The following is a 213916-nucleotide window of genomic DNA, read 5'->3' as shown; positions in this document are numbered from 1 at the left end:
GAAGGCCACCGCCCAGGTGACATTGGCGGCGATCGCCTTCAACATGCGCCGATGGGCCGCCATCACGGGATAGGTGCGCCCGCAGCGCGGCCGCCCGGGCCGAAACCGCCGCCGAAAGCCCAAACAAGGGGGCGGAGCTCACAAAGACGAGCGAAATCCCTGCGATCCCGCCCCATCCAAACATCCCCGGTTACTGCGCAACAGGCCCACAAGGGGAGAAGGAAGGACGGTGCCGCTACCGCCCTTCGCGGTACCACATAGAGCCCATCGCCAAAAGCAGCAGGCCGAGTCCGAGGAAGCCACCGAACAGCGGCACGCGCGAGACGGCCTTGAGCACGCTGTCGTCGGTGGTGCGCAGGCCGATCCAGTCATTGCCGGAAGCCGCTCCCGAGGAGCGGACTGGAACGATCGAGGGCAGCGTGACCATGCTGGTGAGATTGCCAAGTGCCGAGGCCGGCGCCAGCCGGCGAACGCTGCCGCCGGTTGCCTCAGCCGGTGGTTTCAGCCGGTTCTCGGTGGAGACCACATCGGTGAATTCCGGGGCGTTGACCGGCCCGACATGGGCCAATGCCGTCAGGTCGCCATTGCCGACCTGGTAGAGACCGATTTCGCTGGTCTCGACGCTGCCGAGGAAGACACCTGGTTCGGATTTCTCGAGCCTGACGATCAGTGCCTTGCCGGATGGCGTGATGACTTGCGCCGGGCCGGGGTCGTCGCTCATTGTCTGGCGGCGGATTTCCAGCACCATGCCGCGGCCGTCGGCGGTCAGCCGCTCTTCCTCGAGTTCGGGCTCCTTCATCAGCCAGTGGGCGATGCGCCGGTAGAGCTGGACGTGGGGGCCACCGCCCTCGAAGCCGCGCGCCCACAGCCAGCCCTGGTCGGACAGAAGCATGCCGACGCGGCCTTCGCCCTTGCGATCGAGCAGCAGCAGCGGCCGGTTGTCGGCGCCCTTCATCACCACCTCGCCCTCGGGGTTCTCGACCCCGACGGTGCGGAACCAGCGGCTCCAGTGCGGCGGCTCGGTCGCGGAGCCGTCGAGCCCGCGCGTTACCGGATGACGCTGGCCGGTATCGGTGAGGCGCGGATAGAAGGCCTTGTCGATGACCTCGCCGGTCGGCATTGCCGGCAGCGCCGATATCAGCGGCGTGCGGGCGATCGAGCTTTCGCCGGCATATTCGGGGCCTGCCGCGATCAGCAGCGCGCCGCCCTTTTCGACATATTCGGAGATATAGTCGTAATAGAGGATCGGCAGTACGTCGCGGTGCTGATAGCGGTCGAAGATGATCAGGTCGAAATCCTTGATCTTCTCAACAAACAGCTCGCGCGTCGGGAAGGCGATCAGCGACAATTCGTTGATCGGCGTGCCGTCCTGCTTTTCCGGCGGGCGCAGGATGGTGAAGTGCACGAGGTCCACCGAAGCGTCGGATTTCAGCAAATTGCGCCAGGTGCGCTCGCCCGCATGCGGTTCACCGGAAACGAGCAGTACCCGCAGATTTTCGCGAATACCGTCGATCAGCGCGATGGCGCGGTTGTTGGTGTCGGTGAGTTCGCCCGGCTCGTGGTTGATGGCGAGTTCGACAATGTTGCGCCCGGCGCTGGGAATGGTCACCTGCAGCGGCATCGCCTGGCCGATGTTGGCGTGCTCGACCGATACCTGCTCGCCATTGACCGATACGCGGACATCGACCGGGCCGGTGTCGTTGTTGGTGGCGATGACGCGATAGGTCATGTCGAGCGGCTTGCCGACGAGGCCGAAGCGCGGCGCATTCTCGAAGCGAATGCGACGGTCCTTTTCATGCTCGTTGCCGGTAATCAGCGCATGCAGCGGGGCATTGAAGTCGGGTGTGCCGGACGGCGCGTCATGCACCTCGCCATCGGTGATCATGATGGCGCCGCCGATGCGCGATGGCGGCACGTCGCGGAAAGCATTTTCGAGCGAGGAAAACAACCGCGTCTCGGTGCGCTCGTCGGCGGCTTCGGACTTGCCGGCTTCGACGACACGGACGTCGAACTGCTTGAAGCGGCCGAGACGCTGCTGAAGCCCGGCTAACGCCGCGTCGGTCTGCTTGGTGCGGTCGCCGATATCCTGGCTCTGGCTGCGGTCGACGACGACGGCGACGATGCTTTTCAGCGGCTCGCGCTCTTCGTCGAGGAACACCGGATTGAGCAGCGCCGCAGCCAGGGCAATCAGGGCTGCCAGGCGGAAAATCGCACCGCGCTGGCGAAACCAAAGGCCGGCCAGCGCCAGCAGCAGCAGCGGCACCAGGACCACTGCGAGCAGCGGCCAGGTGATGAGCGGTTCGAAGGAGAGCGACCAGTTCATAGTCTACTGCCCCAGCCGTTCGAGCAGCACCGGGACGTGCACCTGATCGGACTTGTAGTTGCCGGTCAGCATGTACATCATGATGTTGACGCCGGCGCGCAGCGCATAGATGCGCTGCATCGGATCCGAAGGCACCGTCGGCAATAGCGGGTCGCCATTCTCGTCGACCGCCCAGGCGCCGGCGAAATCATTCGCGGTGATCATGATTGGCGAAACGCCGTCGCCGGTGCGCACCGGGCGGTTCTCGGTGTTGCTGGCTTCGAGCGATGCCTCGACCCAAAGCGGGCTGCCGGCAAAACGGCCAGGAAACTCCGGAAGAATGTAGAAGGATTTGGTCAGCACGTGGTCCGACGGCACCGGTTCCAGCGGTGGCACGTTGAGGTTGCCGAGGATGTCGCGCAGCCGCTCCGTAGCCGGGCTGGTCGAATCCGCACCAATGCCATTGGCGAACTGGTCACGGGTGTCGAACAAGACCGTTCCGCCCTGCTGCATATAGGCGTCGATGCGGGCGATGGCGGCCTCGCTCGGCATCGGGGCCGAGGGATCGATCGGCCAGTAGATCAGCGGGTAGAAGGACAGTTCGTCCTTCGAGATGTCGACGCCGGCGGGTGCTCCGGGTTCGAGCGCGGTTTTTTCGATAAGAAAGCGGGTCAGCCCTTCGAGCCCGGCGCGGCTGATCGAATCGACACCCGGTTCGCCGGTCAGCACGTAGGCGATCCGGGTCTTTGAAATGTCCCCGATCGCCTCTGTATCTCCCGGTTTGGCGTCGTCGGCACGCGCGACGTCCGCGTGGCCAATCAAGGCGCAGAGCGCAATCAGCAGGACGGCTGCCGTCGCCGCAGCGCCGGCACGGCGCGGCCGGCGCGACAACAGGCCGCCCATCCAGAATACGGCAAGCGTGTCGAGCACCATCAGCACCAGGGCGGCCGTGACAAGCGGACCTTTGAGGTTGCGCTGCTCGTCGAAGGCATACTGGATAGTGGTGACCGGCACCGTGATTTCAGGCCGGGCCAGCGGCGTGAATGCGCTGTCGCCACCGAGCAGATTGTGAGCGAACACTCCCGTCTCCGAGCCGTAGAGGCCGGGCGGGTTTTCCAGCGTCACCGGCAGCGGGCCGGCGCCGGGCACCAGAGGCCTGGCATCCGGCGTCGGCGGCACCAGCGTGCCGTCGGCGGCGATCATGCGATAGGGTGCCAGCGACGTGGCGGCTGCCTCGGCATTGGCGACCGCCGAGCCCTGGTTGCGCGACAATTGCACGATGCGCCGCAGCATCTCGACGAAGCTGCCGGAGATCGGCAGATTGGACCACGTCGCCTCGGGGGTGACGTGGAACAGTACGAGGGTGCCCTTGTCCTTCTTCATCCCGGTCACCAGCGGCGTGCCGTCGGCAAGCGTGGCCCAGGTGCGCTCGACAATGTCGGGCGTCGGCTCGGCCAGCACCTGCCTAGTAACGGTGACCTCGGTTGGCGGCGCGAGGTCGGCGAAGGGACCGGTTTTCGGGAATTCGGTGACCGGCTGCGGCGCCGTCCATGACAGCGCGCCGCCAAGCGATCGCTCGCCGGTGCGCAGCCGGACCGGCAGCAGATCGTCGTCATTGCCGGCAGCGGCCAGCCGCGAACCGGCAAAACGCACCAGTGTGCCGCCCTTGTCGACCCAGTCGACCAGCCTCTGCCGCGCCTGTTCCGGAATGGTGCCGACATCCGCCATGACGATCATCGCCGGTTTCTGGTCGAGCAGTTGCGGAATGGCGTCGGCGAGATCGACGCTCGACGGCTCGACGAGATCGGCGAAGGGCTGCAGGGCGCGGCGGATGTAGTAGAGCGGCGACAGCAGCGGTTGCGCCTGATCGGCCTCGGACTGCGACAGCAACCCGACGCGGCGGCGTTTTGAGCTCTCATCGAGCACGCGGACGGCACCGGCCTGGCGCTCGCCATCGAGCGCGATGTAGGCGAAGTCGTTGCGCAGTTCGAACGGCACCGCCATCGTGCCGGTTGCGGTGGTTCCGCCCGGGGCAAAGGTAAGCGTCGCGTCGGCAATGCGGCGGCCCTTGTCGTCGAACGCGCCGGCCGTCACCTGTGCAGGTGCTGGGTCGCCCGGTGCGCGAATGGCGGTCAGTGCGAAGCCGTCGACCTGGTTGTCGGCGCCGGTCAGGCCGGTCAGCGACAGCCGGTCGGAAACGGCCCAGACAACACGTGCCGCGTTCTTTGACAACAACGTGTCAAAGGCGGCTTCGTCGCCTTGCGCCGCCAAGCCATCGGCGAGCACTGCGACGCTGGCGCCCGGCAGCGAGTTCAGGGCTGATGCGACGCGGGCGTAGACGGCGGGGCGGTCGGTCGGGATCGGCCGCGGCTTTGCCGCGCGCAGCCGGTCGAGCGCGGCAGCGGCATCGAAGGGACCGATCTCGGCATTCGGCTTCTCGGCGGTGAAAGCGATGAGCACCGGCACGCCGTTCGAATTGGCATCGGCGATCAGCCGCTCGGCGGTGGCGACCCGCTTGCCCCAGTCGGCGGCACTTGCCCAGTCATTGGCGATCACCAGCGCCAGGGCGGCGCCCTCGGCCGGCAGCTTTTCGCGCGGGTTGAAGACGGGTTCGGCAAGTGCTGCCACGACAAGCGCGGCCATTAGCAGCCTGAGCAGCGTCAGCCACCAAGGGCTCTGCTGCGGCGTTTCTTCGCGCCTCAACACGCGGGCGAGAATCCTGAGCGGCGGAAACACCTCGGTTTGCGGCCTGGGCGGGGTCAGCCGCAGAAGCCACCAGATCACCGGCAGCGCCAGCAGGCCCCACAGCACCATCGGCGCCCCGAAGGAGAGCGGCAGCCAACTCATGCGCGGGCCCTCCCGGCAAAGCTGCCCTCGGCGGTCATCGCCATATGGATGCGCACCAGCGCCTCGGAGGCAAGGCGATCGGTATGATTGACGGTAAAGCTCCAGCCAAGCCGTTTGCACCAGGCGGCCAGTTCCTGGCGGCGGGCGGCATAAAGCAGGCGATAGCCCTCGCCCAGCATTTCGGCACGGCCGGCGGTCAGCTTGTCGCCGGTCTCAGGATCGGTGAATTCGGTGCGCCCGGCATAGGGGAAGCTTTCCTCGGCCGGATCGGCGACCTCGATCAGGTGTGCGCGCACGCCGTGGCGGGCGAGCACGTCCAGCCAGGCCATGGTGTCCTCGACCGGGTCGAGGAAATCGCTGACGAGGACGATGTCGCAGAAGCGACGAATGCCGGACAGGTCGGGCTTTGCCGGCAGGTCGCCGGCGTGCATCAGTTGCGCCGCGATGCGCTCGGCGCCATTGCGGGCGGTGAACGGGTCGGTCAGGCCGGGCCAGGCAATGCGCTCGCCGCTGCGCGACAAAAGCTCGGCCATGGCCAGCGTCAGCACAAGGGCGCGCGATTCCTTGGAAACGCTGGCTCCGGTCGATTTGTAGAGCATGGAAGGCGAGGGGTCGGCCCACAGCCACACCGTGTGGGCGGCCTCCCATTCACGGTCGCGGACATAGGTGTGGTCGTCGCGGGCGGAACGGCGCCAGTCAATGCGCGAGGAATCGCCTTCGACATAGGGCCGGAACTGCCAGAAGTTCTCGCCGATGCCGCGCTTGCGGCGGCCATGCCAGCCGGCAATTACCGTGTTGACGATGCGGCGCGCCTCGACCAGCAGGTCCGGCACCAGAGAAGCCCGCAACCGGCCTCTGGCGAGCGCATCGCGCGTCGCTGCCGGTACCTGCGCTTCACCGATGCGCGCCATCAAATCCCTTTCGCGAGCTTCGCCACGACGTCGCGAACCGTGGTGCCCTCGGCGCGGGCGGCGAAGGTCAGCGCCATGCGGTGCTGCAGCACCGGCTCGGCCAGTGCGCGGACGTCGTCGACCGACGGCGCCAGCCGGCCGTCATAGAGGGCGCGGGCGCGGGTGCACAGCGTCAGCGCCTGACTGGCGCGCGGGCCTGGGCCCCAGGCGACGTGCTTGTCGGTATCGGCGTTGCCCTGGCCGGGACGCGCAGAGCGCACCAGCTTGAGGATCGCCTCGACGACGCTTTCCGGCACCGGCATGCGGCGGATGAGCGTCTGGATGTCCTTCAGCCGCGCCGGCTGCAGCACGTTTTCAGCCTTGGCATCCTCGATACCGGTGGTTTCCAGCAGGATGCGGCGCTCCGCCTCGATCTCGGGGTAGAGGATGTCGACCTGCATCAGGAAGCGGTCGAGCTGTGCCTCGGGCAGCGGATAGGTGCCTTCCTGCTCCAGCGGGTTCTGTGTCGCCAGAACATGGAACGGTGACGGCAAGTCGTGGCGCACGCCGGCAATGGTGACGTGGTATTCCTGCATCGACTGCAGCAGCGCCGACTGGGTACGCGGTGAGGCGCGGTTGATCTCGTCGGCCATCAGCAGTTGCGCGAAGATCGGCCCGGAAATGAAGCGGAACGAACGCTTGCCGAATTCATCCTGCTCCATCACCTCTGAGCCGAGAATGTCGGACGGCATCAGGTCGGGCGTGAACTGGATACGGCGTGAATCGAGGCCGAGCACGATGCCCAGCGTTTCGACCAGCTTGGTCTTGGCTAGGCCGGGCACGCCGACCAGCAGTGCATGGCCGCCGGCCAGCAATGCGACGAGCGTGCGCTCGACGACGCTTTCCTGGCCGAAGATGACCCGGCCGACGCCGTTGCGAACCCTCGAAATGTCGGCCAGCGCTTTCTCGGCCTGCGCCACCATGTCCTTTTCGCTGATCGGGCTTTCCTTGATCATCACGCTCATGCAGCATCGATCCTTCTGGTTGGAAATACCGCTTGGCACAGTGGGTGCCGCAGAATGCCGCGATTCGGCCTCGCAGGGCGCCTGTCTTTGAATTTAAATCACAGACTTAGGCTGACAAGCGGAACAACAGTGACTATTTCGTGACCATGACGGAAGCCGCAGACAATCGTGAAGAGAGCCTGACGGCCGCGACCGAGGCGCGCGGGCTGCAAGCGCTGGTCTCGCGCGCGACGCGCGCCGGCAAGGGGCCGGCGCCGGTGGAACGCTGGAATCCGGCGTTTTGCGGCGATCTCGACATGGAAATCAAGCAGGACGGCACCTGGTTCTATCTGGGAACGCCGATCGGCCGGATGCCGCTGGTGCAGCTTTTTTCCTCGGTGCTGCGTAAGGACGAGGACGGCAGGACCTACCTGGTGACGCCGGTGGAAAAGGTTGGCATCCGCGTCGCCGATGCGCCCTTCATTGCCGTCGAGATGGACGTGTCTGGCGCGGGCGACGGACAAATCATCACCTTTCGCACCAATGTCGGCGACGTGGTCGAGGCTGGGGTGGGACACCCGCTGCGCTTCGTCGATGAGGACGAGACAGGTGGCCTGAAGCCCTATGTGCTGGTGCGCGGGCGGCTGGAGGCGCTGGTGGCACGGCCGGTGATGTACGAGCTGGTCGAGCACGGCGAAGAGATCGACATCAGTGGCAAGACGATGTTTGCCGTCCGTTCCAAAGGCGAGGTCTATCCAATCATGCCGGCTGAGAAACTGAAACGGCTGAGCGCATGATGGACCGCCTATGATGGATCAGGTGACGCAGTTGGCGTTTTCCGCTGCCGAGTTTCGCCAGCGCGTCGCGGCGCAGCCGCTGGCGCATGCCGGCGACGATTTTGGCGACCACCGCTTCAATCCGGGCCATCCCAGGCTGAAGCTGGCCAAGGCGCTGCGCGATGCCGCCGTTCTGATCCCGGTGGTCGACCATGGCCATGAAGCCACGGTCCTTTTGACCAGGCGGGCGGAGAAGCTGCGCAACCATTCGGGGCAGGTTGCTTTCCCCGGTGGCACCGTCGATCCAACCGATGCGAGCCCGGAAGCGGCGGCGTTGCGCGAGACATTCGAGGAGATAGGTCTCGATAGGGATTACATCGAGATCATCGGCCGTCTGCCGGACTACGTTTCCGGCAGCGGCTATCGCATCGCCCCGGTGCTCGGGATTGTGCGGCCCGGTTTCAGCCTGACGCTGAATTCCGACGAAGTCGATGCTGTCTTCGAGGTGCCGCTGGGTTTTCTGATGGACCCCGCCAACCACACCAGAGACAGTCGCATGTGGAACGACCTCGAATGGTTCTTTTACGAGATGCCCTATGGCGGCCAGCGCATCTGGGGCGTCACTGCGGGCATCATCCGAACGCTCTATGAAAGGCTCTATTCGTGAGCAATCCGGTGTCGATTGCCGGCAAGGCCGGCTGGCTCGGCGAAAGCCACTTGCAGCGCCTGCTCGCCGCGCTCACCGACGGCGGCGAGGAGGCGCGTGTCGCCGGCGGTGCGGTGCGCAACGCGCTCATCGGCCAGCCGGTCGCCGACATCGACATCGCCACCACGACAGTGCCCGAGGAAACCATCCGGCGTGCCGAGGCGGCGGGCTTCAAGACGGTGCCGACCGGCATCAAGCATGGCACGGTCACCGCGGTCGCCCAGGGCAAGGCCTACGAGGTCACCACGCTGCGTGCCGATGTCGAAACCGACGGCCGGCGCGCCAAAGTGTCGTTCGGCCGCGACTGGAAAGCCGACGCTGAGCGGCGCGATTTCACCATCAATGCACTCTATGCCGAAGCCGATGGAACGGTCGTCGATCTGGTCGGCGGTATCGCCGATATCGAGGCGCGGCGGCTGCGCTTCATCGGCGATCCGGAAGCGCGTATCCGCGAGGATTATCTGCGCATCCTGCGTTTCTTCCGTTTCTTCGCCTGGTATGGCGACGGCAGGCCGGATGCCGAAGGGTTAAAGGCTTGCGCACGGCTGAAGCAGGGCCTCGACCAGCTCTCGGTCGAGCGCGTCTGGTGGGAATTGAAGAAATTGCTGTCGGCGCCGGATCCGTCGCGGGCGCTGCTGTGGATGCGCCAAGCCGGCGTTCTGACCGCCGTTTTGCCGGAAAGCGAGAAATGGGGCATCGATGCCATTCACGGGCTGACCAAGACGGAGAAGGACCTGGCCTGGGCGCCGGACCCGCTGCTCAGGCTGGAAGCCGTCGTGCCGCCGGATGCCGCGCGCATGAAGACGCTTGCCGAGAGATTGAGGCTTTCCGTGAGCGAGGCAAGCCGTCTGCGGAATTGGGCGATCACGGCTGCCGTCGATCCGAAAACGACCGAAGGAGAGTTGGCGAAAGGGCTTTATTTTGGCGACCGCCAAGGCTTTGTCGATCGGTTGCGGCTGTTGCTTGCTTCCGCTCGAGCCCGCGCAGTCGAAGACAGTGACGCACTGCTCGAAGCCGGCGGCTTCTCGCGCCTGCTTGCCTTCGCCGCGAAATGGCAGAACCCTGTTTTTCCGCTCAAGGGCGCCGATCTGACGACACTTGGCGCGTCACCGGGGCCAAAGCTTGGTGCAACGTTGAAGAACCTCGAAAAGGAATGGGTCGAGTCCGGTTTTGCGCTCGATCGCGGCGCGCTGCTCAAGCGCGCCGCAGAGGCACTCGAATCCTGACCGTCACGCCGCGTCGCGGACCTTTTCGATGCGCGAGCGGATCGCCTCGATCATCGTCTCGCGGATCACGGTCTCGCCATGCGTCTCGCGCAGATGCTCGACGGCACGGCGCATGACCTCAGCCTCCTCCTCGGCGCGTGTGTGCCACTCGCAGCCGGGTACGAGCGACCCGCAATGGAATTCCTTCATCGGCTTCTCCTCATCTCCTCCTTGGAGCACCGCGCACTGACACGGAAGCTCCCACCTTTGATTGCGCGATCCGGAAACCGCGTCCGGTATCCGGGCTACACGCTGGCCAGGTTAGCATAACACGATCGAATGGTTTTGGTTGCCTTAGAGTGCCGTGCGTCCAAGCCGACACGCGGTGATGGGGTTGCGAAAAGGCGGAGCATCGCTGCTCCGCCCTCTTACGCTACCTAGGAGTAAGACCTCGTCTTGCTCCAGCGGGCAGGACATCACTTCACGATCTTGACTGCCTCGGCAATTTTATCCTTGCCGCTCATATCCCACGTGACGCGGACCTTTTCGCCGACCTTCAGGCCAGGATCCTTGAAGGTCTGGGGCAACGTAAAGGTGGCTCCGTTATCCAGAACTAGGCTCATCGCCGTTCCATCAAAGCTTTTGATCGTGCCGGTGGTGTGCTTGGCCGCAGCGAATGCGGCAGTACCAGAGGCGAGAACGGTAGCAGCGGCTGCGGTCATAATAAGCTTGCGCATGGCATGCTCTCCTGGAAAATGTGGGCACCGCTTGGGAAAGGTGCCCCATTCAATGATGGGCCGTCCGGTCACGTCGGGTCGCGGCTCTCGGGAGTAAAGAACCGCCGGCGTTTCCCGGCCCCACGCGACAAATAGCCCAATCTTTACAATGGTATATTAGACGAAAAAGATATTTTTTGGCACGCCTTGCGCCACATTCGCCGTCAAATTCCGGGGATTTGGACCCGATTGCGGCTCACCTCGTGCTCGCCGAGATTTTACGGCCATTTCGCTTCTGGCGGCAGGCTGGACAGGATCGAGGCGACATTGCCGCCGGTCTTCAGCCCGAAGATGGTGCCGCGATCGTGAAGCAAGTTGAATTCGACATAACGGCCGCGGCGGATGAGCTGCTCGTCACGGTCGCCATCGGTCCAGTTGTCATTGAAGTTGGCGCGCACCAGATGCCCGTAGACGACGAGAAAAGATCGCCCGACGTCCTGGACGAAGTTGAAATCGGCGTCCCAGCCGCCTTTGTCCTCATCCGAATGCAGCCAATCGAAGAAGATACCGCCGGTACCGCGTGGCTCGTCGCGGTGCGGCAGGTAGAAGTACTCGTCGCACCAGGCTTTGAATTTCACGTAGTCGGCGGTCGCCGCGTTCTTCTCGCAGGCAAATTGCATCGCTCTGTGGAAGGCGATCGTGTCGGGGTCGTCCTGGCTGCGGCGGCGCTCAAGCACCGGTGTCAGGTCGGCGCCGCCGCCGAACCACTGGCGCGAGGTGACGACCATGCGCGTGTTCATATGCACGGCCGGCACGTTGGGGTTCCACGGATGGGCGATCAGCGAAATGCCGCTTGCCCAGAAGGACGGGTCCTCTTCGGCGCCCGGCATCTGCTTCCTGAATTCGGGCGAGAACTCGCCATGGACGGTCGAGGTGTGGACGCCAACCTTCTCGAAGACGCGGCCGTGCATCATCGACATGATGCCGCCGCCGCCCTTGCCGGCATCGCGTTGCCACGGCGTCTTTTCGAAGCGACCGGGCGACCAGCTGGCCTGCGGCCCCCGCAGGTCCTGCTCGATCTGCTCGAAGCTGGCGCAGATGCGCTCACGCAACGTCTCGAACCACAGCCGTGCCTTCGTCTTCTTCTGTTCGATGTCGGCTGGCAGCCCCGCCGGTATTTCGGGTCGTTGCAAATCCTGTCTCCGGTTGCGGGCGTACCCCGACAAATGACTCGTCTTTTCCGGCCGCGATCCCTAATCTCTTAGGTGCAAGGGTCAAGTGTGAATGGAGTTCTTTCGTGCGCACCCCGGCAAGACCGCCGCTGGATGGCCTGAAGAAGAGGCTCGACCGTTCACGCGCCGAGAACGCGCGCATGCCGCGCGACGGTTTCCTGCGCGAGACCTTCGTGCTGCCGCGTTCCGACGCTCGTCTCAAGGCGAAGGAATGGTTCGAGCGCTTTCCCAAGCAGGCCTATTGGACCGAGATCGAGAGCTGGTTCGAGCGGCCGGGCGACGTCATCGAATTCACGATCAGGCGGCTGCCGGCGGCGGATTAACGCTCGATCAGCAAGCGCCTCGCGCCGGGCCCTCGGATGCTCAGCCGGTCGCCCTTATTCCGCAGCGGGCATTTGTCGATCGACATGCAGCCGCAGCCGATACAGTCGGTCAACCCGTCGCGCAGCTTCTTGAGCTGACTAATCTTCTGGTCGAGCTCGTCGCGCCAAGCCGTCGAAAGCAGGTTCCAATCCTCGCGCGTCGGCGTCCGGCCCTCAGGCAATGATCGAAGGGCTATGCCGATCTCGGCCAGCGAAATGCCGACCTCCTGCGCTACCTTGATGATCGCCACCCGTCGTAGCACGTCGCGGCCGTAACGCCGCTGGTTGCCTGATGTGCGGTGGCTGCGGATCAGCCCGCGTGCTTCGTAGAAATGCAGCGCCGACACCGCCACGCCGCTGCGCATCGCCACCTGGCCGACTGTTAATTCCGTTGCCGCTGCCATCTCCGATTTTCCGCTTGACCTCAAGTTAAGTTGAGCTTGTAGCGAAGAAGCCCCGAAGATGCAAACGGCAGGAGAAGGCGATGGGCGTCCGGATGAGAATGACCGGAGAGGACGCAGTGTTGCGTGAGGACGACGCCTTGGTCGCTGCGGCCGGCGATCGCGTACACATCCTAGCGGAGCTGCCGGATCGCCTCGGCCGCCACCATCGCAACGGAAAGCGCGACGTTGATGCTGCGCGCGCCGGGCTGCATCGGGATGATCAGTCGCGCATCCGCCGCCTCGTGAACGGCGTCCGGCACGCCTGCGGATTCACGGCCGAACAAGAGAATGTCGTCGCCGGCAAAGGCGAAATCCGTGTAGGCGGTCGTGGCTTTGGTCGAAAGCAGCACCAGCCGTCGGTTGCCGAGTCTGCGCCAGTCCTCAAAGGCGTGCCAGTCGACATGCCGGGTGAGCGCCGCCATTTCGAGGTAGTCCATGCCGGCCCGTTTCAGCGCCCGGTCACCGAGCGGGAAGCCCGCCGGTTCGATGATGTCGACGCCGAGACCGAGGCAAGCGGCGAAGCGCAGGATTGTCCCGGTGTTGCCGGCAATATCAGGCTGGTAGAGCGCGATGCGGAGACGGTCGTTCATTTCCGCGTCTTTCTAATAAGTGGCAGATCAGCCACAGAGCTCTCGCGGTTTTGGAAATTCCTGGACTGGCGGGTGGTCATTTTCTGCGAAGTCGGTTATACGGTCAGCATTGTCAACCCGAACCGATGGAGGGGTAATTCATGATGGCCATGCACATCCACCACCCCTCTCGTGGGCTTACCAGCCCGACGGCGGTTTCGGTACGACGATTCTCCTGACCTTCTAGACTTCAATCGCACCGATTCCCGCCGAAACCTTTTTCGGCCTTTGAAGGAATCCTGCGATGTTTTTCAAGCTGTGGAAGGGGCTGAACGCCCCACCTGAACACGCTTCGACCGATGCCACCTTTGCCGCGCCGCGCGTGCCCGCAGCCTGGGTTGGTTCACCCTTCTACCTGCATCTTCAACTGGAGGACGGACCGATGTTCGATCCCTGTAGAATACCCGGCTCAAGAAGCCTGCACGAGCGCAAGACTGCGACCTGGGCGCTTTTGATCGGCGAGACCTACTCGTCGGCGGTTCACGCCGAGACCCGCCGGCGTCCGCATCGCGGCATGCTGCCGGACGTCGATTTCTCGCGCGCCGTTCCGGACTATAGCCGGCCGTCGCTGGTGCGCCGGATCATCAGGCTGATCCGGCCCGGTGCAAAAACCGGCGCGAAAATCCGGATCGTCAAAACGTCGTCAGCATCCTCAAACGAGACTGTCGGCGAAAGGCCCGCGACAACCTATATAGCGCGAAGCAGGGCCGGCGAGGCGGACGATACCGTATCGCCGGTCCTTGACGCCGTGCGGTCTGGGCACCTCGTCCGTTCGCGTGCCGCGTGAGCGGGAAATTGTGAGCATCACTATGTTTAGCTGGTTTGAAAAAAGGCTCGATCCGTTCCCTGCCAAGGAGCCGGTCGAGCCGCCGCGGACACTGATCGCCTTCTGCGTGCATTACACGCGCGGCGCATGGCCCTACATCGCTCTCGATGCGGTACTGGTGACGGCCATCGCCCTTGCCGAGGTGTGGATGTTCGGCTTCATGGGCCGGATCGTCGACTGGCTGTCCGGACAGAATCGCGAGACGTTCCTGCAGACCGAAGGCTTGAAGCTGGCCGGCATGGCCTTCATCGTGGTTTTCGCGCTGCCGGCAACGGTCTGGTTCCATTCGCTGCTCAACCAGCAGACGCTGATGGGTAATTATCCGATGCGTATCCGCTGGCAGGTGCATCGGTACCTGCTCAAGCAGTCGATGAGCTTCTATCAGGACGAGTTTGCCGGGCGCATCGCGACCAAGCTGATGCAGACGGCGCTCGCCGTGCGCGAGTGCGTCATCAAGCTCATCGATGTGCTCAATTATATCGTCGTCTATTTTCTCGGCATGCTGCTCATTGTCGGCTCGGCAGACTGGCGGCTGGCTGCGCCGCTTGCCGTCTGGCTTGCCGGCTATGTCCTGCTGTTGCGCTATTTCATCCCGCGACTGGGCAAGGTCGGCGAGGAGCAGGCCAATGCGCGCTCGACCATGACTGGCCGTGTCGTCGACAGCTACTCCAATATCCAGACGGTCAAGCTGTTCTCGCATGCGCGGCGCGAGGCATCCTTCGCCAAGGACGGTATGGCCGGCTTTCTCGACACCGTTTACCGATCGATGCGGTTGGTGACGCAACTCTACGGCCTGCTCTATGTCCTGAATTCGCTGCTGTTGTTTTCGGTCGCCTCAATCTCGCTATGGCTGTGGCTCGGCCAAGCCGTGACGATCGGCGCTGTCGCCCTGGTCATCGGCCTCGTGCTGCGGCTCTGGGGCATGTCGCAATGGATCATGTGGGAGATGTCCACGCTGTTCGAGAATATCGGCACGGTGCAGGACGGCATCGCCTCGATCTCGCTGCCGCGCCTCGTCGAAGACCGGCCTGGCGCCAAGGATATTGCCGTGACCAAGGGCGAGATCCGTTTTGAGGACATCCGCTTCCACTACGGCAAGCAGAAGAGTGTGATCGAAAGCCTGTCGCTGACGGTGAAGCCGGGCGAGAAGGTCGGCATTGTCGGCCGATCGGGTGCCGGCAAGTCGACGCTGGTCAATCTTCTGTTGCGCTTCTACGACCTCGAAAGCGGCAAGGTCCTGATCGACGGCCAGGACATTGCGGCAGTGACGCAGGACTCGCTGCGGGCCCAGATCGGCATGGTCACGCAGGACACCTCGCTGCTGCATCGCTCGGTACGCGAGAACATCCTCTATGGCAGGCCGGACGCCAGCAACGAGATGCTGATCGAGGCGGCGCGGCGCGCCGAGGCGCTGGATTTCATTGCCGGCTTGTCGGACTCGAACGGCCGTAAGGGTTTCGACGCGCATGTCGGCGATCGCGGCGTCAAATTGTCCGGCGGCCAGCGGCAACGCATCGCCATAGCCCGTGTCATGCTGAAGGACGCGCCGATCCTCATTCTCGACGAGGCGACCTCTGCCCTCGATTCCGAGGCCGAGGCGGCCATCCAGGAGAATCTCTACAGACTGATGCAAGGCAAGACCGTCATCGCCATTGCGCACCGGCTGTCGACGATCGCGGCCATGGACCGGCTCGTGGTCATGGACAAGGGCCGAGTCATCGAGGAAGGTTCGCATGAGGAACTCGTTGCCAAAGGCGGGCTCTACGCCCAGCTCTGGCAACGTCAGTCGGGCGGATTCCTGCTCGACGACGGCCCTTCTTCCAACGATGCAGCCGCCAACGATGCAATCGCCAAGGGTGAAGCCGCCGAATGATGACTGCCATCTACCGCTGGTTCGAGAGCTGGGTCTATCCATTCCGGGAGCCAGCGGACCTTCGGCCACCTGCTGGCGTCAGGGGTTTCCTCTGGCATTATGTCGGGCAGGCGAAGATCGCCTTCTTCGCCATGCTGGTGATCGGCGGCATCGCGCCGCTGGTCGAAGCCGGACTGTTCTATTTCGTCGGGCGGCTGGTCGACATCCTCGACCAGCTTCCCGGCGAACGCAGCTGGCACGCGCTGTGGACTGCCGCCGGCCCGGAGCTTGTCTTCATGATCGCGGTGGTGCTGGTCATCCGCACCATTGTCGTCGGTCTGTCGGCGCTGGTCGACGAGCAGACGATCACGCCGGGTTTCTATAATCTGGTGCGCTGGCAGGCGCATCGCCAGGTATCGCGCCAATCCTACGCTTTCTTTCAGAACGACTTTGCCGGGCGTATCGCGACCAAGGTCTGGCAGGCGGGACAGGCGACCGGCGATCTGATGGAAAGCTTCATCGAGGTCGTCTGGTTCATGGTCGTCTATACGGTGACGACGCTGGCGCTGGTCGCCGGGCTCGATCTCCGGCTGGCGGTGCTGGTGGTGATCTGGATTACCGCCTTCGGCTTGCTGGCCAGGCGCTATTTGCCGGCAATCCGCAAACATGCCGAAGCGACCGCCGAAGCCGGCTCGATGATCACCGGCCGCCTTGTCGATTCCTATTCGAACGTGCAGACGCTGAAACTGTTCTCGGCCGATGGCGACGACCACTACATCAGGAACGGCTTCGACATCTATCTCGACGCGCTGCGCCCGTTCACCCGCCGGCTGACAGGCGTGCGCATGGCGCTGACGATGCTGTCGGGCATCATGATAACGGCGATCGCCTGCTTTGCCGTTTACCTCTGGGTCGAGGGTTCGATCACAGTCGGCGCCGTGGCTTTCACGCTGTCTTTGGTGCTGCGGCTGAACATGCTGCTCGGCCGGCTGATGATGCAGCTCAACGGCATCTTGCGGAATCTCGGCGTGCTGGAAAATTCCAAGGCGCTGATCTCGCAGCCGCTCGGCCTGACCGATGCGCCGGACGCGAAAGAGCTTGTCGTCGGCGGCGGGCGCATCGACGTCAGCAATGTCGAGTTCCACTACGGCAAGGGGTCCGGCGTGCTCAACGGCATCGACGTCGTCGTGCGGCCGGGCGAAAAGGTCGGCCTGGTCGGCCCGTCCGGCGCCGGCAAGACGACCTTGGTCAATCTGATCCTGCGCCTCTACGACCTCGAGAGCGGCAAGATCACCATTGACGGGCAGGACGTCTCCAGGGTCACGCAGAATTCGCTGCGCGCCAATATCGGCGTCGTCAGCCAGGATACGGCACTTTTCCACCGCTCGCTGCGCGACAACATCAAGCTCGGCATGCCGGAAGCGACCGACGCCGAGGTGGTCGCGGCAGCGAAGAAGGCCGAGGCGCACGAGTTCATCCTCGGTCTGCGCGACAATCGCGATCGTATCGGCTACGAGGCCTATGTCGGCGAGCGCGGCGTCAAGCTCTCCGGCGGCCAGCGCCAGCGCGTGGCGATCGCCCGCGTCTTCCTCAAGGATGCACCGATCCTGGTGCTCGATGAAGCGACCTCGGCGCTCGATTCCGACATCGAGGCGGCGATCCAGGAAAATCTGGCAAGGCTGATGGAAGGCAAGACGGTCATCGCCATCGCGCATCGGCTGTCGACCATTGCGGCACTCGACCGGCTTGTGGTGCTCGACGAGGGCCGCATCGTCGAGCAAGGCACGCATGACGAGCTGGTCGGGCTCGACGGGCTCTATGCCAGGCTGTGGAAGCGGCAGTCCGGCGGCTTCCTGTTCAACGAGGAGAGCGCGCTGGCCGAGACCCGGCCGGCGGAGTAGTTTCTAAAAACCGGAGTAGACCATGGCGGTGAGAATGCCATCGAATTTCGGACGGTCCGGCGCGCAGGAGAGCGCGTTGGACCTGCTTGGCCATGAAATCCTCGGCGAGAAGGCGGCCGCGCTCGGCCGCGCCGGCCGGCGCGTCGAGGAAACATTGACGAGGCTGCGCGAGAATTGCGACAGTGTCGACCGTGCCCGGCTGCTCAGGGATGCAGCCGAAGCGGTGCACGGGTATTTCATCCAGCGCGAACTTTGCGGCCTGCGCAAGCACGACACGGTGATCCGGGAATACAACATTCCCAAGGCCGTTCTGGCCAGGCTCGGCGCCAGCGGATGATCCGAACCGGAACTGGTTCGGGAAGCGTTATTCCAGCCACTCGGTGATGAAGCCGCCGTTCTCGTGTATGTCGGTGGTTTCCAGCGGGCCTGGCCCGAGATTGGTGAATTTGTGCGGCGTGTTCGGCGGTACGATCAGGATCTGGCCGGCTGTGGCCTCGATCTGCCGGTCGCCGACGGTGAACAGACCGGTCCCGGTTCGGATGATGAAAATCTCGCAATAGGGATGGCTGTGCAGCCTCGGGCCGCCGCCGGTCTCCGGCAGGTAGTTAAAGATCAGGCAACTGCTGGAACCGTAAGGCCCGCATTGCAACTCGCCTTGCCAGTGGTCGGGCAACTGGTCGGGCGCTTTGGCCCATTTGTCGCGGTCGATGACATGCGCCATGGGGCGAGGATAAACCGGGCGAGCGTCCGCTGTCGAGGTGAACGCAGCCGTTTGGTTTTGCTGCTGTTTTCCAATCGTTCCGCTGGGCAAATTACGCCCCCGCGACAATCTGCCCTTGTGCCTTCGCCCGTCTGGACAAAAACAGGCTTCACGCATAAACCCAAGTCCCAAATGCCGGAGGAATTCGCTAGCCTGTTCGCCATGCGCTGTCGGGCCGGCGCGATTGAGCGGGGAACAAGCTCGGCCGCCGGCACGGAAGAGGCGAAAGGATCAGGCACCCGTGAGCGCAACCGACACCCAGGATCCCAACCGTCGTGATTTTCTCTACGTCGCCACCGGCATGGCCGCAGTGGTCGGCGCGGGCGCCGTTGCTTGGCCGTTCATCGACCAGATGCGTCCGGATGCCTCGACGCTGGCGCTTGCCTCGGTCGAGGTCGACGTTTCGTCGCTGACGCCAGGAATGTCGCTCGTCGTGAAGTGGCGCGGCAAGCCGGTGGTCGTGCGCAACCGCACCGAAAAAGAGATGAAGGACGCCGAGGCGGTCAATCTCGCCGAGCTCAAGGATCCAATCGCCCGCAATGCCAACCTGCCGGCCGACGCGCCGGCGACCGACGCCAATCGAACCACGCCGGGCAAGGAAGCCTGGATGGTGATGGTCCAGGTCTGCACCCATCTCGGCTGCATCCCGCTCGGCCAGGAAGGCGATTTCGGCGGTTGGTTCTGCCCATGCCACGGTTCCGTATACGATACCGCCGGCCGCATCCGGAAGGGGCCGGCGCCGGAGAACATGGCGGTACCGGTGTTCCAATTCGTTTCCGACACCAAGATCCGTATCGGCTGAGGCAGGGGATATTTCCATGAGCGAGGGACACTCGACCTATACGCCCAAGTCCGGCATCGGACGCTGGTTCGATTCGCGCATGCCGCTGCCGCGGCTGGTCTATGACAGCTTCATCGCCTATCCGGTGCCGCGCAACCTGAACTATGCCTGGACCTTCGGCGGCATCCTTGCGCTTATGCTGGCGGCGCAGATCCTTACCGGTATCGTGCTGGCCATGCACTATGCAGCCGACAGCACTCTCGCCTTCGATTCGGTCGAGAAGATCATGCGCGACGTGAATTCGGGCTGGCTGCTGCGCTATCTCCATTCCAACGGCGCGTCATTCTTCTTCGTCGCCGTCTACATCCATATTTTCCGTGGCCTCTACTACGGCTCCTACAAGGCGCCGCGTGAGCTGCTGTGGATCCTCGGCTGCATCATCTACCTGCTGATGATGGCGACCGGGTTCATGGGCTATGTGCTGCCCTGGGGCCAGATGAGCTTCTGGGGCGCCACCGTCATCACCGGCTTCTTCACCGCCATTCCGCTGGTCGGCGACTGGATCCAGCAGCTTCTTCTCGGTGGCTTCGCGGTCGACAATCCGACGCTGAACCGCTTCTTTGCGCTGCACTACCTTTTGCCGTTCATGATTGCCGGCGTCGTCGTGCTGCACATCTGGGCGCTTCACGTCGTCGGCCAGAACAATCCGACCGGCATCGAGGTCAAATCGAAGACCGACACGCTCGCCTTCACGCCTTACGCGACCATAAAGGACGGGTTCGGCATGATCGTGTTCCTGTTCGTCTTCGCCTATTTCGTGTTCTACCTGCCGAATTATCTCGGCCATCCCGACAATTACACCGTGGCCAACCCGCTGAAGACGCCGGCCCACATCGTGCCGGAATGGTACTTCCTGCCGTTCTACGCGATCCTGCGCGCCATCACCTTCAATATCGGGCCCATCAACTCCAAGCTCGGGGGCGTGCTCTGCATGTTCGGCGCGATTGTCATGCTGTTCCTGGTGCCGTGGCTCGACACCTCGAAGGTGCGCTCGGCAGTCTACCGGCCCTGGTACAAGCTGTTCTTCTGGCTGTTCGTGGCCGACGCCATCCTGCTCGGCTGGCTGGGCTCGCAGCCGGCCGAGGGCAGCTATGTATTCATGGCGCAGATGGCGACGCTGTTCTATTTCGCCTTCTTCCTGGTAGCGCTGCCGGTGCTCGGGCTGATCGAAAAGCCGCGACGGCTGCCGAATTCGATCACCGAGGCGGTGCTCGAGAAGAACAAGGGCGGCGGCGGACATCCTGCTGGCGCCATGACCGCCCCGGAAACCAAGGGCTGAGCATGATCCCGAAAAGTGGAAACCGGTACTCGGACAAGGTCATGCTCGAGACGATGACAGCGCGTCAGAGAATCTCAAGGGGAATTGGCATGAAAAAGATTCTCTCCTCGCTGGCGCTGCTTGGCCTTGTGGCCGCGGGCATGGGTGCCGCAAGCACTGGAGCCAGCGCCCAGGAAGAGGCGCACAATGAGGCGGCGCCGACGCATTTCCCGATACACGAACCGAAGGAAATGGACTGGAGCTTCGCCGGGCCATTCGGCACCTACGACAAGGCCCAGCTGCAGCGCGGGCTGAAGGTCTACAAGGAAGTCTGCTCGGCCTGCCATTCGATGAATTTGGTGGCGTTCCGTACGCTGGAAGGCCTTGGCTATTCGGATGCGCAGATCAAGACGCTGGCGGCCGAATATACGATCCACGACGGACCGAACGATGCCGGCGACATGTTCGATCGCCCCGGCAAGCCGTCCGACCATTTCCCGGCGCCGTTCCCCAATGTGGAAGCAGCGGCGGCGGCAAATGGCGGCGCAGCACCGCCCGACATGTCGCTGCTGGCCAAGGCGCGCGGCGTCGAGCGCGGCTTCCCGCGCTTCGTGTTCGACATCTTTACGCAATATGCGCAGGGCGGCCCCGACTACATCCACTCGCTGCTGACCGGCTACGACCAGCAGCCGCCGGCTGGCATGGTCATACCGGAAGGCACGCACTACAATCCGTACTTCCTGTCCGGCGTGTCGCTGAAGATGCCGAAGCCGCTCTCCGACGGCCAGGTTACCTATGATGACGGCGCGCCGCAGACGGTCGACCAGTACTCGCGCGACGTGTCGGCCTTTCTGATGTGGGCGGCCGAGCCGCACCTCGAGGACCGCAAGAAGACCGGCTTTCGCGTGCTGGTCTTCCTGCTGCTGTTCGGTGCGCTGGTCTACCTGACCAAGCGCAAGGTGTGGGCCGGCGTGGCGCACTGAGCCTTGCGATATACGAGAATGCGAGGGCGTCGAAAGGCGCCCTTTTCATTGCAGGCATGTCGATTGATCGTAGCCGACGCTGAGCAAGGCCCTTTGCCGGACAATTTTCCGTCAGGCATCACATGGCGGTAGCCGGACTTGGCGGCGCCGGGTTACGATTGGCCCATTCCTTTCACGCCTTCAGCCGAATCTGAATAGCCCGGAGAGCCGCTCGATGAAATCCTCGCTCGAAGAGACGCTGCTTGCCGCGATCCGCACCATTCCGGATTATCCCAAGCCGGGCATCCTGTTTCGCGACATCACCACGCTGCTCGGCAATGCGCGGGCCTTCCGCCGCGCCATCGACGAACTGGTGCATCCCTATGCCGGCCTGAAGATCGACAAGATCGCCGGCATCGAGGCGCGCGGCTTCATCCTCGGCGGCGCCATCGCCCACCAGCTCTCGGCCGGCTTCGTGCCGATCCGTAAAAAAGGCAAGCTGCCTTACGAGACGGTGCGGGTCGCCTACAGCCTGGAATACGGGCTGGACGAGATGGAGATGCACAAGGACGGTGTTTCTCCAGGCGAGAAGGTAATCCTCGTCGATGATTTGATCGCCACCGGCGGCACGGCCGAGGCGGCCGTCAAGCTATTGCGGCAGATCGGCGCCGATATCCTCGCCGCCTGCTTCGTCATCGACCTGCCGGACCTTGGCGGCCGAGAGAGGTTAGAGGCGCTCGACGTACCGGTGAGGACGCTGATCGGGTTTGAGGGGCATTGAGCGGTTCTTCCTTCTTCCCTGGGGGAGAGGGGAAGAACTCCGCTCACTCCACCTTCACCAGCACGGCACTTTCGAATTCGATGACCTTGTCGCCGGTCGAATCGAAGGCCTCTGAGCGGAGCGTCAGCAGCCGCCAGCCCGGTCGCGAGGCGATGGGGCGATGGGCCAGCGCGGTGCGGGTGAAAGTCACGGTTTCCCCGGCATAGACAGGTTTGGGCCATTTGAGGTTCTTGAAGCCGGGCGAGGGACCGAATTCCGGCACCGGCCCGGGGCCGGGCCAGCGGGCGACCTCTGCCTCCATGCCAGCCTGGAGGTTCAATTTCATCCAGGTGGCGGCGGTGTGCCAGCCCGAGGCGCAGAGCCCGCCGAATATGCTGTTCCTCGCCGCCTCTTCGTCGACATGGAATATCTGCGGGTCGTATTTGCGGGCGAACGCCTTGATCGCCTCCGGTTCGAATCGATGTGAACCGAGCGTGACGGTGATACCGATGCAGAAGAATTCGTCGAGGCTCACGCACTGCCCTCGCGGGTGAGGAACATGACGGTGTTTTCGAGCTCGAAAACACCTTCGCCGCGCTGGTTGAACAACTCGCTGCGCATGGTCACCAGGCCAAGGCGGGGCTTCGATCTGGACAGTCGCTTGGCAAGGACGGTGGTGCTGCCGCTCAACAGGTCACCGGCCAGGACCGGCCGTTTCCATTTGACCTGGTCGACGCCTGGCGCGCCCTGGGAGGTCGAGTCGAGCAGGAAGGCATCGCACAGCATGCGCATGAACATGGCGCAGGTGTGCCAGCCCGAAGCCGCCAGCCCGCCGAGGATGCTGGCCTTGCCCGCGGCCTCGTCGAGATGCATCGGCTGGGCATCGAACTCGTCGGCGAATTCTATGATTTCAGCGGCGCTTACCAGCTTGGTGCCGAGGTCGAGCGAAGCGCCCTCGACAAAATCCTCATAAGCCCAGGTCTTTGTGGTCATGGTCTGGAAATCCTGTTCAGGATTGTACAATCGCTACGCGTCGGGTCCCGGATGCAGGCAGGGCGGCATTTGGTCAAGCAATTTCTGGTGCGCCAGCCTGCTGTGCCCAAGCCGTAGCGCGCATTGACAACCCTATAGCCAGCCGCGACGGCGGAAATACCAGAAGGGCAGGATTGCCGAAAGCACCATCATGCCGATGGCGAAGGGATAGCCAAAGTGCCATTTGAGCTCAGGGATGATGTCGAAATTCATGCCGTAGATTGAAGCGACAAGCGTCGGCGGCAGGAAGATGACAGCGGCGACGGAGAAGATCTTGATGATGGCGTTCTGCTCGATCGAGATCATGCCCAGCGTCGCGTCGAGCAGGAAGCTGATCTTCTGCGACAGGAAGGTGGCGTGGTCGGCAAGCGACAGCACGTCGCGCGACAACGTTTTGATGCGGGCGCGGGTATCCTTGCTCATCTTGGTCTGAGTGGAGGCATGGGCGAGGAAGCCGGCAAGGCGCTGCAGCGAGATCAGGCTGTCGCGGACCGAGGAGGCGAGGTCCTCCTTGCGGCCAATGCCTTTCAACAGTTCCTGGAAGTCACGGTTGCGCTTGGAAACCTTGGTCGAGCGTGCCTCGAATATATCGCGCGAGATCGCCTCGACGTCGCGGCCGGCGCGCTCCAGAATGTCGGCGAGGCGGTCGACGATCGCCTCCAGCAAGCCAATCAGGATGGTGTCGCCGCTGGTGCAGCCGGTCGCCACCTTCTCGGCGCGCAGCGGAAAGGTCTTGAACGCCTTCGGCTCGTGGTAACGCACGGTGATCAGCCTGCTGCCGGCGAGCACGAAGGTGACCGGAGACATCAAGGGATCATCCAGTTCGGTCTGAGCCGGCAGAATGGCGGTCATGAAGTAGGCGCCGTCCTCGACGTAGAGACGGCTCGAGATCTCGATCTCCTCCATCTCTTCCCGGGTCGGAACGGCAATGCCGAGCCAGGTCTCGATCGTGGTCTCTTCTTCCTTTGTCGGGCTGAGAAGGTCGACCCAGACGACAGCATCGCTGTTTTGCAGGAGATCGTCGACAGGGCGCAGGCGATCATTGTCGACGATGAAGGCCTTGATCATCGCCGGTCTCCCTTGCTGTTGCTAAAGAGGGTTTCGTTCGGAAGGGGCGCGTCAGTCAGATCGCACTGATATGGCCATGTGAGGCTCGAGACCAGCGCAGAGGCCCCTTAGACCGGGCGTGACGTGCCGTCAAGCAGCGGCAGACGCCGCCGCGATGCCTGTTATGAAGTTGTGATCGAGCAACAGCCATTGTGGAGGCCGGGCGCGTCTCGCCGGGTCAGGTGTTGAACTTGAACAGCATGATGTCGCCGTCCTGGACGACATACTCCTTGCCTTCGTCGCGCGCCTTGCCGGCCTCCTTGGCCGCCACTTCGCCGCCCAGCCTGACGAAGTCGTCATAGGCGATGGTCTGGGCGCGGATGAAGCCGCGCTCGAAATCGGTGTGGATGACGCCTGCCGCTTGCGGCGCCTTGGCACCCTTGTGCACGGTCCAGGCGCGCGTCTCCTTGGGGCCGACGGTGAAATAGGTGATGAGCTGCAAAAGCTCGTAGCCGGCGCGGATCACCTTGTTCAGGCCGGGTTCGTCCAGGCCGAGCGTTGCCAGGAATTCCATTTCCTCTTCGTCCGAGAGCTGGGCGACTTCGGCCTCGATCGCCGCTGAAATCACGACAGTGCGGGCACCTTGCGCGGCGGCCATCTTCTCTACCGCCCTGGTATGCGCGTTGCCGGTGGCGGCGTCGGCTTCCGCGACGTTGCAGACGTAAAGCACCGGGTGTGAGGTCAAGAGATTCAGCCCCTGCAGGATGCGCAGATCCTCACCCGAGATGCCGTTGAGCAGGATGCGGGCGGGCTTGCCGGCCTGCAGCAGTTCGAGCGCCGCTTCCATCTTCGGAAGTACGGTCGCTGCTTCCTTGTCTTTGCCGGCGGCACGCTTGCGGATCTGCACGATGCGGCGCTCGAGGCTGTCGAGATCGGCAAGCATCAATTCGGTCTCGACGGTCTCGGCATCGGCGACAGGATCGATGCGGCCCTCGACATGGGTAATGTCGTCATCCTCGAAGCAGCGCAACACATGGACGATGGCGTCGACCTCACGGATGTTGGCGAGGAATTGGTTGCCAAGCCCTTCGCCTTTCGAGGCGCCACGCACCAGGCCGGCAATGTCGACGAACGAGATGCGGGTCGGGATGATCTCCTTCGACTTGCCGATCGCGGCGATCTTCTGCAGGCGCGGGTCGGGCACCGCCACCTCGCCGGTGTTCGGTTCGATGGTGCAGAACGGATAATTGGCGGCCTGTGCCGCCGCCGTTCTGGTCAACGCATTGAAGAGCGTCGACTTGCCGACATTGGGCAAGCCAACGATGCCGCATTTGAAACCCATTTTTGTCTGGTCCTATCGGGAAATCGAATTTGATCAGGGCTATGGGCGAAAGCGCCGATGATCGTCAAGCCCTGAGCACTCATGCCCGCGGCGCTGACGGCGCCATGGCTCAGTCCTTGCCGCCAAAAAGCTTCTTCAGCATGGCCGCCATCGGGCCGGTTTCGGGCAGCTTGGCCGCCGGCTGCTGCGGCCGCGCCTGGCGGACGTGGCTTTGTGCCTTTGGCGCCTTGGGCGGCGGGCGGTCGTCGTCGCCCGTCGGCGTGAGCTTGTCGCGCAGGGCCAGCGTCACGCGGTTCATGAAGGAATTGTCGTCGCCCTCGGCAAGCAATCCGGCACCGTCGGCGATTGCGTCGAGCAGCACGTCCAGCCATTCGCGGTCGGCCTTGGCGAAATCGCCGAGCACATGGCCATGCACCATTTCCTTGACGCCGGGGTGGCCGACGCCGATGCGCACACGGCGAAAATCCTTGCCGACGTGCTGGTCGAGCGAGCGGATACCGTTGTGGCCGCCGGAACCGCCACCGACCTTGACACGCACCTTGCCGGCAGCAAGGTCGATCTCGTCATAAAAGACAGTCAGCGCCGAAGGGCCGAGCTTATAGAAGCGCAAGGCTTCGCCGACCGACTGGCCGGACAGGTTCATGAAGGTCTGCGGCTTGATCAGGATCACCTTTTCGGCGGCAAGCGTGCCTTCGGCGATCAGACCCTGGAATTTCTTCGACCAGGGTGAAAAGGAATGGCGGCGGGCGATCGCGTCCGCCGCCATGAAGCCGACATTGTGCCGGTTGCTGGCGTATTTCGCGCCCGGATTGCCGAGGCCTGCAAAGACAAGCATCGTCGCCTCCGGGCGGGAAGGAGTTACTTCTCTTCGGCGGCAGGAGCCGCTTCGGGCGCAGCCGCTTCAGTCGTCTCTTCTACCGCCTCCGGCTTCATCGCCGAGGAACCGGCAATGGTCGCGATGGTGAAGTCGCGGTCGAAGATCACCGGCTTGACGCCGGCCGGCAAGGTGACGGCCGAAATGTGGATGGAATCGCCGATATCGGTGCCGGTGAGATCGATGGTGATGAAATCCGGGATCGCATTGGCCGGGCAATGGAACTCGACCTCGTGGCGCACGATGTTGAGCACGCCGCCGCGCTTGATGCCGGGCGACTTGTCTTCATTGATGAAGTGCACGGGCACGTCGACATTGACTTCGGTGTCCTTGCCGATGCGCAGGAAATCGACGTGGACCGGAAAATCCTTGACCGGGTCGAGCTGAAAATCCTTGGGCAAAACCTGGATCTTGTTGCCGTCGACATCGATCGTGGCGACCGTGGTCAGAAACCCGCCGCCATGGATCTTGTAATAGATGTCCTTATAGGTCAGCGCAATCGCCAGGGGAGGCTGCTTGTCGCCGTAAATCACTGCAGGCACTTTACCGTTGCGGCGAACTGCACGGGCGGACCCCTTACCGACCTGTTCGCGCGCTTCGGCCTTGAGCTCGTAAGTATCGTGGCTCATGGCATTTCCTTTCGCGTTGTTCTGGAGCGTTCGCGGCCAGCGTGGCTGGGCCGTAAACGTCGAAAGCCGCCGGGCCTGCATATCCGAAAGCGGCAGCCGCATAAGCAAGCGGACCTTTGTTCGGGATCACAAGGGAAGGCAGCCTTCCGCCGCGTTGCCTCCAAGGGTGTCTACGCGGGTGGCGGCTCTATAGCCGAAGGCGGGAAAGGGTGCAAGTCATGGCAGGCAAGGTCATGGCAGGCAGGTCTACAAGGGTTTCCCATGGCATGGCGATCACCCATGCCGGTGTCATCAGCGCCGACCTGCTGGCCTTCTTCAGGCCTTTAAGAACGTGACAAAAAACTGCCTTCTGGCGAGTGTCTTTTTTTGTCACGTCGTGCCGATGTCAGGCGATGCTCAAGCCGCCATCGATCAGCATTTCCGCTCCGACCATGAACGGGCATTCGTCCGAAGCAAGAAAAACCACTGCATTGGCAATTTCCTCGGCGGTTCCGAAACGACGGGCAGGCACCAGGCCGACCACAGCTTTCGCGCGCGCCTTCGCCGCTTCGGGGGCCAGCCCAAGTTTGTCGTTTAGCGGCGTGTCGATCGGACCCGGGCTGATCACATTGGCGCGAATACCCCGTTCTATCAGTTCGCCCGAGAGCGTCCGGGCGAGCGAAATCATGCCGGCCTTGGCCAGCGCATAGACGTGCGTTCCAGCCATTCCCATATGTGCGTTGACCGAGCCGCTGAGGATGATCGACGACGGGTTCGAAAACAGCGGAACGAGCGCCTTGACCAGGAAGTAGGGCCCCTTGAGGTCGACATCGATGCTCCTGTCAAACGCGGCCTCGGTCCAGTCGCCAAGCGGGCGCAGGTCGGCGATACCGGCATTGAGGAAGAGAATGTCGAGCTTGCCGAAGGTTTCCTCGATCCGCCGCGCTATGTCGTTCTGGGCAGCGGCATCTCCGGCGTCAGCGTCAATGACAAGTACGTCACTGCCGAGGGTGGTGCGCGCCTCCTCGAGACGGCTCGCATTGGTTCCGGTGATAGCGACGCGCGCACCTTCCTCGATGAAACGTTGTGCCGTCACTAGGCCGATGCCGCTGGTGCCGCCGGTAATCAATGCGGCCTTGCCTTTTAGTCTGGACATAAGCGAATTGCCTTTCCTGGCGCGGAGCGCTGCGCAGCATCAGGGGTAAGCCCGGTATGTTCAACTTGGAAGCGTTGCTGACCACAATTTTGCCTTCAGGGGTGACCCTCTCTGACAGGCTTTTCACCCGGCGTATGGTGAAAGAATCATCAAGGGCGCGGCAACTGCCACGCCCTCCTATCAATTCCGAAAGATGCACTGATGTTTAGCTGGCCGCCGCCTCCAGCTTCCTCGCTGCCTTCATGTTAGGCAGGAGGACCGTCAGTAGCCCGAGCAGCGGCAAATACGAGCAGACCTGGAAGACGAAATCGATGCCTTTCAGGTCGGCGACGACGCCAAGCACGGCGGCGGCGATGCCGCCCATGCCGAAGGCGAAGCCGAAGAAGATGCCGGCGATCATGCCGACGCGGCCGGGCACCAGTTCCTGGGCGAAGACGACGATGTTCGAGAAGGCCGAGGACAGGATCAGGCCGATCAGCACGGTGAGAACCATCGTCCACTCGAAATTGGCGTAGGGCAGGGCCAGCGTGAAGGGCAGCACGCCGACGATCGAGAACCAGATCATCGCCTTCTGCCCGTAGCGGTCGCCGAACGGGCCGCCGAGCAGGATGCCCAGGGCAGAGGCGCCGAGGAACAGGAACAGCATGACTTGCGACATCTGCACCGAAACACCGAACTTATGAATGGAATAGAAGGTGTAGTAGCTGGCAAGGCTGGAAATATAGGCGTTCTTGGTCAGTACCAGCAGCGTCAGCACCAGCAGCGCTCCCATCACCTTGCGGCGCGGGAAGGGCGAGACGAAGCTTGCCGCCTTGCGGGCGCCCTGCGCGGCACGCAGCCGGCTGTACCAGCCGCCGACCTGCCACAGCACGATGATGCCGATCAGCGAGCCGCCGGCGAACCAGGCGATGCTGGTCTGGCCGAAGGGCACGACGATGAAGGCTGCCAGCAGCGGCCCCATAGCCTGGCCGAAATTGCCGCCGACCTGGAACAGCGACTGCGCAAGACCGAACCGGCCGCCGGAGGCGAAGCGGGCGATGCGCGAGGATTCCGGATGGAAGATCGCCGAGCCGATACCGATCAGCGAGGCGCCGATGAGGAGCAGGAAATAGTGTCCGGCGTAGGCCAGCACGACCAGTCCGATCAACGAGGAGGCCATGCCGTAGGGCAGCGAATAAGGCATCGGCCGCTTGTCGGTGATCATGCCGATCACCGGCTGCAGCAAGGATGCCGTCACCTGGAAAGTGAAAGTCAAGAGGCCGATCTGCCAGAAATCGAGACCGTAATTGGCCTTCAGCAGCGGATAGATCGCCGACAGCAGCGACTGCATGATGTCGTTGATGCAATGACAGAAGCTCACCGCCAGGATGACGGTGAAGGCCGTCGCCTGAGCTGAGATGTGGCCGGCCGCTGCCGGCTCGCCCTCGGCGATTGCTGTGGTATCTGTCAACGCATGCTCCGTGGTCTTTTTGGCGGGCACTTCCGCACGCGGTCTTATGGGGCCGCCTGCCTTATACGTCGCTTGTCACGCGACTTCTTTCGTGGTTTGGTCCAATAGTTTCGCAAGTGGGCCATAGCTGATGCCGCATGGCAAGGAAATGTTCAAGGCGGGCGACGCTGATCTCGGGCTGCTGCATGAGCGTCGCTGGCAATGGCTGGAGCAGGCCGTAGGGCCGGCAGTGGCGCTGCCGACCGAATATCCGGACGGCTACCATGTGCCACGGCACCATCACAGCCGCAGCCAGTTGCTGCACGCGCTGGTCGGGGTCGTGCTGGTAACGACGCGGCATGGGCGCTGGATGGTGCCTCCGGACCACGCGATGTGGATCCCCGCCGGCACCGAACATTCCGTCGAGATGCTGGGCGACGTCAGCATGCGGTCCGTCTATGTGATGCCGGAGGCCATTCCCGGCCTACCGGACGGGTTGCGTGTCGTGGGCATCACCGACCTGATGCACAGCCTGATCGTGGAATCGGAAAAGCTGCCGCAGGGCGCCGAGCTGGAGGGCCGGGGCGGACTGATCATGAAGCTCCTGCTGCACGAAATCCCGAACCTGCCGGAACGGCCGCTCGGCCTGCCGTTCCCGTCCGATGCAAGGCTGGCGACGCTGTGCCGGCGCTTCGTCTCGGCACCGTCACCGCATGCGACGATCGACCAATGGGCCGCTATCGTTGGCATGAGTCGCCGCTCTTTCACCCGCGCGTTCCACCGCCAGACGGGATTGTCGCTGTCGACCTGGCGTCAGCAGGCCTGCCTGTTCGCGGCGCTGCCACGGCTGGCCGACGGCGAGCCGATCACAAGGGTGGCGCTCGATCTCGGCTATGACAGCGTGCCGGCGTTCATCACCATGTTCAAGCGCATGCTGGGAGCCTCGCCACGCGGTTACATGCGCGGCGCCCGTGATGCTGGCGAAGGTGCGGCGAACAAGCGGTCCGGCTCGGCCTGAGTCGCAGCCCTGAAGGCGTCGCGTTCGACCCGCCTCATGCGATGCGCTTTAGGTTCTTGTTTTTATGCATGTCGTTATCGGAAAACCGCTGCACAGTTTTGCGCGACACGCATTAATCGAACAGGCTCGACACCGATTCCTCGGTCGCCGTGCGTGAGATCGCCTCGCCCATCAGTTCGGCGATGGAGATGACGCGGATATTGGCGGCGTCGAGCACTGCCTGGGTCGGCTGGATGGAATCGGTGATGACCAGTTCCTGCAGTTTCGAGGCGCCGATGCGGGCGATGGCGCCGCCGGACAAAACGCCATGAGTAGTATAAGCGGTGACGCTGGTGGCGCCGTCGGCAAGCAGCGCATCGGCTGCATTGCACAGTGTTCCGCCCGAATCGATGATGTCGTCGATCAACAGGCAATCCTTGCCGCGCACGTCACCGATGACGTTCATGACTTCCGATTCGCCGGGGCGCTCGCGGCGCTTGTCGACGATGGCGAGCTGGGCATCGATGCGCTTGGCGAGGGCGCGGGCGCGGACCACGCCGCCGACATCCGGCGAAACCACCATGACATTGGCAAGCTGCTTGTATTTCGCCTTTACGTCGCGGGCCATGACCGGCACGGAAAACAGATTGTCGGTCGGGATGTCGAAGAAGCCTTGAATCTGGCCGGCATGGAGATCCAGGGTCAGCACCCTGTCGACGCCCGCCCTCGTGATCATGTTGGCGACCAGTTTGGCCGAGATGGGTGTGCGGCCCGAGGCGCGGCGATCCTGCCTGGCATAGCCGAAATAAGGAATAACCGCAGTGATGCGCTTGGCCGAAGAGCGCATGAAGGCGTCGATCATGATGAGCAGTTCCATCAGATGATCGTTGGTCGGGAACGAGGTGGACTGCAGGATGAAGACGTCCTCGCCGCGCACATTCTCCTGGATCTCGACGAAGATTTCCTGGTCGGCGAAGCGCCTGACGCTGGCCTTGCCCAGCGGAATGTTGAGGTAGCGGGCGACTGATTCGGCCAGCACCCTGTTGGAATTGCCCGCGAAGAGCTTCATGCACCGTTCCTGGCGAAGGATTGAGAGACTCCGATAGCACTCCAGCCTCTTAGTCGGGCTTTTAGCGGCCCGCGCCGGTATTGCAAGCGTCGTGAATGGGAATCCGCCGGCTAATCTCAATAAACGCTTACGGCTTGACGATGCGGCGATAGGTCCACTGCGATGCCGACGGAATCGGGGATAGCTCTATCTTTCAGTCTGAGCATGGTCTTTTCCGAAAACCGGATTCCACTTTTCGGAAATCATGCTCCAGGTCAGCCGGCGCCGCCGCCAAGCCAGGTGGCGAACTGGTCGATTGTCTGGTCGGCAATTGCCTGCATGGTCGCCGGCGCCACCGCCGCCCAGCCTTCACCGCCGCCGACGGAGGGTGCCTTCTGCTGGCCATTGATGCGATGCAGCCGGTTGCCGGCCGGGTCATAGATGTCCCAGACGTAGATGACGGTGGTGTCCTTGCCTTCCGTCATGGTCGAGAAATAGCCCTTGAGCACATGCGTTGGGGTCTGGTCGGTGCTGCCGGCCAAGGTGATGCCGCGCTGCCTGGCGCGTGTCTGAAGCTCGGCGGTCAGCGGTGTCGCGGCTTCTACCGAGGCGCCGACGATCGGCGCCACCTGCAGCCGGGTCCGCGCAATGGCAGCCGCGCTTTTGGCGGGCGGCACGGCTACTGCAGCCGAAGGCTGCGCTGTATCTGCAGTTTGCGCGGTGCCGGCAGGCCGAGCCGGAGTTGCGGGGGGCGTTGCGGCACTTCCGGCTCCGGAGAGCGATTGCGTCGATTGCGGGGCAATGGCCGACGGTTCGAGAACGTCCTTCGCATTGGTGCAGGCCGCCAGCGCCAGCGCCACGAGCAATGACACGGTCGTCACATGCGATCGTCTCATTAGCCTGAAAACTCCTTGGCGATGAACGCCCCTCACACTCTTTGCATTATGGATTCACTGCACGATCAAGTCGAGATCATGGCGGGACAGCGGCTTCGGCTGGGATTCGGTCGTCAGATAGGTGCGGCCAAGCGTCATCGCGGTTTCGGTTTCGGAGTCCATGATGATCATATGGGCGAACAGCGTCATGTTCGGCGCAATCGGTTCGGGATTACCCTGATAGAACATCGGCATATCCATCCAGGACGGGGTGAAGCGGGCGCCGAGCGAATAGCCGCAGGCATTAAGCCGGTGCTTGGTCAAATTGTGGACTTCGAGGGTGCGGGCATGGGCGTCGAACACGTCGCCGAACGTATTACCGGGCGTCATCGCCTTCTCGACTGCAAGTAGCGCGGCGCGGGCGGCATCGAACAATTCCTGGTGGCGTTTCGATACCTTGCCGGTCAACACCGTGCGCATCATTGCCGCATGGTAGTGGTGGAAGACACCGGCCCATTCGAGCGTCAGCTGGTCGTTCTTGGTGAGCTTGCGGCGGCCGGCTTTGTAGCGGCAAAGCAGGGCGTCGACGCCGGAGCCGATGATGAACTCGTTGGCCGGATAATCGCCGCCGCCGGCAAAGATGGCACCTTGCATGGCGGCGAGGATCAGCGCCTCATCGCCGCCCTGCTTGATCAGCGGCAGTGCTGCGTCCAGCGCGTCGTCGGCCAGATTTGCGGCTTTTTCCGCCTTGGCGATTTCTGCCGGGCTCTTGAACAGCCGTAGCCGGCTGACAATGCCGGAGGCATCCGCGATCTGCCCGAAGGTCTGCAACTGCTCGTCGAGGCGCCGGCCATTATAGGCGGTCAGGCCGTGGGTGTCGTATTCGACGCCGATGCGGGCACCGAGCAGGTCGAGTTCGTTGAGCAGGTTGCGCAGGTCTACCGCCGGATTGGCGCCGTTGCGGTCCGTCCACAAAACGATGTTGTCGATGATCGAGGTGTGGCGCGCCTGGCGCAAGTCGGCCGAACGCGTCAGCAGCACCATCGAGCCGTCGGCCTTGACCACCAGGCACTGGAAAAAGCAGAAGCCGAAGGTATCGTAGCCGGTTAGCCAATACATGCTTTCCTGGGCAAACAGCAGGACGGCGTCGAGCTTCTTTTCGGCGATCTCGATCATCAGTCGATCGCGCCGCGCGTCGAATTCCGAGCGTTCGAAATGCAGCGCCATCAGTCAGCCTCCAAAACGATTGCCGAAACCTGCCGCCCGTAGTCGGGCTCGTTGCGATGCGTGCTGCGCCGATAGGAGTAGAAAAGCTCTTCCTCGGCATAGGTGCAGCGGCCAAGTCCTTCGGCGTTGACGCCAGCCTTGGTCAGCCGGTCAACCGTGTAGCGGTTGAGATCGAACATCGCGTGTCCGGCATTTGCGGAGGGCGCGAAATAGCGAGCATTGCAGGCATCGGCGTCGACGAAACGGGCGACGAATTCCGGTCCGACTTCGTAATTCCGTGTGCCGATCGAAGGACCGAGCACTGCGACGATGCAGTCGCGCCGGGCGCCGAGGCTTTCCATTGCCGCGATGGTGTTTTCCAGCACTCCGGTGAAAGCGCCTTTCCAGCCGGCATGGGCGGCGCCGATAATGCGCGCCTCGGCGTCGGCGAAGAGGACCGGTCCGCAGTCGGCGGTCGAGGCACCGACGGCAATGCCCGGCCGGTCGGTGACAATGGCGTCGGCCTTGGGCCGCTCGCCGGCAAAAGGCTCCCTGGCAATGACGACGTCCGGCGAATGAACCTGGTGAGCGGTCAGCAGATGGTTTGCGGGCACGCCCATCCATTCGGCGACCCGGCGGCGATTTTCGCGCACCAGCGTCTGGTCATCGTTCGAACCGGCCCCGATGTTGAGGCCCCGGTAGATGCCGCTGGAAATGCCGCCGACTCGCGTGAAGTAGCCGTGGCGGATGCCTTGCGCCGTTTCCAGCAAGGGCGACCGAACGGGATCCGGTTTGGTCTGATTCAGCATGGCGGCTTTGTTGTCCGTATGGGCGATTTCGTCAAGCGAGTTGAAGGGGCGCAGTTGAAGGCTGGGCGGTTGAAGGCTGGCGAAGTTGATGTCGGGCGCTAGTCGGAGACGGGAGAGTGAAAGAGGCGGCAGCGAAAAGTCAATCCGTGCTTGGAAACGGCGGAACGGCAATGCCGGCAGGGAGGACGGCAAGCACCTTGAAGAGTTCGCCCATGGCCTGCGGGCCGGCGAGGCGCTCGACGTCGGCCGCGATCTTTTCGCGAGCTGCCTCATCGGCGTTGGCGCCGAGCCGGCCAGCCCGTTCGAGAAGCCCCATCTTGAGCAGGAATTCACCTTGCGTTGAGAGGTGGGCATCGAGGCCGTGTGCCCGAACGGTTGCCGCGAGGGGAGCGAAATCGACATGGGCTGTGAGATCGGCCTGCCCCGGATTGGCCAGCACGTCCTCATGACCGTGCTTGCGCAAGGCCTGCAAGGTGTCGCCGATCCCGGGCTGGAGATGACCGTAGTCGAGAAACAGGCCGGCTCCGCCAAATCCGGCAAGTCGCCCGGCGATGGCCGCCATCAGGGCGGCGCGGGCTGGCGCCACCTCGACGATGGCACCTTGCGTCGCATTCTCGGCACCCTCCGGCAGCAGCATCGGGTCAAGCGAGCCGGCGCCGACGAAAAAGCGCAGCCGGTTCGCGTCGTCGAGACCGATCATCCGTTCGCTCCAGCCGGCTCCAGCGCGGACGAACTGGCGGATGGGCACGGCGTCAAACAGCTCGTTACCAACAATCAGAAGCGGCCCCTGCGGCAGCGTGTCGACGGCCTCATGCCAGGCGATGGTGGCCGACGTCCCGGCAAGCGTCCGTTTCTGGACCTCGGTCAACCGCGGACTGGCCTCGATCAAGGCGAACGATGCGCTGGCGGTAAGCGTCGGATCGAGCCGCGAAAGCGTGCGCAGCATATCTCTCATCAGCGTGCCGCGGCCGGGGCCGATTTCGGCGATGGCGACCGGCGTCGGCCGGTCGATCGCCAGCCACGCCTGGTAGAGCCAGATGGCGACCAGCTCGCCAAACATCTGGCTGATCTCCGGCGCGGTGACGAAGTCGCCGGCGGCGCCAAACGGCTCGCGTGTCGTATAATAGCCGTCCTGCGGATCGAACAGGCAGAGCGCCATGTATTCGCTGATGGGGATCGGTCCTACCGCACCGATCAGCTCGGCGATGCGGGTCTTCAGCCGCGTCATGCCGGCTGCGGTTTTGTCACCGGCTTGGCTGTAGCCATCGCCCAGATGCCGGCCAGCACCATCGGCAGTGACAGCACCATTCCCATGGTCAGCCAGCTCGTGCCAAGGAGGTAGCCAAGCTGCTGGTCGGGCTCGCGGAAGAATTCGACGAAGATGCGCGAGGCGCCATAGCCGGCGATGAAGGCGCCGCCGACGAAGCGCGGCGTCTTCAGCTTGAGCCTGGAATGGGTGAGGAAGCGCAGGACCAGGAACAGCACCAAGCCTTCGAGCAGCGCCTCATAGATCTGGCTCGGATGGCGTGCAAATGGGCCGCCATTGGGGAATTCGAATGCCCATGGCACGTCGGTCGGCCGGCCCCATAGTTCGGAATTGATGAAGTTTGCCAGGCGAACGAGGCCAAGCCCTACCGGCACGCCGGCGGCAACCACGTCGAACAGCGACCATGTGCGGATGCCGCGAGACCAGGAAAACAGCGTCATGGCGAGAATGACGCCGAGTAGGCCGCCATGAAACGACATGCCGCCCTGCCAGACGGCGACGATATCGAGCGGATTGGCAATGTAGCGCGGCAGGTCGTAGAACAGCACGTAGCCGGTGCGTCCGCCGAGCACCACACCGATGGCTGCCCAGACGATGAAGTCGTCGAGGTCGATGGGCTTCATCGGCAGGATGCCGTCGGGCCAAAGTTTGGGGTTGGTGACGAGGCGTTTGGCATACCACCAGGCGAACAGAATGCCGACGATATAGCCGACGCCGTACCAATGCACCGCCAGTGGTCCGATCCGGACGATGACCGGGTCGATGTTGGGAAAGGGCAGGGCGGCCAGCGGCAGCAAATATTCGCTCAACAGGGTCTCCGGGTTCCAATCAGGTTCGGGCGCGGACCATGCGGCAGGCTTTTGGCGCGGTCAAGGCAAGCATATGCTTGCATTCCGAATGGTGCGCCACTACGTCAATTCAACCAAGCGAGGATTTGCCATGGCGACTGGACCGAACCGCATTCTCGATGAATTCGCCAAGCTGATGACCGATGCAGCCGGTGCCGCGCAGGGCGTGCGGCGCGAGGTGGAGACCGCCTTCAGGGGCCAGGCCGAGCGCATACTCAACTCCATGGACGTGGTGCAGCGCGAGGAATTCGACGCTGCTCGCGACATGGCGGCGAAGGCCAGGGAAGAAAACATCCGGCTCGCCGCTCGCATCGAGGCGCTCGAGGCCAGGCTTGCCGAATTGACCGGTCAAGCAGCGCCTGTGGCTGCGGCAAAGCCGCGTGCAAAAAAATAATCAGAAATAAATCGTTAAACTTTTCCACAAAGCCGGATCGTAAAAAGCGCTTTGTCGTGAATCGCTTACCGGTACTGCGTGAATCTTTGTGACATCGCCTTTCCACATGCGAATGACGCAGTGCGAAAAATTTGGCTGGTCACGCGACTCCCGATCAATAGACTGAATTTGTTGCATGATTCGGAGCAGGGTCATGCGCCGGGCGGTGGGGTCCGGTCCGGGGTCTTTGCGTTGACGAAGTCCTGGCCGTCCGAGTTCTAGGCAGAATTGTTCGAGTGTGCCTCTCCCGCGGAGCGTGTGGTGGCGCTCCCAGAACGACAGGAAGCATTTCATGGAACTTCTCGAACTCGAATTCTCCCGCGAAATCCATCCGGTGGATGTTATCGAGCAGGTGGCGCACAACAACGACTGGTCCTTCGAACGGGCCGGCGACGACGAGATCTCGATTTCGGTTGCCGGGAGCTGGACCGACTACCACGTTTCATTCTCCTGGATGGAGGACTACGAGGCGCTGCACCTGGCCTGCGCCTTCGACATCAAAGTCCCGGAGGCGCGCGCGCTCGAGGTGATGCGGCTGCTTTCGCTGATCAACGAGCAGATGCTGTTTGGCCATTTCGATCTCTGGGAGCAGGAAGGCGCCATCATGTTCCGCCAGTCGCTGCTGCTGGCCGGTGGGGTCGAGCCGTCAAGCCAGCAGGTCGAGGTGCTGCTGTCGTCGGCGCTGGAAGCCTGCGAATGCTATTTCCAGGCGTTCCAGTTCGTCGTCTGGTCGGGGACTTCGGCCAAGGATGCGTTGGCCGGCGTGCTGTTCGAAACCTACGGAAACGCCTGACCGTCGATGAGTTCGAGCAACAGGCGAAAACCCGAGATCAGCTTTGCCGATTTCGACCGTATCGACATCCGCGCCGGCACGATCGTAGAGGCCGAGCCTTTTCCCGAGGCGCGCAAGCCGGCGATCAAGTTGAAAATCGATTTTGGTCCCGTGATCGGGGTGAAGAAATCCTCGGCCCAGATCACAAAATACTATACGCCCGAAACCCTGATCGGCCGGCAGGTGTTCGCTGTAGTCAATTTCCCGCCGCGCCAGATCGGGCCATTCATGTCGGAAGTGCTGACGCTAGGCTTTCCCGATGAAGAGGGCGCCGTCGTGCTTGGCGCGATCGAGCGCAAGGTGCCGGACGGAGGCAGGTTGTTCTAGCTGCGCTGTTGCTCACGCAGCCAGTTTACGCGTGGTGCCCAGCGCCTCTTCAACCGTTTTCATGAACATTTCCGCGCAGGCCTTCCAGCTGTAGCGCATCGCGCGTTGCCGCGCCTCGGCGCGGTCGACGTGAAGGGCGGCGAGCGCTGCTTGCCGCAGGTCGTCCGATACCGCGCCGCCGATGCCGTCTCCGATGATGTCGATCGGTCCGGTGACGGGATAGGCTGCGACCGGCGTGCCACTGGCCAGCGCCTCGATGATGACGTTGCCGAATGTGTCGGTGCGGCTGGGGAAGACGAAGGCATCGGCCGAGGCGTAGATCTCGGCCAGCTCGTCATTCGGACGATGGCCGAGGAAATGGGTATCGGGATATCTGGCCTTCAGCTTCGCCAATTCCGGCCCTTCGCCTACGACCACCTTGCTGCCCGGCAGGTCGAGGTCGAGAAAGGCCGGCAGGTTCTTTTCGATCGCGACGCGGCCGACGCAGAGGAAGATCGGTCCGGGAAATCCCAGGTCCTTTCTTTTATCCGGCCGAAAATGATCGGTGTCGACGCCGCGCGTCCACGGCCGGAGCTTGGTGAAGCCGCGCGCCGCAAGATCGTCGGCAAGCGACTGGGTGGCGACCAGCGTGCCCTGTCCTGAATTATGGAAATCGCGCAGCCAGCGATAGGCCCATGCTTCAGGCACCGGCAGGCGTGCGCTCAGATATTCCGGAAAACGTGTGTGATAGCTGGTCGTGAACGGGCGGCCGGCGTTGCGGCAGTAGCGCCGGGCCATAATGCCGAGCGGTCCTTCGGTGACGATATGAACGTGGTCCACCTTGCGCGCCTCGATCAGCCGCGCCACGCGGTGCGGCGTCGTCAGCGCCAGCCTGATATCGGGATAGGTCGGCAGAGGCAGGGTGCGAAAGATGTTGGGTGTCAGGAAATCCGTCTCGACATCGAAGGATTTCAGGGTCTCCGAGAGGCGCTCCAGCGTGTGGACGACACCGTTGACTTGCGGGCGCCAGGCGTCGGTGACCATCAGGATGCGCATGGCGGTCCCTTGGCGGAGAGCTTGATTGCCTTGCCGCGATGCCTGAGCGGCGACCACGCCGCAGCTCTGGCGTCGCACCGGCGCACCCGGGCAGGCGCGGGGTCGAAATGAGGCCGCAGGGCCGAATCAATCAGGATCGCGCGCTTCATTGGCGCTCTTCACCATGGTTTCATGACGGGCGAATGAAGGCCGGGTCTCGCTGCCGTCAAGCCGGAACCTTGATCACCGCCCGCAAGCCGCCGAGCGGGCTGCGTTCGAGGACGATGTCGCCGCCATGGCTGCGGGCAATGTCGCGTGCGATGGAGAGGCCAAGGCCGGTGCCGCTGGCGTCGAGGTTGCGGGCCTCGTCGAGCCGCACGAACGGCTTGAATACATCCTCCCGCTTTTCGGGCGGAATGCCCGGACCGTCATCGTCGATGGTGACGAGCAGCGAACCGCGTCCATGATTGGCGTTGATCTCCACCGTCTTGGCATAGCGGAATGCATTGCCGACGACATTGGAGAGCAGCCGGGCAAAGGCATTGGGGCGCACGTGGACGTGCGGATCGCCGGCAAGCACGGTCGACAGCTTGCGCTTGCGCAGCACGGCTTCCTCGCGAAGCTTTTCGAAGAAGGCTTCGAGGTCGAACCGGCCGGCGTCTTCCGATGCTTCGCCGCGTGCAAAGGCAAGGTAACCTTCCAGCATCGACTGCATGTCGTCGATGTCCTGGTCGAGTGCCTGGGTGTCGGCCGCCTTGGTCCCGGCCAGCGCCAATTGCAGCTTGAAGCGGGTGAGGATGGTCCTCAGATCGTGGCTGACGCCGCTCAGCATGGCGGTGCGCTGCTCGAGCTGGCGTTCGATGCGTTCGCGCATCTGGATGAAGGCAAAGCCGGCGCGGCGGACTTCCTCGGCGCCGCGCGGGCGAAAATCGCGCGGCATCGGCCGGCCTTTGCCAAAGCTCTCGGCCGCCTCGGCCAGCGTCAGAATCGGCCGGATCTGGTTGCGCAGGAAGGGAATGGCGATCATCAGCAGCACCAGTGAGGTGCCGACCATCCAGATCAGGAAAATATGGGTGTTCGATGCATAGGCCTGGCTGCGGCGCACGAAGACGCGCAGCACCTTGTTCTCAAGCTGGACGCGGACCTCGACGATATTGGAATTGCCGACCGTATCGATCCAGAACGGACGGTTGATCTGGCGGGTGATCTCGGACGAAAGGATCTCGTCGAGGATCGAGAAGAACGGCTTTGGTCCGGGTGGCGGCAGCGGGTCGGGGGGGAGGAGGTCGACCTTCAGCTGCATGCGATCCTGGGCGATGCGGATGATGTTCGCGTAGTCGGCGTCATGCGGATAGGTCTCTATCAGGTCGATGATGGCGGCGATGTCGCGCACCGTGGCCTGTGACAGGCGTTGCGTCACGGTCTGCCAATGGCGCTCCATGAAGACAAAGGCGACGACCGACTGCAGCATGATCATTGGCGCTATGACGATGATCAGCGAGCGGGCATAGAGCCGCTTCGGCATGTAAAGCGACACCAGGCGCCAGAAACGGTTCCAGGCGCGCGGCACGGCCTTCAGCGCCCGCGTCGCGCGGGCGCTGAAGCCGCCATCTCCCGGCCGTTCGAGGTGCGTGGTCGCCATTCGTCTTTTCGCTCACCGGGACACGGCAAGGTCCGCTGTCGGCGGCATTCTATTCCACGCTGAGCCGATACCCAATACCGCGCACGGTCTGCAGCCAGACCGGATTGGACGGATCGCGTTCGATCTTGCGGCGCAGCCGGTTGATCTGGACGTCGATCGTGCGCTCGCCGACCTCGGATTCGTCGCCGACAAGCTCATGCCGCGGTATCGTCTCGCCGGCACGGGCAGCGAAGATCGCCAGGATTTCCTGCTCGCGGTCGGTCAGCTTGAGCGCCTCTCCGCCGCGCTTCAGCTCACGCCTGGCGATCTGGAACGTATAGGGACCGAAGACCAGCTGTTCGACCTTGGGCGTCGTCGCGGGGCCGCCGCGGCGCAGGATATTGTTGATACGCAGGATCAGCTCACGCGGGTCGAACGGTTTAGGCAGATAGTCGTCGGCGCCGGCCTCGAGCCCGGTGATCCGGCTGTCGGTTTCGGACAGTGCGGTGAGCATCAGGATCGGTACGTTTTTCTCCGCCCGCAGCGCCTTGGTGAGATCGACGCCGCTTTCACCCGGCATCATGACGTCGAGCACGATCAGATCGAAGTCGAGGCCGGCGAGCTTGCGCCGCGCCTCGCCGGAATTTCCGGCGACGGTGACGCGAAAACCGTTTTCGGTCAGATACTGTTTCAGAAGATTGCGGATTCGGGTGTCGTCGTCGACCACCAGCAGATGCGGCGCGTCGTCTTCCGGTGCTGTCGGATGATCAACCCTCTCAATGGTCTCCATGGCTTTTCCCTGACATCTTTGCGGGCACAATGTCGATCTGCGCCCTTAGTTCCGGATTGACCATCGCTTCAAGGAACCGTTCGATAACGGCGCGTTCGGTGGCTCCGGAATCTTCCAATGCAGCATGGATGCGGCGCGACTGTGGCCGCGCCAGCGCCAGCGCCAGCGCACGGCCCTTGGCCGTCGGATAAAGCTCGCGCTGGCGGCGGTCGCGGGGGCCCTGCAATTGCACGATATGGTCGGTGTCAATCAGTTGCTTGAGCACGCGCGCCAGGCTCTGCTTGGTGATCTTGAGCACGTCGAGGAGCTCGGCGACCGTCAGGCCGGGCCGGCGATTGACGAAATGCAACACCCGATGATGGGCGCGGCCAAAACCGTAATCGGCCAGGATCTGGTCCGGATCGGAGGTAAAGTCGCGATAGGCGAAGAAGAACAACTCGATGATGGCGAAATCGATGCCGTCCTCGTCGGTGATCGCCGTCCTGATCGGCTCTGCGGCTGCGTGGCTCGTCATCTTTTCTCCGTGTGAAGCAGGAAATTATGTCAGCACTATTGACGTATTTTCCGCGCGATGGTAATTTTTGGCAAGCTTTTCGGCGGATTGCGAACGAAAAGGCAAGCGAAGCCGTTATTTCCGGAACTTCCTGAGTTTGCCAGCCCTTAAATATCCGCCTACGCTTTGAGACAATGGCCGCCCGCAGCGGCCGAGGCGAAACACGCAACGACACTGTGCGGGCTGCCGCCCGCGGGAGGTTACCATGGCATCCGTTCCCTTCGACCAACTGGACGGCTTTATCTGGATGAACGGCGAATTCGTCAAATGGGCCGACGCCAAGATCCACGTCTTGACCCACGGGCTGCACTACGCCAGCGCGGTATTCGAGGGCGAGCGCGCTTATGGGGGCGAAATTTTCAAGCTGACCGACCACACCGAACGCCTGCATGAATCGGCGCGCCTGCTTGGCTTCAAGATACCCTACTCGGTCGCCGAGATCGACGACGCCTGCCGCACGCTGTTGAAGAAGCAAGGTTTCCAGGACGCCTATGTCCGGCCGATCGCGTGGCGCGGCAGCGAACAGATGGGCGTTTCCGCACAGAACAGTCGGATCAACTGCGCCATCGCCATCTGGCAGTGGCCGAGCTATTTCGACCCGGCGCAGAAGCTCAAGGGCATCCGCCTCGACATGGCCGAATGGCGCCGCCCCGACCCGCGCACCGCACCGTCGAAATCGAAGGCGGCCGGCCTCTATATGATCTGCACCATGTCCAAGCATGCCGCCGAGGCCAAGGGCTATGCCGACGCTATGATGCTCGACTGGCGGGGCCAGGTTGCGGAAGCGACAGGCGCCAACATCTTCTTCGTCAAGGACGGCAAGATCCATACGCCCAAGCCCGATTGCTTCCTCGACGGCATCACCCGCCGCACGGTCATCGGCCTTGCCAAGGACCGCGGTTTGGAGGTGATCGAGCGCGCCATCATGCCGGAAGAGCTTGAAGGCTTCCAGCAGTGCTTCCTCACCGGGACGGCAGCCGAGGTGACGCCGGTTTCGGAGATCGGTCCATACCGATTCGAGGTCGGCGAAATCGCCAAGACGCTGATGAATGACTATTCTGCGGCCGTTCAGCCCAAGCACGCAATCGCTGCAGAATAACGAAAGTCACAGCTTTTTTAACTAGTAAGGGCGGTTTTCGGGCCGCCCTTTTTATTTAAGCGCTTCTGCATTTGACTTTCACACAATTCGGCGTCTCATGATGGGGTCGGCCCGGGAGGCTGGCAGCTATGGAGGGACTGGAAATATGGATATGAACACGCTTCTTCCGATCATTATTCAGGTGATTACGGGTATCATCGGTGGTCAGGCGGTTGGCGCGGCTATCAAGACGGCGGCGATGGGGCAGCTTACCAAAATCCTGGGCGGCGCTGTTGGCGGCGTCGGCGGTGCGGCCATCCTCAACAGTCTGCTGGGTGGCGCGGTCGACCCGACAGCCGCGGCCACGGCGGCAGGGGCAGGCAGCGCGTTGAACATTTCAAATATCGTTGGCGGTGCCGGCGGCGGCGCCATCCTGACCGGCATCATCGGTGCGGTCATGAACGCGATGAAGAAATAAGCTTTGACGTTTCAGGGTTTTAAATGGGCGGCTTCGGCCGCCCATTTCGTTTTCCGTTTTCCGTTTTCCGTTTTCCGTTTGTGGAGCGGTGGACGCCGTTCGCGTGTGTCTCTACATCAGGGTAAAGGTTAGGGCTTTCCTGACGCGTTCGAGAGGGCGCGCAGCGCTCCGACAGCGTGAAAGGACGAATATGGGTCAGCTCAACGCCGGCATCGTGCCGGTCACGCCGTTCCAGCAGAACTGCACCATTCTCTTCGACATGGACGACAGGCAAGGCGTTGTCGTCGATCCGGGCGGCGACATCGACAAGGTGCTGGCGGCGCTCGAGGACAATGCGATCACTGCCGGCGCGATCTGGATCACGCATGGCCATATCGACCATGCCGGCGGGGCCATGGAGCTGAAGGAGGCGCTCGGTATCGAGATCATCGGCCCGCATGCCGCCGACCGGCCGCTGCTCGCCAATCTCGAGAACCAGGCGAAGCGCTACGGCATCACCGATCCCGTGCGCAACTGTGTCCCCGACCGGTTCCTTGCCGAAGGCGAGACCGTTTCGTTCGGCTCACACGTGTTCGAGGTGCTCCATTGTCCGGGCCACGCACCCGGCCACGTCGTCTACTATGACCGGGCGGCGAAGTTCGCGCATGTCGGCGACGTGCTGTTCCGCGGTTCGGTCGGCCGCACCGACCTGCCGGGCGGCGACCACGCCGCGCTGATCGCCTCGATCAAGGAGAAGCTTTTGCCGTTGGGCGACGACATCGGCTTCATCTGCGGCCACGGTCCCGGCGGCCGTTTTGGTGAGGAGCGGCGGAGCAATCCGTTCCTGATCTGAACCGCTTGCCGGAAACAAAAAAGCGCGGCCTGTGCGACCGCGCTTTTTTCCGGCAGGAAACTGCCTCCGTTAATTGGCGGTGCAGAAATGCTGTTCGCCGTCATAGCCTGTGAACGTGCCGGTACGCGCGTTGAAGCTCCGGTAGCGGTCCGAGCAGTATTCGTACCAGCCGCGGGTCCAGGGCTCCGCATAGCTTTCGGCATAGGCCACTCGCGGCTGCACGTAATAACGGCGCACCGGGGCAGGCCGGTAGTATTCATCATCATAGGCCGGGTCGTAATAGCGGGGCTGCGGGCTGGCGAGCGCACCGCCGATCAGGGCACCGGCCGCAAGGCCGAGCACGCCTGCCGCAACGGCGTCGCCGTTGCCGTGGTGCCGGCGGTGATGGCGCCATTCATCGGCATTGGCCGCGGGCAAGGTCGCAAGCGTGGTCGCAACGACCGCGGCGGACAGGATGGCAGTCTTGAAAATTCGGTTCATGTCGGTCTCCTTCGTGCCGGCCCGGGTCGTTTTCGGGGGATGCGGTCCGGCTTTAACGAAGATTAATATGGGACCGTGGCTGAACGGGGGCTGAACGAAATTTGGCCAGGCGGGTTCATCCAACCGGGCGATTCAAGCGTGCGGCAAACACCGCAGGCCAGACCGGCCCGCGTCCATTCTGTCCAGGGCCGGTTCAGCCGATCGACAGGTTGACGGCTTTCGGACCCTTGCCGCGCTTGTCCGGCTCGGTGTCGAATGTCACTTTCTGCCCATCCTCAAGACCGGGAAGACCCGACGCCTGCACGGCCGAAATATGGACGAAGACATCCTTTGCCCCGTCGTCCGGCGTGATGAAGCCGAAGCCCTTGGCGTGATTGAAGAATTTGACGGTGCCGGTCTGCGGCATGGGAAGCTCCTTTGATCCCACAAGTCCAGTCTCGGGCCGGCAAATGCCCGGACGGAAATTTGTCCTTTATTTTAGTGCCATCGGCAAGAGAAAGTTTTGCGGGTGCCGGCAAGCATCCCAGAACACAAAAGGCGCGACGAAAACCGCCGCGCCTTTATAAAATTCACGTCACACCAAAGCCTTGCAGGATCCTCACACCCGAAAGGACGCGCGGCACGCCGCGGTTCAGGCGGCGCGGAGATTGACCGCTTTCGGACCCTTGCCCATACGGTCGGGCTCGACATCGAAGGTGACCTTCTGACCGTCGACGAGCGTGCGCAGCCCGGAAGCCTCGATCGCCGAGATGTGGACGAACACATCCTTGGCGCCGCCATCGGGCGTGATAAAGCCGAAGCCTTTGGTAGCGTTGAAGAATTTAACGGTGCCGGTCTGGGCCATTGGGGAAACTCCTTCACCCGTGTCAGTCTTGGTGGTTCCGCCCGCCGCCTGGCGCCGTGGGCAAGTCCCGGTGGTTGCTTCGGCAGTCATGCACTGGCGCATGGTAAAACCCCCCGCCGAAAACGGGGCTGTCAGAGATTCACAGTATCGGGGAAAGGTCGTCCAAAACGTTCCGCTCTCCGGGTCGCAAATGCCCGAACACAAAATTTATCGCACGGAAACGTGATGCTTGCAAGATAGAGCCGCGGGCGGCCCAACAGGCGCATCCCGACGCATCGCACCGATAGTCCCGGTTCTCCGCGCGGTCATCGGCCAGACGCAGCCCAGGCATGGTCCAGCAAGCGGGGCCGGTGCTGTTTTGCCTTTGCGCCGGCATACCGCCTTGGTTGGCCATGCCGCCCGTTGCAAACAGGGGTTGCATTTGGCGGCGGAATGACGAGGATCGGCCGGACGCAGGCACCATTTGTGCAGGCACGAGCTTCGAGGGAGGGAACATTCATGCGGTTTCTTGCGGCAATCTTCTCGCGGCAGGGTTTTTCCATCCTGTTCCTGTCGGCAATTCTCGCGGCCTGCACCGTCGTGGTCGATGAGGGGCCGGGGCCGCGCCCGCCACGGCCGGGACCGCAATTCTGCACCAGGCAATATGACCCGGTCTGCGCCAGGCGCGGCGGCGACCGCCAGACCTTCGCCAACGCCTGCCTTGCCGAACGCGCCGGATACCGCATCATCCGTGAAGGCGAGTGCCGTCGCGGTGGTGGCGGCGGGGGGCAGACATTCTGTACCCGCGAATACCGCCCGGTCTGTGCCCGTCGCCATGGCGAACTGCGCACGTTCCCCAATGAATGCGAGGCCCGCGCGGCTGATTATAGGGTCGTCGATGATGGGCCGTGCTAGCGCACCGGCCTCACTGTTCGTCCGGATAGGCACCATCGGCGGGGCCGACGTAGAGCTCGGCGCCGTCCTCGTTGGAGATGCGCAGGCGATCGGGGATCTGCGGCATCATCAACGTGTGAAGCAGCGTGGCGGCGCCTTGCAGGGCGGCGCGCAGGTTCGGCGCCTCCAACGACACCCGGTCGAGTGTCGCTTCGTCGGCATCGCGCGAGCGGTAGAACTCGATGACGAAATTCAAGCACGCCTCCAGCAGATTGTCTGCGATCGACCCTAGCCTTTGGACTTGGGTTTCGTACCGGTCTCCGCCTGCTTGACCGCCGAGCCGAACGGCGAGGCCGGCTTTGCAGCCACCTTGTCCTTCTTGGGCTTGCGTGTCTCGCGGTTGCTTCGCTGTTGACCCTTGGCCATTTCTGATCCCTCGTGCGTGGGTGGTAATGTCGAGAGTGCTATCGCTCAGCCGGCCGGGTTGTCGACCGGTTCGAGATTGTCTTCCGTGGTGACCCGCTCGTGGGTCTCCTGCTCGCTGCGGATGCGGTATTGCGGAGAGCCGTCCTTGACCGGCAGCCGGCTCTTGATCTGGAACAGCTCCGCGGTCTTTTGGACAAGGCCGATGCGGCTCTTCATGCGGACGGTCTGGCCGACGGTGAAGATATGCGACGGCGTATCCGTGCGCCGCGCACTCTGCTGGAAGCGGATCATGTAACATTCTCCTGATCGTGCCGAAGCGCTGCTTCGAGTTCGGCGTGGTCGACGGCGACAAGCTGGCTGGTCGGGCTTTTCACCGTCCTTGACGGCAGGTGGATGAAAGTGGCGACGCGGCGCCAGGCAAGCCACGACATGCCGTCGATCAGTTCCTCGTCGTGGTCGATGTCATACTCGCCGGCCGGCTGCACGCCATCTAGCCCGCCAAGCACGAAAGGTGCCGCGAAATGCGCGATGGAATGAGTGGTGCGGGCAGACATTCCTGTGCCTTGAAGTTTCTTTCCGGCCTGGCCCTGAAAACGGGGCCTGCATTGCGGTACCGGGTATCGGCGATTTGTATGAGTTTTGACGGGCCGAGAACCCCTGACGCCGCGAGGGGACCAAGCACGGCCCAAAAACGGTTCCATACCAATATTCTGAAAATGCGGCTTATTCAAGAAGATTCCGGCTTTTTGCCGCTACCAACGTAAAATTACTTTTCTATGGTTATTTGCGAAACGATGATACGGTGCCCAGAACCTCAAAAATGTTTGAAGAAGTTCCGGAAGAGTTCCTCCGGCATTTGTGTTTATTTAGGTATGAAGGGAATAGAGTCATGAGTTCCGCAAGAACACCGGATGTCCCGATAGTTGCAGTCGATCCTGTCGTCAAGCCGACAAAGGTCATGTCGCCGCGCCTCACGATAAGAAGCGACGAGGCGGCAAGGCGAAGGATTGCCGACACCGACGGCACGGTGCGGCGGGCGCGCCAGCTTGCCGAAAGCAACCGCCTTATTTGACGCGCAAGCCATGACACTCAATTTTCCCAATCCCAGCCGCTCCTACGACGCTGCGGCCAAGCGCGTTCGTTTCGTCGGGCATGACGGCATGTTCGAAGTCCCGTTCTTTATCGAGGTTACGGCACTTTCGACGGTAAACCCGGCTGCAAGCGGAGCCGAAGCCGAATTCCTCAGTGCCTTCGACGCCAAGCGTTCGTCGATCCACGATATTGCGCGCGAAGCCTACTCGCACGGCCGCAAGAACATGTATGTGCTGACGCCGGCCGACTTTCGGTAAGTTCCCCGGGTTCGGAGGTTTGCTTCGTAGCGACCGCCGTCTGCTCTTGCACGTGCCGCAGCGATGGCCTAGATCGCGGCAGGCGGACAACACGGCAGGTTTCCAATCAACAGAGATCCGAGACAACCGGCAGGCGCACGTTACGGCTCAGGCGGACAGCCGCCGCTGGGGCTTGACCAGTACGTGCAGCGGGCGCTGCAGCTGCACCAGGCGGGGCGCCGGCAGGAAGCCGAGGCGCTTTACCGTCAGGTGCTGGCGCAAAAGGCCAACCACCCCGCTGCTGCGCATTTCCTCGGGCTTCTGCTGCACCAGACCGGGCGCAGCGCCGAGGGGCTGGCGCTGATCGAACAATCGGTGCGTCTGCAGCCGAACAATCCGGATTTCCTCAACAATCTCGGCACCGTGCTGCGCGACCTCGGCCGGGTGGCGGCCGCGGCCGATCTCTTCCGCAAGGTGGTGGCGATTCGGCCGGACCAGTTGGCGGCGCGCGACAATCTCGGCTCGTCGCTGAAGCAGCTCGGCCAATTCGAAGGCGCCGAAGATATTTATCGCGGCACGATCGGCCGCAACCCGTTCCATGTCCGCGCCCGCGTCGGGCTTGCCGAAACGCTGCAGGAAGCGGGCCGGCTGGATGAAGCACTGGCTGTTTTTCGCGAGGCGCTGACGATCCGGCCGAAGGATGCCGATCTTTTGCACGGCCTGGGCGTCGGGCTGATGGAAAAGGGCAATCTCGACGAGGCTGCGGATCTTTTCAGGCAGGCGCTGGCGGTGGACCCCGGCATGGCCAGGGCCTGGCTGATGCTCACCCAGGTCAAGCGCCAGAAGGAGCGCGACGCCGAGCTTGCCCGCATGGAGGCGGAGCACGCCAAGGCGCCCCAAGGCAGCCTTGCGCGCATGCAGCTTTCCTTCGGCCTCGGCAAGGCCAACGACGACCTTAGTGATTATGGCCGCGCTTTCGACTATTTCACCGAAGGCAACGCGATCCGCCGCCAGGGCATCGACTACGACGCCGGCAAGACGCGCGGCGAGTTCGAGGCGATGAAGGCGGTATTCGACAAGGCCTTTTTTGAAAAACACAGGCCGAGCGGGATCGCCGACGACACGCCGATCTTCGTTGTCGGCATGCCGCGATCCGGCACCACGCTGGTCGAGCAGATCATCGCCAGCCATCCGCAGGTCTATGGCGCCGGCGAGCTCAGCATATTGAAGACGGCGGTCGGTAAGCAGTTTCCGCTCAGCATGAAGGGCGGCTTTCCCTGGGGCATCGCCGACATGCCCGACAAGGCCTATGCTGAGGCCGGCCAGGCGTATCTCGACATGCTGCGCGCCCGCTATCCAGGTTTTCGGCACGTCACAGACAAGATGCCCGGCAACTTCCTCTTGGTCGGCTTCATCCATATGATGCTGCCGAAGGCCAAGATCATCCATTGCGCGCGCGATGCGGCGGCGACCTGCCTGTCGATCTACAAAGTGCATTTCCGCGGCGACAGCCACCGCTACGGCTACGACCTCGGCGAGCTCGCCGATTTCCACAATCTCTACACCGATATCATGGCGCACTGGCACGCCGTGCTGCCTGATGTCGTGCACGACGTTCGCTACGAGGATTTCGTCGCCGACCAGGAAGGCCAGTCGCGGGCGCTGATCGCCCATCTCGGCCTGCCCTGGGACGACGCCGTGCTGTCGTTTCACCAGACCGACCGGCCGGTGCGCACGGCGTCGGCCGCGCAAGTGCGCCAGCCGATGTATCAGGGCTCGGTCGATCTGTGGAAGCGCTATGGCGACCGGCTGAAGCCGCTGCTCGACCGACTAGCGTAATGCGTTGCGGGCCTACAGCTCCAAAAACGGCTGGAAGCCGCCAAAGATCATGCGCTTGCCGTCGAACGGCATGGTCTCCCAGTCCGGCTTGAGACGAGGATCGGCCATCACCTTGGCCATCACCGCGTCGCGGCTCTGGCGCGATTCGTAGACCACCCATGAGAAGATGACGACCTCGTCTTCCTTGGCCTGCACGGCGCGCGGGAACGAGGTGAGCTCGCCATAGGGTACGTCGTCGCCAATGCATTCGACATAGGCCAACGCGCCATGCTCCTTCCAGACGGCGCCGGCCGTCTGCGCCATTTTCTTGTAGGCATCGAGATTTGCCTTGGGCACGGCCAGCACGAAACCGTCGACATAGGACATCTGACTTCCTCCATGTGATCGTTTTCCTCTCCCTTTATAGCGGGGAGAGGTGATTTCAGACACAGCCTGTGTTGGATGTTAAGCTGCTTTCACCGGTGCGTTCATTGCCCATTCGACGCCGAACGGATCACGCATATTGCCCCAGCGGTCGCCCCAGAACATCACCTGCAACGGCACGACTGCCTCGCAACCCGCCTCGATGGCCCGCTTCCACCAGGCGTCGATGTCGTCGCTGCCGAGATGGAGCTGCATGGTGTAGCCCTGCGGCTTCACAGCGGCCATTCCATGCTCGGGATAGAAGTCGGAAAGCATCAGGGTCGAACCGTTGATGTGGAGATGGATATGCATGGTGCGGCCCTGTTCATCCGGCGGATAGGCAAAGACCTGCTCGGCACCGAAGGCCTTTTGGTAAAATTCTGCGGCTTTGAAAGCGCCGTCCAGCTGAAGGTAGGGCGTCAATCCGCCAAGCACTTTGGCGGCGGACTGGGTCTGCGGCTGATCATTCATGTCATGCTCCTCTTTGCGTCTGGTTGGCCTTTGCGAACCACAGGACGAACTCAACGGCGAAGATCCTACACGGCCGATGGTTTGGATTCGAAATGGCGCCTGCCGCGACGGCCAACTGCCACCTTTCAACCTTCGATGCGAATCCGCGGGCTGTTTTGCGCGTCGACGACGATTTCCGGCCAGCCGATATCTTTGCGCAACTCGATCGGCAATGAAAGGATGGCGCGTTCGCTGCGATAACGGGCGCGAGCCGCCGAGTAACGCGTCACGGCGTGACCTATGGATGACAGAATAGACATGATGCTTTCTCCTCGATTGGCGCCGGCATCACCGTGTCGGCGTCCCAAGGACGTGGCATGCGATCATCATCCGACAGAGCGCCGGATTTTTTTCCGCAATTTTTTAACCGCCCGCTTCGGCTACCTCCTGGAAGAAAGCTTCCGGGCTATCGATCTCGGTCAGCCGCCGTTTCTCGATCAGCCAGAAGCGGTTGCCAACCGCGCGGATGAAGGAGCGGTCGTGCGAGGCGAGCAGACAGCTCGCCTGACGTTCCAGCAATTCCGCTTCCAGCGCCTCCTGGCCATCAATGTCGAGGTGGTTAGTCGGCTCGTCGAGTAAATAGAAATTGGGATTGGCGAGCCTCAGCGCCAGCATCATCAGCCGCGCCTTTTGCCCGCCGGACAGCACGCCGATCCTGCGCTCCTGCATGTCGATGCTGACGCCGGCGCCCGCCAGCAGCGAGCGGGCGCGCTGCTCACCGACATCGAATCTGCGCGAGAGCATCGCCAGCGGCGTGTCGTCGCCGCCGATGCCCGACAGCGCCTGGTCGCTATAGCCGAGCACCGTCGACGGCGTCACCTTCACGCCTTGCGCCGCCGTTTGCGGCTCGACGATGGCATTCCGGATCAGGCCGATCAGCCGTGATTTGCCGACGCCGTTACGGCCGAGCAGGACAATGCGGTCGCCTTGGCAGATATGGCGCTTGCCGGTGCCGAACAGAACCGTGCCGTCAGGCGTTCCGACCACCAGATCGTCGAGCGTGATCAACACCTTGGCATGGCTGCCGCGATTGGCGAGCTTGATCGTGCCCGCCGATCTTTCGCGGTGCGCCGGCGCTGCCGCGTCTTCCAGGCGCTCTGCCCGCTGGTTGAGCTGCTTGGTCTTGACCGTCAAAAGGTCGCAGCCGGAATTGATGCCGATATTGTTGAGCTTGGCCGCTTGCCGGCGCAGCTGCTGCGCCACTTTCATGTCGCGCTGGAACTTGCGTTCGGTCGAGGCGTCGACCTCGTCCAGCGCAAGCCTCGCCCGCGAATAGGGCAGCGAAAACACCGGCGATTGTTCGGGACGCAGGAACAGCGTGCGGTTGGTCGTGGCGTCGAGGAACGCCCTATCATGGCTGGCGATCACCACCGGCACCTCGCGCGGCAGCGCGTTCAACCAGGTTTCGAGCTGGCTGATCTTGCCGAGGTCGAGATGGTTGGTCGGCTCGTCGAGAAGCAGGACGTCGGGGTCGGTGACCCAGACGCGGGCGATCAGCGCCAGCCTTTGCCAACCACCGCTCAAGGCTCGCATCGGCCGCTCGCGCATCGGCTGCGGCACATCGAGTGAATCGAGGACCACATCGACGCGCCATTGTTCGCTTTCGGCCTGCTCGGCCGGCAAGACGTCGGCCACGACTTCATGAAAGCTGCGCCCGGCGAGCGCTGCGGGGATGATTTGCTCGACATAGCCGACGCGCAGGCCACGCGTGCGGGTGATGTCGCCTGTGGTGGCTTCGAACTCGCCTGTCAGGCACCTCAACAAAGTGGATTTGCCGCGACCATTGGCGGCGACGATGCCGAGCCGGTCGCCGGTGCCGATGCTGAGGTCGAGGTTGGAGAAGAGCGGCGCACTCATGGTGACGCCGAGGGACTTGAGGCTGATCAGGGCCATATCGATTTCTCTGGTCTGGCCGGAGTGAGCTCCGGTTCAATGCACTTTGACGGTGCGCAGGCTGGCAATCAGGCTCAGCGTTGCAGCACCACGAAGGGCAGACCAAGAAAATCGAAGCGGGAAGAAGAACCCGGACCGTCTCTGATCAGCCCTGCAAGCAAGCTCGCAGGGCAGAGACAGGGCCGCGCTGACGGTGGTGAGAAAATAACACGCAGCCCTCCTTTCAAGACGTTCAAGTTGTAGAAACTGGCTACACCAAGGGTAGGGCCCATGGCAAGTGGCTAGGCTCCCCCTTCTCCCCTTGCTTGGTGGGAGAAGGTGGCCGAGCGAAGCTCGGTCGGATGAGGGGTGTTCCAGCTTGGCATCGACGGCGCTCCGTCCAACACCCTCAACCGTCTCGGCGCTGCGCGCCGATCCACCTTCTCCCAAGGGGAGAAGGGAAGCTCTCTACCGTCCCGGCCGACCAGTTTTGCCGGGGCGGCGCTTTTCGCGGCGAGAGTCGGCGGGATCTTCGTAGGAGCCGATGCCGGCGCGCTGACGGACAATGGGTTTGGCGGAAACGTCGTGTTCCTTCGCGCCCCCCTCTGCCCTGCCCTCTTTGCCACCACTTGGCATCTCCCCCACGAGGGGAGAGATTGGCTGTGGTTTCGCCGGCGCTTTTCCCTCGACCGGCTTCTCGGTCCGCCGCACCGTCATCTCGTCCAGTGAGTTCTTCCTGAACAGCGGCTTGGTCGGTTCACCCGGTATACCGAAATCCGAACCGTGCGCTTCCTGCGCCGACTGTTTCTTGAACAGCGAACGGGAGACCGCGCCTGACGGCGTCGGCATGTCGGTCCCAGGTCCCATATCGTCCAGCGAAGGTTTCGCGAACAGCGGCTTCTTGACCGGCACGGCGCCGTCGGCGCCCATTTCGTCGAGCTCCGGCTTGCGGAAGAGGTTGGGCCGGGCAGCCTTGGCCGCCTCTTCGGCGGCATGTGCCTCGTCGAGCTTCCGGAAACGCTCCTGTTCCTCTGCTGTACGATGTTTGGCCACGCCCTTGTTGTGCTTGCCCTTTTCGCGGCCCGAAACCGGGCTTTCCATGTCGGCATATTTGGCCAGCGGGTCGTCCGAGATGGACAGTTCCATCTCGCGCAGCCGCTTGATCTCGTCGCGGATGCGGGCCGCCTTTTCGAAATCGAGGTTGGCGGCGGCGTCGCGCATCTGCTTTTCCAGGGCGTCGAGATGCGCCTTCAGATTGTTGCCCATCATCGCGCCGGCGCTGTCGGTGAACTGCGAAATGTCGGCGCGGACATGATCCTTCTCGTAGACCGAATCCAGAATGTCCGAAATGCGCGACTTGACCGATTCCGGGGTGATGCCGTTGGCCGCGTTCCACTCCATTTGCTTTTCGCGACGGCGGTTGGTCTCGGCCATCGCGCGCTCCGTCGAGCCGGTGACCTGGTCGGCATAGAGGATGACCTTGCCGTCGACGTTTCTGGCGGCACGGCCGATGGTCTGGATCAGCGATGTCTCGGAGCGCAGGAACCCTTCCTTGTCGGCGTCGAGAATGGCGACGAAGCCGCATTCGGGAATGTCGAGGCCTTCGCGCAGCAGGTTGATGCCGACCAGCACGTCGAAAGCGCCGAGGCGCAGATCGCGCAGGATTTCGATGCGCTCCAGCGTGTCGATGTCTGAGTGCATGTAGCGGACGCGAATGCCTTGCTCATGCAGATATTCGGTCAAATCCTCGGCCATGCGCTTGGTCAGCACGGTGACCAGCGTGCGGTAGCCGGCCCTCGTGGTCTCGCGGATTTCGCCGACTACGTCGTCGACCTGTGTCTTGGCCGGGCGCACTTCGACCGGCGGGTCGATCAGGCCGGTCGGGCGGATGACCTGCTCGGCGAAGACGCCGCCGGACTGCTCCATCTCCCAGGCGCCGGGCGTCGCCGAAACCGCGACGGAGAGCGGGCGCATGGCGTCCCATTCCTCGAAGCGCAACGGCCGGTTGTCCATGCAGGACGGCAGGCGGAAACCATACTCGGCCAGCGTCGCCTTGCGGCGAAAGTCGCCGCGATACATGCCGCCGATCTGCGGTATGGTGACGTGGCTTTCGTCGACAAAGACCAGCGCATTGTCGGGAATGTATTCGAACAGTGTCGGCGGCGGATCGCCCGGCTTGCGGCCGGTCAGATAGCGCGAATAATTCTCGATGCCGGCGCAGGAGCCGGTCGCCTCCAGCATCTCCAGGTCGAAGCGGGTGCGCTGCTCAAGCCGCTGCGCCTCAAGCAGGCGGCCAGCCTTTTCAAGCTCTTGCAGCCGATATTTGAGTTCTTCCTTGATAGACTTGATGGCTTGATTCAAGGTCGGGCGCGGCGTGACGTAGTGCGAATTGGCGTAGATCTTGACGCTCTTCAGCTCGCCGGTTTTCTGGCCGGTCAGCGGATCGAATTCGGTGATCGCCTCGATCTCGTCGCCGAACAGCGAGATGCGCCAGGCGCGGTCTTCCAAGTGGGCCGGGAAGATCTCGATCGTGTCGCCGCGCACCCGGAACGAGCCGCGGACGAAGTTGATTTCCTGGCGCTTGTATTGCTGGGCGACGAGGTCGGCGAGCAGCGCGCGCTGGTCGAGCCGGTCGCCGATCTGCATCTGGAAGGTCATCGCCGTATAGGTCTCGACCGAGCCGATACCGTAGATGCAGGACACCGAGGCGACGATGATGACGTCGTCGCGCTCGAGCAGCGAGCGCGTCGCCGAATGGCGCATGCGGTCGATCTGCTCGTTGATCGAGGATTCCTTCTCGATGTAGGTGTCGGTCCGGGGCACATAGGCCTCGGGCTGGTAGTAGTCGTAGTAGGAGACGAAATACTCGACGGCGTTTTCCGGGAAGAATTTCTTGAACTCGGAATAGAGCTGCGCGGCCAACGTCTTGTTGGGCGCCAGGATCAGAGCAGGGCGTTGCGTCTCCTCGATCACCTTGGCCATGGTGAAGGTCTTGCCCGAGCCGGTGACGCCGAGCAGCACCTGGGTGCGGTCGTTGCTGTTGACGCCCTCGACGAGATCCTTGATCGCGGTCGGCTGGTCGCCGGCCGGCTCGAAATCCGAGACCATCCTGATGGCGATGCCGCCTTCGGACTTCTCCGGCCGGGCAGGGCGGTGCGGCGTCCACAGCACGCCGTCCTTGTGCAGCGGATTGCCAGATTCGATCAGCGCCGACAGCGCCGCGACGGTGGCGGTGACGCCGCCCGAGGCCATGGTCTCGGCGTCCTCCAGCGAAATGTCGAGGCCGGCGACAGGATTGAGACCGGCCGCAGTGCGCTCCCGCGCCGAAGCCGCGCCGCCCATCGAGGTGCCGCGTGCAGTACGGCCGGGGGAAGAGGAGCGCTCCGGGATCTTCTTGGCAGACTTGGCGCCTTCCCTCCCCCTCGAGGGGAGGGTGGCGGCGGAGCCGCCGGGTGGAGTCGGTGCGGCAGTGCTCTGCGACCCTTCATGCCGAGCGCTTCCTTTGCCGACCTCCTCTGTCGCCTTCGGCGACATCTCCCCCTCGATGGGGGAGATTTGACGCCCTTCCTTCTCGGCTTCCCGCTCGATCTGCTCGGCCCAGTCGGCAATCGAGCCGGTCAGCGGCGCGCCGGTGAACTCGGCCTGCGGCGCCTCGGCAAAGCCGCCCTTGTACAGGGGCTCCGAGGCATCGAGGAAATCGGTCAGCGGACTGCGCCGCTTGGGCGGCGAAGCGCGCTCGTCATTCGCCGGCGGCGGCGTTTTCTTGTCGGAGAGTCTGGCCATGGCCCGAATATGGGAGGTATCGGCCAAAATGGAAAGAGCGGAGTGGCGGGTAGCGCGAGGCGCAATTTGGCTGCTGACAGCAGGCTGTCAGGAGCACCCTCCAGGTTTCGTCCTCAGTTAAACCAAAGCGCGAACGTCAGAAACCCGGCGCCGCCGAACTGGCGCTGGATCTGGTTGAACTCCTCGCTTGTGAGAATCTTGCCGCGTTCGAGATAGGGCGCGATGGCCGGCCCGGTGATCGACAGCACCAGGTCGAAGGTTTTTGGCTCATCAAAGAAGCGCTTCATGTTGATGCCTTTGTCGGCGATGCGGAAATGCGGCAGCAAGGTGCGGCCTTCCAGAAGATCCTCGGCCATATCAAGGGCGGCGAGCCAGGCCTGCACCTGCTCCTCGCCGACTTCAAGGCCCGTCAGCGGGCTGGCGCCTTTCTGCTGCGGCCCGGGCAGCCATTCGCGGTCATTGTCGGTTTCGGCGCGGATGGCTTTCCAGTCTTCGCGCGACAGTCGGATCATCTCCATCAGATGGCGGCGCGCCGCTTGCCGGCGCTCAGGCTCGACCACTTGCCAGTTGATGAGATGCACCAGGGAGATGAAGTCGGCGAGGCGCCATTCGGACGTCAGGATGCCGCCATTCATGCCAGCGTCCAGCGGCACGAGCGTATCCTGCAGCGGCAGTTTTGCGCGCGGGAACAGCATGTGGAAGGAGCCGTCGAATGTGTTTTTGAAATCATGCGCCAGCCAGAAGTCTGCCTGCGCCATCAGGAACTCGGCATAGCCCTGCAGCCAATAACCGTCGGCGCGGTCGAAGCGGAAGGTGAGGGCGGGTGCGGCCGCGTCTGGCACACCGCCGCCGCGTGACAGAAACGCCATGATCGCGGCGGCACTTTCGTCCGGCGCGATCTGGCCATCCTCGTTGAGATCGATGCCGAGGCGGGTGAGGTCGATGACCGTGCCGATGTCCGCATCGGCGGGCACCGAACCCAGCGTGGCTGCGGATTTCTCCAACCGATCGCGGAAGGCGACGAGAATGGCGCGGAATTGTTCGTAGGTCAGTGGCTCGGGATTGGCATTGTCCGGCACCGGCAGCCGCATCAGCGGCAGCATGAAGGATTGCGGGCTTTCGAAACCGTGGCGATGCAGGCCGCCGGCCAGGATCTCCAGCGCGGTGAAGAATTCGCCGGCGCCGGCGGCGTAGGCGGCTGCCGGATCGCCTGGCGCGGCGGTTTCAAGAGCGGCAAGAGCGCCGTTACGCTCGGCCACGGTTTTTGCCTCGAACAGGGCCGCGGTATCCGGCACAGCGCCGCCGGCCGAAGACAGCGGCAGGAAAAGAACGATGGCGCATGCCATCAGCCTGGAAAAACGCGTCATCGTGATCACCCCTTTTGTCGCTCCGCAGTGGATCATACACGCATTTGGTTCGCGCGCCTGTAGCCCTGTGGTTCAACGATAACAGTCAGCGCTTCAATCAATCCGGCTGGCGGGCTACACAAGGCAAACCATTGGGCCGTCGCGTGTCGAATTATCCGCTTTCCTACAAACTGTCCTGGCTGCCACGCTTCCTCCGGCCTTCGCTCAATGGCGACGCGCGCGGCTTTGCTCCGGCGGACGCAGCCCTGCTCGACCCGCCGCCGGCGCGGACGGTGCGGCTGGCTTTCGTCGGCGATATCTCGGCGGTGGCCAATCGCAGCGCGCCGGACTGCGATCCGGCGATTGCGGCACTGCTTGCCTCGGCCGATCTCGTGGTCGGCAATTGCGAAAGCCCGGTGGTGGAACGGCCGAGCGCTGTTTTGGGTACGAGGTTTGGCACGCACCACGCGATGAACGAGCGGTTCCTTGCCGAGGCGCTGGCCGCTGCCGGCATTTCGCGCGAAAAACTGGTGCTGTCGCTGGCCAACAACCATGTGCTCGACCAGGGCATCGCCGGCTTCGACGAGACGGTCGCCGTGCTGGAGCAATTAGGCATCCGCACGATCGGCACTGCGGCTCCGGTCGAGCGGTTTGCGGTTGGTTCGCTGACCATAGGCCTTGCCGCCTTTACCTTGTGGCGCAATGCCGACGCGGCTCAGTTCGCGGGCCGTGTCTCGATGCAAGGCGATCCGGCGCAATGGCCGCGCGATGCCGCTTCGGGTGTCGACCTCCTCTGCGCGGTGCCGCATTGGGATTGGGAATTCCGGCATTTTCCACGTGCGAGGACGCGGGCACTGGCGCGGCTTCTGGCCGAACATGGCGTCTGCCTGATCGCCGGGCATCATGCCCATGTCGTGCAGCCGATCGAGCGGATCGGCAAGACGCTCGTCGCCTATGGACTCGGCGATTTCTTCGGCACCGCCTTCGCGCGCCAGCCTTGGCCTGGCCGCATCGGTGCCATTTTCGTCGTCGACATCAGCGCCGATCCCGGCACGCGCGGCGCCATTGCCGCCTACCGGCTGCATGCCTTCATGCGGCTGCGCGCCGGCGATCACGAGCGGCTGGTGCCGGTTGAAATGTTGAAGGGAAAATCAAGGCAAAGGGTTCTGGCCCGCCTCGATGCGATCTTCAGTGCCGGGCGCTGACGGCTGCGCTGACGCGGTCCACCAAACCGGCTATCATGCCCAGCGCGGGCAGGCTTGTGGCGGCGGTGGGTGATGGAAACTGCGGATTTCATGCCGAGCGAAGCGGTGATCGCCGGCCTCAGGAAGAACATCGAGGCCTATGAGGCCGAAAGAGCTTCGGCCCATCGCCGGACGCGCTGGCGGGTCCCACTGTTCATCGGGCTGGTGCTGGCGTTCGTGGTGTTTGTGGCCTGGCTCTTCAACGGGGTTGCCGACCCGAACGAGCAGTGGGTCTCGACCCCGCATGTGTTCCTCTATGTCGGCGGACTCCTGGCAGCGATCTTGCTCTATTTCCGGGCGATCAAGCCAGCGAGCAAATTGCAGCAGTCGTTTCGCAGCACGCTGTTGCCGATCATCTTCGGTTTCATCGAGGACATGCGGTATCGCCACAACGTCAAGCCGAATTCGTTCGACCGACTGCCGCGTGAGACGGTTGGTTCGTTCAACCGACAGTCTTTCGACGATGTTTTCTCCGGCCGCTATGAAGGGTTTCCATTCGAGCTGTACGAAGCAGATCTACGGGAAGGGACGGGCAAGAGCACGACGGCAGTGTTCAAGGGCGTGATCGTCGCCTTCGAGACGATCGTGCCGTTCCCCGGCACATTGGTGGCCGCGCGCCGGACCAACAAGGTCGTCGGCTTCCTCCGCGGCATCTTCGGCAGCAAGATGCAGGAATTGTCCAGCGGCGTGCCGGAGCTCGATGCCGCCTATGAGTTCCGCACCGACAATATCGAGGCGGCGCGGCCGCTGGTGACGGGCCGGCTGGCGCAGGCGCTGCAATGGCTCGGCGAGACCCGGCCGAACGATCCGGCACGCGTCGCGCTCAACGGCAGCGACGGCTTCCTCCTGCTGCCGCAGGAAAGGAATTTCTTCGAGCTCCCGGATATCTCCACGCGCCTGGACTACACCAAGCATGCCGCGCCGATGATCGCAGACATGGGGGCGATGCTGGCGACGGCGGCACTGGTGCGCAAAATCGGGGCGCGGGACGAGGAGGCGGGGTAGTCCGGCTGGGCGGTCAGCAATCGAAGCCGCGTTGGCTACGCATGTAGTCGACTTCTTCCTTCGGCATCGACTTGAACATCACACAGACGGTGAAACTGCCAACCTGGTGACCGTTTTTGGTATATCCCCAGTCGGAAATATCGTCTCGGTTGAATTCTACATACTGGCCAGCCACGACGTTGTGGACACTATGTGGCTCATTCGCCAATATCCCCACGAATCCGGTTTCGTTCCGCTGGAACGGGATGACCCAGAAGTGTTCGGTCACATGTCCGTCCTTGATCATCACCTTCAGTTTGAATGTGTCCGTTCCAGGTGGCGGTGTCTGGGATAATGCCAGGAATGCGTCCAGGGTGGCACGTGCCTGTGCAGTCGCCGCCGCCATATCCGGATCGTCAGGCGCGACTGCGACGACGCTGTCGTCGCCCTGACTGGAGTCGTGAGCCTCGGCGCATATCGGAGCAAGCTCTAGCATCAGGGACAGTATCGCGCGGGACACGAGCTTCATGGAATGGGCGCCCATACAATGGTCAGCATCATCATGGATCCGTTCGGATCTTCAATCATAGCGCGAAACATACCTTAATTGCAACCATAAGAAAATGCTCCTGATGCTGATGCCGCAACTGCCGCAACTGCCGCTAGTTCTGCTACGCACTCCGGCTCTGGTTTTTGCCGGAAACCCGCGCTATCCCTGAGGCAGCGAGGGGTGTCATGGTCGAGGAACGCAAGGGGTTTCGCCTGTCGCGGCGGCTGCTGCTGGGTGCGGCGGTGGTCGGCGGCGCGATGCTCTGGGGCGGGACGACCGTGGCGCGCCTGGCGCGCGGTCCGTCGGGGCAGAAGCATTCCGGGCGCATCGCCGACATTGACGGGATCGACCTGGCGCAGAAGCCGCTGGGGGGCCCGCCAGCCTACGATCCGGCGCTGCCATGGCTGACCAAGGGCGGCGACATCAACGATGCCAGCGGCTTGTCGATGACACCGGTCTACGGCGTTATCGAAGTCAGCGAGGAAGACCACATCGCGAGCGCGCTGGCCTTTGCCCGCGCCAATAGCCTGAAGGTCTCGGTCGCGGCGGTGCGCCATTCGATGGGCGGCCACGCCTTCGACGATAACGCGCTGGTCCTCGACATGCGCAAATTCAACAAGGTCAGTGTCGACCCGACGGCGAAGACGATCACCTTGCAGCCGGGCGCGCGCTGGCACGACATTCAGAACCTTTTGCACCCGCGCTTCGCGGTAAAGGCGATGCAGTCGACCGACATCTTTTCGGTCGGCGGCTCGCTGTCGGTCAACGCGCATGGCATGGACCACCAGGCCGGCTCGGTCGCCGACTCGATCCGATCGATGCGGGTGATGCTGGCCGACGGTTCGGTGACGACCTGCTCACCGGCCGAAAATACCGAGCTGTTCCGCCACGTCGTCGGCGGCTACGGCCTGTTCGGCGTGGTGCTGGAGGCGACACTCGACATCGTCGACAACGCCGTCTACCGGACCTCGCGCGAGATCATCAGATCGGACGATTTCCCGACGTTCTTCGCCGAGGTTCTGGAGCCAAACAGGGCGATCGGTCTGTTTTATGGGCATCTGTCGACTGCGCCGGGCAATTTCCTCGAGGATATGATCGTCTACCGCTATGACAAGGTGGCCGACCAGCCGCCGGCCGACCAGCCGGCAATCGGTGAACCGGGTTCGGTCGGGCTCAAGCGGGTGATCATCAACCTGGCGAAATGGGGCAGCCTGTTCCAGGAGCTGAAATGGTTCACCGAAAAGACGCTGGAGCCGCAATTCGAGAGCTGCACGGTGGCGCGGACGACGGCAATGGCCGAGGGCGAGGCCTGCCTCGTCACGCGCAACAATCCGATGCACGATTCAGTGCCCTATCTGTTCAACGATCTGCTCGATGAGACCGACATCCTGCACGAGTATTTCATCCCGCGGGCGGCCTATAACCCGTTCATCGCGGAAGCGCGCGAGATCCTGCGCAACCAGACCCTGCCGGTGCTCAACGCGTCGGTACGCATCGTCCACAAGGAGGATGTGGCGCTGAATTATGCGCCGGAGCCGGCCTATTCGCTGGTGCTCTACATCAATCAGCCGACAGACGCCGACGGCAATGCCAGGATGCGGGCGCTGACAAGGGCGCTGATCGACGTGACGATCAAGCATGGCGGGCGTTTTTTCCTGCCCTACCAGCTCCACTACACAGGCAAGGAACTGCTTGCCTCCTATCCGGAACTGCCGTCCTTCCTGGCGAAGAAGCTGCAATACGATCCGGGCGAGTTGTTTTCGTCGATTTTTTATCGCGCCGTCAAGGCATTGATCGGCACGGCCTGAAGCGGCGGCTACAGACCGTCAGGCAGCTTCGCCGCCAGCCAGTTCGCCGAACGCCTGGCGATGCCGATCGTTGCCGATGCGGCGCGGCCGAGATCGGTCTTGACCACGGCGTAGCCGGCCTTCGTGCGGTAGAGCACGGCGCGGCCGCCATCGACCGCCGCTTCATAGGCGACCGGCCGGACGGCTTCCGTTTCCGTCGCCGTTGCCTGCGTTCCGACCGCAGCACTGGGCCGATGGCTCAGTTCCGGTGGCAGCGGGTCTGTCGCGGCCGTACTGGCCGTCGTCAATTCAGGCTCGGAAGCGGTCGCAGCGAGTTGCGATGACGAAGACGAGTTCTGTGTCCGGCAGATGCCGGAGACCAGCGGATAGTCGAAATTGCGCTCGTGCAGCATCTGGCTTTTCATCGCCGCTTCGCATTCGGCGATGGTCGACCATTTGGCGGGCGTCTCGCCGATATATTCGCAAAGCCTGGCGTCGCAGTCGCAGCCGACGATGGTCATGGCGACAAGGGCGGTCTTGATCACGGTCTTGTGCCTCCGAGTTGCCTGCACATGTGCGCAAGACAACGTGTCTACGGCATCATCAATCGTTGCGGAACAAGGCGGGATTTGGCCGCGATTGTGGAATGAGCGTGGCGGAGCATCACGCAACGTTTTGCCGAGGCCGGCTGTGACCGAAAGGCCTCAGTAATCGTAGACATGCTCGAGCCTGGCGCCTGCCGTCATCAGCGCTGGCAGCACGATGTGCAGCTTGCGCACGGCGACGGTCAGGCCGGTGCGTCGCGTCGAAGGTTCCGCCGGAAGCGGGTAGCTGAACAAGGTGCGTGCATCTTCGGGAACCTTGATTTCGTCGTTGGAAAGCATGGTGACCATGATCTCGTCATTGCCGCCGATCTCGACGAAGGAGATGCCCTTGCCGATCAGGCGCGGAATCATGTCGGTGAACACCTGATAGCGCCTGGTGACGAAGACCGTGCCGTCGGCGCCGAGATCGCGCTCCAGCAAAGTGTCGGGCTCGTTGCGCGTCACCTCGCTGACCGGACCCTTGGCCCAGACGTGAATGTCGAGCAAGGCCGGATCGGTGGTGGCGGCGAGCGCCGACTTGATCAGATCGGCGTAGCCTTGCTTGATGGTGTCGGCGAAGCCGAAGGCGAGCTTGCGTTCGCTGGTACGGACAGCGCTGTCGTCCGCTGCCGGCTGGACGGCGAACAGGCCGGCACGCTTTTCGGCATAGGGAAACTGGTACCACGGCACCTGGTCGAGAAAACCGGCATACTCCGCCGCCACCTTGGCCTGGTAGATGTCGACGGCGGTGCGCTTGCCGGCTGTCGCTTCGGTGACGCGGCCGACCGTATTTTCATAGGCCCACTGGATGGCGTGCTCGATCGTGTGGCTGGTGCCGATGATCACCAGCATCTGGTGATTGTCGAGGTTGAACCTGTAGGCGGAGCTGGCGCGGATGACCATCGCATAGTCCTGCCAGAAGCGGCCGATATAGGAGAGATAGGGAAAACCGCTCGGCTGGTTCTTGTCGACGAAGCCGGCATATTCGCGGGCGGCGTAGACGATGGCCCATTCCGGATAAGCAAGAAAGGTCGATTCCTCCGGCCGCTGGTAGCCGGGGATTTCGGCACGGATCTTGTCGGCCAGCGCCTTCGGCGGGGCACCCTCAGCGACGCCCGGCAAAGGCGTTGTGTCCAGCGACGGCGTCGTGAGAAAGCCGTAGGCCAGCCCGGCGATCGGGATCAACACGACAATGACGACGAGCCAGAGGATCGCCTTGATGATGCGCTTCAGCCAGCGGAACAGGAACATGGCCGGTCAGGCCGTGGCGAAATGGTCGTACACACGTTTCGACAGCCAGAACCCGACATAGACGGCGAAGCCGCCGATGACGATGTGCGGCAGGTTGGCGAAGAAGCGGGCCGGGAATTCGATGTCGTTCAGGGAGCGGAAGCCGTTGATGAAAATGCCGCCATCGAGGCAGCCGGAACCAGTGACCAGGCCGAGCACGCCGTCGAACAGATAGACCGAGCCGAACAGCTTGAAATAGAACACCGCCTGGCGGTGCGAGATGAAGGCGGCCGCCAGCGCCCAGACGCCGGAGAAGGCGTGCAGCAAATCATCATACCATTGCAGCGAGAACAGGCCGAACAGATTGCCGCCGGCATCGTTGAAGGCCGGCACATAGCCGATGGCAACAACGCCGAAGAACAGGAAAGCATAGGCAACAGCAAGCTTCTGGATGAGCGTCATGAAATGTCCCCCTGCCGTCAGCCCTTTTAACCGGCCTCCCACGGCAAGTGGATAGTAGCTGATTTTGGCGCAGGGTGAAGCGTCGCCGGCAAAGTCGTCCGGCGGGGCCACAAGGACAGTCGGCGCCGGGATTTCTCCCAGCGCCTCCCTGTCAGATCAGGACACGGTCGCGGCAGCAACTCCCGAAAGGTGTCGCGCCATGCCGGCCTTGATTTTGACGGTCCTGCCAGTCGCCACCCGAGGGTAGCGTCCGTTCCGGACCACGCCGGTCTCCACTCTTGCGAGCTTTGCCCGGCGCGCCATCGAAGGTTTTTGCCGTCCTTCATGGCAGCATCGGTCCGCCGTCGGCGTTCGCACGCTTTCCGCGGCCCCGTAGGTCTCGGCTTCCATCCCTCCAACAGGCAAGCCTGTTCTCGTTCAGGGCCGTACGGGCCTCAGGAAATCCGCCGTTCCGCTGTGCCTTTCGGCGTGGCGATCGGTAGCCGCCTGAGATGGGTTTAATGTATGTCGGATAAGTGTTTGGCGGAACTGCCGCGTGCCTGTGGATAGCGGGATTATCGGGGACTGACCCTGCCAAAACAGGGACTTTCCGATCTCTGCCGCCGCCGGCCGGGATTTGCCGCCTCGAGGCCAAAACCGCATTGTCGGACATTCGATCTTGCCCCGCGGGCCGGCGGGGGCTTCAATGCCGGCAAATGATTGGAAGGCGTGTTCGATGGCCTTGGGGAGGCGGGCTTGAAGGTCGCGGTGGTTCTCAATCCGATCGCCGGCGGCGGCAGGCTCAAGCGGCATTGGCCCGAGGTTGCGGCGTCGCTGAAAAGACATTTCGGCGATTTCGAGCTGCGTGAAACGCAGGCCGAGGGCGATGCCGAACGGCTGGCGCTCGACCTTGCCGCCATCGGCTTCGAGTTGGTGATCGCGGCCGGCGGCGACGGCACCGCCAGCGAGGTCGCCGACGGGCTGCTGAAAGCTTTCCGAGAAAGCGGCCGGACGGCCGAGCTTGGGCTGCTGCCGTGCGGCGCCGGCATCGACTTCGCGCGCGGGCTCGGCCTGTCGAACAATGTCGACCTGACACTGAAGCGGATTGCCGAGGCCAAAGGGCGCAAGGTCGATGCCGGGTGCATCAGCTATGTCGACGACCACGGCGCGCTGGCCAGCCGCCATTTCATCAACATCGCCAGCCTCGGGCTCTCCGGCGTCACCGACCGTGCCGTCAACGCCGACAAGCGCAAGGGCAAGGTTTCGGCCAAGGCGTTGTTCTATTGGCGCACGGTCTGGGAGTTCCTCCGCTACCGCTTCCAGGACGTTGCGATCACCATCGACGACGGTGCCCCGGTCGAGGCGCGCATGGCACTGGTGGCGGTGGCCAACGGCAAATTCTTCGGCGGCGGCATGATGATCGCGCCCGATGCCGAGCTTAACGACGGCGAGTTTGACATCGTCATTCTGCGCGCCGCCGGCAAGCTGAAGCTGATCTGGGACATCCGCCTGCTCTATGGCGGGCGGCACCGCAACCATCCGGCGATCACCATCCTGCGCGGCAAGAAAGTGGTTGTCGAGCCGCTCGGCGATGTGCAAAAGAACGCCGCGCTGATCGACATAGACGGCGAATCGCCGGGTCGCATACCGGCGACCTTCGAGATCCTACCCGGCGCCTTGACGCTGAGATATTGAATCAAGGCATTGAGGGGTTGATTCAAGTTCTTTCGGCGGTGATTCCAGCGATCCGGCCAATGTGCTGAAATCGCGTGACAATTGCCTGATGTCAGGCCTCGAGCTTGGCCGGGAAACCAGGCGCGCGAAGATCGGTTCCGATCGCATCTTCCAGAAGCCTGACGATCATGGTCGACCAATTCCTTGAAACAGTGATTTTGGCAGGTGGCGGCCCATCGGCAGCGAACGTCGGTCGTTCCTGTCGGTGGTAAATCGCAAACCCTGGAGATTGGCCGAATCCCCCCCAACTTCGTCATCCCAGGGCGAAGCAGGAGCGAAGCTCCGTCGCGGAGACCCTGGGATCCATGCCGTAACCTTGATCAAAGAGTGCAGCGGAGCAGAATTTTGCACCGCAGCAGCGCTCTGAAGTCGCGGCATGGATCCCGGGGTCTGCGCCGCGTCGCTTCGCTCCTTGCTCCGCCCCAGGATGACGAAGCGATGGGCGTTTGCGCTAATCACCAAGGCATGCGGTTCCGTCAACGCAAGCGACCCGTCAAATCCTCTGTGCCGAGGAACCAGGCGCCGGGCCGCGGTCGTAGACGGTGACGGCAAAGCCGTTGCGGATCAGGCTGGCGCTCACGGCATCAGCGGTGTCTGCATCATCTGCAAATGCAGGTCCTTGCCGGTCCAGGGATGCGCTTCGCAAACGGCTTCATCGAGTTCGACGCCGAGGCCGGGCTCCTTCGACGGGATGACATTGCCGTCCTGCCATTCGATCTTCTTCTTGAGCAGCTTCTCGTGAAATCCGCCCCACTGCTTCAGCGATTCCAGAATGAGGAAGTTGGGCAGCGTCACCGCGAGCTGGATGTTGGCGGCGCCGACGATCGGCCCGCAATAGCAGTGCGGCGCGATCTGGATGTGATAGGCTTCGGCCATGGCGGCGATCTTCTTGGTTTCGAGAATGCCGCCGGAGCGGCCAAGGTCCGGCTGCAGAATGGTCGCCGCGCGGTTCTCGATCACACGCGCGAATTCGAACTTGGTCGTCAGCCGCTCGCCGGTGGCTATCGGGATCGAGGTCGCACGGGCGACCTGCGCCATCACCTCGGGCATGTCGGGCGGCACCGGCTCCTCGAACCACAGCGGGTCATAAGGCTCGATGGCGCGGGCCATGCGCAGCGCCCCCGAAGCTGTGAACTGGCCGTGCGTGCCGAACAGGATATCGGCGCGGGTGCCGACCGCCTCGCGGATCGCCTTGACCATCCGGGCGGAGAGGTCGATGTCGACGAGGCGCGGCTGGTGGCCGTCGAAGGCGGTGTAGGGGCCGGCCGGGTCGAGCTTGACCGCGTTAAAACCCTGCTCGACATATTCGAGCGCGCAGGCGGCGGCCAGATCGGGGTCGTTGTAGACGTTCTTGCCGCGGGCGTCCTCGGAGTGGACGCTGCCGCTGTGCGGGTAGAGGTAGGTATAGGAACGCAGCGTTTCGTGCACCTGGCCACCAAGCAGCTTGTAGACCGGCTTGCCGGCCTCCTTGCCGATGATGTCCCAGCAGGCGATTTCGAGCGCCGAGAAACAGCCCATGCCCGACACGTCGGGGCGCTGGGTGAAGCCTGACGAATAGGCGCGGCGGAAGAAGTTTTCGACGTCGTGCGGATCGCGGCCGACGAGATAGCGCTCTGCCATGTCCTCGACCATTTTTGCGGTGACATGGGCCGAGAAGGTAGCGTTGTAAGCTTCGCCATAGCCGACGATGCCGCCATCGGTGGTGAGCTTGACGAAGATGAAATACTTGCCGCCGATGCCGGGCGGCGGATTGCCGACCACCCAGGTCTTGACGTCGGTGATTTTCATTTCTGATCCTCCAGAACCAGTTCGGCGCCCTTCCATCCGGTCATGATCGCGGCGGCGTTGGTGTTGCCGGTTATGTTGTCGGGAAAGATCGAGGCATCGATGACGCGCAACGCCTGGATGCCGTGTACCTTGAGGCGCGGATCGACGACGGCGTGCGCCGCGTCCGGCCCCATGCGGCAGGTCGAGACCGGGTGATAGACGGTGCCCGAGCGCTTCCTGAAATCCTGAATGAGATCCGCGTCGGAGGTGATCGAGGGACCGGGCAAAACCTCTTCCTCGATGATCTCGGCCATCGCCGGCATCGAGGCGATCTTCCTGACGAATTTCACCGCCGCCAGCATTTCAGCGACGTCCGCCTCGGTCGAAAAGGCATTGGCGACGATTTTGGGATAATCGCGCGGATTGGCGGAGCGGATCATGATTTCGCCCCGGCTCGATGGACGGCAATTGGACAGCCCGATGGAAAAGCCCGGCCATGGATCGGGCGTAAGGATCGGGCGTTCGCCGCTCTTCGGAATGACGGTCGAAAACGCCTGGAAATAGAGCTGCATGTTGGGCCGTGCCGCGGCCGGATCGGTGCGAAAGAAGCCGCCGGCATTGTTCATCGACAGCGACAGCGGGCCCGACCGCAAAAACACGTATTGCATGCCGACCAGCAGCTTGCCCCACCACGGGCGCAGGATCTGGTTGAGCGTCGGCAGCCTGCCCTTGAACGTGTAGTTGATGCCGACATGGTCCTGCAGGTTTGCCCCGACATTCTCGTTGGCGTGAACGACGGGAATGCCGAGCGCGCCAAGAAGCGCCGACGGGCCGATGCCTGAAAGCTGTAGCAATTGGGGCGAATTGACCGAGCCGCCCGACAGGATGATCTCGCGGCCGGCGCGGGCGGTTTTCGTCGCGCCATTCTGGAGATACTCGACACCGACGGCACGCTTGCTTTCGAACAGGATCTTTGTCGCCAGCGCGTTGATCTCGACGCGGACATTTTTGCGCTTCATCGCCGGGCGCAGGAAGGCGCGCGCCGCCGACATGCGGCGGCCGTTCCTGGTGGTGATCTGGTAGACGCCGACGCCTTCCTGCGAGGCGCCGTTGAAATCCGGGTTGAGCGGCAGGCCGGCCTGGTTGGCGGCGGCGAGATAGCGCTTGGTGAGCGGATGGACGGAGGTCGAGCAGTCGGTGACATGCAGCGGCCCGCCGACGCCGCGCCATTGGTCGGCGCCCGCCTGGTTATCCTCCAGTGCCTTGAACGCAGGCAGCAGGTCATCGAAGCCCCAGCCGGGATTGCCGGCATCCCGCCAGGCATCGAAATCCTCGCGCGCGCCCCTGATCCAGACCATGGCGTTGATCGAACTCGAGCCGCCGAGCAGCTTGCCGCGCGGCCAGTGGTCGACATTGCCGGCGAGGCCGGGGTCCGGCTCGGCCTTGTAGTTCCAGTTGACCGCCGGGTCGAAGAAGGTCTTGCCGTATCCGAGCGGCATCTGCACGTAGAAGCGGCGGTCGCTGCCGCCGGCTTCCAGCACCAGCACCGAGAAGCGGCCGGAAGCCGACAGTCTCTCGGCCAGGACCGAGCCGGCCGAACCGGAGCCGACGATGATGAAATCATAGGTCTGCATGGTGGATTGGGCGGCTCCGGAATTCGGCCTCTAACCTAGACTCGCGCGCGGCGCGGCGTCGCCGGGTCTTCCGGCATCTGATGTGAAAAAAGCGACTGGCGCGATGCTCGGAGTTTTCATCCAGCGGTGATTAGCCGTCCAGTCTTCGTTTGGTCAATTCGACTTGATAGACGCTTCGCGGATGTCGATTGCGTCGCCATATGTTGAGAGATGTAACCAGCGCCAAATACCCGAATATTGCAAGCAGGCCCCACAAAATTCCAAGCACATTGATCGAGACAAAAATAACCACAAATCCAACTGCAGCCACGGTGTAATATAAGACCGAGGCCCAGACATACTTATCCATTTGAGAGCTACTCATCTATCAGTCCTGGTTAGACGATTCGGTTCATCCGTTGTCGAGAATCTGCGGCCGATCGGCGATCTGACACTCAGGACGCTGGCCATGCCTTCGCTGTGCTTTGTCGACAAGCCGTCCAACCATTACAGGCGATGATCGGCAATCTACCTGAAATCATAGCGCACGATCGGGCGGGCCGGCGTCCTGCGAGCGACGACCCTGAACCCGGCGCGCGCGAAGGTGGAGGCATATCCGCTGCCGGAAGCACTCGGCGATACGTTCGCGTCGAAAGGATAGGCTTCGAGCGCAGGAGCATTTGCGCGCCTCGCGAGTTCCAGTGCCTCTGCTATCAGCTGGAATGTTACGCCCCGCCTGCGGTATCGTTTTCGCACGTACAGGCAGGACAAGGACCAGACCGGCGCATCATCCACACGCTTGAGCTGCCACAGCCGATCGAGCCAGGGCAGGGCATCTCGCGGCGTCACCCGGCACCAGCCGACAGCCGTATCGCCGTCGAAGGCGAGGATGCCTGGAGGCGGACCATGCTGGACGGCTTGCCGGAACGCTGCCTTGTTTTCCTCGCCGGGTCTCTTTCGGTAAGAACGACCGATCCGCCCATACATACACCAACAGCGACTGCAGACGGCGCTGTCACCGAACAGGTCCTCGAGCGCCGGCCACAGATCGGGCGTTAATGGGCGAAAGCCAAGTTCCATGTCAGCCGTCATCCGCTATTGATATTGCCCAGTCTAGCCTGCACTGCGCGCTAGCGCATCATAGGTTGCGGTCCATGCGGGGATGTTCAAACCGGGGTTTCACTCAGCGTCCCTGTCGTGCTCCATCTCAGCGCAGAAAACCAAGCACGGCCTCCATGAACTCGGTGGGGTACTCGACATTCGACAAGTGGACCGCGGGCAGGACAACCAGTTTCGCGCCGGGCACCGTCGCCGCGATCAACTCGCTATGGCTGGCGGCTGTCACAGTGTCGTGCCGGCCGGCGATCACCAACGTTGGCCTGGAAATCAGCGCTGCGGTTCGGCGAAGGTCCGCATCGCGAACCGCCGCGAACAGACCAGCCAAGCCTTGCCGGTCGATAGCCAGCAGCATGGCGCGAAATTCCTCGATGACGGGCTCGTTGGCCGCCAGCATACGCGCAGGGAACCAGTTGCCCAGGAACATCTCGGCGGTTTCCGCCATGTCCGGCGCCTGCAGCACGGCGGCAATCCGCTCGTCAAACTGCTTTGCCGGTCCGAGGTAGGACGAGGTGTTGCTCAGGATCAAGCGTTCGATCCGCTCGGGCGCGTGGATGCCGAGCCGCTGCCCGACGAAGCCGCCCAACGACAGACCGAGGAAGTGTACGCGTTCAATGGCCAAGGCATCGAGCAGCTCGATCACGTCGCGGCCAAGCCGGTCGAGCGAATAAGCACCGGCCGGAACGCTTGACCCTCCGTGGCCGCGAAAATCATAACGCAGAACACGGAAATGCTTCGACAGCTCGTTGACCTGCATGTCCCACATCCGCAGTGTGGTGGCGATGGAATTCGACAGCATCAGCACGGGGTTCCCGGCGTCGCCGTCGATGCGGTAGGCGATGCGTGTGCCATCGCCGACGGTCACGAAATCCAGCTCATTCATGGTGAATACACCTTCCTTCTTGGAGCGTTGAATGTGGCAAAGCCTAGTTGCGGCGCGCTTTTGATGATATTACAAAGATAGGACTATCTCTGTAATAGAAGCTGACATGGCCGAATTCACCCTGCACGACCTGCAATGCTTCGATGCCGTGGTCCGCTGCGGCGGCTTTCAGCCTGCGGCGGCCATGCTGCATCGCTCGCACCCGGCGGTGTTCGCAGCCGTTGCAAAGCTGGAGCGGCAACTCGACCTCGTTCTCTTGGATCGCAGCGGCTATCGCGTGCGCCCCACCGAGGCAGGGCTGTCGTTCCATCGCAGGGCACAATCGCTGCTGCGCGAGCTCGAGGGCTTGCGGCTTCATGCTGCTCAGCTGTCAATGGGCGAAGAAAGCGAGATCCATGTGGTGATCGGCGACCTGTGCCCGCGCCCGCAGGCACTGGGCATGCTCGGACGGTTCTTCGCCCAGTGTCCGGGCACACGCCTGCACCTGCATTTCGAGGCGGTGGGCGGCCCGTGGGAGCGCCTCTTCGATGACGAAGCCGATTTGATCCTGCACTGGATCGACAAGAGCGATCCGCGGGTGGAATGGATCGATCTGTGCAAGGTGCCATTCGTTCCCGTAGTGGCGTCGGGCTTTCTACCGGAGCGCATCAAGCACCCCATCACGCCGGATCAGATGCACGCGTTCACCCAATGTGTCATGCGCGACACGGCCCGCCATTCACCGCAACAAGACTACTTCATGATCGAGGGTGCGCCTCAATGCATGGTGGCCGACCAGGGGATGAAGAAGGAAATCATCCTGCAGGGCCTCGCGTGGGGCCACATGCCCCGCTTCCTGATCGAGGATGAGCTGCGCGACGGACGCCTGCAATCCGTTGCCGGCCGTCATCTGCCAGGCCGCACCGAGGAGTTGGTGGTGGCGCGCCGCCGCGACCGGCCGCACGGGCCGATCTCGAACCGGCTGTGGGATCATATCGAGCAAGAGGCGCCGACGTTGCGCCGAGCGCTCGAACCCCGGCAACCTGTCCAGTAGGCGGCCAAGCCGGGGCTCAGCGAGGCCGTTCGGAGGGCCAAACCAGCGGCCTTACCCACTTAAGTTCACTGCTGCATAATCTGCAGCAGTGAACTGCATCCCATCGCTATTCCCGCAGTTTGTGAGGCGCATTATTGATGTCGCAAGGAGTTGGCCATGAACCGCGCCGACCCCGCCCGAAGGTTTTCCACTTTCCGTGGGTAGTCCAACGGTCGGCATCCGCCCTGCCAGCGACGACGTAGCCTGGGACTAGCTTCATCTGCAATTCGAAGGACAAGACCATGAATATCGACCGTCGAACCTTCGGCCTCGGCACCTTTAGTGCCGGCGCCCTGCTGCTTTCCCCGATCAGCCTCTTTGCGGGCAACGCTGCGCCTATCGCCGCGTCTCCGGCTTCGCTTGCGACCGCCCACAGGTTCATGCTCGGCGACCTCGGTCAATGCTTACCTTGTCACCAAAGGCGACAGACGGGTGCTGATCGATACCGGCACGGCATCGGCGATGGGGCCCATACTGGGACATATACCTGAGGCGCTCGCCGCCGCCGGCATCAGGCCGGAAGAAATCGACACGGTAATCATCACCCACCTCCATCCCGACCATGCCAACGGCCTTGTCGGTATTGGAGGCAAGGCCGCCTTCCCGGCAGCGGAGGTCGTGGTTGCCGCGCCGGAATTCGCTTTCTGGCACGATGACGGGATCCGGTCCAAGGCGCCCGACCAGATGAAACCGTACTTCGAAATAGCGCGCAAATCGCTGGTGCCTTACCATGGCAAGGTCCGGAAGATCGAAGGCGAAGTCGAGATCGCGCCCGGGATCAGGGCGTTGCCTGCGCCTGGACACACGCCGGGGCATCTCGCGCTTCGAATTGGCTCTGGTGACGCCAACCTGCTGCTCTTCACTGACGTAATCCACGCCTCCGCGCTGCAATTTGCGCATCCGGAATGGGCAATCGCCTTCGACGTGGACCAGGAGGCCGCAATCGCCACACGCAAGAAGGTGCTCGACATGGTGTCGGCGGATGGCCTGCTCGTCGCAGGCATGCACCTGCCCTTTCCAGGCATCGGTCATGTTATTCGCGAGGGCAACGCCTACGCCTACGTCCCAACGCCCTGGCCCGCTTTGTGAAGCACGCCTATTGGTAAGCTTTCTTACCTCGGCCATGGAATGCAATCCTGCTGGTGCGCTCGTCTAGCTCCGCACAGCATCTTTTCAACACCGTCGACCGATAGCCGAACCTCAGGCCGCGACCTGTTCAGTGGCGCGTTGACCAGTCCGTGCCATGACGATACGGGATCGGGACAATCGGCTTCGAGAGGATTGGCCAAATGGTGCATTACGCGGACGGGCGGCCGATCAGCGATCTGACGCTCAGGACGCTGGCCATGCCTTCCGACGCCAATGCGGCAGGCGACATTTTTGGCGGCTGGGTGATGGCACAGATGGATCTCGCCTGCGGCATCCGCGCCGCCGAGCGCGCCAAGGGCCGCGTGGTGACGGCGGCGGTGAAGGAAATGTCCTTCGCCAAGCCGATGAAGATCGGCGACACGCTGTGCATCTATACGCATGTCGAACGCGTCGGCCGCACCTCGATGACGCTCAAGGTCGAGGCCTGGGCGCAGCGCTATCTCTCCGACCTGATGGAGAAGGTCACCCATGCCGACTTCGTCATGGTGGCGCTGGACGGCGAAGGCAAGCCGAAGGCGGTTCCGGCCGAAGGCTGACCCGGCCTGATTCCAGAAGACGGATTTAAATAGCCGTCTCTCCCGCGCGGGGGATGCGGACAGCAATCCCGCGTGGTCTTTGGCTAACGGGTTCCCGCATGCGCGCCTGCAGCGCGACCGATGGGATCTTGGGAGGAAAGACAATGCGTCAACACATGCTGAACGCTGCCCTGGCGGGTGCCTTTGCAGCCTTGCTCTGCCTGTCGTCCGCAAGCGCTTTTGCCGAGGTCAAAAAAGGCGATCCAGGCGCCACCTGCACGTCGGAAAACCGCACCATCAACGGGCAGGCGGCCAAGTGCGAGATCTGCTCGGCGACGAAATGCGACACCAGCGGCACGACGGTGAGCAATTGCCGCAAGGAGACGACCACGACCTGCACGATTGGCGGCAAGGTGGTCAGTCCCAACCCGAAATGGAACCGGATCGAGAAGCTGCCGAAGAGCAAGATGCAATTACAGCAGTAGGGCTCGTCCGGAGCATCCGCGACAGGTTCAAACCCTTACAGCGCAAGGGTTCAGCTGTGCATGGCGTCGAATTTTTCTCGCGCGGCCTTGACGCGCTCGGTGTTCTTGCGTGCCCATTCGCCGAGCGCATCGACCGGCACCAGCAGCTCGTAGCCAAGGTCAGTCAATTCGTAGTCGACCCGCGGCGGGATGGTCGGGAACACGGTGCGGGTGACGAAGCCGTCGCGCTCGAGCCCGCGCAAGGTGGTGGTCAGCATCTTTTGCGAAATGCCGCCGACCGCGCTGCGCAGCTCGTTGAAACGCAGCGGCCCGTTGCCGAGTTTGCCAACGACGAGCACAGTCCATTTGTCACCGACGCGCTGCAGGATTTCCGAGACGGCGCGGCAGTCCTCGGTGCGGTACGGGTGCCTTGGTAACAAAAAAGTGCCTCCTTGCACATTGAGCGGCCGGTTACTCATATAGCTCAGGTATCTAAACGATACCAGTATTGCTGTAAGGAGAGCCCCCCTATGTCAAAACCCAAAATCGCCATCGTCATTGGTTCGACCCGCGCCGCGCGCTTTGCCGACGTGCCGGCCCAATGGATTGCCAGGATCGCCAAGTCGCATGCCGATATCGACGTCGAAGTCGTCGACCTGCGCGATTTCCCGCTGCCGTTCTTCGATGAGGTCGCATCCTCCGCCTGGGCGCCGTCGCAGAACGAAGTGGCGCAGCGCTGGCAAAAGAAGGTCGCCGGATTGGACGGTTTCATCTTCACCGCCGCCGAATACAATCATGGCCCGACGGCCGTGCTGAAGAACGCCATCGACTACGCCGCCAACGAGTGGAACAAGAAGCCGGCCGGCTTCGTCGGGTATGGCAGCGTCGGTGGCGCGCGCGCCGTCGAGCAGCTGAGGCTGCATGCGGTCGAGTTGCAGATGGCGCCGGTGAAGTCCGCCGTACACATCTCCTGGGTTGATTTCCTTGCGGTCAAGCAAGGTGACAAGAAGCTCGACGAGTTCGAGCACCTCAACCAGGCGGCAACCGCGCTGGTCAACGACATTGCATGGTGGGCCAGGGTGCTGAACACGGCGCGTCAGGCCGATGCCGTCGCCGAGGAAGTCAAGGCGGCCTGAGCAGGTTCGAACAGTCCTCCCAAGGATTAATTCTCCCAAGCATTGGGGCGGCGCATGCGCCGCCCTTTTTGTTCACACCGCATGGGCGTCCCGCGCTTGCCGTGGCCTGATGATGCAATCGGCAAGACGGTCCATCTCATTCAGCTCGTCGGCGTGATGCTGGCCCCACTGGCAAAGTGCCAGCAGGATCGGCTCGAGGCTGAGGCCGAGCCGCGTCGCCGAATACTCGACGCGCGAGGGGATCTCGGCAAAGATCTCGCGGCGGACGAGGCCGTGCTCTTCCATTTCGCGAAGCTGCTGGATCAGCACTTTGTGGGTAATGCCGGGCATCAGCGCCTGCAGCGCCGACAGCCGCCGGGGCCTGTCGAAGAGATGGTACAGGATGACGGCCTTCCAGCGGCCCGAAATCACTTTCAGCGCGCGCTCCGCCGGCAGCATCGGCAGCCTCTTGATCAGCTTGGCCATGGTCACCTCCCGGTCAGCAGCGGACAAATCGGTGTGTAGTCGAAGCCAGGCAGATAGTGGCAAACAGTGGCCGATGCCAATAACGATCGGTGCCTGGGATGAGAGCTATTCAACTGAACCGTTTCGGCGAGGCCGACGTTCTCGAGATAGTCTCGGTGCCGAAGCCTGAGCCGCAAGCCGGCGAGGTCCTGGTCCGCGTTCATGCGGCCGGGGTGAATTTCTTCGAAGTGCTGATGCGCGCGGATCGCTATGCGGTAACGCCGCAACTGCCGATGATCCTTGGTGTCGAAGCCGCCGGGATCGTGGAGGCGCTTGGGCATAGGGTGGAGGCTTCCTTGCTCGGCATGCGCGTCGCTGCGCCGTTGTTCGCCTCGAGCCAGCCGTTTGGCGGCTGTGCCGAGTATGTGACGATCGACGCAAGCCTGGCCGTGCCGCTGCCGGATGCGCTCTCGTTCGAAGACGCGACGGCATTGATGGTGCAAGGGCTGACGGCGCTGCATCTATCGCGGCAAAGCCGGCCGGCCGGCAAATCGGTGCTGGTCGCCGCTGCCGCGGGTGGCGTCGGTTCGTTGCTCGTCCAGCTTGCCAAGCGCGCCGGCGCGAGCCGTGTCATCGCGGCAGCCGGCAGCAAGGCCAAGCTCGACCTTGCTTTGTCGCTGGGAGCCGATGCCGCCGTCGACTACAGCAACACGGATTGGCCGGAGCACGTCCGGGCAGCGACAGGTGGCGCTGGCGTCGACACCATCTACGACATCGTCGGCGGCCCGCTTACGGCGGCCGCGCTCGAGGCCCTTGCGCCTTGCGGAGAGCTGGTGTTTGCCGCCCTTGGCAGATACGCGCTCGGCGCCCCGGAGATGGAGGCGATGATCGGCCGCAACCAGTCGCTGAGGGGTTTTGCCCTGCTTCCGTTGCTGTCTACGGACGGGCTCCGTGACGGCCTTTTGGAACTTTTCGATCTGGCCGCTGGTGGTCAGCTTGTGGTGACCAAAGGTGGCCGCTTCCCACTCGACCAGGCCAGCCACGCACACCGCCTGCTGGAGGAGCGCGGCGCAACCGGCAAGGTCGTCTTGATACCTTAGCAGGTGGTCGGCAAGGAGCCGAGGATCCGGGCTTGTGCCGTACAGGCCGTCAGCGAACCCGGTAGAACGGATTAGGCAGCAGGAACAGCTTCTCGGCATGCCCCCCGAACAGGTCGGATGGCTGGTCACCGACATTGGCAATTATCGTGTAGCCGGCCTTTTCGATTTCGGCCCTTATGGGTGCCTTGAAATCTGCTGCGGAGCCGTATTTGGCCCCAGGCTGGACCATGTAAAGGTGCTCATAGCCGGCATAGCCGGCCGACTGCAGGTTCTGTTCGGTTGCCTGACGTTGGTCCTCCGGACGTCCGGTGATGAAGAACACCGCGACTTTCGCCGTTCGCGCCTGCCGGAAAACCTCCAGCACAGGGTCGATAGCCGGATCCTTCGCAAGCTGATCCCAGGCGGCCCAGCCACAGGGGCCGTCGATTGCGATGTCGCAGGCGCCGCCGATCGGGCGGCCGAAATTGTCACGTGTGATCACTTCCCAGTTGGCCAACGCCGTCTCGTCGATGTCGAGCACCAGTGCGGGGCGAGGCACCTCCATTGCGCGCTTGACGACCCAGTCGCCTGCCTGCTTCGCCACAGCGGCAAGGTCGCGATCATAGTCGCCGGAATCATGATAATTGGCAGCCGCCAGCATCGCATCGCCGACATTGGCTGGCTGGGACGGGCTTGTGAGAAGGAGCGAGTCGGAACGCGCCGGCCCAGGAACATTTGTGCCGATCATCAGCACGATTGCCCCGACACGCGCAATTCTATTCCAACCAATCGCCCGCATCACGAGACTTTGCAGTCACGAGAAGTCGGCTGTCAAGCGAGGTCTTCCACAGGTCCTCGAGACTGCGACGCTGAATTGGACATTCCAGATGCCGAATGTCTCTATGGGTTGCTGCACGCTACACGATTTCCGCCGTCGCGGTCTTTGCCCCCGACAGGTGACGCACCGCCGGAACCGCCGGTCGAAATGCGTCACCCGAAAAATCATGCCGTTACGCGCTTTGCCGTGCCTACGCCGCCTGAACGATCTCGACCAGTTCAACGTCGAACACCAGATCCCGTCCCGCCAAAGGATGATTGCCGTCGAGCTTGACGCTGGTGTCGTCCACGCCGACGACTGTTACCGGCATCGGGCGCCCCTCTGCGGTTCTGACCTGCAATCGAGTGCCGATATCGACGTTGATGTTGTCTGGCACGCGGGCGCGGTCGACGGTCATCACCGCTTCGGGGCGGTGGGGGCCATAGGCGGCGTCGGCGGGAATGGTGACGGTGCTTTTCGCGCCCACCTCCATACCCTCGACATGGGTTTCGAGACCGGCGATCACTTGTCCTTCACCCAACGTGAATTGCAGCGGTTCGTTGCCGGAAGAATCGAACTGAGTGCCGTCAGCCAGGCGGCCATTGTAATTGATGCGCACGGTGTCGCCATTCTTGGCCTGTGTCATGATAGCCATCCTTTGAAAGTTTCGAGGGGCCGGCCAGAGCTCACAGTCCCGTCCTCGATCATCCACGCACTCGGGTGCGCGGCGCGAAACGCTAAAACTAGGGACCTGGCTGCCGATGTAAACCCCGATTGGGCTACGCCGGCATGATCCGCCAGCGTTCGTCGCCTTCGGCAGGAGTGCGCCGGACTAGCGGGTCATGCCGACTCAACCCATTCAGGCGGCGTGCAAATGGCGGCTAGATCAGGTTATGGCCGCCATCGATGCGGATTGTCTCGCCGGTCGTGAACTCGCTTTCCATGAGGTAGACATAGGCGGCGGCGACGTCCGCAGCGGTCGGAATTTTTCTCGACGGCAACCGGGCAGCCATGTCGGCAAAGAAGCTGGATTTGGCTTCTCCAACAATGTCCCACATCGGTGTGTCGACCCATCCGGGAGACACGACATTGACGCGCGTCGGGGCCAGTTCGAGCGCCAGGGCGCGGGCGAAGTAGCTGAATGAGCCGGCAATCGCTGAGACGACCGAGCCTCCCGGCACTGGCGGCTTGTCCTTGTTGATGCCCGAGGTGAAGGTCATGGAGCCACCGGCCTTCAGGGTGCGCACAGCGTGCTTGGAGAGCATGACGGCCCCAATCAGCTTGTTGTCGACGAAGCCTCGCACAGCCTCCATGTCGGTACTGCCGATCGGATCGCCGGGCGGCAGTGTTCCGGCGGTCGATACCAGGTGGTCGAAGGGACCGATCTCCTCGAACAGGCGAGCGACGTCCGCTTCGTCGGTCATATCGGCAACCAAGCTGGTCACGTGCCCCGTATTGAGCGTCCGTTCGGCCGCCTGCAGTTTCGCGGGCGACCGGCTGACGATCACGACCTTCGCTCCGCAATTGAGAGCAGCTTCCGCGACGCCGAGACCGATGCCGGAGCTGCCGCCGATGACGATGACTTTCCTGTCCACGAGCGATGTCATGGGAGGTCTCCATTCGTTTGCGATTTCGGTGAGGGTCAAGCTTTGCCGTCGTAGGCGGCTTCGAGGTCGGCGATGATGATCTTGCGCATCCCGTACATCGCCTGCCGGACGCGGTTGGCCTTTTCGCGGTCCGGGTCGGCGCTGAGCCGCGGCAGGATTTCCGGGATGACCTGCCAGTAGACGCCGAACTTGTCGGTGAGCCAGCCGCAGGGTTGTTCCCTGCCGCCGCCGGCGGTGAGCGCCTCATAGTAGTAGTCTGTCTCGGCCTGGTCCCTGGTCTCGATGTAGAGTGAGAGCCGCTCGTTGAAAGGCGGCTGCGGCCCGGCATTGAGCGCTGTAAGGTGCAGACCCTCGAGCTCGAAATCGAAGGTGGCATGCGGGACCGTCTTGTTGGTTCCGGACACCCAGTCGGTGTATTCGAGCGTCTGGAGCGCTTTGCTGTTCTTGAAGACCGAGAGGTAGAAATCGCGGGCCTCCTTGGCGTCGGTGTTGAACCAGAGGAATGGGTGGATGGTGGCCATGTCCGTTCTCCGTTAATTCCTTGCGGCAGCGATTTTTGGCGAAGAGCCTGTCCGCTGTTGCTTTCATTCAGGCTTAGCGGTAGTCCGACGGCCGATAGACCGAGCCGTCCCAGTCGCGGGCAAACCCGAGGTCTTCGAGCCGGCGGGTCGAGAAGCGTGCAATCTGCCGCTCGGTCCGGCGCCGGCTGCTCGAGGCGAGGATGCGGCCGGCCATGCCGGTCAGGACGTCGACGATGGGTTCAACTCGTTTGGCGTTCATGGTGCTCTCCCAGAGTGGCGGCAGTTTTGGTTTCAGCAGTTGCCCCGCGACTTTCGTCAGCGAGAGTATAAGTCACATCAAATCGCCTTTTGCAGCGGCGGTGAATGACTGAATACGCGAGCAAACATGCCGTCTTCCGGCCTGGACGACAAACGACTTATCGGCGACAATGTGTGAGCATCGCTCACATATAGGTATCGATCCATGCCCCGGAAGCTGCCTCCCCTCACCACCTTGCCGAGCTTCGAAGCGGCGGCGCGCCTGTTGAGTTTCTCCAAGGCGGCAGAGGAACTTCATGTCACCCACGGTGCGATCAGCCGGGCGATCAAGAACCTTGAGGATCAGCTCGGTGTGCAGTTGTTCGAGCGCGGTACGCGTTCGGTGAGCCTGACCGCCGTCGGCGAGCCCTATGCGCGGGCGGTGCGCGAGGTGCTCGACCAGTTGGCCGCCGCCACTGCTGCGGCAACGGCCCGCTATTCGAGCTCGACACTGAACGTCAGCACCTCCGATGGCTTCGCGGGGAGATGGCTGGTGCCACGCCTCTACCGCTTTCACCGTGCGCATGGCGACATCGATGTACGGGTTTCGACGAGCGGGAAGCTGACCAACTTCCTCGGCGACGGCATCGATGTCGCCGTCCGTTATGGCAGCGGAAACTATCCGGGGCTCACGTCGGAGTTCCTCACCGGCGAGGAGGTGTTTCCAGTGTGCAGCCCAAAGCTTCTTGAGGGTGCGCATCCGCTGCGCACGCCTCAGGACCTCAGACACCACACGCTGATCCGTGACAGCTTTCCGATCGACTGGGCGACCTGGCTGGCGAGCGCCGGGGTCGAGGGCGTGGACCCGCAGAGCGGGATTACCTTCGACTCTGCCACCTTTGCCATGGAGTCGGCTGCACAAGGCGAGGGGGTGGTGCTGGGTCGGACCATGCTCGTTGCGGCCGACCTCGCCGCCGGGCGGCTTGTCCGCCCCTTCGGCCACGCCCTGAAATCCCCTTCCAGCTTCTATCTCGTCTACCCGCCGGAGGCGATCCGTCAGCGCAAGGTCAAGGCTTTCAGGGATTGGCTGCTTTCAGAAGTCACGCCGCAAATGGACTGACAGGAAGGCCGAGAGAACAGGATCGTCTACGGGTCAATCGCCCGGTGACTGTCGGCTCGCCCGAACTGCGGTGATGATCCAGGCGCGCGAGTCGAAAAGCACACCGTCCGCGGTCAAGTGCGCGTCGAGCAGATCGCGCAACCGCCGTAGCGCCGCGTCGACATCCACATCCGCGCGGGCGAGCGGATCCTTGACCAGTTGCAGGCCAAGCAAAGCGTCATAGGCCGCATCGACGTCCTGGCCGTAGAAGACCGGCTCACGCACTTCGGCAAAGTCGACCGAAACAAAACCGGATGCACGCAAGATCTCCGCGGTGATGGCGGGGTCGCCAAGCGAAAACGGGGTGGCGGCGCCCGCCGATATGGCGGTCCCCGGCGCAATTGCCCCCTGAATGGCAGTTGCCCACTCATTACGGTCCTGGCATTGCCATACCATCCACACAAGACGTGCCCCTGGTCGCATCGCCCGGCCGATATTGGCGAACGCCGCCGCCGGATCGGCAAAGAACATCACGCCAAATCGACTGATGCACAGATCGAAGCCGGCAGGCGGAAATACCAGCAATTGCGCATCGCCGCGCTCAAAGGCGACGTTTCGCAATCCTTCTTCGGCGCTACGGCTCCGGGCGATCTCGAGCATCTGCGCCGATACATCCACGCCGAGCACGCTCCCTTCCACCGCGACACGGGCGGCATCACGAGAGGATTGTCCCGAACCGCATCCGATATCGAGCACGCAATCGCGCGTTCCCGCCTTGACCGCAGCCCTGAATACCTCGTTGTGCCGCCGCAGTTCGGCGTCGTAAAACTCAGCGCAGTTCAACACCATCGCACGCCTGTCTGGAGGTGGGCCGGCAGCATTTCCGGCCGCTCTGCCCTGATCTTTTCGCGTCGGGCTAACCCCGAACTGTCAGCCGCGCCGCGCCGCCTCGATCGCTGCAACGTCGATCTTTTTCATCTCCATCATCGCTTCGAATGCGCGCTTTGCTTCATCGCCGCCGGCGGCCATCGCTTCGGTCAGCACGCGCGGCGTGATTTGCCAGGAGATGCCCCATTTGTCCTTGCACCAGCCGCAGGCACTTTCCTGGCCGCCATTGCCGACGATGGCGTTCCAATAGCGGTCGGTCTCCTGCTGATCGTCGGTGGCGATCTGGAAGGAGAAGGCTTCGTTGTGCTTAAACGCGGGCCCGCCATTGAGGCCGAGACAGGGGATGCCGGCGACCGTGAACTCGACCGTCAGCACGTCGCCTGCCTTACCGGACGGGTAGTCGCTGGGAGCGCGGTGGACGGATTTCACCGAGCTGTCAGGAAAAGTCTCGGAATAGAAACGGGCCGCAGCCTCGGCGTCCTTGTCGTACCAAAGGCAGATCGTGTTCTTGGCGATTGTCATTGCTGGTCCCTTTGCTTTCGAAATCAATCTGGGCTTTTGAAAATCAACCCGGGTTTTTCACAGCTGGCCTCGGCGTTGCACCGGGCATGGAAATGCGCTCGTGCCATCGATGTTCCGACAGCAGCTGCCCGGAACCAAGGTACCACGGCTGGTGCTTTCAGGACCAGATGCGGGCAATGACTCGAACCGGAGATCCGCCTGGTCCGACCGGCGGCCTCACTTTTTGGGTAGGGCCGCGCCGCTTTGCTCAAGGTCACGCTGGCTTTCCGTTGGCGCGCCGTTGCCTCAGAAGGCGCATGAGCAAGTTCCGTCTGTCCTTGCGCGGGACGAGTTCGATATCGCTGACGAGTTTTGCGCCGCCCTTGTGCCGCTCCAATGTGATCTTGCGGCTATGGAAAGCTTCCAGCTCGGCGCGATGCGCTACGCTTATGATGGTGACCTTCGGCAATTCGCGAATGATCATCTCCATCATGGTGTCCTGGCTCTTCTCATCGAGTGCCGACGTTGCCTCGTCCAGCACGATGATATCGGGGCGGTGCAGCAGAAGACGCGCGAAGGCGAGGCGCTGCTTTTCGCCACCCGACAAGGTCTGGTCCCATGGGGCGTCCTCCTCAATCCTGTCGTTGAGGTAGTCGAGTCCCACCTTGTCGAGCGCAGCCTTGATCTTATCCAGCGTCCAGCTGTCGGCGGCGCCTGGATAGGCGACAGCGCGGCGAAGCGTCCCGGTCGGGATGTAAGGCCGTTGCGGCAACATGAACAACCGTCTGTCGGCGCGGATGTTGACGCCGCCGCTACCCCATGGCCACAGACCCGCGATGGCCCGCACCAGTGTACTCTTGCCCGAGCCGGATTCGCCGGCGACGAGCACCCGCTCGCCTGGTTCGATCACGACCTCGGTTTCCTTGACCACGGCGGTGCCGTCGTCGAGCGACACGGAGAGATTGTTCAGGCTGAGCATCGCATCGCTGCCGGTTTCGCCGCGTTTTATGCGCCCCAGCGTGTTGCTCTGTTCCGCCCGCTCGAGCCCGTCGAGCGACATCATCAGCGAGGCGATGCGCCGTGCAGAGGCATTCCAATCGGCGAGACGGGGATAGTTGTCGACCAGCCACCCGAACGCGCCCTGCACGATGGCAAAGGCCGAGGCAGCCTGCATGACCTGCCCAAGTGTCATGCTGCCTTCGAGGAACTTCGGAGCGCAAAGCAAGACCGGCACGACAGGCGCAAACAGGCTCGACCCTTGGGACACCAATGCCGTGCGCATGTGCTGGCCTGCAAGGAGCGCCCATTGCCTGAGCACATGGGCGAATGTCTTGTCCATGCCGCTGCGCTCCTCCTCCTCGCCGCCGAGCAATGCGATACTCTCGCCGTTCTCCCGCACGCGCGTTAGCGAGTAGCGGAACTCGGCTTCCGCCTGATTTTTTTCCCCGGAGAGGTGGACGAAATGGCGGCCGATGACCGCCATCGAGGTGGACGTGATCGCGGCATAGAGCACTGCGGTGATGACCAGGAAGCCGGGAATGGTGACGGTCGAACCTGCAATCGTCAGGGTCAGGGCGCCGCCGATCGTCCACAGCACCACGATGAAGGTCGAGGCCGACAGAAATGCGACGATGACACCGGCGATGAAATCGACGGGCGATTCGGTGGCAATCCGCAAATCCTCGGCGATGCGGGCTTCGGGGTTGCTGTGGTCGCCGCCGACAAGGTTCAGCTGATAGTAGCGGCCGCTTGCCAGCCAACGCGCGATGACCGCGGTGGTGAGCCAGGAACGCCAGCGGCGCTGTATCCTCATGCGAAAGAAGACTTGTGCCACCACAAGGCTGGCGCTTCCGAGCACGAGTGGCAGAAATACGGCGCTCAGCCAATATACGGCGTGGGCATTGCGTTGCTCAATGGCGTCGAAAATTGCGCGATTCCAGACATTGATCCCATACTGGAAGCCGACATTGGCGACGATCAGGACCAACAGCCCGATCGTCAACGGCCAGGCAACCCTGTCGCCACTGCCGCTCCAGTAACCGCGGGCGCTGATCCAGAAGCGCTTAAGCAGATATCTCTTGCGCGCCCGCTCGGCCTCTTCAGGTGTCAGCTTAGGATCGGGTTCGGTGACATCCGGCGGCGGCGCGGGCTTGCCGACGACCTCGGACGCGACCTCGACAGTCGTCTGGCGCGACTTCTCGGCATCGCGCGATTGGGCGCCATCAACCGATTTCAGCTTGAATTTAGCTTGGGGCATCCGGCGATAACGGCTTAAAAATCAGAAGGTTTCACAGCGTCCGCTCGAGACGCCGGCTGCAAACAGCACCAGGGCTTCTCCAGTGTTCCAGTGCTCGTAACACCCTATGGTCGTTCTCGAAAATGACGGCCTGTGATCTGGTGCGGGACAGCTAACCGAACCCACAAGATGGAGATGTGTTCTGTTGTGTTTCGGCACCAGCCGAAAGTGAATGGTGTCGGGCCCGTCCGAGCTTGATAAAGTCAGCAGTGCATCGGCGTCGGAACAAGGGTGCGATTTTGCCGTTGAGCGAGAAACTGGAAGCGACCCGCATGTCCGAATTGCCGATTGAGGAGATCGAAGGGCGGCTGAACGCCCAGCGCGAGACTTTGGCGCTGATCGTCGCGCTGCTTGCCAGCAAGGATACGGCGCCCGAGCGAATATGGGCCGAACTGGAGGACCGTTTTCAGTTTCAGAACAGTCAGGAGGACCCCGGCGTCCTGCCAAGTAGCGCATTCGCCATCGAGGCTGCGAAGATGCGGGAGTTCAAGCTGATCGCCGAAGAGGCGCGGGCGCGCAACGCGGAATGGAACGGCAGGGACAAGCCACAGGGCGCCAGCTGAAACACCGGCGAGTGCTTGCAGGACCGGCTATTTTGCCGTGACCGAGCATGTCAGCTTTGCTGCAAAAGTCTACGCGCCAACTCCTCCCATTCCTCGTCAAGCGTTGAGGCAGGCGGCGTGGCATTGCTGCGGCGATACCAATATTCCGCATTCGACTGGTCGCCTTCCTTGCGGTGGAGATAGGCATGTACGTGCATGCCGGCCGTATCGTCGCGCTGCTGCGCGCATTCGTGCGCCTTAGCCCAATCGCCCTTTGCATCCCACCACAGCGCCTGCAGGGCAGGACTCAAGCCGGCTGGCGGCTGTGGTTCGGCAATCGAATCCCTGAAGGCTTGCAGATCCATTTTGTTCACCATAGCGACGGTACAGGGCGTCTATAATAACCACGCCAGCGGCCGACCGATAGCGTGCATCGGGCGGGATGACTGACATAGATATCAGGACTGCCGAGAGCGGAGGTCCGATAACCGCACTGCCAGACGCTTGAATCGATGACGTGCATGAAATAGTGCGCGCCACGAAACCATGATGCCTGAGACAGCGAGGATAAGTAGCGAGCCGATGACAGCCTCCGACAACCTACGCCAATTCTACCACGGCACCCGGGCCGACCTTAAACCGGGAGACCTGATCGAAGCCGGCTACAGCTCCAATTACGGCGCGCGAAAGCAGGCAACCTGGGTCTATCTGACCGGCACTCTGGATGCGGCTATCTGGGGTGCAGAACTGGCCGCCGGTGACGGACGCGAAAGGATCTACATCGTGGAACCAACCGGCCCGATCACGGACGACCCCAACCTTACGGACAAGAAATTTCCCGGCAATCCGACGCAGTCCTATCGCTCCCGCCAGCCGCTCAGGATCACGAGCGAGGTCACCGAGTGGCGGGGCCACTCGCCCGAGCGGCTGAAAGAGATGAAGGACCATATCGAACGGCTGAAGGCGCAAGGCATCGAGGCGATCGATTGATCGCGAAGTCCTGCGATTGCCAAGCTTGACCTGGCTGACGGTCGGCGGCAGTCTCATTTCTGCGTCGCAGCCGCCGCGAAATACGGCTCCACGTCCGCAATGGGTCCGTGAGTTGTCGTTGCTTGCAGGGGCTGGAGAGCGGATGCTTCCTTTCATCTCGTCGCGAACGTGATGATCTCGGAGCTCGAAGGGCCAACTGGGCTGCCGTCAAAGCCGCCGAATTGCCGTTCGATCCGTAGACCCGCGTTCCCCAGCAGGCTCGATAGGGCGTCCATGTCGAGGAATCGCAAGGTGCTGCGACTAACTTTCGGAAGGCTCGGATGCTTTCCGCCGAACCTGTGGGTGAATGTCACGGTCTGGCCATCGAACGGCATGATCACCTCTGTTGTGATCTGCACCAGAGACCCGTCAGGCAGCTCAACGACGACAGCATTTTCGGGTGTCCAGTGCTCCCACGCCCGCACCGAAGGGTTCCGCGTTTCGAACGCGAAGCATCCGCCTGGCACAAGGGCGTGTCGCGCAGCCGCCATGAAATCCCCCAGATCTTCGTCGCTGACAAGGGCCTGGAATGCGTGCCCCGTCATCACAATGAGATCAAACTCGGCTGTCCAGCCGGCCGATTGGAGATCGCCGAGGACCCATTCGATATCCGTGCGCGTTCGTGCCCGATTCAACACGCCGGGTGCTGGGTCGATGCCGCAGAGCCGCCCTGAATGTCCGGCCAGGCGTGCCTCGTGAAGGAGGGTGCCCGTTCCACATCCGACATCAAGCACCGCGTTTGCTGTTAGAATGCGGGGCAGGTAGAAATCATAGTCGTCGCGCGCAGATCTCGGGTGCCAGGCATCATAGACGGCAGCGAGATACGGGTCGGCGAAAAACTGGTCGACCATAAGGCGATATCCCCAATCAACTTTGAATGTGCGAGCGGTGTCGCCGAGAGCATATAGCCCATAAGTCGCTTCGCTCGTTACCGCACGACCTCGCGGTGACCGCCGGGCAGGCGGGTGGCGATAAGCTTGTCGATGCGGCGGCCGTCGAGGTCGACGACCTCGAAGCGCCAGCCTTGCGCGTCGACGCATTCGCCGGTCGCCGGCAGATGATGCAAATGCGACAGCACATAGCCGGCGACGGTTTCGTAGTCGCGGTTCTCGGGCAGGTCGATGCCGAGGACCTCCGCCATCTCGTCGGCCTGCATGTAGCCGGCAAGCAGCCATGAGCCGTCCTCGCGCTTGACGGCGTTTTCCTCTTCGCCGGCATCGAGATCCGAACGGAAGACGCCGGTAATCGCTTCCAGTATGTCGGCCGGGGTGACGATGCCTTCGAAATGGCCGTATTCGTCATGTACCAGCGCCATCGGCACGTCGGATTCCTTCAGCGTCGCAAGCACGTCCAGCGCATCGGCCTGGTCATGCACGATTGGGGCCGTGCGCACGTGCCGGCGCGGGTCGAGAGCGCGGCCGCCGAGCATCGCCGCCAGCACGTCGCGGGTCTGGACGACGCCGATCATGGCGTCGACGCCGCCGTCGCCGGCCGGCAGGCGCGAATGCTGGGTGTCCATCAGCAGCTTTCTGATGGCCGCCTCGTCGGATTGCAGATTGATCCAGTCGACCTCGGTGCGCGGCGTCATCACCGCGCGCACGGCGCGGTCGCCGAGCCGCATCACGCCGGCGATCATGCGCCGTTCGTCGGATTCGATGGTGCCGTGGTGCTCGGCTTCGGCGACCAGCATCTTGATCTCCTCGTCGGTGACCCTCTCCTCGCTCTGGCCGTGCTGGCCAAGCAGCCACAGCAGGGCGCGGCCGGAAAAATCGAGCAGGAAGACCAGCGGTGCCGAAACGCTGGCGAGGATGGTCATTGCCGGAGCGACCCTGACGGCGACCCGTTCGGGGTCGCGTAATGCGATCTGCTTGGGCACCAGTTCGCCGATGATCAACGAGCCATAGGTGATGATGGCGACGACAATGCCGACACCGAGCGGGTCGGCGAGGCTTTCGCGGACGCCGGCCGATGCCAGGAAGGTGGCCAGCCGCTCGCCGAGCGTGGCGCCGGAAAAGGCGCCGGACAAGACGCCGACCAAAGTGATGCCGATCTGCACCGAGGACAGGAACTTTCCCGGATTGGCGCCGAGCGCCAGAGCCCGGCCGGCACCCTTGACGTTGCGGTCGATCATCGTCTTGAGGCGCGCCGGCCGCGACGAGACGATGGCGAGCTCGGACATCGACAGAAGGCCGTTCACGCAGATGAGGACGACCACGATGGCAATTTCAGCATAAAGCATGCCGGGTCCATAGCATTGCCGCGCGGTTTTCGAAAATAGGACGGTCGCGCTTTTTAAATTTGGCGAGCGGGGCAAATCAGGCGGCACCCCAGGCCGCATCCCAGGGCGGCGCGGAAAAATGCTCGATCAGGGCGTCGACGACGACGCGCACCTTTGGTGCGAGATTGCGTGTTACCGGCCAGATGGCATGCACCACGGTGTTTTCGACAAGGCAGTCCGACAGAACCATTTCGAGCTCGCCGCGCCTGATGCTGCCGGCCGTCAGCCATGTCGGCAGATAGACGATACCGCAGCCGGCCAGTACCGCATCGAGCATCGGTTCGCCGTGGCCGAGCACCAGCCGCGCCTTGGGCGCGAATTTTTCGAGACGGCCGTCGGCATGCCTGACGGTCCAGGGATGGACCGTGCCGTCGCGGCCGTAGCCGATGAGGCTGTGCCTGGGCAGGTCCTCGATCGAGTGCGGCCTGCCATGGGCGTCGAGATAGGCGGGGGCGGCGACGATGGCCGAACGCTGGGCATAGATGCGGCGCGCGGCGAGCGACAAGCTGTCGTCGAGGTCGCCCATGCGCACCGCCAGGTCGATGCCTTCCTCGATCAGGTCGACGCGCCGGTCGTTGAACGAGATTTCCATCGTCAGATCCGGGAATTTTTTGGAAATGTCGAACAGAACCGGGGCGACGCACCGCCGGCCGAAGGCCAAAGGCAGGTCGACACGCAGCCGCCCGGAAGGCACCTGCTTGCGCGAAGCCAGCAGCGACTGCGCGGCTTCGATCTCGGCCAGTGCCCTGACGCAGGCTTCGTAATAGCTCAGGCCCTCACTGGTCGGGCTCAGGCTGCGGGTGGTGCGGTTGAGCAGGCGAACGCCCAATCGCTGTTCCAGCTGCGCGATCGACTTGCCGACCGCCGATTTCGTGACATGCAGCCGCGCGCCGGCGCCGGTGAAGCTGCCGGCCTCCACCGCGTGAACGAATGCGACGATGCCTTGCAAATTGGCCGATTCCAATGAAGCGCTCCTATTGTAGAGTTTTGCTCCTTAATCTGTCGCAGAATATGCCACATGGAAGCACTTTTCTCCATAGTGAAACGGCATAAATGTCTCGCCCACCATCAACCACGGAGCGCGAACCAATGAGCACCCAAAACAGATCCTGGCAGATGACCGGTTTCGGCCTGTCCAGTTTGAAGCCGGCCGAGGGAAAGCTGCCCCGACCCGGGCCGCATGATCTTCTGGTACGCGTCACAGCGGTATCGCTGAATTACAAGGACAGGATGATCGTCGATGGCGTGCTGATACCGGACCTCAGCTTGCCGTTCGTGCCGATATCGGACGCGGTTGGCGAAGTTGTCGCCACCGGCAGCGAAGTCAGCCGCTTCGGAATCGGGCAGCGGGTGCTCGGCCAGGTGATCGCCGACTGGCCGGACGGCAACGCCCCGCCGGTGCTGCACAAGCATACGCTTGGTTCGTCACTGCCCGGCATGCTGTCCGAGCATGTGCTCTTTCACGAGGATGCCGCCGTGGCGGCGCCGCCGTCGCTCAGCGATGTCGAGGCATCGACGCTGCCGATCGCGGCGCTGACGGCGTGGTTCGCGCTGGTCGAGGCGGCCAAGCCTATCCCGGGTGAGACCGTTCTCATCCAGGGCACCGGCGGCGTGTCGCTGTTTGCGCTGCAGTTCGCCGCCGCTTTCGGCCTGCGCGCCATCGTCACCTCGAGCAGCGACGAGAAGCTCGAGCGGGCAGAAGCGCTCGGCGCCTGGAAGGGGATCAATTATCGCAGCCATCCGGCATGGGACGAGGTCGCCCGCGAGCTGACAGACGGCGCCGGCGTCAGGCACGTGCTGGAGATGGTCGGCGGCGACAATGCGCGGCGCTCGCTCAATGCGCTGGGCGCCGACGGCAGGCTGTCGCTCATCGGCCTTCTCGGCAGCATGGAGCTCAGTTTCCCGATCATTCCGTTCCTGCGCAACCGGATCGTCGTGCAGGGCATATCGATCGGCCACCGCCGCGCCTTCGAACGAATGAACCAGGCGATCGAGACGCTCGCGATCAGGCCGGTGATCGACAGGGTGTTTGGCTTCGACGAGGTGCCGCAGGCATTCGAGCGTCTGGAGACCGGACCGTTCGGCAAGATCGTGATCACCGTCCCCTGAGCCCATCGGGCGAAATGGCTGTCAGACGGGCCGATTGCGCGCCTACGGCAGTTGCAGCAGTACGCCGATGATGGCCTTGCCGTTGGTGAAATAGGGATCGCCTTCGCCGTTGCGCCCGGTCTTTGTGGCGCCGACCCCTGGTATGTCGCTGGTCGAGATCAGCATGCCGGCGGCGGACAGGTCGCGCATCAGCCCATCGCGCTCGGCGTCGATGTCGGGGCCGATGTGATGAGTGATCGCGCCGGTGTCATGGCTGAGGCCGACGCCGCGGTCAAAGCTTGCCGAGCCAAGCCAAAGCGGCCGGCCGTCGTCTCCGGTCGCAGCGGTCTGCCAGAAGCGGACGTGGTGGCGCCGGTCGGCGCTGTCGCCGACCGGCTTTTCGAAGGCTAGGTCCTGGGCGCGGCCTTCGAACAGCAGCCGGCTGACCGGCGCGTCGGGATAGGGGCGGTCAAACAGCACGCTTTCGCCGATCTCGATCGCCGTCTTCAGCGAGACCGCGTCTGCCGTATCCCAGCCGGCGACGGCAAAAGCATGGACAAGCTCCTTCTTGGTGCCGACAAGGCCGACATTGATCGGATCGCCCGGAATGCCTTGCGGCGTGTGCGTCACCATCTCGAATTGCTGATTGCGAAAATTGCGGTCCCGTAACGTCCAGAACTCAGGCGCGGCGAAATAGGCGAGCGAAAGATAAGCGGCACAGCATGCCACCAGCCAGGTCGTTGCACGTCGTCGAAGGCTTCGTTGGCTCATGCATTGGCTCGAACTGGCAGGCCCGTCGGGCCGTCGAAATCCTTGGCAAGCGGCGCGCAACCGGTCTATCCTCATATTTTAGCATGAAATGGCGTAGAACCGGCTAGCACGAATGAGGGCGTGATGGAGGGTAAACCGGCGCGCGGCACTGCCATGGCGTTGACCGCCGACCTTATCGCGCTGGTCGAACGGGTCGAGCCGGATCCCGGCCCCGAGCCGGGGACGACCGAGCATAGCGACGCGGAGTTCGATGATCTTGTCGAGCAGCTGCTTCTGGAATACCGGCGCCAAAGCGCTCTGGGTCTTTGCCTACGGCTCGCTGATCTGGACGCAGACGCTGGCGCGGGCAGCCGGACATTGGGGTTCGTCCGCGCAGTATCTGTTCCGCACCGTCAGCATGCTCGAGGAAAGCGGAATCCGCGACAGAAACTTGTGGCACGTCCAGGACCTGGTGGCGCAGCATGGCTTCCACCGGCGGCACACAACGCGGCTGATCCAGGCGCTGTTGCACGAAATAACTTGTCGCATTTCATCTGAAAACCGGAACGGTCAGCGGCAGGCGCGGTAGCCGTTCTTGCGATTCTTGATGTCGAAATGGAAATGGTTGCGGTGGTCGTAGTTGTAGCCGGGGCCGAGCACGGTGGTGAAATACTGGCAGCCGTCGGCCCGCACATTGTTGAGGAAGCCGCGCGTGCGGAAGGCGAACAGGCCGGGCTTGCGGACGTCGATGTCGTCGCCATTGTTAAGCTCGATGCTCATCACGTCGAGCGCATTGCCCTTGCCGTGTTCCGACAAAACACCTTCGCCGGCGATCCTGCGGCAGGAATAGCTCGAGCCCTGGTGGATGGTCTTGACGCCTGAAAAATAGCGCCAGCGGGCCGACGGGACGAGTTCATTCCTGGTCCAGCCGGCAAAGCTGGCGGCCATGTCGCAAGTCAGCGTCGCGGCCGGCTTCATCGCGACGCTGCCGATGGCCGAGACCTTGACCGGATAATCGATGCCGCATTGGCCTTCATGGATCGGCGCAACGTCGGTGTAGACGACGCCGAGGCGTTTCAGCTCCTTGCGGCAATCGATCTCTGCGGCCGGCATCTGTTCGGCCGGCGACATCGGATTATCCATGCGCGGATAGGCGGCCGTCATGTAGGGGTTGGACGGGACGAGACGCTGCATGCCGGAATATTCTGGGCCGGAGTCTTGCGGGCCGGAATCTTGCAGGCCGGAATAGGGCGGAACGGCAGCGGTCTGGCTGCCGACGTCGACGGCCGGCTGCAGCGACAGCACGCTGCCGGTGTTGCAGGCGGAGACCGCCGCAATGGCAAGCACGACGGCAAGCCTGCCGGCCATGCGCGCCCGCCCTGTGTGCCGCGCAGCGACAAGCGCAGCGCGAAGTAGCCCGGCCATCGGAAGGGTTCCTGTCCCCAGTTGGCACAGACTCTAAACCTGAAGAGTAAAGGAAAAATCAGCGGCGCCGTTCACGCCTGCGGCTAAATTGCGGCGCCCGCTATCGGCGCCCGGCGTTATTGGCAAAACGTGCCGCCATTGCGGCGCGGTTCGAGGTCGAAGTGGAGATGCTGCGAATGATCGGCGTCGCTGCCGGGGCCAAGCACGGTCTTGAACGGTCCGCAGGCTGCCTTGCGCACTGTGTCCAGGAATTTCGCGTCCTTTTCCGGTGGCGCCGGGCCGACATCGATCTCCTTCCCGTCCGAAAGCGTGAAGCTGGCGATATCGAGCGCATTGCCGAAGGCGTGCTCCGACAATTTGCCGCCGCCATTGCGCGACCGGCAGACGAAGGCGGAGGCCTGGCCGATCGATTTGATATCCATGCCGAACTCGGCCTTTGCAGCAGGCTGGATGACCGAAGCAGCAAAGCGTGCGGCCGCTTCAGCCATCTGGCAATTGAGCTCGGGCTCCGGGCCAATGGCGATGGATTTGCCGAGCGTCCTCAGCACGATCGGGTAGGGGATCGAGCAACCGACCGCCGTATCATGCTCGGGCTTGCGCTCCTCGAAATCGACGCCCATCGATTTCAGCCGCCTGCGGCAGGCCAATTCCTCGGCCGGCATTTCTTTCTCGGCAATTGCGACCGATCGAGGATCGGGAAGGATTTCTTGCTCCGCCTTTTTGTCTGCCTCGGCCGGGTTTGGTGGCGCGACCAATGGGTTTGCCGGCGGCTCGGCCTGCGCCGGCTTTTCAGGCGGCCGTGGTGCGATCGCCGGCGGCTTCGGCTGCTCGGTCCTGAACTCGCCATTTTGGGGCTGATCGTTTTGAGGCTGACCGTTTTTGGGCCGCTCAGCCTCCGGAGCGGGGCGTGCTTCGGGGACCGGGATCTCGGTTGGTGCTGGCGGAGTGACTTGCTGGTTGAGTTGCGGAACCGGTGCGGTTGGCGGCAGCTCGGGCGCCTTGGCTGAAACGGGTCCCGCCAGCGGCGTAGCCGCAACGGCCAGCAGCAATCTGCCCAATCTGAAAAAGCCAAACGCCGCCATTGTATCGCAACGGCCAGAATGCAGGGAAGTTGCCTTGGGCGAGGGGGCTGGCGATCACAATCGGTAACCGCGCTGTTACGCGCCGATCGCTTCCAGCCCCTCCTCCAGCCAGTCCGCCAGCAGCGGCATGCCGAGCAGATATTTTGCCGTGCGCTTGTTAGCGCGCTCGCGGGCGGCGGTCAGCGCGTCCGTCCATTCCGTCGCGTCATAGTCGCCGCGGCCAACCCAGGCCAACGCAATCAGTTCGGCCGCTTCGTCGACATTGAGATCGTCGATCAGCTCGCGCAGTTCTTCCTCGGTGAGATCTTCGGAGCTTTCCTCGGCAAGGCCGTCATGATGGTGGTTGTCGTGCGCGTTGCCGTCGAGCTCTACCTCGTGCTCGGCGCCGTCGGCATAGTCTTCGTTGACGGCGGCGCTGAGCGCCTTCGCCTTCACGATGAACAGGCGCACGGTGTCGGGACCGATCGAAAGCTCCCAGTCTCGTTCAACGCGTTGCTGCACCGGCCGTCTCCCTGCTTCGTGCTCGGTCGGCCCGATGATAGCGGATTTGCAGCGCTCGTCACGCTCTCTTGCGCGTGGGCGTTAATCGTGAACCATGATTTATGATGCCCTCTCTTCCCGGAATAAGATGGCCTTGCTGGGAGAGATCGCGGTTCTGAGATAGGATGACATTTTCCGGGACGAAACGGCTTTGGGCCGGCGTTAGTGTTGCATTGTCAGGTTCAAAGGAGAGTGTAATGCGCAGACGATTGCTGATTTACGCCATGGCCATTGCCGCCCTGCCGCTGATTGCGGCTCCGGCGTTTTCGGCTGGTGAAGGCGGGGGAGGTGGTGGCGGCGGCGGCGGCAATGGCGGCGGCGGCCAGAGCCAGTGCAAGAAGGGGGAGGCCTGGGACAAGAAGCAGAAGAAATGTGTCTCGCCGAAGCAAGGTATGCTGGATGACGACAGCATCTATGATGCCGGTCGCGCGCTGGCGATGGATGGACGCTATGACGAGGCGATCGCCGTGCTCAGCCTCGCCGCCAACAAGCAGGACCCGCGCATCCTCAACTATCTCGGCTATTCGCACCGCCATTCCGGCCGCGTCACCGTCGGCCTCGGCTATTACGAGGAAGCGCTGCGCATCGACCCGAACTACACGCTGGTGCGCGAATATCTCGGGGAGGCGCACCTGCAGATCGGCGATCTTGCCGGCGCCCAGGAACAGCTCCGCGAAATCGAGAAGCGCACGGGCAAGGGATCCCGCGAATACGGCATGCTGTCGGAGCAGATCGATCACTTCATGAGGAGCTGATCCGACCTCCGGACGCTGCTCATACCGGCTGCGGCGATCGCAGCCGGTTTTTTGCTGTGCTCGCATGCTGCTCCGAACTGGAATTTGGCATCACGGTACACGTGATGCGCTCCTTGACGTTAGGTCAGCCGCGCAATCGGTGGATGATTTTTCAAAATCCGACTTTTTGGACGTGAAAAACCCGCGAAGATTGCTATATCTTGCAAAGATTGTGGTGAGACGGTTCCGTTAGCGAGGCTGCCGGACCGTTTTCTTTTTGTACCATCGACAAGGTCGCTCCCGATTGCGGGGGCGGCGGCAGGAAAGGTCAGGCATTATGAACAAGGTCCCGATGACAGGCGAGGGGTTCGCGTCATTGAAGGAGGAACTGCGCTGGCGCCAGCAACAGGAGCGGCCGCGTATCATCGAGGCGATTTCCGAAGCGCGCTCGCATGGCGACCTCTCCGAAAATGCCGAATATCACGCGGCAAAAGAGGCACAGAGCCTCAATGAGGGCCGGGTCAACGAACTCGAGGACCTGATCGCGCGGGCCGAGGTGATCGACGTCACCAAGCTCAGCGGCGACAAGGTCAAGTTCGGTGCCACCGTGGTGCTGGTCGACGAGGATACCGAGGAGAAAAAGACCTACCAGATCGTCGGCGACCAGGAAGCGGACGTGAAGTCCGGCCGCATCTCGATCTCCTCGCCGATCGCGCGCGCCCTGATCGGCAAGGAAGTCGGCGACGCCATCGAGGTCAATGCACCGGGCGGCGCCAGGGGCTACGAGATCGTCCAGGTGCAATTCATTTAGAACCTTTTGATAATTCCACTCTGGCGAGTAGAATAGCGCGGTTTTCTGCGCTTCCGGTGCTCACGTACTTTAAGTACGCTCCGCTCCGGTTCTCGAAAACCACGCTATTCGACTCGCCAGAGCGAATTCTGAAAAGGTCCTATGCAGAGCCTTGTAATTTAAGCGCCAGCAATCTCTCTGCTTCCGTCATCACCTCCGGCGGCGTGACGCTGCGGCCAGGCGCGGCCAGTAGCGTCGATGAGAACGGCCCGCGCGGGCCGGTCAGGCCGGGCTCCGTCGCCAGGAATACAGCCACCGTCGGCACGCCGACAGCGCTGGCGAGATGGGTCAGGCCGGTGTCGGCGCCGATGACCAGCGTCGAGCCGCCGATGACGGCGGCGATCTCGGCAAGCGGCGACCTGGGAACCACCACGGTCTGCGAAACGGCGCGGGCGATCGCTTCGGCAACCGCCTGTTCCCGGTCGTTCGACCAGGTGGTGACCGGGGTCATCTCCCGTGCCACGAGAAGCCTGGCGATTTCGATCCAGTCCGCGACCGGCCATTTCTTGTCCTCGCGGCTGGTGCCGTGCAGCAGGAAGGCTGTCTTTTCGCCGACAAAAGTCGATTTTCCGGCTGGCGGCACGATGCCCGATTCAAGCCGGGAAAAATCCGGCTCGTAGCCGAGCGCCAGCCCGAACAGGCGTCTGGTGCGCTCGATGGCATGCAGGCCGAGCGGCACGGCGTAGCGATGGCCATAAAACAGGCTCGCCGAAGGCTCGCGGGCGCTCGAGCGGTCGAAGCCGGCGATCGGTGCTGCCGTCAGCCGCGCCACCAGCGCCGATTTCAGCAAGCCTTGTGCATCGAGGACGAGGTCGTAGCGGGACGCGCGCAAGGCGCTGCGCAGGCCGACCACTTCCCGCCATGTGCCGGGCTCGAGCAGCTTCCTGCGCCAGCGCCGGATCGCCACGCTGTGGATGGTTTGGATGGCTGGATGCAGCGCTACGATGCCGGCAAAGGCCTCTTCCACGCACCAGTGGAAGGAAATATCCGGGCGGGCGCGGTGCGCGTCCTCGACCGCCGGAAAGGTGTGGATGACGTCGCCCATCGACGACGTCTTGACGATCAGCACCTTCATGCGGCGGCCGGCATTTCCAGCAGCCGCTCCGCCGCCGCCACGACGCGTTCGACCTCCAACGTCTTCAGGCAGTTGAGATGACCGAGCGGGCAGATTTTTTTGTGGCAGGGCGAACAGGACAGGCCGAGCCAGACCAGTTCGCGGTGCTCGGCGAGCGGCGGCGTGTTGTCGGGCGAGGTCGAGCCGTAGACGGCGACGACCGGCGTGCCGACGGCGGCGGCGACATGCATCAGCCCGCTGTCGTTGGAGACGGCGAGCCTCGCCGCGGCGATCAGGTCGATGGCATCCTCCAGCCGCGTCTGGCCGGCAAGGTCGGAGGCGCCCGGCGCCTGCGCTGCGATTTCAGCCGTCACCTCAGCGTCGTTCTTCGATCCGAACAGCGCGACGCCAAACCCTTTGGCCATCATCTCGCGGGCAAGGCCGGCATAGTGTTCGCTCGGCCAGCGCTTGGCCGGGCCGAATTCTGCGCCGGGCATCAGTGCCACGAATTTCCCCGCCGTCAGCCCGAAACGGCTGAGCAGTGCCGCCTGGCTGGCTTGATCGACAGCGAGCTTCGGCGCCTGGAAGGCGCCGCCGCGGGCAAGGCTGAAATAGGCCTGCGCGGTGCGCCGTTTCAGGCGATCGGGCAACGGCACGATGTCGGTCAGCAGCCCGTAGCGCATTTCCTTGAGATGGCCGACACGGCGCGGAATGCCGGCAAAGAACGGGATCAGCGCCGACTTCCAGCTTCCCGGTAGGACAAAGGCCATGCCGTAGCGGCCGCGCAGCAGGCGGCCGAAGCGCCTTCGGACGCGGAATTCGAACGCGCCGGATGGCAGCGGCAGGTCGATCTGCTGGCGGATTTCGGGCATGCGCTTGACCAGCGGTGCTGCCCACCCCGGCGCCAGCACGTCGATGGCGGCGTTCGGATGAAGCTCCCTCAGCGCCTGGAACAGGCACTGCGCCATCACCATGTCGCCCACCCAGCGTGGGCCGATCACGAGGATCGTTGGGCTTTCAGCCATTCGACATAGTCTCTGACGCCGGTTTCCACTGTGCGGAACTGGCCATTGTAACCGGCTGCGCGCAAGCGGGACATATCAGCTTGCGTAAAGCTCTGGTAGCTGCCCTTGAGGTGGTCGGGAAACTCGATGAATTCGATCTGGCCCTTGCCGAGCGTATCGATCACCGTTTCGGCAATGGCGCGAAACGGCTGGGCCTTGCCGGTACCGCAGTTGAAGATGCCGCTGGAACCGCGTTTCCACAGCCACAGATTGACGTCGGCGACATCGCCGACATGGATGAAGTCGCGGCTCTGCTCGCCGGGCCCGAAACCGCCATAGGCGCCGAACAGCTTGGGGTTTTCGCCGCGTTCGACCTGGTTGAACAAATGGAAGGCGACAGAGGCCATGGCGCCCTTATGCGCCTCGCGCGGACCGTAGACGTTGAAATAACGCAGGCCCGCCACCGGCGAATGGTCGGTATCGAAAACGGTGCGGCGGACATAGTCGTCGAACAGCTTTTTCGAATAGGCATAGACGTTCAGCGGCCGCTCGCATTCCGGCTCCTCGCGAAACTCGGCGCCGCCGCCATAGACCGAAGCGGACGAGGCATAGAGGAAGGGTACGCGCAAGGCCAGGCAGGCGTGCAGCAGGTGCTTCGAATAGGTGTAGTTGACCTCCATCATGAACTTGCCGTTCCATTCGGTGGTGGTCGAGCAGGCACCCTGGTGGAAAACCGCCTCGATGCGGCCGAGGTCACCGGCCTCCATCCGCGCCAGAAAGTCGTCCTTGTCGAGATAGTCGGCGATCTCGAGGTCGGCGAGATTGGCGATCTTGTGGCCGTCGGTGAGGTCGTCGACGACGAGGATGTCGCTGAAACCGTCGGCGTTGAGCGCGGCGACGATGTTGGAACCGATCATGCCGGCGCCGCCCGTGACGATGATCATGAAAGCCTCTGGTACCTTGTGCCGGTTGCAGCCCTTGTGGGATTCTGGCCTTATAGGGGAGGCGGGCCGGGCTGTCGACAAAGCAGGTGGCGGGGCGGCCGGATGAGCGCCATAGTGGCGCCGCAAAGGTCACGTTTCAGTCGGCGTGCCGGCCGATCGGCGACAGGAGCAAGGTAATGCCGTCAACCGAACTGCTTGTCGCCTTTTTCGCCACCACGGCGATCTTCGCCTATATCCCCGGCCCCGCCATGCTCTATGCCGCTGCGCAAACCATGGCGCGCGGCCGCTGGTCGGGCCTGATGGCGGCGCTCGGCATCCATCTTGGCGGCTACGTTCATGTCTTCGCCGCCGCTGTCGGCCTGTCGGTGCTGTTCCATGCCGTGCCGGTGCTTTACATGGCGGTCAAGCTGGTCGGTGCGCTGTATCTGATCTGGCTCGGTGTTTCGCTGTTTCGCGCCAAGGCGCAAAGCGACGTTGTCTTGCCGGGAATTCAGCCGAAATCCGCCCGCCGCGCCTTTTTCGAGAGCGTTGCCGTCGAGGTGCTCAACCCCAAGACGGCGATTTTCTTCATGGCGTTCCTGCCGCAGTTCATCGATGCCTCGGCGGCGTTTCCGGTGTGGCTGCAGTTCGTCGTGCTTGGAACGATCGTCAATTTGATGTTCTCGTCGGCCGACATTGTTTGCGTGGTGCTGGCCGGCGCAGTGATCGCCAGGCTGCGGCAGTCGAGCCGGGCGCAGCGCCTGATGCGGCGGGCCGGCGGTGCGGTGCTTGTCGGACTGGGCGTGCATGTCGCGTTGCAGAAAAGCTGACGCATTGCCTCGCCGCCGTCATCGGTCGAAGGCCTGCCGTTGCGTCGGCTGAAATTGCGGTATATCGGCATCGCCATGAACGGCCGGCCCTGCCAATCGAATTCCCCGTCACCGAAAATCGGCTCTCCCACGCATTGACATGATCAAGCTGCCCTCTCCCGAACCTCTTCACCGCGCCATTTCGCGCTTCGGCAGCGCCACCGTGCTGGTGGTCGGCGATTTCATCCTCGACCGTTTCGTCAACGGCGTGATCGAGCGCATTTCGCCGGAAGCGCCGATCCCCGTGCTGCACGGGCGCGGCGAAACGCTGGCGATGGGGGGCGCCGGTAATGTCGTGGCCAACATCGTTTCGCTCGGCGCTGCCGTCATACCGGTCTCGGTGATCGGCGCCGACGAGGCCGGCAAGAACCTCATGCGCATGCTCGGCGAATTTGGCGTCGACACCGGCGGGCTGTCGCAGGATGCCGATCGCATGACGTCGTCCAAAAGCCGCTTCAGCGCGCTCAACCAGCAGGTGCTGCGTTTCGACGAAGAGGAAATCAAGCCGCTGGGCGATGCCGAGCACGCGACATTGGTCGGGCATTTTCGCGAAGCGCTGGTGCGCGCCGACATCGTCATCCTGTCCGACTATGGCAAGGGCGTGCTGCTCGACGGCGTCGCCGGTGAGCTGATCTCGATCTGCCGGGAAGCGGGCAAGCCGGTGCTGGTCGACCCGAAGGGTAGGGATTATGCGCGTTATGCCGGCGCGACGGCAATCACGCCCAACCGCAAGGAACTCGGCGAGGCGGTCGGCCACGCAGTGTTTGCCGATGACCAGATCGAGGCGGCGGCGCGCCAGCTGATTTCGGCGCACGGTTTCGATTTCGTCGTCGCGACGCGCAGCGAAAAGGGCATGAGCGTCGTCGGTGCGGACGACGCCCGCCATATCGCCACGCAGGCGCGCGAAGTGTTCGACGTTTCGGGCGCCGGCGACACGGTAATCGCGACCTTCGCGCTGGCTCTTGCAGCAGGGGCTGATCGTGTCTTGGCCGGATCGATCGCCAACGCCGCCGGCGGCGTCGTCGTCGGCAAACGCGGCACCGCGCGGCTGACGATCGAGGAACTCACCGGTGCGCTGTTTCGCTCGCATGGTCCGGTCGCCCACAAGGATGCCATCCTCGATGCCGCGGCCGCGGCGCGGCTGGTGGCAGCGTGGAAGGACGAGGGCTTGAGCGTCGGTTTCACCAATGGCTGTTTCGATATCCTGCATGCCGGCCATGTCAGCCTGTTGCATGCGGCGCGCAGCCAGTGCGACCGGCTGGTGCTCGGTCTCAACAGCGATGCCTCGGTGCGCCGGCTGAAAGGGCCGGGGCGCCCGGTCAACGACCAGCATGACAGGGCCTGCGTCCTTGCAGCACTTGCCTCGGTCGACGCCGTCGTCATCTTCGAGGAGGATACGCCGCTTTCACTGATCGAGGCGCTGAGCCCGGACATACTGGTCAAGGGCGCCGACTATACGGTCGATCAGGTGGTTGGCGCCGATGTCGTGCAGAAGGCCGGCGGGCGCGTCGTGCTGGTCGATCTCGTCGCCGGCAAGAGCACGACCGGCACCATCGGCAGATTGCGCGCCGGGAACTGAGGGTTTCATGTCCGAACTGAACGATTACCTGGCCCGCTCGGCGGCCGCGATTTCGGCGATGGTCGAGCGCGACCTGACCAGCGAGATGGAGCGGGCGGTCAGCGCCGTCGTCGCCGCGCTTTCGCAGGGCAAGGCCCTGCTGATCGCAGGCAATGGCGGCTCGGCCAGCGACGCCATCCATATCGCCGGCGAGCTGGTCGGCCGCTTCCTCAGGGAGCGCAAGGCCTATAACGTCATCGCGCTGCCGGCCAACGCGGCGGTGCTGACCGCCTGGGGCAATGATTACGGCTTCGACACGGTGTTTGCGCGCCAGGTTGAGGCGCATGGTTCGGCAGGCGCCGTGCTGATCGCCATCTCGACCAGCGGCAATTCGCCAAGCATCCTCGCCGCCGCCCAGCAAGCGCGCATGATGGGCATGACGGTGGTCAGCCTGACCGGCGACACCGGCGGCAAGCTGAAGCCGCTCTCCGACATCCTGCTCAACGTACCCTCGACCTCGACGCCGATCATCCAGCAGGGGCATTTGTGCCTTTACCACCATCTCTGCGAACTGGTCGAAACGCGCCTCTGCGACGCAGGGTGATTGCGCCAGGCCGGTAGAGGCCGTCAATTGTCAACGGGGAGAAGTAGCCGCAACGCTGGCGACCCCTCTCCCCGTCCTTCACGGGGAAGGTAAGGTGAGGGCAGCGCCAGTCTGTATTATTTGACGCATAGCCACATTTTGTTCTTGCTTTGTGCCGGCAGCTATGCTACTAATTCAACTACGGTGATGATTCCCACCGACGATCCGCCCGCCGAGGCGGGTTTTTTGTTTCCGGGTTTTGTTTCTCCGGGGCTTTGCCTGGTCTCAAGCCGAAAACGCCACCAACCCTTCGTCCTTGACCCGGCGGATGGTCAGCGCGGTTCGCACCGTATCGACATTGGGGGCCGAGGCCAGTTCCTCGATGACGAAGGTCTGGAAGGTGCCGAGATCGCTCGCCACGCAGTGCAGCAGGAAATCGGATTCGCCCGACACCATCCAGGCATCGCGCACGATCGGCCAGCCGCGGGTGCGCTCGGCGAAGGTCTTGAGTTCGGCGTCGGCCTGGTGATGTAGGCCGATCAGGCAGAAGGCGACGACGTCGAGGCCGAGTGCCGGAGCGTTGAGCAGGGCACGGTAGCCGCGGATGATGCCGGCCTCTTCCAGCCGCCTGACGCGGCGCAGGCACGGCGGCGCCGAAATGCCGACGCGGCTCGACAGTTCGACATTGGTCATGCGTCCGTCCTGCTGAAGCTCGCGCAGGATCTTCCAGTCGATGGCATCGAGATCGGCCTTGATCGGCATGGTGGCTTCCGTGGTGACGCGAAAGAATCTTTCGCGACTTTGTAGTTAAACGACTTTGCTGTCTATTCCATCCGCTGGATCGAGGATTTTCGCATCATCTTGCTGCGGGTTGCTTGTCGCCGTCGCCGGCGCCGAAGCTTTCCGGGGACGAACGGCAACTTGCCTTGCTGGCATCGCAGGCAACACTTACATTACGCGCAACAATCGACGAGAGTTCATGCCACAATCCATGGCTGCTCCCCGCAGAGGTTTTTCATGATCACCAAGCACGCGCCTGTTCTCATCATCGGCTCCGGCCCCGCTGGCTATACGGCGGCGATCTATGCCGCCCGCGCCATGCTCAAGCCGATGCTGGTCGCCGGCCTGCAGCAGGGCGGGCAATTGATGATCACCACCGATGTCGAAAACTATCCGGGCTTCGCCGAACCGATCCAGGGTCCATGGCTGATGAGCGAGATGCTCAGGCAGGCCGAGCATGTCGGCACCGACATCGTCAACGACATCATCACCGAGGTCGACCTCAACGTGCGGCCGTTCCGCGCCAAGGGCGATTCCGGCACGATCTATACCGCCGACGCGCTGATCATCGCCACCGGAGCCCAGGCGAAATGGCTGGGCATCCCGAGCGAACACACCTTCATGGGTTTTGGCGTCTCGGCCTGCGCCACCTGCGACGGCTTCTTCTACCGCGGCAAGGACGTCGCGGTGATCGGCGGCGGCAATTCGGCTGTGGAGGAAGCGCTCTATCTCTCCAACCTGGCCAAGAGCGTCACCGTTATCCACAGGCGCAGCGATTTCCGCGCCGAGCGCATCCTGCGCGAGCGGCTGCTGCAGAAAGACAATGTCCGCATCATCTGGGACACGGTGGTCGACGAGATCACCGGCAGGCCCGGCAAGGCGCCGCTGCCGCCGTCGGTCGAAGGGCTGAAGCTGCGCAACGTGGTGACCGGGCAGGAGATGCATCTGGTGGTCGACGGCGTGTTCGTGGCGATCGGCCACGCGCCGGCGGTCGAGCTGTTTGCCGGCAAGCTGAAGCAGAAGCCGAACGGCTATCTGTGGACGGCGCCGGATTCGACCCGCACCGATATGCCGGGTGTGTTCGCCGCCGGCGATGTGACCGACGACATCTACCGCCAGGCGGTGACGGCGGCCGGTCTCGGCTGCATGGCCGCGCTCGAGGCGGAAAAATATCTGGCAGGGATCGAGGTTCACCGCGAAGCGGCGGAGTGATTGTTCGATAAGCGGCTGAGAAAAGCCGCGCAAAAGCCTGATTTTTCATTCAGACGCCGAAAACAGGCGGACGCCAGAAAACAGGACGAGGGGAAATCATGGCGTTGGATTGGGACAAGCTACGCGTGTTTCACGCCGCGGCGGAAGCGGGGTCGTTCACCCATGCCGCGGAAACACTGCATTTGTCGCAATCGGCGATCTCGCGGCAGGTCAGCGCGCTCGAGCATGACGTCGGCGTGCCGCTGTTCAATCGCCATGCCCGCGGCCTGGTGCTGACCGAGCAAGGCGAGATGCTGTTCCGCACGGCACACGACGTGCTGATGAAGCTTGAAACCATCAAATCGCGACTGACCGAAACCAAGGACCGGCCCTCCGGCGTGCTCAGGGTGACGACCACGGTCGGCCTCGGCGCCGGCTGGCTGACCGAGCGCGTGCAGGAATTCATTGAGCTCTATCCCGAGGTCAGCCTGCAGCTCATCCTGGCCAATGAGGAGCTCGATCTCACCATGCGCCAGGCCGACTGCGCCATCAGGCTGCGCCAGCCGCAGCAGCCGGACCTCATCCAGCGCCGCCTGTTCACCGTGCATTTCCATCTCTACGCGGCGCCCTCCTATGTGAATAAATACGGCAAGCCGAATTCGATCGCCGAGCTGAAGGCCCATCGCATCGTCACCTTCGGCGTCCCGGTGCCGGCGCATCTGTCGGAACTGAACTGGCTGGAGACGGTCGGCGATTTCGAAGGCGGGCAAAGGGTGCCGACGCTGCAGATCAACGACATACTGTCGATCAAGCGGGCGGTGCAGGGCGGCGCCGGCATCGCCATGCTGCCGGATTATGTGGTCAGCAAGGATTCCGGGCTGGTGCAGTTGTTGCCCGAAACCGAAGTGCCGTCCTTCGATACCTATTTCGCCTATCCCGACGCGATGAAGAACCAGGCGAAGCTGCATGTCTTCCGCGATTTCATCATCGCCAAGGCGCGCAGCTGGTCGTTTTAGTTACCAGTGCCGCTCGTCGACTTCTGAGCAACGTCGGGCGATTGGCGAAGGCTTCGGCGAATTCGTCCTTCTTCCCGTCAGTATATGGGGAGAAGCTGGCGGCAGCCAGATGAGGGGCAGCGCCAGCCTTTGTCGCACTTGCCCTTCGATGGGCAGTCCTGATGCCCCCTCATCGCCCTGCCGGGCACTTCTCCCCGTATAGTGACGGGGAGAAGGAGCTGTCCCGCCGGTTTCGCCAATTGTCGGCGTCCAGAAATTACCCGCGCCAAGGCGTCAGCCGGGGCAGCCAGCCTGGTACGGCCCGGCGGTAGGCTTCGTATTCGGCGCCGTAGCGGCGGGCAAGCGTCGGTTCCTCATATAGTTTCACGAAGGAGATCATGGCGGCCGCGGCGATGACTAGATAGGCGGCGACCGTCCCGCTCGAAAACAGCAGTGTCTGGCCGAGGACGATCGACAGCACGGCGACGTACATCGGGTTGCGGACATGGCGATAAATGCCGCCGACGACCAGCCTCTCGGTCGGCGCGACCGGGGCTGGCGTACCCAGGCCCTCCAGGGCAAAACGGGCAAAGGCGTGCAGCAGCACGATTGTGCCGGCGACAATCAGCAGCCAGCCCACAGGAACGAAACCGGGCAGTCTCGACCAGGGCAGGCGATAGCGATCGGTCAGCAGCCAAGGCAGCAGTCCGGCGACCACGCCGGGCGCTGCCGCAAGGAAGATGACGCTGCCGGCGATCGCCGATGTGGCTCGCATATAGCTCTCCTTACGGGTGCGGCCTTGAACGGTCTCCTGCAAAGCGCTTCAGGTCTTGTCCGGCATGTAACCCAAACCGCTACACCCTCAGGTCAAGCTCGATGGCGGGCTTTTTGGGCGGCATGCACCAGCAAGGTCTGGCTGCCGAAAAAACAAACGCGTGCTGCACGATTCCACGTCATTCTGCGTTTTTCGACTTTCCGAGCAGGAATCGCTGCTGATTCGCGGCTGCGGATCGATTTTTGCCTTGCCGCACGCTGTATTTCAGCGATTCAACTGGTCCTATTGCGCTTCGGGACGGATTAGACCACAGCCGGCGCCTTTTTGCATGTGAGTGTTGCAAAATAGATGCTTGTTTCTTGGGCATGAAGAGCACATATATAGATCATCTCCTGAGCGCGTTCTCCTCCCATTAGCGCTCTCGAGTGTTCCCCTCTGGAGGTTAGCCTTAACAGGCACTTCCAATCAAACTCAGCCGGGTCTTCATTGATCCGGCTTTTTTGTTGCCCGAAACCAACACTTCGCCGGAAAATCGGCCGGAACTGGCGCGTAACAGTGACATGTAACCTCGGGTAACATGCGTTGGCACGCCAAATCGGGTAAGCAGAGCATAGGACGCGGTGTGGCTCGTCCGGGGGATGGGGGCATCACTCGGACGACCCGGGCTCAGGCAGCTACCGCGTCCGAACCATCCTCCGCCGCCAGACACCGGCGGCAAGCATGCGGCGGACCTGCCGTTTCGCCTCCCACGAAGACGGTCCGCAACGAAACGGCGCCCGAATGATCCGGGCGCCGTTTCCTTGTGTGCATCCTTGTGCTCTGGCCGCCGCAAGCTGTTTCAGGCGGCCTTGCCGTTGGCGTTCAGCGCTTCGTCGGCCAACCGCCCGGTGAGTTCGGCCATGTGGTCGAAGACGGCCCGATAGCTGGCGACACCAGCCGTGGCCGAGCGCAGCTCGATGATGAGGTCGCCGATCTCGGCCTGCGGCATGGTCGCCTCAACCACGTCCCATCCCGGCCAGTCGGGCCGCGCGTCGTAGCCGAGGATCTGGCCGCGCCGCTGCGGGATCAGCGCGATGATCTTCGACGTCGCATCCGACGGCGTGACGATCTCGACCTTCATCACCGGTTCGAGCAGCACCGGTGAGCAGGCGGCCATGCCTTCCTTCATCGCCAGCTTCGCCGCCATCTGGAAGGCCATGTCGGAGGAATCCACCGCATGGTAGGAGCCGTCGGAAAGGTTGACGGCAACATCGACGACCGGAAAGCCGAGCGGGCCGGATTTCAGGTAATCGCGCACGCCGGTCTCGACCGACTGGATGTACGTCTTCGGCACGACGCCGCCGGTGATCGTATCGGTGAACTGGAAACCGGACCCGCGCGGCAGCGGCTTGATCTCCAGCACGACGTCGCCGAACTGGCCGTGGCCGCCCGACTGTTTCTTGTGGCGGCCGCGCTGCTGCGTCGCTTTTCGGATAGTCTCCCGATACGGCACGGCCGGCACATGGCCTTCGACCGGGATCTGGTTCTTGCCTTCCAGCCGCTCGCGCACGACGCGCAGATGCATCTCGCCATGACCGGACAGTACGGTTTCGGCTGAATCCTGGTTGTGATGCAGACTGAGCGAGGGATCTTCCTCGGCCAGGCGCTGGATGGCCGCCGACATCTTGACCTCGTCCTTGCGCTCTTTCGGCCGCAGCGCGAAGGCGAAGACCGGTTGCGGCGGCGCCAGCGTAACCAGAGGCTTGATGCCGCCCTTGGTCGAGCTCAGCGTCTGGCCGGTCCTGACGGCGTCCAGCTTGCCGAGCGCCACCGTGTCGCCGGCCTTGGCCGAAGTCAGCTTGACCTGGTCCTTGCCGAGCATCTTGTAGATGCCGGAGACCTTTGCCGTCTCGCCGCTGGGAAGGAACAGCTCGGCGGCGTCGGCGACCTGACCGGACAGGATGCGCGAGACCGACAGCTTGCCGCCATGCGCGGTGTGGATGGTCTTCATCACCTGGACCACGGTGGCATTGCCGTCGGGAGCGCCGAGACGCTGGCGCGTCGCCGCGATATCGGGTGCGTCGTGACGGATCGCCTTCAACAGGCGCAGCACACCGTTGCCCTTCTCGGCGGTGCCGATCAGCACCGGCGTCACCGTGCCGTCGCGCAGATCCGCGGCGAGGTCATCGAAGATCGCGTCCTTTGGCGGTTCGATCTCGTCCAGCAATTGCTCCATCAGGCGGTCGTCATGGTCGGCGAGCGTCTCCAGCATGGAAAAGCGCGCCTCGAGCTCGCGCGCCTTGTCGTCGCTCGGGATCTGGGCGACCTCGCTCTCGGCATATTCGCGATAGATGTAGGCACGCTCCAGAGCGAGGTCGATCGAGCCGATGACGACGCCGTCCTTGCGCAGCGGGATCTGGCGCAGCAGCAATGGCACCGTGCTTGCCGGCTGCAGCATCTTCAGCGTGTCGCGCACGCCTGATATCGCCTTGTCGACCTTGTTCAGGAACAGCATACGCGGCACGCCGAGATCGTCGAGCTTGCGCATGATCAGCTGCAGGGCAGGGATCTTCTTCTCGTCAGCCTCGGCGACGACCACGGCGACGTCGCAGGCAGCCAGCACCGGCTCGGCTTCGAAGGAGAATTCGATGGAGCCGGGACAATCGACGAAGGTGAACGGCTCGCCCATGAAATCGGTTGTGGCGAAGGTCGCCTCGACGCTCATGCCGTGAGCGCGCGCTTCCGGCGAATGATCGGAAACGGTATTTCCGGACGAAACGGGATTCTGGCGGGGAATGGCGCCTGTACGGGCGAGTATGGCTTCGAGAAGTGTCGTCTTACCGCTTGCAAAGGGACCGACTATGGCAATGCATTTCGGTCCCGTGCGTCGTCCTCCGGCGCGAGTACCCATGGCTGACCTCCACTCAGGCGTTTCCCTGTGAGCGGCGGCCGGCCTGTCGGCCGTCGCGGGCGAGGCTTTTTTCAATTTGCCACCTACCCAAAGGGCATCGTCCCACGGGCAGGCCGGGAGGGCAAGGGATTTGAGGTTGAAGGGATTTGAAGTTGGGGCCGGTTCAGCCGGTGCCGGTTCGGCGCGACGCCAGTGGCGTTGCCTCAATGCGCTGCACTGACACCGTCTCGGCAAAGCGCGCGAGCAACGGATTGAACAGGTCCGCACGCTCCCAGAAAGGCGCATGCCCGGCACCGGGAATGATGTGGCAATGCTCCCACAGCGAGCCGTAGGCGAGCGTTTCAAAATAGCCGAGCCGGACGAACGGGTCGTTCTCGCCATTGACGACGGCGACCGGAAACGCGGCCTGCTCGATCACCTGTCTCTGGTCGGCGCCCTTGCCGGTGAGCATGCCGCGCGTCACCGCGGCGCGCAGCCGGCCGTCGGTACGCAGGATGGTTTTGCGAAAGGACGGGTCGGCGGTGTCTCCGAAGCAGAGCGTTTCGAAGCGCTCGGCATCGCGTTCGGAATACGTCTTTTTGGACGCCAGTAGCATGTCCCAATGCGCATGGAAGCCGCGCAGCATGCCGAAAGGACCCTTCGATACCGGCGGCGCGCCGGTCAGCATCAGCCCGCCGACGGCGCGGTGAAAACTCGCGAGCTCGATTGCCACGTGCCCGCCAAGAGACCAGCCGAAGACAACGGCGCGACCGATGCCCAAGGCATCGAGGAGCTGAGCCGCCGATTGGGCAAGGCCGGCGATGGTGTAGTCCGTCGCCGGATCGCGGGCGTCCGACGATTCGCCATGGCCGGGCAGGTCGAAAGCAATCAGCCGATGGGCGGCGGCCAACGGGCTGTCGAACTGGCGGGCGAATACGGTGCGCGAACTGCCCGAGCCGTGGATCAGGACAAGCGGGATGCCGGGTCCCGACGACTGGCTGAGGCGCAAATCCGCTTGCGGCGTGCGGATCGTGCGGTGGGAAACGGCCATATCCGGTTGGACCTTCGAATTGTCTCGAGGTCAACATCGCATGCTGAGGTCACCATGTTGTTTAGAACGGTGGTTAAGAAATGATTTCTCGGTTTCTGCCGGCTATGATGGCCGAATCCACCACAGCTAACCCCCGGAGCCTGATGATGGAATCCACGCTCGACCTTCTCCTCTCGATCAGCAGCATCGCGACGCTCGGCCAATATGCCTGGTCGATGCGCGGGCATTTCCAGTCGCCGAGCATGTCTCAAGGCGCCATGATCATTTCGGCCGTCGTGGTCGGCACGGCGCTGTTCTTTCTGGCGCTGCTGTGGATCGAGCGGCAACCGGTTGCAGCGAAGATCGGCGGGTTTGCCGTCGAACTGGCAAGCTCGGCGCTGTTCTGGTGGGCGATCTCGGTTTCGCGCAAGGCGCGGCTGCGTTTCGCGTTTGATCCGGACAATCCCGACAGCCTGGTGACCGAAGGCCCTTATAGCCATGTCCGTCATCCGTTCTACACATCCTACATCATCTTCTGGATCGGATGGGGTATCGCGACCTGGTCGGTGTGGGCGGTCGTGCCGGTCGCCGGCATCGTTGCGATCTATGTGATCGCGGCCTTGGACGAAGAGCGAAAATTTTCACGTACAAGGTTGGCCGGTGCCTACCAGGCCTATAGCGGACGTGCCGGCCTGTTCTGGCCGCGTTTTGCCCGCAGCCGGCAGGAGATGCAGCCGGCATCGGACGAAAGTGGTAGTCTCTAAGACACTGGATTGGATCGAGGATTTGCGACGATGAAGATTATTGGCTGTGGCAGCGTGCCGACGATTGTTGCGCCGGAAAAATACTTCACTGGCCGGGTTTTGCAGACGCCGATCATCGAGAAGGAGGCACCGGCGCGGCTACGCGCCACGCTGGTCAGATTCGAGCCCGGCGCCCGGACCCACTGGCATACGCATCCGCTCGGCCAGACGCTCTACGTCACGTCCGGTGCCGGTCTCGCGCAAAGCTGGGGCGGGCCGATCCAGGAGATCAGGGCCGGCGACGTCGTCTCCTTTGCGCCCGGCGAAAAGCACTGGCACGGCGCCGCGCCGAAATCGGCGATGACGCACATCGCCATGCAGGAGGCGCTGGAGGGCGTGCATGCCGACTGGCTGGAGAAGGTCAGCGACGAGCAGTATGGCGGCTGAAACGTCTCAGACCAGCGCGGCGGTGAAGCGCTGGATGCGCGTGCAGGCTTCTTCGAGCAGAGCCTCCGACGTGGCGTAGGAGATGCGGAAGTTCGGGCCGAGGCCAAAGGCCGAGCCGAAAACAACCGCCACGCCCTCGGCCTCGAGCAGTTCCGAGCAAAAGGTTTCGTCGCTGTCGATCACCTTGCCGCTCTTGGTCGTCTTGCCGATCAGCTGGGCACAGGAGGGATAGACGTAGAACGCACCCTCCGGCGATGGGCAGGTGATGCCGCGCGCCTGGTTGAGCATCGAGACGACGAGATCGCGCCGGCCCTGGAAGATCGCCTTGTTCTTCGGGATGAAATCCTGCGGCCCGTTCAGCGCTTCGACCGCCGCCCATTGGGCGATGGTGCAGGCGCCGGAGGTCTGCTGGCCCTGGATCATGTCCATCGCCTTGATCAGCGGCACCGGGCCTGCCGCATAGCCGATGCGCCAGCCGGTCATGGCATAGGCTTTGGACACGCCGTTCATGGTCAGCGTGCGCTCATAGAGCTTAGGCTCGACCTCGGCGATGGTCTTGAAGACGAAGTCGCCATAGGTCAGGTGCTCGTACATGTCGTCGGTCAGCACCCAGACATGGGAATGCTTCAACAGTACGTCGGCCAGGCTCTTGAGCTCCGCTTCGGTATAGGCGGCGCCCGAAGGGTTCGACGGCGAGTTCATCAACAGCCATTTGGTGCGCGGCGTGATCGCCTTTTCCAGCACGGCCGCCGTCAGCTTGAAGCCGTTGTCGATCGAGGTGTCGGCAAAGGTCGAGGTGCCGCCGCAGATCGCCACCATTTCGGGATAGCTCACCCAGTAAGGCCGCGGGATGATCACCTCGTCGCCGGGGTTCAGCGTCGCCATGAAGGCGTTGAACAGGATCTGCTTGCCGCCGGTGCCGACGATGGTCTGCTCCGGCCGGTAGTCGAGATTGTTCTCGCGCTTGAATTTTTTCGCGATCGCCTCGCGCAGCGGCACGATGCCGGAGACCGGCGGATATTTCGTCTCGCCGCGGCGGATGGCCTCGATCGCGGCGCTCTTGATGTTGTCGGGGGTGTCGAAGTCCGGCTCGCCGGCGCCCAGCCCGATCACGTCGCGGCCGGCGTTTTTCAGCTCGCGCGCCTTCTGCGTCACCGCGATGGTCGCGGAAGGCTTTACGCGGGAAAGGGCGTCGGCAAGAAAGGCCATGACAGATATCTCCAGGAAGACCGGCGCGGCGAAGGCGCCGCGGCGCCTCTCATGTCGCATCATCTGGTCAAGCGCAAGCCCAGCGCAGGCATTGTCGAATGAGCCAGCGCGCAATGCTGGCAACAATAAATTCATCAACGATCGGTAAAAGCTTGAACGGCAGGGACCGTAGCCGGTCCGCCAGTCTCGCATAGCGAGGAACCGTGACGCGCAGCATCGAGCTTGCCCATATCATCCGCCATGATGACGGCACCGCCAGCGGTGTCTGGGGGGTCTATACGCTGCAAAGCGCGTTCCAGCCGATCTTCGCCTTCAACAAGGGCAAGCTGTCCGTCGTCGCGTTCGAGGGGCTGATCCGGCCGTTCCGCGACGGCGAGCCGCAGCCGCCAATGAGTTTCTTCAACAGCTGTCCGGCGGTCGATCGCCTGCATATCGAGGCGCTGACACGGACGCTGCACCTGCTGAACGCCGGCGCCTGCCTGCCGCGAGACGCCTCCATCTTCATCAACTTCGATCCATCGGTGTTCACCGACCGCGGCATCGCCGACAAGGCGCTGCGCGACATGCGACTGGTGCTGCACGAGGCCGACATCGATCCGCGCCGCGTCGTCTGCGAGGTCACCGAGCAGAAATCGGCGTCGCAGGAAACGCTCTACAATTTCGTCGAGGCGCTCAGGGGCAATGGTTTGCGCATTGCGGTCGACGATTACGGCGCCGACGAATCCGACATCAATCGCATCAAGGAACTCAGGCCAGACATCGTCAAGTTCGACGCCGACTGGATCATGACGCTGATGGAGTCCGGTGCCGGCTTCGCCTTGCTGACCGCCATGGTGACAAGCTTCGAAGAGCAAGGCATCCGTACGGTGTTCGAGGGCATCGAGACGGGCTGGCAGCTCGAGCTTGCCGAAAAGTCGGGCGCCTCGATGGTGCAGGGCTATGTGCTGGCGCGCCCCGAGCTTGCGCCAACCAGCTTCCACGTCTTCGACAAGAGCGGGCAGGCGGCCGCGGTGCCGGCCGATGCTGAGAAGGTTTCTGCGGCCGTTTCGCCATCGCGGCGGCCGATGCGGGCCTTTGGCCGCAGGGTGACATCGTGACCGGGCGGGCCGACATGCGGCGCAAGGTCGGCGAGGCGATCTTTGCCGACGAGGTCGGCATCGAATATGGCGTCTACGGCGCATTCCGGCTGAGGAGCGCCTACCAGCCGGTCTTCGCGCCGCGCGGCAGGTTTCTCGCCGCCGTCGCGGTCGAGGGACTGATCGAGCCGCATCGTGCAGGCAGGCCGGTGGCGCCTCAAATCTTCTTCGAAGGTGTGCCGGCAGCGGATCGGCTGTTTGTCGAAACCATGTGCCGGGTGCTGCATTTGCGCAACTTCCGCAACATCGGCGTCGACGGGCTCGACCTGTTTTTCAACTACAATCCGCTGATCAACGATGACCCCGCACGGGCGCTGGCCGAAATCAGGCTGATGACCAGGCATCTGGCGGATTTCGGCCTGCATCCCGGCATGCTGGTCTGCGAGATCACCGAGCAGGCTGCCGGCGACAAGGTGCTTGTCAGCCTGGCGCGCGAGATGCGGCGCGACGGCGTCCGCATTGCCATCGACGATTTCGGCACAGGGCATTCTACCGAAGAAAGGGTCGCCCTCGTGCAGCCCGACATCGTCAAGATCGACGGCACCTGGTTCGCCGAATTCTGCCGCCATGCCGCCGCCGAGCGGTTTTTCCGGCCGCTGGTTTCGACGCTGCACGATCGCGGCGCCAAGGTGCTGGTCGAAGGCGTCGAGAACGCCACGCATCTGCGCGTCGCGCTGGATGGCGGCGTCGACCTGCTGCAGGGCTTTTACCTTGCCCGGCCGGCGCTGGCCGGAACGCTGTTCGACGAGGAGCCGCTGTCGATCGACAGGCTGCTTGGCAGGGACAGCAACGTCATCCCCTTGTTCGGCTAGGATATGCCGATATTCAAGTGATGCCGGCCTGCGAACGGGGGGTCCTGCGCTTCCAGTGCTCACGTACCCAAACAGTACGCTCCGGTTCTCGGAACCCGCCCTTCTCGGCTCGGCCTGACTTGAATCTCGACATATCCTGTAATGCATCAGCGGCGCTGATGGTTACGCCAAAACAAATCACTGGATGAAGCCGCCGCTGCCGCGATAGAGGCTGGATCAAGCCTTGAGACGGGTGGTTGCGAGCAAGGGGAGCATCGATGATACTCTATGGAATGATCGACAGCGGCAATTGCTACAAGCCGCGCCTGTTGATGGCCAAGCTCGGCATCCCTTTCACCAATGTCGAGGTCAGCTCGCATACCGGCGAGACGCGCAAGCCCGACTATGTCGCCAAGAACCCGAACGCCATGGTGCCGCTGCTCGAACTCGACGACGGCCGGCGGCTGGCCGAATCCAACGCCATCCTGCTCTACCTCGCCGAAGGCACGCGGTTTCTGCCGGCGGACAGATACGAACGCGCGCTGGCCTATCAGTGGCTGTTCTTCGAGCAATACAGCCACGAGCCTTATATCGCGGTGCGCAGAGCGCTGCTCACCTTTCCAGAACGCGCGAAAGACGCGACACCCGAGCGGCTGGCGGTGACGCTGGAGCGCGGCAACAAGGCGCTCGGCGTCATGGACCAGCACCTGGCCGGGAGCAGCTTCTTCGCGGGCAGTGCGCTCAGCGTCGCCGACATCGCGCTCTATGCCTATACGCATACGGCCGAGACGGGCGGGTTTCAGCTCGACGCCTATCCGGCGGTTGCCGCCTGGCTGCAACGGGTCGAGGCCGATCCGGGGCATGTGCCGCTGGACTGGTTGCCTTAGTCATGCTTGTCGCCGCTTCGCGGCTCGCTCCGGGCGTTGGGCTTGTGGCCTTCGGCCAGTGGCGTGAATGCTCGCACGCCTTTGCTCAACGAGGGCAGTTTTGCGTAGGCCTCCCAAAACGAGGGAGTGGCAAAATGATTCACAGAGGCCGGGTCCGGCCGGCGCGATGATCAGCCAAGGCCTGCTCGGCAAGCTTGTCCAGCCTGCCGCCCTTGGCGTCGGCTTCGATCTCCCGGTCCCACATGTCGGCTTGCAGCGCCTCGAACCATGCGGCAAACGCCTTGAGCTCTTCGGGGCCTTAGTTCGGCGACGGATTTCTCAATCTGTTCAAGCTTGCTCATGGTCGATGGTACAATGACCGGGGTAAAAACAACCACAAAGTGGTCCCATAGGACCAAGGCGACGGTTCACCGGATTTCAGACAGCAAAAAGGCGGGACAAAATCCCGCCTTCCCATGCTTGGTAGCCTGATCGGGAGCGTTTTGGCCGGGCCGGCAGCAATCTGCTGCTTCGGCTTGTCGGGTCTTTCGCTCCGGCGCGCTTCTCGCGCGACCGCCAGTACATCCGTGACTTGCCGCGCGCCCCGGGCTATCGCCCGGCGCGCGCCATTTTCAAGATCAGGCCGCCTTGCTCAGAGATCCAGCGGACGACTTGCCAGTGCGGCGGTCCTGCTCGATCTCGAAGTTGATCTTCTGGCCTTCGACCAGGGTCGACAGTCCAGCACGCTCGACTGCGGAGATGTGGACGAAAACGTCCGCGCCGCCGCTATCAGGCTGAATGAAGCCGAAACCCTTGGTGGAATTAAACCACTTGACCGTACCTGTTGCCATTTCGATAGTCCTTACGTTTGCTTTAGTTTGACTGGACCGAAACCCAGCCGGTTTGTATCGAGATTTTGGAGATAGAACGTCAGCAAACGCGAATATCGCGAGGCCCGGATCGATCGGCCGAAATATCAATGGACCGCATATAATATGCCTTCGCGCAAAAAACAAGACGGGGCGGAAAATGGCACGGCGGCAACGCTGCCCAACGGCCGCCCCAATCGCGTGAGAGCGTCGTCGTTGCGCGCCTGACGCGGGAGGATCGCGCCGGCTTCGGGCGCGACTGGGTTTTGGGGAGAGGGACATGAAAATCGTTCTGCTTGCCGCTTGCCTGACGCTGGTGGCCGCCGAGGCGCAGGCGGTCTCGCGCTACGACCCGACCCGCATGAGCTGCGGCAAGGTGCAGGCGACGATCGCGCGCGAGGGGGCGGTCATCCTGCGCTACAGATCGACGCGCGTGCCGGGCCTGGCGCTCTACGACCGCTATGTGCGGAGCCAGCAATTCTGCGACATCGGCGAGGTCAGGGCGCGGGCCTCGGTGCCGAGTGCCGATACGAATTCGTGCACCGTCTACAAGTGCAAGCGGGTGGAGATCGACCGGCGCTTCCGCCGGCGCCTGCTTCCGGATTAGGCTGGTCGAGATGGTGCGCGGGGTGCCGGCCTCACCTGAATATCAGCACAGCTAAAACCCGAACGACACCTGCGCTGGGGGCGGCGGGCCGACGCGTACGCCTTCCATTGCCAGCATCTTTTCCTTGGTGGCCGAGCCGCCGGGCGCGGAAAATCCGCCGATCTTGCCGCCGGCGGCAAGGATGCGATGGCAAGGGATGACCAGCGGCACCGGGTTGGCGCCGAGCGCCGCGCCTGTCTCACGCGCCAGCCCGGCATGGCCGGCGCGTTTGGCCAGTTCGCCATAGGTGGTGGTTTCGCCGAAGGCGAGCTTTCGCGCCGCGTCATAGATCGCCAGGCGGAACTCGTCGACGCCGCTGAGATCGACCGGCACGCCGGAGAAATCGATAACCTCGCCGGCGGCATAGGCCTTGATCGACGCGATCAGCTCGGCAACCCATTGCGGCTCGGGCTTCACGGCTTGTTCGACGTCGGAGGCATGGCGCAGCAGCCGGCGCTCTACCGCGTCCTGGTTGCGCTGCGACAGGCAGAGCCGGGTTAGCCCGGCTTCGCTCCAGGCGATGCCCATGAAGCCGAGCACGGTTTCGAAGACCGCGTGGCCAGCGGTGGCATGAGAGGCGTCCATGGCGTGCTCCTTTCCGGAATCCTTCGAAGTACAAATCCAGAACAATATCGCATTTCCCGGCCCGGATCGCCACCCGAAAACCACCGTCTACCGCGGATTGCCCGGGGAAAGATGCTGGTGTAAGGACTTCTTAACACCCGACGAACCGGACCCGAGCGCCGCTTGCCAGCAAAATTCCTCTTTCCCGTCCTAGCGGCGGTGTTGGCCGTGGCCGCTCTCAGCGGCTGCACCTCGACTTCGCCGGTGACCCCGGCCCCTGCCTTCACGGAAAACTCGGCCAACACCGATGCTGGCTTCACGCTGGCGCTGCCCGACACTGTTTCGGTCCTGCCGGAACCGTCCGGCGTCGCCCAGACAGCAGCACTGCCGGTCGAGCCTGCGGCCGCCTTTGCCGGGCCGACGCCGCTGCCGGCAACGACCCCGGCCGTCATGACCACCAATGCCCAGCCAGCCACCGCGGTGGCTGCCGTCGCCATGCCAGTCACCGGCCAGACTGCCGCCATGCCCGGCGTTCAGCCGGTCGCCTACACGGTGCCGCAAAACCCGGCCGTTCTGGCCGCGACCGACCCGGCGGAGGGCCAGTCGAACGCCGGCGCCCGCAGCGAGATCGAGCGGCTGATCGAGAAATATTCCGCGCTTTACCAGGTGCCGGTCGATCTGGTGCGCAGCGTCGTCAACCGCGAGAGCACCTTCAACCCGAAAGCCTACAATCACGGGCATTGGGGGCTGATGCAGATCAAGCACGCGACGGCGCGCGGCATGGGCTATGACGGGCCGGCGAGCGGCCTGTTCGACGCCGAGACCAACCTGAAATATGCGGTGAAATATCTGCGCGGCGCCTGGCTGGTGTCGGGCGGCAATCCCAAGCGCGCCGACCGGCTCTACCAGAGCGGCTACTACTATGACGCCAAACGCAAGGGGATGCTGGGCGAAACCGGCCTCGGCAGCGACAGCCTGCGCCGCCGCATGCAGCCCGATGCCTGAGCCGCGCCCAGCGGCGCCGAACGACATAAGACTGCGCAAGATCCTCGACGACACGCTTCTGGCGCCGCGCTGGCCGGAAGGTTTTTTCATGCGCGGCTTCGAAGCCGCCGATGCGCTCGCTTTGCATGCACTTTTGACCGCGGTGTTCGACGACGGCGCCGATGGGCCGTTCGACGAATGGTGGCCCCGCATTTCGGGCGACGCGGAATTCGATCCCGCTTTGTGTTTCCTGGTCATCGACGGCAAGGGGCGGTTGGCGGGCGCGGCGCTCTGCTGGGCGACGGGGTTCGTCAAGGATCTTGCCGTTCATCCCGAGGCGCGCGGCAAGGGCATAGCCGAGGCGCTGATGCGCTACGCGTTTGCGGTGTTTCAGGCAAGGGGTGCGGCGCATGTTGATCTCAAGACCAATACCGTCGAGAACGCGGCCGCGGTCAGGCTCTATCAGCGGCTGGGGATGATCGAGGTGGATTGGGCGGGGTGAGGAGCGCCGTTCGTCCTTTTTGAAGGCGGCAGCCCGGGTTCTTGTCGCCACGGCGCCTGCGCAAAAATGTCGGAACCGTTTCGCGCGATGCGTCCTTGGGAGGCAAGGCGCGTTGCCACGAACGGCGCGCCGCCAAAAAGCACGGCAGATGGAGATGACGATGATCAGCTTTCCCAATGAATCCCAGGAATATCGCGCCGCCCGCGAAAAACTGCTGCAGCAGGAGATCGAGCTGCGCCGCGCCATGGAGGATGTGGCGGTCGCCCGCCGCGCGCTGCCGACGGGCGGGCTGGTGCCGCAGGATTATGTGTTCGACGGGCTCGGCACGGACGGCAAGCCGGCCAGGATCAAGCTTTCGGAACTGTTTGCGCCGGGCAAGGACACGCTGATCGTCTATTCGATGATGTTTCCGCGCCATCCGCAGGAGACGCGCGACGTGGCGACGAGCGGCGGCACGGCGAAGCTGCCCAGACCGGACCAGCCTTGCCCGTCCTGCACGGCGCTGCTCGATCAGTTCGACGGCGCCATTGGCCACCTCGAGGCCGCCGGCTACAATTTCGCTGTCGTGGCCAAGACCGCGCTGGAAAACCTGCTGACGCTCGGCCGCGACCGCGGCTGGAAAAATATGCGGCTGGTCTCGTCGGCCGGCAACAGCTTCAAGCGCGACTATCACGCCGAGGCCGAGGATGGCGCGCAGCTCCCCGTGCTGTCGGTGTTCCACCGCGACGGCGACGGCATCCGCCACTTCTGGAGCTCCGAACTCGGCTTCGCGCCGCCCGAACCCGGCCAGGATCCGCGCGCCATAGGCACCTGCGAGATCCTGTGGAACCTCATGGATTTCACGCCGGAGGGCAGGGCGCAGAGCTGGCAGGAGCAGCTGCAGTATGGGGAAGGATGCTGCCACTAGCGTCGCTCGGCGCCGCCCTCATCTGCCTGCCGGCATCTTCTCCTCGTAGAGGGACGGGAGAAGGGGGCTGGCGGCAAACTCAGCTCACTTTCTTCAACTCTGGAGATTGGCGAAATGCGTGGCGACGGCAACCTTTCTCCCCGTCACTATACGGGGAGAAATGCCCGGCAGGACAATGAGGGGCGGCGCAGACCCTATGTGATTTGACGCTGCGGCGCGCTGACCTACCCTCTAATGCCGGAACCGAGGAGACGAGCGATGCTGTCACCTTTCATTCGGGGCGCCACGCTGGCAGCGGCGGTGATGCTTGCCGCCGGCACCGCAGCCTATGCCCATCACGGCTGGTCGTGGACGCAGGACGGGTTTTTCGAACTCAGGGGCAGGATCACGGCCATCTATATCGGCAACCCGCACGCCACGCTCGATGTTGACGCGAAGGGAGAGGCCTGGCGGGTGGAGATGGCGCCGCCGTCGCGCACGATCGCCGCCGGCTTCACCGAGGAGGTCGCCAAGGTCGGCGACGAGGTGACCGCGATCGGCCACCGCTCGCGCGACGAGAGCGAAAAGCGCATGAAGGCAGTGCGCGTCATCGTCGGCGGCAAGCCCTATGACGTCTATCCCGACCGCGTGCCGCCGGCCTGAATGGACGGGTTTTTCGCCGGCATCGAGCAACTCGCCTTGGTGCGGGGACTGAAGGCCTCCTTCGTGGCCTACCCCATCGTCAATGCGCTGCACATCATGTCGATCGGCGCGCTGCTGACCAGCGTCTGGCTCATGGACCTCAGGATCCTGGGCGCCTTCCGCTCGCTGCCGCAGGCGCCGTTCGTCGCGCTGCTGCGCCGGGTGGCCTTATGTGCGTTTGGTGGGGCGCTTGTCACCGGCGCGCTGCTGTTTTCCATCAGCGCGAGGGAGTATGCGGCGATGCCGATCTTCCTCGCCAAGATGGGGCTGATCCTGTTCGCTGGTGTCAACTTCCTCGTCTTCATGCGCCGGGCAAAGGGTGGTGGCGACCCGGCCGGTGGGGTCACGGCCGTGCTGGTTGTGCTGTCGCTGGTGTTGTGGACGTCCGTGCTGTTTGCGGGGCGGTTTATCGGGTTTCTCGGCTGAGGCGAGCGAGGCGCTGGCGTTCGCAACGTGCGAGATGGTTCGTGGCTCGAAACGCAGACCGAGGCGTGGCTGAAAGGCGCTGAAACATTGCCTCGAAGCGGCCGGCACCTCGTTGGAAAACATAGTCATGGTGCGCATCTACGCCGTCAATTCCGGCTTCTACAAACCATCAACCGCGTCTATGCGAAGTATTTTTCGACGAACTCGCCGGCGCGGAGTTTTGTGCCGGTGGCCTCGTGGCCGATGGAGTTTGATATCCAGATCGAGTGCGTGGCGGTGGCGTGAAGCGTCAACTTCTGCCCTTCCAGGATAATTTCCGCTTGTCTTTAAAGTAAAGTCGTCCCCAAATCCATCTGGGGATAGGGAGGGCGAGTCATGAACAAGCTGCCGAAAAAATTCGTCGCTTCAGCTTGTCGAAAATGAAGTGATCAAACGCGACACAATTGACGGCGACAAGGCGAAGGAAGCTGTAACCAGGATGCGCAAGGCTGCAAGCAAGTTGGAGAGAACAAAGAACAAAATCGTGAAGGAAGCCGTCGTCGATGTTGTGGATTAGCCTACGAAAGTACCAGACATTTTTATGGATCAGGCTGCCGCTGGCGATGTTCGTCGCTTTTATGGCGTTGCCTCAACCCGCCACTGCAAAATGCGCCGATATTCCCATGGCGGTGGTCGGTCCTATGACCGGCGATTGGGCGTACGACGGTGAGGAGATGCGGCGGGGCGCTCAACTTGCAGTAGACGACATTAATGCCAAGGGCGGGGTACGAGGATGCAAGATAGTACTCACCGTGCTCGATGATCAGTATACAACAGCCACCGCGATAGCCCTCGCCAAGAGATTGGCAAAAGAGGGGGTTCGCTTTGTTATCGGCCATTTCAACTCAGGCAGTTCTGTCCCTGCCGCGATGATCTATGCCAAGAACAACACTTTGATGGTCAGCCCCGCGTCGACAAATCCCGCTCTTACCGAATTCAAACTTTGGAATGTCATTCGCACGGTCGGTCGTGACGATGTTCAGGGGATGTTTGCCGGCGAGTATATGGCCGATCATTTCTCAGCACAAAATCTTGCCATCGTTAGCGATGGTACGCCCTATGGTGATGGCTTAGCGAACAAGGCAAGAAAAGCGCTGCGAGCAAAGGGACATCCTGAAAAGCTGGCCAAAAAGATCAAACCCGGCCAAGGCGATTTTGCAGACCTCATCAGCAAACTTAAATCGATGAAGATCGAAGTTCTCTTCTTCGCGGGGCTTGCCGATGATTTTGGTCCGCTCGTTCGCCAAACCAAGGAAGCTGGGCTGAAGGTTCAGTTCATCTCCGGAGATGGGGCTCTAGTTCACGATCTGCCCGGGAAAGCGGGGCCCGCCTTGGAAGGCGTGCTAATAGCATTTTCGCTTGAGGACCGGAGCAATCCCGCCGCAGCCGACGTTGTCGCGCGCTTTCGTTCTCAAGGATTCGAGCCGGCAGACTACACGCTGAAGTCCTATGCGGCAGTCCAAGTGGCGGCCAAGGGTATCGAAATGGCAGGTGGTCAGGCGCCAAGGGCTGTTGCGGCTTCTATAAAATCCGGCCAGCCAATTCCGACCGTGTTGGGGAACCTGACCTTCGACGCGAAGGGAGATCGAAATCAGCGTGACGTAACAATGTACGTCTGGAAAAGGCGGGGAGACGGCACACTCATGATGGATTTCCAATCCCCATAGCTTACGCAAAATACTCCTGCAGCGGCCGCACCTCTAGGCTCCCCGCCCGCAGCGCCGCAATCGCTTCCGCCACCGCAGCCGCGCCCGAAAGCGTCGTGTAATAGGGCACCTTTTGCATCAGCGTCGCTCTGCGCAGCGACTTCGAGTCCGAGACCGCCTTCTGGCCGTCCGTGGTGTTGAAGACGATCTGCACCTGGCGGTTGCGGATGGCGTCCTCGATGTGCGGGCGGCCTTCCAGCACCTTGTTGATTTTCTCTGCGGCGACGCCGTTCTCGGCGAGGAAGCGGGCGGTGCCGGAGGTGGCCAGCACCTTGAAACCCTGGCCGGCGAGGCGCTTCACCGCCGGCAGGATGCCCTTCTTATCCTCGTCGCGCACCGAGACGAACAGCGCGCCCGCGCGGGGGAGATCGACACCCGCCCCCAGCTGGCTCTTGGCGAAGGCGAGTGCGAAGTCGCGGTCGAGGCCCATGACCTCGCCGGTCGAGCGCATTTCCGGGCCGAGCAAGATGTCGACGCCGGGGAAGCGGGCGAAGGGGAATACCGCTTCCTTGACCGCGATGTGGCCGGGATTGCGGGGGTCGGGCATGGCGCCGTAATGGGCGAAGGCGTCTTCCAGGCTCTCGCCGGCCATGATGCGGGCGGCAATCTTGGCAATGGGACGGCCGATGGTCTTGGCGACGAAGGGCACGGTGCGCGACGCGCGCGGGTTGACCTCGAGCACATAGACCGTGCCGTCCTTGATCGCATATTGCACGTTCATCAGACCGCCGACATTGAGCGCGCGGGCAAGTGCTGCCGTCTGGCGCTCCAGCTCGTCGACAAGCTCCGAGGGCAGCGAGTGCACCGGCAGCGAGCAGGCACTGTCGCCCGAATGGATGCCGGCCTCCTCGATGTGCTCCAATATGCCCGAGACGTAGGTCGACTTTCCGTCGCAGAGACAGTCGACGTCGACCTCGATGGCGCCCGACAGATAGGTATCGAACAGCAGCGGGTTCTTGCCAAGCAGCGTGTTGATCTGGCCGGTCTTGTCGTTCGGGTATTTCTGCTTGATGTCTTCCGGCACCAGGCCGGGCACGGTGTCGAGCAGGTAGGATTGCAGCATGCTCTCGTCGTGGATGATCTGCATGGCGCGGCCACCCAGCACATAGGACGGGCGCACCACCAGCGGGAAGCCGAGCTCGCCGGCGACGAGGCGGGCCTGCTCGACGGAATAGGCGATGCCGTTCTTCGGCTGGCTGAGGCCGAGCTTGTGCAAGAGCTTCTGGAAGCGGTCGCGGTCCTCGGCGAGATCGATCATGTCGGGCGAAGTGCCGAGGATCGGGATGCCGGCCTTCTCCAGCGCATCGGCGAGCTTCAGCGGCGTCTGGCCGCCGAACTGGACGATGACGCCGACCAGCTCGCCCGAGGCCTGTTCGGTGCGCAGGATCTCCAACACATCCTCCGGCGTCAGCGGCTCGAAATAGAGCCGGTCGGAGGTGTCGTAGTCGGTCGAGACGGTCTCCGGGTTGCAGTTGATCATGATCGCCTCGAAGCCGGCGTCGCGCAGCGCAAAGGCCGCATGGCAGCAGCAATAGTCGAACTCGATGCCTTGGCCGATGCGGTTGGGGCCGCCGCCGAGGATGACGACCTTTTTGCGCGATGAGACCTGTGCCTCGTTGGCCAAGGCGCCGGCAAAGGGAACCTCATAGGTCGAATACATGTAGGCGGTGGGCGAGGCGAACTCGGCGGCACAGGTGTCGATGCGCTTGTAGACCGGATGAACGTCGAGCTTGTCGCGAATCTTCTGGACTTCTTCGACGTCTTTCCTGACCAGGGAGGCGAGGCGGGCGTCGGAGAAACCCATCGCCTTCAGCATGCGCAGATTGGCGGCGTCCTCAGGAATGCCGTGCTCGCGGATGCGATCCTCCATGGCGAGGATGCCGGCGATCTGCTCAAGGAACCACGGGTCGATCTTGCACATTGCGTGCACGTCTTCCAGCGAGGTGCCCATGCGGATCGCCTGCGCCACCATGCGCAGCCGGTCCGGTGTCGGCGTGCCCAATGCCGCGCGAATGGCGTTGCGGTCGTCGACGTGGCTGGCGGGCGCGCTGCCGTGGCCGATGCCTGGGATCTCGATCTCGTCCAGACCGGTCAGGCCGGTTTCGAGCCCGCGCAAAGCCTTCTGCAGCGATTCCTGGAAGGTGCGACCGATGGCCATGACCTCGCCAACCGACTTCATCGAGGTGGTCAGCACCGGCTCGGCGCCGGGAAACTTCTCGAAAGCAAAGCGCGGGATCTTGGTGACAACATAATCGATGCTCGGCTCGAACGACGCCGGTGTCGCCCCGCCGGTGATGTCGTTCTCCAACTCGTCCAGCGTGTAGCCGACGGCGAGCTTGGCGGCGATCTTGGCGATCGGAAAACCGGTCGCCTTGGAGGCCAGCGCAGACGAACGCGAGACGCGCGGGTTCATCTCAATGACCACCAGACGGCCATCGGCCGGGTTGACGGCGAACTGCACGTTGGAGCCGCCGGTCTCGACGCCGATTTCGCGGAGCACCGCGATCGAGGCGTTGCGCATCATCTGGTATTCTTTGTCGGTCAAGGTCAGGGCAGGGGCGACGGTGATCGAATCGCCGGTGTGCACACCCATCGGGTCGATGTTCTCGATCGAGCAGACGATGATGCAATTGTCCGCCTTGTCGCGGACGACCTCCATCTCGTACTCTTTCCAGCCGAGCACGCTCTCCTCGATCAGCACTTCGGTGGTCGGCGAGGCGTCGAGGCCGGACTGGACGATCTCGAAGAATTCGGCCCGGTTGTAGGCAATACCGCCGCCGGTGCCGCCCATGGTGAAGGACGGGCGGATGATGGCGGGCAGGCCGACATGGTCGAGCGCTTGTGCTGCAATCGCCATGGCATGGCTGATATAGCGCTGCTTGCGGTCACCTTCGCCGAGGTTCCAGCGGGTTTCCAGCGCGTCGAGCGCGGCGTCGAGGTTTTCCGGCTTCTCGGCTTTCAGCGCGGCGCGTTCGGCCTCGTGCGTCTTGCGGTCGGCATTCTTGACGTCGGTGGCGTTGGCCAGCATCGACTTCGGCGTTTCCAGGCCGATCTTGTTCATCGCCTCGCGAAACAAAGCGCGGTCCTCGGCCTTGTCGATTGCGGTGGCGTCGGCGCCGATCATCTCGACCTGATAGCGGTCGAGCACGCCCATGCGGCGCAGCGACAATGCGGTGTTGAGCGCGGTCTGGCCGCCCATGGTCGGCAGCAGCGCGTCCGGCCGCTCCTTGGCGATGATCTTGGCCACCACTTCGGGCGTGATCGGCTCGATGTACGTGGCGTCGGCCAGCTCCGGATCGGTCATAATGGTGGCCGGATTGGAGTTGACCAGGATGACGCGAAAACCCTCTTCCTTCAGCGCCTTGCAGGCCTGGGTGCCGGAATAGTCGAACTCGCAGGCCTGGCCGATGACGATGGGGCCGGCCCCGATGATCAGGATCGACTTGATGTCGGTGCGTCTTGGCATATCGAAGGTCCGTTCGGCAGGCGGCTTGCACGAAAAACCGGACGGGAAGACCCGGCCGGTTGTGCTCGCGATTCTGGTATCAGGCTAGGAGGGCCTTATAGGGAAGAGTTTTGCCGGATGTAACCCCGAAAATGAGGCAGTAGGGCAGTAGGGCAGTAGGGCAGTAGGGCAGTAGGGCAGAGGTTGAGCGCCCTTTAAACATATTGCCCTACTGCCCTACTGCCTTATTCCCCTTACCACTATCCCCCAGCGCCAGTTGATCCGTAATCTCGAAGCGTTCGGACGCGCCGACGCGGATGATGTTGAGGCTGCCTTCGCGCGTGAAGCGGAATTCGCCCGGCCCATTCGAACCGGCCGGCTTGCCGGCCTGGAAGCTGATGATGCGCGTGCCGCCATCGGGCCAGGTCACGGTCACGTCGGTTTTGTCGCCGGTGCGCGCGACGCCTGCCTTGCAGTTGGTCATCGGCTGGCCGAGATAGCGCGCGCAAGGAATGACGTTGCCGGCACCCGGGAATGGTGTCCCCGGCGGCTGCAGCCGTGCAACAGTCTGCGCGTCGGCCGGAGGCGCCGCATTGGTCGCGCCGAAATTCTGGACGGGATCCACTGCCGCGGGCGCCGATCCATCAACCTGTCCAGTCGAGGGATTGCCAGCGGCCAGGGCCAGGCGGTAAGCGTCCTCGATAGCCACCCTGACGATTGCGTCAGCGGAGTTCAGCGACGTTTCGGGAGCAGTTGCGCCGAGGCGCGTTGTCAGATCGGGCAGCGGTTGAGAGGCAGGGCTCTCCGCATTGGCCGCTGCCTGGGGTGTCACTTGCCGGGGATTGATAGGGTCGAGGTAGCGTGCGGGTGCCCATCCGCTCAGCTTCGGGTCGTCAATGTCCTCGACCTTGCACCACTTGTAGCCGCTGACGTCGCCGCAGCCGAGATTTTTCACGCTCGATCCACTCGGCAATCGCGCCTCGATCTTGCCCATGGCCGACGCCGTGGCGCGCACGTTCAGGAGGTCATCGGGCGCGAGACCCGTCACAATCGAGATGATGGGCTCCGGCTCCTGGCCGTTGGCCGGCAACTCCGCCAGCATCAGCGGAGCGGCAACCACCGCAAGCAGCGTCGTCGGGAGTGTTACTGTGCGCCTAATCATCTGCCATGGGCGGTAGGTTCAATTGCCGAAGGCGCGGCCAGGCACGAAAGCGCCGCCGCACGCCAGCCGGTTTTTATAGGCGACGAGGCGGCGCTGTGTAAGCCCGAAAAGGCGCCGCGTGTTGAATCGCGACCAGGCCACTTCCGTGAACTAACAGCCGGCAAAATATTGCACATTTCATGTAAATATGCACTCTCTCAAGTAAGGTTGAGGAGGGCAATATGGTCGACCTTGAAATATTCGCGCAAGTGGAAAACATAGTTCGCCAGCGTATCAAGAAAACCCGCACCGAAATTGAGGCTTCACTTGGTCACATCGCCAACGGCAATCCGCTGGCCGCCGAACAGACCCTCTCCAGGCGCCTCGACAGGTTGCAGGTAAAGGCGTCGCTCAGCCGCACCGAAGCGGAGATGATATCGGCAGCAATCGACATGAGATCTGCCGGGGAGAGAAAGGCGGCCGCCAAACAGCCAGGACCGGAGGCAATTCTCGGCCCAACGCTCGATTTCATCGGGGTCGCATTTCTGGAGCGTGGGCGCCGTGCTGCCGATGCGGTCGGCCGCGTTGCCTTTCTCAACGGCAATCCGCAAGGATCGGGTTTTCTGGTCGGGCCAAGGCTGTTCCTCACAAACAACCATGTGATTTCGTCGCCGGCGGATTCCCGGCGCTTCCAGGTCCAGTTCGATTATGAGCAGGACGGTGCAAATGCCGTGCGCACGCCGACGACGTTCCTGTTCGATCCTGAATCCTGTTTCGTGACCGATAGCATAGAAGGTCTGGACTACACGCTGATCGGGGTCGGCGAGCGGCGTTCCGGCCCAAAGGAACTGGGGGAGTTCGGTTTTATTTCGCTGTCGGACGCGCGCGACAAGCATATGCTCGGCGAAATCGCCAACATCGTCCAGCATCCCGATGGCCGCTTCAAGGAACTGGTGCTGCGTGAAAACCGGCTGGTGGCCCGCGACGAAACGGTTCAAGTGCTGCACTATGTTGCCGATACCGAACAGGGTTCGTCCGGTTCACCGGTCTTCAACAACGAATGGGAGCCCATTGCCCTGCACCATTGGGCCGGCCCGTTCCACGAGGTGACGGGCATAGCTGGCTACGCGCTTGCGCGCGAGATCAACGAAGGCATACGGATCAGCGCCATCGTTGACGATCTGGGCGCTAGAAAGTCCAGGCTGCCGGGCTCATCGGCATCGGCGGTTTCGGAAGCTCTGGCGATTTGGTCCGGCACGCCGCGCATGATGGATGAGACAGTTCGGCTGAACGCCGACAGTCGCGGAGACGTGCCGGACAAGCCGGAGCAGCGGCCTGAACCGGATCGCGGCGCGCCGGCGACGAGACATAATGCCGATGGCTCGGTCACGTGGACTTTTCCCGTCGAGATAAATGTCCGGGCGCCGTTGATCGACGGCGACGGAGGCGATGCGAGACGAAACGACGGTCCAGCAAGCGAACCCGCCAAGGTCGTGGCCATCGCCGAGGCCGCGGGTTGGAAAACAGAGGATTTCGACGATCGTGGAGGGTATGAGCCCGGCTTCATACCGGGCTTTGTCCTGCCAATGCCGACGGTTGCCAATTCACCCTACCGGTTGGCCAAAAACCTTCTTGCCAAACCGGGCGAGGACCCACACGAATTGCGCTACCATCATTTTTCGATCTTGATGAACGCCGATCGCAGGCTTGCCTTCGCCACCGCCTGCAATATCGATGGATCCCACACCAAGGCGGTCGATCGTGAGGACAAGACGGTCATCGACAACCCGTCGCTTGTCGAATTGGGGGTGGAGTCGATTTCCGGTTCGGAAGCCAGCGATGCTTTCCGGCCCGATCGCCGCATCGACCTTGGCGAGCAGATGACCCAGGAATTCTATTCGAGCCAGAATGTGCCCGGATTTCCCGTCGCAAAATCCAAGGAACGAATAGCTCGAATGTTCCAGAAGGGCCATATTACGCTTCGCGGCGACCCCGCATGGGGCGTCGATCAGGAGGCGGTCGCGGCAGAACGCGACACGTTCTTTTATACCAATGCTGCGCCGCAAGTCGGCTTCTTCAATCAGGGAAGCTCGCTTGACCATCCCGGCTCCAAGGGGAAGCTGAGATGGCGCGCGGTGGAAACCTATGTGCTGCGCAACGCCTATACGACGCGAGGCCGGGTCTCGGTGTTTGCCGGGCCAGTGTTCCGCGAGGACGATCCTCCCTACCGCTTCGACAGCCATGTTCCGCTGAAGTTCTGGAAGATCGCGCTGTGGTCCGATCAAGCTGGCCTGCGCGCCATCGCGCTGCTGGCCGACCAGAAGCCGGTTTTGGAAGTGATGCCCGAAGCGTTCGGCGAGCGTGCCGAAGCATTCGACGACCCGCTTGAAATTGCCAGGGTATCGGAATTTCTTTCGACGGTGGCCGAGATCGAACAGCTGACCGGTCTGAACTTTGGCCAGCAGGTGCGCGACGCCGACATTCGGGCCGGTTCCGAATCGGCTCCAGCACAGACTTTCAACCCAAGGCATCTAACGCCCAGTACGTCACGGCCAAAGGCTTCACCGCCCAAGGCTTCGGAGACCAAGACTTCGACGCCCAAGACTTCGGCGGCCGGCGCCCGACGTCCTGCCAACCGATCGAAGCGATCCGCGTCCGACAACTGAAGATTGCGGCTTCTGCCGCTCGAAGGCGGTCATCGGTTCAGCCCGGCATGACCAAGCTCAGTCCGGCATGAAGCCGGTGCGCAGCGCGTGAGCCCATTCGGGCCGCCCCGCCTGCTCGGCCTGACGCGCCGCCGCCTCATGGTCATAGTCGACGGCGATGGATTCGAAGCGATCGCGGTGCAAGTCGACGATACCATAGCGGGCGTGTGGCGAGCCTTGCTCGGAGACATGCGCCGGTGGGGTCGAATCGTCATAGGCCGGGCAGCCGATGCTGCCCGGATTGAAAATGACCGGACCGCCGGGAATGCGGATCAGCTCGCTGCGGTGGCTGTGGCCGCAAAGCATGATGCGGCAGGCGGGATCGACCGCGCCGAGGCGCCGCTCGATGGCGGCCAGCGGCGCGCGCACCAGCCGGCCCTCGACGATCGCGTCAGTCAGGTATTTTTCGTCGTGGTCGGGCCGGGCATGGAAGGCGATCACGCCGGGCGCCACCTCCAGCGTGACGGGCAGCGCGAACAGCGCCTCGCGCTGGCCTGCGGTCAGCCGTTCCTGCGCGTAGTGGTCGGACGGCCACATGGTCTCGTCGGCAGTGTCGCGGGCAACGCGGCGGTCGTGATTGCCGCGTACCGTCGGCAGGTCGAGCGCCTCGAGCCGCTCCATGGTCTCGCGCGGCCACAGCGGGCCGGAAACGCAATCGCCGAGATTGACGATGAGGTCGGCGCCGCCACGCTGCCGCAGATCGTCGAGCACGGCGTCGAGCGCCAGGACATTGCCGTGGATGTCGGCGAGGACGGCAATGCGCATGGCAGGCTCCGTTAATTGGAATGGCTGGAGGGCAGGTGAAGCTACTTTGCTCGTCTCGCGAAGCGGGCGAGAGCGGAACCCAGCTTCGCGCCGGTCAGGCGCGGACTTCGATCTCGTGGCCGCCGACCGCCGGCAACGATGCGTCGTCGCCGGCCGCGGCAATAACGCTGTCGAGCAAGCCCGGGAAGCGGCGGTCGAGATCGTCACGGCGCAGCGTGATCAATCGGCTGGTGCCAACCGCCTCGGTGCGGGTGACGCCGGCCTCACGCAGCTTGGCCAAATGGTAACTCAGATTGGTTTTCGAGGCGAAGTCGAGGAACCGGCTGCAATTCAGCGGCACGCCCTCTTTGCTGGCGAGATAGCGCACGATGGCCAGTCGCGTCGGGTCGCCGAGCACAGCAAGCACGTTCGGCAGGCTGATCTGGTCGGCGGTGGGATGGGGCAAGGTCATGCCCAGGAATTAAGCACATTTGGAGCCGATTTCAACGTGGCCAATGGACACATAGTTTCGTCCCGTCGCCCCGTCCTGACACCGGGCTGTCAGGATGGTTCGGCTATTTTGCAGCGGCTTTATTGACATCATGCCCTGTTATGTCCAATTGTTCAATAACCTTTGAACTAAGGAAATTGCCATGGATAAGCGTCTCATCTGGCTTGCGCTCGGATCGTTCACGATTTCGACCGAAGGTTTCGTCATCTCCAGCCTTTTGCCCGATATTGCAAAGGATGCCGCCATCTCCGTCCCGCTCGCCGGCACGCTGATCACCGCGTTTGCGCTCGCCTATGCGATCGGCACGCCGATCCTGGCAACGCTGACCGGCGAATGGGACCGTCGCCGCGTCATCCTGTGGACGCTGGTGTTCTTCGTGTTGGGCAACGTCGCCGCGGCGCTAAGCTCCTCCTTCGAATTGCTGTTGATCGCGCGCATCGTCATGGCGCTGTCGTCAGGCCTGTTTGCGGCGACCGCACAGGGAACGGCCGTTGCGCTTGTCGACGATCATCACCGCGCCCGGGCCATTGCCGTGGTCGTCGGCGGCACTACGGTTGCGGTCGCGGTCGGAGCACCGCTCGGCGCGCTCGTTGCGACGGTTGCCGGCTGGCGCGGCACCTTCTTTGCCATTGCCGGCCTTGGTGCGCTCGCCGGCGCGATCCTGTGGTACCGGCTGCCGCGCGGCATCGTCGGCACAAGGCTGCCGCTCCGCATGCGGCTGGCAGCGGCACTTCGCCCCGGCGTCATGCCTATCCTGGTGACGACCATCCTGGCCCTGATCGGCGCCTTCACCGTCTTTGCCTTTGTCGCGCCGCTCGCGATCGAAGGCGGCGGACTGAACCCGATCGCGCTTCCCGGAATGCTGCTCGCTTTCGGCGTTGGCGCGGTCATCGGCAATATCGGCGGCGGTCAGGCCGCCGACCGTTTCGGCGCGACACGCACCGTCTGCTGGTCGTTGGCGCTGAGTGCCGCCATGCTGGTCACGTTTTCGCTGATCCCGATGTTCCTGCCGCGCGAGATCGCCGGGCCGGCATTGATGGCCATGATGGTGCCGTGGGGCATCGTCGGCTGGGCATTCCCGCCGGCGCAGGCGAGCCGCATCATCAAGCTGGCGCCCGATGCCGCGCCCATCGTGCTGTCGCTGAACGCTTCGGCACTTTATCTCGGCGTCGCACTGGGTGCCGTGGTCGGCGCCGCGGTGCTGCGCTATGGCGCACCGGCCGACCTCGGCGTGGTCGCGGCGGCATTCCCGATCATCGGTCTGGGCGTAGTGCTGGCGGGCCACCTGGCGGCGCGGCCGGTGGCGATGCCGGCCGAATAGGGCTGTTAGCGGAGCTTGGCTGCCGGCCGCCGATAATTCAACTCGCGGCCGGCGGTACGTCGAAATCAAGCGCGGCGATTTCGTCCAGCGCCGCTCGCAGGCTTGCCGCCTGTTCTTTTCCAAACATCTCCTCGAAGCGCTGCTGAGCGACTTGCCACAGCTTCAGAGCTTCTTCGAGCTTGATCCGGCCCTGCGATGTCAGCCTGACGCGCCTGATGCGGCGGTCGGCAGGGTCGGCGAAGGTCTCGATGTAACCATCCCTGATCAGCGGCTTCAGCGTATGACCGAGGGCCGACAGGTCCATGACGAGAGCCGCGGCAATGGCACCCATCGTCGGTTCGTTGCCGATGTGGATCTGGTAGAGCAGGCCCTGCTGCGTGGCCTTCAGACCCGATGGGGCCAGCACATCGTCATAGAACTGGCCCAGTTTCCGCGTCGCGCGGCGCAGCATGGCGTTGTTGCAAAGCGCCAGGCCGGGCAGGGTGGTTTGGGACATTGGCGGATTTCCAATGAGGGACCGGAAGGGCCCTCGATGCAAACCAGAAATAGTCCTTGCTCCCCGGATTGACAAGATGGTGGCATATGCCTACGTTCCAATAGTGGCATATGCCAATAATTCGTGTGCCAGTCGAAGCAGGGATGTTGCCCTGCGGCACCGGCATTTGGAATCGAACCAGAAGGAACAAGACAATGAGCAATCAGGACAAAGGTACTGCGGTCGTCACCGGCGCCTCGTCCGGCATCGGTGCGATCTATGCCGACCGGCTCGCCGGCCAAGGTTATGATCTGGTGCTGGTGGCGCGGCGCGCCGATCGGTTGGAGGAATTGGCCGAGAGGCTCCGCTATGCTTATGGCATAAAGGTCAGCGTCATCGGCGCCGACTTGGCCGACGACGGCGATCTGCGACGGGTCGAGCAGGCGATATCAACCGACGACAGCGTGACGCTGCTGGTCAACAATGCCGGCCTTGGCGGCGCGCAGGTGGTGGCAACGGCTGAAGCCGATGTCGCCGAGCGCATGATCAAGGTCAATGTCGTGGCGCTGACTCGGCTGACGCGCGCGGTGCTGCCGGGGCTGCTGTCGCGCAACCGCGGCGCCATCGTCAACATCGCCTCGGTCCTTGCCTTCGATACCTCGTTCGGCGGCATCTACAGCGGCACCAAAGCCTACGTCGTCAACTTCACCGAGGCCTTGCAGCGGGAAGTCGCGGGCACGAAGGTCGCCGTGCAGGTGGTCTTGCCGGGGGCCACGCGGACAGAATTCTGGGAAGTTGCGGGAAGCGATATTGCCAATGTGCCGCAAGAGATCGTGATGACGGCCGACGATCTGGTCGATGCAGCGCTGGTTGGCCTGGCAAAGGGTGAAGCGTTCACGGCACCGGGTCTTGCCGACGTTGCCGGGGTGGATGCCTTTCTTGGCGTTCGGCAAGGTTTTTTCGGCAGTCTTCTGGCCGGCAAGCCGGCGGCGCGTTACACTGCCTGACATAGCTAAAGACTAACCTTACGCTGTCCGCCACATCGGAATGATCGAGGCGGCCAGCAGCAGGCCAAGCACGGCGTTGAGCATGCGCCACTGCCGCTCGGTTCGCAGCAACCGGGCGAGCAGCGTGCCCGCCACGCACCATGCTGCCAAGGATAGAGCCGCTGCAAGGCCGAAGACGGCGCCGAGCAGCAAGGCGAGCTGCAGCGGCCCTTTGGCGAGCGCGGCAAAAGATGCCGCCGCTCCCAGCCCCATAGCCCAGCCCTTTGGGTTCACCCATTGCAGGCCGGCGCCGCCCAAAAAGCTGTTCGGCTTTGCCATGGCCACGTCCAGATTGGGCGGACCACTGCGGCCGATCTTGAGGGCAAGCCATACCAGATAGAGGGTACCGGCCATTTTCATTGCCAGCTGCAGCGAAGGAGCGGCGGCCAGCAGACCAGCGAGCCCGGCGGCACCTGCCGCAGCCACTGTGGCCAGGCCGGCCGCACTCCCGGCCATCAGCGGGATAGAGCGGCGAAAGCCGAACTGCGCGCCGGACGCCGTCGACAACGTCGTGGCCATGCCGGGCGTTGAGGTAGAGACCAGCGCGAACAGGACGAGGGGAAGGACGGTTTCAAACATGCTGCTTCCTTTGAAGCCTGCACGGTAGGCTGTTTGGCTCATCAGTAAATGCAATGTTTGCTATGACATGCATTAGCAAATATAATGGCTTGATGTTCCGCAACCTCGACGCTGCCCTGATCCGAACCTTTGTCACCGTTGCCGACAGGGCCAGCATGACGGCGGCGGCCAACGCGCTGCATTTGACGCAAGGTGCCGTCAGCCAGCAGGTCAAGCCTTTGGAAGAGGTTCTCGGCTGTAGGCTGTTCGACCGCGATCGGAGCGGATTGCGGCTGACCCGCTCCGGCGAGCGGCTGTTCGGCAAGGGCAAGCGCCTGCTTTCGCTCAATGACGAGATCCTGGCGGAGATGGCGGGCGATGCAGTTGCCGGTCAGGTGCGGCTTGGCGTGCCGTACGACCTTGTCGGCACCTTGCTTGCACCGGTGCTCAAGGCCTATGCCGAGGCGTATCCGCAGGTCGAGATCTCGCTTGTCTGCGCCTCGTCGCCGGAGCTGGCTGCGGCCTTGGCGGCCGGCACGATAGAGCTCGCGGTGATCGAGGAGCCGGTCGGTCGGTCGGCCGGCGAATGCCTTGTTGTCGACCGGCTGGTCTGGGTCGGCGCCAAAGGCGGCGGCGCCCGCAGCAAACGCCCCTTGCCGGTTTCGATGGTCGCCGAGACCTGCGCGTTCCGTCCGGTTGTACTGGAGGCGCTTAACGAGCACGGGCTGGCATGGCGCACCGTATTCGAAAACGGCAGCATCGACGCGACGACGGCGACAGTGCGTTCGGACTTGGCCGTCACCACCTGGTTGGCGTCGACCGTACCTGCGGACCTCGATATTTTGGCCAACGATCCGGATTTGCCGTCATTGCCGAATTTTGCAATCAATCTGCATTTGCCGAAGCACAGCGTTGCGCCTGCCGTACTGGCATTCGCGGGCCACCTCCGCGATGGATTGGCACGGCGACGAGAGGCGGCTTAAAACAGCAAAAAGGACGGCCAGTGTTCAGCCGTCCTTGATCGCCCTGCGGCATCTACTTCCAGTTCTTGCGCCGCTCGATCTCGGCTTCGGAAGGCTGTTCCGGGGCAAAGGACCCGGTCTTGATCTCGCCGGAGCGCTCATAGCTCGCCATGAGGACGCCGGTGGTCGATGCCTGCGAACGGGTCAGCTTGAAGGCGGCAGGCATCGCGCCGCTGCCGAACAGTTTTTTGCCCTTGCCCAGCACCAGCGGGAAAATCAGCAGGCTGATCTCGTCGATCAGGTCATTGGCGAGCAAGGTCTGGATCAGCTCGCTCGATCCCTGAATGAGCAGGTCGGGGCCGTCCTCCTGCTTCATCCGGCGCAACGTCGCCACGACATCGCTGCCGAGCGGCTGGCTGTTTTGCCAGGACAGCGTATCTGGCCTGTGCGTAGCCACATATTTGGTGACGGCGTTGAAGCTGTCGGCGATCGGGTCATTCTTCTGGTAGGGCCAATGGGCGGCGAAGATGTCGTAGGTCTTGCGGCCGAGAAGCAGCGCGAACGGTTTTGAAAACGTCTCGCCCATGGCGGCACCCATCAAGTCGTCCCAGTAGTGGAATGTCCAGCCGCCAAATTTGAAGCCGCCGACAGGGTCCTCTTGCGGGCCGCCGGGCGCCTGCATGACGCCGTCGAGGCTGACGAATGTTGCGGCGATGATCTTCCTCATTGGAGCTCCCTTTCGCTGATCCGTGCCGTCATGGCCGGACTTCGAGCCAAGGACGGGCAGACAGACATTTGTCCGACAGCGGCCGGCAAATTTCCAGGGCTGGAAGGACGGATGATTGCCGACGTTGTTGGGTCAGTTTGGAGCAGACGCTCAGCCTAAACCGACGACCGTGTCGTAGAGCAGCTTGAAGTTGAGCACCAGGATGAGGGCGGCAACCACCCAGGCCAGCACGGCAACGGCGCGGGAAATGGCGAAATTGCCCATTTTGCGCTTGTCCGAGACGAACTGCACCAGCGGGACGACCGCGAAGGGAAGCTGCATCGACAGGATCACCTGGCTGAAGACCAGCAACTGGCCGGTGCCCTTCTCGCCATAGAGGGCGGTGACGACCACCACCGGGATAATGGCGATGCCGCGCGTCAGCAGGCGGCGCGCCCATTGCGGGATGCGCAGCCGCAAGAAGCCTTCCATCACGATCTGGCCGGCCAGTGTCGCGGTGACCGTCGAGTTCAGGCCGGAGGCAAGCAGGGCCACGGCAAACAGGATCGAAGCGATGCCGAGGCCGAGGAGCGGCGACAGAAGCTCGAAGGCCTGGCCGATCTCGGCAACGTCATGATGACCGGTGCCGTGGAACGCCACCGCCGACACGATCAGGATGGAAGCATTGACGAACAACGCCAGTATCAGCGCGATGGTCGAGTCGGTCGTCGCCCATTTGATGGCGTCGCGCTTGCCGCGATCGGTGCGCTCGTAGGCGCGGGTCTGCACGATCGAGGAGTGCAGATAGAGATTGTGCGGCATCACCGTGGCGCCGATGATGCCGATGGCGATGTAAAGCATCGCTGGATTGGTGACGATCTCGGACGACGGCACGAACATGGCGTGCAGGATGGAGCCGACCGGCGGCGCGGCGGCAAAGATCTGAATGGCGAAGCAGCCGAAGATGACAATCAAAAGTGCTATGATGAAGGCCTCGAGGAAACGGAAGCCCTTGTTCATCAGCAGCAGCAGCAGGAAGGCATCGAGCGCGGTGATAATGGCGCCGCCGATCAGCGGAATGCCGAACAGCAGTTGCAAGGCGATTGCCGTGCCAATGACCTCGGCCAGGTCGCAGGCGATGATGGCCAATTCGCAAGCGACCCAGAGCATGAAATTGACCGGTCGCGGATAATAGGCGCGGCACGCCTGCGCAAGGTCGCGGCCGGTGGCGATGCCGAGCCGGGCGGCGAGCGCCTGCAGCAGGATCGCCATCAGGTTCGACAACATGATGATGAAAAGCAGCGTGTAGCCGAACTGGGCTCCGCCGGCGAGGTCGGTCGCCCAATTGCCCGGATCCATATAGCCGACCGAAACCATGTAGCCCGGCCCCATGAAGGCGAACAGCCGGCGAAGCCAGATCCCCGAGTGCGGCACCGCGATCGTTGCGTTGACTTCGCGCAGGCTGAGCTGCTCGTCGTCCTCCGGGCGGGCAAATCGCCACATGGACCGGGGGGCTGAGGTGGCTTCGGCTTCCGACATGAAATGGCTTTCCACTGGAACGATCGATGTTCTCTCCTTATCTATGCCACGGCTGAACATTATGCAATATGCTATATTTCATTGTCGGAGCTTTTTCGTGTAGCCGCTTGGCCGTGCGGCCGGACCGCAGTGACCGCCGGTTGCGCCGGCCACCGAATGGAAATAAACGGCCAGAACAAATAGGGTTCCGTGTTATGACTGCAATGTCGATTCAAACTGCCGGGAGGAGCGCGTATTGGCGCTGAAGAAAAGACCGGTTCCTCGCGAAAAGCCGCTGCCTGATGCAGAAATCCACTCGGAAGGCTTCAGGCAGACGCGTGAAGCGCGCCGCAGCGCGCTGGTCGAGGATTATGTCGAGCTCATCGCCGACCTGATCGAGGATGGCAACGAGGCGCGCCAGGTCGATATCGCGGCACGGCTCGGCGTCGCTCAGCCGACGGTGGCGAAAATGCTGACGCGGCTGTGCGCCGACGGGCTGGTCTCCCGGAAGCCTTATCGCGGCGTGTTCCTGACCGAGGCCGGCCGCAAGGTTGCGGAAGAGAGCCGCATTCGCCACCAGACGGTCGAGGCCTTCCTGCGCTCGCTCGGCGTCAGTGCCGAGACGGCGCGCATCGACGCCGAAGGCATCGAGCATCATGTCAGCGCCGAGACGCTCGAAGCCTTTCGCAAGGCAATAATCGCCGCCCGCTGAAAAGCACGTGGCGCGACTCGCTTCCCACGAGCAGGGCGAACGCCACAGACCTTGCGATGTTTCGGCCAGAGCAAACAAGCGTCAGCAAGCATTGCTTGTTCGCACGAAAAATACTGTGACTCGGCGTAACCGTTGAGATAATTGTGGTCGTGTCCGATCGAACCGGGACACGGCCCGATCGGCCGGAAGAAATTGCGTCATGGGGGTTGCCATGCTCTGGAAGGGCCGTCGTCAGAGTGACAATGTCGAGGACGAGCGCGGCCAGAGCGGCGGGTTTGGCGGTGGGCCGGGGCAGTTTCGCATCCCGATCGGCGGTCGCGCCGGCGGCGGCGGCATGTCGGGCATCATTATCGTAGGGTTGATTTTCCTGGCAGGGTGGTATTTCGGCTTCGACCCGAGCCAGATCCTCGATGACAGCGGCTTGCAGCCCGGTGGCGGCGGCCAGATCACCGACAATAGCGGCGGCCAGGGCGGCGGCACCGGTGCGCCCGCGTCCGACGAAATGAAGCAGTTCGTGTCGACCGTGCTGGCCGAGACCGAGGATACCTGGACCGGTATTTTCCAGTCCGAGGGCCTGACCTATCAGGATCCAAAGCTGGTCCTGTTCAGCGGCCGGATCGGCTCTGCTTGCGGTTCTGCCTCATCGGCGGCCGGACCATTCTACTGTCCCAATGATCGCAAGGTCTATCTCGACACCACCTTCTTCCAGCAGCTCGATCAGCAGTTCGGTGCCTCCGGCGATTTCGCACAGGCCTATGTGATCGCGCATGAGGTCGGCCACCACGTGCAGAACCTCGTCGGCATCCTGCCCAAATTCAACCAGATGCGGCAGAATATGAGCGAAGCCGACGCCAACCACATGTCGGTGCAGGTCGAGTTGCAGGCCGACTGCTTTGCCGGCATCTGGGCACATTTCACCGGTCAGAAGGGCATCTTGGAACAGGGCGACATGGCGGAGGCACTGAACGCCGCCAAACAGATCGGCGACGACACGCTGCAGAAGAAGATGCAGGGCTACGTCGTGCCGGAAAGCTTCAACCACGGCACGTCGCAGCAGCGGCAGACCTGGCTGGCGCGAGGTTTCCAGAACGGCAAGCTTTCGGACTGCGACACGTTCAACAACCCGATCTGAGCCGACAGTTTTCTCGTAATTATCTGAGAGACTGCATCGCAGTCAGGGGATGTCAGGATGAAAACACTCTGCCCGTTCCCTCATTGTTCCCGGCGATGTGCTCGCCTATAAGGTGTGTCCCCGTTCGCTCGGGCGGCCCGAGGAGATACCATCATGATAGACCCCAAAACCGCCAGGCGGGGCCTTGCGCTTGTTTTTACCACCCTGCTGCTCGACGTCATCGGCTTCGGCATCATTATGCCGGTGCTGCCGGCCTATCTCAGGGAATTGACCGGCGTCGGCATCAGCGAGGCGGCTATCGAGGGCGGCTGGCTGTTCTTCGTCTATGCGGCGATGCAGTTCGTTTTCGCACCAGTGATGGGTGGGTTGAGCGACCGGTTCGGACGGCGGCCTATCCTGCTCGCCTCGGTGCTGACGTTCGCTATCGACAATCTGATCTGCGCTATCGCCTGGTCCTATCCGATGCTGTTCATCGGCCGCGTGCTGGCCGGCATTTCCGGCGCCAGTTATTCCACGACATCGGCATTCATCGCCGATATCTCGACCGACGAAAATCGTGCGAAGAATTTCGGGCTGCTCGGCATTGCTTTCGGCGTCGGCTTCGTCATCGGGCCGGTTCTGGGCGGGTTGCTCGGCACGTTCGGGCCGCGTGTGCCGTTCTATTTCGCTGCCGGGCTTGCCTTCGCAAACTTTCTGATCGCGCTGTTTCTGTTGCCGGAAACACTTGATAACAAGCACCGTCGCCGCTTCGAGTGGAAACGCGCCAACCCGGTCGGCACGCTCGTCCAGATGCGCAACTACGAAGGTATCGGCTGGATCGGACTTGTCTTCTTTCTGATGACGCTGGGGCACATGATGTATCCTGCGGTCTGGTCGTTCGTCTCCAGTTATCGCTATGGCTGGAGCGAACAACAGATCGGCTTCTCGCTCGGCGCTTTCGGCCTGTGCGGGGCGATCGTCATGGCGACTGTCCTGCCGCGCGTGATCCCTAAGCTTGGCGAGTGGAAGACGGCGGTAATCGGTCTGGCATTTACCGCACTCAGCGCCTTAGGCTACGCCTTCGCGTCACAAGGCTGGATGATCTATGCAGTGATCGTCGTCGGGTGTCTCGAGGCGTTGGCCGACCCGCCGCTCAGAAGCCTTGCGGCCGCCAAGGTGCCACCTTCCGCCCAGGGCGAACTCCAGGGCGCAATGACCTCGATCTTCTCGATCACCTCGATCATCACACCGCTGCTTTATACGGCGATCTTTTCCTGGTTCACGGGGCCGAACGCGCCCGTAGCTTTCGGCGGTGCCCCGTATCTGCTCGGCGCGATTTTCCTCACGCTGGCGCTCGTCGTCTTCGTCACCAAGGTGGCCAAGCCGACGCCGAAGGAAGTCAAACGCATGCACGCGCAGGAAGCGGTGACGGACGGGGCTTGATCGGCGCCGGGAGCCCGGCCGGCGCCGTCAGTCAAATCCGTTTTTACGCAATGCGCTAAACACGCTCGGCCAGTGCCGGCTCGCCGCGCTTTTCGCGGATCAGATTGACGAAGCGGCGAAACAGATAGTGCGAATCCTGCGGCCCGGGCGAGGCTTCGGGATGATGCTGGACCGAGAAGACCGGTCTGCCGGTGAGCGCAATGCCGCAATTCGAACCGTCGAACAGCGAGACATGGGTTTCCTCGACGCCGCTCGGCAACGAGTCGGCGTCGACGGCAAAGCCATGGTTCATCGAGACGATCTCGACCTTGCCGGTGGTGTGGTCCTTGACCGGATGATTGGCGCCGTGGTGGCCCTGATGCATTTTTGCAGTCTTGCCGCCCAGCGCCAGCGCCAGCATCTGGTGGCCGAGGCAGATGCCGAACAGTGGGATATCGGTCTTCAAAAGATCCTGAATGACCGGCACGGCGTAGTCGCCGGTTGCTTCCGGATCGCCAGGGCCGTTGGATAGAAAAATGCCGTCGGGCCGCATCGCCAGGATCTCCTCGGCGCCGGTTTTTGCCGGCACCACAGTTACCTTGGCGCCGAGGCCGGCCAGCAGGCGCAATATGTTGCGCTTGACCCCGTAGTCGATGGCAACGACGTGCATCGACGGATCAGCCTGTTCGCCAAAGCCCTCGTTCCAGACCCAGGGCGTCTCGCGCCAGACCGAGGATTGACCGGAGGTGACTTCCTTGGCCAGATCAAGCCCGATAAGCCCCGACCATGCGGCGGCGCGGCGCTTGAGATCATCGACGTCGAAGATACCGTCGGGCGCGTGCGCGATGACGGCATTTGGCATGCCCTTTTCGCGGATCAACGCGGTCAGCGCCCGCGTGTCGATGCCTGAAAGTGCGACGATGCCGCGCTTCTTCAGCCACTGGTCGAGACCGGTTCCGGCGCGATAATTCGACGGGTTGGTGACGTCGGCCTTGAACACGGCGCCGACGGCGCCGGCGCGGGCCAGCGGGTTGAGGTCCTCGATATCTTCGTCGTTTGTGCCGATATTGCCGATATGCGGAAAGGTGAAAGTGACGATCTGGCCGGCATAGGATGGGTCGGTGAGGATCTCCTGATAGCCGGTCAGCGCAGTGTTGAAGCAGACCTCGGCGACGGCGGAGCCGGCGGCGCCCAGACCGCGGCCCTCGATGACGGTGCCGTCGGCCAGCACCAGCAGGGCAGTCGGCTTGTCGGTGGCCCAAGGGGGGGGCGATGCGGCGGTCATCGTTGCCACGGCGGCACTCCTAAAGGTGCGCCCTCAGTCGGCGCAACAAAAAGCGCGAAGCGGCGATCTCACAGCCTCGGCGCGCTAAGTTTTCACTTGTGCATGTCGTTGCCCCAAAACAGCTACGCACTTTTGGGCGACGTGCACTAGAATTCAGTTCATGCAAGGCCCAGTACATAGGGGAAGGCGCCAAGGCGGTCAATGATGCCAGGAAGTGCGAGCCCGGATTTATTTCGTCGAACAATATCAGGGATTTGCCGGTAGTGTCGCATTTGCGTTGGGCTTTCGGCACGGCTATTGTCCGCCGCATTCGAAGGAGAAAGCACTATGCGAGGCAAAATCGCCGAATCCCTGAAGAGCGCGATGAAGGCGCAGGACAAGCGCCGGCTGCCGACATTGCGGCTGATCCAGGCGGCCATTCACGACCGCGACATCGCCAATCGCGGCGCCGGCAAGGAGCCGGCCAGCGACGACGAGATCCTGCAGATCCTGGCCAAGATGGTGAAGCAGCGCGAGGAATCGGCCAAGGCGTTCGATGACGGCAAGCGGCCGGAGCTTGCGGCGCAGGAGCGCGACGAGATGGCCATCATCCGCGACTTCCTGCCGACGCAACTGGGCGAGGTTGAGACGGAAAGCGCCGTCCGTTCCGCGATTGCCGAGACCGGCGCCAGCGGCGTCAAGGACATGGGCAAGGTGATGGCGGCGCTCAAGGAGAGATACGCCGGTCAGATGGATTTCTCCAAGGCGAGCGGCATCGTCAAGAGCCTGCTTCAGTAAGCTGCCGAAGGCCCTTGCCGTCGCGCCCGCAATCCGGCAGCCAAAAGCTCGCGCCCGTGATCGAACTCGTCAAACCGGCGCTTGAACACCTGCCGTCCTACAAGGCGGCTCTCGAGCGCGGCTGGTCGCCGGACAATGTGCGGCTGCTCGAGGCGACGCGCGAGCAGCTTGCGGCTATCGAAAAGGATCCAGCGACTTTCCTTGGCGATCTCGACGATTCCGATGGCAAGGGACCGCCGATCACCTTGCCCGACGGTTCGACGGTGCCGCGGCTGCCCGGATTCCGGCGCTGGATCTGGGACGGGGAAGTCGCAGGCCCAATCGGTTTGCGCTGGCAACACGGCACCGCGGCGCTGCCGTCGCATGTGCTCGGCCACATCGGCTATGCGGTGGTGCCGTGGAAACGGGGACGCGGCTATGCGACCGAGGCCCTGCGGCTGATGCTGGTGGAGGCGAGGGCTGTTGGCCTGCCCTTCGTCGAAATCACCTGCAAGCCTCACAATGTGCCCTCGCAGAAGGTCGTTCTGGCCAATGGCGGCCGGCTCGTCGGACGTTTCTTCGAGGACGCCGCCTATGGCGGCGCGGAAAGCCTGCGCTACCGGATCGATCTGTAGCCCTATTCGGCGGCAGCCGGCAGCGGCGGCGCAGCCCGGCTTCGCCATTCCCAGACATGCGAGGCAAGCGCAACCGCGACCGCGACCAGCATGGCGACCGCGCCAACCACCGGCAGGCTGCGATAGCCATAGCCGGCATTGAGCATGGCCGCGCCGAGCGATGCGGCGAGCGCGATGCCGACATTGAAGCCCGACGGAATGAGCGACGAGGCAAGATTGGAGGCATCCGCGGTCCAGGTCAGTATCCGGGTCTGGATCGGCGTGCCGATGGCGAAGTTGAGGCCGCCCCAGACGAAGATCGCTATCACCATCGGCAGTGGGTAAGAACTGACGGCATAGATCAAGGCGAGCATCACCGCCTGCAGGAAAAGCATGGCGATGAGCGACGGCATCAGCTTCCAGTCGGCGAGCCGCCCGCCGACGAAGACGCCGATCGTTGCGCCGACCCCGTTCAGCAAGAGCACCCAAGGTATCCATTTCTCGTCGAGGCCTGTGACCTCAAGCAGCGTCGGCGTGATATAGGTGAACAGGCCGAACTGGCCGATCATCAGCATCAGCATGATAATGAGCGAGGTCCAGACCTGCTGACGTGCGAGCACGCGGACCTCGCTTCCAAGGCTCACTGACGGGCTCGACGATCCCGTCTTGCGCGGCAGCAGGGCGCCGATTGCCGCGAAGGCCACCACACCGAGCGCGCACATCACCCAGAATGTTGCACGCCATCCCCAGATGTTGCCGATTGCCGTGCCGGCCGGAACGCCGATGACGTTCGATACGGTGAGGCCGGACAGGATCAGCGCCACCGCCATGCCGCGCTGGTCTTCGCGCACGAGGCCGACGGCCACCACCATGGCAACGCCGAAATAGGCGCCATGCGCCACGGCCACCGCTATCCGCAACAGCAGCATCGAGGCGAAGTCGGGCGCCAGCGCGCAGGCGGCCTGGCCGATGGTGAAGGCTGCAGTCAGTCCAAGCAGCAGGGCCTTGCGGGAGAACCTTTTGGTGGCGAGCGCCAGCAGCGGGCCGCCGACTGCAATGCCGCCGGCATAGCCGGAAACGAGATAGCCGGCGGTCGGAATCGCGACGCCAAGGCCATCCGCCACCTGCGGCAGCACGCCGGCGATGACGAATTCGGTGGTGCCGAAGGCGAAGGCAGCTATGAACAGGGCAATGAGGGGCAGCATGGCGCGAAGGAGATCCTCGGACAAGCTGGCCTCAAACCACGGATGAGGGCGGCGGGCAATCCAGAAATTGGCGACGCCGCTTTAGCTTTTCTTGATCGCCGGTCTGGCGCCCGCCGCGGAGGCAAGAGCTAGGCGGCTGCCTTCCTCCCGTAAGGAATTTTCAGCCACGCCCGTTCGTGAAGATAATAGAGCAGCGACTTGGTGACGACCTCGGTCAGGCCGATGGCCGCGGCGAGCTTGATGCTTCCGGTCACGACGAGCGAGATGATCATTGTGTCGATGGTGCCGGTGACGCGCCAGGAAAGCGCCTTGGCGAAACTGCGAGAATGGGTGTCCATCGACTTTCCTCCCGGTAGATATGGGACGATCCTTTAGCCGACAGACGGGAAAACGCGCAAAGATAATTTTTGCGCATTGGCCCACAGCAATTTTCATAGGCGATGTTCTGAAGCTACCTGGCCTGTGGACGCAATCTATCCAGCCTTCAGCCGTGAACCGGTGAGCAGACCGCGCTCCTCAAGCACGGGATAGGCCATCGAGGCGAGCAGCGAGTTGATCTGCTTGAGGTCCCGAATGGTGTCGAGATGGATGGAACTGGTCTCGACACTCTTGGCGGTGCCGTCGCGCAGCCGCACGAAATGGCTCTGGCTGGTTTCCTTCTCGCGGTCGCGCAGCCGGTCCTTTTCCAGCACCAACTGGCGAGCGGTCTCCGGATCGCGAGACACCAGCACGTTGAAGGCAAGCCTGGCATTGGCAAGCACCAAGGCATGGAAGGCGCAAAGCTCACGCCATCCTTCCGGCGTGAACTCCAGCCCGCGCTCGAATTTCTTCTTCACGTGGACCAGCATGTTGCGCACGATGATGTCGCCGACCTGCTCCAGCTTGACGCAGGCGCCGATCAGCTCCTGGCAACGCAGGGCCTCGTCCTCGCTCAGCGGGTTCTTGGTGACCCTGGCCAGATAGAGCTTGATCGCCGCGTGCTTTCTGTCGACACGGTCGTCGAGTGCGGCCAGCGCGCCAATCTTGTCGGCATCGGCGCTCTCATAGAGCTCGATGATCCGTTTCAGCATGATCTCGACCGTTTCGCAGACCCGCACCACCTCGCGGGTGGCGTTGGCTAATGCCTGGCTCGGCACGTCGAGCGCACTTTCGTTGAGCGCGGAAAGCTCAACGACGTCGAGCGCGTCGGCGGGCTGCGGCTTGGTGCCCAGCGCCACGATCTTTTCCGAGGCGCGATAGACCAGGCGCGCCAGCGGCACGCCGGCGATCAGGATCAAGATGTTGAAGGCGATGTGGGCATTGACGATCTGCTCGGGCACGGTGCTGCCCAAGAAGGCGACCCGCGGCTTGAACGTCAGGAACAGGATCAGCATGATCAGCGAACCCATACCGCGCATCAGGAGATTCCCGATCGGCACGATGCGAACGCCGGGCTCTGCGTTGCGGGTTAGAAGCGGCGCGATGATCGAAGAGCCGAGATTGACGCCGAGCACCAGCACGATGCCGAGTTCGGGCGGGATGAAACCGCGACCGGCGAGCGTCACCATCAGCAGCACCGCGGCGATCGAGGAATGGAACAGCCAGGTGACCAACGCCGCCAGAAGATAGGCGGTGACCGGATCGCCGGAGAAGTAATCGACGATGAGCGGCATCAGCGTGCTCTGGCGCAGCGGCTCCGACGCCTGGCCGATCATCTCCAGCGACAGAAGCAGCAGGCCGATGCCGACCAGGATGCGGCCGAACTGGCGCCAGTCGCGCCGCTCTGTGGCCATGAACATGACCGTGCCGGCGACCAGGCAGACCGGCACCAGCAGCGACAGATCGAAGGTAAGCAGCTTGACCACCAGCGCCGAGCCGATCTCGGCACCGCGCACCGCAAGCTGGCCCGACATGCCGCTGACAATACCGGAGCCGGCGAATGAGCCGACCAGCAAGGTGACGGCGGTCGAGCTTTGCAGTGCGACAGCCAGGCCGCAGCCGGCCAGAACCGCCATGAAGGGATTGCGCATGGTGGCGCGCAGTTTGTGGCGCAGCACATCGCCGTAGGCGCGCTCGACGCCGGTCTTCACCAGACGGGTGGCAAACAGCATCAGTGCCACCGCACCGGCAAGGTGCAGCAAAACGACCGAGCCACTCATGCCAGGCCCCGCAACGCCACAGGCGCCGGCGACGCGGGCGCGGTGAAGTCGAAGGGGCAAAAGCGGGCGCGAATCGTGGACATTGCAGAGGTCGATATTACTCCGATTTATTTTAGCCGAATAATAAATTTTGCCCGGTTCGGACGCCTGTTGGCACGCGACGGGGCGTGTCGGAAATGGATGGCTGACAAAATGGTTGCATAGCCTGCGAGGTTGCGGAGGGTCATGCGTCCATTCTCGGACGGTCGCTTTAAAGGTATCGCTGAATTAGTCGTGCTAAATATAGGAAATCATTACGAAAACGTAATCTATGCATTCAGTTTCGGTTCATCCTTCCGGCTCTATTCCGGAGGCATCGACAACCAAGGAGTACCCGCCATGAGACGTATCGTTCTTTCCGCCATTGCCTTCTCGATGCTGGCTGCAACCGCCTTGCAGGGCCAGGCTGCACCACTGAACACACCAAACGCGCCGCAGTCGAACTACAGCCAGGTCGACTGGCAGAAGCCCGGCAGGCATGTGAACAAGCATGTCGACGTGAACAAGCGCGTCATAGTGAAGAAGAAGATCGTCGTGAGAAGCAGCCATTGGCGCAACGGCCAGAGATATTCGAGCTGGAAGCGTCATCAGCCGATTCGCGATTATCGCCACTATGGCCTGCGCCGTCCGGGTCCCGGCCAGGAGTGGATCCGGGTCGGTAACGACTATCTGCTGTCAGCGTTCTCTCCGGCCTGATCTTCGGTGCCATCGCCGCGCAGTGAGCGCGGAACGGCTGATCGGCGCTGCGCCGGTTTAGACCACGAAGGCGGTCCGCGGGCCGCCTTCTCTTTTTGACCTGTGAAAACCGGGTATGGTCGCCATTAGGAGTCGTCGGGCTTCGCCCGTGTGATTATATGAAGGCCAAACGAGCTGTCCCCATGCGCTTTCCGCCTGCTTTCCTCGACGAGATACGCGACCGCGTACCGATTTCTTCGGTGATCGGCCAGCGCGTCGCGTGGGACAGGAAGAAGACCAACGCGCCGCGTGGCGATTATTGGGCGTGCTGTCCGTTCCATGGCGAGAAGAGCCCGTCCTTCCATTGCGAGGACAAGAAGGGCCGTTATCACTGTTTCGGCTGCTCGGTTTCGGGCGACCATTTCAAGTTTTTGACCGAACTCGATGGGATGAGCTTTCCCGAGGCCGTCGAGAAGATCGCCGACATGGCCGGCGTGCCGATGCCGGTTCGCGATGCCGATGAGGAACGGCGCGAAAAGGAACGCGCCAGCCTGACCGATGTCATGGAGATGGCGACGGTGTTCTTCCAGGAACGGCTGCAGGGACCGGAAGGGGCAAAGGCCCGCGCCTACCTGCGCGACCGGGGGCTGACACCGGCGACGCAGCAGTCTTTCCGCCTCGGCTATGCCCCTGACAGCCGCAACGCGCTGAAGGAGCACCTTGCCGCCAAGGGCGTCCCCAAGGCCGACATAGAGGCGTGCGGGCTGGTGCGACATGGCGACGACGTGCCGGTCTCCTATGATTGGTTTCGCGACCGCATCATGTTCCCGATCCCGGATTCCAGGGGCAAGATCATCGCCTTCGGCGGGCGGGCACTGGCGCCGGATGCGCTGGCCAAATACATGAACTCGCCCGACACGGAGCTCTTCCACAAGGGCAACGTGCTCTACAATTTCGCCCGTGCGCGCCAAGCGCTCGGAAAGGGAGCGCTGGCCAAGGGCGGCACGGTCATTGCCGTAGAGGGCTACATGGATGTGATCGCGCTGGCGCAGGCCGGCTTCGAGAACGTGGTGGCGCCGCTCGGCACCGCATTGACTGAAAACCAGCTCGAACTTCTGTGGCGCATGGCCGGCGAGCCGGTGCTGTGCTTCGACGGCGACCAGGCCGGGCTGAAGGCAGCATGGCGCGCCGCCGACATGGCGCTGCCGGCGGTCCAGGCGGGCCGCTCCGTGCGGTTCGCCCTGCTGCCGGAGGGCAAGGATCCCGACGATCTGGTCAAGGGTGACGGACCGGATGCGTTCCGCGCCGTGCTTTCCGAGGCGCGGCCGCTGGCCGACCTCTTGTGGATGCGCGAGACCGCCGGCGGCATCTTCGATACGCCGGAACGGCGGGCGGAGCTCGAAAAGACGCTCCGCGAACTGACCAGCCGCATCCGCGACGAGAGCCTTCGCTATCACTACCAACAGGAAATGCGCGAGCGCGTGCAGAGCTTCTTCGGTGCCCAGCGCGGACGCCAGGGACGTCAGGACGGACGGCCCGGTGAGCGCTTCCCGGGCAGGGTCTCAGCACCCGGCGGACAGTTTGCACGTGGCGGCGGTGCCGGTGGGCGCACCGCGATCACCGAAAGCCTCGGCCGCTCGGCGCTGGTCAAACGCGGCGGCGAGGGCATGTCGGTGCGCGAGGCGACGATCATTGCGGCCCTCGTCAACCATCCCGTGCTGATCGACGAGAATTTCGCCCATGTCGAGTTCCTCGATCTCGCCAATTCCGATCTGAAGCGGCTGCATGCGGCCATCCTCGACGCCATGGCGCACGATATGGCCAACAACCGCGAGGCTGTAATCGCGACGATCGAGCGGGCCGGCTGCGGTGAGATCTGGCGGCGCGCGGTGGCGCTGATCAAACGTGCGCGGCAATGGCCGGCGCTGGAAACGGCAGCACTCGACGATGCTCGTGATGCGTTCAGCCAAGCTCTCCACTTGCAGCGCAGCGCGCGCACCTTACATAAGGAGCTGAAGCAGGCGGAAGCAGCGCTCGCCAGCGATCCCACGGACGAAAATTACCGGCACCTGGTCGAAATCCAGGCGCAATTTCGTGATGTGCAGGCAACGGAAGCGCTGATCGAAGGGTTTGGCGTATCGTCGGGCAGAGCTGGGCGCGTTTAGATCGAAGCCTCCAGAAGACTGAAATGTAAGGACGTGCTTGCGCGTTGAATCAAGCGTGCGGTGCTCTAAGTCGGGTAATTGATTCGCTTTTTTCATGCGAATCATGCGAGAGGCGCTTGACCTTCCGGCAGAATGGCGGAATCAGGTCGATTCGAAACGTTAACCCGCCCCGGCATCGACGGGAATGCAGCGATGTAAGGTACTGATCACTGGACAGGCAGTCTGCTTGCCACAGATATCAGGGTTAATCTGGACTTAACGAGAGATGCAGTTACTGGCCCGGTAAAGCGCGTTCTGGAAGGAGCGCATCCAATTTGACCGGACCGGCAGCTTACGCGGCTTTGATACTCAGCCGCTTGGAGAAAATAAAGACTATGGCGACAAAGGAAAAGGAAGAAGTCGAGACCGAACGCGAGGCCGCGACCGATGGCCCTCTGCTCGACCTTTCCGACGATGCTGTCAAGAAGATGATCAAGGCCGCCAAGAAGCGCGGCTATGTCACCATGGACGAGCTGAATTCGGTGCTGCCCTCGGAGGAAGTGACCTCCGAGCAGATCGAGGACACGATGGCCATGCTTTCCGACATGGGCATCAACGTGGTCGAGGACGACGAGCAGGGCGAGGAGCCCGAAGCCGCCGATACTGCCGCTGACGCCGAGGAAGACGCGAACGAACTCGCCGAGCAGACCGGCACCGCCGTCGCCGCCACCACGACCAAGAAAGAGCCGACCGACCGCACCGACGATCCGGTCCGCATGTATCTGCGCGAGATGGGCTCAGTCGAGCTTCTGTCGCGCGAGGGCGAAATCGCGATCGCCAAGCGCATCGAGGCCGGCCGCGAGACGATGATCGCGGGCCTGTGCGAAAGCCCGCTGACCTTCCAGGCCATCATCATCTGGCGTGACGAGCTCAACGAATCGAAGATCCTGCTGCGCGAGATCATCGACCTCGAGGCGACCTATGCCGGGCCGGAGGCCAAGCAGGCGCCGGTTGTCGAGCGTATCGAGGAAGCCAAGACCGAGGAAAAGTCGCGCCGTTCGCGCGAGGACGAGGACGACATCACCAACGTCGGCGGCGACACCCGTGGCCTGGTGGACGATGACGAGGAAGACGATGACGAGGCGAGCCTGTCGCTTGCGGCGATGGAAGCCGAACTGCGCCCGCAGGTGATGGAGACGCTCGACGTCATTGCCGACACCTACAAGAAACTGCGCAAGCTGCAGGACCAGCAGGTCGAGAACCGGCTGGCTGCCGCCGGCACGCTGTCGCCCAGTCAGGACCGCCGGCTGAAGGAATTGAAGGACCAACTGATCAAGGCGGTGAAGTCGCTGTCCTTGAACACGGCGCGCATCGAGGCGCTGGTCGAGCAGCTCTACGACATCAACAAGCGCCTAGTGCAGAACGAAGGCAAGCTGCTCAGGCTGGCCGAAAGCTATGGTGTGCGCCGCGAGGAATTCCTCAAAGAATATCAGGGCTCGGAGCTCGATCCCAACTGGACTCGCTCGATCGGCAATTTGACTTCACGCGGCTGGAAGGAATTCACCAAGAACGAGAAGGACGCCATCCGCGACCTGCGCGCCGAGATCCAGAACCTCGCCACCGAGACGGCGATTTCGATCCAGGAATTCCGCAAGATCGTCAACCAGGTGCAGAAGGGCGAGCGCGAAGCCGCGATCGCCAAGAAGGAAATGGTCGAGGCCAATCTGCGCCTCGTCATTTCCATCGCCAAGAAATACACCAATCGCGGCCTGCAGTTCCTCGATCTGATCCAGGAGGGCAATATCGGCCTGATGAAGGCGGTCGACAAATTCGAATACCGCCGCGGCTACAAGTTCTCGACCTACGCGACGTGGTGGATCCGGCAGGCGATCACCCGTTCTATCGCCGACCAGGCGCGCACCATCCGCATTCCGGTGCACATGATCGAAACGATCAACAAAATCGTGCGCACCTCGCGCCAGATGCTGCATGAGATCGGCCGTGAGCCGACGCCGGAAGAGCTGGCGGAAAAGCTCGCCATGCCGCTGGAAAAAGTGCGCAAGGTGCTGAAGATCGCCAAGGAGCCGATCTCGCTCGAAACGCCGGTCGGCGACGAGGAGGATTCGCATCTGGGCGACTTCATCGAGGACAAGATGGCGATCCTGCCGATTGACGCGGCGATCCAGGCCAATTTGCGCGAGACGACGACGCGTGTATTGGCCTCGCTGACGCCGCGCGAAGAGCGCGTGCTCAGAATGCGCTTCGGCATCGGCATGAACACCGACCACACGCTTGAAGAGGTCGGCCAGCAATTCTCGGTCACCCGCGAGCGCATCCGCCAGATCGAAGCCAAGGCGCTGCGCAAGCTCAAACACCCGAGCCGGTCGCGCAAGCTGCGGAGCTTCCTCGACAGCTGAGGCCGGGTGACGGATAAGCAGTTTCAAGGGCGCCGGTGGCGCCCTTTTCCGTTTGGGCACATGCGATCACGTTTGAACGCGCCGCTCTTGCGGGTCGTGCCCTACGAGAGGATAATTCCGCGACGGACGCATTCTCTGGGCGACAAACCCGGATGCCCGCCCCGGCGGTTGGACGCCGTGCTCCGTGGCACCGGAGGGAGGTGTGCCATGACAACTTACATCGTGCTGATCAACTGGACGGAGCAAGGCGCCAAAAACGTGCGCGAATCGCCGAAGCGGCTCGATGCCGCCAAGAAGCTGCTGGGAGACATGGGCGGGTCCTTCAAGGCATTTTATCTTACCATGGGGGATTGCGACATGGTGGCCGTGCTCGAAGCGCCCGACGATGCCGTCCTGGCTCGTTTCTCGCTGATGCTGGCGACGGCCGGAAACGTCAGGACGCGGATACTCAAGGCTTTCCCGGAGGATGCCTATCGCGAGATCATCACCTCGCTCGGGTAAGTTGCGCTCCAGGCCTAGCCGGCCATTCCGCGGCTGTCGTGTTGCGTTGCGGCGCAATGGCGTTTGCCGGATAGTCGGTGCGCGTCCCTCTGGTGCCGTCTCGAAACATGAGCAAGCCTCTGCTGACCGTCTGGTATAATACGCGCTGTCCGGTCTGTGATGCCGGCATCAGCCGGCAGAAGCGGCGGCTGGTCGAGGCGGTCAAGGCCGGGCGGATCGAATTTCGCGACATCAATGCCGAACCGACGGCGTTGGCCCGCTACGGCATCAGGCTGGAGGATATCCGGCGTCGGCTGCATGCGACCGACGCCGGTGGCAAATTGCTGGTCGGCGCCGATGTTGCAGTTGCGGTGTGGCTGATAACGCCGGGCGAGGGCTGGTTGGCGACGCTGTTCGGCAATCCCGCCGCACTGCCGTTGACGCGCTATGCCTATGATCGTTTCGCCGATCTGCTCTATGCCTGGAACCGGCGCAAAGGCCGCTGGTAACAGGTATCCATTCCTCCCGCACCGAGCGTTTCGCATGCCCCGCTATCAAGCCGCGGGGTCGCGAAGCCAGCCAACGATGCGGCGCACCGCAGGCAGCACCAGCAGCAGCGTCGGAGGCAGCTTTCTGCGCGAGGTTTTCACATTCGTCTGGGATTTCGCCGAAGCATCCGGTTCGTCGCCTTGCATCCATTCGCCGGTCTTCGGCGTAACTGGAACGGGGGTGGATGCGTTGCTTCACGTTAGACGCCTGGGGAGTGGCCTTCGGCCCCTCGCGCGCTTCCTGACCGCCCTTGCCGGCGAAAACCAATCCTGCTGGCGCTATCTTCAGATACATCGTAAGATATATCTTGACTCCGCCGCTGTGAATACGTAGTTGAGATATATCTTAAGACATAACTTAAGGAGCAAACAATGCACAAAGACAATCATTTCGGGCGTCATCGTTTTGGCGAACACGCCGAGCGCGTTTTCATGCATATGGCCGGCAAGTTCGGCGGACGCGGCGGCGGCTTCGGCCCGTTTGGGCATGGCATGAGAGGCGGACGCGGCGGGCCGGGCGACATGTTCCGCGCCGGGCGCATGCTGGCCGACGGCGACCTCAAGCTGATCACGCTGTCGCTTCTGGCCGAGGCGCCGCGGCACGGCTACGACATCATCAAGGCGCTGGAGGAGCGCACCAGCGGCTTCTACAGCCCGAGCCCCGGCGTGGTCTACCCGACGCTGACCTTCCTGGAAGAGGCCGGCTACGCCGTTTCTGCGGCGGACGGCAACAAGAAGGTGTTTTCAATCACCGAGGCTGGGCAGGCGCACCTCAACGAAAATCGCGAGATGATCGACCACGTGCTCGAACATCTCGAGCGCTTCGGCCGCAAGATGGCAAAGGCGCGCGACTGGTTCGGCTGGAACGATGACGGCGACGGTGGCCGGCGCGGCCGCGGCCGCTCGGAAAAGCGCGACGAGTTTCGCGCCGTGCGCCACCGGCTGCGCGCCGCGCTCGGCGAAATCGTCGATGCGCCTGAAGCAAAGCAGGCCGAGGCAATCAGCATATTGGAAGCTGCCGCAGAGGCCTTGGAAGCGTTGTCGCGCGACTGACCTCTGAGTGCCAAGCCAGTTGCGGCCCTTGCCCGCTCGGCCAAGGACCGGTACTGAAAATCATCCTGCACCGCGCTATGTGGTGCAGGATGATTGCCGTTGGAGGATACCCCCATGTCTTTTCTGAAGCGTCTTTTCGGCGGAGGCAACGAAGCCGCCGAGCCAAAGACAGCGGCGCCGGCAAAGCAGATCGAGCACAAGGGATTTTTAATCAGCGCCACGCCCTACAAGGCGGAGGGCCAGTACCAGACCTGCGGCGTGGTTTCGAAGGAGATCGACGGCGTGATGAAGGAGCACAAATTCATCCGCGCCGACCGCTTTGCCGGGCTTGACGACGCTGTCGACATCTCGATCAAAAAGGGCATCCAACTGGTCGACGAGCAAGGCGAAAAGATCTTCGGGTAGATCGGCTACGACAGCCTTGGGTCGATTGGCCCGCTTTCCAACGCCAGCACGGCGAAGACACACTCGTGAACCCGGCGTAGCGGCTGCTTGGCGACAAATCGCGTTAGCGCTTCGTGGCCAAGCGCGAACTCTCTGAGCGCCAAGGCTGCGCTTGCCGGCCAGGCCGCGTTCTCGGAGGCGCACGAGATTGTTGGGCGCGTCATATTCGGGACCATAGATGATGCGCAAAATATTCCGGGCCGCGGACCTTCAGCGCCGGCTGGATGAGCCCCTTCTTGCCACGGCTGACGAATAACCAATGGCAGTTGTGTGGCCCACCACAATAGGTTGTCGCCAACGACAACAAGGGCAGGCGCCGGGCGCCTGCCCTTGTACAATTCAGACTATGCTGACGCTTTACGCCGCGGTGGCGACGCGCTCGGCATTTCCGGTCGCAGCCACAATGGCGTCGACCTTCGTCGAGGCCTTGGCCAGCGCTGCTGCCACCGCATCGGCGCCCATCCCGACTCCTTCGATGCGGATGACCTCGACATCGTTCATGCCGAGAAAGCCGAGTACGCTGCGCAGGTAGGGAATGGCGTGATCGAACTGCACGGCCGCACCTTCGGAATAGATGCCGCCCGAAGCCAGCACGATATAGACCTTCTTGCCGGTGACGAGGCCCTTGGGGCCGTTCTCGCCATAGGCAAAGCTCTTGCCGGAACGGGCAATGTGATCGACCCAGGACTTCAGCGTCGAGGAGATGTTGAAGTTGATGAAGCCGGTGGCGAGAATGACGGTGTCGGCCGCAAACAGCTCGTCCAGTACCGTGTCGGAAACGCCGACGGCCTCAGCCTGGCGCTGGCTGCGCGCTTCGACCGGCATATATATGCCGGTCGAATAGTCGGGGTCGATATGCGGCAGCGGGTTGGCTACGAGGTCGCGGGCGACAAGCCTGGCCGAGGGATTGGCGGCAAGCAGCTTCTCGGCGAGTTCGGTGGCGATGCGGGTCGAGTGCGAGGCGGCGCCGCGTGGGCTGGATGTGACAAGAAGGATCGACATGATGGGTCTCCAGGGTTGGACTTAAAATCTCCCGGCAAATATGTGTGCGCAGACCCATTTGAAAAACTGGTATATTTTGTATATGATCCATCTAAATTGTGGATTGAACGATGCAACCGAACCCGACGCTTGACCAACTGCAGATCCTAGTTGCGGTGGCCGAGACCGGCAGCTTCTCGGCCGCCGGGCGCAAATTGAATCGCGCGCAATCGGTGATCAGCTACGCTATCGCCAACCTCGAAGCGCAGCTCGGGCTGAAACTGTTCGAGCGCGAGGGCGCGCGTGAACCGCAACTGACCGATGTCGGCAAGGCGACGCTGGAAGATGCGCGACGCATGGTCGGCGTGCTGCAACGCATCCGCTCGCGTGTCGACGGATACCGGCAGGGATTGGAGGCGGAAGTTACGCTGTCGGTCGACGTGACACTGCCGTCGCCGGTGCTGGTTCGGGTGCTAAAGGCATTCGAGGCGCAGTTCCCGGCAGTGACGCTGCGTCTGCATATCGGCTCGCTTGGCCTGATCCTCGATCATGTTGTCGGCGGACAGGCCGATCTCGGCATCGGGGGGCTTCTGGGTGAGACGGACGTGAATCTGCTTCGCATCGGCTTCATCTCCCTGGTGCCAGCTGCAGCGCCTGAACACCCGCTGGCGCTGCTGCCGAGACCAGTGGCGCTAGAGGATGTCCGCGAACACATCCAGCTGGTCGTCTCGGACCAATCCGAGCGTACGCGCGGGCGTGACTATGGTGTCTTCGCCTACCGCACCTGGCGGCTGACGGATGTGCGCACCAAGCACGTGCTGATGCGCGAGGGGCTGGGCTGGGGCGGGCTGCCGCGATGGCTGATTGCCGATGATCTGGCGAACGGCCGGCTCGTCGAACTCGATCTCGAGCCTTACAGCGAAGTCCGTTCGCCGCTCTATGCCATGCATCGCGCCGATCGCAGCCCGAAACCGGCGGCCGCCTGGCTGATCGACCAGTTCAAGCGCCAGCTCGGCTGTTTCAACGAGTTCGAGCCGGGTGAGATGCGTGCGAAGGAGCCGGAGACAGGCCGTCGATCAGCGCCATGAGAACGGCGCGGTAATCCTCGATCGAGGCTCCAGCTTCAATGGCGAGCGCTGCGCGGTCGAAGGCAGCGGCGAGCAAAGCGGTCAGTGCTTCCACAGGCAATCTCTTCATGGAGTGCGACCGCATCGTGGCAACAAGGCTGTCGCGCAGCGAACGGTTGCCATGGCGATTGTCGATCGCATCCATGGCGGCGCGGCCGAGCACGGCCGGGCCATCAAGCAGCAAGAGTCGAGTTCGGCCGGGGGCACGCATGGCAGCCAGATAGGCATCCGAGCCGGCAATCAGCGCATCGTGGGCAAATAGCGAAGGCGGCGACGCGCGTTCGATCTCTTCCGCGATGGCTTGCGCCTCTTTTTCGACCACAGCGGCAAACAGCGCCTGCTTGTCGGCAAAGTGATGATAGAGCGCGCCGCGCGTTACGCCAGCAGCGGCGACGATCTCGGGTGTGCTGGTCTCGGCATAGGATTTTTCGGTGAACAGTTTTCGCGCCGCGGCGATGAGCTCGGCGCGTGTCGCCTCCGTGCGATCGCGGTTGGAGCGGCGAGCGGATCGTTGTTGCATACATGCAGCCTGTATGTTAGTTCAATTTAGATGCAGACTGTATGTTATTCGCCGGGAGAAGGAAAGATGAGGACGACGAGCTATTATCCGGTGCTGATGACGGGCGATGTTGCCGGCACTGCAGCCTTTTATATCGCGCATTTCGGCTTCAAGCCGCTGTTCGAGGCCGACTGGTACGTCCATCTGCGCTCAGCCGAAGATCGTCGCGTCAACCTCGGCATCGTCCAGGGCGATCATGAGACGATCCCGAAGGAGGGGCGGGGCCGCACCTCCGGCCTGCTGATCAATTTCGAGGTCAGGGATGCGGATGCCGTCTATGAGCGGATCACCGCCGCCGGGCTACCGATCCTGCGAACGCTGTGCGACGAACCCTTCGGCCAGCGCCACTTTATCACCAAAGATCCCAACGGCGTGCTGATCGACGTCATCAGGCCGATCCCGCCGAGCCCGGAATTCCTAGCGCAATACGCCGATGGCGCGGCGGGCTGAGCGAGACAGCGGCCGCTGGCAGGAACTGTCGGCAGACGCGACGTGAGGGCTTTAGCCGCGTGGCCGGTCACGCCTTTGCGGTTTATGCTTAGGGGTTAATCAACCCTGGGCCTTCTCCATGCGTGAAATCTGCCTTGTCCGCGCACCCTCCAACCTTGGCCTCCGCCCGCTCCGGCCGGGGCATATTCCGGGGACCTGGCGCGCGCCGCAGGCGCTTACCGAAGCCGGCTTGGTCGAGATGCTTTCGCCCGCCAAAGTGGTTGATCTTGATCGGCCCGCCTATAGCACCGAGCCACAGCCGGGCACCCGGCTGCGCAACGGCAACGCCATACGCAGCTTCAATCTCGCACTCGCCGAAATCGTTGCCGGCGCGCTGGGACGAGGCGAGTTTCCGCTGGCCGTGGGCGGCGACTGCGCTGTCCTGCTTGGCGCGCTGGCCGCAGCACGGCGATCTGGTCCGGTTGCGCTGGTCCATGTCGATGGCCACAGCGATTTCCGCCATCCGGGCAATTACGACGTCAACGCCTCACTCGGCTCGGCCGCCGGCATGGACCTTGCGCTCGCAACCGGACGTGGTGAGCCGTTGCTGACCGACTGGCCCGGCATCGAAAGACCGCTTGTCGCGGACGAACAGGTGATACAGATCGGCGAACGCGAGAACCGCAACGCCAACTTCGGCTGGCCGGACATCCATTCGACCGCGATGACGTTGATCGACGTCTTTGCCGTGCGCGAGCTTGGCGCGGCGAAGGTCCTGGACAAGACCTGGAGCACGTTGGCGCGAACCGGCTGGCCCCACTGGGTGCATTTTGACGTCGATGCGCTCGATCAGACAGTCATGCCGGCAGTGGATTCACCGGGCAGCCCCGGCATCGATCCTGACGATCTCGTCGACATTCTCACGGCGCTGGTGGCGGATACGCGCTGCACCGGAATGGATATGACCATTTTCGATCCGGATCTCGATCCGACCGGCGAACTGGCCGCGCTGCTGGTTTCGCTGCTTGGCCGGATCTATGCGCCGCGATAGAGCCTGCCCATTCCGATAGGTTCGGGATGGGCTCTATCTTGTTTGACCATGATGTTGTCCGAAAAACCGGTTCCCACTTTTTGCTGCGCTGACCTTCGGTTCGGGATCAAGGTCGAGCACTCAGCTTCGCGCCACTGGCATCACCGTGACCTGAGTAATGCCGGAGCGGCGCACCACCGTGCACAGCGTCTCGTGGCCGATGCGCTCGGCGTCGAGCATGCGCACCAGATCGTCGACACCGGTGACCGGGCGGCCGTCGATGGCGGCAATGATGTCGCCTTCCCTGAGGCCGGCCTTGTCCGACGGGCTGTTCTTTTCGACGGTGCGCAGGCGCACCGCCGTGCGGCTCGATACTTGCGACAAAAGGGCTGCGCGGCGCGGCAGGTTGGTGGTGTCGGCTGAAACGCCGATGAAGGCACGGCGCACGCGGCCGAAGCGGATGATTTCCGAGATGACGAAATTGGCCGTGTTGGAGGCAACCGCGAAGGCGATGCCTTGCGCACCATGGATCATCGCGGTGTTAACGCCTATCACCTCGCCGGCCGAGGACACCAGTGGTCCGCCGGAATTGCCGGGGTTGAGCGCGGCGTCGGTCTGGATGACGTCGTCGATCAGCCGGCCGGTGGAGGCACGCATCGAGCGGCCGAGTGCCGAGACGACGCCAGTGGTGACGGTCCATTCGAAGCCGAGCGGGTTGCCGATGGCAATTGCAATCTGGCCGCGCCTCAAACGCTTGGAATCGCCGAGCGGCGCAACGTCGGCAAAGTCACCGTCGGCGCGCACCAGCGCAATGTCGGTGTCGGGGTCGCGGCCGAGCACGCGGCCTTCCCTGGAAGCGCCGTCCGGCATTGATACGCGCACGCTGCGCGCATCGCCGACGACGTGGAAGTTGGTGACGACCAGCCCGTCCGGCGCGATGACGAAGCCGGAACCATGGCCGCCCGGGCCACCGATGCGCTCGATGCGGCAGACGGCGGGCCCGATGCGGTCGACGGCATCGGCGACCGTCGCCGAATAGGCATCGAGAAGGGCATCGTCATATTGCAATTGCTGAGCGGGCAGGGCCACCTGAGGACTCCGTTTGGAACAAGATGAACAATGCCTATATGTGCGGAGCAGCCGGACCGGCCGCGACCTGACCAGATGGCCAGTCAAATGCTCAACTAGCCGTCAGGCGAGTATCCGCCAACCCCCGCCGGGCGATATCTGGGTCACGAAGAACCCAGGAGACAAATCATGAGCGATTTCAATCTGAGCATGTTATCCGACGCCATTGCCGACATCGCGGCAGCTGCGGCACCAGCGACGGCCAGCTTCGCGACGCACCAGCGGACGTCAACTGCTTTCCACTGGCGGGACGGCTATTTCGTCACTGCCGAGGAGGCGGTCGAGGCCGGCGAGGAGATCGAGCTGACGTTTTCTTCGGGCCAAGCCGTCAAGGCCGAACTGGTCGGCCGCGACCCGTCCACCGGCACGGCCGTTTTGAAACCGGCCGGCGCGCCGAGCGCCCCGTCATTGGTAAAGGCGGAGGCGGTGCGGCCGGGCAATCTGGCAATCATCGCGGGCAATAGTGACGGTACGTCACTCGCCACCTGCGGCACGGTCGGCGAGGTCGGTCCGGCCTGGCGCTCGATGCGGGGCGGCACGATCGACCGGCGCATCAACCTTGCCGTCAATGCCGGCGGCCGTTTCGAGGGCGGCCCTGTGCTCGACGCCAAGGGCGGACTGATCGGCATGCTGCTGTTCGGGCCACGCCGGCGGGCACTGGTCATGCCTTACGAAACGATCGAACGGGCAGTCACGACACTGCGCGAGAAGGGTCATGTGGCGCGCGGCTATCTTGGCGCCGGCCTGCATCCGGTCCGCAATGGTGATACACAGGGCGCCATGGTGATGAGCCTGGACGATAACGGCCCGGCGAAAGCAGCCGGTCTCAGCCTCGGCGACATCATCGTGTCGTGGAACGCAGAGGCGGTGCATGGCCCGCGCGAGCTGATCCGCAAGCTCGGGCCAGACAGTGCCGGTGCCCTGGTGACACTCGGCGTGGTGCGCGGCGGCGAGAATCGTGAGGTTTCCCTGACCATCGGTGAAAAACCACTGAGCTGAGGGATAGATGGTAAGCGGTGAGGTCGCTGGCAGACGGCTGACGGTGCTGATCGCGCTCGCTGACGCCGAGCGCGCACGAAGTCTGTCCGCGGCTCTCGCCGCGACCGATGATCTGCGGCCGGTTCTGGCGGGCGATGTCGACGGGCACGGGGCGGCGGATGTCGCCATCGTCGATGACCATGGAGTACAAGGCGGTCTCTTCGACGCGGCTATGCCTCGCGTGCTGCTATTATCGCGAGCGGCCCGTGAACGGCCGGCCGATACAGTGTTTGCCGTGCTGCCGGTGCAAGCGGACGAGTTGCTGATCGCCGCCGCCGCGCGGCTGGCGGCGGCGGGCTACCGGATTTCGCGCGACAGCCATGCTCTATCCGATCTGCATCACGATTTGACCTTCCACGACAGCGGCCGGTTCGAGGAAGAACCAACTGACGAGCATATCGTCCGGCCGACGCTTTCGCCGCGCGAAAGCGAGGTGCTGGCGCTGCTGGCCGAAGGCGCGCCCAACAAGGTTATCGCGCGACGACTGGACATCTCCGTGCACACGGCGAAGTTCCACGTCGCGGCTATCTTGACCAAGCTCGGTGCCGTCAACCGCACCGATGCGATCGCCATCGCCATGCGGCAAGGCTTGGTGCTGGTCTAACGTGGATCAAAGGGCCGGTTCGATGTCGGTCAGCCGGAAGTCGTCACCCTTGAACAGCAATGGCATGGCTTCGAGACGGGCCGTAGCATAAGCAATGCAGTCGCCGAAGTTCAGAGCGGCAGGATGCCGGCCTTTGCCGTAGCGCAGGAAAGCCTGACGGGCGACAGCGGCGTGGTCGGCCGTGAAGGGTATCGTTTCGATCGAGGCAGTGCGCAAAAAGGCTTCGAAACGATCGATAATCTGATCCTGCCAGCGACCGACAAGCACCATTGTCGTTTCGAGCAATGTCGGTGCCGCAAGCAAACGTCTTTCAGCCTGGGCGATTGCCAAAACGAATCGATCGTAGCCCGGTTCCGCGCGCAAGATGGCGACCAGCGCCGAGGAATCGATGATCATCGCGTCGGGATGCCCAGCTCATCGTAACCGAGAATTTCATCTTCGCTCATCGCGTCTTCGCGCTCCGGTATTCGTGCGGCCCGTTCGGCAATGGCCATCAGACGTTGAAAGAGATCACCGGTCTCCTCGCGGGGCACAAGCCGTTCGCGCGCAACTTCCCGCTCAAGGCTTTGACGGATGGCCTCCGTCACCGATACCCGGCGGCGGCGGGCGAGCTCACGCGCCAATTGCTCGACCTTGGTATTCTTGATAGACAAAGCCACTTATATATTCTTCCTGTTTAGGTAGAATATAACAATTTTGCTCGGCGATTCAACGCGTCTCACGAAATCCACAACCCTCCGTGGCGTCACACCGTTACGGCCGCAGGCCCTTGTATCCGTCGTTGGTGCGGGCAAGGATCGCAAAGAGAAAAGATAGCGGAAAAGAGCGTAGCACAAGGAGACGCAACGATGTCGCTCAAGGGAAAGACGCTATTCATCTCCGGCGGGTCGCGCGGCATCGGACTGGCGATTGCGTTGCGCGCGGCGCGCGACGGCGCCAACGTGACGATCGCGGCCAAGACCGCCGAGCCGCATCCGAAGCTGCCGGGGACGATCTACACGGCGGCGCAAGAGATCGAGCAGGCCGGCGGCAAGGGGCTGCCAGCGCCGTGCGACATCCGTGATGAAGCGCAGGTCGCCGAAGCCGTCGCCAAGACCGTGGAGAGGTTCGGCGGCATCGATATTTGTATCAACAATGCCAGCGCCATCCAACTCACCGGCACGCTGGAGACCGACATGAAACGCTACGACCTGATGCACCAGATCAATACGCGCGGCACTTTTCTCGTCTCCAAAATGTGCATTCCATACTTAAGGTTGGCGGAAAATCCTCACATTTTGAATCTGGCACCGCCGCTCGACATGAAGGCCAAATGGTTCAAGAACCATGTCGCCTACACGATGGCGAAGTTCGGCATGTCGATGTGCACGCTGGGCATGAGCGCCGAGTTCGCCAGGGATGGCATCGCGGTCAATTCGCTATGGCCGATCTCTACCATCGACACGGCGGCGGTGCGCAACCTCTTGGGCGGAGCGACGGTGGCAGCGATGAGCCGTTCGCCCGACATCATGGCCGATGCGGCATACGCCATCCTGGTCAGGCCGTCGCGCGAGGCGACCGGCAATTTCTACATCGACGAAGAAGTGCTGCGTGCCGAGGGCGTCAGCGATTTCTCGACCTATGCGCCGGGCGCGACAGGCCCGCTCGCCGGCGACTTTTTTGTGCCGGACGAGGTGTTCGGGCGGACTGATACCAAAATCAAAGCTATCTACTGACGGAAGTATCTACCTACAGAAGTATCCTCAAAAGACCGGCACAGACGCATGCTCACTCCCCGGCTTTCTTGGCTTTGCCCAGGCCCATCAGCCGGTCGATATAAGCAAGCATGAATGCCGAGGCGACGAAGGCCAGATGAATGATGGTCAGCCACATCAGCTGGTCGGTCGTGTAGGAGACCGAGTTCAGGAACACCTGCAAGAGGTGGATCGAGGAGATCGCTACGATTGTCGAGGCGACCTTGACCTTCAGCGAGCCGACATCGATCGTGCCCAGCCAATGCACCTTGCCGTCATTTTCATCGAAGCGGCTGACGAAGTTTTCGTAGCCCGAGATGATCACCATCACCACCAGTGAGGCGACCAGCGCGGCATCGATGAGGCCGAGCATTTTCAGGATGGTGTCGGTGTCATCGAGCGTGAAGGCGACAGGAACGAACTCGAACAGCTTCTTGCCGAAGGACACGGCATAGATGGCAAGTGCCGCGCCCAGTCCGAGATAGAAGGCGACCAGCAGCCAGCGCGAGGCGAGAATGATCGATTCGATGGCAAGTTCGATGCGCTTCATGTGACGGTTCCGGGCTTCTTTGCGGAGCGCCGTATTTCGGGCAGGCTGCGGCGGTTTGCAAGGTCCTAAAAAAACGAAACCCCGCCGGGAGGGGACCGGCGGGGCTCGCGTGTCCCGCTGGAGTCGGGACAGGGCAGGGAAGCCATGTCCAGAATTTGGGATTGGTAGCCGCGCGTTTCAAGATTGATGACCGCGCGACTCAATGGTTGATCGAATCGCGCGGTTCACATTGCGGTTTATTGGGCGCTGGCCACCGGCGCCACCAGGGGGGTAATCCGGCGGATGGCGACGCGCCGGTTCTCGCGATTGGGTCCCGACGTGTTGACCTTGAGATACTCCTCGCCATAACCCTGCGTCGTCAGGTTCTCCGGCGGGATGCCAAAGGCATTGGTCAGAGCTTCGGCGACCGCCTCGGCGCGGCGGTCGGACAGAGCGAGGTTCGCCTCCGGCGTGCCGACTGCATCGGTATGGCCTTCGATCAGGAAGGTCTCGGCCGGGTTTTTCTTCAGCAGCTTCTCCATGGCGTTGGCAACACCCTCCAGCTTCTGGACCTCGGTGTCGGAAATCGAAGCCGAACCGAACTCGAAGTTGAGCGTATCGAGGTCGATCCGGCGGGCGATGTCACGCACTCGGGCCGAGCGCTTGACCTCGTCGACCGAATAGAGGCGCTGGACCCTCTCCACCGGCGGCCGTTCGAGGAAGGTGTAATAGTCGTCCGGATCCTCGACCTCTTCGGAATCCAAAATGTACTCCTCTTGCGGAATGGTAAGGCGCATCGGCGGCAGGTCGTCGCCCGGGTCGCGCCAGTCTGCATCATCGTCATAGTAGCGCTCGTCGACATAGCTCAGCACATATTCGCGCCCGTCAGGCGCGATGCGTGAACGCTGGATGACGTCGCCGTAGCGGTTGCGGATAGTGACGATCCGGACACCATTGTCACGCTCGACGATTTCCCGGGTGCGATCGCCCGACAGGTCCTCATAATAGACATTCCTGGCGCCGCGGTGCATGCGCGGGGCATCGCTGCTTTCCACGAAGGTCTGGTTGTTGAACTGCAGGATGACGCGGTCGCCGAATTCCCTGACGACGTTGGCGCCCTGCGGGCGCGGACGGCGGCGAACATCCTCGATGTCGGGCGCACGCTCGACGCGCTTGCCTTTTTCCTCGGTCACCGGAACGATCTTTTCAGGCTTGATCTCCTGCTGGGCTGCCTTGTCGTCGGTAGGTGGCGGTCCCTCCTCGATCGGAGCAGGCTTCGGGGCTTCCACCTGGTTCTCGCCCTGCTGGGCTGGCTGGTTGCCCTGCTGCTTACCGGCATTTTGGCCGCGCTCCTTGCCGCCCTTGCGCTTGCGCAAGACATCCTTCTGGCTGTCCAGTATGGGCGCCTCGTTCGGGTTGGCGGCGGCTTCGCCCTGAGCAGGGAGCCCACCCTCGGCGGGTGCTGCCTGTTCGCCCGTCGTCGTGGGCTGCTCACCGGTTGCGGGCTGCTGTTCGCCGGTCACCGGCTCTTCCACAACGGGCTTCTTGCCACGCTTTTTCGCCTGGTTCTCGGGCTGTTCGCCTTGAGCAGGAGCCGCTTGCTTCTCGGTTGGAAGTGGCTCGGCCTGTGGGAGAGGCTCACCGGCGGGGCGTTCCTTCTTGCGCGGCGCCTGTTCGGCCGGTGCCGCCTCGATCTGCTGGTCTTGCTTGTTCTTCCTCTTGCGCGGATTGACTTGCTCGTTGTTGTCGTTCGCGGGTGCAGCCTGCTCGGCCGGCTGTTCGGCAGGCGCGGCCTCCTGCTGTTGCTGGTCGCGCTTCTTTCTCCTCGGCTTGAGCTGCTGCTGATCGTCGTTCGCGGGTGCAGCTTGCTCGGCCGGCTGTTCGGCAGGCGCGGCCTCCTGCTGCTGCTGGTCGCGCTTCTTCCTGCGCGGTTTGAGTTGCTGCTGATCGTCGTTAGCAGGCGCGGCCTGCTGGTCAGCCGGAGCGGCTTCGATCTGCTGCTGGTCGCGCTTCTTCCTGCGCGGTTTGAGTTGCTGCTGATCGTCGTTAGCAGGCGCGGTCTGCTGGTCAGCCGGAGCGGCTTCGATCTGCTGCTGCCTCTTCTTCCTTCGTTGATTTCCTTGCTGCTCTTCGCCGGAAGGCGCGAGCTGTTCAGCAGGCGCGGATTCACTCTGTTTTTGCTGCTCGCGCTTGTTCCTGCGCGGCTTCTGCTCGGGCTCGCCCGATTGTTCGGCGGGCGCCGCTTCGGATTGTTTTTGCCGGTCGCGCCTCTTGCCGGGCTTCTGTTCCGGCTCCGACTTTCCGCCTTGAGCGCAAGCTTCGGCCGATTCGCCCTCGGCACAATTCGACTGCGCCGGGATAAACATTGCGCTGTTCCGGGCGGGGCCGAATGCAGCATTGCCTTGCAGCGGGAACGCGCCTAACGGCGCGGACGCCATCAACAGGCCAAGCGCCGTGCCTGCCAGAATCCGTGGTTGGCGTTTCATCATAAACACTCCTTGTGGCGTCCCATCCGTGCCCAAACTTTCAGCAACCATGTTTGGTTCCTGTTTGTAGGTCTTAGCGGTGGTACAGGGCGATTGACCGGCGTTTTGAAGGCGACTTCGTGTCATTCGTATGTTCCTGGCGTATCGTTCGGACGAGGCGCAAGTGTTGCCGTGCTTGACCTTGAGGCGTCCGAGGGCCACATGCCGACAATGGACAAGCCGTTCTGGAAGACCAAGACGCTCGAGGCGATGACCCCGGCCGAGTGGGAATCACTCTGCGACGGCTGCGGCAAATGCTGCCTGTCCAAACTCGAAGACGAGGACACCGGAGAAATCTACTGGACCAGCGTCGGCTGCCGGCTGTTCGACGCTGGAAGCTGCCGCTGTTCCGACTATGCCAACCGGCTGGCGCGTGTTCCGGATTGTGTCGGGCTGACGCCGCAGAATGTGCGCACCATCAGCTGGCTGCCCAAGACTTGCGCTTACCGGCTGGTCGCCGAGGGCCGCGATCTCTATTGGTGGCACAGGCTGGTGTCTGGAAGCGACGAGACCGTGCACGAGGCAGGCATCTCGATGCGCGGCCGAGTCAGCGCCAGCGAGACCGACCTTGCCGAGCCGGACGACTATTTCGACCATATTCTCGCGGACGAGCCTTAGGATTTTATCGCAAAATCGAGAATCCGGAATCGACGGCAAAACGGACGTTGTCCATCCACCATGCTATCCACCCTATGTAGCACCGCCGTCCATAGCACCGCCTTCAGAAGCGAGAGACTATCCCGGTTCTGCCTCATGAACTGGAGATGAATGGCCGGTTCGCAAAAAATTCAGACAGGCGGGTGCATTCTCCTCCCATCGGTTCGACGAAACGGGTGGAAACCCTCAACAAGGAGAGAAGACAATGTTCAACACCATCAAGACGGCGGCTCTTTCGGCTCTTGTCGGCCTTGGCACGCTTGCTGCCATCCCCGCTCATGCTGACAGCATCTATCTCGGCTTCGGCAACAACCAAGATCCGCGCGTCGGCGTCTATACCGGCGACGAAGATGATGGTTACTATCGCGAACATCGCCGTCATGGCGGCTGGCGCCGGTCCTGTTCGCCGGAGCGTGCCATCGACAAGGCCGAACGCATGGGCCTGCACCGCGCCCGCATCATCGACATCAACCGCCGCACGGTCAAGGTCGCCGGCCGCCAGTATGGCGACCGTGTCGTGATCGTATTTGCCAACGAGCGCGGCTGTCCGATCATCTATCGCTAAGGTCTTCGGGCCTGCGGCCGGTTGACTTGCAGCCGGTAGAGTAGCGGAGCCCTTTCCGCCAGGACGGAAAGCGCGGCTCAAAAACCCCGGAGGATCGATCCTCCGGGGTTTTGCATGTGCAAGCGATGATCATTTCAATTCGAAAGTCACCGTCACCTGTGCGGTATAGGAATTCTCGCCGGCTTGCACCGGGACCGACGCGCCAGCGGCATCGAATGCCTTGGCGTTGATCGGCATCGGCGGTGGTGCGAAATTCTGGTCGGTGATTTCCAGGACCCGGCCGATGCCGACGCCGGCCGCTTCGGCCAGCGTCTTGGCCTTGGCCATGGCATTGGCGACGGCCTTCTTGCGCGCCTCGGTGACGGCTGCCGCCGGATCGTCATTGGAGAAGGAGATGCCGCCGCCCTGGTTGACGCCGAGCGACACCGCCTTGTCGAGAATGTCGCCGGTCTTGTCGATGTCGCGGATGCGCACCGACAGCGTGTTGGTCACCTGATAGGCGACAAGCTCGGCCTCCTGGCTGCCGTCGGGCTTGTTGGTGTAGTTATAGCGCGGGTTGATCTGGATGCCCGCGGTCTGCAGGTCGCGCTCCTTGATGCCGGATGATTTCATTGCAGCGATCACCGCGGCCATGGCGTCGTTATTGGCATCGAGCGCTGCACGTGCCGTCTTGGCTTCGCGCATGACGCTGAGCGTCAGCAGAGCCAGATCGGGTGCTATCGCCGCCTCGCCTTCACCGGTGACGACGATACGCGGCGGCGGTGGTGAATCGGCGGCGGCCGCGATCGCCGGAAATGCGACTGCGGCGGCAATCGCCAGGGGCAAAATACGTCTGGTCATAAAATCTCCTCGATCTGCGATCCCAAGACAGCCGAGTAGGCGGTGTCCAATGGGCGACGTGCAATAGGTTATCAATATGGGCTGATTTGGGCGATCTCTGCCAGCTCCTTGGAACGCCTGCTCGGAAAGCCCTCGGAAAGCCTTGTGCGGTTCAGGGAAAAACACTAATCCAGCGCCGTGGGGCCTGTAGCTCAATGGTTAGAGCCGGCGGCTCATAACCGCTTGGTTGGGGGTTCGAGTCCCTCCGGGCCCACCATTGGCTTTTGTGGCCGTTGATTTAATTGGATTTTTTGGCCATTTTTGTCCCACCTCTTTCAACCCCCTCAGAAAGTGGGACAATTTTGTTCTCTTTTCGATCGATAACCAGCAGGTATTTCGCCGCTCTCGCTACCTTCCGGCGACGCGCTTTCTTGATGTAGTGGTCGGGCTGCTGGTACGTAGTCCACCCATATATCGCCTTCAGCTGCTCGTGCGTCGCGCCGTTCTCAGCGGCGATCGTCGCGCCGGCCTTGCGAATTCCATGAGCACTGCAGTGCGGCAGCTCAGCTTGATCACACCACTGGCGCATCTTGTTGCCCAGACCGTTCTCCGAGAACGGGCGACCATACTCATTGACCAGGAAGGTCATCTGGTCGGAGGGCGTGTGCTCAAGTTCCGCCTCTAGTTCGGGCAGAAGCGGGAGCTCCACCAACACCGCATCCTTGTTACGACTGGTCTTCCCAGGCTTAATTCTGATCCACTTCTCCCACTGCTCGGTCTCCTCGTTGTAGACGAGCGTGATGTGCTGTCGACCGAAGATCGCGACGTCGGACAACCGCAGGCCAGTAAACATGAAGATCGAGAGCGCACGTCTGGCTGCGGTACCCAGCGGATGCCGCTTCTCATATTGAACGATCTCCGACACGTCCCATGGGTGCCAGCCGTCGCCGCTCTTTAGCCGTCTGATGCCGCGGGCGGGATTGGAGTCGACGCCCGGAATCTCTGTGTCCTTTGCCCACTCAAACATCGCGCTGATGGCTTTTACGATATTGTTTGCCGCGCCAAGGGCGTCGAGCCTGGTGTCCCTGATCTCCTTAACATGAGACCGTTTCATACCGGCGAATGGCAGAGATCCCTTGGTGGGATACTGAGGATCCGGGTCACCTTCGAGGGGATGAGGTAATTCGCATACGCGCTCCAGAATTGCTCGTCGGCGCGCCATAGTGTCTTGGGTGATTTCCGTGCCGCCCCGACGGTAATACTCCTGGCAAAGCCACAGTAACGTGCCTTTCTTCGCTGGCTCGGAAGGCTTGGGGAGGCGCCGGCAAATCTCGGGAAGAGTGCCGGGCCGAACATAAGAGACCTCGGCGCGTGCGCAGCGCAGTTCCTCGAGGAACTCGTCGCTGCCGGTCGGTTCACGGAGCCGGACCTTCTTCCGACCCGGTGCGCGAAAATAGTACCGATCATTGCCGTGGCGATCAGTGTCCTTCACTACGCCCTTAAGATCGATTTTCACGGGCTCATCCGTCATGTTCGTGGTTTTCGATCCCAAGGATTGTCTAGTGGCGGCGAATCTTCGTCAAGCTTTGGTGCTCCTCCGATTTGGCGGTGAGGGAGCTTTCGAAAGGCCAATACAAGTTCCTCGACGTCCCAAACAATGCGCCCCTTGCTCGGCATTCGTGGCTGCGGCATCCGGCCGTCCTGGACCATTTCATCAAAGGTCGTTGAGCTTACGCCGATGAACGTCGCAGCCTGCTCGCGATTGATTCCTACCGGCGGGAGCGAGGGCGGCAAGACGCTCGGGGTGCGTAGCATCGGTTTAGCGCGTTGAAAGCGCGTTTTTGACGCCTGCCTGTCTTCCTATGTACCTGTCCGAATATTGCAGACGCTCAATCATGTCCTAGCCCTGTGCTTGCAGGCTCACCCTAGGTCTCCAGACCTAGGATCGCTCAAGACACCGGACTCTTTTCCAGCCTTTGTGTACGATGATGGGTATCTTAATGCGCTCGAGGCCAAGAACTGAATGGTCGGCGACTTGGAAGGGCAAAATGACCGTGGAACCACGAATCTGAGTCAGAGGCGGAATCATGGCTGTGGTTTCAGACGGTTATGACTCTCATGCATGCGTAACAACCAACAAGAATACCAACAAAATGTTTCTGTGGTTACTTTCATTCCTCATGGAATGCGCGACTGATTTGGTCCGACAGCGGCTTCACAAAATAAGAAAGCGCCGTACGCTCGCCCGTCTGGATCATCGCTTCGGCCGGCATGCCGGGCACGAGCGTCAGGTCCTTGAGCTTCGTCAGTTCCGCATGCGGAACCGACAGACGCACCAGGTAATACGAAACGCCGTTTTTTTCGTCCGTCGCCAGATCGGCTGCGATCCGGCTGACATATCCGTTCAATACCGGCGTGGTCCTCAGATTGAAGGCTGACATCCGCAGCACGGCCTTGTGACCAAGCTGGATTTGGTCGATGTCCTTCGGGGTGATTCGTGCTTCAAGCGCAAGATCGTCGCCTTCCGGCACGATTAGCATAATCGGATCGGCGGGCGTGATCACTCCTCCGACCGTATGAACTGCGAGTTGTTGAATGGCGCCTGACTGCGGCGCGACAATATCGATCCGTCGCAGTTCCTGTTCAGCCGCCACCTTGCGCTCAACATACTCCCCAACCTGCGCCTGAACCTCTCTGAGCTCCTGGCCGACTTCCGTCTTGAAATCCGGATCGATCTGCAGGATCTGCAGGCGCGTTTCGGCTATGCGGGCTGCCGTCTGTGCCTGATGTGCAATCTTCTCACCGCGTTCGCCGCCGAAAGTGGCAACCTGCGTCTTCAGACTGTTCAAGCGTTGGTCCGAGACAATGCCTTGGTCGCGCAGCCCACTCAGGGCAGCAATTTCCTTTTGGAGGATCTCGGTGCTTTTCTCACAAGCGATTGCCTGCGCCTTGAGCCCCTCGATCTCGTGCTCATATTGAGTGATGCGTTCCGCTAGCTGCGCCTGCCTTCCGTCGCGGGATTGTCTGCGGAATTCGAACAGCCGCGTCTCGCCATGTACTGCCGAAGCTACGTCCGGAACATCTCTGCGGGCGAGCAGCCAGTCCGGGAAGGCGATCTCCGCCAGATCGTCACGCTCAGCTTCGAGTCGTGCCAGGTTGGCGGCCAGCTCATCGAGCCGCTTGGTGACTACAGCGAGAGTGGCGCGCGTCTGGGTGGCGTCGAGCCGCATGAGGATGTCGCCGGCTTTTACTTTATCACCTTCGCTCACCAGGATTTCTCCCACCACCCCGCCGGTCGGGTGCTGCACCTTCTTCACATAGGAATCGACGACAAAGTGTCCGGACGCGACAACCGCGCCGGAGAGATTCGTGAAGGCCGCCCAGGCTCCGGCTCCTCCCACAAAGATCACGCTCGCCAGCAGGCCCGCCACCAGGTGCCGGCGAATGGACCTGGAAACGTCATTGTTCTGATGAATGCCGGACACCGGGATCCTCCATGTCAGCGCGCTCGTTATCCTGTGTAGACTCGATGGCCTTGACCCCAGCGCCTGATGCCATCGCTGCCCCCTTAAGGACTTTGGAAAGCGCCTCATCACGCGCACCGAATGCTCGCTGCCGTCCACCTTCCATCACCAACACCAAATCCACGGCGCGGATGGCGCTCGGCCGATGGGCAACGACAACCGCAATGCCCTTGCGCTCGCGCACGGAGGCGATCGCCTTGACAACCGCAGCCTCGCCTTCCGCATCGAGATTGGCATTGGGTTCATCCAGCACAACAAGGAAAGGGTCTCGATAAAGAGCACGGGCAAGACCGATACGCTGGCGCTGCCCGGCGGAAAGTGCCGATCCGGCCTCACCAATCGGAGTTTCGTAGCCGTGCTCAAATCGGAGGATCAGTTCGTGTGTGCCCGCTGCTTTCGCCGCGGTGACAATAGCCTCAGGGTCAGGATTATCTTCAAAACGAGCGATGTTTTCGGCAATGGTGCCGTCGAATAGTTCAACACCTTGCGGCAAATAGCCGATATGACGGCCTAGCGCTTCCCGGTCCCATTGATCGAGGCTTGCGCTGTCGATGCGAACCTTTCCGGCGACCGGCGCCCATGCGCCGACGATGGCGCGCGAGAGTGTCGACTTGCCCGAACCCGATGCACCGATGATCCCGAGTGCGCTTCCCGCCTGAACGGCAAACGCAAGGCCGGTCACGGTCGGCTTCCTTTCGCCGGGCGGAACGATTGTCACGCCTTCGAGGCGGAGTTCGCGTTCAGGTGCAGGCATTGGCATAACAGGAGCGGTTTCAGGAACCTTTCCCAAGAGGTCCTCCAGCCGCGCCCAACCCTGGCGCGCCATGAGGAAGGGTTTCCAGCTTGAAATGGCCAGATCGACCGGAGCCAGCGCACGCCCCATCGTGATCGAACTGGCAATCATGACCCCGGCCGTAGTCTCCTGCCTGATGACAAGGTACGCGCCGACGGCAAGAATGGCCGATTGCAGCAGCACGCGCAGCGACTTTGAAATGCCACCCAGCCCACCTGCCACGTCCCCGACTTTCCGGTTGGCGGCCAGATACTTGGCATTGGCCTTGTGCCATCGGGCAGCGATCCGCTTTGCGAGACCGAGAGCTTGCACGACCTCGGCATTGCGGCGCGCTGCTTCCAGTAGACCATTGCGTACCATGTTGTGGTCAATGGTATCGCGTATCGGCCCTTGCGAGAGAGTGTTGGTAAGGAGTGTCAGAGATGTGAGACCGATCGCCCCGATAAGTGCCGTCATGCCGATCCAGAAATGAAAGAGGAAGCAAATGCCAAGATAAAGCAGCATCCATGGCAGATCGAAGAACGCTGTCGGGCCGTTTCCACCTAAGAATCCGCGAACATTGTCGAGATCGCGTAGCGGCTGCAAGCCGTCGCCCGGCATGCGCGTTAAAAGCGGAAGGCGAACGATCGCATCGTGAACGCGTCCGGAAAACTGTTCATCGAAACGCTCGCCAATCCGCAGCAGCACGCGGGCGCGCAAAACGTCGAGCAGGCATTGGAACGCATAAAGCCCTGCAGCAAGCACGACGAGCCCCACTAGCGTCGATACGCTGCCACTTGCCAGAACGCGGTCGTAGACCTGAAGCATGAACAGCGGCGAGATCAGCGCAAGCACGTTGACCACGCCGCTGATCAACAGAATTCCCCAAATAGCGGAAGTCAGAGGGAAAGGTCTCAAAGCTGAATCCTTCAAGGAATGGTTACTCACGTAGGTCTCCGTGAGGATCTGGCGACCCAGCTCCCTATATTGCTCCCCGAGCGGCAACCGACTGCATCCGCTCGCTGATTCAGGATCAGTGCTCCCGCCGAATGTGTTTGGTTTGGCATCTAATGGAGCGGGTCAACAACAACACCGTCCGGCTGAAGGTTTGGAAGGGCAACGTCATCGTGGCCGGCCGCAAGGGCCCGAACAGGCTTCCGCCTCCACGCCTTCAGGGAGATTTCGGTGTACGACCAGCGCGACGTGCAGGGCTTCGTCAAGCTGTACACGCTGCGACTGCTCCCGGGCGCCCCGGCCCATCGCAAGTAGCGGAAACGGAAGCGCCCGCCCCCGGGGGGCGGGGCGCTGTTCCGTATGGGTTTTCTGGATCAAACGAAGGTGAAGTCCGACGCGGTCAGGCCTAGGTCGGCCACGGTGACCACACCGCCCAGGTGGACGAATTCATGCGCGTTGTTGTCGGCGGTGACATAGGCCAGAGTTGCGACTCTGTCGGTGTAGCTGCTTTGGTAGACAATGATGTCGCCGGCGTGCTCGCCGGAGATCGCACTCGCGGCTTCAGAAGCAGAGTTGAAAGATTCGCCAGTGATTACCACGACGTGTTCGCCGTTCGCACCTGAGGCCGCACCACTGTAGAAGCTGCTCACCGGGTAGCCGGACTGTATGCTGGCGTTGTTGACGAAGTTCGCGCCAAAACCGTCATTGTAGAGGCCCACCGCATCGAAGGCGAACTTGTCCTCCGCCGGGTTGAAATCGGTGATAGTGGTAATGTCCGACTTCGACCCGACAACCCCAGGCACCGGATTGTGGAACTGGAACACGAACGTGTCACTGTCGGTGCCCCCGGTCAACGTGTCCTGGCCGTCACCCACGTAGAGGACATCCTGGCCGGGACCGCCGCTGAGCCTGTCATTGTCCTCACCGGAGACGCGCGGGTTGAAGCGGCCGTTGTCGCCGGAGAGATCGTCCCAGCCATCTCCGCCGAAGATGCGGTCGTTACCCTTGCCGCCGATGAGTCGGTCACTGTCCGGGCCACCCGAGATCTCGTCGTTGCCGCCACGACCGTCAATCCAGTCACCGCCCTGGAAACCCTCCATCCAATCGTCAAGCTCGGTGCCGATGAGTGTTTCGGCACCCGGGCCACCCTCGATAATCTTTGCCATCGAAAATACTCCTAATGATGCACCCTGCCTGACGCGTTCATATTGCTCATCGGATAATTAGAGAAATCGATTGCTTGGATAGACACACATTTACGAAATGGATGCATTCACGTTCACTTCGCCCTTCTGCTGAGCAGTTGCGGGCTCGCTGGCGGCGGGGACGCTGGTCGCCCAAGCAATCGATGAAGATTCGACACTCAAACCGGGACTAGGACGAACTTCGTAACGGGGCCGTCCTGGTTGGGCCCCAAACTTCTCTCTGTTTGCTCGACGCCGGCATACCCGCACCGTGAGCGCTGGACGAGGACAAGTTCCGCTGGCGGAGAACGGCGTGATCGGCTTGCCGCGCCGAAACTGATGGCGCTCGTCGAAGGCATGGACTGGACACGCGTTCGAGCCGAACGGCGACGGCGTCCGGCCGGAAGGCGGTGGCGAAGTGACTCAGGCGCAAAAGGCGGGCTTCAGGCCGTGCACAATAAGCTTCTGTCGGCGTCATGATGAGAAGCGCTTCGGCCCGTCCCCACGAAATCGATACGCTCAAGGCGATGTTCGTCGCCATGGCGGCGGAGAAGGCCGAACTGCAACAACTCCGGAGCGAAACACTCAAGGCCGAGATCGTCCGGATGGCGACACTCAACGAGCGTGCCCAGGTGAGGATCGCCGACCTTCATGGGATCGTCAAGCAGCTGGAGCGCGCCGCTTCGGTCGCAGCTCCGAGAAGCTCGAACGTGCCTAGCAGGCCTTCGCCTTCGAAATCCAGACCGGGCTCGGCGCGATTGAGTCCGAGCTCGAGGCCGCAAGACCGACAGGCGAGCCGCGACGTGCTGCGCGACCGCGCAAGGCGTTCCCGGCGCATCTGGAGCGGGTCGAGATCGTCATCCAGCCCGAGCCATGGGGGAAGAAGCGCTCCCGCAGCCAATCGTCCAGTCCGTCAAACGCGGTCGGCCGCACAGGCTTGCGAAACGGAACAGTCCCGCCCTCGCTTAGATACCGAGGCACCGTGTTGCGAGCGCACCCGAATTCGTTCGCCCGTCGGTTCCCCAGCCAAGCTCATGCAGCGGCAGCATCGCTGCCACCTCTTCAGGTGAAGGATCTGCTCTCCCTGCATCGTTCTCGACAATGCAGGAATCGCCCAATCCCAATCGCCATCCATGCCTCCTCTCATAACCGAGGGGTCGTCGGCCGACAACTGAGACGTCCGGTGCTCTTAGGCGGGGTAATCATACGAGATGCCTCCTGCAACATCATTTCCCGCATCCATAGGCTTGCCGGATCATTATTGTGAAACGCAGGCCATTGGACGGCCTCCGTGAATGCGGCAGGAAGTGGCGGCGGAAGTTCGACAATCCGCAGGGGTGTTGTTTTTGCGAAATGCTGCGCCAGCCGTAAGGGCATTGTCCCGATGCGGTTGGTGCCTGATAGAAGGGGCGGGATCATGCTAAAGCCCTGTACGACGACCTCGATACGTCTCTCGAAACCGTTCTCGAGCAAATACCATTCCTCGATGGAGGGCTGCCGGGTGTCCCCGAATTTAAGCACAACCTGCCCCATCGACAAGTATCGGTCGAATGTAAGTGGCTCTGACAGCTGCTTGTTCGTGCCGCAGCCTACGCATACGAGTATATCTTCGAACAGGGCTGCGCGAGGATGTTTCGACATGAACACTTCCGGCATAATCAGAAAATCAACGTCGCCGCGCCGGAGAAGCTCCTCGGGGTCGTCGGAAATAAGCAGACATTCGAAGCGGACGGCGGGAGCTTCCCGCGCAGCACGCTTTACGATCTTCTTAAAAAATACGAGTGTGAGGTAATCGGAAAGGATGATGCGGAAGCGACGATCCGATCGGGCCGGGTTAAAGGCGTCCCAGGAAATAATCGACAGCTGGATGTGCAGCAATGCCTCCCGGACTGCTGTGGCGAGCCCCTCCGCGCGCGGTGTCAAAATGAGTTCGCGGCCGTTCATCGTAAATAGCTCATCGCTGAAATAGGCGCGTAACCGACCGACGGCGGCGCTCATGGCCGGCTGACTCAGGTTAATACTGCGGGCCGCGGCGGTGACTTTACGCTCCCTGATCAAAGCGTCCAGCACAACCAGGAGATTTAGATCGAGTCCCTTAAAACGCATGTATTGACCTATCCGACGCGTGGATGGGTATCGCCCAAAGAATCAATTTTACGAATGGTAAGTAGCGTCAACGCATCAGCCGACGACGAAATAGAGCAACCGATAGGAAGAACGGCAAAACCGTGTATATGCAAAGCGCGCCGATATGCAGGCCCATGCTGCCGGCCGGACGGCCAAGCATCGCCGGACGAATGAGGTCAATTGCATGTGCGAGCGGCAACAAGGAGGCGACGTCCTGAAAGGCGCCGGGCAATTGGTTGACCGGAAACATCGCGCCGCAAAGGAACAGCATGGGTGTTACAACAAGCGTATTATAAAATATGAAATATTCATAACTGGGCGCAAGCGCCGTGACGACCATCGCTAGACTCGCGAAGGCGAGGCCACTGAGAGCGATGACTGGCAGCAAGCAGAGGATGGATGGCCACGATGTGTAGCCGAGCGTGGTGGCAACAATAGTGATTGCTGTGCCCGCCATCAGGGCCTTGGTGGCTGCCCACGCCAATTCGCCGAGTAAGATATCGCCGAGCGTCAGCTGAGTGCATAGCATTCCTTCCCAGGTGCGCTGGTTGTCCATGCGGCCGAAACTCCCGTAAACCGTTTCAGCAGTCGCCGATGCCATCGCGCTTGTGGCAACCATGCCAGCCGCGAGAAACGCAATGTACGAAGTGCCCTCAACAGGACCTATCATTGTTCCGATGCCAAAGCCGAGACCGAACAGATAGATCATCGGATCGGCGAGGTTGCCGAGAACCGATGCAAGCCCGATTTTCTTCCATCCAAGATAGTTGCGGCGCCAAACCGCGACCCAATTCCACGCATTGGCGGGCATGGCCGCCGCATAACGTTCGCCCATTGTTCAGTCCTCCATCTCGCGCCCGGTTAGCCGCAAGAACACATCCTCGAGATTGGGGGGACGCTGCAGAAGGCGCAGACCGGCGCGCCCGCGTAGCTGCACCAGCACCTGCTCCGGATCGGGTGCATAGCAAAAAAGCGTCTCACCGCTCACCTCGATGCGCTGTGCGTACGGCCGGATCAGCGCACCCAGTTCATGCGGATTGCCGCCGTAGACCTCGACCACGTCACAGCCGATCTGCTCGTCAATGAGTGCGGACGGGCGGCCTTCGGCGATCTTGCGCCCCTCCTCCATAACGCACAGCCGATCGCACAGCCGCTCGGCCTCTTCCATGAAATGGGTAGTCAAAAGAATAGTCTTGCCCCGCGCCAGCAGCGATCGCAGCCGTTCCCAGATCAGGTGGCGGGCCTGCGGATCGAGGCCGGTGGTCGGCTCGTCCATCACCAGCAAGTGCGGGTCATTGATCAGCGCACGCGCGAGCGTCAGGCGCCGCTTCATGCCGCCGGACAGTTCGGCGACGCGCGCATCCGCTTTGTTCTCGAGGCGGGCGAACTCAAGCAGCGACGGTATGACCGCTTCGATCTGGCGTCTGCTCATCCGGAAGTAGCGCCCGAACACCAACAGGTTCTCGCGTACAGTGAACGCGGTATCAAGATTGTCGAACTGCGGGACCACGCCGATGCGCATACGTGCCAAACGCGCGCGCGCCGGCACTGGAGCGCCGAGCACAGTAATCTTCCCCGCATCAGGCGATGTCATGCCGAGGACCATACGCGCAATCGTGCTTTTGCCCGCACCGTTCGGTCCCAAGAGCCCGAAGCATTCCCCCGCCGCAACGCGGAACGACAGTCTGTCGACAACGAGCTTGTCATAAGTTTTGCTTACGTCAGTAAGATCGATCGCTACCATGGACATGGGTTCATTTTACCGAGAGGGACGCCAAGACTGGCGGTTGCTTGGTTGCCTGCCGGACCTGAAACTGTGACTCGTCTTCGCCATCCCAGCCGTCGATAACGAACTGATCGACATCACAAGGATTTAGCCCCTGTTCCGCCAAAGCGGCGACAATTACGTCGAGATTATCGATGGTTTGATAACGCGGATTGTTGTGCCGCTTTTCCTGCTCAACGCAGAAGACGAGCCGTCCATCCTCGACAAGGGCGATCGCCCCATCATGGGTCAGCTTGGTACCACAGATGCGCATAGTGTCTCCACGTTAACGGCGATAGATTGATTCATCAGGAAGCGGAAAGCGGGTTCCGGAAACGGACGAGCAAGCAGTCTTCGTTGACCGACTCGCCCCGACACTCAAGACGCTCTACCTCGATCAACGTTTCGTTCAGCATGGCGATGACCGGCTCAGCACCAGCGGCGTGACCCCAGCGACGGCAATTAGCATCCCTTGCCGATCCGAAGATCAGATGCCCGCCTGGCGCAAGCACCCGCACCAGGTTTTTGACGGCCGCGCGCATCTCGGCTATGTCTTCGAGGTAGTATAGGACCTCCGCCACAACGATCAGGTCAAACAACTCGTCGGTCGAAAACTGTTGAACATCGGAGACTATCCAGTTGATGCGCGACGGCTCCTTTATCCGTTGACGTGCTCGAGCAATCGCTTGCGCCACCACATCGATGACGGTGAGCCCTTGGCAGTTGGGAGCTAGTTTTTCCGTGAATGCGCCGGCAGCGCACCCGACTTCGAGGGCATTTGTAATGGAGCCTTGGGCAAGCGCCAGCTGGAGCATTTGCGTGTGGCGCTCCCGCTCGAACGGATTGCCGTCGAGGCGCCACGGATCGTCTGCGGCCAATTCCTGATCGAGCAACTGATGATTCATGTTCTGGGTCAAACTCGTCCACCTCTCGTCCACCTAGGTAATTAGCGATCACTCGTCGCCGCAAATGTTGCCCGACAGCGCTAATCCCGAAGAATCCCGCGCAAGATTGAGCCTGCGAAGCGGAGCCGCATGCGGTGAGAATTCTGCCCTGCTTGATCCAGTGATCGGAGTTTGGGTGGGGGCCTGTTTTCCCCCAGTGTTCGATGTAGCGACAGCAGAGCTTCGCGACAGCCAATCGCTATTGCTCAATGTACACAGCGCGTAGGCCTTCAAGGGAAGTAAGAGAAAGATGTTGATGAACGTGTGCAGGGAAAAGCCCAGAAATCGAAACTGTCGAGCACGAAATGCTACCACGCTGCATCGGACCATGGTCATGGACACAATCATCAGTCCTGTCCACCAAGGCACAGTGCCTGTCAGTGCGAAATGTGCGAGGCCCGTTAGTACCGATAGGGCGAGGAGTAGCGGCCCGAGATTCTGTCCGACCACGTCCAACGTGAGATAGCTATTGAGGCCGGGCAGCAAGCGCAGCCCAAGCAGCGTGTCCCGGAATGTGCTTCGTGCCCAACGGAGTTGTTGGCGCAGATACGGTCCGAGTCTGTTCGGAACGACTGTGGCCGCGATGGCGCCCGGAACGTACTCGGTTCGAAAGCCTGCTTTCAGCATGAGGATAGTGAGATGGCGATCCTCCCCGAAGTCGCTTGGCTTGCCCCGAAAAAATTGCGACTCGTACTGGTCCAGTAACAAAAGGAGCGCAGACCGGCGGTACATGGCACATGGGCCGCAACAGCACATAACGGCACCGAAGCGAGCCTGTGCCGCGCGCTCCTCGTTGCAAGCCAGCCAGTACTCCATGTCTATCAGCCTTGTCAGCCAGCTCTCGCTCCGGTTACTGGCAATCAACTGACCCATGACTGCGCCGACCGCTGGATCTCGCATCTTCGGTACAAGCTTGGTGATGACGTCGGGCGCGAGTATCGTGTCTGAATCAACGTTAAGCACCAAATCCCCGGATGAGCGGCGTATCGCGGCGATCTGCGCCTTGCGCTTTCCAACATTCTCGGGAAGCAAAATGATGTCGAACCTAGGGTCGCGCGCGTAGGTTTCGTGGACAGTTCCTACGGCTTCGCGATTTCCAGAACCGTCATCAACCACATAGACCCGAAGTCTTCCGGCGTATTCTTGGTCTGCAATGGACGCCAGGCACTCTGAAAGCGTGCGCGGATCCTCGTTGAAGCAGGGGACGATGACATCCACGCTGGGCAGTTGATCGGAGCCGACGAGATCCTCCAACGCCGATGAGTCGTTTGTCGGCAGAGCATAAATCCCCTGCATGCTCTTATAAGCAGTCGAGAGCAGTGCATAAAGCGAAATGGCCACAGTGCTGGTTGTACCAAGAAGAGTCATGGGATCTCGTTTGTTCAGTGATGTTGAGGAAGTGAGCGGATTACAAATCCGCGCTCATGAAGTGCTGGAATCAGCCGGGACAGCGCCGTGACCGTCTGGTCGCGCAGACCGGCGTGAGCGCCCTGGCTCAACTCGCCGGGAGGGCATCCGTCGTGCAAGAGTACGATTGCGCCCGGCCGGACAGAGGCGAGCACGGTATCGATAATCGCGTCGGCCCCAGGGCGAGACCAATCTCGAGGGTCGACGGACCAATGGAGGGCCGTCAGCCCGGCGATCTGTGACGCTGTGAAGACTTCTTCGCTCCAGGCCCCGTAGGGCGCGCGAATATAGCGCACCGAGGCCTGGGGGCACGCCCTCATGATGGCGCCGTTCGCTTCAAAGATCTCACGTTGCACTTCGCCGAAGCCGCATTTGTACAGATCCGGATGAGTCATCGTGTGGTTGCCTAGCTCGTGCCCTTCTGCAAACATTCGTTGGATTAGATCCGGGTGCTCTAAGGCGTAGGCGCCGATGACGAAGAAAGTGGCCGGCACCCGCTGCTCTGCCAGCACATCCAGAATCTCCGGTGTGAAAAGTGGATTGGGACCGTCGTCAAACGTCAGATAAACGCTGCGACGGCCGGTGCCGTCAGAGCACTCACGGCGCACTTCGTACAAGCAATCGGGACGGCTCATAGCTCTGGTCCGTTCCGATCGATCATCGTGCCCGTGGGCCATTCGCTGATCGGCCGTCCAACTGGCAGAACAATGGTGAGTGCGTCATCAATGCGTGTGGGCGGCAGGTCGAGGCGCGCCTCTGGTCGGGTGGAGCGCACGCGAATTCCCGACAAGACGGCCAAAGGGCTGTATCGCCGCCCGAACCTCTCAACATGATTCCGCAGCGCGTGCCGGACGGTTCCGAAAGCGAATGGAACGCCAAGCTCCTGCAGTATTGGAAGCACGACATGGATTGAATGGGCGATTCCGAGACTCTCAAGATCCGGACGTACCCCGTACAGGCCCAGCTCAGCCACCAACAGATCGACCGCGTCAACCTTGATGAAACGGCGCAGTATGCCCATGTGAGCCGCTACACCGTTCGAATCATAGGCGATTGCGCGGAGTTCAGGCCTGGCGCCGGCCCAGCTTCGACTACCTTCGAACGGTTCTGCGTTGGACGCCCCAGTCGGCCCGTAGGTATTACGAAAGAACTGGGCGAGCTCGACGTGGTCCGAGAGCTGCAACTCGTTTTCCCAGCACAATTTCCACTGCACCTGAGGGCGCATTCAGGACCTCTCTTCAAAATAGTTTCTTGCGGGCCGCATTACCCGGCCAAAGCGGCGGCGTTGTTGGCTGCACTCAACCGTTGTCGTTAGCGACGGTGAGCCAGCCGGTGGGGGCTCGCCAATGAGCTCTCTCGATGTTCCCCCCCGTGTGGCGGCGCCGTCGATTTGAGCTTGACGTCGGTCATTTACGTTCCTCTAATGCATGGTTCGTAAATTCGTAAAATTGATTGTTTAGATGATGCCCATCCACACGCTGGATAGATCAGGATATGCGGTTTAAGGGGCTGGATCTGAATCTCCTCGTTGTGCTGGACGCTCTGATCAGGGAGCGTAAAGTCACTGCCGCGGCCAACAGTATTAACCTGAGCCAGCCGGCCATGAGCGCCGCCGTCGCTCGGTTACGCGCCTACTTCAGCAATGAGCTATTTACGATGAACGGCCGCGAGCTCATTTTGACACCGCGCGCGGAGGGGCTTGCCCCAGCAGTCCGGGACGCATTGCTGCACATCCAGCTATCGATTATTTCCTCCGACGCCTTTAACCCAGCCCAATCGGATCGTCTCTTCCGAATCATGCTTTCCGATTACCTCACGCTCGTGCTTTTTAAGAGGATCGTAGAGCGTACTGCGCGGGAAGCTCCCGCCGTCCGCTTCGAATGTCTGCCTATTTGCGACGACCCCGAGGAGCTTCTCCGGCGCGGCGACGTTGATTTTCTGATTATGCCGGAAGTGTTCATGTCGAAACATCCTCGCGCAGCCCTGTTCGAAGATATGCTCGTATGCGTAGGCTGCGGCACGAACAAGCAGCTGTCAGAGCCACTTACATTCGAGCGATACTTGTCGATGGGGCATGTCGTGCTCAAATTCAGGCACACCCGGCAGCCCACCATGGAGGAGTGGTATTTGCTCGAGCACGGTTTCGAGAGACGTATCGAGGTCGTCGTACAGGGCTTTAGCCTGATCGCGCCCGTCATATCAGGCACCAACCGCATCGGGACCATGCCCTTACGGCTGGCGCAGCATTTCGCAAAAACAACACCCCTGCGGATTGTCGGACTTCCGCCGCCACTTCCTCATCCCGCATTCACGGAGGCCGTCCAATGGCCCGCGCTTCACAATACTGATCCGGCAAGCCTGTGGATGCGGGAAATGATGTTGCAGGAGGCATCTCGCCTGGCGCCTTTGCTTGAAAGCTATTGAGCGTCTCGGGCTTCCTGGAGGCGGTCGCGATCGCGTAGGAGCGGTTGCCATTCGGGCGTCAGGCCTTTGGCTCGGCAGAGCGGCGCAGTTCCTTGCTGAGTACGAGGGCCAGGAACGAGCAGAACACATGCCCGGGTTGGTGCTGAGTTGACTGCCGCCTCCGATTTCGCGTGCGAAGTCCCAGAAGATGTTTAGCCCCACTCAAATGCCAACTTTGCCGGCCTTGCCGCGGCTTTTCACGCGCGGCCAGGCGAGGAGATGCCGGTCGACGAGGTCAATCCCAATGGACTGTGCCGGCCTCGCTCGGCTACTGGCGTGAGGCATCCTTGACGACACCGCCCTGGACCGACAACGTCGAGATGTTGGCAATGAAGCCGGTCGCGATTGACGCTGCGGATGTAGGCAATTTACCTCGCGCTTCCGCCTGAACGCGTGGCCGATCCGTTCACCAATTGGCGCTTCATCCTGGGCCGCGGCTGAGGCCTGTGGGGTGCGGCTACCCCGCGTGGATGGGATCATCAATCAACTTTCTCTCATTTATGAAAGGAAACTTCCCCGCTTACGATAGAAGCCATCAGTTTCATATATTTTCCGGCAGATGAATGTCGAACGGCAGAAATGTCTGTCCTGGTGTTTCAGCAGTGCCGGTCTCGATAGCCCGCGTCATCAGCGTTATCAGCTCCTGGGAAAGCCGGCGCATTGGCGTGGCGACCGCCATCGTGATGATGTTATCAGCGAGTGCCGCCCGAGATTCCGGCGTGATTTCATTCACGATCGCGACGAGATCGCGACTTTTACCCTCTTCCCGGACCGCGGAGATGGCGCCCTCCATGCCGCCCCCGGCGACATAGAAGCCGACGAGCTCGGGTTCCCGCTGCATGAGATCAAGCGTTGCCTCGTAGGTGACCTGCCGTTTCTCCAGGTTCACAAGCGGATCGAGCACCTCGAACGTCGGCGCGTTCTCACGGCAATAGGAGCGAAAGCCGACGTCACGGAGCTCGTGCCCCTGGAAACGATGGCTACCGACAAACACCGCCACCTTGCCGGGCCGTTTTGCGACCTTGGACACCATCCAAGCGGCCGTGCGCCCCACCTTGCGGTTGTTGAGGCCGATATAGCCCTGTCGCACGCCGGCGGCGAAGTCGGAAAGCAGCGAGAAAACCGGAATGCCTTTGGCCTTGAGGTCCTCAACCGCTGCTGTAATTTTTGGGTGGTCCGGTGCCACCATCGCGATCGCATGGCAGCGTGCGCCCAAATCCTTGAGCGGTGCGATTAGGTCGCTCGGCATATGTGACGGGGCGAATTGGATGAGCGGAATGCCGTGGAAGGACTGGGCCAAATTGACCGACGCTTCGACCTCGCGCGCAAAGTCTTGGTAGAAATGCTGGGCCGGTTTTCTCAAGATGAAGCCCAGACGGTAGCACGGTAGGTCTCGCCGCAAGCGCTGCTTGATGAGCCCGGCAGCATGATAGCCGATCGCGTGGGCGGCGTCGTGGACCCGCCGCGCGGTCTCCTCGCGCACCGGATGGCGGGCGTTCAGAACCCGATCGACCGTTGCTACGCTGACTCGGGATTCGCGGGCGAGATCGGCAATTGTGGGGCGCTTGGTCATGGGTCCTATTCTGATTGGTTTTTGACGCAGGCTGGCTCTCTGTCACCTAGCGCGATTCGACAATGGTTTCGGGTGGGCAAAGTGAAGACGCCCGCATACTGAATGATCGACAGCGTATTGGACTACTCCAGACGTAGACCGGCCGGGTATAACGGAAGGTTCATTCGCTTAGGGCGGCGATGATTTGCACTCACACATTTAGCGCTTCTGATACATGGTCCGTGAGGCGCCGTTTAGAGCCTGCGAGTCGATCGTTCAGGTCATGTGACCAGCTTGGCGAAGCCGGTCGCGGTGCGTCGACCTTACTCGGCGGAGGATAGCCGGTTTGATGCCTCGGCAAGCTGATGACCGCAGAAGGCGGCTTTCATCTGCGCTTGGTCCAATTCTCCTTCCCAGCGGGCGACGACGAGGGATGCCACTGCGTTACCAACGCAATTAGTCAACGCCCGGCATTCGGACATGAAGCGGTCGATGCCGAGTATCAGTGCCATCCCAGCAACGGGAACACTCGGAATTACGGCGAGCGTAGCAGCCAGGGTGATGAAGCCCGCACCTGTCACACCTGCAGCGCCCTTGGAGGAAAGCATCGCAACGAGCAGCAGCAGCACCTGATCGCCGATTGACAGGTCCGTGTTCGTTGCCTGCGCGATGAAGAGGGCCGCCAGGGTCATGTAGATATTCGTGCCGTCCAGATTGAACGAATATCCGGCCGGGATGACGAGACCCACAACCGAACGCCTGGCGCCCGCCTTCTCCATCTTCTGCATGAGCGAGGGGAGCGCGGCCTCCGAGGAGGACGTTGCGAGCACAAGCAGCAGCTCTTCCTTGATGTAGCGAATGAGAGAAAAGATCGAAAAGCCGTTGTAGCGGCAGACCGCGCCGAGAACCCCGAACACGAAGAGGAAGGCGGTGAAATAGAACGTCGCGACCAGCATCGCGAGGTTGACGACCGAACCGATGCCATATCTGCCGATGGTGAAGGCCATTGCGCCGAAAGCGCCGATCGGCGCGGCTTTCATCAGAATGCCGACGAGCTTGAAGACAGGCGCGATGAGCGCCTGAAGGAAGGAAACGACAGGCTTGCCCGTCTCTCCGGCCATCGCGAGCGCCATGCCGAACAGAACCGAGAAGAACAGCACCTGCAGGATGTCGCCTTCCGCGAAGGCGCCGACTATCGTTGGCGGGATGATGTTCATCAGGAAGCCGGTGACCGACTGCTCGTGGGCCTTTGCGGCATAGGTATTCACGGCCTGGACATCGAGCGAGGCCGGATCGATGTTGAGGCCGGCGCCAGGCTGGACGACATTGGCGACGATGAGGCCGACGATCAGCGCCAGCGTCGAGAAGGTGAGGAAATAGACCATTGCCTTGCCGGCGACCCGGCCGACCTTGTGAAGATCGTTCATGCCGGCAATGCCGGTCGCAATTGTCAGGAAGATGACAGGCGCGATGATCATCTTGACCAGCTTGATGAAGGCATCACCCAGCGGCTTCAGGCTCTCGCCGGTCCCCGGATAGAAATAGCCAATTGCGACGCCTAGGGCGATGGCGGCAAGCACCTGCGCGTAAAGCTTGGCATAGAAGGGTTTGCGGGGCGCGGGACTCGCGCCGCGGACTTGTGCAGCTGACACTGTTTCTCTCTCCCTGACCGGATCGAGGTGGCGTGACTTCTCCCGGGCTTCTCCCTATCGCGGCGCTCCGGTCGAACGCTGCACCAACGCCGCCGCAATACCCATGCCAAATGGATCCGCATGACCTGAACTGACGTTGGGCTCGCCAATGATGGGATGAATGCGGTGGCACAAGACGGGAATGACAAGGCCGCCGTCCAGCACGCGCTTGATGTTCTTCGGCAGATTGCCGGTCGATCTCTCTGGCTTGCGGTTTTGCTGCACATCGTGGCGGGCTCCTCGGTTTGCCGACTTTGGGAAGGGCCGCATCGCTGGCACCAGGGCGCAGAATTGCCGTGTTCTTTGCCGCGCTCCCGCTGCAGCGACAGCTTGAAAGCGACGTCGAGACGTAGGGATTGACGCCGCTGGTGCTGACCGCGACGATGCGGTTCAGAAGTTCCGAGCACCGCCGAGAAAGCCGCGCTCGACCGCCACCTTCGCGCCTTCACACGCGACGCCGCCGCCTTATCTGCGTCATCAATATCGAGGAAATGGCGGTTGCCGCGACCGACCAGTGTCGTCGGCAGTGATTATCGCTCCCGCCCCTGGTTCGCAGGCGCTGGTGACTGGCACGGCCCGGCAACTCGGCGCGGTCAGCCGCTCGGGCACCGCATCGCCGGCGCCGTATTTCTCTCGTTCAACATCGCCGACAAAAATTAGAACTGATGAATTCTATCATAGGCCGCGAGGTTTCCTTTCACGAATGAAAGAAAGCTCGATTGACTATCCCGCCTCGCTCCAGTCTTTTGAAAATCAACGTGTGGTTGCCCCCGTGCAAGCCGAGAACGTGGCCAAGCTTCGTGGAGGGAGAGCCAAGCGATGCGTCAGGGGTCGACCCGCTTTGCACTCGACCACACGGCGGTGGCACGAGTTCACGTCAGAGCATTTTCGCGCTTGCCCGCGACGTCGCGGGCGCACATGCCGCCGGCATGCATTTCATGGCGCGAGATCGAGGATCATATGCACCACAACATTCCCAAATCAGAACAAAATGCCAGCGAGTGCCGCATTTCGCTTCCGGATGCGAAAAGGGCTTACCCAAAGTCCGAGATGAACACCGCGGTCCCTTTTGTGCCATCGCACGAGCACGCGCTTACCGGCATCTTCGAAATATCGAAAGTACTCACCGACCCCGCCCGGCTCGAAGTCACGTTGGCCAAGGTCGTCGATCTCCTGCCCTCGTTTGTGCAGATGCGGCACGGCATCATCGCTCTCTTCGACGCTGAGGGCGTACTGGACATCACCGTAGTCACCGGCTGCGACGAGAACAGCGATGAGCGCTCCCGGATGCGCCTGCCGCGCAAGGCAATCGATCTGATTGTGACGACGGACACGCCGCTCGTCGCCGAGAACATAGCGGTGCATTCGGCCTTCACTGCCGCTGACATAGAGGTGCTTGGGGCCTCCGACACCGTGTCCTTCATCGGCGTTCCCATTCGTGTTGATGGGAACGCCGTAGGCACGCTGACTATCGACCGCGCCTTGGACAGCAGGTCAACGTATCGGCTCGATTATGATGTCCGGCTGCTCACCATGATAGCCAACATGGTGGGACAGACAGTCAAGTTGCACCGCTTCTCCGCGGGCGACCGCGAACGACCGACGGAGGTGGAAGATGGGCTGCAAACGCAATTCTCTGATGTCAAGCACCCTGCACCGCAGCGCAAGAAGGTTCACGTCAAGGGAATGATTGGCGATAGTCCGGCGCTAAGCGCGCTGCTCGAGAAGATCGCAGTTGTAGCTAAGGCAAAGACCACGGTTCTGTTGCGAGGCGAATCCGGTACCGGGAAGGAGCTGGTCGCCAAGGCAATTCACGAGTTGTCGCCGCGCGCCAAGCGGCCCTTCATCAAACTCAATTGTGCAGCGCTGCCAGAGACAGTCCTGGAATCCGAATTGTTCGGTCATGAGAAGGGTGCCTTCACAAGCGCGTTCAATTCCCGCAAGGGTCGCTTTGAGCTCGCCGACAAGGGGACGTTGTTTCTGGATGAGATCGGCGAGATCTCGGCCTCCTTCCAGGCAAAGCTACTGCGCGTGCTGCAGGAGCAGGAGTTTGAGCGCGTCGGCAGCAACCAGACCATCAAGGTCGACGTTCGCGTGATTGCCGCCACGAACAGGAACCTTGAAGAGGCGGTTGCAAGGAATGAGTTCCGCGCCGACCTATATTATCGCATCAACGTGGTTCCCTTGCTGGTGCCGGCATTACGCCAAAGGCGCAGCGATATTCCGCTCCTCGCAGCTGAGTTTCTCAAGAATTTCAACGATGAGAACGGCCGTACGCTGACCTTCGATCCGCGTGCGATTGAAGTACTGATGAAATGTGAATTTCCCGGCAACATTCGCGAGCTTGAAAATTGCGTGCACCGGACAGCGATCCTGGCGGAGGGACGATCAATCGGGAGAAACGACTTTGCGTGCTCCCACGACCAATGCTTTGCCGAGGCGCTGCGGAAGAGCAGATCGGGCAAGGCCGCGCCGCAACCAGCGCCAATCCTGCCAGAGGCAGTGAATCCGGCCACGCCTCCGGATGCGGCCGCTCGTTCGGCCGCCACCACAGTCCCGCCTGCCGGAGCAACCCACTCATTGGGCGCGAGGACCACCGACGCCGAGCGCGTCATTGCTGCCATGGAAAGATGTGGCTGGGTGCAGGCAAAGGCGGCGCGCCTGCTTGGACTGACCCCGCGCCAGATTGGCTACGTGCTGAGGAAATACGGCATCGAGGTCAAGCGTCTGTGAAAGCATGACTCAGGCGGATTAGCTGAGACCGCTTAGCGGCTTGGCCCGCGCAGGGATGCAGATCCGCGTCCGCGTCAAGTCGATCCGACCGAGGACAGCCTGGCCGAATTCCCGTGGCAGCCGGCGTTGCGACCATCTTGTGAAAGGCGACGCTGCCATCGTCAATCCGTCCGCCATGTTGCTCTCGTTGCGAGCTCATACGGATGCCCCTGTGCGACTGAAACGGAGATAAAATATGTCCGATGCAAAACTGCAAGCTGTGCTTTCGTCTCTTCCGCAAGGGACGCGACAGTTAGATGCTCTGCCGTCCAACGGACCAGCGCCGGACGAAAGTTTTGTCAAGCTGAATACGAATGAGAACCCGTTTCCGTTGCCGCCAATCATAATGCAAAGTGCAGTGGCGGCCCTCAATCGCCAGTATCTGTATCCGGACGACGATAACATCAGCTTGAGGGAAGCAGCGTCCAATACCTATGGGGTATCCACGGATCAGGTCATCGCAGGCAACGGGTCGTCTGAACTGCTCGGACTCATCTACAGAGCTTTCCTCGCCCCTGGCGACAAGGTGGCGATGATATCGCCAGGGTTTTCGTTCAACCGCAAACTTGCCATGTTGCATGGTGCTGAGTTTCTCGAGATCGGATGTCAAACTCATTCGCTGCCAATGGAGCAATTGCTTTCCGGTCCGGCAAAAGACGCCAAGTTCATTCTGGTGGCCAATCCAAACAATCCGACCGGAACATTCCTCTCGATAAGCAATATCGAACGCCTCGTGGCACAATCGGATCGCCTGGTCGTCCTTGATGAGGCCTACGTCGACTTTGCACCCGATCACGGGCTGCGCCTCATCAACCGTTATTCGAACCTTCTGATCTTGAGAACATTTTCGAAGAGCTATGCCGCCGCCGGCATTCGCGTCGGTTTCGGTTTCGGTCACCCTGAGATTATTGGCAGGCTGCGCAACATCCAGAACGTCTTCAACATGAACGTGATCGGGCATGCGGTTGGTATCAGCGTGCTTGCGCATCGCGGCGCCTACGCAGAGAACCACAAGCACATCAGACATGAACGACAGCGAGTGACAGCCGCACTGTCGCAACTTGGATTTTCCGTAACGCCCTCCCACGCAAATTTTTTGCTAGCCCGTGTGCCAGCGGGACAGGACGGCTCATGGTGGCAAGCAGCCTTGGAAAGGCAAAAGATACTCGTTGCCTACTTTCCGGACAATGGTTTGGAACATTGCATCCGCGTCAGCATCGGCACAAAAGAGCAATTGGATGCATTTCTTGCTGCCGCTCGCGATATAGTTGGAAGCTTAAACATACCAAGCACCACGGGCAGCGGAGCGTCAGGCTCTGCTTGTTCGGTACGCTGACGCTAATCCGAGATCACACACTGCTATCTTTCGGCTTGCTTGGTCATCCCAGCAAGAGAACAGCCTGCTTTAAAATCGGGGACAATATCGAGTGACAAACGTCTTTCCTTCAAACCTAGCCTTCGGCATCTTCGATCATCTGGACGAGGACGGCCGCGATATCGCCCGGCAGTACGAAGATCGCCTGATATTAGCAGAGGCGTGCGATCAGCTAGGGTTCTATGCCTATCATCTCGCAGAGCACCACTGTACCCCCCATGGGAGAGGTCCATCGCCGAATCTGTTCTTATCGAGCGTCGCCCAGCGCACCCGGCGCCTGCGTCTCGGACCCTTGGTGATGCTGCTTGCGCTTTATCATCCGCTGCGTGCGTTCGAAGAGATCTGTATGCTGGACCAGTTGAGCGGTGGCAGGCTCGAACTGGGCATAGGGCGCGGTGCTCTCCCGATCGAATTGGGTTACTTCGGGATTGGTGCGGACGCGGTGCCGGGCCGCTATGCGGAAGCCAGCGAAATTCTTGTTGAAATACTTGTTAATGCCATGAAGGTTGGCACGCTGTGCTATCAAGGCCGCCATTTTGAGCTCAATGACGTTCCTTTGACGCTAAGACCTCATCAGCGTCCACATCCGCCGACATGGGTCGCCGCCAATCGACCCGAGTCCGCAGCCTGGGCCGCTGCGAATGGAGCAAATATCGCGTGTGTAGGACCTTCCTCTTCTGTTCGCAAAACTACTGATGCGTTCCGCGCCTATCAAGAGGACAACAGTGGCGCGGGCGATCGAGCGCCATTTGTTGGATTGCTCCGCATGGTCGTGGTTGGGCGTTGTGACACACATGCCTATTCGCTCGCGGCACCTGCTTACGAACGATGGCTCAAGAGCTTCCAATTCCTTTACGAGCTTAACGCTATCCCCACTCCACCCAACCTGCCGCTGACCTTCGATGCGGCAGTCGAGAGTGAATTGTGCGTGGTAGGATCAGCAGCGTCTGTGCGAGAAGCTCTGCTCAGTCAGTTGGAAGAGGCAGGTGCTAACTACCTTCTTTGTCAACTGGCATTTGGGAATCTGCCGCTAGATGCTTCCCTATACACCGCGACGACCATTCAATCCGAAATCATGGCTCGACTTGGCTGACCATGAAATTCGCGGTCTGATCCGAAGGTAAATCGTTGTAACAGCGCTCCCTCACATTGCTCGAGCGTGCACGTGGTGGGGATTGGGAAATCGTGAGGGAGGCCAAACTGACGACGAGCCGGCGGCACAGATTACCAGGTTTGTGCGTTGGCCGGCATCTGGGCACGGTGTGAGACTGCACGATCCTAAGGAGATGATGGCCGAGCGCGTCACGATGCCGGCACGCATCTGCTCGTCGCGCTCGCGCTAGTCGTTGCCCATAGCCCGCCGCAAGAGGTTCTTCTCGACCGGGGCGGCGCCGGTGGCGGCTCCCGCATCCAGCTTCATCAGCGGCTCGGCGGTAGCAAAGCCGTCACTCGCTACGGCGCTGTTGAGGGCGCGCTCGCGAGCGGCTTTGCTACGCCGAGCGACACCACCTGGAGCGAGTTCGCCCGATGTCGCGGCGTGCACCGCGGTCGGATAACGACGCTGGAGGAAATCGTTCGCAGCCGGTCTTCACGATCCGCGCGAGTGCTTTGCATGAATGCTGCCTGCTTCCTCGTCTGCGGCGGCCTGAGTGTCCGCCGGCACGCCCGAAGTCAATGTCAGTACCACAAGGCCGCCAAGACGTCAGGTCTGGGAGCCGGCTTGTACGGTCGTATCGTGTTCTGGAATATCGTCGAAGGAGGCGTAGTTGAGATTGTAGAGTTTGGAATACAGGCCCCCCATGGCTATTAGCTGATCGTGGTTGCCAGTCGCAATAACTTGGCCATTCTGAAGCACGATGATGCGGTCGGCACCCCGGATCGTGGCAAGACGGTGGGCGATGACGAGGCCAGTGCGCCCTTCAAGCAGCTTTATCAGAGCCTTCTGAATCTGCATTTCCGTGTAGCTGTCGATGTTGGCGGTAGCTTCGTCGAGCACGAGGATCTTGGCGTCGGCGACGAGGGCGCGCGCGAAACTGATAAGCTGGCGCTGGCCGAGAGATAAGTTGTCGCCGCGTTCGCCAAGTTGGGTCTCATACCCGTCGGCGAGGCTCATTATGAAGTCGTGGGCGCCGACCGCCTTGGCGGCCTCGATCACCTTGTCGCGCGTGGCTTCCGTCTTGTGGTATCGAATGTTCTCGAAGACCGTCCCGGTGAACAGGAACGGCTCCTGCAGCACCATGGCGACCTGGCGGCCGAGCGATTCCTGGGTGAGATCGCGCACATCATGTCCGCCGACCAGCACTTGGCCCTGCTGAACATCATAGAAGCGGTGGACCAGGGCCATCGCGCTCGATTTGCCAGAACCGCTCGGCCCGACCAGTGCGACCGTCTCGCCGGGATTGACCCGGAAGGAGACATTTTTCAGCACCGAACGGTTCGGATTGTAGCCGAAGGTGACGTCCCTGAACTCGACCGAGCCGTCCATTTCGGGCGAAAGCACCTCGGCATTGGGTTTGTCCTGAACATCGATCTTGACGTCGAGCACATCGGTCAGGCGCTTGCCTGAGGCCATGGCGCGCTGCATGACCGAATATTGCAGGGTGAGTGAGCGGATCGGGTCAAAGAAGCGCTGGATGTAAAATAGGTAGGCAACCAATACGCCCACATCTATGCGGCCATTCATGACCATCGAGCCGCCGACCACAATAACGGCGGCCATGGCGAGGCCGGTGAGGCCATCGACGATAGGCACCATGACCAGTGCATATTTGGCAGCGATCAGGTGGGTCCTGAGGTTGGCATGGGCCTTGTCGTCAAAAAGGATGAAATTCACCTGCTGGCGGTCCATTGACTGGACGGTGCGCACGCCGTGAATGGCTTCGGCCAGCGCGCCGTTGACGACGGAATTAGTCTCGTGTGCGGCCATGAAGGCGTCGCGGGCACGCGGCAGCCAGACAATGCGGACGATCACCAGGACCGGCAGAACCGAGAGCGTCAAGAGGCCGAGGCGGAAGTCGAGGCACAGCATTACGAAAACGATGCCGAAGAGAAGCGCAACATCGCCTACGGAATATACCGAGGTTTCGAGGAATTCCTGTATGGAGTTGACGTCGCCTTGCAGGCGCGACATGAGGCGTCCGACCTCGGTCTTGTCCATGAAGGAGAGCGAAACCTTCTGCAGATGGCCAAACATGGCGCGGCGGATGTCGAACAGGACAGTTTCGGCCACTTTCCCAACCACGGTTTCCTGCATGTAGCCGGCAGCGAAATTGACCAAAATCGCCAAAACGAACGCGCCGATGGCCGCAAGCTGGGCTGAGCGATCGGTCCTTGCCGGGTTCATGCCCTGGTCGAGCGCGTAGCGGATGATCAACGGGATGAGAAGCTGCGTCCCGGTGAAGATCAGCATTGCTGCAATCGTGATGACTACCCTGGCCCGATAGGGACGGACGAAAGCCCAGATGCGCCGGAGGATGCTCTTGTCGAAAGCCCGGCCGAACATCTCCTCCTCGATGCGGTGCGAGCCGACAACCGCGCGCGGAGGGCGTCTACCGTCGTCACGTTCGGCTTCGACTTCGCCGGCGCGGCCCTGCGCCATCAGCGGGCGCCCCCATACTGGGTCATATTGTCATCACCCGGGCGCGTCTGGAGATCGTAAAGGGCCCTGTAGCGTCCCCGCTTCGCCAAAAGCTCTTGATGCGTGCCGCGTTCTACGATTTCGCCGTTATCGACAAAAAGGATCTGATCGGCATGCACAAGCGCACTCAGCCGGTGCGCGATGATGATCGTCACCCGATCCTTGGCGAAGCGACGCATCGCCGCGCGGATGCGCTGCTCGGTGCCGGCATCGATCGCGGCCGTTGAGTCGTCGAAAACGACGACGGAGGGGCGCAGCATCATGTTGCGAGCAATCGTGAGACGCTGGCGCTGGCCGCCAGAGAGAGAGACGCCGCGTTCGCCCACGACCGTCTCGTAGCCCGCTGGGAGCCCGAGGATGTAGTTGTGGAGCTGGGCGAATTCGCCAGCGCGTTCGATTCGCTGTCTCTTCGCCCAGGGATCGCCATAAGCGATGTTGTTCTCGATCGTAGTGGTGAATAGGAATGCATCCTGCTGTACGACGGCGACCGCCTTGCGAAGCGTCGCGAGGGTGACATTGCGTATGTCCTGGCCGTCCAGCGTGATGGCGCCACCGGTCACGTCATAAAAGCGGGGGACCAGATGAGCTATCGTCGATTTGCCCGAACCCGGCGGACCGACGATCGCGATCGTCTCGCCTCTACGGGCCTCAAAGCTGACGTTCTTCAGAATGGCGCGGTTTTCGGCGCTGGGGTACGCAAACGAGACATTGTGGAAGCGCAGAGTGCCGTCGCTTATCTCGAGCGGTCTGGCCTCGAGAGCATCCCTGATTGTGATCTCCTGGTCGAGGAGACCGAAAAGCCGCGAACCGCAGCTAGAAGCGCGGGCAAAGGCATTGACCATGAGGCCGATCTGGCGGACTGGCATTTGCAGGATTGTCATGAAGGTCAGGAAGGTCGCCACCGTTCCGACGCTTATCTCGCCAGCGACGAGCTTGCTGCCACCGATCCAGAGCACCAATCCCATTGCGAAAAAGAAGGACAAGGTCATCGCCGACGTGCTGGGCACGTAGATGTCAACTCGGTCGTGGGCGAGGTCGAGCGCGTTCTTGGAAGCGCCGTCGAACTTCAGCATCTCATAGGCTTGAGCCGCAAAAGCGCGGACCACGCGGATGCCTGCGAGATTTTCCTCCATCACGCGGCTTAGTACTGAAAGCCGCTCATGCAGGTCGAGCCAGGTGGCGCGCAGCCTAAGCTGTGTGGCCGATGAGCGCCAGGCGACAAAAGGCACGAAGCTCAGCGCGACCAGGCCGAGCATGGGATCGGTCGAGATCATCATGTAGGCGCCGATCCCGATCAGCATGGTGAGCAGGAGCACGCGAACGAGCGCGGTGGAAAAATACATCCGCACGCCTTGGAGATCGAGCATTCCGATGGTGATCAGATCGCCTGAATGGACCCGGTCGTGAAAGGAAAAGCTGAGACGCTGGATCTTGTCGTAGTAGGCGAGCCGCAGTTCGTACGCGACATGATGCCCGACGGCTTCGGCAAAATAGTTCTGCGCCATCGTGAAAAGGCCGCGTAGCGCGCTGACGGCGAGCAGCAGGAGAGCCGGGATCCAGAGCGCTTGTCCTGCCGCGGTCCCCGCGACACCGCCCCCGATGGCTGTCTGGGTCAGGTCGACGGCCCGGCCGAGAAGCTGGGGAATGAGCAACTGGAGGATTGCCGCCAGGACCGTCGAGCCCATAGCGAAGGCGACCTGCCAGGGATGCCGCAAATTCATACGCGTGATGCGCAACAGCGTACTCAAATCCTGGCCCCAGCGCGCCGCTTCCACATGGGTCAACGAATTCAGAGCGTTCGTTGCGCTGCCGATAGCATCACTGCTCACGGGTCTATTCCCGACTGCATTTTGCGCCTTCGAGGCAAGCCGAAGGACCAATCATCAAAGGGGCCCGCCATTGTTAATCCTGTCCACCACCTGCAGCAGTGCGCGTTCCTATAAGCCGAGCCGCGGCTTCACTTACTGGCATGTCGATCACCGTGATTCCGCTTGCCGCAAGGAAACGCGCTTCGTTTCTGGTCAGCGTTTCCGCGTCCATTACCGCGCAATATGGACCTCGGGAGCGCTTCATGATCTGCCTGGCGTAGGTGCGCAGCATCTGATCGTTGAAGCGGCAGCCAACGAAGAAAAATCCACGGGTGATGCGCCGTTCCTTCACCACGTCTGGGATCGGTGTCTGGATATCGATTTCGGTCAGAACTTCGACATAGTCGGAATCTGCGACGAGAAAGTTTTGCGCCGGCCTAATACTCCCGTGAGGCGTATAGAGAACCGTCTTGGCCCCCGATCGGGGGTCGAGTTCCCTCCCGGACAAATCGTAGGTTTTCGTCCAAATGTTACCGATTTCGTTCGCCCGCGTGACGCCCTGTATCTCAACGACGTCCGTTCGGCCGGTCTCTACGAGAGCCGTGCGCATCGCGCCGTCGTACCAGCTGTCGACGATGAGGGAGAGCGGCAGCCTTGCGAGCCAGGCGTGGAGGAGGGTCGGCGCCACCGGCGCTGCGAATATGTCGGTCATCCAAGCTTGCAGCGTCCGGCGATGCCGGCGCTGTTCGATGAACTGCGCAACCGACCACATATTGGTGCGGATCCTGGAAGGGGCTGGCGCCCGCGCATTGAGTGCCGCGGCAACGACCTCCGGCGTATGCGGCACAGGCGGTTCCGCACAGTTGAACCCAAGAAGACCCGGACCGAGATAGGGGATCACCTCATCGGCGGCGAGCGCTTCCTTCGCCAGGTCAAGCAGCTTTTCGGCAAAACTGTCCCGCACGATGACGAGGTGGCCCGATGTCAGGATCGTGTTCATGCTCGTTTCCTCGCGACGCACCTATCAAGGGGCAGCATCAGTCCTCTTCGGAAACCTTCCTTGCCTCGACGGTGATCGGCAGACGCGTATCCCGTGGAAGATCGGGTAGGAGGAGCCGCCACCCGTTCCTGAGCGTCACAGTTCCGCCCCACAACTCTTCCTTCTCGAGCTTGATGATCGGCTCTTCGAGGTCCTTCTTCGGGACATACGCCGACAAGCCAGCCTCGGTCCTGCGGATCATGACTTTCATCTGGCCGTCCCTTCATTGGTATTGCTTTCAGCACTGCAGGGCGCCTCGGCGTTGTCGAGGCTCATCAGTTCACGCGCTCGCATGCCGACGACGGTGCCACGGTCGACCCATTCGACCGCATAGATGAAGAACTGCTGGAGAAAGGTGCCAATGTCGCGCACATATCCCTCGTCGCCCTTCCGCACGAGATTTTCGCCGATCTCCCTGCCAGGATAGGTGCCGTCATTTTTTATGTGGCGAGTGGCACGTACCCGCTCTCCCGGCATGAATCGTGGAGGCCTGCGGATTTCGACCTCCTCTTCGCGTCCGAGCGACATGTCCGTTCCCTGATTTCTCTTGAGGCTGCAGATTGTGAACAAAGGCGTTCCAGGCGTCCTGCGAAGGCATCCCCGACCATGTCGGCGGCCCAATGTCCGTCACGCAGGAACGCAGGTCTTCGGCACCGGGCATACCGAGGCACATTGCTGCGCATCGAAGACCCCCTCGCATTCGGTGCACTTTTGCGGCTCGATCACATAGCTCTCGCCTTTGAACTTGATCGCGCCGGAGGGACACTCGAATTCGCAGGCGCCGCATTGGGTGCATTGGGATGCGATGATCTTGAAAGCCATTTTAACTCCTGGTCCGAATGGATGAGACGCGCTCAGGCCGTCGCCGCGAGTGCGGGGGTCCCAGACGCGGCCGCGTAAATCGCGCTGATTGCGGTCTCGATATAGTCGTGGGCATATGCGTCGGTGGCTTGGATTCCAGCGTCGGCGAGCTGATCCTGCGGGCAGTTTCCGATCTTGGCGCACAGCACGACATCTATGCCCTCAAGCGCAGCGATGACGCCATCCAGGGCGGCTTCTCCGCCCCAGCCGCCGAGACAATACTGCTCGACCTTGCGATGCCCGACAAAGCTGATCCCTCTCGGCGAGGCTTCGTAAACCTGGAACTCCTTCGCATGGCCGAAATGTTCATTGACGCGGCCGCCGCCCTTGCTCGCCACCGCGAAGAGAAGGGACTTGCCGGGGCTCGCTGCCTTGACCAATCCGATCGCTTCTCTCCTAGCCGCCACGTGATCACGGCGCTCCTCCGCGACCAGCTCCCGATAGGCCTTGCGATTGCTGGCATCGTAGGTGACCTCGCCGGGAATTCGGTCGACTGTGAATTCCTGGCCACGATCCTCACCGAGCAGGCCGACGGCATCTGCCCGGCACTGCCGGCAGTGGCGCATCAACTGGGCGCCGCCTTCGACACGATCCTGAAGAGCCTTCATCTCCATTGCGTTTGGGCCGCGTTGCCCGCTCAGTCCGTAGTGCGTGCCGTGCGCCGGGTCCGAAATCAGCGGCATGAGGTTGTGCAGGAACGCGCCTCGCTCCTTGACCCATCTATTCACCTCGATCAGATGCTCATCGTTCACGCCGGGGATCATCACCGAATTGATTTTGGTGAGGATGCCGCGCGCGGTCAGCATCTCCAGACCCAACATCTGCCGCTCGTGCAGGATCCGGGCGGCTTCGATGCCGACGTAGCGGCGATGGTCGTAAAAGATCCAAGGATAGATCTTTGCACCGACCTCAGGGTCGACCATGTTGATGGTGATCGTCACGTGATCGACATTCATGTCGGCAAGCTCATCGACATGGTCCGGCAGCGCGAGCCCATTCGTGGAGATGCAAAACTTGATGTCTGGGATTTCCCTGGCGACTCGTTCGAACGTTGCCTTCGTCTTCTTCCAGTCGTAACAGGCATCGCCAGGTCCGGCGATGCCGAGCACGGAAAGCTGCGGCACCTCGTTGGCGACCGCGATCACCTTGCGTAGCGCCTGGTCGGGCGTCAGCTTTTCGGAGACCACCCCAGGCCGGCTTTCGTTGGCGCAGTTATATTTGCGATTGCAGTAGTTGCACTGGATATTGCAGCCGGGCGCGACCGCGACGTGCATGCGCGCGAAATAGTGATGCGCCTCTTCTGAAAAGCAGGGGTGATCCTTGATCTTGTCCCAGACAGCCGGATCCGTGTCGTCCGGCTTTATCGACGAGCCGCAGGACGAAGACGCGCAGCCACCGGCTTTCACGGTGGCAAGCAACTGGTCATCGAATGTTGTGCTGAGGCTCTCAAGCGAAATTGCCGGTGCGGACATCGAACGGCTCCGTTGCTGGGTGAATGTCGCAGTTCAAACCGCAAGAGCTATGCCAGCTCAAAGAGCGGTTTTGGTTCACGAATTGGCTTTCGTGTCGGATTCCGTCGGATTGCTCCGACACACCTTTGTCGGGCTTCCGACAGTGGACAAGCAAATCGGGTCGCGAAGGCTACCAGCCTTGGGCGCGAAGGGTGTGAGGGAGACTACTTCGGGCTTACGTTTGACGTCATCACGACGTCTAGAATTTCTTCACCTCGATGCCATATCGGCGCAGCGCGTAGCCGATTTGCCGCGGCGTGAGGCCGAGCATACGAGCCGCCCTGGCCTGAACCCAACCGGCCTTGTCCATCGCGTCGATCAGCCGATCGCGTTCCGTCAGACGCGGGGGACAAGCGGGATCGTTTGGATCGCCGGCCGCAAGGGGAGAAACGTTGCCTGCGGAGGCACCGATGCGACTGGCCGGCAGCCGCAATCCGACCGGCACTGCGTTGACCCGTGCGAGATCGTCGATGGTATTGCCGCCATTCGAGCGGTCGGCTCGCTTCCAGAGGAGCCAGGAAAGGCACTGGCTCTTCTTACAGGCGAAATCGGATGGCGTGATCGTCCTTGAACGCGCAAGTGTGGCCGTCCTTTGGACGCAGTTCTCCAGCTCGCGGACGTTACCAGGGAAGTAGCATTGCGAGATCAGGTCAAGCGCCGACGGCGCGAAGGCGAGTGCGCGATCGTTCTCCTTGTTGAATCGATTGAGGAAGGCGTTCGCAAGGCGTGGAATATCGCCGGGTCGCTCTCTGAGCGGAGGCAGGATAATTGGCACCACATTGATGCGGTAATAAAGGTCGGCCCTGAACTCCCCTTTTATGACGGCCGTCTCGAGGTCCTTGTTGGTGGCGCATATGAGGCGCACGTCGACCTGTAGCGTTTTGGTGCCGCCGACTCGCTCCAACTCGCCTTCCTGCAAGACACGCAACAGCTTGGCTTGAAAGGCCGGCGAAATCTCGCCGATTTCATCAAGTAGCAGCGTTCCCTCATTTGCCAATTCAAAACGACCGGCGCGCTGGGAGATAGCACCCGTGAAAGCGCCCTTTTCATGCCCAAACAGTTCTGACTCCAGAACGCTTTCAGACAGTGCGGCGCAGTTCAATTTGACGAAAGACTTCTTCCTCCGACGTGAGAGCTTATGGATGGCTTGCGCAAAGAATTCCTTGCCGGTGCCGCTTTCACCCCGCAGTAGCACGGTGGAATTGGTCCCTGCTACGACCGAGACGGTTTCGAGCACCTGCTTGAGTGCGGGGCTTTCCCCGATGATCCCGTCGATTTTGACATCCGCATGCCGGGCAGGGTCGTAGGTCCTCCCCTCGTTGGGCGATTTCTCCGGTCTGCATTGCTCATGGACAGACCGCTGACGATCTGTACTCAGGATGCGATGGAGACGGATCGTCCGGCCGACAAGGTTGGCGACCATCGTCAGGAAGTATGTGTCCTCGTTGTCGCGAAAGTCGGTGGCGCCGTCTCCGGCGCGGTCGATCGACAATGTCCCAAGGATTTTATGATCAGCCTTTAGCGGGATACCGATAAAGGCAATTGGGATGGTGCCGCTGCTCGAAGATGTTTGAAGGTCAGCCTGAAATAGTTGGGACTTGCGGACGTCCGGTATGAAGAGCGGCGTCCCCGTAGCGACGATTTGATCTGTTATGGCCTGTGGTATGACGCGGCGAGTGCCTGATTGAGGTGCGTGGGTATTGCCGGCAGTTGCGGCAATCTCCGGCTCTCCTTCAGCGTCCAGGACGACGATTGCTCCGTGACGCATCTGCAGAAACGAAGGCAGGATGTTCACGACATTGGCGAGCGTAATCTCCAGCTCGCTGGGGGCGGTCAGCACCTTCGATATCTCGTAGAGTCCCCTGAGCGCGATATCTGCTTGGGGCATGCTTTTGATGGGCGGTTCAGGGCGGGTATCCCGAGGTGCTACCTCGTCGACCCGATCTTGCGGTACGTGAGCCATGGAAACACCTCAGCGGTTGTCGTCCAGAGTGCTCCTCCTTTCGTGTCTGAGCCTGAATTGTGAAAGCACAGTATTCACGAGCTTCTCTTCGTGGCGCGGCAATTCAAGCAAAGATAGACTTGGCGTTGGTCGCGACCTCAGGTGTACCAAGATTGACCCTCTTGATACGGTGCGTGCGTCCTCATCCGAATTTGAAGAGGACTCCGAAGCCGCCGCGTGGATAGTTCCACTCGATCTCGCCACTGGTCTCGCACAAAATCCGGCAGGTGCCGCACTCCATGCAGCCGTCGGCAGTGATCTCCACTTGACCTTTGTCGTTCAACTCATAACATTTCGCGGGGCAGACGTGGGTCAGCGCGAGCAAGTTCGCGCTTGGCCTCTCGTGCGGTCGCACTTTGATATGCGGACGGCCAGAATCCACCAAGTAGCGGTTCTGGTAAAGCTTGTCCTCGATACGTGACTTCGTCACTGCGATCGTCATTTCGTCTCCCCTCAGCGCCACGCCAATGCAAGGCGGACCGCGTCGCTGACCAGCCCCCAGCGCGAGCGCGCCTTGATGAAGGCCGCCGTGGTCGCCTTTTCCTTCTCGATCTTCGGCGTGCCGTCGACACGCATGAAGTTCTGCGCGGCTTGCGACATCAACCGCGGATAAGCCGTGAAGTAATTGCAGGAATTGGTGTGGAGCAAGGCCGGCATGTCTTTGTATTTCCTTAGGTCCTTGACCACGAAGGACTTGTCCAGCATGGCTTTGTAAAGGGCGAGATTCCGTTTGGTCATAGGACCGTTGCGGCTCTTGACCTCGATGATTGCCTCAGCCGCGATGCGGCCGGAGGTCATGGCGAGGTTCGAACCCTCGCGGTGAATGGCGTTGTTCAGTTGCGCGGCATCGCCGACCACGACCCAACCGTCGCCAAAGAGCTGCGGAATAGCCTTGTAGCCGCCTTCGGGAATGAGATGCGCGGAATATTCTTTCACTTCCGAGCCGGCGATCAGCGGCCGGATCGAAGGATGGGTTTTTAAGGCGTCGAGGAGGACGTAAGGGCTCTCGACCATCGCGGCGAAATCGGAGACGAGGCAGCCAATGCCCAGTGAGATCGACTCCTTGTTGGTGTAGAGGAAGCCGAGCCCGGCCATGCTGCGGGAGGTCGTGCCCACCGCCTCGATCACGCAGCCTTCATCGCCTTTGAGGCCGAACCGCTGCTCAATGACCTCTTCGGGCAGGAAATGCATTTCCTTGACGGCGAGCGCCACGGTTTGCGGCTTCGGCATCTCGCGCAGGCCGGCCCGCGTGCCAAGCAGTCCGCAGACACCTTCTGCGAGGACGACCACGTCCGCGTAGATGGCTCCGCCGGCCCGGTCTGTGCGGACGCCGATCACCCTGTCCTTGGCGTCACGGATGAGTTCCGTCACGGTCGTCTCGCACAGAACCGTCGCGCCGGCCTCGCGCACCTTACGTGAAAACCATTTATCGAACTGGGCACGGATGATCGTGTAGCGGTTGGGCTTCGCCTCATTGAAGTCGTCCGACCGATAGTGAATCCCGGTATGGGATGTGTCGTCCATCACCCAAAGCCGCTGTTCAACCAAATGCCGCTCGAGAGGCGCATCGTCCCGGAAATCCGGGATGATCTTCTCCAGCATGTTCGCGTACATGATGGCACCCTGGACATTCTTGGAGCCCGGATATTCACCCCGCTCCAACTGCAGCACCTTCAGGCCGTGGCTGGCCATGGTGTAAGCAGCTGCGTTTCCGGACATGCCGGCCCCAATAACAATGGCGTCGAATTGTTCCTCAATCATGTCCATCCCTTAGCTCGCAAGCTTGTCGCGACTGTGGGGCGACAGCCGCCGGGTGAAGGCTTCCGTCAGTGCGGGCAGGAAGCGGATCGCGTCGGTGACGATCCCGAGGTGAGCGAAATCGAAAATCGGCGCGTTCGGGTCGGTGTTGATGGCCACGATGAGATCCGCCCCCTCGACGCCAACCCGATGCTGGACGGCGCCGGAAATCCCCGCCGCTATGTAAAGCTTCGGCCGGATGGTCTTGCCAGTTTGGCCGATCTGCCGATCAGCCGGCATCCAGCTCTTCTGGACCAACGGGCGCGAACAGCCATGCTCGGCACCAATTGCCCGCGCGAGATTCTTCACAAGCTGCAGGTTCTCCGCCGCTCCAAGACCGAGGCCTCCCGCAACCACGACGTCGGCATAGGCAAGATTTGCCTTTGCCGACTGACTATCCGGCAGGAAGCCCAGGACTTTGGTAACGATCTCGTCCTCGGCTACCGAGAGCTTGTGCCGGATGACACGCCCGACCGGTTTATCCGCCCGCGGCGGCATGGGCATGACCCTCGGTCGCACTGTCGCCATCTGGGGGCGGAAATTGAGCGTATAGATCGTGCACAGCAAGGAACCGCCGAAAGTCGGACGGGTGGCGGCGAGCGAACCGTCGGTATCCACATCAAGTTCGGTGCAGTCGGCCGTGAGCCCTGTCTGCAAGGTCGTCGCCACGGAGCCGGCAAGATCCCTGCCGAGTGTGGTGGCACCGAGAAGAAGGATCTCGGGTTTGTGGGTATTGACCAGATCCGTCATCGCCTTGGTGAATGGCTCGTTCCGATAGTCGGCGAGCAACGGCGCCTCGACGATGTAGACAAGGTCGGCGCCATAAGCGAACGCTTCGGCAACGGCGTTCCCGATGGCCTCTCCCGGCGGTCCAAGCACGACGCCTGCAAGCTGGACCTGAAGCTTGTCTGCTAACTTGCGGCCTTCGCCGAGCAGTTCGAATGATACGGGATGGACCTGGCCGCGTTCGAGTTCGATGAAAACCCAAATGTGCCGGTAGTCCTTGAAATGTGCGGGCAGCTCCTTCTTTATGCCGGCACGGCCGGCGGCAGGGCGAGGGGTTTCTCGGTTCGCGGTCGACATCGTCTGCTCCTTGCCCTCTCACGCGCCGCCGTTGAAGGCGAGCTCATGTTCCAATGCCGGCTGGCGGGTGAAGATTGCCGTGATGAGTTCGTCAGCGACATCGCGCAAGGCCATCTCGGCGGTGTCGATTTTTGTCGCCTTTTCCGCTCGCGCAGGAGGCGCGAAAACGCGCTTGACCACCGTCGGTGAACCGCGCAGGCCGCATTTGGTGAGATCCTCAATGCCGGCGTCGGCCGCACTCCATTTCAAGACCTGGCTGCGCGCGGCGCACAGGGCGTCCTGGATCGAGCCCCGGCGGATCTCGTTTGTGCCTTCCAGCATGGTGATGAGGCAAGGGAGCCTGCTCTTCAGCATCTGTGTGCCGCCTTCGGAGCGGCGCTCGACCCTGATCTCGCGTGCAGCAAGGTCAATAGAGGCGATCTTCGCGACATAGGTCAGTTGCAGGAGTCCGAGGCGCTTGGCGATGCCGGGCCCGACCTGGGCGGTGTCGCCATCGATCGTCTGCTTGCCGGTGAAGACGAGGTCTGGCGTGCCGAACGTCTCGCCAACCTTCGCGATTGCCTGGGAAAGGGCGAACGAGGTCGCCAGCGTGTCGGAGCCGGCAAAATAGCGGTCGGTCAAGAGCACCGCTCGGTCGGCGCCGTAACCGAGCGCCTTGCGCAGCGCGTCCTCTGCCATGGGCGGACCCATAGTGAGCACGGTGACTTCGCCACCATAGGCGTCGCGCAGTCTGAGGGCTTCTTCGAGGGCGAACAGGTCGTAAGGGTTGATGATGGTCGGAACACCCTGGCGCATGATCGTGTTCGTCACCGGATGGACCCTTATCTGTGCCGAGTCCGGCACCTGCTTGATGCAGATTACGATGTGCATTGGCGGTTTCTCTAGGCTCCTGTCCGGATGGGGGCTTGGCGGTTATCTCTTTGGTGCGCATCATTCGTGCCAACTGTTTTTCGCTGCCCCCTATTCCTAGAACTTAGCTTGGTTGCTTCTGAGGACGCCGTGGTGATGACCGGATTTGTCGGCTTCTCGACATTGTCGCGTCGCAACCCGTGTCGCGGTCATTCCTGTCCGAACCGCTTCAGTACGGAGTCGAACGGGACAAAGGTGCGGCCCGGCGTGGCAGGTTTGTTCGGATCGTGGTCTTTGAGCACCTTGAAGACCCGATGCGTGAGCGGCGAGGAAATCGCGAAGTCCTCGTAAGCGCGTTCGAGCGTCGCGCGCACCCGCGCGGCAATCACCTGGTCGGGCAGACCGGAGAAATCTTCTTCGGCAAGGTATTGGCCCACGCGCTTCATGATATGGAGCCGCGAGACATTCAGCACCTTCGGATCATAGGAGACGCCAAGGACTGCGAAGAACTCCTCCGCAGCCGACAGGCGCTTCAGTCGTGCGAGGATGTCGGTGACATTGATGGGGCGGCTGTCAGCGGAACAATTCATTGCATTCTCCCTGGTCGGAAAACTGTGGTGTCGGTGCGCTCGCGCACGGCTGACCTGGACCCGCACAGCTCCGCGAGGGATGCCTCGCTGCACATTCATCGTAGAGCTCGACCAGTTGAGTTGCAGTGACGGTCGATTTGGTCTCGGCCGCCTCGCGCCGGACGCGGGCCACCATCGCGGCTGCCAGATCCGGGTCGAGATCGCGACCGCTTTCGCTCAGCACATGGGCAATCGCAGTGGCGCCGGAATGCTTGCCGATGACGATACGCCGGCAGCGGCCCACGAGAGCCGGATCGAGCCCCTGATAAGTACGCGAGTCCTTCAGCAGCCCTGCGACGTGAATGCCGGATTCGTGGGTGAAAACATCGGCGCCGACGACCGGCTTAATGGCCGCGGTCTGCCGGCGGGCAGCCCAAGCCACCTGGGCGGCGAGGTCGGGCAATGCGGTCAGCTCGATGCCGGTATCCGCGCCGTCGAAGACCGCCATCGCGGCGGCCACCTCTTCCAGCGCGGCATTGCCCGCACGCTCACCGAGCCCCAGGACGGTGACGGACGCATGGCGCGCGCCTGCGCGGATCGCGGCCAGCGTGTTGGCGGCAGCAAGTCCGAGATCGTTGTGCGCATGAAATTCAAGGTCGATTGGAGACTGCGCCACGAGCTGGGCGACAAGTTCGAAGGTCGAAAACGGGTCGAGAACCCCGACTGTGTCGGCTAGCCTGACGCGGCTTGCGCCGGCGCGTGCAGCCGTCTCGATGACGCGGGCGAGATGATCCCGATTGGCCCGCGAGGCATCCTCGCAGCCCACCGCGACGAAGAAGCCGGCGGCGGCTGCGCGCCTGACCATATGCTCGATGACATGGAGCGCTCCCGCCTTATCGAGGCCGAGCTTGGCGGCAAGTTGGATGTCCGACGCAGGCAGCGATAGATTGACGGCGTGGACGCCGCTCTCGATCGCTGCATCGAAATCCAACGACGTCATCCGGCACCAGGCCATGAGCCGAACCGGGAGACGTCGCTCGACCGCGGCGCGAATTGTTTCGATCTCGTCGGCGCCCATACCGGCGTGCCGATCTCGATCTCTGTGACGCCGGCCGCCGCAAGAGACTCGGCGATCTCCAGCTTTTCCGTCGTGGTAAAGGCGACGCCGGGCGCCTGCTCGCCATCGCGCAAGGTCGTATCGTTGAGAAAGACATGACGGGTCATGAACGGTAGCCTGTTCTGCTGCCGCTCAGGCATAGACCGGATTGAACGTCTTCGGAGCTTCGCTTACCCGGCCCAGAACTGGGAAAGCCACGCAGCTTCTCCACGATTGCCGGCATGACCTCGAGCACCCGGTCGACGTCCGCTTCGCCGTTGTCCCGCGCCAAGGAGAAGCGGACTGCCGCGTGTGGCGTTTTCATCGCGCTCAGGACATGGCTCGGTTCCAGAGAGCCGGAGGTGCAGGCAGAGCCGGAGGAACACGCGATGCCCACGCGGCTGAGGAGGAGTGGAATTCCATCACTTTCGACATGTTCGAAGGAGATGTTTGCGGTGTTGGGCAACCGTTCCAGGGGATCTCCAGTGACACAGGTGCTTGGGATGCGCTGGAGAATCCCGTCCTCTAAACGGTCGCGGAGCGACTTTACCCGTGTGGTCTCGTCGTCCATGAATTTCAAGGCGAGTTCGGCCGCCATGCCGAGCCCGACTATGCCGGGCGTATTCTCGGTGCCAGCACGCCGGTTGTGTTCTTGGTGGCCCCCCTTGATCAGCGAGTGGAAATTGACGCCACGTTTTACGAAAAGCGCGCCGATCCCTTTCGGCCCGTGCAGCTTGTGGCCGGAGAGCGACAGCATGTCGATTGCGGTCGACTTCAGGTCCATCGGAAGCTTGCCGACCGCCTGCACAGCATCGGTATGGAAAAGGGCGCCCACTTCCTTGGCCAACTCGGCAAGCCTGGCCACGGGGAAGATCACACCAGTCTCATTGTTCGCCCACATTATCGAGACGATTGCCACCTGTGGGGTGAGGGCGGCCATATAGGCGTCGAGGTCGAGCCGGCCACGGCAATCCACCGGGATCCTGTGCACCTTGACGCGGCGGGTCTTCTCAAGATGCGCGCAGAGCGTAAGCACGGCGGGATGCTCGACCGCGGACGTCACGATCTCGGTTCGGTTGGGCGCCGCCTCGAGCGCCGAAAGAAGCGCTGCATTGTCGCTTTCTGTCCCACCCGAGGTGAAGGTGATCTCATCGTCGAACTCCGCGCCGATCAGAGCTTGCAACTGCCTCCGCGCCTTTCTCACCGCCGCACTGACTGAGGCGCCAAGAGCGTGCGCCGACGAAGGGTTGCCGAATTGATCCCTAAAGAACGGCAACATCGCTTGCACGACCTCAGGATCGACCCGTGTGGTTGCGTTGTTGTCGAGGTAGACGGGTTTCATGTGCGATCCTCAGTTGACCGGAATGACGCGAGCGCGCGACCGCCTCATTGAGCCTCTGGCGTATGCCGTTGATGATGATGGGCCCGAACTGGCAGCCGGCGCGGACGCCCGAGAGTTTGACGTAGACCGGATCGGCGTCGACATGTCCGCAGTGGCCGCCGTCAGCCCGCAGGTAAGGACACCCGAACACGACAACGTTATCGATAAGCCGAATTTGGCGCAGCGGCGCGATTTGGCCGCCAGCAGCTTGGGTGCCACCAGGAACCGAACTGTTTCGGGAGGCGACGTTCTTTGCATCCCACCGGAAGCGATTGCCGGTCCCAAGATCGGCTTCGACCTTGCCTTGTTCTTGAGGACGGGGACATCTGTTGTGCCGGCCATATAAGCCTCCTCTGCCGCAAATGAGTCCGTCGGCGGCAATCGCTTCATGGACCCGCACAGGCGCTTCGGGCGATCAACTGAAGGACTTGCCGCAGCCGCACTTCTCGCGCGCGTTGGGGTTATCGAAGACAAAGCCGGAAGATTCGAGCCCGGTGAGGAAGTCGACGGTCATGCCGGCGACATGCGGTTGGGAGCCCGCGTCCACGAACAGCTTGATCCCATCTGTTTCGGTGATCGCGTCGCCCTCGCGCGACACGCTCTCCAGGCCCATTAAGTATTTGAAGCCGGCGCAGCCGCCGGCCTGGACCATGATGCGAAAGCCTTCCGCCGGCTCGCTGGCGCGGGAAAGAGCAGTCTTGATGGCGGCAACAGCGTTGTCGGTGAGCGTAATCATGGCTCCATTCTCCTCAGTCCGGGACCTGCTTGCGCATCAGTTGCATGCACCGTGCCAAAGCGAAAAAACGTTTCAACACAGCGCGGCATCTCTGACACTGCGGTGGTTCTTGTGAGTCCATTGCTGCGAAGGTGTCGGCCAACCGACACGTACTGTCGGGTTTGTCGGGTCCGCCACGCGGGATGTTGGGCCTGAGTTGTTGGCTGAACTCACATTAAACCAATGACCATTACAGAAGACTCCTTCTGAGCTTGCTTCGGCGCAATTGGCACGGTTTTTGAAGCTCCACTGGCGAGGCGGCAAGAGACTGCCGATCCACAATCGTGTCGTGGGTGCCCTCGCGATCGATGCGGCGAAGCAAGGGAGCAACATGTCAGGACTGGGTCAGACACGCTTTGTTTGGCGAAGCAGCGCCGCCCGTGGCATCCGAATGACCGATTGGCCGATTGCGACAACACCCACAATCGCTCACCACCGCCCGGTGGCCACCGACCGGCTCGATGTGATTCCATCGGCATGTGCCTGCTCGTGTCACTCGGGTCTCGCCGCTCCGATAGCACCCCCGGTTTTCGCGCGGGTGCGACGACGTGCGCACGCTGTCCAGCGACACTTTGTTCACGGGCCAGCAGCAGATCAGGGTCGAGCATTACGGCGCGCCCTATCGGCTGAAGATTCACCGGCAGGGCAGCTGATCCTCACACGTAGGTGGAAGCAGGGGTAAGACATGGACCAGCGCGAGAAACCGTCGCCGGACGAAATCCGGCGGGCGTGCGAAGACAATCCGAAAATCCGGGAGCATGATCTCGCCGCTCGATTGGGCATTTCGGAAGCCGAATTGGTCGCGGCGCATTGTGGTCACGGCGCGGTGCGCATCGAGCCGCGCGTCGATGATCTGCTGACCGGCCTCGAAGCGGTCGGCGAGGTGATGGCGGTCACCCGCAACCAAAGTGCCGTGCACCAAAAGATCGGCGTCTACGACAAAGTGGTCACCGGCAACCCGCATGCCATGGTGCTCGGCGACGAGATCGACCTGCGCATCTTCCCGAAAGCGTGGGCGTATGGCTTCGCCGTCGAGAAGCGCGAGGGAGCCGAGATCCGCCGCAGCCTGCAATTCTTTGATGCCACCGGCGAGGCGATGCACAAAGTACATCTCAGGCCCGCCTCGAACCTGCAGGCCTATCAGAATCTGGCGGCAGAGCTCGCATCCTCCGACCAGGAGCCGATCATATCGGTCGAGGCGAGCGGGGCGCGCGATAACGCAGTGAGTCCAGACCAAGCCGCCACGGTCGACGACCTACGCGAGCACTGGAGCCGGCTGAGCGACGTGCATCAGTTCTACCATATGTTGAAGGCACTGAAGCTCAGCCGCTGCCAGGCGATGCGTATGGCCGACGAGGATTACGCCTGGCTGCTCGACAATGATGCCGTTGGCGCCCTGTTCCAACAGGCGGCCGAAGACGAGATGCCGATCATGTGCTTTGTCGGCAATCATGGTTGCATCCAGATCCATTCCGGCCCGATCAAGTCGGTCAAGCAGATCGGGCCGCGGATCAATGTGCTCGACGAGACCTTCCATCTGCATCTTAGGACCCATCACATCCGCGAGGTCTGGGCCGTGCGCAAGCCGACGAGGGACGGTCACGTCACGTCCATTGAAGCCTATGGCGCCGACGGCAAGATGATCATCCAGTTCTTCGGCACGCGCAAGGAAGGCGAACGCGAGCGCAGCGACTGGCGGTTTCTGGCCGAGAGTCTGCCACGTGTTCCCGGTCCGACCTACAGGGATGTGTAGAGTGCCGACAAGCCCTCGGATTGAACCGGCCGCCATAGGACTCGGCACCACGTCCCGACAGCGGCTCGCGAGGAAATTTAGGTCCATGTGCGGAAAAGCTTGCCGTCGTAGCGCATACGCACGGTCAGATGATGCACGCCGGAATCGACGGCATCGATACAGTCAAGCTAGTCGTCGCCGGACCGCTGCGCACGAGTGCATCGCCGTCTAGCCGGAAATCCTTGCAGCGGCTGCGAGCGATACAACGAAGCGCGGCTCGACCTTGTTGATAATTTCGATCATCGCGCGCAAGCGCCGCCGGGTATTGTCGGACCGCACCCGATCCTTGCGCTGGATCGCGTCGTTGCTCAATCCGGGCCGTGCGAGCGATCTCCTCGCTCGTCGACCGGAAGGCAGTGCAGCAGCAGCCAAGCCGAACAGTCCGATGTCGCGGACTCGACAAACCGACCACGGATGTCGGTTGTCGGACGTTGTCCTAAAAATGATGGACAGGTGATCATCAGCGGCGGGCCTAGTGCAGGCTGGCATTGCTTGGTGCAGCGCCATGGGTACGCCTATCCGGCACGCGACTTGCTTCGACAATTTGATCAGCAGGGCATCAGCAGTGCGTCACGGAGCTCAGAGGTGATTGACCAGCCTCTCAACCCTAACGGGGATAAGCGGCGGCTTTGCTTCATGACCGCAGCGCGGCGGAGATGCCCCTTCTGATCGACTTCGCAACCGATCTCATCCGCGCTGGTGCAGGTGGGCTGTATCAGGCGACAGAATCTAGAAGGCGCCCGACAAGAGACGTGCCCATGCTGGAAATCGACTTTATGAACAGCGGTGCAATCTCAATCGAGCCATGAACGCCAATGTAGAGAAAACAAAATGGCGACCAACCCCGTTCCAGATCATGTCCCGCCCGAAATGGTGAGGGACTTCAGCCTGTTTACATCGCCAGGGATGCCACCAACACCCAACGGGGATCCACACGCAGCTGTCGCTTGCCTACATGACGGGCCTCCGATCTTTTACTCCCGCTACAACACGCAAGATGGCCGGGGTACCTGGGTCATCACCCGTGCCGCGGACCAGCGGAAGGTGCTGCAGGACGCAGAGACTTTTTCCAGCCATCGCAGCATCTTCTCCTCCATACTGGGTGAAAACTGGCCGACGATCCCGCTTGAGCTCGATCCACCGGTCCATGGCGTCTTTCGCTCACTGCTCAATCCGCTGCTTTCGCCAAAGCGGGTGTTGGCTTTGGAACCGGCTGTCCGCGAACGGGCGGTCGAGCTGATCGAAAGGATCGCCGCGTCGGGCACAAGCTGCGACGTGATGAAGGATTTTGCCTTTCCTTTCGCGGTGAGCACCTTTCTTCGCTTTCTGGGGTTGCCCGATGACCGACTCGATACATTCGTCGGCTGGGGGAAAGATCTGCTCCACGGCGACGATAAGGAACGACCTGTGGCTGCCCGGACGATCGTGGCATTCATCGACGAACTTGCAGCCATGCGCCGCCAGGAGGCGGTTGACGATTTCATGACCTTTATCGTGCAGGCACAGGTCGAGGGCCGCCGGCTGACGGACACCCAAGTCCGCGGCATCGGCGTGCTTGTCTTCGTCGCTGGGCTCGACACGGTCGCAGCAGCT

Annotated in this window: 220 protein-coding genes, 1 tRNA gene and 4 pseudogenes (1 of these 225 running past the window's edge); 91 read left to right on the top strand and 134 right to left on the bottom strand. The window is 62.3% G+C overall.

Going from position 1 to position 213916, the window contains the following annotated elements; all coding sequences use genetic code 11:
- Positions 1-235: 235 nt before the first annotated feature.
- The 4 genes from NKJ17_RS08375 to NKJ17_RS08360 are packed head-to-tail and all read right to left on the bottom strand — an operon-like array spanning position 236 to position 7064.
- Positions 236-2323, bottom strand: coding sequence for a hypothetical protein (locus NKJ17_RS08375; protein WP_352687917.1), 2088 nt, complete (start codon positions 2321-2323; stop codon positions 236-238).
- A 3-nt stretch (positions 2324-2326) separates the two neighbouring features.
- Positions 2327-5149 (bottom strand): DUF4159 domain-containing protein, encoded by a 2823-nt coding sequence (locus NKJ17_RS08370; protein WP_352687915.1) that lies wholly within the window; start codon positions 5147-5149, stop codon positions 2327-2329.
- Positions 5146-6060, bottom strand: coding sequence for a DUF58 domain-containing protein (locus NKJ17_RS08365; RefSeq protein WP_352687913.1), 915 nt, complete (start codon positions 6058-6060; stop codon positions 5146-5148). Before NKJ17_RS08365 ends, NKJ17_RS08370 begins: the two co-directional genes overlap by 4 nt.
- Complete coding sequence (locus NKJ17_RS08360) at positions 6060-7064, bottom strand: AAA family ATPase (protein ID WP_254819166.1); 1005 nt, start codon at positions 7062-7064, stop codon at positions 6060-6062. Before NKJ17_RS08360 ends, NKJ17_RS08365 begins: the two co-directional genes overlap by 1 nt.
- A gap of 146 nt (positions 7065-7210) precedes the next feature.
- On the opposite strand from NKJ17_RS08360, the gene NKJ17_RS08355 reads away from it, so the two are divergent.
- From NKJ17_RS08355 to NKJ17_RS08345, 3 genes are read left to right on the top strand one after another with little or no spacing between them, the layout of a single operon-like run.
- Positions 7211-7840 carry a DUF1285 domain-containing protein gene (locus NKJ17_RS08355; protein WP_352687911.1) on the top strand — a complete coding sequence of 210 codons (630 nt, stop codon included), beginning with the start codon at positions 7211-7213 and terminating at the stop codon, positions 7838-7840.
- A 13-nt stretch (positions 7841-7853) separates the two neighbouring features.
- Positions 7854-8486, top strand: a complete 633-nt coding sequence (locus tag NKJ17_RS08350) for a CoA pyrophosphatase (RefSeq protein ID WP_352687909.1) — start codon at positions 7854-7856, stop codon at positions 8484-8486.
- A complete protein-coding gene (locus tag NKJ17_RS08345) occupies positions 8483-9751 on the top strand; it encodes a CCA tRNA nucleotidyltransferase (protein ID WP_352687907.1) in 1269 nt (422 codons plus the stop codon). Before NKJ17_RS08350 ends, NKJ17_RS08345 begins: the two co-directional genes overlap by 4 nt.
- 3 nt (positions 9752-9754) lie before the next feature.
- Here NKJ17_RS08345 and NKJ17_RS08340 read toward each other — a convergent pair whose 3' ends face one another.
- From NKJ17_RS08340 to hemF, 3 genes are all read right to left on the bottom strand, one after another.
- The gene (locus NKJ17_RS08340; protein ID WP_023679490.1) at positions 9755-9940 is read right to left on the bottom strand and encodes a DUF1059 domain-containing protein; all 186 of its coding nucleotides are present in this window, start codon (positions 9938-9940) and stop codon (positions 9755-9757) included.
- 266 nt (positions 9941-10206) lie between these two features.
- Complete coding sequence (locus NKJ17_RS08335) at positions 10207-10467, bottom strand: DUF1344 domain-containing protein (protein WP_352687905.1); 261 nt, start codon at positions 10465-10467, stop codon at positions 10207-10209.
- A gap of 257 nt (positions 10468-10724) precedes the next feature.
- Positions 10725-11639 carry an oxygen-dependent coproporphyrinogen oxidase gene (hemF, locus tag NKJ17_RS08330; protein ID WP_352508146.1) on the bottom strand — a complete coding sequence of 305 codons (915 nt, stop codon included), beginning with the start codon at positions 11637-11639 and terminating at the stop codon, positions 10725-10727.
- A gap of 104 nt (positions 11640-11743) precedes the next feature.
- Here hemF and NKJ17_RS08325 point away from each other — a divergent pair, with 104 nt between their 5' ends.
- Positions 11744-12001, top strand: a complete 258-nt coding sequence (locus tag NKJ17_RS08325; RefSeq protein WP_023679487.1) for a hypothetical protein — start codon at positions 11744-11746, stop codon at positions 11999-12001.
- Here the strand turns inward: NKJ17_RS08325 and soxR are convergent.
- Positions 11998-12444, bottom strand: a complete 447-nt coding sequence (gene soxR / locus NKJ17_RS08320) for a redox-sensitive transcriptional activator SoxR (protein WP_352687903.1) — start codon at positions 12442-12444, stop codon at positions 11998-12000. The genes NKJ17_RS08325 and soxR overlap by 4 nt on opposite strands.
- 170 nt (positions 12445-12614) lie before the next feature.
- Positions 12615-13073: a tRNA (cytidine(34)-2'-O)-methyltransferase gene (locus NKJ17_RS08315; protein WP_352645082.1), complete on the bottom strand. Its 459-nt coding sequence runs from the start codon at positions 13071-13073 to the stop codon at positions 12615-12617.
- 283 nt (positions 13074-13356) lie between these two features.
- Here NKJ17_RS08315 and NKJ17_RS08310 point away from each other — a divergent pair, with 283 nt between their 5' ends.
- From NKJ17_RS08310 to NKJ17_RS08295, 4 genes are read left to right on the top strand one after another with little or no spacing between them, the layout of a single operon-like run.
- The gene (locus tag NKJ17_RS08310; protein ID WP_352687901.1) at positions 13357-13899 is read left to right on the top strand and encodes a hypothetical protein; all 543 of its coding nucleotides are present in this window, start codon (positions 13357-13359) and stop codon (positions 13897-13899) included.
- Between the two features lie 22 nt (positions 13900-13921).
- Positions 13922-15811, top strand: a complete 1890-nt coding sequence (locus NKJ17_RS08305) for an ABC transporter ATP-binding protein (RefSeq protein ID WP_352687899.1) — start codon at positions 13922-13924, stop codon at positions 15809-15811.
- The gene (locus NKJ17_RS08300) at positions 15808-17691 is read left to right on the top strand and encodes an ABC transporter ATP-binding protein (RefSeq protein WP_352687897.1); all 1884 of its coding nucleotides are present in this window, start codon (positions 15808-15810) and stop codon (positions 17689-17691) included. The genes NKJ17_RS08305 and NKJ17_RS08300 overlap by 4 nt, the downstream gene beginning before the upstream one ends.
- Before the next feature lie 22 nt (positions 17692-17713).
- Positions 17714-18028 carry a DUF6665 family protein gene (locus NKJ17_RS08295; RefSeq protein WP_352687895.1) on the top strand — a complete coding sequence of 105 codons (315 nt, stop codon included), beginning with the start codon at positions 17714-17716 and terminating at the stop codon, positions 18026-18028.
- A 27-nt stretch (positions 18029-18055) separates the two neighbouring features.
- Here the strand turns inward: NKJ17_RS08295 and NKJ17_RS08290 are convergent, their stop codons facing one another.
- Positions 18056-18412: a cupin domain-containing protein gene (locus tag NKJ17_RS08290; protein WP_352687893.1), complete on the bottom strand. Its 357-nt coding sequence runs from the start codon at positions 18410-18412 to the stop codon at positions 18056-18058.
- 280 nt (positions 18413-18692) lie between these two features.
- On the opposite strand from NKJ17_RS08290, the gene petA reads away from it, so the two are divergent.
- From petA to NKJ17_RS08270, 4 genes are all read left to right on the top strand, one after another.
- Positions 18693-19253, top strand: a complete 561-nt coding sequence (gene petA / locus NKJ17_RS08285; protein ID WP_352477980.1) for a ubiquinol-cytochrome c reductase iron-sulfur subunit — start codon at positions 18693-18695, stop codon at positions 19251-19253.
- 16 nt (positions 19254-19269) lie between these two features.
- Complete coding sequence (locus NKJ17_RS08280) at positions 19270-20571, top strand: cytochrome b (RefSeq protein ID WP_352687891.1); 1302 nt, start codon at positions 19270-19272, stop codon at positions 20569-20571.
- Positions 20572-20660: 89 nt separating this feature from the next.
- A complete protein-coding gene (locus NKJ17_RS08275; RefSeq protein WP_352477976.1) occupies positions 20661-21533 on the top strand; it encodes a cytochrome c1 in 873 nt (290 codons plus the stop codon).
- Between the two features lie 214 nt (positions 21534-21747).
- Entirely contained in the window at positions 21748-22293 is a 546-nt protein-coding gene (locus tag NKJ17_RS08270) for an adenine phosphoribosyltransferase (RefSeq protein ID WP_352687889.1), read from the top strand.
- Between the two features lie 43 nt (positions 22294-22336).
- Here NKJ17_RS08270 and NKJ17_RS08265 read toward each other — a convergent pair whose 3' ends face one another.
- The 8 genes from NKJ17_RS08265 to NKJ17_RS08230 form a co-directional block, all read right to left on the bottom strand.
- A complete protein-coding gene (locus NKJ17_RS08265) occupies positions 22337-22807 on the bottom strand; it encodes a MaoC family dehydratase (protein WP_352687887.1) in 471 nt (156 codons plus the stop codon).
- Positions 22804-23265 (bottom strand): MaoC family dehydratase, encoded by a 462-nt coding sequence (locus NKJ17_RS08260; RefSeq protein WP_352477973.1) that lies wholly within the window; start codon positions 23263-23265, stop codon positions 22804-22806. Before NKJ17_RS08260 ends, NKJ17_RS08265 begins: the two co-directional genes overlap by 4 nt.
- Before the next feature lie 132 nt (positions 23266-23397).
- Positions 23398-24372 carry a magnesium/cobalt transporter CorA gene (gene corA, locus NKJ17_RS08255; protein WP_352687885.1) on the bottom strand — a complete coding sequence of 325 codons (975 nt, stop codon included), beginning with the start codon at positions 24370-24372 and terminating at the stop codon, positions 23398-23400.
- Positions 24373-24589: 217 nt separating this feature from the next.
- On the bottom strand, positions 24590-25693 hold the full coding sequence (gene ychF / locus NKJ17_RS08250; protein WP_352687883.1) for a redox-regulated ATPase YchF: 1104 nt from the start codon (positions 25691-25693) through the stop codon (positions 24590-24592).
- Between the two features lie 109 nt (positions 25694-25802).
- Positions 25803-26528 carry an aminoacyl-tRNA hydrolase gene (pth, locus tag NKJ17_RS08245; protein WP_352687881.1) on the bottom strand — a complete coding sequence of 242 codons (726 nt, stop codon included), beginning with the start codon at positions 26526-26528 and terminating at the stop codon, positions 25803-25805.
- Between the two features lie 23 nt (positions 26529-26551).
- Positions 26552-27196, bottom strand: a complete 645-nt coding sequence (locus NKJ17_RS08240; protein ID WP_352646586.1) for a 50S ribosomal protein L25/general stress protein Ctc — start codon at positions 27194-27196, stop codon at positions 26552-26554.
- 385 nt (positions 27197-27581) lie between these two features.
- Positions 27582-28331: an SDR family oxidoreductase gene (locus NKJ17_RS08235; RefSeq protein WP_352687879.1), complete on the bottom strand. Its 750-nt coding sequence runs from the start codon at positions 28329-28331 to the stop codon at positions 27582-27584.
- Positions 28332-28536: 205 nt separating this feature from the next.
- Positions 28537-29781 carry an MFS transporter gene (locus tag NKJ17_RS08230; RefSeq protein WP_352508132.1) on the bottom strand — a complete coding sequence of 415 codons (1245 nt, stop codon included), beginning with the start codon at positions 29779-29781 and terminating at the stop codon, positions 28537-28539.
- Between the two features lie 130 nt (positions 29782-29911).
- Here NKJ17_RS08230 and NKJ17_RS08225 point away from each other — a divergent pair, with 130 nt between their 5' ends.
- Positions 29912-30778, top strand: a complete 867-nt coding sequence (locus tag NKJ17_RS08225; RefSeq protein WP_352508131.1) for an AraC family transcriptional regulator — start codon at positions 29912-29914, stop codon at positions 30776-30778.
- 112 nt (positions 30779-30890) lie between these two features.
- Here the strand turns inward: NKJ17_RS08225 and NKJ17_RS08220 are convergent, their stop codons facing one another.
- From NKJ17_RS08220 to lgt, 6 genes are all read right to left on the bottom strand, one after another.
- The gene (locus NKJ17_RS08220) at positions 30891-31826 is read right to left on the bottom strand and encodes a ribose-phosphate pyrophosphokinase (RefSeq protein WP_254819191.1); all 936 of its coding nucleotides are present in this window, start codon (positions 31824-31826) and stop codon (positions 30891-30893) included.
- 254 nt (positions 31827-32080) lie between these two features.
- The gene (locus NKJ17_RS08215) at positions 32081-32701 is read right to left on the bottom strand and encodes a hypothetical protein (protein ID WP_352508129.1); all 621 of its coding nucleotides are present in this window, start codon (positions 32699-32701) and stop codon (positions 32081-32083) included.
- 54 nt (positions 32702-32755) lie between these two features.
- Positions 32756-33907, bottom strand: coding sequence for a M24 family metallopeptidase (locus tag NKJ17_RS08210; protein WP_352508128.1), 1152 nt, complete (start codon positions 33905-33907; stop codon positions 32756-32758).
- Complete coding sequence (gene pgeF, locus NKJ17_RS08205; RefSeq protein WP_352508127.1) at positions 33907-34695, bottom strand: peptidoglycan editing factor PgeF; 789 nt, start codon at positions 34693-34695, stop codon at positions 33907-33909. Before pgeF ends, NKJ17_RS08210 begins: the two co-directional genes overlap by 1 nt.
- Before the next feature lie 139 nt (positions 34696-34834).
- Positions 34835-35923, bottom strand: a complete 1089-nt coding sequence (locus NKJ17_RS08200) for a class I SAM-dependent methyltransferase (protein WP_352508126.1) — start codon at positions 35921-35923, stop codon at positions 34835-34837.
- Positions 35920-36771 (bottom strand): prolipoprotein diacylglyceryl transferase, encoded by an 852-nt coding sequence (lgt, locus tag NKJ17_RS08195; RefSeq protein WP_352508125.1) that lies wholly within the window; start codon positions 36769-36771, stop codon positions 35920-35922. The genes NKJ17_RS08200 and lgt overlap by 4 nt, the downstream gene beginning before the upstream one ends.
- A 130-nt stretch (positions 36772-36901) precedes the next feature.
- Between lgt and NKJ17_RS08190 the strand changes: the two genes are divergently transcribed.
- From NKJ17_RS08190 to NKJ17_RS08180, 3 genes are all read left to right on the top strand, one after another.
- Complete coding sequence (locus NKJ17_RS08190) at positions 36902-37204, top strand: accessory factor UbiK family protein (RefSeq protein WP_352508124.1); 303 nt, start codon at positions 36902-36904, stop codon at positions 37202-37204.
- A 331-nt stretch (positions 37205-37535) separates the two neighbouring features.
- Entirely contained in the window at positions 37536-38036 is a 501-nt protein-coding gene (locus tag NKJ17_RS08185) for a type III secretion system chaperone family protein (RefSeq protein ID WP_023678420.1), read from the top strand.
- A 6-nt stretch (positions 38037-38042) separates the two neighbouring features.
- A complete protein-coding gene (locus NKJ17_RS08180) occupies positions 38043-38402 on the top strand; it encodes a tRNA-binding protein (RefSeq protein WP_352687875.1) in 360 nt (119 codons plus the stop codon).
- A gap of 12 nt (positions 38403-38414) precedes the next feature.
- Here NKJ17_RS08180 and NKJ17_RS08175 read toward each other — a convergent pair whose 3' ends face one another.
- From NKJ17_RS08175 to NKJ17_RS08160, 4 genes are all read right to left on the bottom strand, one after another.
- Complete coding sequence (locus NKJ17_RS08175) at positions 38415-39437, bottom strand: glycosyltransferase family 4 protein (RefSeq protein ID WP_352687873.1); 1023 nt, start codon at positions 39435-39437, stop codon at positions 38415-38417.
- A 205-nt stretch (positions 39438-39642) separates the two neighbouring features.
- The gene (locus NKJ17_RS08170; protein ID WP_352687871.1) at positions 39643-41058 is read right to left on the bottom strand and encodes an ATP-binding protein; all 1416 of its coding nucleotides are present in this window, start codon (positions 41056-41058) and stop codon (positions 39643-39645) included.
- A gap of 49 nt (positions 41059-41107) precedes the next feature.
- Complete coding sequence (locus NKJ17_RS08165) at positions 41108-41827, bottom strand: response regulator (protein ID WP_023678415.1); 720 nt, start codon at positions 41825-41827, stop codon at positions 41108-41110.
- Positions 41814-42341, bottom strand: a complete 528-nt coding sequence (locus NKJ17_RS08160) for a MarR family winged helix-turn-helix transcriptional regulator (protein WP_023719182.1) — start codon at positions 42339-42341, stop codon at positions 41814-41816. Before NKJ17_RS08160 ends, NKJ17_RS08165 begins: the two co-directional genes overlap by 14 nt.
- A gap of 244 nt (positions 42342-42585) precedes the next feature.
- On the opposite strand from NKJ17_RS08160, the gene NKJ17_RS08155 reads away from it, so the two are divergent.
- From NKJ17_RS08155 to NKJ17_RS08145, 3 genes are all read left to right on the top strand, one after another.
- Positions 42586-43479, top strand: coding sequence for a branched-chain amino acid aminotransferase (locus NKJ17_RS08155; RefSeq protein WP_292661281.1), 894 nt, complete (start codon positions 42586-42588; stop codon positions 43477-43479).
- 145 nt (positions 43480-43624) lie between these two features.
- Entirely contained in the window at positions 43625-43936 is a 312-nt protein-coding gene (locus NKJ17_RS08150) for a hypothetical protein (RefSeq protein ID WP_254819202.1), read from the top strand.
- A 190-nt stretch (positions 43937-44126) separates the two neighbouring features.
- Positions 44127-44768: an MBL fold metallo-hydrolase gene (locus NKJ17_RS08145; RefSeq protein ID WP_352687869.1), complete on the top strand. Its 642-nt coding sequence runs from the start codon at positions 44127-44129 to the stop codon at positions 44766-44768.
- A gap of 69 nt (positions 44769-44837) precedes the next feature.
- Here the strand turns inward: NKJ17_RS08145 and NKJ17_RS08140 are convergent, their stop codons facing one another.
- The 3 genes from NKJ17_RS08140 to NKJ17_RS08130 form a co-directional block, all read right to left on the bottom strand.
- On the bottom strand, positions 44838-45248 hold the full coding sequence (locus NKJ17_RS08140; protein WP_352687867.1) for a BA14K family protein: 411 nt from the start codon (positions 45246-45248) through the stop codon (positions 44838-44840).
- A 193-nt stretch (positions 45249-45441) separates the two neighbouring features.
- Positions 45442-45654: a cold-shock protein gene (locus NKJ17_RS08135; RefSeq protein WP_006202521.1), complete on the bottom strand. Its 213-nt coding sequence runs from the start codon at positions 45652-45654 to the stop codon at positions 45442-45444.
- Between the two features lie 225 nt (positions 45655-45879).
- Positions 45880-46092 carry a cold-shock protein gene (locus tag NKJ17_RS08130; protein WP_006202520.1) on the bottom strand — a complete coding sequence of 71 codons (213 nt, stop codon included), beginning with the start codon at positions 46090-46092 and terminating at the stop codon, positions 45880-45882.
- A gap of 498 nt (positions 46093-46590) precedes the next feature.
- Between NKJ17_RS08130 and NKJ17_RS08125 the strand changes: the two genes are divergently transcribed.
- Positions 46591-46986, top strand: a complete 396-nt coding sequence (locus NKJ17_RS08125) for a Kazal-type serine protease inhibitor family protein (RefSeq protein ID WP_352687865.1) — start codon at positions 46591-46593, stop codon at positions 46984-46986.
- A gap of 10 nt (positions 46987-46996) precedes the next feature.
- On the opposite strand, the gene NKJ17_RS08120 is transcribed toward NKJ17_RS08125, so the two are convergent.
- The 4 genes from NKJ17_RS08120 to NKJ17_RS08105 are packed head-to-tail and all read right to left on the bottom strand — an operon-like array spanning position 46997 to position 47945.
- Positions 46997-47221: a hypothetical protein gene (locus tag NKJ17_RS08120; protein WP_254819206.1), complete on the bottom strand. Its 225-nt coding sequence runs from the start codon at positions 47219-47221 to the stop codon at positions 46997-46999.
- Between the two features lie 32 nt (positions 47222-47253).
- The gene (locus NKJ17_RS08115; protein WP_254819207.1) at positions 47254-47391 is read right to left on the bottom strand and encodes a hypothetical protein; all 138 of its coding nucleotides are present in this window, start codon (positions 47389-47391) and stop codon (positions 47254-47256) included.
- Positions 47392-47436: 45 nt separating this feature from the next.
- Positions 47437-47682 carry a hypothetical protein gene (locus tag NKJ17_RS08110; protein ID WP_352687863.1) on the bottom strand — a complete coding sequence of 82 codons (246 nt, stop codon included), beginning with the start codon at positions 47680-47682 and terminating at the stop codon, positions 47437-47439.
- On the bottom strand, positions 47679-47945 hold the full coding sequence (locus NKJ17_RS08105) for a hypothetical protein (RefSeq protein ID WP_352687861.1): 267 nt from the start codon (positions 47943-47945) through the stop codon (positions 47679-47681). The genes NKJ17_RS08110 and NKJ17_RS08105 overlap by 4 nt, the downstream gene beginning before the upstream one ends.
- A 335-nt stretch (positions 47946-48280) precedes the next feature.
- Between NKJ17_RS08105 and NKJ17_RS08100 the strand changes: the two genes are divergently transcribed.
- The 3 genes from NKJ17_RS08100 to NKJ17_RS08090 all read left to right on the top strand — a co-directional run bounded on the left by NKJ17_RS08100 (position 48281) and on the right by NKJ17_RS08090 (position 50558).
- On the top strand, positions 48281-48463 hold the full coding sequence (locus tag NKJ17_RS08100; protein WP_352687860.1) for a hypothetical protein: 183 nt from the start codon (positions 48281-48283) through the stop codon (positions 48461-48463).
- A 10-nt stretch (positions 48464-48473) separates the two neighbouring features.
- Positions 48474-48740: a DUF1488 family protein gene (locus NKJ17_RS08095; protein ID WP_254819211.1), complete on the top strand. Its 267-nt coding sequence runs from the start codon at positions 48474-48476 to the stop codon at positions 48738-48740.
- 183 nt (positions 48741-48923) lie between these two features.
- Positions 48924-50558 carry a tetratricopeptide repeat-containing sulfotransferase family protein gene (locus NKJ17_RS08090; protein WP_352687858.1) on the top strand — a complete coding sequence of 545 codons (1635 nt, stop codon included), beginning with the start codon at positions 48924-48926 and terminating at the stop codon, positions 50556-50558.
- 12 nt (positions 50559-50570) lie between these two features.
- Here NKJ17_RS08090 and NKJ17_RS08085 read toward each other — a convergent pair whose 3' ends face one another.
- From NKJ17_RS08085 to NKJ17_RS08060, 6 genes are all read right to left on the bottom strand, one after another.
- Positions 50571-50924, bottom strand: a complete 354-nt coding sequence (locus NKJ17_RS08085) for a DUF1428 domain-containing protein (RefSeq protein ID WP_352687856.1) — start codon at positions 50922-50924, stop codon at positions 50571-50573.
- A 78-nt stretch (positions 50925-51002) separates the two neighbouring features.
- The gene (locus NKJ17_RS08080) at positions 51003-51431 is read right to left on the bottom strand and encodes a VOC family protein (RefSeq protein WP_352646563.1); all 429 of its coding nucleotides are present in this window, start codon (positions 51429-51431) and stop codon (positions 51003-51005) included.
- Positions 51432-51556: 125 nt separating this feature from the next.
- On the bottom strand, positions 51557-51730 hold the full coding sequence (locus tag NKJ17_RS08075; protein ID WP_023719167.1) for a hypothetical protein: 174 nt from the start codon (positions 51728-51730) through the stop codon (positions 51557-51559).
- A 103-nt stretch (positions 51731-51833) separates the two neighbouring features.
- On the bottom strand, positions 51834-53363 hold the full coding sequence (locus NKJ17_RS08070) for an ABC-F family ATP-binding cassette domain-containing protein (protein ID WP_352687854.1): 1530 nt from the start codon (positions 53361-53363) through the stop codon (positions 51834-51836).
- Positions 53364-53810: 447 nt separating this feature from the next.
- Positions 53811-57125, bottom strand: a complete 3315-nt coding sequence (gene uvrB / locus NKJ17_RS08065; RefSeq protein ID WP_352687852.1) for an excinuclease ABC subunit UvrB — start codon at positions 57123-57125, stop codon at positions 53811-53813.
- A 113-nt stretch (positions 57126-57238) separates the two neighbouring features.
- Complete coding sequence (locus NKJ17_RS08060; protein WP_352687850.1) at positions 57239-58492, bottom strand: hypothetical protein; 1254 nt, start codon at positions 58490-58492, stop codon at positions 57239-57241.
- 143 nt (positions 58493-58635) lie between these two features.
- Between NKJ17_RS08060 and NKJ17_RS08055 the strand changes: the two genes are divergently transcribed.
- Together NKJ17_RS08055 and NKJ17_RS08050 are read left to right on the top strand one after the other, a co-directional pair.
- Positions 58636-59676 carry a CapA family protein gene (locus NKJ17_RS08055; protein ID WP_352508109.1) on the top strand — a complete coding sequence of 347 codons (1041 nt, stop codon included), beginning with the start codon at positions 58636-58638 and terminating at the stop codon, positions 59674-59676.
- 72 nt (positions 59677-59748) lie between these two features.
- Entirely contained in the window at positions 59749-60720 is a 972-nt protein-coding gene (locus NKJ17_RS08050) for a hypothetical protein (RefSeq protein WP_352508108.1), read from the top strand.
- Between the two features lie 13 nt (positions 60721-60733).
- Here NKJ17_RS08050 and NKJ17_RS08045 read toward each other — a convergent pair whose 3' ends face one another.
- Positions 60734-61228 (bottom strand): YegJ family protein, encoded by a 495-nt coding sequence (locus NKJ17_RS08045; RefSeq protein WP_254819220.1) that lies wholly within the window; start codon positions 61226-61228, stop codon positions 60734-60736.
- Positions 61229-61434: 206 nt separating this feature from the next.
- Between NKJ17_RS08045 and NKJ17_RS08040 the strand changes: the two genes are divergently transcribed.
- Positions 61435-63057, top strand: coding sequence for an FAD-binding oxidoreductase (locus NKJ17_RS08040; RefSeq protein ID WP_352687847.1), 1623 nt, complete (start codon positions 61435-61437; stop codon positions 63055-63057).
- A gap of 8 nt (positions 63058-63065) precedes the next feature.
- Here NKJ17_RS08040 and NKJ17_RS08035 read toward each other — a convergent pair whose 3' ends face one another.
- From NKJ17_RS08035 to NKJ17_RS08025, 3 genes are all read right to left on the bottom strand, one after another.
- Positions 63066-63581, bottom strand: a complete 516-nt coding sequence (locus NKJ17_RS08035; protein ID WP_352450478.1) for a hypothetical protein — start codon at positions 63579-63581, stop codon at positions 63066-63068.
- A gap of 159 nt (positions 63582-63740) precedes the next feature.
- The gene (locus tag NKJ17_RS08030; protein ID WP_352687845.1) at positions 63741-64871 is read right to left on the bottom strand and encodes a hypothetical protein; all 1131 of its coding nucleotides are present in this window, start codon (positions 64869-64871) and stop codon (positions 63741-63743) included.
- Between the two features lie 6 nt (positions 64872-64877).
- Positions 64878-65312: a DUF4383 domain-containing protein gene (locus NKJ17_RS08025; RefSeq protein WP_023719157.1), complete on the bottom strand. Its 435-nt coding sequence runs from the start codon at positions 65310-65312 to the stop codon at positions 64878-64880.
- Between the two features lie 735 nt (positions 65313-66047).
- On the opposite strand from NKJ17_RS08025, the gene NKJ17_RS08020 reads away from it, so the two are divergent.
- Positions 66048-66986 (top strand): diacylglycerol/lipid kinase family protein, encoded by a 939-nt coding sequence (locus tag NKJ17_RS08020; RefSeq protein WP_352506695.1) that lies wholly within the window; start codon positions 66048-66050, stop codon positions 66984-66986.
- Positions 66987-67601: 615 nt separating this feature from the next.
- On the opposite strand, the gene NKJ17_RS08015 is transcribed toward NKJ17_RS08020, so the two are convergent.
- The 4 genes from NKJ17_RS08015 to NKJ17_RS08000 form a co-directional block, all read right to left on the bottom strand.
- A complete protein-coding gene (locus tag NKJ17_RS08015) occupies positions 67602-68813 on the bottom strand; it encodes a mandelate racemase/muconate lactonizing enzyme family protein (RefSeq protein ID WP_352506696.1) in 1212 nt (403 codons plus the stop codon).
- Positions 68810-70426: a GMC family oxidoreductase gene (locus tag NKJ17_RS08010; protein WP_352506697.1), complete on the bottom strand. Its 1617-nt coding sequence runs from the start codon at positions 70424-70426 to the stop codon at positions 68810-68812. Before NKJ17_RS08010 ends, NKJ17_RS08015 begins: the two co-directional genes overlap by 4 nt.
- 507 nt (positions 70427-70933) lie before the next feature.
- Positions 70934-71485 (bottom strand): GNAT family N-acetyltransferase, encoded by a 552-nt coding sequence (locus NKJ17_RS08005; RefSeq protein ID WP_352687842.1) that lies wholly within the window; start codon positions 71483-71485, stop codon positions 70934-70936.
- Positions 71486-71612: 127 nt separating this feature from the next.
- Positions 71613-72404: an alpha/beta fold hydrolase gene (locus tag NKJ17_RS08000; protein ID WP_352506699.1), complete on the bottom strand. Its 792-nt coding sequence runs from the start codon at positions 72402-72404 to the stop codon at positions 71613-71615.
- A 106-nt stretch (positions 72405-72510) separates the two neighbouring features.
- On the opposite strand from NKJ17_RS08000, the gene NKJ17_RS07995 reads away from it, so the two are divergent.
- The 4 genes from NKJ17_RS07995 (at position 72511) to NKJ17_RS07980 (ending at position 75625) form a co-directional block, all read left to right on the top strand.
- Complete coding sequence (locus NKJ17_RS07995; protein ID WP_352506700.1) at positions 72511-73437, top strand: LysR family transcriptional regulator; 927 nt, start codon at positions 72511-72513, stop codon at positions 73435-73437.
- 321 nt (positions 73438-73758) lie between these two features.
- On the top strand, positions 73759-74565 hold the full coding sequence (locus tag NKJ17_RS07990; protein WP_352687840.1) for an MBL fold metallo-hydrolase: 807 nt from the start codon (positions 73759-73761) through the stop codon (positions 74563-74565).
- Between the two features lie 200 nt (positions 74566-74765).
- Complete coding sequence (locus NKJ17_RS07985) at positions 74766-75161, top strand: acyl-CoA thioesterase (protein WP_352506702.1); 396 nt, start codon at positions 74766-74768, stop codon at positions 75159-75161.
- Positions 75162-75304: 143 nt separating this feature from the next.
- Positions 75305-75625 (top strand): hypothetical protein, encoded by a 321-nt coding sequence (locus NKJ17_RS07980; protein ID WP_023719143.1) that lies wholly within the window; start codon positions 75305-75307, stop codon positions 75623-75625.
- A gap of 50 nt (positions 75626-75675) precedes the next feature.
- Here NKJ17_RS07980 and NKJ17_RS07975 read toward each other — a convergent pair whose 3' ends face one another.
- Complete coding sequence (locus NKJ17_RS07975) at positions 75676-76044, bottom strand: winged helix-turn-helix transcriptional regulator (protein WP_352506704.1); 369 nt, start codon at positions 76042-76044, stop codon at positions 75676-75678.
- A 90-nt stretch (positions 76045-76134) separates the two neighbouring features.
- Here NKJ17_RS07975 and NKJ17_RS07970 point away from each other — a divergent pair, with 90 nt between their 5' ends.
- Positions 76135-76740 (top strand): NADPH-dependent FMN reductase, encoded by a 606-nt coding sequence (locus NKJ17_RS07970; protein ID WP_352506705.1) that lies wholly within the window; start codon positions 76135-76137, stop codon positions 76738-76740.
- Positions 76741-76812: 72 nt separating this feature from the next.
- Here the strand turns inward: NKJ17_RS07970 and NKJ17_RS07965 are convergent, their stop codons facing one another.
- Entirely contained in the window at positions 76813-77205 is a 393-nt protein-coding gene (locus NKJ17_RS07965; protein WP_352687837.1) for a winged helix-turn-helix transcriptional regulator, read from the bottom strand.
- 98 nt (positions 77206-77303) lie between these two features.
- Between NKJ17_RS07965 and NKJ17_RS07960 the strand changes: the two genes are divergently transcribed.
- A complete protein-coding gene (locus NKJ17_RS07960; RefSeq protein WP_352687835.1) occupies positions 77304-78284 on the top strand; it encodes a quinone oxidoreductase family protein in 981 nt (326 codons plus the stop codon).
- A 49-nt stretch (positions 78285-78333) separates the two neighbouring features.
- Here NKJ17_RS07960 and NKJ17_RS07955 read toward each other — a convergent pair whose 3' ends face one another.
- From NKJ17_RS07955 to NKJ17_RS07935, 5 genes are all read right to left on the bottom strand, one after another.
- Positions 78334-79011, bottom strand: a complete 678-nt coding sequence (locus NKJ17_RS07955) for an HAD family acid phosphatase (protein WP_352506708.1) — start codon at positions 79009-79011, stop codon at positions 78334-78336.
- Positions 79012-79291: 280 nt separating this feature from the next.
- Positions 79292-79726, bottom strand: a complete 435-nt coding sequence (locus tag NKJ17_RS07950) for an FKBP-type peptidyl-prolyl cis-trans isomerase (RefSeq protein WP_352506709.1) — start codon at positions 79724-79726, stop codon at positions 79292-79294.
- 235 nt (positions 79727-79961) lie between these two features.
- Entirely contained in the window at positions 79962-80726 is a 765-nt protein-coding gene (locus NKJ17_RS07945; protein ID WP_352506710.1) for an SDR family oxidoreductase, read from the bottom strand.
- On the bottom strand, positions 80723-81208 hold the full coding sequence (locus NKJ17_RS07940) for a VOC family protein (protein ID WP_254819234.1): 486 nt from the start codon (positions 81206-81208) through the stop codon (positions 80723-80725). Before NKJ17_RS07940 ends, NKJ17_RS07945 begins: the two co-directional genes overlap by 4 nt.
- A gap of 73 nt (positions 81209-81281) precedes the next feature.
- Positions 81282-81467, bottom strand: coding sequence for a DUF1127 domain-containing protein (locus NKJ17_RS07935; RefSeq protein WP_352506711.1), 186 nt, complete (start codon positions 81465-81467; stop codon positions 81282-81284).
- Between the two features lie 204 nt (positions 81468-81671).
- Between NKJ17_RS07935 and NKJ17_RS07930 the strand changes: the two genes are divergently transcribed.
- Positions 81672-82565, top strand: a complete 894-nt coding sequence (locus NKJ17_RS07930; protein ID WP_352506712.1) for a transcriptional regulator GcvA — start codon at positions 81672-81674, stop codon at positions 82563-82565.
- Between the two features lie 33 nt (positions 82566-82598).
- Here the strand turns inward: NKJ17_RS07930 and NKJ17_RS07925 are convergent, their stop codons facing one another.
- From NKJ17_RS07925 to NKJ17_RS07915, 3 genes are all read right to left on the bottom strand, one after another.
- Positions 82599-83393: a class I SAM-dependent methyltransferase gene (locus NKJ17_RS07925; RefSeq protein ID WP_352506713.1), complete on the bottom strand. Its 795-nt coding sequence runs from the start codon at positions 83391-83393 to the stop codon at positions 82599-82601.
- A gap of 81 nt (positions 83394-83474) precedes the next feature.
- The gene (locus tag NKJ17_RS07920) at positions 83475-83948 is read right to left on the bottom strand and encodes a VOC family protein (protein ID WP_352687928.1); all 474 of its coding nucleotides are present in this window, start codon (positions 83946-83948) and stop codon (positions 83475-83477) included.
- A 259-nt stretch (positions 83949-84207) separates the two neighbouring features.
- Positions 84208-86190: an ABC transporter ATP-binding protein/permease gene (locus tag NKJ17_RS07915; protein ID WP_352687832.1), complete on the bottom strand. Its 1983-nt coding sequence runs from the start codon at positions 86188-86190 to the stop codon at positions 84208-84210.
- 311 nt (positions 86191-86501) lie between these two features.
- Here NKJ17_RS07915 and NKJ17_RS07910 point away from each other — a divergent pair, with 311 nt between their 5' ends.
- Complete coding sequence (locus NKJ17_RS07910) at positions 86502-86792, top strand: hypothetical protein (protein ID WP_352687831.1); 291 nt, start codon at positions 86502-86504, stop codon at positions 86790-86792.
- A gap of 50 nt (positions 86793-86842) precedes the next feature.
- Here NKJ17_RS07910 and NKJ17_RS07905 read toward each other — a convergent pair whose 3' ends face one another.
- Positions 86843-87136: a hypothetical protein gene (locus NKJ17_RS07905; protein ID WP_352687829.1), complete on the bottom strand. Its 294-nt coding sequence runs from the start codon at positions 87134-87136 to the stop codon at positions 86843-86845.
- 217 nt (positions 87137-87353) lie between these two features.
- Here NKJ17_RS07905 and arr point away from each other — a divergent pair, with 217 nt between their 5' ends.
- Positions 87354-87761, top strand: a complete 408-nt coding sequence (gene arr / locus NKJ17_RS07900; protein WP_352687828.1) for an NAD(+)--rifampin ADP-ribosyltransferase — start codon at positions 87354-87356, stop codon at positions 87759-87761.
- Between the two features lie 152 nt (positions 87762-87913).
- Here arr and NKJ17_RS07895 read toward each other — a convergent pair whose 3' ends face one another.
- From NKJ17_RS07895 to NKJ17_RS07885, 3 genes are all read right to left on the bottom strand, one after another.
- Positions 87914-88651: a class I SAM-dependent DNA methyltransferase gene (locus NKJ17_RS07895; RefSeq protein ID WP_352477882.1), complete on the bottom strand. Its 738-nt coding sequence runs from the start codon at positions 88649-88651 to the stop codon at positions 87914-87916.
- Between the two features lie 77 nt (positions 88652-88728).
- Positions 88729-90039, bottom strand: a complete 1311-nt coding sequence (locus NKJ17_RS07890) for a hemolysin family protein (RefSeq protein ID WP_352506718.1) — start codon at positions 90037-90039, stop codon at positions 88729-88731.
- A gap of 76 nt (positions 90040-90115) precedes the next feature.
- The gene (locus tag NKJ17_RS07885; protein WP_254819243.1) at positions 90116-91042 is read right to left on the bottom strand and encodes a LysR family transcriptional regulator; all 927 of its coding nucleotides are present in this window, start codon (positions 91040-91042) and stop codon (positions 90116-90118) included.
- Positions 91043-91167: 125 nt separating this feature from the next.
- Here NKJ17_RS07885 and NKJ17_RS07880 point away from each other — a divergent pair, with 125 nt between their 5' ends.
- Complete coding sequence (locus NKJ17_RS07880) at positions 91168-92187, top strand: zinc-dependent alcohol dehydrogenase family protein (RefSeq protein ID WP_352687826.1); 1020 nt, start codon at positions 91168-91170, stop codon at positions 92185-92187.
- Positions 92188-92229: 42 nt separating this feature from the next.
- Here the strand turns inward: NKJ17_RS07880 and NKJ17_RS07875 are convergent, their stop codons facing one another.
- Positions 92230-92937: an LssY C-terminal domain-containing protein gene (locus NKJ17_RS07875; RefSeq protein WP_352687824.1), complete on the bottom strand. Its 708-nt coding sequence runs from the start codon at positions 92935-92937 to the stop codon at positions 92230-92232.
- 250 nt (positions 92938-93187) lie between these two features.
- On the opposite strand from NKJ17_RS07875, the gene NKJ17_RS07870 reads away from it, so the two are divergent.
- Positions 93188-93505, top strand: coding sequence for a hypothetical protein (locus NKJ17_RS07870; RefSeq protein WP_352506722.1), 318 nt, complete (start codon positions 93188-93190; stop codon positions 93503-93505).
- Here the strand turns inward: NKJ17_RS07870 and NKJ17_RS07865 are convergent.
- The 3 genes from NKJ17_RS07865 to NKJ17_RS07855 all read right to left on the bottom strand — a co-directional run bounded on the left by NKJ17_RS07865 (position 93487) and on the right by NKJ17_RS07855 (position 95924).
- Positions 93487-94341 carry an extensin-like domain-containing protein gene (locus NKJ17_RS07865; protein WP_352687822.1) on the bottom strand — a complete coding sequence of 285 codons (855 nt, stop codon included), beginning with the start codon at positions 94339-94341 and terminating at the stop codon, positions 93487-93489. The genes NKJ17_RS07870 and NKJ17_RS07865 overlap by 19 nt on opposite strands.
- A 116-nt stretch (positions 94342-94457) precedes the next feature.
- A complete protein-coding gene (locus NKJ17_RS07860) occupies positions 94458-95423 on the bottom strand; it encodes an extensin-like domain-containing protein (RefSeq protein WP_352687820.1) in 966 nt (321 codons plus the stop codon).
- A gap of 75 nt (positions 95424-95498) precedes the next feature.
- Entirely contained in the window at positions 95499-95924 is a 426-nt protein-coding gene (locus tag NKJ17_RS07855; RefSeq protein WP_352687818.1) for a DUF3775 domain-containing protein, read from the bottom strand.
- A gap of 236 nt (positions 95925-96160) precedes the next feature.
- On the opposite strand from NKJ17_RS07855, the gene NKJ17_RS07850 reads away from it, so the two are divergent.
- Positions 96161-96718: a tetratricopeptide repeat protein gene (locus NKJ17_RS07850; protein WP_254819249.1), complete on the top strand. Its 558-nt coding sequence runs from the start codon at positions 96161-96163 to the stop codon at positions 96716-96718.
- 316 nt (positions 96719-97034) lie between these two features.
- Positions 97035-97508, top strand: coding sequence for a transcription elongation factor GreA (gene greA / locus NKJ17_RS07845; protein WP_023719113.1), 474 nt, complete (start codon positions 97035-97037; stop codon positions 97506-97508).
- A gap of 139 nt (positions 97509-97647) precedes the next feature.
- Here greA and waaC read toward each other — a convergent pair whose 3' ends face one another.
- Genes waaC through rfaD form a run of 3 tightly spaced genes read right to left on the bottom strand, consistent with a single transcriptional unit; the run spans position 97648 to position 100549 of the window.
- Positions 97648-98622, bottom strand: coding sequence for a lipopolysaccharide heptosyltransferase I (gene waaC, locus NKJ17_RS07840; protein WP_352687816.1), 975 nt, complete (start codon positions 98620-98622; stop codon positions 97648-97650).
- Entirely contained in the window at positions 98619-99626 is a 1008-nt protein-coding gene (gene waaF, locus NKJ17_RS07835; RefSeq protein WP_352687815.1) for a lipopolysaccharide heptosyltransferase II, read from the bottom strand. Before waaF ends, waaC begins: the two co-directional genes overlap by 4 nt.
- Entirely contained in the window at positions 99599-100549 is a 951-nt protein-coding gene (gene rfaD, locus NKJ17_RS07830) for an ADP-glyceromanno-heptose 6-epimerase (RefSeq protein ID WP_254819252.1), read from the bottom strand. The genes waaF and rfaD overlap by 28 nt, the downstream gene beginning before the upstream one ends.
- 176 nt (positions 100550-100725) lie before the next feature.
- On the opposite strand from rfaD, the gene NKJ17_RS07825 reads away from it, so the two are divergent.
- The 3 genes from NKJ17_RS07825 to NKJ17_RS07815 all read left to right on the top strand — a co-directional run bounded on the left by NKJ17_RS07825 (position 100726) and on the right by NKJ17_RS07815 (position 103559).
- The gene (locus NKJ17_RS07825; protein ID WP_352687813.1) at positions 100726-101358 is read left to right on the top strand and encodes a LysE family translocator; all 633 of its coding nucleotides are present in this window, start codon (positions 100726-100728) and stop codon (positions 101356-101358) included.
- 139 nt (positions 101359-101497) lie between these two features.
- Positions 101498-102976, top strand: coding sequence for a D-glycero-beta-D-manno-heptose-7-phosphate kinase (rfaE1, locus tag NKJ17_RS07820; protein WP_352687811.1), 1479 nt, complete (start codon positions 101498-101500; stop codon positions 102974-102976).
- 7 nt (positions 102977-102983) lie between these two features.
- Complete coding sequence (locus tag NKJ17_RS07815) at positions 102984-103559, top strand: D-sedoheptulose-7-phosphate isomerase (protein WP_352687809.1); 576 nt, start codon at positions 102984-102986, stop codon at positions 103557-103559.
- A 264-nt stretch (positions 103560-103823) separates the two neighbouring features.
- On the opposite strand, the gene NKJ17_RS07810 is transcribed toward NKJ17_RS07815, so the two are convergent.
- Positions 103824-104300: an Lrp/AsnC family transcriptional regulator gene (locus NKJ17_RS07810; protein WP_023678347.1), complete on the bottom strand. Its 477-nt coding sequence runs from the start codon at positions 104298-104300 to the stop codon at positions 103824-103826.
- A 255-nt stretch (positions 104301-104555) separates the two neighbouring features.
- Between NKJ17_RS07810 and trxB the strand changes: the two genes are divergently transcribed.
- Together trxB and NKJ17_RS07800 are read left to right on the top strand one after the other, a co-directional pair.
- Positions 104556-105530, top strand: coding sequence for a thioredoxin-disulfide reductase (trxB, locus tag NKJ17_RS07805; protein ID WP_352687807.1), 975 nt, complete (start codon positions 104556-104558; stop codon positions 105528-105530).
- Between the two features lie 98 nt (positions 105531-105628).
- On the top strand, positions 105629-106525 hold the full coding sequence (locus NKJ17_RS07800) for a LysR family transcriptional regulator (RefSeq protein WP_023719100.1): 897 nt from the start codon (positions 105629-105631) through the stop codon (positions 106523-106525).
- Between the two features lie 256 nt (positions 106526-106781).
- On the opposite strand, the gene NKJ17_RS07795 is transcribed toward NKJ17_RS07800, so the two are convergent.
- The 3 genes from NKJ17_RS07795 to NKJ17_RS07785 all read right to left on the bottom strand — a co-directional run bounded on the left by NKJ17_RS07795 (position 106782) and on the right by NKJ17_RS07785 (position 111199).
- A complete protein-coding gene (locus NKJ17_RS07795) occupies positions 106782-107279 on the bottom strand; it encodes a methyltransferase family protein (protein WP_352687806.1) in 498 nt (165 codons plus the stop codon).
- A gap of 838 nt (positions 107280-108117) precedes the next feature.
- A complete protein-coding gene (locus NKJ17_RS07790) occupies positions 108118-110169 on the bottom strand; it encodes an elongation factor G (protein WP_352687804.1) in 2052 nt (683 codons plus the stop codon).
- Positions 110170-110332: 163 nt separating this feature from the next.
- Positions 110333-111199: an alpha/beta fold hydrolase gene (locus NKJ17_RS07785; RefSeq protein ID WP_352506732.1), complete on the bottom strand. Its 867-nt coding sequence runs from the start codon at positions 111197-111199 to the stop codon at positions 110333-110335.
- Positions 111200-111345: 146 nt separating this feature from the next.
- On the opposite strand from NKJ17_RS07785, the gene NKJ17_RS07780 reads away from it, so the two are divergent.
- Complete coding sequence (locus tag NKJ17_RS07780; protein ID WP_352687802.1) at positions 111346-111942, top strand: methyltransferase family protein; 597 nt, start codon at positions 111346-111348, stop codon at positions 111940-111942.
- Between the two features lie 30 nt (positions 111943-111972).
- Positions 111973-112368 carry a (R)-mandelonitrile lyase gene (locus tag NKJ17_RS07775; protein ID WP_352687800.1) on the top strand — a complete coding sequence of 132 codons (396 nt, stop codon included), beginning with the start codon at positions 111973-111975 and terminating at the stop codon, positions 112366-112368.
- 6 nt (positions 112369-112374) lie between these two features.
- Here NKJ17_RS07775 and NKJ17_RS07770 read toward each other — a convergent pair whose 3' ends face one another.
- On the bottom strand, positions 112375-113577 hold the full coding sequence (locus NKJ17_RS07770; RefSeq protein ID WP_352687798.1) for a pyridoxal phosphate-dependent aminotransferase: 1203 nt from the start codon (positions 113575-113577) through the stop codon (positions 112375-112377).
- Between the two features lie 203 nt (positions 113578-113780).
- On the opposite strand from NKJ17_RS07770, the gene NKJ17_RS07765 reads away from it, so the two are divergent.
- From NKJ17_RS07765 to NKJ17_RS07755, 3 genes are all read left to right on the top strand, one after another.
- Complete coding sequence (locus NKJ17_RS07765) at positions 113781-114674, top strand: EAL domain-containing protein (RefSeq protein ID WP_352687796.1); 894 nt, start codon at positions 113781-113783, stop codon at positions 114672-114674.
- Positions 114671-115525, top strand: coding sequence for an EAL domain-containing protein (locus NKJ17_RS07760; RefSeq protein ID WP_352506737.1), 855 nt, complete (start codon positions 114671-114673; stop codon positions 115523-115525). The genes NKJ17_RS07765 and NKJ17_RS07760 overlap by 4 nt, the downstream gene beginning before the upstream one ends.
- Before the next feature lie 257 nt (positions 115526-115782).
- Positions 115783-116391 (top strand): glutathione S-transferase family protein, encoded by a 609-nt coding sequence (locus NKJ17_RS07755; protein ID WP_352506738.1) that lies wholly within the window; start codon positions 115783-115785, stop codon positions 116389-116391.
- Positions 116392-117008: 617 nt separating this feature from the next.
- On the opposite strand, the gene NKJ17_RS07745 is transcribed toward NKJ17_RS07755, so the two are convergent.
- Complete coding sequence (locus NKJ17_RS07745; RefSeq protein WP_023678332.1) at positions 117009-117221, bottom strand: cold-shock protein; 213 nt, start codon at positions 117219-117221, stop codon at positions 117009-117011.
- A 298-nt stretch (positions 117222-117519) separates the two neighbouring features.
- Here NKJ17_RS07745 and NKJ17_RS07740 point away from each other — a divergent pair, with 298 nt between their 5' ends.
- Positions 117520-117846: a hypothetical protein gene (locus NKJ17_RS07740; protein WP_352477837.1), complete on the top strand. Its 327-nt coding sequence runs from the start codon at positions 117520-117522 to the stop codon at positions 117844-117846.
- Positions 117847-117897: 51 nt separating this feature from the next.
- Here the strand turns inward: NKJ17_RS07740 and NKJ17_RS07735 are convergent, their stop codons facing one another.
- Positions 117898-118470, bottom strand: a complete 573-nt coding sequence (locus NKJ17_RS07735; protein ID WP_352687794.1) for a methylated-DNA--[protein]-cysteine S-methyltransferase — start codon at positions 118468-118470, stop codon at positions 117898-117900.
- A 207-nt stretch (positions 118471-118677) separates the two neighbouring features.
- Here NKJ17_RS07735 and NKJ17_RS07730 point away from each other — a divergent pair, with 207 nt between their 5' ends.
- The 7 genes from NKJ17_RS07730 (at position 118678) to NKJ17_RS07700 (ending at position 123655) form a co-directional block, all read left to right on the top strand.
- Positions 118678-119454, top strand: coding sequence for a transglycosylase SLT domain-containing protein (locus NKJ17_RS07730; RefSeq protein ID WP_352687792.1), 777 nt, complete (start codon positions 118678-118680; stop codon positions 119452-119454).
- Positions 119447-119935 (top strand): GNAT family N-acetyltransferase, encoded by a 489-nt coding sequence (locus tag NKJ17_RS07725; RefSeq protein ID WP_352687790.1) that lies wholly within the window; start codon positions 119447-119449, stop codon positions 119933-119935. The genes NKJ17_RS07730 and NKJ17_RS07725 overlap by 8 nt, the downstream gene beginning before the upstream one ends.
- A gap of 160 nt (positions 119936-120095) precedes the next feature.
- Positions 120096-120842 (top strand): DUF899 family protein, encoded by a 747-nt coding sequence (locus NKJ17_RS07720; protein ID WP_352687789.1) that lies wholly within the window; start codon positions 120096-120098, stop codon positions 120840-120842.
- A gap of 258 nt (positions 120843-121100) precedes the next feature.
- Positions 121101-121484, top strand: a complete 384-nt coding sequence (locus NKJ17_RS07715; RefSeq protein ID WP_352687787.1) for a DUF6152 family protein — start codon at positions 121101-121103, stop codon at positions 121482-121484.
- Positions 121485-121949, top strand: coding sequence for a DUF6644 family protein (locus NKJ17_RS07710; protein WP_352687785.1), 465 nt, complete (start codon positions 121485-121487; stop codon positions 121947-121949).
- 424 nt (positions 121950-122373) lie between these two features.
- A complete protein-coding gene (locus tag NKJ17_RS07705; protein ID WP_302897169.1) occupies positions 122374-122505 on the top strand; it encodes a hypothetical protein in 132 nt (43 codons plus the stop codon).
- Positions 122492-123655, top strand: a complete 1164-nt coding sequence (locus tag NKJ17_RS07700; RefSeq protein ID WP_352687783.1) for a branched-chain amino acid ABC transporter substrate-binding protein — start codon at positions 122492-122494, stop codon at positions 123653-123655. Before NKJ17_RS07705 ends, NKJ17_RS07700 begins: the two co-directional genes overlap by 14 nt.
- Position 123656: 1 nt before the next feature.
- Here the strand turns inward: NKJ17_RS07700 and carB are convergent, their stop codons facing one another.
- Positions 123657-127160, bottom strand: a complete 3504-nt coding sequence (gene carB, locus NKJ17_RS07695) for a carbamoyl-phosphate synthase large subunit (RefSeq protein WP_352687781.1) — start codon at positions 127158-127160, stop codon at positions 123657-123659.
- A gap of 208 nt (positions 127161-127368) precedes the next feature.
- Positions 127369-128241, bottom strand: a complete 873-nt coding sequence (locus NKJ17_RS07690) for an SH3 domain-containing protein (protein WP_352687779.1) — start codon at positions 128239-128241, stop codon at positions 127369-127371.
- Positions 128242-128522: 281 nt separating this feature from the next.
- Between NKJ17_RS07690 and NKJ17_RS07685 the strand changes: the two genes are divergently transcribed.
- On the top strand, positions 128523-130946 hold the full coding sequence (locus tag NKJ17_RS07685) for a DNA/RNA non-specific endonuclease (RefSeq protein ID WP_352687778.1): 2424 nt from the start codon (positions 128523-128525) through the stop codon (positions 130944-130946).
- Between the two features lie 57 nt (positions 130947-131003).
- Here NKJ17_RS07685 and NKJ17_RS07680 read toward each other — a convergent pair whose 3' ends face one another.
- Both NKJ17_RS07680 and NKJ17_RS07675 read right to left on the bottom strand, forming a co-directional pair.
- Entirely contained in the window at positions 131004-131750 is a 747-nt protein-coding gene (locus tag NKJ17_RS07680; protein WP_352506753.1) for a metallophosphoesterase family protein, read from the bottom strand.
- A 94-nt stretch (positions 131751-131844) separates the two neighbouring features.
- Positions 131845-132201 (bottom strand): ArsR/SmtB family transcription factor, encoded by a 357-nt coding sequence (locus tag NKJ17_RS07675; RefSeq protein ID WP_352506754.1) that lies wholly within the window; start codon positions 132199-132201, stop codon positions 131845-131847.
- A gap of 181 nt (positions 132202-132382) precedes the next feature.
- Between NKJ17_RS07675 and NKJ17_RS07670 the strand changes: the two genes are divergently transcribed.
- Positions 132383-133561, top strand: a complete 1179-nt coding sequence (locus NKJ17_RS07670; protein WP_254820339.1) for an MFS transporter — start codon at positions 132383-132385, stop codon at positions 133559-133561.
- A gap of 37 nt (positions 133562-133598) precedes the next feature.
- Here NKJ17_RS07670 and NKJ17_RS07665 read toward each other — a convergent pair whose 3' ends face one another.
- Positions 133599-134057: a MarR family winged helix-turn-helix transcriptional regulator gene (locus tag NKJ17_RS07665; protein ID WP_352506755.1), complete on the bottom strand. Its 459-nt coding sequence runs from the start codon at positions 134055-134057 to the stop codon at positions 133599-133601.
- A gap of 194 nt (positions 134058-134251) precedes the next feature.
- Here NKJ17_RS07665 and NKJ17_RS07660 point away from each other — a divergent pair, with 194 nt between their 5' ends.
- Positions 134252-135043: an SDR family NAD(P)-dependent oxidoreductase gene (locus NKJ17_RS07660; protein WP_254820341.1), complete on the top strand. Its 792-nt coding sequence runs from the start codon at positions 134252-134254 to the stop codon at positions 135041-135043.
- 18 nt (positions 135044-135061) lie between these two features.
- On the opposite strand, the gene NKJ17_RS07655 is transcribed toward NKJ17_RS07660, so the two are convergent.
- A complete protein-coding gene (locus NKJ17_RS07655; RefSeq protein WP_352506756.1) occupies positions 135062-135661 on the bottom strand; it encodes a LysE family translocator in 600 nt (199 codons plus the stop codon).
- A gap of 92 nt (positions 135662-135753) precedes the next feature.
- Here NKJ17_RS07655 and NKJ17_RS07650 point away from each other — a divergent pair, with 92 nt between their 5' ends.
- On the top strand, positions 135754-136623 hold the full coding sequence (locus NKJ17_RS07650) for a LysR family transcriptional regulator (RefSeq protein WP_352687777.1): 870 nt from the start codon (positions 135754-135756) through the stop codon (positions 136621-136623).
- A gap of 52 nt (positions 136624-136675) precedes the next feature.
- Here the strand turns inward: NKJ17_RS07650 and NKJ17_RS07645 are convergent, their stop codons facing one another.
- Together NKJ17_RS07645 and NKJ17_RS07640 are read right to left on the bottom strand one after the other, a co-directional pair.
- The gene (locus NKJ17_RS07645; protein WP_352506758.1) at positions 136676-137329 is read right to left on the bottom strand and encodes a dihydrofolate reductase family protein; all 654 of its coding nucleotides are present in this window, start codon (positions 137327-137329) and stop codon (positions 136676-136678) included.
- A gap of 150 nt (positions 137330-137479) precedes the next feature.
- Positions 137480-138847, bottom strand: a complete 1368-nt coding sequence (locus tag NKJ17_RS07640; RefSeq protein ID WP_352477808.1) for an Nramp family divalent metal transporter — start codon at positions 138845-138847, stop codon at positions 137480-137482.
- Between the two features lie 235 nt (positions 138848-139082).
- Between NKJ17_RS07640 and mntR the strand changes: the two genes are divergently transcribed.
- The 3 genes from mntR to NKJ17_RS07625 all read left to right on the top strand — a co-directional run bounded on the left by mntR (position 139083) and on the right by NKJ17_RS07625 (position 142092).
- Complete coding sequence (gene mntR / locus NKJ17_RS07635) at positions 139083-139538, top strand: manganese-binding transcriptional regulator MntR (RefSeq protein WP_254820344.1); 456 nt, start codon at positions 139083-139085, stop codon at positions 139536-139538.
- A gap of 211 nt (positions 139539-139749) precedes the next feature.
- Complete coding sequence (ypfJ, locus tag NKJ17_RS07630; RefSeq protein ID WP_352478094.1) at positions 139750-140670, top strand: KPN_02809 family neutral zinc metallopeptidase; 921 nt, start codon at positions 139750-139752, stop codon at positions 140668-140670.
- Positions 140671-140823: 153 nt separating this feature from the next.
- Complete coding sequence (locus NKJ17_RS07625) at positions 140824-142092, top strand: TCR/Tet family MFS transporter (protein WP_352506759.1); 1269 nt, start codon at positions 140824-140826, stop codon at positions 142090-142092.
- A 55-nt stretch (positions 142093-142147) separates the two neighbouring features.
- On the opposite strand, the gene carA is transcribed toward NKJ17_RS07625, so the two are convergent.
- Positions 142148-143356: a glutamine-hydrolyzing carbamoyl-phosphate synthase small subunit gene (carA, locus tag NKJ17_RS07620; protein ID WP_352506809.1), complete on the bottom strand. Its 1209-nt coding sequence runs from the start codon at positions 143354-143356 to the stop codon at positions 142148-142150.
- A gap of 327 nt (positions 143357-143683) precedes the next feature.
- Here carA and NKJ17_RS07615 point away from each other — a divergent pair, with 327 nt between their 5' ends.
- Positions 143684-144133, top strand: a complete 450-nt coding sequence (locus tag NKJ17_RS07615; protein WP_352506760.1) for a GatB/YqeY domain-containing protein — start codon at positions 143684-143686, stop codon at positions 144131-144133.
- Between the two features lie 56 nt (positions 144134-144189).
- On the top strand, positions 144190-144747 hold the full coding sequence (locus NKJ17_RS07610; RefSeq protein WP_352506761.1) for a GNAT family N-acetyltransferase: 558 nt from the start codon (positions 144190-144192) through the stop codon (positions 144745-144747).
- A gap of 2 nt (positions 144748-144749) precedes the next feature.
- Here the strand turns inward: NKJ17_RS07610 and NKJ17_RS07605 are convergent, their stop codons facing one another.
- From NKJ17_RS07605 to NKJ17_RS07595, 3 genes are all read right to left on the bottom strand, one after another.
- The gene (locus NKJ17_RS07605) at positions 144750-145931 is read right to left on the bottom strand and encodes an MFS transporter (protein ID WP_254820371.1); all 1182 of its coding nucleotides are present in this window, start codon (positions 145929-145931) and stop codon (positions 144750-144752) included.
- A gap of 128 nt (positions 145932-146059) precedes the next feature.
- Positions 146060-146269 (bottom strand): DUF2061 domain-containing protein, encoded by a 210-nt coding sequence (locus NKJ17_RS07600; RefSeq protein WP_023678301.1) that lies wholly within the window; start codon positions 146267-146269, stop codon positions 146060-146062.
- A gap of 135 nt (positions 146270-146404) precedes the next feature.
- Entirely contained in the window at positions 146405-148069 is a 1665-nt protein-coding gene (locus NKJ17_RS07595; RefSeq protein ID WP_352506762.1) for a Na/Pi cotransporter family protein, read from the bottom strand.
- Between the two features lie 378 nt (positions 148070-148447).
- Between NKJ17_RS07595 and NKJ17_RS07590 the strand changes: the two genes are divergently transcribed.
- From NKJ17_RS07590 to NKJ17_RS07570, 5 genes are all read left to right on the top strand, one after another.
- Entirely contained in the window at positions 148448-148804 is a 357-nt protein-coding gene (locus NKJ17_RS07590; RefSeq protein WP_352687774.1) for an RcnB family protein, read from the top strand.
- Between the two features lie 182 nt (positions 148805-148986).
- A complete protein-coding gene (gene dnaG, locus NKJ17_RS07585) occupies positions 148987-150948 on the top strand; it encodes a DNA primase (protein WP_352506763.1) in 1962 nt (653 codons plus the stop codon).
- Positions 150949-151322: 374 nt separating this feature from the next.
- Entirely contained in the window at positions 151323-153344 is a 2022-nt protein-coding gene (rpoD, locus tag NKJ17_RS07580; RefSeq protein ID WP_023678297.1) for an RNA polymerase sigma factor RpoD, read from the top strand.
- A 207-nt stretch (positions 153345-153551) separates the two neighbouring features.
- Positions 153552-153845, top strand: a complete 294-nt coding sequence (locus tag NKJ17_RS07575) for a GYD domain-containing protein (RefSeq protein ID WP_352506764.1) — start codon at positions 153552-153554, stop codon at positions 153843-153845.
- Between the two features lie 107 nt (positions 153846-153952).
- Entirely contained in the window at positions 153953-154333 is a 381-nt protein-coding gene (locus tag NKJ17_RS07570; RefSeq protein WP_352506765.1) for a thiol-disulfide oxidoreductase DCC family protein, read from the top strand.
- Positions 154334-154378: 45 nt separating this feature from the next.
- On the opposite strand, the gene NKJ17_RS07565 is transcribed toward NKJ17_RS07570, so the two are convergent.
- Positions 154379-154519 carry a hypothetical protein gene (locus tag NKJ17_RS07565; RefSeq protein ID WP_352506766.1) on the bottom strand — a complete coding sequence of 47 codons (141 nt, stop codon included), beginning with the start codon at positions 154517-154519 and terminating at the stop codon, positions 154379-154381.
- A gap of 225 nt (positions 154520-154744) precedes the next feature.
- Here NKJ17_RS07565 and NKJ17_RS07560 point away from each other — a divergent pair, with 225 nt between their 5' ends.
- Together NKJ17_RS07560 and NKJ17_RS07555 are read left to right on the top strand one after the other, a co-directional pair.
- A complete protein-coding gene (locus NKJ17_RS07560; RefSeq protein WP_352506767.1) occupies positions 154745-155425 on the top strand; it encodes a PadR family transcriptional regulator in 681 nt (226 codons plus the stop codon).
- A 114-nt stretch (positions 155426-155539) separates the two neighbouring features.
- The gene (locus NKJ17_RS07555) at positions 155540-155830 is read left to right on the top strand and encodes an HlyU family transcriptional regulator (RefSeq protein ID WP_023678291.1); all 291 of its coding nucleotides are present in this window, start codon (positions 155540-155542) and stop codon (positions 155828-155830) included.
- 5 nt (positions 155831-155835) lie between these two features.
- Here NKJ17_RS07555 and NKJ17_RS07550 read toward each other — a convergent pair whose 3' ends face one another.
- Both NKJ17_RS07550 and NKJ17_RS07545 read right to left on the bottom strand, forming a co-directional pair.
- The gene (locus tag NKJ17_RS07550; protein ID WP_502906528.1) at positions 155836-156033 is read right to left on the bottom strand and encodes a hypothetical protein; all 198 of its coding nucleotides are present in this window, start codon (positions 156031-156033) and stop codon (positions 155836-155838) included.
- Positions 156034-156226: 193 nt separating this feature from the next.
- On the bottom strand, positions 156227-156871 hold the full coding sequence (locus NKJ17_RS07545) for an FMN-dependent NADH-azoreductase (protein ID WP_352506768.1): 645 nt from the start codon (positions 156869-156871) through the stop codon (positions 156227-156229).
- 110 nt (positions 156872-156981) lie between these two features.
- Here NKJ17_RS07545 and NKJ17_RS07540 point away from each other — a divergent pair, with 110 nt between their 5' ends.
- The gene (locus NKJ17_RS07540; RefSeq protein WP_352506769.1) at positions 156982-157938 is read left to right on the top strand and encodes a LysR family transcriptional regulator; all 957 of its coding nucleotides are present in this window, start codon (positions 156982-156984) and stop codon (positions 157936-157938) included.
- On the opposite strand, the gene NKJ17_RS07535 is transcribed toward NKJ17_RS07540, so the two are convergent.
- A complete protein-coding gene (locus tag NKJ17_RS07535) occupies positions 157871-158497 on the bottom strand; it encodes a TetR/AcrR family transcriptional regulator (protein ID WP_352687768.1) in 627 nt (208 codons plus the stop codon). The genes NKJ17_RS07540 and NKJ17_RS07535 overlap by 68 nt on opposite strands.
- A gap of 66 nt (positions 158498-158563) precedes the next feature.
- Here NKJ17_RS07535 and NKJ17_RS07530 point away from each other — a divergent pair, with 66 nt between their 5' ends.
- Positions 158564-158986 (top strand): VOC family protein, encoded by a 423-nt coding sequence (locus tag NKJ17_RS07530; RefSeq protein WP_352506771.1) that lies wholly within the window; start codon positions 158564-158566, stop codon positions 158984-158986.
- A gap of 118 nt (positions 158987-159104) precedes the next feature.
- Positions 159105-160016 carry an arginase family protein gene (locus NKJ17_RS07525; protein WP_352687766.1) on the top strand — a complete coding sequence of 304 codons (912 nt, stop codon included), beginning with the start codon at positions 159105-159107 and terminating at the stop codon, positions 160014-160016.
- 120 nt (positions 160017-160136) lie between these two features.
- On the opposite strand, the gene NKJ17_RS07520 is transcribed toward NKJ17_RS07525, so the two are convergent.
- Positions 160137-161084, bottom strand: coding sequence for a S1C family serine protease (locus NKJ17_RS07520; protein WP_352506773.1), 948 nt, complete (start codon positions 161082-161084; stop codon positions 160137-160139).
- Positions 161085-161252: 168 nt separating this feature from the next.
- Between NKJ17_RS07520 and NKJ17_RS07515 the strand changes: the two genes are divergently transcribed.
- Together NKJ17_RS07515 and NKJ17_RS07510 are read left to right on the top strand one after the other, a co-directional pair.
- On the top strand, positions 161253-162122 hold the full coding sequence (locus tag NKJ17_RS07515) for a S1C family serine protease (RefSeq protein ID WP_352506774.1): 870 nt from the start codon (positions 161253-161255) through the stop codon (positions 162120-162122).
- A 7-nt stretch (positions 162123-162129) separates the two neighbouring features.
- On the top strand, positions 162130-162765 hold the full coding sequence (locus tag NKJ17_RS07510) for a helix-turn-helix transcriptional regulator (protein ID WP_352506775.1): 636 nt from the start codon (positions 162130-162132) through the stop codon (positions 162763-162765).
- Positions 162766-162771: 6 nt separating this feature from the next.
- Here the strand turns inward: NKJ17_RS07510 and NKJ17_RS07505 are convergent, their stop codons facing one another.
- Together NKJ17_RS07505 and NKJ17_RS07500 are read right to left on the bottom strand one after the other, a co-directional pair.
- A complete protein-coding gene (locus NKJ17_RS07505) occupies positions 162772-163161 on the bottom strand; it encodes a type II toxin-antitoxin system VapC family toxin (RefSeq protein ID WP_352506776.1) in 390 nt (129 codons plus the stop codon).
- Positions 163158-163424, bottom strand: a complete 267-nt coding sequence (locus NKJ17_RS07500; RefSeq protein WP_352506777.1) for a type II toxin-antitoxin system VapB family antitoxin — start codon at positions 163422-163424, stop codon at positions 163158-163160. Before NKJ17_RS07500 ends, NKJ17_RS07505 begins: the two co-directional genes overlap by 4 nt.
- A gap of 189 nt (positions 163425-163613) precedes the next feature.
- Between NKJ17_RS07500 and NKJ17_RS07495 the strand changes: the two genes are divergently transcribed.
- The gene (locus NKJ17_RS07495; protein WP_352506778.1) at positions 163614-164480 is read left to right on the top strand and encodes an SDR family oxidoreductase; all 867 of its coding nucleotides are present in this window, start codon (positions 163614-163616) and stop codon (positions 164478-164480) included.
- 52 nt (positions 164481-164532) lie between these two features.
- Here the strand turns inward: NKJ17_RS07495 and NKJ17_RS07490 are convergent, their stop codons facing one another.
- Together NKJ17_RS07490 and NKJ17_RS34025 are read right to left on the bottom strand one after the other, a co-directional pair.
- Positions 164533-165048: a TIGR00645 family protein gene (locus NKJ17_RS07490; protein ID WP_254820365.1), complete on the bottom strand. Its 516-nt coding sequence runs from the start codon at positions 165046-165048 to the stop codon at positions 164533-164535.
- Between the two features lie 236 nt (positions 165049-165284).
- Positions 165285-167513 carry an OmpA family protein gene (locus NKJ17_RS34025; RefSeq protein ID WP_352704279.1) on the bottom strand — a complete coding sequence of 743 codons (2229 nt, stop codon included), beginning with the start codon at positions 167511-167513 and terminating at the stop codon, positions 165285-165287.
- Between the two features lie 210 nt (positions 167514-167723).
- On the opposite strand from NKJ17_RS34025, the gene NKJ17_RS07475 reads away from it, so the two are divergent.
- Complete coding sequence (locus NKJ17_RS07475) at positions 167724-168170, top strand: YcgN family cysteine cluster protein (protein WP_254820372.1); 447 nt, start codon at positions 167724-167726, stop codon at positions 168168-168170.
- Between the two features lie 244 nt (positions 168171-168414).
- Entirely contained in the window at positions 168415-168774 is a 360-nt protein-coding gene (locus NKJ17_RS07470) for a hypothetical protein (RefSeq protein WP_023678277.1), read from the top strand.
- Positions 168775-168903: 129 nt separating this feature from the next.
- On the opposite strand, the gene NKJ17_RS07465 is transcribed toward NKJ17_RS07470, so the two are convergent.
- The gene (locus NKJ17_RS07465) at positions 168904-169614 is read right to left on the bottom strand and encodes an SIMPL domain-containing protein (RefSeq protein WP_352506781.1); all 711 of its coding nucleotides are present in this window, start codon (positions 169612-169614) and stop codon (positions 168904-168906) included.
- Between the two features lie 180 nt (positions 169615-169794).
- Here NKJ17_RS07465 and NKJ17_RS07460 point away from each other — a divergent pair.
- A tRNA-Ile gene (locus NKJ17_RS07460) sits at positions 169795-169870 on the top strand.
- Between the two features lie 21 nt (positions 169871-169891).
- Here the strand turns inward: NKJ17_RS07460 and NKJ17_RS07455 are convergent.
- From NKJ17_RS07455 to NKJ17_RS07395, 13 genes and pseudogenes are all read right to left on the bottom strand, one after another.
- Positions 169892-171109 (bottom strand): tyrosine-type recombinase/integrase, encoded by a 1218-nt coding sequence (locus NKJ17_RS07455; RefSeq protein WP_352566044.1) that lies wholly within the window; start codon positions 171107-171109, stop codon positions 169892-169894.
- Positions 171110-171764: 655 nt separating this feature from the next.
- Complete coding sequence (locus NKJ17_RS07450) at positions 171765-173078, bottom strand: HlyD family type I secretion periplasmic adaptor subunit (RefSeq protein ID WP_352548197.1); 1314 nt, start codon at positions 173076-173078, stop codon at positions 171765-171767.
- Entirely contained in the window at positions 173053-174822 is a 1770-nt protein-coding gene (locus NKJ17_RS07445; protein ID WP_352450798.1) for a type I secretion system permease/ATPase, read from the bottom strand. The genes NKJ17_RS07450 and NKJ17_RS07445 overlap by 26 nt, the downstream gene beginning before the upstream one ends.
- 395 nt (positions 174823-175217) lie before the next feature.
- Positions 175218-176009 carry a calcium-binding protein gene (locus NKJ17_RS07440; protein WP_352483785.1) on the bottom strand — a complete coding sequence of 264 codons (792 nt, stop codon included), beginning with the start codon at positions 176007-176009 and terminating at the stop codon, positions 175218-175220.
- An 891-nt stretch (positions 176010-176900) separates the two neighbouring features.
- Positions 176901-177162, bottom strand: a pseudogene (locus NKJ17_RS07435) (hypothetical protein); the annotation flags it as partial.
- Between the two features lie 8 nt (positions 177163-177170).
- A complete protein-coding gene (locus NKJ17_RS07430) occupies positions 177171-178133 on the bottom strand; it encodes a LysR family transcriptional regulator (protein WP_352687762.1) in 963 nt (320 codons plus the stop codon).
- A gap of 67 nt (positions 178134-178200) precedes the next feature.
- The gene (locus tag NKJ17_RS07425; protein ID WP_352483783.1) at positions 178201-178989 is read right to left on the bottom strand and encodes an ABC transporter permease; all 789 of its coding nucleotides are present in this window, start codon (positions 178987-178989) and stop codon (positions 178201-178203) included.
- 3 nt (positions 178990-178992) lie between these two features.
- On the bottom strand, positions 178993-179904 hold the full coding sequence (nodI, locus tag NKJ17_RS07420) for a nodulation factor ABC transporter ATP-binding protein NodI (protein WP_023719311.1): 912 nt from the start codon (positions 179902-179904) through the stop codon (positions 178993-178995).
- Between the two features lie 43 nt (positions 179905-179947).
- Positions 179948-180193, bottom strand: a pseudogene (locus NKJ17_RS07415) (carbamoyltransferase N-terminal domain-containing protein); the annotation flags it as partial.
- A gap of 34 nt (positions 180194-180227) precedes the next feature.
- On the bottom strand, positions 180228-180824 hold the full coding sequence (nodS, locus tag NKJ17_RS07410) for a nodulation methyltransferase NodS (protein ID WP_352687925.1): 597 nt from the start codon (positions 180822-180824) through the stop codon (positions 180228-180230).
- A 48-nt stretch (positions 180825-180872) separates the two neighbouring features.
- A complete protein-coding gene (gene nodC, locus NKJ17_RS07405; RefSeq protein ID WP_352687760.1) occupies positions 180873-182231 on the bottom strand; it encodes a chitooligosaccharide synthase NodC in 1359 nt (452 codons plus the stop codon).
- Between the two features lie 14 nt (positions 182232-182245).
- The gene (gene nodB, locus NKJ17_RS07400) at positions 182246-182905 is read right to left on the bottom strand and encodes a chitooligosaccharide deacetylase NodB (RefSeq protein ID WP_352615317.1); all 660 of its coding nucleotides are present in this window, start codon (positions 182903-182905) and stop codon (positions 182246-182248) included.
- Complete coding sequence (locus NKJ17_RS07395) at positions 182902-183495, bottom strand: NodA family N-acyltransferase (protein ID WP_352483781.1); 594 nt, start codon at positions 183493-183495, stop codon at positions 182902-182904. Before NKJ17_RS07395 ends, nodB begins: the two co-directional genes overlap by 4 nt.
- Positions 183496-183764: 269 nt before the next feature.
- Between NKJ17_RS07395 and NKJ17_RS07390 the strand changes: the two genes are divergently transcribed.
- Entirely contained in the window at positions 183765-184694 is a 930-nt protein-coding gene (locus tag NKJ17_RS07390) for a LysR family transcriptional regulator (protein WP_352506788.1), read from the top strand.
- A gap of 580 nt (positions 184695-185274) precedes the next feature.
- On the opposite strand, the gene NKJ17_RS07385 is transcribed toward NKJ17_RS07390, so the two are convergent.
- The 3 genes from NKJ17_RS07385 to NKJ17_RS07375 form a co-directional block, all read right to left on the bottom strand.
- Entirely contained in the window at positions 185275-186306 is a 1032-nt protein-coding gene (locus NKJ17_RS07385; protein WP_352687758.1) for a LacI family DNA-binding transcriptional regulator, read from the bottom strand.
- Between the two features lie 302 nt (positions 186307-186608).
- Positions 186609-187937: a dicarboxylate/amino acid:cation symporter gene (locus NKJ17_RS07380; RefSeq protein WP_352687757.1), complete on the bottom strand. Its 1329-nt coding sequence runs from the start codon at positions 187935-187937 to the stop codon at positions 186609-186611.
- A 54-nt stretch (positions 187938-187991) separates the two neighbouring features.
- Entirely contained in the window at positions 187992-188201 is a 210-nt protein-coding gene (locus tag NKJ17_RS07375) for a hypothetical protein (RefSeq protein WP_352687756.1), read from the bottom strand.
- A 735-nt stretch (positions 188202-188936) separates the two neighbouring features.
- Here NKJ17_RS07375 and nifA (NKJ17_RS07370) point away from each other — a divergent pair.
- The 3 genes from nifA (NKJ17_RS07370) to NKJ17_RS07360 all read left to right on the top strand — a co-directional run bounded on the left by nifA (NKJ17_RS07370) (position 188937) and on the right by NKJ17_RS07360 (position 193216).
- The gene (gene nifA / locus NKJ17_RS07370; protein ID WP_502906531.1) at positions 188937-190709 is read left to right on the top strand and encodes a nif-specific transcriptional activator NifA; all 1773 of its coding nucleotides are present in this window, start codon (positions 188937-188939) and stop codon (positions 190707-190709) included.
- A gap of 235 nt (positions 190710-190944) precedes the next feature.
- Positions 190945-192084 carry a histidinol-phosphate transaminase gene (gene hisC / locus NKJ17_RS07365; RefSeq protein WP_352687754.1) on the top strand — a complete coding sequence of 380 codons (1140 nt, stop codon included), beginning with the start codon at positions 190945-190947 and terminating at the stop codon, positions 192082-192084.
- A gap of 91 nt (positions 192085-192175) precedes the next feature.
- Entirely contained in the window at positions 192176-193216 is a 1041-nt protein-coding gene (locus tag NKJ17_RS07360) for an LLM class flavin-dependent oxidoreductase (RefSeq protein ID WP_352687752.1), read from the top strand.
- 246 nt (positions 193217-193462) lie between these two features.
- On the opposite strand, the gene NKJ17_RS07355 is transcribed toward NKJ17_RS07360, so the two are convergent.
- The 16 genes and pseudogenes from NKJ17_RS07355 to nifS all read right to left on the bottom strand — a co-directional run bounded on the left by NKJ17_RS07355 (position 193463) and on the right by nifS (position 209717).
- Positions 193463-193666, bottom strand: coding sequence for a hypothetical protein (locus NKJ17_RS07355; protein ID WP_352457028.1), 204 nt, complete (start codon positions 193664-193666; stop codon positions 193463-193465).
- Between the two features lie 159 nt (positions 193667-193825).
- Complete coding sequence (locus NKJ17_RS07350; protein ID WP_352687750.1) at positions 193826-195721, bottom strand: ABC transporter ATP-binding protein; 1896 nt, start codon at positions 195719-195721, stop codon at positions 193826-193828.
- Positions 195721-197589, bottom strand: coding sequence for an ABC transporter ATP-binding protein (locus NKJ17_RS07345; RefSeq protein ID WP_352687748.1), 1869 nt, complete (start codon positions 197587-197589; stop codon positions 195721-195723). The genes NKJ17_RS07350 and NKJ17_RS07345 overlap by 1 nt, the downstream gene beginning before the upstream one ends.
- A 73-nt stretch (positions 197590-197662) precedes the next feature.
- Entirely contained in the window at positions 197663-198568 is a 906-nt protein-coding gene (locus NKJ17_RS07340; RefSeq protein ID WP_352687746.1) for an SIR2 family NAD-dependent protein deacylase, read from the bottom strand.
- A 37-nt stretch (positions 198569-198605) separates the two neighbouring features.
- Positions 198606-198818 carry a putative nitrogen fixation protein NifT gene (gene nifT, locus NKJ17_RS07335; RefSeq protein WP_352687744.1) on the bottom strand — a complete coding sequence of 71 codons (213 nt, stop codon included), beginning with the start codon at positions 198816-198818 and terminating at the stop codon, positions 198606-198608.
- Positions 198815-199135 (bottom strand): nitrogen fixation protein NifZ, encoded by a 321-nt coding sequence (locus NKJ17_RS07330; RefSeq protein ID WP_352687742.1) that lies wholly within the window; start codon positions 199133-199135, stop codon positions 198815-198817. Before NKJ17_RS07330 ends, nifT begins: the two co-directional genes overlap by 4 nt.
- 99 nt (positions 199136-199234) lie before the next feature.
- Positions 199235-199429, bottom strand: a complete 195-nt coding sequence (locus tag NKJ17_RS34020; protein WP_023678248.1) for a 4Fe-4S dicluster domain-containing protein — start codon at positions 199427-199429, stop codon at positions 199235-199237.
- 32 nt (positions 199430-199461) lie between these two features.
- Positions 199462-200940: a nitrogenase cofactor biosynthesis protein NifB gene (nifB, locus tag NKJ17_RS07320; protein ID WP_352687740.1), complete on the bottom strand. Its 1479-nt coding sequence runs from the start codon at positions 200938-200940 to the stop codon at positions 199462-199464.
- A 238-nt stretch (positions 200941-201178) separates the two neighbouring features.
- The gene (gene nifA, locus NKJ17_RS07315; RefSeq protein ID WP_352687738.1) at positions 201179-202942 is read right to left on the bottom strand and encodes a nif-specific transcriptional activator NifA; all 1764 of its coding nucleotides are present in this window, start codon (positions 202940-202942) and stop codon (positions 201179-201181) included.
- Between the two features lie 181 nt (positions 202943-203123).
- A complete protein-coding gene (locus NKJ17_RS07310) occupies positions 203124-203423 on the bottom strand; it encodes a ferredoxin family protein (protein WP_352687736.1) in 300 nt (99 codons plus the stop codon).
- An 11-nt stretch (positions 203424-203434) separates the two neighbouring features.
- The gene (locus NKJ17_RS07305) at positions 203435-204742 is read right to left on the bottom strand and encodes an FAD-binding protein (RefSeq protein ID WP_023678244.1); all 1308 of its coding nucleotides are present in this window, start codon (positions 204740-204742) and stop codon (positions 203435-203437) included.
- A gap of 9 nt (positions 204743-204751) precedes the next feature.
- Entirely contained in the window at positions 204752-205861 is a 1110-nt protein-coding gene (locus NKJ17_RS07300) for an electron transfer flavoprotein subunit alpha/FixB family protein (protein WP_352506800.1), read from the bottom strand.
- An 18-nt stretch (positions 205862-205879) separates the two neighbouring features.
- A complete protein-coding gene (locus tag NKJ17_RS07295) occupies positions 205880-206731 on the bottom strand; it encodes an electron transfer flavoprotein subunit beta/FixA family protein (protein ID WP_352506801.1) in 852 nt (283 codons plus the stop codon).
- Positions 206732-206919: 188 nt separating this feature from the next.
- Positions 206920-207300, bottom strand: a complete 381-nt coding sequence (gene nifW, locus NKJ17_RS07290) for a nitrogenase stabilizing/protective protein NifW (RefSeq protein WP_352687734.1) — start codon at positions 207298-207300, stop codon at positions 206920-206922.
- Positions 207284-208503 (bottom strand): annotated as a pseudogene (gene nifV / locus NKJ17_RS07285) (homocitrate synthase). Before nifV ends, nifW begins: the two are co-directional and overlap by 17 nt.
- Positions 208500-209717 carry a cysteine desulfurase NifS gene (gene nifS, locus NKJ17_RS07280; protein ID WP_352687733.1) on the bottom strand — a complete coding sequence of 406 codons (1218 nt, stop codon included), beginning with the start codon at positions 209715-209717 and terminating at the stop codon, positions 208500-208502. Before nifS ends, nifV begins: the two are co-directional and overlap by 4 nt.
- Between nifS and NKJ17_RS07275 the strand changes: the two genes are divergently transcribed.
- On the top strand, positions 209716-210102 hold the full coding sequence (locus tag NKJ17_RS07275) for a hypothetical protein (protein ID WP_352687731.1): 387 nt from the start codon (positions 209716-209718) through the stop codon (positions 210100-210102). The two genes, nifS and NKJ17_RS07275, sit on opposite strands and share 2 nt — an antisense overlap.
- A gap of 69 nt (positions 210103-210171) precedes the next feature.
- Here NKJ17_RS07275 and NKJ17_RS07270 read toward each other — a convergent pair whose 3' ends face one another.
- Positions 210172-210492, bottom strand: coding sequence for a HesB/IscA family protein (locus tag NKJ17_RS07270; RefSeq protein ID WP_023678237.1), 321 nt, complete (start codon positions 210490-210492; stop codon positions 210172-210174).
- A 587-nt stretch (positions 210493-211079) separates the two neighbouring features.
- On the opposite strand from NKJ17_RS07270, the gene hemP reads away from it, so the two are divergent.
- Positions 211080-211184 carry a hemin uptake protein HemP gene (gene hemP, locus NKJ17_RS07265; protein ID WP_023678236.1) on the top strand — a complete coding sequence of 35 codons (105 nt, stop codon included), beginning with the start codon at positions 211080-211082 and terminating at the stop codon, positions 211182-211184.
- A 32-nt stretch (positions 211185-211216) separates the two neighbouring features.
- Entirely contained in the window at positions 211217-212284 is a 1068-nt protein-coding gene (locus NKJ17_RS07260; protein ID WP_352687729.1) for a hemin-degrading factor, read from the top strand.
- On the opposite strand, the pseudogene NKJ17_RS34015 reads toward NKJ17_RS07260, so the two are convergent.
- Together NKJ17_RS34015 and NKJ17_RS07255 are read right to left on the bottom strand one after the other, a co-directional pair.
- Positions 212272-212400, bottom strand: a pseudogene (locus tag NKJ17_RS34015) (RES domain-containing protein); the annotation flags it as partial. The gene NKJ17_RS07260 and the pseudogene NKJ17_RS34015 overlap by 13 nt on opposite strands.
- Before the next feature lie 91 nt (positions 212401-212491).
- Positions 212492-212830 (bottom strand): hypothetical protein, encoded by a 339-nt coding sequence (locus NKJ17_RS07255; RefSeq protein WP_352687728.1) that lies wholly within the window; start codon positions 212828-212830, stop codon positions 212492-212494.
- A 324-nt stretch (positions 212831-213154) separates the two neighbouring features.
- Here NKJ17_RS07255 and NKJ17_RS07250 point away from each other — a divergent pair, with 324 nt between their 5' ends.
- On the top strand, positions 213155-213916 hold the 5' portion of the coding sequence (locus NKJ17_RS07250) for a cytochrome P450 (RefSeq protein WP_352687727.1). It continues 456 nt past the right edge of the window; the window shows 762 of its 1218 coding nt (coding positions 1-762); the start codon lies at positions 213155-213157; its stop codon lies beyond the right edge, outside the window.

This window comes from Mesorhizobium sp. M0208, assembly GCF_040322015.1.
GTDB lineage: Bacteria > Pseudomonadota > Alphaproteobacteria > Rhizobiales > Rhizobiaceae > Mesorhizobium.
Note: the sequence above shows the minus strand (reverse complement) of the source record. Positions and strands in the feature narration are given on the sequence as shown.

Bases quoted from the DNA above. Each gene is read 5' to 3' on its own strand.
- NKJ17_RS08375 (WP_352687917.1), bottom strand. From the start codon at position 2,323: ATGAACTGGTCGCTCTCCTTCGAACCGCTCATCACCTGGCCGCTGCTC.
- NKJ17_RS08370 (WP_352687915.1), bottom strand. From the start codon at position 5,149: ATGAGTTGGCTGCCGCTCTCCTTCGGGGCGCCGATGGTGCTGTGGGGC.
- NKJ17_RS08365 (WP_352687913.1), bottom strand. From the start codon at position 6,060: ATGGCGCGCATCGGTGAAGCGCAGGTACCGGCAGCGACGCGCGATGCG.
- NKJ17_RS08360 (WP_254819166.1), bottom strand. From the start codon at position 7,064: ATGAGCGTGATGATCAAGGAAAGCCCGATCAGCGAAAAGGACATGGTG.
- NKJ17_RS08355 (WP_352687911.1), top strand. From the start codon at position 7,211: ATGACGGAAGCCGCAGACAATCGTGAAGAGAGCCTGACGGCCGCGACC.
- NKJ17_RS08350 (WP_352687909.1), top strand. From the start codon at position 7,854: ATGGATCAGGTGACGCAGTTGGCGTTTTCCGCTGCCGAGTTTCGCCAG.
- NKJ17_RS08340 (WP_023679490.1), bottom strand. From the start codon at position 9,940: ATGAAGGAATTCCATTGCGGGTCGCTCGTACCCGGCTGCGAGTGGCAC.
- NKJ17_RS08335 (WP_352687905.1), bottom strand. From the start codon at position 10,467: ATGCGCAAGCTTATTATGACCGCAGCCGCTGCTACCGTTCTCGCCTCT.
- soxR (WP_352687903.1), bottom strand. From the start codon at position 12,444: ATGGCAGCGGCAACGGAATTAACAGTCGGCCAGGTGGCGATGCGCAGC.
- NKJ17_RS08315 (WP_352645082.1), bottom strand. From the start codon at position 13,073: ATGAACGACCGTCTCCGCATCGCGCTCTACCAGCCTGATATTGCCGGC.
- NKJ17_RS08310 (WP_352687901.1), top strand. From the start codon at position 13,357: ATGTTTTTCAAGCTGTGGAAGGGGCTGAACGCCCCACCTGAACACGCT.
- NKJ17_RS08305 (WP_352687899.1), top strand. From the start codon at position 13,922: ATGTTTAGCTGGTTTGAAAAAAGGCTCGATCCGTTCCCTGCCAAGGAG.
- NKJ17_RS08300 (WP_352687897.1), top strand. From the start codon at position 15,808: ATGATGACTGCCATCTACCGCTGGTTCGAGAGCTGGGTCTATCCATTC.
- NKJ17_RS08295 (WP_352687895.1), top strand. From the start codon at position 17,714: ATGGCGGTGAGAATGCCATCGAATTTCGGACGGTCCGGCGCGCAGGAG.
- NKJ17_RS08290 (WP_352687893.1), bottom strand. From the start codon at position 18,412: ATGGCGCATGTCATCGACCGCGACAAATGGGCCAAAGCGCCCGACCAG.
- NKJ17_RS08280 (WP_352687891.1), top strand. From the start codon at position 19,270: ATGAGCGAGGGACACTCGACCTATACGCCCAAGTCCGGCATCGGACGC.
- NKJ17_RS08275 (WP_352477976.1), top strand. From the start codon at position 20,661: ATGAAAAAGATTCTCTCCTCGCTGGCGCTGCTTGGCCTTGTGGCCGCG.
- NKJ17_RS08270 (WP_352687889.1), top strand. From the start codon at position 21,748: ATGAAATCCTCGCTCGAAGAGACGCTGCTTGCCGCGATCCGCACCATT.
- NKJ17_RS08260 (WP_352477973.1), bottom strand. From the start codon at position 23,265: ATGACCACAAAGACCTGGGCTTATGAGGATTTTGTCGAGGGCGCTTCG.
- corA (WP_352687885.1), bottom strand. From the start codon at position 24,372: ATGATCAAGGCCTTCATCGTCGACAATGATCGCCTGCGCCCTGTCGAC.
- ychF (WP_352687883.1), bottom strand. From the start codon at position 25,693: ATGGGTTTCAAATGCGGCATCGTTGGCTTGCCCAATGTCGGCAAGTCG.
- pth (WP_352687881.1), bottom strand. From the start codon at position 26,528: ATGCTTGTCTTTGCAGGCCTCGGCAATCCGGGCGCGAAATACGCCAGC.
- NKJ17_RS08240 (WP_352646586.1), bottom strand. From the start codon at position 27,196: ATGAGCCACGATACTTACGAGCTCAAGGCCGAAGCGCGCGAACAGGTC.
- NKJ17_RS08235 (WP_352687879.1), bottom strand. From the start codon at position 28,331: ATGTCCAGACTAAAAGGCAAGGCCGCATTGATTACCGGCGGCACCAGC.
- NKJ17_RS08225 (WP_352508131.1), top strand. From the start codon at position 29,912: ATGCCGCATGGCAAGGAAATGTTCAAGGCGGGCGACGCTGATCTCGGG.
- NKJ17_RS08220 (WP_254819191.1), bottom strand. From the start codon at position 31,826: ATGAAGCTCTTCGCGGGCAATTCCAACAGGGTGCTGGCCGAATCAGTC.
- NKJ17_RS08215 (WP_352508129.1), bottom strand. From the start codon at position 32,701: ATGAGACGATCGCATGTGACGACCGTGTCATTGCTCGTGGCGCTGGCG.
- NKJ17_RS08210 (WP_352508128.1), bottom strand. From the start codon at position 33,907: ATGGCGCTGCATTTCGAACGCTCGGAATTCGACGCGCGGCGCGATCGA.
- pgeF (WP_352508127.1), bottom strand. From the start codon at position 34,695: ATGCTGAATCAGACCAAACCGGATCCCGTTCGGTCGCCCTTGCTGGAA.
- NKJ17_RS08200 (WP_352508126.1), bottom strand. From the start codon at position 35,923: ATGACGCGGCTGAAGACCCGCATCGCCGAGCTGATCGGTGCGGTAGGA.
- NKJ17_RS08190 (WP_352508124.1), top strand. From the start codon at position 36,902: ATGGCGACTGGACCGAACCGCATTCTCGATGAATTCGCCAAGCTGATG.
- NKJ17_RS08185 (WP_023678420.1), top strand. From the start codon at position 37,536: ATGGAACTTCTCGAACTCGAATTCTCCCGCGAAATCCATCCGGTGGAT.
- NKJ17_RS08180 (WP_352687875.1), top strand. From the start codon at position 38,043: ATGAGTTCGAGCAACAGGCGAAAACCCGAGATCAGCTTTGCCGATTTC.
- NKJ17_RS08175 (WP_352687873.1), bottom strand. From the start codon at position 39,437: ATGCGCATCCTGATGGTCACCGACGCCTGGCGCCCGCAAGTCAACGGT.
- NKJ17_RS08170 (WP_352687871.1), bottom strand. From the start codon at position 41,058: ATGGCGACCACGCACCTCGAACGGCCGGGAGATGGCGGCTTCAGCGCC.
- NKJ17_RS08165 (WP_023678415.1), bottom strand. From the start codon at position 41,827: ATGGAGACCATTGAGAGGGTTGATCATCCGACAGCACCGGAAGACGAC.
- NKJ17_RS08160 (WP_023719182.1), bottom strand. From the start codon at position 42,341: ATGACGAGCCACGCAGCCGCAGAGCCGATCAGGACGGCGATCACCGAC.
- NKJ17_RS08155 (WP_292661281.1), top strand. From the start codon at position 42,586: ATGGCATCCGTTCCCTTCGACCAACTGGACGGCTTTATCTGGATGAAC.
- NKJ17_RS08150 (WP_254819202.1), top strand. From the start codon at position 43,625: ATGGATATGAACACGCTTCTTCCGATCATTATTCAGGTGATTACGGGT.
- NKJ17_RS08145 (WP_352687869.1), top strand. From the start codon at position 44,127: ATGGGTCAGCTCAACGCCGGCATCGTGCCGGTCACGCCGTTCCAGCAG.
- NKJ17_RS08140 (WP_352687867.1), bottom strand. From the start codon at position 45,248: ATGAACCGAATTTTCAAGACTGCCATCCTGTCCGCCGCGGTCGTTGCG.
- NKJ17_RS08135 (WP_006202521.1), bottom strand. From the start codon at position 45,654: ATGCCGCAGACCGGCACCGTCAAATTCTTCAATCACGCCAAGGGCTTC.
- NKJ17_RS08130 (WP_006202520.1), bottom strand. From the start codon at position 46,092: ATGGCCCAGACCGGCACCGTTAAATTCTTCAACGCTACCAAAGGCTTC.
- NKJ17_RS08125 (WP_352687865.1), top strand. From the start codon at position 46,591: ATGCGGTTTCTTGCGGCAATCTTCTCGCGGCAGGGTTTTTCCATCCTG.
- NKJ17_RS08115 (WP_254819207.1), bottom strand. From the start codon at position 47,391: ATGGCCAAGGGTCAACAGCGAAGCAACCGCGAGACACGCAAGCCCAAG.
- NKJ17_RS08110 (WP_352687863.1), bottom strand. From the start codon at position 47,682: ATGATCCGCTTCCAGCAGAGTGCGCGGCGCACGGATACGCCGTCGCAT.
- NKJ17_RS08105 (WP_352687861.1), bottom strand. From the start codon at position 47,945: ATGTCTGCCCGCACCACTCATTCCATCGCGCATTTCGCGGCACCTTTC.
- NKJ17_RS08100 (WP_352687860.1), top strand. From the start codon at position 48,281: ATGAGTTCCGCAAGAACACCGGATGTCCCGATAGTTGCAGTCGATCCT.
- NKJ17_RS08095 (WP_254819211.1), top strand. From the start codon at position 48,474: ATGACACTCAATTTTCCCAATCCCAGCCGCTCCTACGACGCTGCGGCC.
- NKJ17_RS08085 (WP_352687856.1), bottom strand. From the start codon at position 50,924: ATGTCCTATGTCGACGGTTTCGTGCTGGCCGTGCCCAAGGCAAATCTC.
- NKJ17_RS08080 (WP_352646563.1), bottom strand. From the start codon at position 51,431: ATGAATGATCAGCCGCAGACCCAGTCCGCCGCCAAAGTGCTTGGCGGA.
- NKJ17_RS08075 (WP_023719167.1), bottom strand. From the start codon at position 51,730: ATGTCTATTCTGTCATCCATAGGTCACGCCGTGACGCGTTACTCGGCG.
- NKJ17_RS08070 (WP_352687854.1), bottom strand. From the start codon at position 53,363: ATGGCCCTGATCAGCCTCAAGTCCCTCGGCGTCACCATGAGTGCGCCG.
- uvrB (WP_352687852.1), bottom strand. From the start codon at position 57,125: ATGGCCAGACTCTCCGACAAGAAAACGCCGCCGCCGGCGAATGACGAG.
- NKJ17_RS08060 (WP_352687850.1), bottom strand. From the start codon at position 58,492: ATGACGCGTTTTTCCAGGCTGATGGCATGCGCCATCGTTCTTTTCCTG.
- NKJ17_RS08050 (WP_352508108.1), top strand. From the start codon at position 59,749: ATGGAAACTGCGGATTTCATGCCGAGCGAAGCGGTGATCGCCGGCCTC.
- NKJ17_RS08045 (WP_254819220.1), bottom strand. From the start codon at position 61,228: ATGAAGCTCGTGTCCCGCGCGATACTGTCCCTGATGCTAGAGCTTGCT.
- NKJ17_RS08040 (WP_352687847.1), top strand. From the start codon at position 61,435: ATGGTCGAGGAACGCAAGGGGTTTCGCCTGTCGCGGCGGCTGCTGCTG.
- NKJ17_RS08030 (WP_352687845.1), bottom strand. From the start codon at position 64,871: ATGTTCCTGTTCCGCTGGCTGAAGCGCATCATCAAGGCGATCCTCTGG.
- NKJ17_RS08025 (WP_023719157.1), bottom strand. From the start codon at position 65,312: ATGACGCTCATCCAGAAGCTTGCTGTTGCCTATGCTTTCCTGTTCTTC.
- NKJ17_RS08015 (WP_352506696.1), bottom strand. From the start codon at position 68,813: ATGAAAATCACCGACGTCAAGACCTGGGTGGTCGGCAATCCGCCGCCC.
- NKJ17_RS08010 (WP_352506697.1), bottom strand. From the start codon at position 70,426: ATGCAGACCTATGATTTCATCATCGTCGGCTCCGGTTCGGCCGGCTCG.
- NKJ17_RS08005 (WP_352687842.1), bottom strand. From the start codon at position 71,485: ATGGAACTTGGCTTTCGCCCATTAACGCCCGATCTGTGGCCGGCGCTC.
- NKJ17_RS08000 (WP_352506699.1), bottom strand. From the start codon at position 72,404: ATGAATGAGCTGGATTTCGTGACCGTCGGCGATGGCACACGCATCGCC.
- NKJ17_RS07995 (WP_352506700.1), top strand. From the start codon at position 72,511: ATGGCCGAATTCACCCTGCACGACCTGCAATGCTTCGATGCCGTGGTC.
- NKJ17_RS07985 (WP_352506702.1), top strand. From the start codon at position 74,766: ATGGTGCATTACGCGGACGGGCGGCCGATCAGCGATCTGACGCTCAGG.
- NKJ17_RS07980 (WP_023719143.1), top strand. From the start codon at position 75,305: ATGCGTCAACACATGCTGAACGCTGCCCTGGCGGGTGCCTTTGCAGCC.
- NKJ17_RS07970 (WP_352506705.1), top strand. From the start codon at position 76,135: ATGTCAAAACCCAAAATCGCCATCGTCATTGGTTCGACCCGCGCCGCG.
- NKJ17_RS07965 (WP_352687837.1), bottom strand. From the start codon at position 77,205: ATGGCCAAGCTGATCAAGAGGCTGCCGATGCTGCCGGCGGAGCGCGCG.
- NKJ17_RS07960 (WP_352687835.1), top strand. From the start codon at position 77,304: ATGAGAGCTATTCAACTGAACCGTTTCGGCGAGGCCGACGTTCTCGAG.
- NKJ17_RS07955 (WP_352506708.1), bottom strand. From the start codon at position 79,011: ATGATCGGCACAAATGTTCCTGGGCCGGCGCGTTCCGACTCGCTCCTT.
- NKJ17_RS07950 (WP_352506709.1), bottom strand. From the start codon at position 79,726: ATGACACAGGCCAAGAATGGCGACACCGTGCGCATCAATTACAATGGC.
- NKJ17_RS07940 (WP_254819234.1), bottom strand. From the start codon at position 81,208: ATGGCCACCATCCACCCATTCCTCTGGTTCAACACCGACGCCAAGGAG.
- NKJ17_RS07935 (WP_352506711.1), bottom strand. From the start codon at position 81,467: ATGAACGCCAAACGAGTTGAACCCATCGTCGACGTCCTGACCGGCATG.
- NKJ17_RS07930 (WP_352506712.1), top strand. From the start codon at position 81,672: ATGCCCCGGAAGCTGCCTCCCCTCACCACCTTGCCGAGCTTCGAAGCG.
- NKJ17_RS07925 (WP_352506713.1), bottom strand. From the start codon at position 83,393: ATGGTGTTGAACTGCGCTGAGTTTTACGACGCCGAACTGCGGCGGCAC.
- NKJ17_RS07915 (WP_352687832.1), bottom strand. From the start codon at position 86,190: ATGCCCCAAGCTAAATTCAAGCTGAAATCGGTTGATGGCGCCCAATCG.
- NKJ17_RS07910 (WP_352687831.1), top strand. From the start codon at position 86,502: ATGTCCGAATTGCCGATTGAGGAGATCGAAGGGCGGCTGAACGCCCAG.
- NKJ17_RS07905 (WP_352687829.1), bottom strand. From the start codon at position 87,136: ATGGATCTGCAAGCCTTCAGGGATTCGATTGCCGAACCACAGCCGCCA.
- arr (WP_352687828.1), top strand. From the start codon at position 87,354: ATGACAGCCTCCGACAACCTACGCCAATTCTACCACGGCACCCGGGCC.
- NKJ17_RS07895 (WP_352477882.1), bottom strand. From the start codon at position 88,651: ATGGTCGACCAGTTTTTCGCCGACCCGTATCTCGCTGCCGTCTATGAT.
- NKJ17_RS07890 (WP_352506718.1), bottom strand. From the start codon at position 90,039: ATGCTTTATGCTGAAATTGCCATCGTGGTCGTCCTCATCTGCGTGAAC.
- NKJ17_RS07880 (WP_352687826.1), top strand. From the start codon at position 91,168: ATGAGCACCCAAAACAGATCCTGGCAGATGACCGGTTTCGGCCTGTCC.
- NKJ17_RS07875 (WP_352687824.1), bottom strand. From the start codon at position 92,937: ATGAGCCAACGAAGCCTTCGACGACGTGCAACGACCTGGCTGGTGGCA.
- NKJ17_RS07870 (WP_352506722.1), top strand. From the start codon at position 93,188: ATGATCTTGTCGAGCAGCTGCTTCTGGAATACCGGCGCCAAAGCGCTC.
- NKJ17_RS07865 (WP_352687822.1), bottom strand. From the start codon at position 94,341: ATGGCCGGGCTACTTCGCGCTGCGCTTGTCGCTGCGCGGCACACAGGG.
- NKJ17_RS07860 (WP_352687820.1), bottom strand. From the start codon at position 95,423: ATGGCGGCGTTTGGCTTTTTCAGATTGGGCAGATTGCTGCTGGCCGTT.
- NKJ17_RS07850 (WP_254819249.1), top strand. From the start codon at position 96,161: ATGCGCAGACGATTGCTGATTTACGCCATGGCCATTGCCGCCCTGCCG.
- greA (WP_023719113.1), top strand. From the start codon at position 97,035: ATGAACAAGGTCCCGATGACAGGCGAGGGGTTCGCGTCATTGAAGGAG.
- waaC (WP_352687816.1), bottom strand. From the start codon at position 98,622: ATGAAGGTGCTGATCGTCAAGACGTCGTCGATGGGCGACGTCATCCAC.
- waaF (WP_352687815.1), bottom strand. From the start codon at position 99,626: ATGGCTGAAAGCCCAACGATCCTCGTGATCGGCCCACGCTGGGTGGGC.
- rfaD (WP_254819252.1), bottom strand. From the start codon at position 100,549: ATGATCATCGTCACGGGCGGCGCCGGCATGATCGGTTCCAACATCGTC.
- NKJ17_RS07825 (WP_352687813.1), top strand. From the start codon at position 100,726: ATGCCGTCAACCGAACTGCTTGTCGCCTTTTTCGCCACCACGGCGATC.
- rfaE1 (WP_352687811.1), top strand. From the start codon at position 101,498: ATGATCAAGCTGCCCTCTCCCGAACCTCTTCACCGCGCCATTTCGCGC.
- NKJ17_RS07815 (WP_352687809.1), top strand. From the start codon at position 102,984: ATGTCCGAACTGAACGATTACCTGGCCCGCTCGGCGGCCGCGATTTCG.
- NKJ17_RS07810 (WP_023678347.1), bottom strand. From the start codon at position 104,300: ATGCCGATCAAGGCCGATCTCGATGCCATCGACTGGAAGATCCTGCGC.
- trxB (WP_352687807.1), top strand. From the start codon at position 104,556: ATGATCACCAAGCACGCGCCTGTTCTCATCATCGGCTCCGGCCCCGCT.
- NKJ17_RS07800 (WP_023719100.1), top strand. From the start codon at position 105,629: ATGGCGTTGGATTGGGACAAGCTACGCGTGTTTCACGCCGCGGCGGAA.
- NKJ17_RS07795 (WP_352687806.1), bottom strand. From the start codon at position 107,279: ATGCGAGCCACATCGGCGATCGCCGGCAGCGTCATCTTCCTTGCGGCA.
- NKJ17_RS07790 (WP_352687804.1), bottom strand. From the start codon at position 110,169: ATGGGTACTCGCGCCGGAGGACGACGCACGGGACCGAAATGCATTGCC.
- NKJ17_RS07785 (WP_352506732.1), bottom strand. From the start codon at position 111,199: ATGGCCGTTTCCCACCGCACGATCCGCACGCCGCAAGCGGATTTGCGC.
- NKJ17_RS07780 (WP_352687802.1), top strand. From the start codon at position 111,346: ATGGAATCCACGCTCGACCTTCTCCTCTCGATCAGCAGCATCGCGACG.
- NKJ17_RS07775 (WP_352687800.1), top strand. From the start codon at position 111,973: ATGAAGATTATTGGCTGTGGCAGCGTGCCGACGATTGTTGCGCCGGAA.
- NKJ17_RS07770 (WP_352687798.1), bottom strand. From the start codon at position 113,577: ATGGCCTTTCTTGCCGACGCCCTTTCCCGCGTAAAGCCTTCCGCGACC.
- NKJ17_RS07755 (WP_352506738.1), top strand. From the start codon at position 115,783: ATGATACTCTATGGAATGATCGACAGCGGCAATTGCTACAAGCCGCGC.
- NKJ17_RS07745 (WP_023678332.1), bottom strand. From the start codon at position 117,221: ATGGCAACAGGTACGGTCAAGTGGTTTAATTCCACCAAGGGTTTCGGC.
- NKJ17_RS07740 (WP_352477837.1), top strand. From the start codon at position 117,520: ATGAAAATCGTTCTGCTTGCCGCTTGCCTGACGCTGGTGGCCGCCGAG.
- NKJ17_RS07735 (WP_352687794.1), bottom strand. From the start codon at position 118,470: ATGGACGCCTCTCATGCCACCGCTGGCCACGCGGTCTTCGAAACCGTG.
- NKJ17_RS07725 (WP_352687790.1), top strand. From the start codon at position 119,447: ATGCCTGAGCCGCGCCCAGCGGCGCCGAACGACATAAGACTGCGCAAG.
- NKJ17_RS07720 (WP_352687789.1), top strand. From the start codon at position 120,096: ATGATCAGCTTTCCCAATGAATCCCAGGAATATCGCGCCGCCCGCGAA.
- NKJ17_RS07715 (WP_352687787.1), top strand. From the start codon at position 121,101: ATGCTGTCACCTTTCATTCGGGGCGCCACGCTGGCAGCGGCGGTGATG.
- NKJ17_RS07710 (WP_352687785.1), top strand. From the start codon at position 121,485: ATGGACGGGTTTTTCGCCGGCATCGAGCAACTCGCCTTGGTGCGGGGA.
- NKJ17_RS07700 (WP_352687783.1), top strand. From the start codon at position 122,492: ATGTTGTGGATTAGCCTACGAAAGTACCAGACATTTTTATGGATCAGG.
- carB (WP_352687781.1), bottom strand. From the start codon at position 127,160: ATGCCAAGACGCACCGACATCAAGTCGATCCTGATCATCGGGGCCGGC.
- NKJ17_RS07690 (WP_352687779.1), bottom strand. From the start codon at position 128,241: ATGCTGGCGGAGTTGCCGGCCAACGGCCAGGAGCCGGAGCCCATCATC.
- NKJ17_RS07685 (WP_352687778.1), top strand. From the start codon at position 128,523: ATGGTCGACCTTGAAATATTCGCGCAAGTGGAAAACATAGTTCGCCAG.
- NKJ17_RS07680 (WP_352506753.1), bottom strand. From the start codon at position 131,750: ATGCGCATTGCCGTCCTCGCCGACATCCACGGCAATGTCCTGGCGCTC.
- NKJ17_RS07675 (WP_352506754.1), bottom strand. From the start codon at position 132,201: ATGACCTTGCCCCATCCCACCGCCGACCAGATCAGCCTGCCGAACGTG.
- NKJ17_RS07670 (WP_254820339.1), top strand. From the start codon at position 132,383: ATGGATAAGCGTCTCATCTGGCTTGCGCTCGGATCGTTCACGATTTCG.
- NKJ17_RS07665 (WP_352506755.1), bottom strand. From the start codon at position 134,057: ATGTCCCAAACCACCCTGCCCGGCCTGGCGCTTTGCAACAACGCCATG.
- NKJ17_RS07660 (WP_254820341.1), top strand. From the start codon at position 134,252: ATGAGCAATCAGGACAAAGGTACTGCGGTCGTCACCGGCGCCTCGTCC.
- NKJ17_RS07655 (WP_352506756.1), bottom strand. From the start codon at position 135,661: ATGTTTGAAACCGTCCTTCCCCTCGTCCTGTTCGCGCTGGTCTCTACC.
- NKJ17_RS07650 (WP_352687777.1), top strand. From the start codon at position 135,754: ATGTTCCGCAACCTCGACGCTGCCCTGATCCGAACCTTTGTCACCGTT.
- NKJ17_RS07645 (WP_352506758.1), bottom strand. From the start codon at position 137,329: ATGAGGAAGATCATCGCCGCAACATTCGTCAGCCTCGACGGCGTCATG.
- NKJ17_RS07640 (WP_352477808.1), bottom strand. From the start codon at position 138,847: ATGTCGGAAGCCGAAGCCACCTCAGCCCCCCGGTCCATGTGGCGATTT.
- ypfJ (WP_352478094.1), top strand. From the start codon at position 139,750: ATGCTCTGGAAGGGCCGTCGTCAGAGTGACAATGTCGAGGACGAGCGC.
- NKJ17_RS07625 (WP_352506759.1), top strand. From the start codon at position 140,824: ATGATAGACCCCAAAACCGCCAGGCGGGGCCTTGCGCTTGTTTTTACC.
- carA (WP_352506809.1), bottom strand. From the start codon at position 143,356: ATGACCGCCGCATCGCCCCCCCCTTGGGCCACCGACAAGCCGACTGCC.
- NKJ17_RS07615 (WP_352506760.1), top strand. From the start codon at position 143,684: ATGCGAGGCAAAATCGCCGAATCCCTGAAGAGCGCGATGAAGGCGCAG.
- NKJ17_RS07605 (WP_254820371.1), bottom strand. From the start codon at position 145,931: ATGCTGCCCCTCATTGCCCTGTTCATAGCTGCCTTCGCCTTCGGCACC.
- NKJ17_RS07600 (WP_023678301.1), bottom strand. From the start codon at position 146,269: ATGGACACCCATTCTCGCAGTTTCGCCAAGGCGCTTTCCTGGCGCGTC.
- NKJ17_RS07595 (WP_352506762.1), bottom strand. From the start codon at position 148,069: ATGAGTGGCTCGGTCGTTTTGCTGCACCTTGCCGGTGCGGTGGCACTG.
- NKJ17_RS07590 (WP_352687774.1), top strand. From the start codon at position 148,448: ATGAGACGTATCGTTCTTTCCGCCATTGCCTTCTCGATGCTGGCTGCA.
- dnaG (WP_352506763.1), top strand. From the start codon at position 148,987: ATGCGCTTTCCGCCTGCTTTCCTCGACGAGATACGCGACCGCGTACCG.
- rpoD (WP_023678297.1), top strand. From the start codon at position 151,323: ATGGCGACAAAGGAAAAGGAAGAAGTCGAGACCGAACGCGAGGCCGCG.
- NKJ17_RS07575 (WP_352506764.1), top strand. From the start codon at position 153,552: ATGACAACTTACATCGTGCTGATCAACTGGACGGAGCAAGGCGCCAAA.
- NKJ17_RS07570 (WP_352506765.1), top strand. From the start codon at position 153,953: ATGAGCAAGCCTCTGCTGACCGTCTGGTATAATACGCGCTGTCCGGTC.
- NKJ17_RS07565 (WP_352506766.1), bottom strand. From the start codon at position 154,519: ATGCAAGGCGACGAACCGGATGCTTCGGCGAAATCCCAGACGAATGTG.
- NKJ17_RS07560 (WP_352506767.1), top strand. From the start codon at position 154,745: ATGCACAAAGACAATCATTTCGGGCGTCATCGTTTTGGCGAACACGCC.
- NKJ17_RS07555 (WP_023678291.1), top strand. From the start codon at position 155,540: ATGTCTTTTCTGAAGCGTCTTTTCGGCGGAGGCAACGAAGCCGCCGAG.
- NKJ17_RS07550 (WP_502906528.1), bottom strand. From the start codon at position 156,033: ATGACGCGCCCAACAATCTCGTGCGCCTCCGAGAACGCGGCCTGGCCG.
- NKJ17_RS07545 (WP_352506768.1), bottom strand. From the start codon at position 156,871: ATGTCGATCCTTCTTGTCACATCCAGCCCACGCGGCGCCGCCTCGCAC.
- NKJ17_RS07540 (WP_352506769.1), top strand. From the start codon at position 156,982: ATGCAACCGAACCCGACGCTTGACCAACTGCAGATCCTAGTTGCGGTG.
- NKJ17_RS07535 (WP_352687768.1), bottom strand. From the start codon at position 158,497: ATGCAACAACGATCCGCTCGCCGCTCCAACCGCGATCGCACGGAGGCG.
- NKJ17_RS07530 (WP_352506771.1), top strand. From the start codon at position 158,564: ATGAGGACGACGAGCTATTATCCGGTGCTGATGACGGGCGATGTTGCC.
- NKJ17_RS07525 (WP_352687766.1), top strand. From the start codon at position 159,105: ATGCGTGAAATCTGCCTTGTCCGCGCACCCTCCAACCTTGGCCTCCGC.
- NKJ17_RS07515 (WP_352506774.1), top strand. From the start codon at position 161,253: ATGAGCGATTTCAATCTGAGCATGTTATCCGACGCCATTGCCGACATC.
- NKJ17_RS07510 (WP_352506775.1), top strand. From the start codon at position 162,130: ATGGTAAGCGGTGAGGTCGCTGGCAGACGGCTGACGGTGCTGATCGCG.
- NKJ17_RS07505 (WP_352506776.1), bottom strand. From the start codon at position 163,161: ATGATCATCGATTCCTCGGCGCTGGTCGCCATCTTGCGCGCGGAACCG.
- NKJ17_RS07495 (WP_352506778.1), top strand. From the start codon at position 163,614: ATGTCGCTCAAGGGAAAGACGCTATTCATCTCCGGCGGGTCGCGCGGC.
- NKJ17_RS07490 (WP_254820365.1), bottom strand. From the start codon at position 165,048: ATGAAGCGCATCGAACTTGCCATCGAATCGATCATTCTCGCCTCGCGC.
- NKJ17_RS34025 (WP_352704279.1), bottom strand. From the start codon at position 167,513: ATGAAACGCCAACCACGGATTCTGGCAGGCACGGCGCTTGGCCTGTTG.
- NKJ17_RS07475 (WP_254820372.1), top strand. From the start codon at position 167,724: ATGGACAAGCCGTTCTGGAAGACCAAGACGCTCGAGGCGATGACCCCG.
- NKJ17_RS07470 (WP_023678277.1), top strand. From the start codon at position 168,415: ATGTTCAACACCATCAAGACGGCGGCTCTTTCGGCTCTTGTCGGCCTT.
- NKJ17_RS07465 (WP_352506781.1), bottom strand. From the start codon at position 169,614: ATGACCAGACGTATTTTGCCCCTGGCGATTGCCGCCGCAGTCGCATTT.
- NKJ17_RS07440 (WP_352483785.1), bottom strand. From the start codon at position 176,009: ATGGCAAAGATTATCGAGGGTGGCCCGGGTGCCGAAACACTCATCGGC.
- NKJ17_RS07430 (WP_352687762.1), bottom strand. From the start codon at position 178,133: ATGCGTTTTAAGGGACTCGATCTAAATCTCCTGGTTGTGCTGGACGCT.
- NKJ17_RS07425 (WP_352483783.1), bottom strand. From the start codon at position 178,989: ATGGGCGAACGTTATGCGGCGGCCATGCCCGCCAATGCGTGGAATTGG.
- nodI (WP_023719311.1), bottom strand. From the start codon at position 179,904: ATGTCCATGGTAGCGATCGATCTTACTGACGTAAGCAAAACTTATGAC.
- nodS (WP_352687925.1), bottom strand. From the start codon at position 180,824: ATGAATCATCAGTTGCTCGATCAGGAATTGGCCGCAGACGATCCGTGG.
- nodC (WP_352687760.1), bottom strand. From the start codon at position 182,231: ATGACTCTTCTTGGTACAACCAGCACTGTGGCCATTTCGCTTTATGCA.
- nodB (WP_352615317.1), bottom strand. From the start codon at position 182,905: ATGAGCCGTCCCGATTGCTTGTACGAAGTGCGCCGTGAGTGCTCTGAC.
- NKJ17_RS07395 (WP_352483781.1), bottom strand. From the start codon at position 183,495: ATGCGCCCTCAGGTGCAGTGGAAATTGTGCTGGGAAAACGAGTTGCAG.
- NKJ17_RS07390 (WP_352506788.1), top strand. From the start codon at position 183,765: ATGCGGTTTAAGGGGCTGGATCTGAATCTCCTCGTTGTGCTGGACGCT.
- NKJ17_RS07385 (WP_352687758.1), bottom strand. From the start codon at position 186,306: ATGACCAAGCGCCCCACAATTGCCGATCTCGCCCGCGAATCCCGAGTC.
- nifA (WP_502906531.1), top strand. From the start codon at position 188,937: ATGCACCACAACATTCCCAAATCAGAACAAAATGCCAGCGAGTGCCGC.
- hisC (WP_352687754.1), top strand. From the start codon at position 190,945: ATGTCCGATGCAAAACTGCAAGCTGTGCTTTCGTCTCTTCCGCAAGGG.
- NKJ17_RS07350 (WP_352687750.1), bottom strand. From the start codon at position 195,721: ATGGCGCAGGGCCGCGCCGGCGAAGTCGAAGCCGAACGTGACGACGGT.
- NKJ17_RS07340 (WP_352687746.1), bottom strand. From the start codon at position 198,568: ATGAACACGATCCTGACATCGGGCCACCTCGTCATCGTGCGGGACAGT.
- nifT (WP_352687744.1), bottom strand. From the start codon at position 198,818: ATGAAAGTCATGATCCGCAGGACCGAGGCTGGCTTGTCGGCGTATGTC.
- NKJ17_RS07330 (WP_352687742.1), bottom strand. From the start codon at position 199,135: ATGTCGCTCGGACGCGAAGAGGAGGTCGAAATCCGCAGGCCTCCACGA.
- NKJ17_RS34020 (WP_023678248.1), bottom strand. From the start codon at position 199,429: ATGGCTTTCAAGATCATCGCATCCCAATGCACCCAATGCGGCGCCTGC.
- nifB (WP_352687740.1), bottom strand. From the start codon at position 200,940: ATGTCCGCACCGGCAATTTCGCTTGAGAGCCTCAGCACAACATTCGAT.
- nifA (WP_352687738.1), bottom strand. From the start codon at position 202,942: ATGGCTCACGTACCGCAAGATCGGGTCGACGAGGTAGCACCTCGGGAT.
- NKJ17_RS07310 (WP_352687736.1), bottom strand. From the start codon at position 203,423: ATGACGATCGCAGTGACGAAGTCACGTATCGAGGACAAGCTTTACCAG.
- NKJ17_RS07305 (WP_023678244.1), bottom strand. From the start codon at position 204,742: ATGATTGAGGAACAATTCGACGCCATTGTTATTGGGGCCGGCATGTCC.
- NKJ17_RS07300 (WP_352506800.1), bottom strand. From the start codon at position 205,861: ATGTCGACCGCGAACCGAGAAACCCCTCGCCCTGCCGCCGGCCGTGCC.
- NKJ17_RS07295 (WP_352506801.1), bottom strand. From the start codon at position 206,731: ATGCACATCGTAATCTGCATCAAGCAGGTGCCGGACTCGGCACAGATA.
- nifW (WP_352687734.1), bottom strand. From the start codon at position 207,300: ATGAATTGTTCCGCTGACAGCCGCCCCATCAATGTCACCGACATCCTC.
- NKJ17_RS07275 (WP_352687731.1), top strand. From the start codon at position 209,716: ATGTGCGATCCTCAGTTGACCGGAATGACGCGAGCGCGCGACCGCCTC.
- nifS (WP_352687733.1), bottom strand. From the start codon at position 209,717: ATGAAACCCGTCTACCTCGACAACAACGCAACCACACGGGTCGATCCT.
- NKJ17_RS07270 (WP_023678237.1), bottom strand. From the start codon at position 210,492: ATGATTACGCTCACCGACAACGCTGTTGCCGCCATCAAGACTGCTCTT.
- NKJ17_RS07260 (WP_352687729.1), top strand. From the start codon at position 211,217: ATGGACCAGCGCGAGAAACCGTCGCCGGACGAAATCCGGCGGGCGTGC.
- NKJ17_RS07255 (WP_352687728.1), bottom strand. From the start codon at position 212,830: ATGGCGCTGCACCAAGCAATGCCAGCCTGCACTAGGCCCGCCGCTGAT.